General features: G+C 34.6%; 204 protein-coding genes, 4 tRNA genes and 15 pseudogenes (2 of these 223 only partly in view). 101 read left to right on the top strand and 122 right to left on the bottom strand.

Features of this window, described 5'->3' with window-relative positions:
- The 16 genes and pseudogenes from OPR50_RS00335 to OPR50_RS00410 all read right to left on the bottom strand — a co-directional run.
- Positions 1-153, bottom strand: the 5' end (the start) of a protein-coding gene (locus OPR50_RS00335) for a phage baseplate assembly protein V (RefSeq protein WP_019236395.1). 312 nt of this gene lie to the left of the window's left edge; the window shows 153 of its 465 coding nt (coding positions 1-153); the start codon lies at positions 151-153; the stop codon falls past the left edge of the window.
- Positions 140-622 carry a hypothetical protein gene (locus tag OPR50_RS00340; RefSeq protein ID WP_265024088.1) on the bottom strand — a complete coding sequence of 161 codons (483 nt, stop codon included), beginning with the start codon at positions 620-622 and terminating at the stop codon, positions 140-142. The genes OPR50_RS00335 and OPR50_RS00340 overlap by 14 nt, the downstream gene beginning before the upstream one ends.
- A 9-nt stretch (positions 623-631) precedes the next feature.
- Complete coding sequence (locus OPR50_RS00345; protein ID WP_019236396.1) at positions 632-1,120, bottom strand: phage tail protein; 489 nt, start codon at positions 1,118-1,120, stop codon at positions 632-634.
- A complete protein-coding gene (locus OPR50_RS00350; RefSeq protein ID WP_019236397.1) occupies positions 1,121-1,426 on the bottom strand; it encodes a head-tail joining protein in 306 nt (101 codons plus the stop codon). It abuts the gene before it with no gap.
- Between the two features lie 83 nt (positions 1,427-1,509).
- Complete coding sequence (locus OPR50_RS00355; protein WP_019236398.1) at positions 1,510-2,514, bottom strand: major capsid protein; 1,005 nt, start codon at positions 2,512-2,514, stop codon at positions 1,510-1,512.
- Between the two features lie 25 nt (positions 2,515-2,539).
- Positions 2,540-2,911, bottom strand: coding sequence for a head decoration protein (locus OPR50_RS00360; RefSeq protein ID WP_265024305.1), 372 nt, complete (start codon positions 2,909-2,911; stop codon positions 2,540-2,542).
- Positions 2,912-3,053: 142 nt separating this feature from the next.
- A complete protein-coding gene (locus tag OPR50_RS00365; protein WP_265024089.1) occupies positions 3,054-4,085 on the bottom strand; it encodes a S49 family peptidase in 1,032 nt (343 codons plus the stop codon).
- Positions 4,085-5,503 carry a phage portal protein gene (locus OPR50_RS00370; protein WP_265024090.1) on the bottom strand — a complete coding sequence of 473 codons (1,419 nt, stop codon included), beginning with the start codon at positions 5,501-5,503 and terminating at the stop codon, positions 4,085-4,087. The genes OPR50_RS00365 and OPR50_RS00370 overlap by 1 nt, the downstream gene beginning before the upstream one ends.
- A gap of 128 nt (positions 5,504-5,631) precedes the next feature.
- On the bottom strand, positions 5,632-5,829 hold the full coding sequence (locus OPR50_RS00375; protein WP_237350101.1) for a type II toxin-antitoxin system RelE family toxin: 198 nt from the start codon (positions 5,827-5,829) through the stop codon (positions 5,632-5,634).
- 93 nt (positions 5,830-5,922) lie between these two features.
- Positions 5,923-6,210, bottom strand: a complete 288-nt coding sequence (locus OPR50_RS00380; RefSeq protein WP_143688829.1) for a hypothetical protein — start codon at positions 6,208-6,210, stop codon at positions 5,923-5,925.
- A gap of 39 nt (positions 6,211-6,249) precedes the next feature.
- The gene (locus OPR50_RS00385; RefSeq protein ID WP_143688830.1) at positions 6,250-6,483 is read right to left on the bottom strand and encodes a gpW family head-tail joining protein; all 234 of its coding nucleotides are present in this window, start codon (positions 6,481-6,483) and stop codon (positions 6,250-6,252) included.
- 1 nt (position 6,484) lies between these two features.
- Positions 6,485-8,314 carry a phage terminase large subunit family protein gene (locus tag OPR50_RS00390; RefSeq protein ID WP_265024306.1) on the bottom strand — a complete coding sequence of 610 codons (1,830 nt, stop codon included), beginning with the start codon at positions 8,312-8,314 and terminating at the stop codon, positions 6,485-6,487.
- A complete protein-coding gene (locus OPR50_RS00395) occupies positions 8,311-9,795 on the bottom strand; it encodes an ankyrin repeat domain-containing protein (protein WP_265023916.1) in 1,485 nt (494 codons plus the stop codon). Before OPR50_RS00395 ends, OPR50_RS00390 begins: the two co-directional genes overlap by 4 nt.
- A gap of 18 nt (positions 9,796-9,813) precedes the next feature.
- Positions 9,814-10,293 (bottom strand): hypothetical protein, encoded by a 480-nt coding sequence (locus OPR50_RS00400; protein WP_265023917.1) that lies wholly within the window; start codon positions 10,291-10,293, stop codon positions 9,814-9,816.
- 7 nt (positions 10,294-10,300) lie between these two features.
- Positions 10,301-11,510, bottom strand: a pseudogene (locus OPR50_RS00405) (DNA modification methylase).
- 113 nt (positions 11,511-11,623) lie between these two features.
- Positions 11,624-12,079 carry a crossover junction endodeoxyribonuclease RuvC gene (locus tag OPR50_RS00410; RefSeq protein WP_012673199.1) on the bottom strand — a complete coding sequence of 152 codons (456 nt, stop codon included), beginning with the start codon at positions 12,077-12,079 and terminating at the stop codon, positions 11,624-11,626.
- Between the two features lie 217 nt (positions 12,080-12,296).
- Here OPR50_RS00410 and OPR50_RS00415 point away from each other — a divergent pair, with 217 nt between their 5' ends.
- Positions 12,297-13,253: a hypothetical protein gene (locus OPR50_RS00415; RefSeq protein WP_265024091.1), complete on the top strand. Its 957-nt coding sequence runs from the start codon at positions 12,297-12,299 to the stop codon at positions 13,251-13,253.
- A gap of 48 nt (positions 13,254-13,301) precedes the next feature.
- On the opposite strand, the gene tnpA (OPR50_RS00420) is transcribed toward OPR50_RS00415, so the two are convergent.
- A complete protein-coding gene (gene tnpA / locus OPR50_RS00420) occupies positions 13,302-13,739 on the bottom strand; it encodes an IS200/IS605 family transposase (protein ID WP_265023833.1) in 438 nt (145 codons plus the stop codon).
- A 124-nt stretch (positions 13,740-13,863) separates the two neighbouring features.
- Between tnpA (OPR50_RS00420) and OPR50_RS00425 the strand changes: the two genes are divergently transcribed.
- A complete protein-coding gene (locus OPR50_RS00425) occupies positions 13,864-14,121 on the top strand; it encodes a hypothetical protein (protein ID WP_265024092.1) in 258 nt (85 codons plus the stop codon).
- On the top strand, positions 14,087-15,193 hold the full coding sequence (locus OPR50_RS00430) for a hypothetical protein (RefSeq protein ID WP_265024093.1): 1,107 nt from the start codon (positions 14,087-14,089) through the stop codon (positions 15,191-15,193). The genes OPR50_RS00425 and OPR50_RS00430 overlap by 35 nt, the downstream gene beginning before the upstream one ends.
- Positions 15,194-15,737: 544 nt before the next feature.
- Here the strand turns inward: OPR50_RS00430 and OPR50_RS00435 are convergent.
- The 7 genes from OPR50_RS00435 to OPR50_RS00465 form a co-directional block, all read right to left on the bottom strand.
- Positions 15,738-16,589, bottom strand: a complete 852-nt coding sequence (locus OPR50_RS00435; protein ID WP_264686500.1) for a BRO-N domain-containing protein — start codon at positions 16,587-16,589, stop codon at positions 15,738-15,740.
- 925 nt (positions 16,590-17,514) lie between these two features.
- The gene (locus tag OPR50_RS00440; protein WP_265024094.1) at positions 17,515-19,647 is read right to left on the bottom strand and encodes an AAA family ATPase; all 2,133 of its coding nucleotides are present in this window, start codon (positions 19,645-19,647) and stop codon (positions 17,515-17,517) included.
- 31 nt (positions 19,648-19,678) lie between these two features.
- Positions 19,679-20,884: an AAA family ATPase gene (locus OPR50_RS00445; RefSeq protein ID WP_265024095.1), complete on the bottom strand. Its 1,206-nt coding sequence runs from the start codon at positions 20,882-20,884 to the stop codon at positions 19,679-19,681.
- Positions 20,869-21,360: a hypothetical protein gene (locus tag OPR50_RS00450; RefSeq protein WP_264707826.1), complete on the bottom strand. Its 492-nt coding sequence runs from the start codon at positions 21,358-21,360 to the stop codon at positions 20,869-20,871. The genes OPR50_RS00445 and OPR50_RS00450 overlap by 16 nt, the downstream gene beginning before the upstream one ends.
- A 32-nt stretch (positions 21,361-21,392) precedes the next feature.
- Entirely contained in the window at positions 21,393-22,202 is an 810-nt protein-coding gene (locus OPR50_RS00455; RefSeq protein ID WP_265024096.1) for a helicase RepA family protein, read from the bottom strand.
- Positions 22,203-22,236: 34 nt separating this feature from the next.
- Complete coding sequence (locus tag OPR50_RS00460; protein WP_265024097.1) at positions 22,237-23,049, bottom strand: ATP-binding protein; 813 nt, start codon at positions 23,047-23,049, stop codon at positions 22,237-22,239.
- Between the two features lie 52 nt (positions 23,050-23,101).
- The gene (locus OPR50_RS00465) at positions 23,102-23,590 is read right to left on the bottom strand and encodes a sigma-70 family RNA polymerase sigma factor (RefSeq protein WP_265024098.1); all 489 of its coding nucleotides are present in this window, start codon (positions 23,588-23,590) and stop codon (positions 23,102-23,104) included.
- A 251-nt stretch (positions 23,591-23,841) separates the two neighbouring features.
- Here OPR50_RS00465 and OPR50_RS00470 point away from each other — a divergent pair.
- From OPR50_RS00470 to OPR50_RS00495, 6 genes and pseudogenes are all read left to right on the top strand, one after another.
- Positions 23,842-24,291, top strand: a pseudogene (locus tag OPR50_RS00470) (hypothetical protein); the annotation flags it as partial.
- A gap of 276 nt (positions 24,292-24,567) precedes the next feature.
- Positions 24,568-24,750, top strand: a complete 183-nt coding sequence (locus OPR50_RS08570; RefSeq protein WP_458694428.1) for a hypothetical protein — start codon at positions 24,568-24,570, stop codon at positions 24,748-24,750.
- A 7-nt stretch (positions 24,751-24,757) separates the two neighbouring features.
- Positions 24,758-25,072 carry a hypothetical protein gene (locus OPR50_RS00480; protein ID WP_265024101.1) on the top strand — a complete coding sequence of 105 codons (315 nt, stop codon included), beginning with the start codon at positions 24,758-24,760 and terminating at the stop codon, positions 25,070-25,072.
- A gap of 17 nt (positions 25,073-25,089) precedes the next feature.
- Positions 25,090-26,163 (top strand): Tc toxin subunit A, encoded by a 1,074-nt coding sequence (locus tag OPR50_RS00485; RefSeq protein WP_265024102.1) that lies wholly within the window; start codon positions 25,090-25,092, stop codon positions 26,161-26,163.
- 17 nt (positions 26,164-26,180) lie between these two features.
- Positions 26,181-30,194, top strand: coding sequence for a Kelch repeat-containing protein (locus tag OPR50_RS00490; protein ID WP_265024103.1), 4,014 nt, complete (start codon positions 26,181-26,183; stop codon positions 30,192-30,194).
- A gap of 66 nt (positions 30,195-30,260) precedes the next feature.
- Complete coding sequence (locus OPR50_RS00495) at positions 30,261-30,470, top strand: hypothetical protein (RefSeq protein WP_265024104.1); 210 nt, start codon at positions 30,261-30,263, stop codon at positions 30,468-30,470.
- Here the strand turns inward: OPR50_RS00495 and OPR50_RS00500 are convergent.
- Complete coding sequence (locus OPR50_RS00500; RefSeq protein ID WP_264339584.1) at positions 30,455-31,921, bottom strand: IS4 family transposase; 1,467 nt, start codon at positions 31,919-31,921, stop codon at positions 30,455-30,457. The genes OPR50_RS00495 and OPR50_RS00500 overlap by 16 nt on opposite strands.
- Before the next feature lie 406 nt (positions 31,922-32,327).
- Between OPR50_RS00500 and OPR50_RS00505 the strand changes: the two are divergent.
- The 18 genes and pseudogenes from OPR50_RS00505 (at position 32,328) to OPR50_RS00590 (ending at position 47,212) form a co-directional block, all read left to right on the top strand.
- Positions 32,328-33,788 (top strand): annotated as a pseudogene (locus OPR50_RS00505) (Tc toxin subunit A-related protein).
- Position 33,789: 1 nt separating this feature from the next.
- A complete protein-coding gene (locus OPR50_RS00510) occupies positions 33,790-34,110 on the top strand; it encodes a hypothetical protein (RefSeq protein WP_265024105.1) in 321 nt (106 codons plus the stop codon).
- A complete protein-coding gene (locus OPR50_RS00515) occupies positions 34,110-36,038 on the top strand; it encodes a DUF4815 domain-containing protein (RefSeq protein WP_265024106.1) in 1,929 nt (642 codons plus the stop codon). Before OPR50_RS00510 ends, OPR50_RS00515 begins: the two co-directional genes overlap by 1 nt.
- A 9-nt stretch (positions 36,039-36,047) precedes the next feature.
- Positions 36,048-37,226 (top strand): hypothetical protein, encoded by a 1,179-nt coding sequence (locus OPR50_RS00520; protein ID WP_070356855.1) that lies wholly within the window; start codon positions 36,048-36,050, stop codon positions 37,224-37,226.
- Between the two features lie 4 nt (positions 37,227-37,230).
- Complete coding sequence (locus OPR50_RS00525; RefSeq protein WP_265023926.1) at positions 37,231-37,425, top strand: hypothetical protein; 195 nt, start codon at positions 37,231-37,233, stop codon at positions 37,423-37,425.
- A complete protein-coding gene (locus OPR50_RS00530; protein WP_265024107.1) occupies positions 37,422-38,837 on the top strand; it encodes a hypothetical protein in 1,416 nt (471 codons plus the stop codon). The genes OPR50_RS00525 and OPR50_RS00530 overlap by 4 nt, the downstream gene beginning before the upstream one ends.
- A gap of 10 nt (positions 38,838-38,847) precedes the next feature.
- On the top strand, positions 38,848-39,408 hold the full coding sequence (locus OPR50_RS00535; protein WP_265024108.1) for a hypothetical protein: 561 nt from the start codon (positions 38,848-38,850) through the stop codon (positions 39,406-39,408).
- Complete coding sequence (locus OPR50_RS00540; protein WP_265024307.1) at positions 39,401-40,579, top strand: phage tail sheath subtilisin-like domain-containing protein; 1,179 nt, start codon at positions 39,401-39,403, stop codon at positions 40,577-40,579. The genes OPR50_RS00535 and OPR50_RS00540 overlap by 8 nt, the downstream gene beginning before the upstream one ends.
- Before the next feature lie 15 nt (positions 40,580-40,594).
- Entirely contained in the window at positions 40,595-41,092 is a 498-nt protein-coding gene (locus OPR50_RS00545; protein WP_265024109.1) for a phage major tail tube protein, read from the top strand.
- Positions 41,093-41,187: 95 nt separating this feature from the next.
- On the top strand, positions 41,188-42,051 hold the full coding sequence (locus OPR50_RS00550; protein WP_265017161.1) for an Rpn family recombination-promoting nuclease/putative transposase: 864 nt from the start codon (positions 41,188-41,190) through the stop codon (positions 42,049-42,051).
- A gap of 121 nt (positions 42,052-42,172) precedes the next feature.
- Positions 42,173-42,430, top strand: coding sequence for a phage tail assembly protein (locus tag OPR50_RS00555; protein ID WP_264374790.1), 258 nt, complete (start codon positions 42,173-42,175; stop codon positions 42,428-42,430).
- Positions 42,427-42,558: a hypothetical protein gene (locus OPR50_RS00560; RefSeq protein ID WP_265024110.1), complete on the top strand. Its 132-nt coding sequence runs from the start codon at positions 42,427-42,429 to the stop codon at positions 42,556-42,558. The genes OPR50_RS00555 and OPR50_RS00560 overlap by 4 nt, the downstream gene beginning before the upstream one ends.
- Entirely contained in the window at positions 42,540-44,837 is a 2,298-nt protein-coding gene (locus tag OPR50_RS00565) for a phage tail tape measure protein (protein WP_264377281.1), read from the top strand. The genes OPR50_RS00560 and OPR50_RS00565 overlap by 19 nt, the downstream gene beginning before the upstream one ends.
- A 29-nt stretch (positions 44,838-44,866) precedes the next feature.
- The gene (locus tag OPR50_RS00570) at positions 44,867-45,214 is read left to right on the top strand and encodes a phage tail protein (protein ID WP_230609191.1); all 348 of its coding nucleotides are present in this window, start codon (positions 44,867-44,869) and stop codon (positions 45,212-45,214) included.
- Entirely contained in the window at positions 45,211-45,420 is a 210-nt protein-coding gene (locus OPR50_RS00575; RefSeq protein WP_064085527.1) for a tail protein X, read from the top strand. Before OPR50_RS00570 ends, OPR50_RS00575 begins: the two co-directional genes overlap by 4 nt.
- On the top strand, positions 45,421-46,371 hold the full coding sequence (locus OPR50_RS00580; RefSeq protein ID WP_264374792.1) for a contractile injection system protein, VgrG/Pvc8 family: 951 nt from the start codon (positions 45,421-45,423) through the stop codon (positions 46,369-46,371).
- A gap of 33 nt (positions 46,372-46,404) precedes the next feature.
- The gene (locus tag OPR50_RS00585) at positions 46,405-46,935 is read left to right on the top strand and encodes an ankyrin repeat domain-containing protein (protein ID WP_230609188.1); all 531 of its coding nucleotides are present in this window, start codon (positions 46,405-46,407) and stop codon (positions 46,933-46,935) included.
- Between the two features lie 67 nt (positions 46,936-47,002).
- The gene (locus tag OPR50_RS00590; RefSeq protein WP_264374793.1) at positions 47,003-47,212 is read left to right on the top strand and encodes a hypothetical protein; all 210 of its coding nucleotides are present in this window, start codon (positions 47,003-47,005) and stop codon (positions 47,210-47,212) included.
- Here OPR50_RS00590 and OPR50_RS00595 read toward each other — a convergent pair whose 3' ends face one another.
- A complete protein-coding gene (locus OPR50_RS00595) occupies positions 47,213-47,710 on the bottom strand; it encodes a phospholipase D family nuclease (protein WP_265024111.1) in 498 nt (165 codons plus the stop codon).
- A 62-nt stretch (positions 47,711-47,772) separates the two neighbouring features.
- The gene (gene tnpA, locus OPR50_RS00600) at positions 47,773-48,210 is read right to left on the bottom strand and encodes an IS200/IS605 family transposase (protein ID WP_006279552.1); all 438 of its coding nucleotides are present in this window, start codon (positions 48,208-48,210) and stop codon (positions 47,773-47,775) included.
- 114 nt (positions 48,211-48,324) lie between these two features.
- Between tnpA (OPR50_RS00600) and OPR50_RS00605 the strand changes: the two genes are divergently transcribed.
- A complete protein-coding gene (locus OPR50_RS00605) occupies positions 48,325-49,242 on the top strand; it encodes a patatin-like phospholipase family protein (protein ID WP_264374795.1) in 918 nt (305 codons plus the stop codon).
- Between the two features lie 92 nt (positions 49,243-49,334).
- On the opposite strand, the gene wmk (OPR50_RS00610) is transcribed toward OPR50_RS00605, so the two are convergent.
- The 7 genes and pseudogenes from wmk (OPR50_RS00610) to wmk (OPR50_RS00640) all read right to left on the bottom strand — a co-directional run bounded on the left by wmk (OPR50_RS00610) (position 49,335) and on the right by wmk (OPR50_RS00640) (position 55,753).
- Positions 49,335-50,231: a WO male-killing family protein Wmk gene (wmk, locus tag OPR50_RS00610; protein ID WP_265024112.1), complete on the bottom strand. Its 897-nt coding sequence runs from the start codon at positions 50,229-50,231 to the stop codon at positions 49,335-49,337.
- A gap of 25 nt (positions 50,232-50,256) precedes the next feature.
- Complete coding sequence (gene wmk / locus OPR50_RS00615) at positions 50,257-51,165, bottom strand: WO male-killing family protein Wmk (protein WP_211908123.1); 909 nt, start codon at positions 51,163-51,165, stop codon at positions 50,257-50,259.
- Positions 51,166-51,261: 96 nt separating this feature from the next.
- Positions 51,262-52,002: pseudogene (locus tag OPR50_RS00620) on the bottom strand (hypothetical protein); the annotation flags it as partial.
- Positions 52,003-52,367: 365 nt separating this feature from the next.
- Positions 52,368-53,336, bottom strand: a complete 969-nt coding sequence (locus OPR50_RS00625) for a transposase (RefSeq protein ID WP_141456909.1) — start codon at positions 53,334-53,336, stop codon at positions 52,368-52,370.
- A 113-nt stretch (positions 53,337-53,449) separates the two neighbouring features.
- Positions 53,450-53,908: pseudogene (locus OPR50_RS00630) on the bottom strand (hypothetical protein); the annotation flags it as partial.
- Positions 53,909-54,015: 107 nt separating this feature from the next.
- Positions 54,016-54,672 (bottom strand): JAB domain-containing protein, encoded by a 657-nt coding sequence (locus OPR50_RS00635; protein ID WP_265024113.1) that lies wholly within the window; start codon positions 54,670-54,672, stop codon positions 54,016-54,018.
- A 169-nt stretch (positions 54,673-54,841) separates the two neighbouring features.
- Positions 54,842-55,753 (bottom strand): WO male-killing family protein Wmk, encoded by a 912-nt coding sequence (wmk, locus tag OPR50_RS00640; protein WP_141456904.1) that lies wholly within the window; start codon positions 55,751-55,753, stop codon positions 54,842-54,844.
- 129 nt (positions 55,754-55,882) lie between these two features.
- Between wmk (OPR50_RS00640) and OPR50_RS00645 the strand changes: the two genes are divergently transcribed.
- Positions 55,883-56,812, top strand: a complete 930-nt coding sequence (locus OPR50_RS00645; RefSeq protein ID WP_141456903.1) for an Rpn family recombination-promoting nuclease/putative transposase — start codon at positions 55,883-55,885, stop codon at positions 56,810-56,812.
- A gap of 320 nt (positions 56,813-57,132) precedes the next feature.
- On the opposite strand, the gene OPR50_RS00650 is transcribed toward OPR50_RS00645, so the two are convergent.
- The 5 genes from OPR50_RS00650 to OPR50_RS00670 all read right to left on the bottom strand — a co-directional run bounded on the left by OPR50_RS00650 (position 57,133) and on the right by OPR50_RS00670 (position 70,885).
- Positions 57,133-57,447 (bottom strand): hypothetical protein, encoded by a 315-nt coding sequence (locus OPR50_RS00650; RefSeq protein WP_265024114.1) that lies wholly within the window; start codon positions 57,445-57,447, stop codon positions 57,133-57,135.
- Positions 57,448-57,598: 151 nt separating this feature from the next.
- On the bottom strand, positions 57,599-62,524 hold the full coding sequence (locus tag OPR50_RS00655) for an ankyrin repeat domain-containing protein (protein ID WP_265024115.1): 4,926 nt from the start codon (positions 62,522-62,524) through the stop codon (positions 57,599-57,601).
- A 57-nt stretch (positions 62,525-62,581) separates the two neighbouring features.
- Positions 62,582-68,293 (bottom strand): hypothetical protein, encoded by a 5,712-nt coding sequence (locus OPR50_RS00660; RefSeq protein ID WP_265024116.1) that lies wholly within the window; start codon positions 68,291-68,293, stop codon positions 62,582-62,584.
- Positions 68,294-68,325: 32 nt separating this feature from the next.
- On the bottom strand, positions 68,326-69,600 hold the full coding sequence (locus OPR50_RS00665; RefSeq protein ID WP_167482800.1) for a hypothetical protein: 1,275 nt from the start codon (positions 69,598-69,600) through the stop codon (positions 68,326-68,328).
- A 628-nt stretch (positions 69,601-70,228) separates the two neighbouring features.
- A complete protein-coding gene (locus OPR50_RS00670) occupies positions 70,229-70,885 on the bottom strand; it encodes an exopolysaccharide biosynthesis protein (RefSeq protein WP_264339068.1) in 657 nt (218 codons plus the stop codon).
- A 379-nt stretch (positions 70,886-71,264) separates the two neighbouring features.
- On the opposite strand from OPR50_RS00670, the gene OPR50_RS00675 reads away from it, so the two are divergent.
- Both OPR50_RS00675 and OPR50_RS00680 read left to right on the top strand, forming a co-directional pair.
- A complete protein-coding gene (locus OPR50_RS00675) occupies positions 71,265-73,523 on the top strand; it encodes a hypothetical protein (RefSeq protein WP_265024117.1) in 2,259 nt (752 codons plus the stop codon).
- A 412-nt stretch (positions 73,524-73,935) separates the two neighbouring features.
- A complete protein-coding gene (locus OPR50_RS00680) occupies positions 73,936-75,261 on the top strand; it encodes an IS4 family transposase (protein ID WP_265024118.1) in 1,326 nt (441 codons plus the stop codon).
- Between the two features lie 7 nt (positions 75,262-75,268).
- Here OPR50_RS00680 and OPR50_RS08575 read toward each other — a convergent pair.
- Positions 75,269-76,106, bottom strand: a pseudogene (locus tag OPR50_RS08575) (IS630 family transposase); the annotation flags it as partial.
- A 302-nt stretch (positions 76,107-76,408) separates the two neighbouring features.
- On the opposite strand from OPR50_RS08575, the gene OPR50_RS00695 reads away from it, so the two are divergent.
- The 4 genes from OPR50_RS00695 (at position 76,409) to OPR50_RS00710 (ending at position 79,333) form a co-directional block, all read left to right on the top strand.
- Positions 76,409-76,864 (top strand): Hsp20/alpha crystallin family protein, encoded by a 456-nt coding sequence (locus OPR50_RS00695; RefSeq protein WP_141456730.1) that lies wholly within the window; start codon positions 76,409-76,411, stop codon positions 76,862-76,864.
- A 197-nt stretch (positions 76,865-77,061) separates the two neighbouring features.
- Positions 77,062-78,144 carry a hypothetical protein gene (locus OPR50_RS00700; RefSeq protein WP_264339566.1) on the top strand — a complete coding sequence of 361 codons (1,083 nt, stop codon included), beginning with the start codon at positions 77,062-77,064 and terminating at the stop codon, positions 78,142-78,144.
- Positions 78,145-78,345: 201 nt separating this feature from the next.
- Positions 78,346-78,783, top strand: a complete 438-nt coding sequence (gene tnpA / locus OPR50_RS00705) for an IS200/IS605 family transposase (RefSeq protein ID WP_006279552.1) — start codon at positions 78,346-78,348, stop codon at positions 78,781-78,783.
- 337 nt (positions 78,784-79,120) lie between these two features.
- A complete protein-coding gene (locus OPR50_RS00710; protein ID WP_141456728.1) occupies positions 79,121-79,333 on the top strand; it encodes a plasmid pRiA4b ORF-3 family protein in 213 nt (70 codons plus the stop codon).
- A gap of 117 nt (positions 79,334-79,450) precedes the next feature.
- On the opposite strand, the gene OPR50_RS00715 is transcribed toward OPR50_RS00710, so the two are convergent.
- The 3 genes and pseudogenes from OPR50_RS00715 to OPR50_RS00725 form a co-directional block, all read right to left on the bottom strand.
- Entirely contained in the window at positions 79,451-80,461 is a 1,011-nt protein-coding gene (locus tag OPR50_RS00715; RefSeq protein ID WP_141456727.1) for a hypothetical protein, read from the bottom strand.
- A 66-nt stretch (positions 80,462-80,527) separates the two neighbouring features.
- Positions 80,528-82,015, bottom strand: coding sequence for a recombinase family protein (locus OPR50_RS00720; RefSeq protein WP_265024119.1), 1,488 nt, complete (start codon positions 82,013-82,015; stop codon positions 80,528-80,530).
- Positions 82,008-82,199 (bottom strand): annotated as a pseudogene (locus OPR50_RS00725) (DUF2924 domain-containing protein); the annotation flags it as partial. The gene OPR50_RS00720 and the pseudogene OPR50_RS00725, both read right to left, overlap by 8 nt.
- A 90-nt stretch (positions 82,200-82,289) precedes the next feature.
- Here OPR50_RS00725 and OPR50_RS00730 point away from each other — a divergent pair.
- Positions 82,290-83,615: an IS4 family transposase gene (locus OPR50_RS00730; protein WP_265024118.1), complete on the top strand. Its 1,326-nt coding sequence runs from the start codon at positions 82,290-82,292 to the stop codon at positions 83,613-83,615.
- A gap of 12 nt (positions 83,616-83,627) precedes the next feature.
- Here the strand turns inward: OPR50_RS00730 and OPR50_RS00735 are convergent.
- Positions 83,628-83,858: pseudogene (locus OPR50_RS00735) on the bottom strand (IS4-like element ISWosp8 family transposase); the annotation flags it as partial.
- A gap of 321 nt (positions 83,859-84,179) precedes the next feature.
- On the opposite strand from OPR50_RS00735, the gene OPR50_RS00740 reads away from it, so the two are divergent.
- The 3 genes from OPR50_RS00740 (at position 84,180) to OPR50_RS00750 (ending at position 86,497) form a co-directional block, all read left to right on the top strand.
- The gene (locus OPR50_RS00740) at positions 84,180-84,536 is read left to right on the top strand and encodes a hypothetical protein (RefSeq protein WP_227738564.1); all 357 of its coding nucleotides are present in this window, start codon (positions 84,180-84,182) and stop codon (positions 84,534-84,536) included.
- A 42-nt stretch (positions 84,537-84,578) separates the two neighbouring features.
- On the top strand, positions 84,579-84,863 hold the full coding sequence (locus OPR50_RS00745; RefSeq protein WP_265024120.1) for a hypothetical protein: 285 nt from the start codon (positions 84,579-84,581) through the stop codon (positions 84,861-84,863).
- 107 nt (positions 84,864-84,970) lie between these two features.
- Entirely contained in the window at positions 84,971-86,497 is a 1,527-nt protein-coding gene (locus OPR50_RS00750) for an acyl-CoA carboxylase subunit beta (protein ID WP_264339556.1), read from the top strand.
- A gap of 53 nt (positions 86,498-86,550) precedes the next feature.
- On the opposite strand, the gene OPR50_RS00755 is transcribed toward OPR50_RS00750, so the two are convergent.
- Positions 86,551-86,623, bottom strand: a tRNA-Thr gene (locus OPR50_RS00755).
- Positions 86,624-86,870: 247 nt separating this feature from the next.
- On the opposite strand from OPR50_RS00755, the gene mutM reads away from it, so the two are divergent.
- Positions 86,871-87,686, top strand: a complete 816-nt coding sequence (gene mutM / locus OPR50_RS00760) for a bifunctional DNA-formamidopyrimidine glycosylase/DNA-(apurinic or apyrimidinic site) lyase (protein WP_265024310.1) — start codon at positions 86,871-86,873, stop codon at positions 87,684-87,686.
- Positions 87,687-87,702: 16 nt separating this feature from the next.
- Positions 87,703-88,296, top strand: a complete 594-nt coding sequence (pdxH, locus tag OPR50_RS00765) for a pyridoxamine 5'-phosphate oxidase (RefSeq protein ID WP_022626142.1) — start codon at positions 87,703-87,705, stop codon at positions 88,294-88,296.
- A 3-nt stretch (positions 88,297-88,299) separates the two neighbouring features.
- Here pdxH and OPR50_RS00770 read toward each other — a convergent pair.
- A tRNA-Met gene (locus OPR50_RS00770) sits at positions 88,300-88,376 on the bottom strand.
- Positions 88,377-88,438: 62 nt separating this feature from the next.
- On the opposite strand from OPR50_RS00770, the pseudogene OPR50_RS08580 reads away from it, so the two are divergent.
- From OPR50_RS08580 to OPR50_RS00805, 5 genes and pseudogenes are all read left to right on the top strand, one after another.
- Positions 88,439-88,915, top strand: a pseudogene (locus OPR50_RS08580) (ComEC/Rec2 family competence protein); the annotation flags it as partial.
- 85 nt (positions 88,916-89,000) lie between these two features.
- A pseudogene (locus OPR50_RS08740) lies at positions 89,001-89,941 on the top strand (IS5 family transposase).
- Positions 89,942-90,036: 95 nt separating this feature from the next.
- Complete coding sequence (locus OPR50_RS00795) at positions 90,037-91,674, top strand: ComEC/Rec2 family competence protein (protein WP_265024122.1); 1,638 nt, start codon at positions 90,037-90,039, stop codon at positions 91,672-91,674.
- 61 nt (positions 91,675-91,735) lie between these two features.
- The gene (locus OPR50_RS00800; protein ID WP_265024123.1) at positions 91,736-93,433 is read left to right on the top strand and encodes a hypothetical protein; all 1,698 of its coding nucleotides are present in this window, start codon (positions 91,736-91,738) and stop codon (positions 93,431-93,433) included.
- Positions 93,424-94,368 (top strand): RluA family pseudouridine synthase, encoded by a 945-nt coding sequence (locus OPR50_RS00805; RefSeq protein ID WP_265024311.1) that lies wholly within the window; start codon positions 93,424-93,426, stop codon positions 94,366-94,368. Before OPR50_RS00800 ends, OPR50_RS00805 begins: the two co-directional genes overlap by 10 nt.
- Positions 94,369-94,379: 11 nt before the next feature.
- On the opposite strand, the gene OPR50_RS00810 is transcribed toward OPR50_RS00805, so the two are convergent.
- The 3 genes and pseudogenes from OPR50_RS00810 to OPR50_RS00830 form a co-directional block, all read right to left on the bottom strand.
- Positions 94,380-94,730: a diacylglycerol kinase gene (locus OPR50_RS00810; protein ID WP_151807638.1), complete on the bottom strand. Its 351-nt coding sequence runs from the start codon at positions 94,728-94,730 to the stop codon at positions 94,380-94,382.
- A gap of 97 nt (positions 94,731-94,827) precedes the next feature.
- Positions 94,828-95,622: pseudogene (locus OPR50_RS08745) on the bottom strand (EndoU domain-containing protein).
- A gap of 49 nt (positions 95,623-95,671) precedes the next feature.
- The gene (locus OPR50_RS00830) at positions 95,672-96,868 is read right to left on the bottom strand and encodes a phosphoglycerate kinase (RefSeq protein ID WP_265024124.1); all 1,197 of its coding nucleotides are present in this window, start codon (positions 96,866-96,868) and stop codon (positions 95,672-95,674) included.
- Positions 96,869-97,930: 1,062 nt separating this feature from the next.
- On the opposite strand from OPR50_RS00830, the gene OPR50_RS00835 reads away from it, so the two are divergent.
- The 7 genes from OPR50_RS00835 (at position 97,931) to OPR50_RS00865 (ending at position 107,281) form a co-directional block, all read left to right on the top strand.
- Positions 97,931-98,452 carry a cytochrome b gene (locus OPR50_RS00835; RefSeq protein WP_010082022.1) on the top strand — a complete coding sequence of 174 codons (522 nt, stop codon included), beginning with the start codon at positions 97,931-97,933 and terminating at the stop codon, positions 98,450-98,452.
- A gap of 5 nt (positions 98,453-98,457) precedes the next feature.
- On the top strand, positions 98,458-99,486 hold the full coding sequence (locus OPR50_RS00840; protein WP_264339563.1) for an NAD(P)H-dependent flavin oxidoreductase: 1,029 nt from the start codon (positions 98,458-98,460) through the stop codon (positions 99,484-99,486).
- Between the two features lie 123 nt (positions 99,487-99,609).
- Positions 99,610-101,010: a hypothetical protein gene (locus OPR50_RS00845; protein WP_265024125.1), complete on the top strand. Its 1,401-nt coding sequence runs from the start codon at positions 99,610-99,612 to the stop codon at positions 101,008-101,010.
- A gap of 94 nt (positions 101,011-101,104) precedes the next feature.
- Positions 101,105-101,479, top strand: coding sequence for a hypothetical protein (locus OPR50_RS00850; RefSeq protein ID WP_022626145.1), 375 nt, complete (start codon positions 101,105-101,107; stop codon positions 101,477-101,479).
- Between the two features lie 44 nt (positions 101,480-101,523).
- The gene (locus OPR50_RS00855; protein ID WP_141456684.1) at positions 101,524-103,878 is read left to right on the top strand and encodes a VirB4 family type IV secretion/conjugal transfer ATPase; all 2,355 of its coding nucleotides are present in this window, start codon (positions 101,524-101,526) and stop codon (positions 103,876-103,878) included.
- On the top strand, positions 103,859-106,675 hold the full coding sequence (locus OPR50_RS00860; protein WP_264339728.1) for a hypothetical protein: 2,817 nt from the start codon (positions 103,859-103,861) through the stop codon (positions 106,673-106,675). Before OPR50_RS00855 ends, OPR50_RS00860 begins: the two co-directional genes overlap by 20 nt.
- Positions 106,676-106,795: 120 nt before the next feature.
- Positions 106,796-107,281 (top strand): WBM0748 family T4SS-associated protein, encoded by a 486-nt coding sequence (locus OPR50_RS00865; RefSeq protein ID WP_265024126.1) that lies wholly within the window; start codon positions 106,796-106,798, stop codon positions 107,279-107,281.
- Here OPR50_RS00865 and OPR50_RS00870 read toward each other — a convergent pair.
- Entirely contained in the window at positions 107,278-107,619 is a 342-nt protein-coding gene (locus tag OPR50_RS00870) for an SH3 domain-containing protein (RefSeq protein ID WP_010082091.1), read from the bottom strand. The genes OPR50_RS00865 and OPR50_RS00870 overlap by 4 nt on opposite strands.
- 220 nt (positions 107,620-107,839) lie before the next feature.
- Between OPR50_RS00870 and OPR50_RS00875 the strand changes: the two genes are divergently transcribed.
- A complete protein-coding gene (locus OPR50_RS00875) occupies positions 107,840-109,204 on the top strand; it encodes a pyruvate dehydrogenase complex dihydrolipoamide acetyltransferase (protein WP_265024312.1) in 1,365 nt (454 codons plus the stop codon).
- Positions 109,205-109,273: 69 nt separating this feature from the next.
- Positions 109,274-110,098, top strand: coding sequence for a hypothetical protein (locus OPR50_RS00880; RefSeq protein ID WP_007550761.1), 825 nt, complete (start codon positions 109,274-109,276; stop codon positions 110,096-110,098).
- A 45-nt stretch (positions 110,099-110,143) separates the two neighbouring features.
- On the opposite strand, the gene OPR50_RS00885 is transcribed toward OPR50_RS00880, so the two are convergent.
- The 3 genes from OPR50_RS00885 to ndk form a co-directional block, all read right to left on the bottom strand.
- Complete coding sequence (locus tag OPR50_RS00885) at positions 110,144-111,364, bottom strand: KAP family P-loop NTPase fold protein (protein WP_155969219.1); 1,221 nt, start codon at positions 111,362-111,364, stop codon at positions 110,144-110,146.
- Between the two features lie 3 nt (positions 111,365-111,367).
- A complete protein-coding gene (gene recR, locus OPR50_RS00890) occupies positions 111,368-111,967 on the bottom strand; it encodes a recombination mediator RecR (RefSeq protein ID WP_425383625.1) in 600 nt (199 codons plus the stop codon).
- A gap of 931 nt (positions 111,968-112,898) precedes the next feature.
- Positions 112,899-113,318: a nucleoside-diphosphate kinase gene (gene ndk, locus OPR50_RS00895; RefSeq protein WP_182309846.1), complete on the bottom strand. Its 420-nt coding sequence runs from the start codon at positions 113,316-113,318 to the stop codon at positions 112,899-112,901.
- Positions 113,319-113,431: 113 nt separating this feature from the next.
- On the opposite strand from ndk, the gene OPR50_RS00900 reads away from it, so the two are divergent.
- The 3 genes from OPR50_RS00900 (at position 113,432) to OPR50_RS00910 (ending at position 116,045) form a co-directional block, all read left to right on the top strand.
- On the top strand, positions 113,432-114,229 hold the full coding sequence (locus OPR50_RS00900; RefSeq protein WP_264339722.1) for a hypothetical protein: 798 nt from the start codon (positions 113,432-113,434) through the stop codon (positions 114,227-114,229).
- A complete protein-coding gene (gene hemH / locus OPR50_RS00905; protein WP_007548918.1) occupies positions 114,230-115,177 on the top strand; it encodes a ferrochelatase in 948 nt (315 codons plus the stop codon).
- Positions 115,178-115,247: 70 nt separating this feature from the next.
- On the top strand, positions 115,248-116,045 hold the full coding sequence (locus tag OPR50_RS00910) for a hypothetical protein (protein WP_006280195.1): 798 nt from the start codon (positions 115,248-115,250) through the stop codon (positions 116,043-116,045).
- Positions 116,046-116,048: 3 nt separating this feature from the next.
- Here the strand turns inward: OPR50_RS00910 and gshA are convergent, their stop codons facing one another.
- Positions 116,049-117,209: a glutamate--cysteine ligase gene (gene gshA / locus OPR50_RS00915; protein ID WP_264339719.1), complete on the bottom strand. Its 1,161-nt coding sequence runs from the start codon at positions 117,207-117,209 to the stop codon at positions 116,049-116,051.
- A gap of 115 nt (positions 117,210-117,324) precedes the next feature.
- On the opposite strand from gshA, the gene hslV reads away from it, so the two are divergent.
- Together hslV and hslU are read left to right on the top strand one after the other, a co-directional pair.
- Complete coding sequence (gene hslV, locus OPR50_RS00920) at positions 117,325-117,879, top strand: ATP-dependent protease subunit HslV (RefSeq protein ID WP_182309841.1); 555 nt, start codon at positions 117,325-117,327, stop codon at positions 117,877-117,879.
- A 1-nt stretch (position 117,880) separates the two neighbouring features.
- Positions 117,881-119,371 (top strand): ATP-dependent protease ATPase subunit HslU, encoded by a 1,491-nt coding sequence (gene hslU, locus OPR50_RS00925; RefSeq protein WP_264339718.1) that lies wholly within the window; start codon positions 117,881-117,883, stop codon positions 119,369-119,371.
- A gap of 68 nt (positions 119,372-119,439) precedes the next feature.
- On the opposite strand, the gene OPR50_RS00930 is transcribed toward hslU, so the two are convergent.
- Complete coding sequence (locus OPR50_RS00930; RefSeq protein WP_010963087.1) at positions 119,440-120,381, bottom strand: FKBP-type peptidyl-prolyl cis-trans isomerase; 942 nt, start codon at positions 120,379-120,381, stop codon at positions 119,440-119,442.
- A complete protein-coding gene (locus tag OPR50_RS08715) occupies positions 120,374-121,381 on the bottom strand; it encodes a polyprenyl synthetase family protein (RefSeq protein ID WP_010082029.1) in 1,008 nt (335 codons plus the stop codon). The genes OPR50_RS00930 and OPR50_RS08715 overlap by 8 nt, the downstream gene beginning before the upstream one ends.
- 145 nt (positions 121,382-121,526) lie before the next feature.
- Here OPR50_RS08715 and acpP point away from each other — a divergent pair, with 145 nt between their 5' ends.
- Positions 121,527-121,787: an acyl carrier protein gene (gene acpP / locus OPR50_RS00940; protein ID WP_006279836.1), complete on the top strand. Its 261-nt coding sequence runs from the start codon at positions 121,527-121,529 to the stop codon at positions 121,785-121,787.
- Between the two features lie 13 nt (positions 121,788-121,800).
- Positions 121,801-123,072 (top strand): beta-ketoacyl-ACP synthase II, encoded by a 1,272-nt coding sequence (fabF, locus tag OPR50_RS00945; protein ID WP_010082030.1) that lies wholly within the window; start codon positions 121,801-121,803, stop codon positions 123,070-123,072.
- Between the two features lie 169 nt (positions 123,073-123,241).
- Here fabF and OPR50_RS00950 read toward each other — a convergent pair whose 3' ends face one another.
- A complete protein-coding gene (locus tag OPR50_RS00950; RefSeq protein WP_265024127.1) occupies positions 123,242-123,466 on the bottom strand; it encodes a hypothetical protein in 225 nt (74 codons plus the stop codon).
- Here OPR50_RS00950 and OPR50_RS00955 point away from each other — a divergent pair.
- From OPR50_RS00955 to thyX, 3 genes and pseudogenes are all read left to right on the top strand, one after another.
- Positions 123,375-124,148 (top strand): annotated as a pseudogene (locus tag OPR50_RS00955) (lysostaphin resistance A-like protein). The gene OPR50_RS00950 and the pseudogene OPR50_RS00955 sit on opposite strands and share 92 nt — an antisense overlap.
- A gap of 155 nt (positions 124,149-124,303) precedes the next feature.
- Positions 124,304-125,581 carry a UDP-N-acetylglucosamine 1-carboxyvinyltransferase gene (gene murA, locus OPR50_RS00960; RefSeq protein ID WP_006279833.1) on the top strand — a complete coding sequence of 426 codons (1,278 nt, stop codon included), beginning with the start codon at positions 124,304-124,306 and terminating at the stop codon, positions 125,579-125,581.
- 9 nt (positions 125,582-125,590) lie between these two features.
- Positions 125,591-126,445 carry an FAD-dependent thymidylate synthase gene (thyX, locus tag OPR50_RS00965; RefSeq protein ID WP_015589436.1) on the top strand — a complete coding sequence of 285 codons (855 nt, stop codon included), beginning with the start codon at positions 125,591-125,593 and terminating at the stop codon, positions 126,443-126,445.
- Between the two features lie 72 nt (positions 126,446-126,517).
- Here thyX and OPR50_RS00970 read toward each other — a convergent pair whose 3' ends face one another.
- Positions 126,518-128,356 carry a hypothetical protein gene (locus OPR50_RS00970; RefSeq protein WP_265024128.1) on the bottom strand — a complete coding sequence of 613 codons (1,839 nt, stop codon included), beginning with the start codon at positions 128,354-128,356 and terminating at the stop codon, positions 126,518-126,520.
- 144 nt (positions 128,357-128,500) lie between these two features.
- Here OPR50_RS00970 and priA point away from each other — a divergent pair, with 144 nt between their 5' ends.
- Entirely contained in the window at positions 128,501-130,843 is a 2,343-nt protein-coding gene (priA, locus tag OPR50_RS00975; protein ID WP_264339713.1) for a replication restart helicase PriA, read from the top strand.
- A 9-nt stretch (positions 130,844-130,852) separates the two neighbouring features.
- On the opposite strand, the gene petA is transcribed toward priA, so the two are convergent.
- The 6 genes from petA to OPR50_RS01005 form a co-directional block, all read right to left on the bottom strand.
- Entirely contained in the window at positions 130,853-131,452 is a 600-nt protein-coding gene (gene petA, locus OPR50_RS00980; protein ID WP_182309809.1) for a ubiquinol-cytochrome c reductase iron-sulfur subunit, read from the bottom strand.
- 86 nt (positions 131,453-131,538) lie between these two features.
- Positions 131,539-134,247: a DNA topoisomerase (ATP-hydrolyzing) subunit A gene (gene gyrA / locus OPR50_RS00985; protein WP_265024129.1), complete on the bottom strand. Its 2,709-nt coding sequence runs from the start codon at positions 134,245-134,247 to the stop codon at positions 131,539-131,541.
- Positions 134,248-134,299: 52 nt separating this feature from the next.
- A tRNA-Val gene (locus OPR50_RS00990) sits at positions 134,300-134,372 on the bottom strand.
- 81 nt (positions 134,373-134,453) lie between these two features.
- Positions 134,454-135,329 carry a tetratricopeptide repeat protein gene (locus tag OPR50_RS00995; protein ID WP_265024130.1) on the bottom strand — a complete coding sequence of 292 codons (876 nt, stop codon included), beginning with the start codon at positions 135,327-135,329 and terminating at the stop codon, positions 134,454-134,456.
- Positions 135,330-135,489: 160 nt separating this feature from the next.
- The gene (locus OPR50_RS01000; RefSeq protein ID WP_319606716.1) at positions 135,490-135,879 is read right to left on the bottom strand and encodes a DUF1284 domain-containing protein; all 390 of its coding nucleotides are present in this window, start codon (positions 135,877-135,879) and stop codon (positions 135,490-135,492) included.
- Positions 135,876-136,403 carry a biotin transporter BioY gene (locus OPR50_RS01005; RefSeq protein WP_264339709.1) on the bottom strand — a complete coding sequence of 176 codons (528 nt, stop codon included), beginning with the start codon at positions 136,401-136,403 and terminating at the stop codon, positions 135,876-135,878. Before OPR50_RS01005 ends, OPR50_RS01000 begins: the two co-directional genes overlap by 4 nt.
- 85 nt (positions 136,404-136,488) lie before the next feature.
- Here OPR50_RS01005 and OPR50_RS01010 point away from each other — a divergent pair, with 85 nt between their 5' ends.
- Both OPR50_RS01010 and dapF read left to right on the top strand, forming a co-directional pair.
- Complete coding sequence (locus OPR50_RS01010) at positions 136,489-137,076, top strand: nitroreductase family protein (RefSeq protein ID WP_265024131.1); 588 nt, start codon at positions 136,489-136,491, stop codon at positions 137,074-137,076.
- Positions 137,057-137,845, top strand: coding sequence for a diaminopimelate epimerase (gene dapF, locus OPR50_RS01015; protein ID WP_265024313.1), 789 nt, complete (start codon positions 137,057-137,059; stop codon positions 137,843-137,845). The genes OPR50_RS01010 and dapF overlap by 20 nt, the downstream gene beginning before the upstream one ends.
- 8 nt (positions 137,846-137,853) lie before the next feature.
- Here the strand turns inward: dapF and sucD are convergent, their stop codons facing one another.
- From sucD to OPR50_RS01035, 4 genes are all read right to left on the bottom strand, one after another.
- Entirely contained in the window at positions 137,854-138,729 is an 876-nt protein-coding gene (sucD, locus tag OPR50_RS01020; RefSeq protein WP_264339708.1) for a succinate--CoA ligase subunit alpha, read from the bottom strand.
- 3 nt (positions 138,730-138,732) lie between these two features.
- Entirely contained in the window at positions 138,733-139,884 is a 1,152-nt protein-coding gene (sucC, locus tag OPR50_RS01025; RefSeq protein ID WP_265024132.1) for an ADP-forming succinate--CoA ligase subunit beta, read from the bottom strand.
- Positions 139,885-139,921: 37 nt separating this feature from the next.
- Complete coding sequence (gene rpsU / locus OPR50_RS01030; protein ID WP_006279819.1) at positions 139,922-140,122, bottom strand: 30S ribosomal protein S21; 201 nt, start codon at positions 140,120-140,122, stop codon at positions 139,922-139,924.
- A gap of 199 nt (positions 140,123-140,321) precedes the next feature.
- Positions 140,322-140,395, bottom strand: a tRNA-Pro gene (locus OPR50_RS01035).
- Between the two features lie 233 nt (positions 140,396-140,628).
- Here OPR50_RS01035 and OPR50_RS01040 point away from each other — a divergent pair.
- Positions 140,629-141,954 carry an IS4 family transposase gene (locus OPR50_RS01040; RefSeq protein ID WP_264339118.1) on the top strand — a complete coding sequence of 442 codons (1,326 nt, stop codon included), beginning with the start codon at positions 140,629-140,631 and terminating at the stop codon, positions 141,952-141,954.
- 406 nt (positions 141,955-142,360) lie between these two features.
- Here the strand turns inward: OPR50_RS01040 and tnpA (OPR50_RS01045) are convergent, their stop codons facing one another.
- The gene (tnpA, locus tag OPR50_RS01045) at positions 142,361-142,798 is read right to left on the bottom strand and encodes an IS200/IS605 family transposase (protein WP_265023833.1); all 438 of its coding nucleotides are present in this window, start codon (positions 142,796-142,798) and stop codon (positions 142,361-142,363) included.
- A gap of 254 nt (positions 142,799-143,052) precedes the next feature.
- Between tnpA (OPR50_RS01045) and OPR50_RS01050 the strand changes: the two genes are divergently transcribed.
- Together OPR50_RS01050 and OPR50_RS01055 are read left to right on the top strand one after the other, a co-directional pair.
- Positions 143,053-146,295: an OTU domain-containing protein gene (locus tag OPR50_RS01050; RefSeq protein WP_265024133.1), complete on the top strand. Its 3,243-nt coding sequence runs from the start codon at positions 143,053-143,055 to the stop codon at positions 146,293-146,295.
- Positions 146,296-147,429: 1,134 nt separating this feature from the next.
- On the top strand, positions 147,430-149,379 hold the full coding sequence (locus OPR50_RS01055; RefSeq protein ID WP_265024134.1) for an ankyrin repeat domain-containing protein: 1,950 nt from the start codon (positions 147,430-147,432) through the stop codon (positions 149,377-149,379).
- 169 nt (positions 149,380-149,548) lie between these two features.
- Here the strand turns inward: OPR50_RS01055 and OPR50_RS01060 are convergent, their stop codons facing one another.
- Positions 149,549-149,674 (bottom strand): hypothetical protein, encoded by a 126-nt coding sequence (locus OPR50_RS01060; protein ID WP_265024135.1) that lies wholly within the window; start codon positions 149,672-149,674, stop codon positions 149,549-149,551.
- A 357-nt stretch (positions 149,675-150,031) separates the two neighbouring features.
- On the opposite strand from OPR50_RS01060, the pseudogene OPR50_RS01065 reads away from it, so the two are divergent.
- Positions 150,032-151,112, top strand: a pseudogene (locus tag OPR50_RS01065) (IS481 family transposase).
- Between the two features lie 15 nt (positions 151,113-151,127).
- Here the strand turns inward: OPR50_RS01065 and OPR50_RS01070 are convergent.
- The 20 genes and pseudogenes from OPR50_RS01070 to OPR50_RS01165 form a co-directional block, all read right to left on the bottom strand.
- Positions 151,128-151,871: a WD_0033/WD_0034 family tandem repeat-containing protein gene (locus tag OPR50_RS01070; RefSeq protein WP_265024136.1), complete on the bottom strand. Its 744-nt coding sequence runs from the start codon at positions 151,869-151,871 to the stop codon at positions 151,128-151,130.
- 309 nt (positions 151,872-152,180) lie between these two features.
- On the bottom strand, positions 152,181-153,698 hold the full coding sequence (locus tag OPR50_RS01075; protein ID WP_265024137.1) for a recombinase family protein: 1,518 nt from the start codon (positions 153,696-153,698) through the stop codon (positions 152,181-152,183).
- Between the two features lie 9 nt (positions 153,699-153,707).
- On the bottom strand, positions 153,708-154,139 hold the full coding sequence (locus OPR50_RS01080) for a DUF2924 domain-containing protein (RefSeq protein ID WP_265024138.1): 432 nt from the start codon (positions 154,137-154,139) through the stop codon (positions 153,708-153,710).
- A 4-nt stretch (positions 154,140-154,143) separates the two neighbouring features.
- On the bottom strand, positions 154,144-154,608 hold the full coding sequence (locus OPR50_RS01085; protein WP_264375263.1) for an ankyrin repeat domain-containing protein: 465 nt from the start codon (positions 154,606-154,608) through the stop codon (positions 154,144-154,146).
- Positions 154,609-154,639: 31 nt separating this feature from the next.
- Positions 154,640-155,344, bottom strand: coding sequence for an ankyrin repeat domain-containing protein (locus OPR50_RS01090; protein ID WP_265024139.1), 705 nt, complete (start codon positions 155,342-155,344; stop codon positions 154,640-154,642).
- Positions 155,345-155,511: 167 nt separating this feature from the next.
- The gene (locus OPR50_RS01095) at positions 155,512-156,672 is read right to left on the bottom strand and encodes a phage tail protein (protein ID WP_265024140.1); all 1,161 of its coding nucleotides are present in this window, start codon (positions 156,670-156,672) and stop codon (positions 155,512-155,514) included.
- The gene (locus tag OPR50_RS01100) at positions 156,672-157,472 is read right to left on the bottom strand and encodes a baseplate assembly protein (RefSeq protein WP_265024141.1); all 801 of its coding nucleotides are present in this window, start codon (positions 157,470-157,472) and stop codon (positions 156,672-156,674) included. Before OPR50_RS01100 ends, OPR50_RS01095 begins: the two co-directional genes overlap by 1 nt.
- Positions 157,473-157,474: 2 nt before the next feature.
- The gene (locus tag OPR50_RS01105; protein WP_265024142.1) at positions 157,475-157,810 is read right to left on the bottom strand and encodes a GPW/gp25 family protein; all 336 of its coding nucleotides are present in this window, start codon (positions 157,808-157,810) and stop codon (positions 157,475-157,477) included.
- A gap of 7 nt (positions 157,811-157,817) precedes the next feature.
- Complete coding sequence (locus OPR50_RS01110; protein ID WP_265024143.1) at positions 157,818-158,549, bottom strand: PDDEXK nuclease domain-containing protein; 732 nt, start codon at positions 158,547-158,549, stop codon at positions 157,818-157,820.
- 23 nt (positions 158,550-158,572) lie between these two features.
- Entirely contained in the window at positions 158,573-159,898 is a 1,326-nt protein-coding gene (locus tag OPR50_RS01115; protein WP_264339118.1) for an IS4 family transposase, read from the bottom strand.
- Positions 159,899-159,971: 73 nt separating this feature from the next.
- Entirely contained in the window at positions 159,972-160,289 is a 318-nt protein-coding gene (locus tag OPR50_RS01120; protein WP_265024144.1) for a DUF1016 N-terminal domain-containing protein, read from the bottom strand.
- 35 nt (positions 160,290-160,324) lie between these two features.
- Entirely contained in the window at positions 160,325-160,579 is a 255-nt protein-coding gene (locus tag OPR50_RS01125) for a PAAR domain-containing protein (RefSeq protein WP_019236415.1), read from the bottom strand.
- Positions 160,580-161,044: a phage baseplate assembly protein V gene (locus tag OPR50_RS01130; protein WP_265024145.1), complete on the bottom strand. Its 465-nt coding sequence runs from the start codon at positions 161,042-161,044 to the stop codon at positions 160,580-160,582.
- A complete protein-coding gene (locus OPR50_RS01135) occupies positions 161,031-161,507 on the bottom strand; it encodes a hypothetical protein (protein WP_265024146.1) in 477 nt (158 codons plus the stop codon). Before OPR50_RS01135 ends, OPR50_RS01130 begins: the two co-directional genes overlap by 14 nt.
- The gene (locus OPR50_RS01140; protein WP_265024314.1) at positions 161,504-162,004 is read right to left on the bottom strand and encodes a phage tail protein; all 501 of its coding nucleotides are present in this window, start codon (positions 162,002-162,004) and stop codon (positions 161,504-161,506) included. Before OPR50_RS01140 ends, OPR50_RS01135 begins: the two co-directional genes overlap by 4 nt.
- A 1-nt stretch (position 162,005) precedes the next feature.
- Positions 162,006-162,311 carry a head-tail joining protein gene (locus OPR50_RS01145; protein WP_265024147.1) on the bottom strand — a complete coding sequence of 102 codons (306 nt, stop codon included), beginning with the start codon at positions 162,309-162,311 and terminating at the stop codon, positions 162,006-162,008.
- An 82-nt stretch (positions 162,312-162,393) separates the two neighbouring features.
- Entirely contained in the window at positions 162,394-163,398 is a 1,005-nt protein-coding gene (locus OPR50_RS01150; RefSeq protein ID WP_265024148.1) for a major capsid protein, read from the bottom strand.
- 44 nt (positions 163,399-163,442) lie between these two features.
- Entirely contained in the window at positions 163,443-163,811 is a 369-nt protein-coding gene (locus tag OPR50_RS01155; protein WP_264336180.1) for a head decoration protein, read from the bottom strand.
- 141 nt (positions 163,812-163,952) lie between these two features.
- Positions 163,953-164,984, bottom strand: coding sequence for a S49 family peptidase (locus tag OPR50_RS01160; protein ID WP_264336181.1), 1,032 nt, complete (start codon positions 164,982-164,984; stop codon positions 163,953-163,955).
- Positions 164,981-165,478, bottom strand: a pseudogene (locus tag OPR50_RS01165) (phage portal protein); the annotation flags it as partial. The gene OPR50_RS01160 and the pseudogene OPR50_RS01165, both read right to left, overlap by 4 nt.
- A gap of 215 nt (positions 165,479-165,693) precedes the next feature.
- Between OPR50_RS01165 and OPR50_RS01170 the strand changes: the two are divergent.
- Complete coding sequence (locus OPR50_RS01170; RefSeq protein WP_458694431.1) at positions 165,694-166,665, top strand: IS110 family RNA-guided transposase; 972 nt, start codon at positions 165,694-165,696, stop codon at positions 166,663-166,665.
- Between the two features lie 106 nt (positions 166,666-166,771).
- Here the strand turns inward: OPR50_RS01170 and OPR50_RS01175 are convergent, their stop codons facing one another.
- The 9 genes and pseudogenes from OPR50_RS01175 to OPR50_RS01215 form a co-directional block, all read right to left on the bottom strand.
- Entirely contained in the window at positions 166,772-168,193 is a 1,422-nt protein-coding gene (locus OPR50_RS01175; RefSeq protein ID WP_265024150.1) for a phage portal protein, read from the bottom strand.
- A 95-nt stretch (positions 168,194-168,288) separates the two neighbouring features.
- Positions 168,289-169,206: pseudogene (locus tag OPR50_RS01180) on the bottom strand (phage portal protein); the annotation flags it as partial.
- On the bottom strand, positions 169,203-169,907 hold the full coding sequence (locus OPR50_RS01185; RefSeq protein WP_264336183.1) for a glycoside hydrolase family 25 protein: 705 nt from the start codon (positions 169,905-169,907) through the stop codon (positions 169,203-169,205). The pseudogene OPR50_RS01180 and the gene OPR50_RS01185, both read right to left, overlap by 4 nt.
- Entirely contained in the window at positions 169,904-170,128 is a 225-nt protein-coding gene (locus OPR50_RS01190) for a gpW family protein (protein ID WP_264336184.1), read from the bottom strand. Before OPR50_RS01190 ends, OPR50_RS01185 begins: the two co-directional genes overlap by 4 nt.
- 1 nt (position 170,129) lies before the next feature.
- Positions 170,130-171,956: a phage terminase large subunit family protein gene (locus tag OPR50_RS01195; RefSeq protein WP_265024315.1), complete on the bottom strand. Its 1,827-nt coding sequence runs from the start codon at positions 171,954-171,956 to the stop codon at positions 170,130-170,132.
- On the bottom strand, positions 171,953-173,431 hold the full coding sequence (locus OPR50_RS01200) for an ankyrin repeat domain-containing protein (protein ID WP_265024151.1): 1,479 nt from the start codon (positions 173,429-173,431) through the stop codon (positions 171,953-171,955). The genes OPR50_RS01195 and OPR50_RS01200 overlap by 4 nt, the downstream gene beginning before the upstream one ends.
- A 19-nt stretch (positions 173,432-173,450) precedes the next feature.
- Positions 173,451-173,930: a hypothetical protein gene (locus OPR50_RS01205; protein ID WP_253303082.1), complete on the bottom strand. Its 480-nt coding sequence runs from the start codon at positions 173,928-173,930 to the stop codon at positions 173,451-173,453.
- Positions 173,931-173,958: 28 nt separating this feature from the next.
- Entirely contained in the window at positions 173,959-175,179 is a 1,221-nt protein-coding gene (locus OPR50_RS01210) for a DNA modification methylase (RefSeq protein WP_265024152.1), read from the bottom strand.
- Positions 175,180-175,288: 109 nt separating this feature from the next.
- Positions 175,289-175,744, bottom strand: a complete 456-nt coding sequence (locus OPR50_RS01215; RefSeq protein WP_253303080.1) for a crossover junction endodeoxyribonuclease RuvC — start codon at positions 175,742-175,744, stop codon at positions 175,289-175,291.
- Between the two features lie 634 nt (positions 175,745-176,378).
- Here OPR50_RS01215 and OPR50_RS01220 point away from each other — a divergent pair.
- A complete protein-coding gene (locus OPR50_RS01220) occupies positions 176,379-177,401 on the top strand; it encodes a virulence RhuM family protein (protein ID WP_172758862.1) in 1,023 nt (340 codons plus the stop codon).
- A gap of 398 nt (positions 177,402-177,799) precedes the next feature.
- On the opposite strand, the gene OPR50_RS01225 is transcribed toward OPR50_RS01220, so the two are convergent.
- Positions 177,800-177,937 carry a hypothetical protein gene (locus OPR50_RS01225; protein WP_019236431.1) on the bottom strand — a complete coding sequence of 46 codons (138 nt, stop codon included), beginning with the start codon at positions 177,935-177,937 and terminating at the stop codon, positions 177,800-177,802.
- Positions 177,938-178,013: 76 nt separating this feature from the next.
- On the opposite strand from OPR50_RS01225, the gene OPR50_RS01230 reads away from it, so the two are divergent.
- On the top strand, positions 178,014-178,139 hold the full coding sequence (locus OPR50_RS01230; protein ID WP_019236432.1) for a hypothetical protein: 126 nt from the start codon (positions 178,014-178,016) through the stop codon (positions 178,137-178,139).
- Between the two features lie 822 nt (positions 178,140-178,961).
- Here the strand turns inward: OPR50_RS01230 and OPR50_RS01235 are convergent.
- Entirely contained in the window at positions 178,962-181,016 is a 2,055-nt protein-coding gene (locus tag OPR50_RS01235; RefSeq protein WP_265024153.1) for an AAA family ATPase, read from the bottom strand.
- A 217-nt stretch (positions 181,017-181,233) separates the two neighbouring features.
- Here OPR50_RS01235 and OPR50_RS01240 point away from each other — a divergent pair, with 217 nt between their 5' ends.
- From OPR50_RS01240 to OPR50_RS01260, 5 genes are read left to right on the top strand one after another with little or no spacing between them, the layout of a single operon-like run.
- Entirely contained in the window at positions 181,234-181,749 is a 516-nt protein-coding gene (locus tag OPR50_RS01240; protein WP_265024154.1) for an RNA polymerase sigma factor, read from the top strand.
- 56 nt (positions 181,750-181,805) lie between these two features.
- Entirely contained in the window at positions 181,806-182,618 is an 813-nt protein-coding gene (locus OPR50_RS01245; RefSeq protein WP_214303314.1) for an ATP-binding protein, read from the top strand.
- Positions 182,619-182,639: 21 nt separating this feature from the next.
- Positions 182,640-183,446: an AAA family ATPase gene (locus OPR50_RS01250; protein WP_214303313.1), complete on the top strand. Its 807-nt coding sequence runs from the start codon at positions 182,640-182,642 to the stop codon at positions 183,444-183,446.
- Positions 183,447-183,478: 32 nt separating this feature from the next.
- Positions 183,479-183,994 carry a hypothetical protein gene (locus tag OPR50_RS01255; protein ID WP_026097204.1) on the top strand — a complete coding sequence of 172 codons (516 nt, stop codon included), beginning with the start codon at positions 183,479-183,481 and terminating at the stop codon, positions 183,992-183,994.
- Between the two features lie 40 nt (positions 183,995-184,034).
- The gene (locus OPR50_RS01260; protein WP_246485265.1) at positions 184,035-185,567 is read left to right on the top strand and encodes an AAA family ATPase; all 1,533 of its coding nucleotides are present in this window, start codon (positions 184,035-184,037) and stop codon (positions 185,565-185,567) included.
- Positions 185,568-185,684: 117 nt separating this feature from the next.
- Here the strand turns inward: OPR50_RS01260 and OPR50_RS01265 are convergent, their stop codons facing one another.
- Positions 185,685-186,794, bottom strand: a complete 1,110-nt coding sequence (locus OPR50_RS01265) for a hypothetical protein (RefSeq protein WP_214303311.1) — start codon at positions 186,792-186,794, stop codon at positions 185,685-185,687.
- Complete coding sequence (locus tag OPR50_RS01270) at positions 186,739-187,989, bottom strand: hypothetical protein (RefSeq protein WP_265024155.1); 1,251 nt, start codon at positions 187,987-187,989, stop codon at positions 186,739-186,741. The genes OPR50_RS01265 and OPR50_RS01270 overlap by 56 nt, the downstream gene beginning before the upstream one ends.
- Before the next feature lie 171 nt (positions 187,990-188,160).
- Between OPR50_RS01270 and OPR50_RS01275 the strand changes: the two genes are divergently transcribed.
- The 18 genes from OPR50_RS01275 to OPR50_RS01360 all read left to right on the top strand — a co-directional run bounded on the left by OPR50_RS01275 (position 188,161) and on the right by OPR50_RS01360 (position 202,477).
- Positions 188,161-188,844 carry a hypothetical protein gene (locus tag OPR50_RS01275; RefSeq protein WP_265024156.1) on the top strand — a complete coding sequence of 228 codons (684 nt, stop codon included), beginning with the start codon at positions 188,161-188,163 and terminating at the stop codon, positions 188,842-188,844.
- Between the two features lie 6 nt (positions 188,845-188,850).
- On the top strand, positions 188,851-190,779 hold the full coding sequence (locus OPR50_RS01280) for a DUF4815 domain-containing protein (protein WP_265024157.1): 1,929 nt from the start codon (positions 188,851-188,853) through the stop codon (positions 190,777-190,779).
- 20 nt (positions 190,780-190,799) lie between these two features.
- On the top strand, positions 190,800-191,996 hold the full coding sequence (locus tag OPR50_RS01285) for a hypothetical protein (protein ID WP_265024158.1): 1,197 nt from the start codon (positions 190,800-190,802) through the stop codon (positions 191,994-191,996).
- Between the two features lie 4 nt (positions 191,997-192,000).
- Entirely contained in the window at positions 192,001-192,195 is a 195-nt protein-coding gene (locus OPR50_RS01290; protein WP_065094988.1) for a hypothetical protein, read from the top strand.
- Positions 192,192-193,607: a hypothetical protein gene (locus OPR50_RS01295; protein WP_265024107.1), complete on the top strand. Its 1,416-nt coding sequence runs from the start codon at positions 192,192-192,194 to the stop codon at positions 193,605-193,607. The genes OPR50_RS01290 and OPR50_RS01295 overlap by 4 nt, the downstream gene beginning before the upstream one ends.
- 10 nt (positions 193,608-193,617) lie before the next feature.
- On the top strand, positions 193,618-194,178 hold the full coding sequence (locus OPR50_RS01300; RefSeq protein ID WP_265024108.1) for a hypothetical protein: 561 nt from the start codon (positions 193,618-193,620) through the stop codon (positions 194,176-194,178).
- Entirely contained in the window at positions 194,171-195,349 is a 1,179-nt protein-coding gene (locus tag OPR50_RS01305; RefSeq protein WP_265024307.1) for a phage tail sheath subtilisin-like domain-containing protein, read from the top strand. The genes OPR50_RS01300 and OPR50_RS01305 overlap by 8 nt, the downstream gene beginning before the upstream one ends.
- Positions 195,350-195,364: 15 nt before the next feature.
- Positions 195,365-195,871: a phage major tail tube protein gene (locus tag OPR50_RS01310; protein WP_265024159.1), complete on the top strand. Its 507-nt coding sequence runs from the start codon at positions 195,365-195,367 to the stop codon at positions 195,869-195,871.
- A gap of 61 nt (positions 195,872-195,932) precedes the next feature.
- Positions 195,933-196,133 carry a hypothetical protein gene (locus OPR50_RS01315; RefSeq protein ID WP_007303020.1) on the top strand — a complete coding sequence of 67 codons (201 nt, stop codon included), beginning with the start codon at positions 195,933-195,935 and terminating at the stop codon, positions 196,131-196,133.
- Entirely contained in the window at positions 196,117-196,398 is a 282-nt protein-coding gene (locus OPR50_RS01320) for a type II toxin-antitoxin system RelE family toxin (protein ID WP_010082215.1), read from the top strand. The genes OPR50_RS01315 and OPR50_RS01320 overlap by 17 nt, the downstream gene beginning before the upstream one ends.
- An 83-nt stretch (positions 196,399-196,481) precedes the next feature.
- Complete coding sequence (locus OPR50_RS01325) at positions 196,482-196,739, top strand: phage tail assembly protein (protein ID WP_010405430.1); 258 nt, start codon at positions 196,482-196,484, stop codon at positions 196,737-196,739.
- 109 nt (positions 196,740-196,848) lie between these two features.
- On the top strand, positions 196,849-199,140 hold the full coding sequence (locus OPR50_RS01330; protein ID WP_214303301.1) for a phage tail tape measure protein: 2,292 nt from the start codon (positions 196,849-196,851) through the stop codon (positions 199,138-199,140).
- Positions 199,140-199,487, top strand: a complete 348-nt coding sequence (locus OPR50_RS01335; RefSeq protein ID WP_214303300.1) for a phage tail protein — start codon at positions 199,140-199,142, stop codon at positions 199,485-199,487. The genes OPR50_RS01330 and OPR50_RS01335 overlap by 1 nt, the downstream gene beginning before the upstream one ends.
- Positions 199,484-199,693, top strand: coding sequence for a tail protein X (locus OPR50_RS01340; RefSeq protein ID WP_343327296.1), 210 nt, complete (start codon positions 199,484-199,486; stop codon positions 199,691-199,693). Before OPR50_RS01335 ends, OPR50_RS01340 begins: the two co-directional genes overlap by 4 nt.
- Positions 199,690-200,655, top strand: coding sequence for a phage late control D family protein (locus OPR50_RS01345; protein ID WP_264339203.1), 966 nt, complete (start codon positions 199,690-199,692; stop codon positions 200,653-200,655). The genes OPR50_RS01340 and OPR50_RS01345 overlap by 4 nt, the downstream gene beginning before the upstream one ends.
- 58 nt (positions 200,656-200,713) lie before the next feature.
- Entirely contained in the window at positions 200,714-201,259 is a 546-nt protein-coding gene (locus tag OPR50_RS01350) for an ankyrin repeat domain-containing protein (protein ID WP_214303457.1), read from the top strand.
- A gap of 67 nt (positions 201,260-201,326) precedes the next feature.
- A complete protein-coding gene (locus OPR50_RS01355; protein ID WP_214303297.1) occupies positions 201,327-201,548 on the top strand; it encodes a hypothetical protein in 222 nt (73 codons plus the stop codon).
- Between the two features lie 14 nt (positions 201,549-201,562).
- On the top strand, positions 201,563-202,477 hold the full coding sequence (locus OPR50_RS01360) for a patatin-like phospholipase family protein (protein WP_265024160.1): 915 nt from the start codon (positions 201,563-201,565) through the stop codon (positions 202,475-202,477).
- Between the two features lie 95 nt (positions 202,478-202,572).
- Here OPR50_RS01360 and wmk (OPR50_RS01365) read toward each other — a convergent pair whose 3' ends face one another.
- From wmk (OPR50_RS01365) to wmk (OPR50_RS01385), 5 genes are all read right to left on the bottom strand, one after another.
- Entirely contained in the window at positions 202,573-203,508 is a 936-nt protein-coding gene (gene wmk, locus OPR50_RS01365; protein ID WP_264685731.1) for a WO male-killing family protein Wmk, read from the bottom strand.
- A gap of 89 nt (positions 203,509-203,597) precedes the next feature.
- Positions 203,598-204,506 (bottom strand): WO male-killing family protein Wmk, encoded by a 909-nt coding sequence (gene wmk / locus OPR50_RS01370; RefSeq protein ID WP_264374906.1) that lies wholly within the window; start codon positions 204,504-204,506, stop codon positions 203,598-203,600.
- Positions 204,507-204,592: 86 nt separating this feature from the next.
- Positions 204,593-205,723 carry a hypothetical protein gene (locus OPR50_RS01375; RefSeq protein ID WP_265024161.1) on the bottom strand — a complete coding sequence of 377 codons (1,131 nt, stop codon included), beginning with the start codon at positions 205,721-205,723 and terminating at the stop codon, positions 204,593-204,595.
- Between the two features lie 106 nt (positions 205,724-205,829).
- Entirely contained in the window at positions 205,830-206,492 is a 663-nt protein-coding gene (locus OPR50_RS01380; RefSeq protein ID WP_230609182.1) for a JAB domain-containing protein, read from the bottom strand.
- A 164-nt stretch (positions 206,493-206,656) separates the two neighbouring features.
- A complete protein-coding gene (wmk, locus tag OPR50_RS01385; RefSeq protein ID WP_264374816.1) occupies positions 206,657-207,577 on the bottom strand; it encodes a WO male-killing family protein Wmk in 921 nt (306 codons plus the stop codon).
- A gap of 363 nt (positions 207,578-207,940) precedes the next feature.
- On the opposite strand from wmk (OPR50_RS01385), the gene OPR50_RS01390 reads away from it, so the two are divergent.
- Positions 207,941-208,822 carry an Rpn family recombination-promoting nuclease/putative transposase gene (locus tag OPR50_RS01390; protein WP_264374817.1) on the top strand — a complete coding sequence of 294 codons (882 nt, stop codon included), beginning with the start codon at positions 207,941-207,943 and terminating at the stop codon, positions 208,820-208,822.
- Positions 208,823-209,162: 340 nt separating this feature from the next.
- On the opposite strand, the gene OPR50_RS01395 is transcribed toward OPR50_RS01390, so the two are convergent.
- From OPR50_RS01395 to OPR50_RS01410, 4 genes are all read right to left on the bottom strand, one after another.
- Positions 209,163-210,785: an ankyrin repeat domain-containing protein gene (locus tag OPR50_RS01395; protein ID WP_265024162.1), complete on the bottom strand. Its 1,623-nt coding sequence runs from the start codon at positions 210,783-210,785 to the stop codon at positions 209,163-209,165.
- Entirely contained in the window at positions 210,763-212,229 is a 1,467-nt protein-coding gene (locus OPR50_RS01400) for an IS4 family transposase (RefSeq protein ID WP_264339584.1), read from the bottom strand. Before OPR50_RS01400 ends, OPR50_RS01395 begins: the two co-directional genes overlap by 23 nt.
- Positions 212,230-212,240: 11 nt before the next feature.
- A complete protein-coding gene (locus tag OPR50_RS01405; protein ID WP_265024163.1) occupies positions 212,241-219,527 on the bottom strand; it encodes an ankyrin repeat domain-containing protein in 7,287 nt (2,428 codons plus the stop codon).
- A 205-nt stretch (positions 219,528-219,732) separates the two neighbouring features.
- Positions 219,733-220,317 carry a hypothetical protein gene (locus tag OPR50_RS01410; protein WP_265024164.1) on the bottom strand — a complete coding sequence of 195 codons (585 nt, stop codon included), beginning with the start codon at positions 220,315-220,317 and terminating at the stop codon, positions 219,733-219,735.
- 80 nt (positions 220,318-220,397) lie between these two features.
- On the opposite strand from OPR50_RS01410, the gene tnpA (OPR50_RS01415) reads away from it, so the two are divergent.
- The gene (tnpA, locus tag OPR50_RS01415) at positions 220,398-220,835 is read left to right on the top strand and encodes an IS200/IS605 family transposase (RefSeq protein WP_006279552.1); all 438 of its coding nucleotides are present in this window, start codon (positions 220,398-220,400) and stop codon (positions 220,833-220,835) included.
- A 2-nt stretch (positions 220,836-220,837) separates the two neighbouring features.
- Here the strand turns inward: tnpA (OPR50_RS01415) and OPR50_RS01420 are convergent, their stop codons facing one another.
- The gene (locus OPR50_RS01420) at positions 220,838-221,575 is read right to left on the bottom strand and encodes a hypothetical protein (RefSeq protein ID WP_265024165.1); all 738 of its coding nucleotides are present in this window, start codon (positions 221,573-221,575) and stop codon (positions 220,838-220,840) included.
- A 945-nt stretch (positions 221,576-222,520) separates the two neighbouring features.
- Here OPR50_RS01420 and OPR50_RS01425 point away from each other — a divergent pair.
- Positions 222,521-224,533, top strand: coding sequence for an ankyrin repeat domain-containing protein (locus OPR50_RS01425; RefSeq protein WP_264375406.1), 2,013 nt, complete (start codon positions 222,521-222,523; stop codon positions 224,531-224,533).
- Positions 224,534-224,695: 162 nt separating this feature from the next.
- Here OPR50_RS01425 and OPR50_RS01430 read toward each other — a convergent pair whose 3' ends face one another.
- From OPR50_RS01430 to OPR50_RS01470, 9 genes are all read right to left on the bottom strand, one after another.
- A complete protein-coding gene (locus OPR50_RS01430) occupies positions 224,696-224,821 on the bottom strand; it encodes a hypothetical protein (protein ID WP_264375407.1) in 126 nt (41 codons plus the stop codon).
- Between the two features lie 133 nt (positions 224,822-224,954).
- Positions 224,955-226,448 (bottom strand): recombinase family protein, encoded by a 1,494-nt coding sequence (locus OPR50_RS01435; protein ID WP_264376209.1) that lies wholly within the window; start codon positions 226,446-226,448, stop codon positions 224,955-224,957.
- Positions 226,442-226,876: a DUF2924 domain-containing protein gene (locus tag OPR50_RS01440; RefSeq protein ID WP_230609237.1), complete on the bottom strand. Its 435-nt coding sequence runs from the start codon at positions 226,874-226,876 to the stop codon at positions 226,442-226,444. The genes OPR50_RS01435 and OPR50_RS01440 overlap by 7 nt, the downstream gene beginning before the upstream one ends.
- 4 nt (positions 226,877-226,880) lie before the next feature.
- Positions 226,881-227,345 carry an ankyrin repeat domain-containing protein gene (locus tag OPR50_RS01445; protein ID WP_265024166.1) on the bottom strand — a complete coding sequence of 155 codons (465 nt, stop codon included), beginning with the start codon at positions 227,343-227,345 and terminating at the stop codon, positions 226,881-226,883.
- A 38-nt stretch (positions 227,346-227,383) separates the two neighbouring features.
- Entirely contained in the window at positions 227,384-228,112 is a 729-nt protein-coding gene (locus tag OPR50_RS01450; protein ID WP_265024167.1) for an ankyrin repeat domain-containing protein, read from the bottom strand.
- 167 nt (positions 228,113-228,279) lie between these two features.
- Positions 228,280-229,440: a phage tail protein gene (locus tag OPR50_RS01455; RefSeq protein WP_265024168.1), complete on the bottom strand. Its 1,161-nt coding sequence runs from the start codon at positions 229,438-229,440 to the stop codon at positions 228,280-228,282.
- Positions 229,440-230,225: a baseplate assembly protein gene (locus OPR50_RS01460; protein ID WP_265024169.1), complete on the bottom strand. Its 786-nt coding sequence runs from the start codon at positions 230,223-230,225 to the stop codon at positions 229,440-229,442. The genes OPR50_RS01455 and OPR50_RS01460 overlap by 1 nt, the downstream gene beginning before the upstream one ends.
- 2 nt (positions 230,226-230,227) lie before the next feature.
- Positions 230,228-230,563, bottom strand: coding sequence for a GPW/gp25 family protein (locus OPR50_RS01465; protein ID WP_265024170.1), 336 nt, complete (start codon positions 230,561-230,563; stop codon positions 230,228-230,230).
- On the bottom strand, positions 230,560-230,686 hold the 3' portion of the coding sequence (locus tag OPR50_RS01470; protein ID WP_265024171.1) for a PAAR domain-containing protein. 134 nt of this gene lie beyond the right edge of the window; only the last 127 of its 261 coding nucleotides appear in the window; the start codon falls outside the window, past its right edge — the gene reads right to left on this strand; its stop codon occupies positions 230,560-230,562. The genes OPR50_RS01465 and OPR50_RS01470 overlap by 4 nt, the downstream gene beginning before the upstream one ends.

Raw genomic sequence — 230,686 nt, forward strand, 5'->3', positions numbered from 1 at the left:
GCTTGTTATCCATGGCAGATAATCTGTTACAATATCTCCTATTTTCACTCTTACTTTTGCTTTTTCATAATCTATTTCTTTTACAATTCCTATACGAATAACGTTTGCTAGCTTCCTATTCAGCTCTGAAATCGCAAAACTATGATCCAACATTTATATTTCCTACGTTTATTGTATGTGGTTTAATTTTCCCCTCTTCCCATACTGATTTACCTAAATGAAGCTGATGACTCCAATCAACCATCCACACTAAATATGCATCGAGCTCTGGCCTAAATCCGTCAATTTCCGCAGAGATAAATTCTCCTGGTGAAACATTTTCCACATTCCAAGTATTTTTATTTACTACTCTCGCAACCTCAGCAGCTAATGTTCTAACAACTACCGAGGAATCCTCTACTGTTCCATCAACTACAATCCTCGCCTCAAACCTGGCTTTCAATGCTAATTCATCAGTACCTGCATCTTTACCTGGTTCTAAACTTATTAGTTCTACAAACACCGCTGGCGCTACTAATTCTTTCCTTATTGCTGGATAAATTTCACATGTCTGTATAGCCAGTATTTCTTCCTTCAGTGTGCTGCAAATTGCTTTATGTAAATCTTTCCAGAACTTTGTCATGCATATAATTTAACTCATGTAATGTATAAAATATTTTTCAAATACCTTTTCAACTTCATAATTAACAAGATTCCCTATTATCCTTGAAGCCTCAGGTTCGAGTGGCAACTTAACTTCCTTTATTGGCAATGCTGCCCTTCCTTCACGTTTAAACATACCGCTATTTCCTTTTGGCATAACTGCTGCAAATCCTCCTATAAACTCATGCTTTCCTACTTTCGATCCTCTTCTTGTTTTTTGTATTTTGCCAATTGTCGATGCTCTAATGTCGTAGAGATTTGCTCTAATTAACACTTCTAATCTGCTTGTTTTTGCTTTAAAAATTCTTAATCTCTTTCTTATCAAACTTAATTTTATTCTCTTTTCCTCACTAATTTCCTTAGCTGCTTTTGATTTTAGCCATATTGCTGTTTTGTTTAATGCACTCACCGTCACTTTTTCCACTTTTTTCCTTTCAGCATCTATACTTTGTATAATACTACCGGTGTTAATACGCATTTATACTCCTGACGCTCGAATTTTCCATACCATTCCTGAATTATCTTGCAGCGGTGGAGAATATACTTTATATTTACGGTCACCTATAACAAAAATATCTCCTACAATTGGCTGCAGTACATCAAACGCACTTATTTCCAACACTAAAGTTTCTCCTACAAATTGCCCTTCACCAATCTCGTATAATTTATCTGGCTCTTGCTTTAACACCTGTACCATATATGACTTATCCTTTGATTTATATAAAGCCACTTCTCCTAAATGGGCAAAACAATCTTTAAATAATCTCTTAATATTCTCTTGCACGTTTCTCCTCTATATACTAACATTTATATGCTAAGAAGAGGTAAAGCATTCTTCTGCCTCACACCGCTTTATATTTGCTCTACCTATGCTGCAACGATCTTGACCAAAACGGCCGGGCGGTGGCACATTGGTAGAGGATTTGACTGCGTATGTAAATCGGTCCCTCTATCAAATCTTCTTGGCTCTTGTTTTGCATAGAGTGGCTGTCCGAGAGTATTCACCGTCTCATTAAAGTCTGCTGGTGCAAAATATGTTGTAAACGTGCTTGCTGTTCCTAGTGGAAAACAGTGCCCTGTATCTTTCTCAATAAATCTTCTAACCGTTCCTTCAGGGTCAGTTGCTTGCCCTCTATATTCCTCAAACGTTATGCCACAAAATGTAAACCCTGACCTCATATCATTTCGAAGTGCTGCTCCTTCTTGCCATCTTTCATATGCTTCTTTTACTTTTGCATGAGAAGTTAGTGCATCAAAAAACTCAGGGCTTACCAAGGCATGAATTCCAGTCATATATTCACCACTTAGGTTATCTTCTATATGCCGCAATACTTCCAGACACTTACGTTTTACATCAGTTGTTGCTGTTCCAAGGGCAAAATTTACTACTTTTGGTGTTATTTCAAATTCGTTGTACAGATTTAATAATTCTGACCCATCAGCATCTAAAATTATTCCCTTCAGCGCTCCCATTCGCAAATGCTCTAATGTTATTGCATGTTTGTTTCTCATTAGCTGTAAATGGTCAGTTATTACGTCTGCTAGCGCTTTAAGTTCACTTTCTGATCCAAATGCCCTTATTCCCTGTACTTCCTCTGGTAACACTACATCATCATGTGGAATATGTGGAATCGTAAATGTTCTTACCTTTCTTTTTCCTCTTTTTCCTACTGTTGCTGGTGCTCCTGGAACTTGTGTTGGCAATAGACTTAAAACTCCGTTGTGTTCTTCTATGGTAATATGTCTAAATCTTACTGACCTACTTGGAAACAAGTTTAAATTTTCAACTCGTCCATAATTTATCGGCAATATATTTATCGCATTTGTTAGTGCCGTCATACTAAATGCTGTATTTGTAAATGGATTTTGCATTCTTTTTCCCCCTTATTAATTTAAGTTACACTCCCTTGCGGACAATGATCCCTCGTGCTTCAAGTTGCTTTATTGCTTCAGCTTTCTGTTCTTCAGTGATATTTGCTGGCCACACAACTGCATGATCTGCTAGTATTGCACCACGAGTAATAATTACTGCTTTGGCATTTTCTGTCGCATTTACATCACTTATTATTGCACCTATTGCTGTTTGTGTGCCATCTGTTCCAGCAGGATTAAGTACTCTAATAAAACCATCTTCCGTCTTTTTGGCAACTACTGCACCAAGCTTAAGATTTTGACCTTTAGCTACTGTTATTTGGTCTCTTGAATATAGGTTGGACACTTCATATTTCAGAAGATCGCCTAAATTATTTCCTTCAGTTATACTTATCATGTCTTTTTCTCTCCTTTTTTTATTTTTTTTACCGCCGTGTTTATAACTGCTATACACTGCGGTTATTACCTTATAATTAGCCATTATGGCGCATTTTGGACACTTATTTACCGCAGAGCACTATATATGGCGGTTATAAAATTTAAATGCACCGACTTTTCGCTACCTGTGTCATCAAATCTTCCTGCGAATTCTGTGGTATTGCACTCAGTATCTCTGTCTTCTTCGTTCTCTCTGCAAGTAATTCCATTAAAACCTCCCTTGCTTGCTCAATACTTACGCCCTGCTCAATAAATTCTCCTATCTTTTCTGGCATCTTCGATAAATTACATAAACGTATTAATTCAAGAACTTCAGTACGATACTTGGTTAAATTATCAGTTTCTAGGTCATTTGTAGTTTGTTCATTCATAGTAATACTCCTGTTTTTATTAATAGATGAAAGAATTGTCATTCCGTCTGCAAGGCCTATTTCTACTGCTTTCTCGCCAAAATATAGACCTGCTTCTGTTGATCGAATCTTTTCAATTGAAAGACCTCTGTTTCTTGCTATTAGCTGCACAAACATTTCATATAGTCGGTCTACTTCTTTTTGTAAGCTTTCCAGACTTTCAGACGTCATTGGCTCATGTGGATTTAAATCATTCTTTCTCTTGCCTGCAAAAATAGTTGTGTATTTTATTCCTTGCTTTTCATCAAAACCGCTTTGGTCAATGTGACTTGCAATAACACCTATACTTCCAACACCAGAGGTTCTACTCACAAAAACCTTTTCAGCGCTTGAAGCTATAGCATATGCAGCAGAGTACGCATCATCATTTGCTATCGCTATTATCCTCTTTTTTCCTCTTACACCGTAGATAAAATCAGCTAGATCAAACACTCCATTTACTTCTCCACCTGGACTATCTATGTCAAGTAGAATCGTCTCTATGCTTTTATCTTCTAAAGCACTCTCTATCTCTTCATGAATATTTTCATACGAAGTCATATCTAAAATATGATCAAAAGCTTCTGTTTTTTTTGTCAAAACTCCATAAATACGTATTATTACTATTCCTTTTGGGTTTATATGAAAATGCTTTAAGTTCTTAAAGATAGGTTGTTTGCTATTATATAATGATAATAGTTCAAAGCTTCTTCTCTCTACCATTACTGGTTTATTTATCCACATCACCTTCCTTCCCTTTTATGATTAATGTCAGAATCGAAACAAAGTCCAAAAGAATCAGCTCGCTTTTGATCTTCGGCAATCTCTTGATCAATTTCTTCAACATCGTAACCCAATTCTGAAACAACTTCTGAGCGACTCTTGAAGCCATTTCTTACTGCCATCTGTTGTGCTTGTTGATCTTTCAGTGGATCCACCCAATCAAATCCCTGTGGTATCCATTTTACTTCTTCTTTCGCTGCTTTTGCCACTTTTTCATCTATACGGAGTTCTCCACAAAGTACTGCTAACTCTAGCCATCTACTCCATACTGGTCTACAAAATTGGAATACCATAATGTTATGTTGCAGCATAGCGCATCGACGACGAAACTCTATCAGTCCTGCTCTGATTGATGAATAATTAACACCGGTTAAATCTCCTGTTAGTTGTTCGTATGTTATCCCTGTGCCTATTGCTATTGCCCTGAGTTGCTGTCTCATAAATGCTTCATAGCTTCCTCCTACATCAGATGGCTCTGAAAACTTTATATCCTCACCTGGATCAAGTAGTTGCATAGTACCAGGTTCTAGGCCAGATAGTGCTACTCCTTGCTCATTTGACTCACTTTCACCTAAAATATTTGCTTCAGGATCGAGTCTCGTAATGAATCCCGCAAACATTGCAGCAGTCTTTTTTCGTACTAATTCTGCATCATCATACTGGTCAAGTTCGTAAAGTTTTAAAAGCACGTTAGAAAGCCAAGGTTCCCCTCTAATTTGTCCAGGTCTCAGTGGTTTATAGATATGTAAAACATCGTTTGCTGGCACTCTTACTGACTCTCCAAAGGTATTTTCACCAGGGTGTTCTTTAAATAAGTAATAAGCTTCTCTTTGCCCAAGCTTGTTAAACTCAATCCCGTTTCTTATTACATTACCATTTGCTAAAGTTTGATTGCTCTTATTGTCTAAATGTTCAGACTCAAGTACTTGCAGTTGTAATGGTACAGAAAATCTATCTTCCAGCTTTCTCGTTCTTAAACGTACAAAACATTCTCCACCCTCTATCATACTTCTGCATACTAGAGCTTGTAATCCATAAAAATCACTTATTCCACAGCTATCTGCTTCGTCTGTCCATTTTAGCCATAATTCTTGTACTTTCTTTCGAAATTCTCCATCTTTTGCTTTTGATTGTGGTTTTATTCCTGTTCCAATAGAGTTACTTACTATTGTATCAATTATATTTGCAGCGTAAGGATTTTTTCTCACCATATCACGTGATCTACTACGTAAAGTTTCAAGGCTTTGAGACAGCAAATTGTTTATACTTCCTAACTCTGGTTGAAAGTGAAAAAATCTTCTTCCTGAGCCTGCTGCATCCCACGCTGAGCTTTTGATTTTTGGCTTACTAAATAGTTGTTTGAACGATTTTAATAGCATTTTGCCTCTTTGATTATGCAGCAGTTTGTTGCGCAATTTGACATTAAAAAATTACAGCAAGCTGCTGGAGAGTCTGGCTGTTAACACTTTATAAATTATGCATGAGGCTCTTGCACAAATACCAACGCTTATTCTGGGCTGCGTTCATAAATGTCCTTCCGATGTCCCATTGCAGTAATAGTTACTGTGTGTTTTGAGTAATTTATCCTATAAATTACACGATAATCACTTACTCGTATCCTAAAATACCCTTTGAATTCATGCGATAATGCTTTACCTATTGCTTTAGGGTTGGTTGCAAGACGACTATCTACAGCTCTTCTCACTCTAGATCTTATCGTTGGTGGTAATGCAAGAAAGTCTTCCTCAAGAACTTTTTTTGAATAGATAATATCGTATCTCAGCTTGTATCTCCACCTTTAGACTGTTTTTGCAGATAATATTCTATTCCAATCTACATCCTCACTTCTAATTTCTTCATCACCTCTAGCATCACGCTCAAGAGAAAGCTTAGCCAACTTTATATCTACTTCATCTATTTCATCATCTTCTTCAGATAATTTACTTGCTTCAATTTCTTCTTCCACTAGGTCCTTTACAACCTCTTCTATAGTTCTATTTTGAACTTTTGCCATTTCTATAAGGTAGTGAGCAAATTCCCCCTCAAAATTTACATTAACATTAAGCCTTTCTTGACTTTGATCCATATTTTAACTAGAAAATACCAATTTTAAACTATAACATTTTTACACAATTTTGTCAATTCCCTTACTTGTCGCAATCACAATTCTTCTCTTCGGTCTCACACCTGCAACTTTCAGTTCAGCCTTAATACGTTGCCGTAGATTCAGCAGGTCATTTATCTGAACTTCAGCATATCTCACCACATGGTCACCATATGCAATTGATACTACTCGCTCTCCGCTTTGCAGTTTTTTTATCGCTTCTTCGACTTGACTTAAATATTCCTGATTGTACATTTTACTTCTCATTCAACCATTTACTTTGTCTCACTTTTTTAGGCTTTTTACTTTCCATTTTTCCACTCAAACTATTCCACTTACTCTCTGGCCATCTGTCTATTCCCAGTGCTATCGATGCTGCTCTTGCATAAATCCTACAGTCTAATACTTCATTTCTTTCTCTTACCTTTTGCCACTCTTGTTTGGTGTATCCTTTTACTACCTTGCTGACTAATTGCTCTGCCGTTAGCTGCTTAAAATATTCAGGTGCATACTCCGGAAAATGACAATATCCATGTAGAGCTTTTCCCTCTTCTTCTTTCAAAATATTAAGTAATTGAAAAAGCTCTGACTTTAATATCGATACTCCCACTGGCCAGAGCTTTATTCCTCTCTTTAGCTTTTGACCACCAACTGTTATATCTACTCTACTTGGGCTGCTCAGTGGCACTAGGGCTTTATTTACACCTTTGACTGCCATTACTCTTCCAGATCCTTGATGACCTCTTACCCAGTTGTATACTTCTTGCGTTGCATATCCAGCATCTACCGCCATCATGCTTATCATATATTCAAGCCCATTTTCACCGATAAAATGATGACTCAGAAGCTCCGAAAGCTTTCCCCATACTTCTCTACTTCCAGTATCTCCTTCAAATACTCGGTAGTCTATTGACCAACTTTCACGGCTTTTTCCCCATGCTACAACTTCTACTTCTAAACGATCTTTTTGGACATCAACACCTGCTGTGAGAACTACTTCGCCTTTTGGTACTGTGCCAATCTGAAAAAATTCTCTCCTGTTAAATAATTGCTTCCAATCAGGTACTTCTCCTTTATCTACCCAAGTTTCTCCAAGCGTAGTATTTATCCAAACTTTCAGTAATTGTTCACTTTCCTTTGCATGCAGAAAATCCTCTACTGCTTGTTGCCAACTATACCACCCAACTGGGCTATAAAGACTTGAAAGATGAAATCCTTTTTTCTCCCCTTCTTTTGCCCCTGTAGCTCTCCATTCTCCACGGTCTAGCATCTCTGTCTTTTGATGATTTTCTATCTTTTCACCACATTCTATACACATATAGTGTGCTGTATTTGGATTTTTATCTTCCCATTTTATTTGTGACCACTTTAAAATTTGGTAATAATTACAATGCGGACATGGTACAAAAAAATATCTCTTGTCTGTAGCTTCAAATTCCTTCTCAATTCTGCTTATTCCATGAATCGTTGGCGTTGATACTAAAAAAATCTTTCGCCGTGCAAATGTATTAGTACGGGCTATGCTGAGTAAAACTGGATCTCCTTCACCTCCCGAATCTCCTGGATAGGCATCTATTTCATCAAGAAAGAGGTATTTTACTGGCATAGATCTTAGTCCTACACTGCTATTTGCTCCGGTTATTACTACTATTCCACCTGGAAATTCCTTACTTTGTACAGTATTCCCTGAATCTCTTGATCTTGGGTCTTTTACTTTACTTTTTAAACATGGTGTACTTTCAATCAGTGGCGCAAATCTTCCTTTTGACCAACGTTTTCCCATTTCAACTGTTGGCTGTACTACTAGCATTGGACCTGGTGTTTGATCTATGATATAGCCAATCCAATTATTTCCTGCTTCTGTTCCTCCAATCTGCGCTCCTTTCATGAATACTATTTTTTCAGCCGGTGAAGAAGGAGAAAGTGAATCCATTATTTCTTTTAAATAAGGAGTTCTTTCTGTTCTCCATTTCCCTGGCTCTGATGCTGCAGTTGGTGCTAGAACTCGATACTCATTTGCCCACTCTGATACTTTAAGCTCTGGATCTGGTCTTAAACCTTCAGAAAAAGCTCTAGCGTATATCATTGTCTGCATCTACTCATAATTGACTCTATCTCAACATCATTAACAGTAGAACTACACTCTTCCAGTTCCATAAACATCTTTTTCTGAAATTCCTTTTCTATGTATCTTTTGCTCATCTCACTTATCATTATTGCTATAATAAGCGCAAGTATTCCTGTTGTTGTTGCAAAAATGATTGTACTGCTTATTGTTGTTGCTGTTAAACCTATATATGCTGCCATTGCTACTGCGCTAACTGTAATACAGATGCAGATAATATTATTATGTTTTTTCATCCTTTTATCTGCTATTTCTCTCTGTGCTATATATTTATTATGAAGGGTTGGAAAATTAACAACGGTATCTCTGCAGAGTAACGCTCCATTTTTTTCAGTAAATAAAACTTTAAGTAACTCTAAATTATTTGACTTGATTGCTAAGTGCAAAACAGGTGTATAGTTTGCTCCTTTTTTCAGTAGTAATTTTACTACATGTAAATGTCCTTTTTCTGCAGCAAGGTAAATAGGTGATAAACCTTTATTATTTACAATATCAATATCAATTTCTTCCTTTAAGATTGCATCTACAATCTCAATTTCTCCTCTTTGTGCAGCTAAATGGAGTAGACTATTCTTTTCAGAACCATACTTATTGCTCATCAAAGTCTTCTTTATCTCAGGTTTAGCGTAATCAAATGGTGTTTTACCGCTATCGTCTTTTACCAGAGGGTCTATATCTTCTCGCGTTAGTAAAACTTCTATTGTTTTTAGTCTTTCAGCATAATGTAGTGGTGTTTTATTTTCGTAGTCTTGCAAATTTACTTGAGCATTAGGCTCCTTTATTAAGGATTTGAGGATATCAAGACATAAGTCTCTTTCATCGTAATTAGTATTACTTACAGCTATATGAACAGGTGATAATTTCATCGAGTTTTGTCCTACACGTGCGCTATTTACATCTGCTCCTAGCTTTAGCAGTAACTTTACTATCTCCAACTTTTTGTTATTAACTGCATAGTGCATCGGTGTCTGATTTCGTGCATCAAAAACCTCGATTTCAGCTTTTCCTTCTCTTATCAAAATCTTTACAACTTCTGCATGTCCTATTCCTGCTGCTAGATGTAATGGCGTATGATGCAAAGCATTTCGTACATTAACGTCAATACCTTTTCCTATCAAATATCTAACTGCATTAACTTCACCTATCATTGCAGCTAAATGAAGTAAGCTATCTTGTTCTGACCCGTACTTGTTATTAATTAGCGCTTGTAATATTTCTGCTTTTTTCCCTTCTTTGGCGTAATCAAGAGATGTTTTACCATCATTATCTTCTACAAAAGGATTAATGTTCTTTTTCGTGAGTAACAGATCTACCATACTTAATTCATCAAACTCTATAGCGCAATGTAGTGGGGTTTTTCCGTTTGATCCTCTAATGTTTATATCTACCCCTGGTTGATTAATGAGGCACTTTATTAACTCCAAACTTAGGTTATCAGCCATTTTATATTCAAAATCTTTTTACATTTGAAATTTAGTGTTAGATAATTCTTCAAGTGAGTTTGTAATTTCCTCAGTCAATGTTCCATGAATCTTTTCAGTGTCACTCAGTGATGCAAGCAGCGCTGAAACTCTATTTGGAATATTAAGCAAATTATTACGGACAACTCTTGCTACATTAAATGCTTCGCGCTTTACTTCCTCTACTGCTACAAGTTCACCAATCTCAGCTTTTGCCTTTGCCTCAAGCAGTTTACCTCGTTCCATTTCATTTTTTATTCTAGTTTTTAGCAACATCGTGGAAAGGTTACTTGTATTTTCTGGATTTTTCCTCCTCAGTGGCTGACTTGGATCTCTTATTGCCGCTACTGCTTCATTTGCTTGTTCTCGGTCGATCAAACCATCCTCCAACTTAACTATTCCTTTTTTTACTAAATAACAGACATATTGCTTTGAAAATCCTTGTTCTTTTGCCCATTCTGTTTGCGTTATCTTTTCCACTTTTTTCTTACTGTTTTTCTTCTTGAATTTGTGAAAAGGTTTTACCAGTACCGGCTAAAATTGCCTCCCTACCTGTGTATACTTGCCAACGTTTTATCGTTACATCTACAAATTTTGAATCTAGCTCTATTGTTCTGCAAATTCTTCCTGTTCTCTCACATGCAATCAGTGTGCTGCCAGAACCGCTAAATGGATCAAGTACTATGTCTCCTGATCTGCTGCTGTTTACTATTGCTCTCTCCATTAGCTCTACTGGCTTCATCGTTGGATGTAATGAGTTATGTGTTGGCTTATCATAAAACCACAGATCACTTTGATTTCTACCTCCATGCCACTCACGTTTATTGCCGCTTTTCCATCCATAGAGCATTGCTTCGTATTGTCTTTGATAATCAGACCTGCCTAGCGTAAAATGATTCTTTGCCCAAATGATAAATGTTGACCATTTTCCTCCTGCCTCCTCAAATACTTTTTGCAACGTTGAAAACTCTGATGATGATATGCAGATGTAAATTGCACCTTTCGTATATGCTAAAATGTGGGAACAGATATCGTAGAGAAAAAGTTCGTACTTTTCACCTTGATTATCGTTTAATATTTTTTTATCTTGGCTACCACCATAATCAACGTTATATGGAGGATCACAAACAGTAATGTCTGCCATTTTATCATCTAACAGCGCTTTATATGATTCAACTACAGAGCTATCACCACAATAGATTCGATGATCACCTAAAATCCAAAGATCACCTGGTTTTGTTATTTTTACCCTTTTTTCATCACCAACCAAGTCAGAAAAATCTTCTTTTTCACTATCTAAATCATCAAGGAAATGTTGAACTTTTTCTAATTCAAATCCTGTCATTTTAAGGTCAAACTGCAAATCTTCTAATTCTTGAATTTCCACCTTCAAAAGATCATCGTCCCACTTCGCCCAGTTAGCTGATTGATTTGCCAGTAACCGAAAATTTAGTTTGTGGTTCATTTAAATTATCACTTAAGACCACTGGAATACTCTCCATACCAAGTTTTCTTGCTGCTTTAAGTCTTAAATGACCATCAACCACAGTTCCATCGCTTTTTGCAACTATTGGTATACGAAAGCCAAATTCCCTGATTGAAGCACACATTCTATTTACTACATCATCATTTTTACGAGGATTACGCTTATATTCGACGAGGTTTTCAACAGGATAGTAGTGGATTGCTAAATTCATATAATTTAAATCCTTAATAATTAAAAAGTTAATATTCAAAATATCTCTGACGCTAAAGAAGGCCTGGGGTTGAACCCACCAAATCCGCCATTCTGGCTGAAAGGACCCACTTTTTATGGATTTTTCGTCTTATTAATATCTTTACTAATATAGAACATTAATGCCAAAGCATCGGCCTCATTATCATCTCTAGGTGAAAAACTTTTTTCACGTATCGCTTCAATAACTTCACTCTTACTTGCATTGCCTTTGCCTGCTATAAAGCGTTTTATAGTTTTAACATTAACACCTTGGTAGGGAATATTGTTCTCTTCACACCAAGCAGACAGCACTGCAAGAAACCCACCGTAGCAATGGGCTGCATCAGTTCCTAAATGTCTTCTCACCTCCTCAAAGTACACTGCAGAAATGTCTTTCAAAGAATTGAGCCAATTGCAAAAGTTTAAGAAACACATTCCACCTCCGCTGAAACGACTACCATGAAAGCTTTTGCTCCCACTTTCAATTATTCCATCTGTTAGAATTGCCCAGCCTGTTTGTTTGCCGAGATCTAGTGTTAGGATTGACATTTATATTCAGAATTTGTTTCGCTAGAGTGCTATATAATATATATTCAGGATTTGAAAAATTTTTGTCCAAAAAATCTTCTTCTTAAGCAAACTTTTTAGAAAAAACTTGGTTAAAAATCAGTAAACAGCCCTTGCATAATTATTGGTCAAGACTTTCAGATTTCTATCTTAACTATTTAAATAGTCTATTATGTTATCATGGTGTGGTTAGTTTCTTATGAACATTTATCCAAATCGTAAATTTTGGGAAGATGATTTAGAAGTCCCTGTTAACCATTTGCTTGACCGTTTTCACAATACAAAAATACGTCAGTCTTGGATAGATTCACTTTCTGGTAAGCAATTAAATATTATTTTTCAAAACTCCTTTAAAGATAAATTAAATGCTCAACTCTTTGATGATGAAAGTTACGATAATACATCTGTACAATACAAACGTAAAGTGATTGCTAATTATTCCGATTCTCTCGTTACTTACTACTTGATTACCTGTTTTGACCGTGCAAAACTAGAAGTTACTGTCAGTGAAATTGCAAGATCTGCATTAACTACAGAACTCATGAAATCCTACCTTGTAAAAAATAATAATAAATATGATAAGAAGTCTTTGCTGTTTCTACTGTTTCATGCAGATTACAATCTTTTAAAGTCTGTCTATCACTTTGAAAAAATACAAAGAAAGAGTTTCATGTCTTTTGCCTTACAAAAAATACCAAGACGACCAAGTACTCCATTTAAGGACTTTATCTCAGAGGAAATCATACAACAAATACTGAAAGAAGATAACATTAAGAGAAATGACAGTTTCGAGAATCAACTACAAGGTTTCTTCTATCATCAGAATCGTTTATATGTGTTAATACGAAAAGCTAGCGATATAGATTTGTTGTTAAATTCAAACAAAGTTATTCATGGCCATAAGGCAGAGTGGATGATTTTGGATTTTCTACTAAATGGCACTCAGGTAGATCTTGGTGCTAGAAATATTGATCAAGCTATAGAAATAGCAAATAGCATTGCAAGTTGTTACTTTGGTTGCGAATGTATTTTTGTAGATGTGCAGGATAAAAACTTTGCGGAACAGGTGCATAAATTTATAGAAACTTGTATTAATGAATCTGATTCAAATATTCGTGTTTTTGAGTTAAAGTTTCACTCAACCACTATCGGCTGAGAGCCGAAAGGTTGGATATAGCGCTGGAAGCGCGGTGAGAAGCTAAAGCTACTCCAATCTTATACTAGATATAGAATGAGGCTGATGTGCATCTGTATGTTTATTGATGTACTCATTAATGACTTCATCTGTGATATGTCCGCTGGTAGCACTAAAGTATCCTCTTCCCCAAAAACGCTTTCCCCAGTACATTTTATTTAGCTCTGAAAATTCTTGTTGAACTTTGCGTGAAGACCTGCCTTTGGCTCTTTGAACAAAATCACTCACAGCTATATGAGGAGGTATTACTACGAATAAATGTAAATGATCTGATGATATTACTCCGTTTTCTATCTTAATCCCCATTTCTTCAGATACTTCTGCTATGATTGTTCGTATTCTCTCCTTCATAGCCTTAGTTAATACTCTGTACCGATATTTTGTAATCCAGACTATATGGTACCTATGATAAAATACAGTGTGTTTTCCTTTGTCATATTCCGTCATAACTATACTTTATAAAGTACAGTTATGACATTGACAAACTAAAGTTTCTCCACCTAGAAGGTGGAGGCTTGTACCATCTTATGGAAAGTCAAATCGTTTCAATTACAGCTATACTAATATTACTTTGACTGTTGCTCCATATGATCCTATTGCACCGGAATTGCATGTTTTAAAGCCATTTGTAGGAGACATAGTGCCATTGATAGAGTCGATTAAAGTAATATTTCAAGGCAAAAAGATAGGCTTATTTTTCAAGCGAAGTGATGAGTATATAGCAATTTACTACTCTGAACATCCTCTGAATAAAAGGGAAAGAGAGGATTTTAAAGCATACATAAAACAATTTTATGGTCTTACAATCTTGCCAAGAGCAAATCTCTGATCTTCTTAATTCTGGCAGCTCTTGGGTTAACCCAAATCAAAATTACATCAAAGCAGCAAGGTATTTGTCAGATCTTGAATTAATTAAGATGCAAGAGAGGTCTTACATTATCTGCTCTCGTAGACAAGATAAATTAGATTGGCCAAATATAGTTGATCCATACTGTAACAATGAGATTTTCATTGATGAGGACTTTAACGAAGCATGCGATAATATAATTTGTGAAAATTGCAACCGTGATATTTTACCTAATACCTACAAGAAGCAAAGATTTCACCGCTTATCTGCATATTTAAACCCAGAGAAATTTATGAATTGGTTTGAAGGTCAGCTAAGTGATACAAATTTTATGTGGCAAAAAGTGGAAAGTGGAGTTTATCATGTTGGTGGACAAGGTAAGATTGTAAGTTTAATCATACTTGATTTTTGCACCAATCCAACATTCTTAACGATAGATAAGTTTAAAGCTAATCCAACTGTATTAATAATACTGAGAAAAAATCCATCAAACATACCTCTTGATTTGCCCACAGTAAAAATGGTTGACCTTTTCTTTCAGCATAAGACGTTAATTGAAGTATTCCAAGAAGCAGCACAAAGAGGAGTACTAGAGTTCATACCAAATACTTCAATGCAAATCTTACATACTGCACTTAATCTAATTGAACCTCCTAAAGAGAAGGAATTATTAAAGTTGCAATTGATAGAGGGCTCGCTTTACGTAAACAATATAGAGATTCTAAATAAGAAAGCTGTAGCATGTATGAAAGTTTTGCGCGTATTATTTGAACAATTTTTGAATGATTGTAAAAAAGAATTACCTCCTGAAAAACACATGTTGCTTCGCATAACTGAAATAGAAAAGCGCCTAAATCTTGATCCAGAAGCAGATCCAGAACATTACATTAGAAAACCAATAAACACAATTCAAAGAACAATAAAAACTACATTAGCCAAAAAGTTAGGACTAAACATCGAACGTAATGATGTGATTCAAACAGTTGGTTGGCCTGGATCATCGCGTAGAGATTATGGTTACCGTATTAACCCTTTTACTGTGGTAGTTCGTTAACTGTGTTGACGAGAAGTAAAAGTAGTATATTTTACCCTAAAGTCACATCTAGCTTTAAAATACAGTTTTTGTCTTATTTAAAAAAATATAAATTCTCAATTACGTAACTCACCAAAAACCTATCTCGTTTCTTTTGCTTTCTTCAATCTTTTCTACTCTGTTCGTTTGCCGGCTTTTGTGTTTGAAGCACATCTACACTCAATGCCCTTCTATAATATATATACCGGATTTCTCACTACTTTTTCCGGGATTTTCTGAAAAAAAGTTAAAATAATTTGAATGTAGCTCAGAAATTAAAGAGCTTTAAGAACCCGCTAAACGGAACTTCTAGACACCTGAGTTGTTTCCATTTTGGAAAGAACTGTTTACTGGGATTTTAAAGAGGTTACATGGGTTTTTGATAAAGATGCTATCTTCCCCCCCTATCCAAATCACTAATAACGCTATAACAACCCTCTAAAACGCTTTAAAGAACAGTGTTGTAGTAGAATCGGCTAAAATTAGCAGAGAATGTTTTGATTCCTTTCTTCTCACAGTGAAAACCTCAATCTTTAATCTTCTTGAGAAAATTATCCGAAGAAACAACTTTTACACCTCGCGCTTTTTCAAATGCCTCTCTTGCTACACTAGCATTTTTACCACCATCTTTTGCCGCCTCTAAATTCTCATAATAACCCTGTGCATCTTTGATTTTTACTTCATCAATAGTTGCTTGTTCGCCAAGCATGTTGAAAATTAGCTCAATTGGTGTCATATGGTCTCTTAATGGTTGCTTCTTTAGGCCCTTTAGATCTTTATGTTCTTTAGTCCTGATACCAAAAGTTGCCTGAGAGATCACATCTGTCAATATTGCATATTCCTTGCCTTCAAGATGCTTATTATTATGGTCGGATATTTTTCTGTTATCCCATTCTTTTGTGAGTTGATTTCTTACAGATATGGACTGCATTCTTCTCTGTATCCACTCTTTAGAGTATCCTTTTGCAACATAATCAGCATAGGCTCGTTTAAATGCCAGCTCTGGATTTTCATATTCTTGTAATCTTTCATACCCGACTTTTGCAAGCCAACGTTTAAACTGCTCAACCTTTTTGGAAGGAACAGACTGTAAGATACGCAATAACCCCTCAACATTTGTACAATTAGCATTCTGTTTACCACCTTTTGTTTTAATTTCAAGGGGGGTGACAAATTGTCCCCATCCTTCGGAAAGCCCTATATCTCTGCTTTTCATCTTTTTTAGGTAATCAGATGGGTTCTTACTACCTGTGAGAAAAGCTATTACCTCTGTTATTACATACCACCACTCTCCATTGTGTAATACTCTAGTTACATTGTTATTATCAAATGCAGTAGTCTCAATATCCCCTTCTTTTAAAGTTAAAGTGTCAATCATATTGAAAATATGTTTATTCTAAAAATCAAATATAAACTAAGTTGCTTTTTATTACTAATAAATAGTAGAAGTTTTGTCTCCCTTATGTATGATAAAATTGGAGATTTGATCTTTGTCTCCATTTTAAGCGGCAATCAAGTTTTACGAGCTTCTGTTTCTTCTTCTATGGCAGTAGCTAGAGACTTTTTTCCTTGAGCTTCATCTACAATTTGCTGATTTCATTACTGAGAGTTTTGCAATTAATTGCTCAGAGATTTTAAACAAAAGCTGTTCTACTGACATACTTTGCTATACCGAAATTATGAAAACTGTTCACCTTTTTGAAAAGATATTTTACAACGAATAAAAAACGTGATAAGCTAAAGTAAGGTTTTTTTATAAGCAAGTAAAAGTTTAAAGTAAAAAATAATTTAGAGGTGCCTCGTGGTCGAGTTTTAAGCTACTCTACATAAGTAATTTAGGTCTTAGTGTTATATTTGTACCCTGAAGTTGTAGAATGGCTTTAAAACGCAATTACGGGCCATTTGTTTTTTCTGAGCGTTTTCTTTCATTTCTTTTATCAGATAACTTTGAAAGAGAGCTTTACACATATACATAACTTATTATTGTAAGTAAAAGAGAAACGAGCAGAGTAGTATGTTTTAAAGTCATACTACTATATTATTATTATATAATAATAGGAGTTATTCTGAAAATTGAAAACCGTATAAAGTCCTCTATATTCCTAGCTTTTCTCCCTTTTGCTCAGATTGCAGTACCAAAATCTGAAAAATCTCTTAAGTTACTGAAAATATAGCGTTTTTTTAATTATCGCTAAATTCAGATTTTGTAAACTAAGTGAAATCTAATCAAAAATTGGCAAATTCTGAAATCTGAACTGTTTAAATAGTTTATAGTTCTTATAAGTGATTTTACTATTTTGGCTCTAATCGTTGTAAACCCAAACATTTGGATTTTCTACAGGAATAACATCTCCATATTGTGGTGATTTGTAATCAGTTGGTAAAATTTTCTCATAGATCGTAACTTCCTTGTTTAACTGATGATCAAACACTTTGCTTCTTTTTTCCATACCTTCAACACAAAGTATTCCATATTTGGTCCTTGCTCCATTTTTGCCTTCTTTATTGAATTTAATATAACCTTTTGTAGCAAGAACATCAATACGATCACGAATGGAATGATTGCTACCAAGTCCTGCTTTATTTTCGAATAACTTACAAAATGAACTAGTTGTATACACATTTCCTTTCCGTGCTTCTTCGTAAATCAATTGTAAAATATTATCGCACCTACGTGAACGCTCTGCATCTAACTTTTGACCATAGTCTTTGTTTACAAGTCTTTGTGATTCATAATCCGTTGTATGCCAGCAATTATTCACTTTATCAACGTATTTTGATGCAATAGCATGACCATTGCGTAACTCAAATATTAGCTGACGACAGCTTTGTTGTTCATTTGGTCTAAACATTATCATTCCTGTAGTATAAAAACTTCGCAATGAACCAGCTCCACTAAAGCTTTGAAAGGGATCTTCTTCTAATGATTTCTTTTGAATCTTTTTTGTATGATGTACTAAAATAACCCCTGCATCTTGATTAGCCAGCTTTCTCAATTTACCAACCCTTTCTTGTAGAAAGAATAACATAGCATTGTTGTCATTTTCACTACTATTCTCGCCGGCATCAAAAATATTGCGTAGTGGATCTATTGCTATTATATCAACTGCATTCGAGCCAAATGAACTTTCTATTTTATCTAAAATAATCTCTATACTATCATCATTTAGAAGTAACTCCACTTGTGGTGTAATAACTAAGTTATATCCAGCAATTTCAAGAAGTTCTTCATTTAGTTTAATCTGCTGAAGACGTTCACGCATATAGTGATAGCCAATTTCAGTTTGTAAGTAAAAGATTTTCAAAGGTCTTGTGGGCATCATGTTCAAAAATGGAACTCCTCCTGCCATATGTAATAACCAAGAAATAAGAAAATCACTTTTTCCAACCTTAGGTGCACCTGCAAACACCAATAGTCCTCCTGGAGTTAAAATTCTTGGAGCTATTATGTCTTTCGGCATTGGTGATTTATCGTTTAAATACTTTATTACTGGAATTGCTGAAAGTGAAATGCGACGTCCTGCTTTTTGAACTTTCGAGAATTCCTCGGTAGTTGATAGTTTTTTCACATATGGAACTTGAGGAATTGAAGATAAGAATTTTTCAACATTTATACCTTCTTTCACGCAATCAGCAGCGTCCCAACCCTTTGGTTTATCTTTAGGTATTTCCAAAATGCAAAGTTCTTCAACTCCAAGACAAGTAAGTTTCATAGCAGATTTTTCAGCGTATTTCTTACCTGGTTCATCATTATCTGGCCAAATAATAACATGTTTACCTTTGAGTGGTGTCCAATCTGTTTTATTTGGGTCTGCATTTGCTCCAGACATTGCAGTTGTGGCAGTAATACCTTGCTCTATGAGAGCATTTGCACACTTTTCCCCTTCTACAAGAAGAATTTTATCGGACTTCAAAATACCTGGAATATTATAGAGTGGCCTTATCTTCGGTGCACCAAAGTCAGATTTTTTTATATCAAAAGGAAGATATCGCTTTCCATTATTATCATCATAACGATAGACTCTAACAATAGCTTGGCCGTTTTCATCGTAATAATCCCAATATGCAGTTGGACTACTTGAATTCTTGAAATGACCAAGCCACTCAGCTATAGAAGCCATTACTTCAGTAAACTCTGTTCTAGTACTTTTTCTATGCACTTCTGCCCAAAGGTCGATAATGTCACCACCTTCTCCTGTTGCAAAATCATGCCATAGGCCAGCTTCACTGCCACTTAATTCTACTACTAGACTCTTTCCTTTATCACCTTGTACATTGCCTACATAAAACTTATCACCACGAAAAATCCCTCTTGGCAATAGATAAGAAAGGCATGATCTGATATTTAACAGAAGCTGAGCTTTAAGCTGTTCTTTTTCTACTAACGATGCATTTTTTCGTGAAGCTGCAGTATTAAAATTGCAATAGATATCCATAAAATCCTCTGAATATATTTTCAATTTAAAACTAAGCGGTAGCTATAACTTTAGAAGTCTTCCAACATCCATTAACTTTGCGAATGTATTTTGTCATAGGCTTGCTATTTCTAAGTTCATACACCACTTTCAGAGTATTTGTACGTTCGTTTGGTTTAAATATAACGATGCCAGATGTATAAACACTTCTCAAAATGTTTGAGCCGCTTAAAGCTTGAAATGGATTTTTCTCCAATACAGTCGAAGACACTTTTTTGGTACAATGTGTGAGCACTATCCCGGCCATAGGATTAGTTATTGAACGTAATTTCTCCATGTCACTTCTTACAAAAGAGATTATCTCCCTATAATCGAGAAAAGAATCAATAACAATAAGATCTACCGTTTTTGCATCAAGTTTCTCTGTTATTATTGCTCTTACCTCTTCAGAATTTAAAGTTAATGGCATTTTATTGGTAATAAATAAATTTTCTTTCCAAAGATTTTGATCAATTTTAAGCTGAAGTAAGCGTTCTTTCATATCACCATATTCCATCTCGTTTTGCAGATAAAATATTTTTAATGGTCTTGGAGGCTTCATGTTGAGAAACGGCACTCCTGATGCCATATGTGCTAATAAAGAAAGAAGAAAATTACTTTTTCCTATTTTTGGAGTTCCACCTATCACCAAAAGACCGCCTGGAGTTAAAATTCTTGGACCTATTATATCTTTTGGCATTGGTGATTTATCATTTAAGTAATGCCTTGCTGAAAACGATGTAACTTTATGTTCTGTTGTGTTTTCTTTAGTATTTAACCACTTCTTAGCGGAATTTATATCACCTTTAACTAAAGTCCAAAGATCAATAATGTCACCACTAGTCCCTTTGGTAAAATTACGCCAATTCCCAGCTTTTTTACCCACTATTTTAACTGTAATCGTATCCCCGTCACAGTTGCCAACATAAGTCCTCTCTCGATAAAAATTACCGTTTGGAATTAGGTAAGGTACACACTCCTTAATATTATCAATCAATAATCCTTTTATTTCCTTTCTCTGCATAAAACCCCCATACATACTTTTCATACGTTTAGAGCTGAGATTAGCTAGCTCACAAACAGTTTCAAAAGACTCTGAATCAAACCATTTAATTGCTTCTTTCTTTAGCTCTAGATTTTTTCCTGCTGCATCTTTGATAGCTCTCTCAATTACAGCAATCCAGAGCTTCTCTTCGTCGTACTTCAAAATGGCAACCAATCAACTTCAGATTGTTCTGGAGTAATAACCGTAGCAATCTTGTTCTTTTCTCCATACCGATCAGCTTCAATACCAACTTTTGCAGTAAACTCTAACCCGTTAAAATCAGCTATAGAGTTGATTTTTCTAGCAATAACTGCTTTCTCTGAAGTGTCATGTGCATGAATATTTCGTGCTGACTCCAAAATACTTCTAAGCATGGAACGACCAGATTCTCCCCAAGTATCTTCTCCTTCAACTCTTGCTTTGCCACTTTTAATACCAATTACTTGAAAAATCTTACGTTTTGCATATTGACCTTCAGTGACGGTAAATTCAGCGTTTAAATAGATGCTGCCGGTAGCATAGCTTTTAGTGAACCAATTTTCATAACCTCCTGGTTTAATTGCCATTTTTACCTTAACTATTGTACCTTTTGGTATTAAATTACTTTGTAATTTTGCAGTATTAAAATCAGTTAAAAAATCTGATAACATATTGTCTCCTACAAATTAAGTGAAAAAAAGAATCAGTTACTCCATTGGTCTACAACCTTCCAGCGACCATTTATCTTATTGACAAGCTTGCTTGCCACACGTTCACCATTTCGCAACTCAAATACTATTTGACGGACAGTGCTTTCCTCATCATGAGCAAACATCACCATGCCAGTGCTATAAAATCCACGTAAAGATCCAGCACCACTTAGGCCTTGAAATGGATCTTCTTCTAACATTTTTTTGGATAGTTTTTTTGTATGGTGAGTGAGTATTATACCCGAATCTGGATTGATAACATTTCTCAGTCTTTCAAGTGTTTTTTGCAAGAAGAATAACATAGCGCTATTGTCGTTTTCATTGCCATATTCACTTGAGTTAAAAATGTTACGAAGAGGATCGATTGCAATAATATCAGGTTTAAAACGCTCTTTAATAACATTTTTAATTTCATCTATTTCTTCACTGCTGAAAGATAATTGTACTCTTGGTGTAATGATTAAGTTATTGGCAGCTATATTCAAAAGTTCGTTATCCAGTTGAAGTTGTTGCAAACGTTCTTTCATATATTCATATTCAATTTCAGTTTGCAGATAGAAAATTTTCATAGGTTTGCTTGGAGTCATACCCAAAAATGAAACTCCAGCAGCCATGTGGACAAGCCATGAAATTAGAAAATCGCTTTTGCCAATTTTAGGTGGGCCACCCAGTACCAATAGACCTCTTTTAGTTAGAATCCTTGGTGCGATTATATCTTCTGGTATTGGCGATTGATCATCCAAGTATTCTTTTACACTGAAAAAGGGAATTTTTTGAGTAATGGTGAAAAAGTCTTGTAACATATATAACCTCTAAAAGTTAACTTTGAGTAGAAATTTAAGCAGCAGTAGCAAAAGCCTTAGCTTTAATTTTCGTAAGTAATTTTCCCAGATGCGGTTCTTCAACCATATTCAGGCATCCACTTCGATCTTTAGCAGGGTATCCCCAAGAATTAATAGTCTGACAGACAAATGAACGTTTCTCTGTACCATCATCTTTCTTGATTCCAACCATACTAATTACTTCATCAACAATACCTGGAATTTCACTAGCAGTTTTAGCTCCTTCACATTGAGGCAGCCATGTTGAACGATTGCAGTCATCGAGATATTGACCTAACGTGCCAACTATGATGATGTCTTTATCTCTGATATGTTGAAACTGATTGAGCCAAGCCATCATCTCTTGAGCAAGTAACCCATAAGCAGCTCTTTTATCTTCTTTTCCTGATCTATCAGAAAAAGCTTCAGGTTGCATCCTTGCCCATAATAGACATAAACGTGAAGCGACGGTTATACTATCCACAAAGATGCATCGGTATTTAGAAACTTCAGAAAGAAGATCATTGTGCTTGCTACAGACATGCTCATAGTGTTTTTGACTATACGCCTGATCAGATTTTAGTGCAGGGTTCGGACCACCAATTAGGCAGGCAATATCCCGAGCTTGATTCCAAGTACGAACACTAATAGAATCTCCCTGCCAATCTTGAACAGCAAGCAGACCTGCTTCAAAGTCAAGACATAGTGTTGGTTCACTTATAGTCTTTAAGAGGCTGGTTTTACCAATACCGTAAGGACCAAAAATTACTACTTTTATGCCTGTAGTTGTTTTCAATCTTTCATTATTGTTTAAAATTTTAAAAGTCATTTATTCACCTCAATGGTATATGTTATATATTCAGGAAAGGTAGAATTTATGTTCAATTTTTCTTTTTTCCCTTGTAGTAGATGGAAGAGAGTTTTATACGTATTTTTCTTACCATAGTATTTAAAGTAGTTCTTGATATGTTGTTCATCTTAGCAACTTCATATAAGTTAAAGTACTTGAGTTGCTCGCATATCTTTTGCATCTTTCTTGGTAGTGTTGAAATCATGTAATCTACATCAGTACGTTTCGCTACTTCATCTTCAAAAGCTTTTGTTTTCTCAATATTGACATAGTTATTAATATTGCGCTTCATACATAGTTGTTTCTCCAATAAGTTATTGGCACGACGTTCAGTTAATCTTGCTACAAAAGTGTTAAAGCTACCTTTACTTTCATCATATCTATCAAGATAAGTCCAAATTTCACAGAAAAGTTCTTGCTCAAGATCTTCATGAGTTTCATGAGCAAAGCATTCAAAAAGTTTTAATCTCTTAGCTTGATACCGTATATTTTGAACAACTATGGCAGTTTTTAGTTTCATAACTTTTCCCTAAAACAATTAATGCTTTAAGGATGAGAACTTATAGGTGCACTTTGTAGGACAGGAGCAAAAATAAATAATACAGATGCAATTTTTAACCTATTGATATTCTATTGTTTTTTTCCGAGAATAATACAGTTCGATTTTTAAATAATACTGCAACAAAAAATTAGGCAAAAATTCATTTTTTTTGGACAAAAATTTTTCAAATCCTGAATATATATTATATAAGCCTTTCAAACTCATCACAGGTGTCAATTCTTACACAGTCAGGAAGAGCAGCAATAGCAGCAAGCATAAAAGAGCAAGTTATACATCTTGCTTGGGGTAGTGGTGATGCCAATTGGGAAAGTAGCCATCAGGTCGAAAAAGTTTTTGTTGAGGGTGAAATAGCTCTAGATCACCACACTATTAAAGATGTAAGGGTTTTTACAGGACAAACAACTTATCAGCCAAGTATAGATTATATAGTTGATAGCAGTAGTGGTGTAATAAAACGTACGGAAAATAGCTCTATTCCAGTAAGTGATAAAGTTACTGTACAGTATACTGAAAGCACACCACCTGAACCTATAAATTCTATAAAGCTCTTGAATGAACTTGGCAGACGTACTGCAGATGAAGTGCTATTCTGCACAGGTGATGAAAATGGAGAGCTTTTGACCCCTTCTGGAACTTACTATTACCCACAAATAAAAACATAGTATTGTATTTACTCAAATAATTTAATTTTATTAACCTGAAAGCTTATTAGATTAAAATTATTAAACTAAGAGTTATAATTTTAGCAACTAAAAGCTGTAAATTGCACCATATAAACAGTTATTTCAAGCAAAAGTTATGCCATTAAGAGCTATGCAACAAACATTTATATTTGTGGGTAATAGTAAGCTTCTGGAAGGTTTAGGCCCTCAAATGTACCAACTAATAATCTCTATCTTAAATTTACTTTCGATTTCACGGACGCAGCAAATCAAGTGATAAGGGAATTAGGGGTTATGGTTGGTACTAAAGTAAAAGAAGGGTTACCTAGAGGACAAAGATATTTTGAACCAAAAGACGTGGAAAATCCTGGAATCTTATTAGTTTTAGAACACACCGTACCACTTATCAGAACTGCAGCAACCCGGGAAACATTTGCCTTTGTAGTAACATTTTAAAAAATTTATGAAAGGAGAAAAAGAAATGACAAATGATGCGCTTATTCGTTTACAGAAGATGGGACTTGATGATTCCACTGCTGAGCAGCTACTGAGTTTTAAAGACGATGAAAACTTCTTATATGACTCAGTGTTTAAAATTACTGACTTATCCGAGAATAGGTTTGTTGAAGTAGTAAAAGATACATTTTTAGAAAGCACGGCACTGGATATCTATCAAAAAGCTGTAGCCAGAAAGAAGTTTATTTCAGTTTATGTAGCAAATGCTAAGGAAATTTCTGAGCCTCACTATCGAGCTCAACGCTGCTGCAACATACATTAAAATTTATAGGGGAAAACATGCATATACCAAAAATCTTTAATACTGATGATTACAATCAGTGTGAAAGTTGCCAATCAGTACTAAGTCCTGCAGCTTATCTGGTTAAGTTATTGGAAATAGTTGGTAAATATATTACAGCACAACCAACTAAATCACTTGAAAAACGTCGTCCAGATCTCTACGATATCAAACTCGATTGCGACAATACCAACAAAGAGAAGTTATACCTTGAAATCGTAAATGAGATAATGGAGGAAAAGCTAAAGCATGATCTTGAAGATGATATTCTAAGTAAACTTGCAACTGCTAAATATCCTTTTAATCTTCCAGCAAATCTCCCGCTGATGAGTATACGTGCTTACCTTAAGAAACATAAGACGAGCTTAGCAGGGATATACAAAATGCTCATTGAAAATGCTGATACTGATGCAGAGTTTTTAGGTCTTTCTCCGGAGGAATATGAAGTAATTACGTCTGATAATGAAACAGAAGCTTATTTAAAAGAGGTATATGGAATAAAAGATGGGGAAATAGATCAACTAAAAAATGTTGATAAATTTATTGCACAAACAGGTATAGAGCACGATAAACTTCAGTCATTACTTGATAGCTATAATAAAATTAAAGGTTCAATAATACTTACCGTTACAGAACAAACTATAGATGAGCACAAAAAACAAATTATAGATAACCTTGATAACCAAGCACTAAGCTTTCTACATCGCTTTATTCGTTTAGCAAACAAACTCAACTGGTCATTTGATGAGTTAACTCAAGCACTAAGTGAGGGTAAAATTGATCAGAAAAAAATAGCAAAGATTAAAAATCTACATGAAAAATTTCAACAACCTTTAGCTAAAATATTTGCATTGTATGCTGATAGTCTACCAGAGGGTATATCAAATAAAATTGACAGTTTACCAGAATTTAAAGCACTTCTAAGTCAAAAAAGCCTCAAAGATTTAGCTGCCACAGCAAGTAACTATAGTACATTACAAAATATTTTAGGAGTAAATAGTAATGAATTAACTTCTTTAATTAACTACCACAATGATCAAATGATCAAGAGGTATTCGGAGAAAAAATTTTAAAAGTATACAAACAAGTTATGCTTGCAAGATTAGTAAACATACCAATAGCAGAGCTCTTATCACAATTAAAGATAGAAGGAGTAAATCAAGAGAACGTAGTTGAATTTAACGATTGGCTAAAGAAACATACAATTACCACTGAACAAATAATCAGATTAGTTAATCCTACTTCAAGTAAGCAACTCGCAGAACAATTGCACAATTCAGTACAAGGAGTAAAAGATCAGCAAAGTTTCTATAACGAGGTGTATAAGTTTGTAGGTAATATTCAACCTGAAATACTAGATGCTATTTATACATTTACTGCTGATCCAGAGAATCCGCAATCATTTTCAGACAGAGGATTTTTAGAAAAGTTTCTTCATAATATAGATGTATTTACAACATTAAAATTTGAAGTAGAGAGTATTGCAAATTACAAGAGTGCATATGGAGGACAAGAAACCTGGTCAATTGAGCAGATCAAGACTTTAGTAAACTATAGAACACTAAAGGGATTATATTCTAAGTTGCCAGAATACATAAGCTGGCTATATGGAAATGACTACAAAAGTGACAAAATAATAGAAAAAATGGTTCAGCTAACTGGTTGGAATCAAGATACGCTAGAAGCTATTAAAGAGGTCAAAATATTTAGGCCATGTTTTGAGAAGCAAGATCCAGTAGGCTCTCTGATGAAGATTAAACCTCTCATGGATATAGCTGGTATTAACGTCAAAGTTCTACTAAAGCTCAAGGATTTATATAATTTAAAAGTAAGTGGAAATGATGAGTGGAAAAAATACACTGATGTTGCTCGAGATTTGGAGCTCATTACTGAAGAAGACGAAGGATATTTAGCAAGAGAAAAACGGGATATTCTTGCAAGGTACATGATACATATCAATCCAGACCTAAAAAACATGAGGGATCTCTATGGGTTCTTGCTGATAGATGTTGAAATGAGTGAATGTTCAAAGATTTCGCCGATTAAAGCAGCACTAAATAGTATTCAGCTATACATTCATCGTGCTATGATGAAGATAGAAGAAGGTGTAGAGGTTGATAAAGACTTTACTGAAGAAAAATGGAAATGGCTATCTAGTTATCGAGAATGGGAAGCAAGTAATAAGATAAAATTATATCCAGAAAACTACTTAAATCCGACTTTACGTAAAGTTATAACTCCAGAGTACAAAAAGCTACAGAATACTTTAATGCAAGGAAACATCACCGATGAAGGAGTAAGTGATGCATACATGAAGTATTTTGAAGATTTTGAACAAGTGACTAGCTTAAAGATAGTTGATAGTTGTTTTGAAAGAGTAGAAGGAAAAAATACTTTATATGTTATTGGTCGCACCCTTGCCCAATCCTATGATTATTATTACCGCACAGCAATATTTGATGAAGAAAACCAAAATATCCTCTACTGGACTGCGTGGGAGAAAATAGAAGCATCGATACCAGTTAAAACTATAACCCCAATACATGCATTTAACAGATTATTTATATTTTGGGTGCAGCAAATTGAAAAAGGGAAAGATAACGAAAAAAGAGTTGATGCAACGATTAATTATATCTTTCAAAAGCCAAGTGGCAGTTGGACAGCACCGCAAAAATTAGCAAGCGATATTAAAGTAGATCCAGTTAATGAAGCAAAGAAATTATACTGGAAGAAAGTAGCAGCTTTTTACCTAAAAGAACATGGCGGAAAGGAAAGACGAATTGTAGTTGTTATAGGTGAAACTAAGTTTGATAGTCAGACTTCATCTAATTTATTTACTCTTGATGAAGATTTAGTTGCTAGTGAGAATCAGAAAGGAGAATTTATTGGCAATCTTACTTACGATGTGCGTACTATTAATCTAAAGAAGCACCCTGATATAAATGCAACAAGGACTACAATTGGAAATAAGATTATTTTCTTTGGTGGTATGATTTTTGGCGGTAGTATAGGTGATATTGAGTCCGCAAAGGTAGATATCTATGATAATGAAAATGAAACCTGGACAACTCACACTGCTAGTGAAGGGCGAACCCATTCAGAAGTTGCAATAGTAGGCAAGAAGGCTATTTTCTTTGGTGGTAACAAAGATAGGAATCAATATTCTTCACAAGTAGATATTTATGACAATGAAACTGGAACATGGTCAACCCATACCGTTAGTGAAGCAAGAAGATCAGTAGACATTGCAGTAGCGGTAGTAGGCAAAAAAGCTATTTTCTTTGGCGGACCAAAAGGTGATCGAGTATATTCATCGAAAATAGATATTTATGATGATGAAACTGGGAGTTGGACAACCCATACTGCTAGTGAAGCAAGAGAGAATGCAGAAGTTGCAGTAGTCGGCAAAAAGGCTATTTTTTTTGGAGGCTGGAGAGGTCAATACTCGTCAAAGATAGATATTTATGATGATGAAACAGGAAGATGGACAACTCGTACTGCTAGTGAAGCACAATATGGTGGAAAAGTTAAAGTAGTAGATAAAAAAGCTATTTTCTTTCAAGGATGGGGAGAAAAAAGTAATGGTAGATCCAGACAAATAGATATTTATGACGACGAAAAAGGCACATGGACAACTCATGCTACCCGTGAAGCACGAGACACAGTTGCAGTAGTAGGGAAAAAGGCTATTTTCTTTGGAGGATGGCAGTCTTCACAAATAGACATTTATAATTATGAAACAGAAAGCTGGTCAACTCGTCCAGTTACTGAAGCACGATATGATATAGACACTGTAGTAGTGGGGAAAAAGGCTATTTTTTTTGGAGGTGAGAAAGACAGTAATCAATATTCTGCTCAAGTGGATATTTATGATGATGAAACTGGAAGGTGGACTACTCATACTGCTAGCGAAGCACGAAGACACACACAAGTTACAATAGTAGGCAGAAAAGTCATCTTTTTTGGAGGTCAGAAAGACGAGTATCAACACTCCTCACAAGTAGATATCTATGATGATGAAACTCAAGAATGGTCAACAAAAACTTATACTGACAATCAAGCATGTGGTATACAGGCTATAGTACTAGGTGAAAAAGCCATTTTCTTTAATTGTGGAATAATAAATATCTACAACAATGAAAGCAGTACATGGACCACTATAACTACAGCTACTGATATTTATTATACAGCACATATCATTCAAGGAAAAAAGGTGACATTTATTGGTAGAGAGATGGGTTATGGATATAAAATGTTAAAGTGTGAAATATTAGCAGATAAAATTCTTAGTTCCTCCTACGACATAATTAATAATGATGATAAGTTTAATTTAGGAGAAACCAAAAACATTTTTGAGACTAATATTACTAATAAAGAGGGTAATGCTAAACTCTTATATGAAAATGATTCTACAAAACAATTAACATTATTAGGTGGTTTCAAAAAATCCCTAGCACAACAAGTAATAAATAAGCCAGGATGGTTTATTGTTGAAGGTAACTTAGAGCGTGAAAATATTCGTGAATCTTTCTTGCTTTTACCTAAAGATTACAATTTATCTGCAATTAGTGAGCAATCAACTTATAAGATAAATAAGGATGAAAATAAACTTGAGTTTGAGTATATCGGTGAAACTCCAAAAAAATTAGATTTTAAAGATATGAAATTCTCTTTTATGAGATTAAACATCACTGGCAATGTGCGTGATTTACGGCAAAAAGCTTATGCTGGAGGGCCAAAGAGAATTTTAACTTTAGAGTCGCAGAAAATAGAACAACTTAAATTCGAAAGATTTAACCCAACGAATAGTGTTGTTCATCGTCCAAGTGATCTTTTAGATTTTAGTGGTGCCTATGGTCTTTATCTGTGGGAGATATTCTTTCATATACCAATGCTGACTGCATGGCATTTAAATCGAGAACAGGATTTTGCTACAGCAAGAAAATGGTATCAATATATCTTCAACCCTACCAATGATAAAGCATGGCAGTTTTTGCCTTTTGAAGAGCATAATAGCGATAATATCGTTGCATCACTGAGTGATACGCAAACTACTACAGAATTAGCAATTGATCCATTTGACCCATACACCATTGCAAAATAACATGTAACTTCATTTGAAAAGTACATCATCATATCTTACGTAAACAATCTCATCGATTGGGGAGATATGCTCTTTGCTAAGGGATCTTGGGAAGCATTAAATCAAGCTACGATGCTGTATATCAGAGCTTGGGATTTACTTGGCCCAAAACCTATTAAAAAAGGAAATTTTTCAGTTCAACCTCAATCCTTCAATGAATTAAAACAGCATGATTTATTGCAACTGGAAACAGAACTACCCTCTGGTTCACAACCTTACTATTACCCACAAGTATAAAATTCATGAGCAAGTTTCCATCCTTCTGCTAAATCAAAGAGACGTTTCCATCCCTTCCACAAAGCTATAGGGCCTGGTTCTAAGTCATTTTTGCGAGCTAAAAACCCTCCTAACTTGGCCACCCACCTCACAATTTCTCTTATAGGTGGTGGTGTCTCAGGATAGTTTTTTGTCTTAAGCATTTTGGTATATAAAACCTTCCATTCGTCGTCAGTCAGTATGAAAGTGCAAGAAAGATTTGGATTTGTTCTAGCTACTAGTGTGATAAAAAATATTCTCCATGCAATTATACTCATTATTGTAAGAAAGCGGATTAATCTATCTGCTGCTTGGAGCCTACATTCTTCAACTTTAAGACCAGATTTCAAAATTTTATGAAAAACCTCTATTCTCCATCTTAAGCAATACCATTGTATTTTTTCTACTGCTTCTTCAAAATTATTAATATTTATATTTGTCAACAAAATCCAGTTCACAGGCTCTTCGCCAAATGGGGGGTATTTTTCTATAGCATAGACAGCATTTAAACTTAAATTAGGAAGTTTTTGGGTTTTACGTCTAGCGTTATTTTTTGATGCATTCATCACAAAGTTGCTAAACTTTACTTCTAAAACTGTTGTTCTTTGAGGTTTATCATTGCGAGCAGGAATATTCACTTGTATTTCTCCTTGACAAGACATGCGATTCATCAGATCCCACAACCTTTCACCACCTTTTTCAGAATAAGTCGACTTCTTATTTATTGTTCTGTTTTGATTTCCTCTTACTACAAAAAGAGATTGATTAGTGGAAGCAACTTCAAATAAATCATACATATCTGCTTCTCTGTCACAGACGGTAACTACCTTGATATCCTTTAATCCAGGATGATTAGTAGAATATTTAAGTGATTCTATCCACCGTATGCTTTCTTTCTCTTCTATGGGAACAGCAGTATTATGGCTTCTTCTTTTCAACTCTTTTAGGTCTTCAGCTAAGGAGGGTCTAGTACTAATTTTTTGATCCAATAATCCTATAGGCAGTCCTTCTGTTGTAACTGCAAACGTTGTATGCATCACTAATCCATGTGTTTTAAAATTAGTTGTTTTAGATGTTAATCTTGCTGCTATAATCCCTAATCCTTCGGTCTTTTTATGATTTTTATATGAGATATAACTCGTGTCTTGGATAGCTAAGATAGTTGAGTATTCTTTAGCTCTTTCAACAGTTTTAATTATATGACTTTCTAATATCTTTCTCTCAGAAATGGCATCGTTTTGGAAAAATCTATAAGCTGCTTTACTTTGATGCCAATCTTCACAAGCTTGATTTATTGAACGCTCAGGCGATTCAGCAAAACTATTAACTATTTTTAGAAGCCTTTTACTTAATCTTATATCACCAAAATTAACAATTCCAAATTCACTTTCTGCCCATTCGCCAGTTGAAGTATTTATAGTTCTTTTCATCATATATTCCATTTTTAGACCATAGATCCATTTATAATAGAAAGTTGAATTAGTAAAATATCAGCTTTTTTACTATTTATATACTTATGGGTAATAGTAAGGTTCACAACCTGAAGTTCAATCTGATGAAGCTCATGATCTTATCAAATACAGCAATTACTTCTGCACGCCTGAAAACAAGAGCTTTATTGGTCTTTGGGATAAAGTTGAAGATCGTTTATACAAGATAAGACATTGTTTAGATATGGGAGGCAAAAAAGCAGTACCGCCTTTATTCCAGCCGCCGCTTAATCCTAAGCAACTATCAGCAGTAACTGGAGGCCACTCTGTAGAATTACCACAAATACACCTACCACATTATCGATTCAGTCAGATGGTGAGTTATGCAAAATCAATAGTTGAAACTGTGATGCAATTTGGCTCAGAGTTACTAGATGTTTTGGAAAAGAGAGATGCTGAATCATTAACTATTTTTTACAACAAACAAGAAGGGATAACCAGTAATTTAATCTCATCGATTAAAGAAAGGACCATAGAAGCTTTAAAGAAAGAACAAGATGCACTAAGTGTAAGTTTAAATAATGCTGAGGAGCGTAGATCGCATTATGAAAAATTAATTAGTTCTGGTGTATTTTCTGATTTACCAATTCTCAGTGGATTACTCCATGGTTTATCAGCTCTTGAATTAACAGGAGTAACTTTGCGTTCTGGAGCAATTGCAACAAGACTTGGAGCTTCTGGTACATTTGGAGCTGCAGCGTTAACTCATTGGACACCTACAATATTTGGCTTTTCTAATGGCGGTTTTCATCCCGGTTTTTCCGTAGAAGCAGGAGCAGAATCTTTCAGTGCCTTAGCAGATAATATGAGAGATGGTGCTGAATTATGCAACATTATAGCAAGTTATCAAAGACGTGATGAGGATTGGGATTTACAGAAAAAGTTAGCTACCTGTGATGTGAAGCAGATTAATCATACAATAGAGGCTAATCAAATTAACCAAGCTATTGCTGAGCAAGAATTAAAAGTACATCAAGAGTCAATCAAGCAAAACCAGGAAAAAAGAGAATTCTTTGAAAGTAAATTTACAAGTAAAGAGCTCTATGACTGGATGAAAGGGTAAATAGCGATAATATATTTCCAAGCTTATAAGATGGCCTTGGAGATGGTAAAACAAGTGGAAAAAACTTATCAGTATGAGCTGAATAACGATAGAGTATTTATTACAGCAAGCTCTTGGAATAGCTTAAAAGAAGGATTACTTGCAGGTCATAGCTTGAAATTTGCTCTTGAGCAGATGGCTAAAGAGTATCTTGATAACAATGAAAGAGCTCTAGAAATTACTAAGACCATACCTTTAAACCCTATTGCAATCAATGACTTAAAAACAAAAGGAAGCTGTAAGTTTGCATTAACAGAAAAGATGTTTGACCTTGATTTTCCAGGTCATTATTGCCGTAAGATCAAGAGTATAAGGATTACTATTAGAGCAGAAGTTGCTCCTTATCAGGATATTCATGCTACTTTGCAGCAAACAGGCAATAGAGTAGTACTTAAACCTGACATTGAGGCAATAAAATCATTACTTGGTGAAAGTGATGAATCAAATGAGTCGATAAGGGTAAATTGGAAAACAGGTCAACAGATAGCAATATCAAAAGGAAACCAAGCAGACAGTGGATTATTTGAATTAAACTTCAATGATGAACGTTATCTACCATTTGAAGGTACAGGGGCGGTATCTGATTGGATTTTAGAGCTACCAAATGCTAAAAAGGTTTCTGATGTAATTATTCATCTTGATTACACAGCATTTAACGGTGGAAAAGAATTAAGTAATAAAGTAAAAGCTCTGCCAAAACTGAAATGATATGCTGGCAGTGAAGTTAAGCGAGTTTGATCAAGAAGAGTGGCAAAGATTTAAACAATCATCAGAGCTTAAGTTTAAACCTACTTTTCCCGCAGAGATTAAAAACCCAGAAATTGATTTAAGTTATAACGGTGTTTACCTCATACCAAAGATCTCAGATGAAAGTCAGGTGGATATAAAACTTGGTAGTAATATTTGGGATAGAAATACCCATAAAGTAACCGTAACTCAGCTAGAAAGTGATTGGGTTATAAAAGCAACTAATGCAGATAAAATAGAGGAGATTATGGTGATAATACCTTATAAGGCAGAGGTTAATTAATGACCTTAAGCAGCTATTACAACCGCTTTAATCCTGATAAAGAATACGAAAAAAGCTTGTTTCTTGCAGGAAGAGGTCTACAGTCAGCAGAACTAAACGAGACTCAGGAGTATGCTCTCTCTAAGCTTAAAGGCATAGGTGATGCAATATTTCGTGATGGTGATGTTATAACAGGAAGCAATTGTATTATAGATAGAGAAACTGGTAAAGTTACACTTGAAGGAGGAAAAATCTATCTGCGTGGTGCAGTTAGAAAAGTCGAAAAAGAAGAGTTTGTTGTTCCTCTTAATACTATAGTTCGTATCGGTGTTTATTACGTAGAATCTACGATTACAGAACTTGAGGATGAAAATCTTCGTGATCCTGCAGTTGGTACAAGAAACTATCAGGAAGTAGGAGCTGCAAGGCTTAAAGTTTCCACCATTTGGGGTTATCAAGCAGAAGGTCTTTCTCCACGTTTTTCTGAAGGAGAGTTTTATCCAATCTATAACATTGAAAATGGAGTATTAATAGAACATTCACCACCTCCACAAGCAAACATAGTAACTACTGCTCTTGCTCGTTATGACAAAGAAGCAAATGGTTCCTACGTCGTAAATGGTCTTGAAGTAATGTTCCTGCAAAAGGAAGAGGGGGAAGGAGGAAAAAAAATATTTGTAATTAATGAGGGCAAAGCTCATGTTGATGGCTATGAGATTGAACTTCCTCACAGTATTCGTGTTTCTTTTGATGAAGATCCGGATATAAAATCAGTTGAATCAGAACCACATACTTTTCAGCCAAATAGCCAAAGAGTAATGGAACTTAAAGTTAATGATTTTCCAATAAGTGAAATTAAAAAAGTAGATATCACTGTTCAAAAAACCATTACCATTACTCATGGTTCATATTCTGGAGCTATTGATCCGATACCTGACTCTGCAGTACTTGAGATTATTCAAGTTAAACAAGGCAATGTTATTTATGAAAATAGTATAGACTATAAGTTAAATGCAGGAAATGTTGATTGGTCATTACCAGGTAAAGAACCAGCTCCTGGAAGTAGTTACCTAATAACCTATCGCTGTCGCACTCATGTAAGCCCTGAAGATATAAGTGAACAGGGATGCAAAGTAAAAAGAGCAGTTGATAACAGCTTGGTTCTGATTGATTACACCTGGAAAATGCCCCGCTATGATTTAATTACTATCGATAGCAAAGGAGTGGTAAGAAGAATAAAAGGAATTTCTCACCCTTGGCGACCATCAATGCCTAGAGCGCCTAGTGGACAACTTTTGCTCTGCTACATTCATCAGACGTGGAAAAAAGGCGAAGGGGTAAAAATAGTGAATAATGCTATTCATGCTGTACCGATGAATGAGCTTGAAGCAATGAAAAAAGGAATAAATGATCTTTATGCACTTGTTGCACAGGAGCGTTTACGCAATGATGCAAATTCAAGAGAACCTACCACCAAAAAAGGAGTATTTGTTGATTCGTTCTTTGATGATGATATGCGTGATCAAGGAATTTTGCAGTCTGCAGCAATAGTAAATAAGGAACTAATTTTACCAATAGATGTAACGATTGCTGATATTGATGGAGGAGAAAAAACTTATTTGTTGCCATATGAACTTGAACCGGTACTGGAGCAGCTTTTACAGACCAAAGGAGAAAAGATCAATCCATATCAAGCTTTTGACCCAGTCCCGGCAAAAGTTACCATGAACAAAAATATAGATCACTGGACGGAGGTTACTACGAATTGGAAAAGTCCAGTAACCAGAGTGTTTAATGTTAAAGAAACAACAGAGCTGCTGTCAAGTACCTCATACGAAACTGAATTTATGCGAGAAGCAACTCAAAATTTTGAGATTGAAGGTTTTGCAACTGGTGAAAAGCTTAAGGAAGTAAAATTTGATGGCCTAAGCATTCAACCCATACCATAGAGGAAAAAAGTGGAAAATCAAGGACGAATAAGTGGAAAGATAAAAATCCCAGCAAACATTCCAGCAGGTACTAAATTAGTACAGTTTTATGGGGATAAAGGAAGCTATGGAGAGGCAACTTATACTGGTAAAAAAACTATTACCATAGAAGAAAGAAGAAGAGTGATCGCAGCAAGACGAGTTGATCCTTTAGCCCAAACATTTACGCTAAATGAGAGCAGACACATAGGAGGCGTGGAGCTATGGTTTGTAAATAAAGGCAAAAAACGTGTTGTTGTGCAGATTAGAGAAACAGCAGTGGGAATGCCCTCGCAGACTGTCATTGCTGAAAGCTATATTGAGCCAAAAGATATAAAGATAGATGGCACAGCAACACGTATAACTTGGTCTCCTGTCTGGTGTGAATCTAGCAGAGAATATGCAATAGTTTTGCTAACCGATGATGCAGATACAGCAGTAAAAATAGCAGAGCTTGGCAAATATGATGTAGTAAATAGCCGCTGGGTAACGAGTCAGCCATATCAAGTAGGAGTATTACTATCATCAAGTAATGCAAGTACCTGGACTCCGCATCAAAATTTAGATTTAACGTTTCGACTACTAGCTGCAAAATTTAGTGAAAATTCTCATGTTATTGATCTTGGTAAAGTCACTGCAAACAACGTATCAGATTTAATAGTTTTAACAAATGTTGAAAAAGTAGCATTTGATACCAATGTAGAATTTATCTTAACAGATGAAGAAGGGAAAGAAAACTTTTTGTCTGATAATTTGCCGCTCGCGCTGCGTGAAAGACTATCTGGAGAGTTAACAGTAAAGGCAAATTTAAAAGGTGCAAAAGAAAAAAGTCCTGTTCTCTATCCTGGGTTACAGCTAGTTCTAGGTAATCTTTCAGAGTCCGGAGATTATGTTACAAGGAGCATTACAGCAGGAGCTAACACTAAGATAACAATTACCTATGATGCGCTAATACCTGGCACTGCAGATGTTAAAGCATATGTGGAACAAAGCGTCAAAGGATGGCAATTAGTAAATTTAACATCAGGAAAACCTATTGGGGAAAATTGGGTGGAGAGAACTCATGTACTAACAAACTTTAATAGCAATGAAACAAGGGTAAAATTGGTTTTAAGTGGAACGGTTATTTATCGGCCAAAGGTAAAAAACTTGCGGGTTGTTATAACGTAAGAAAATGCCAAATGATGAAACGAGGCGCGGATATCCTTTGCCACACCCAGAGAATATTGCAGTGGAAGATGTTGTTCGTATCCGTACCACAATTAAGAAAATAGATGAAGATATTACCGAAAGAGAAGATGAGCATAATCAACTTAAGAGTAATTTTGAGCGGTTTAATTTTGAGACTTTTTTAAATTTTTGGAAATGAAAGAAGCAATATACCAAAGGATAAAGGATTTAGCAGCAAACAGCACACCTGATCAACTGGCATATCTTGCAAAATCGCTGGAATTGATAGCAGATAAAAAAGCTATTGCTGACATTGTGCAGATGACTGAGGTAAAAGAGATAATTGATGCACTACAAAAGAGGCTTAAGGATTTAGCAGCAAACAGTACACCAGATCAATTAGCATATCTTGCTAAAGCATTGGAATCAATAGTCGACAAAAGTGCAGTTTCTGAAATTGTACAGATGACTGATGGTAAGCTAAAAGAACTTCTTGATAGTGCAAAAAAACACTTAACTGATCTGGATAATAAAAAAGCTAGTTCTTTAGCAGTGATCTCTGAATCAGAGAAGCAGTTATTAAAGAGAATTGATGAAAAAGGAACAACAAATTTATCGCTACTTGATACGAGAAAGAATGCCAGTATTGCAGCAATAAATAGTGTTGGCAATGATCATAAAGATGGTCTTAAGGGTTTAGTAGATAACTTTCGTGCTGTGAATGATGTGCCAAGTGGTTCGTCAATTATGAAAGAGATCAGGAGCAGAGAACCAACCAAGCTTAACTCCATAAATGATGTACCAAGTGGCTCATCAATCATGAAAGAAGTAAGAAAGCGTCACATGATTGAACCTGGAGCATTACCTTTCTTATTTGGTGTACTTGGCAGAAAAAATAATTATTTTGGCCACGGAACTTTTACGACAGAGCTTGGAAGGTGGAGTAGTGATATAACAAAAACCGACTATATGTTGCAATTACTAGCAGGTAGCCATACGTACAATACAGATTACGTTAGTTTTTATCGGCCAAGACAACTAAGTTTTATAGAGGGAAGTAAAGGAACATTTATTTACGGAGAGTTATGCACAAAAAGTTTTTCGGGTAGTTATGATGAGATATACTATTATCCGTATGCTGCACTTGGAGTAGTATTTGTAAAAAATACAACCAATGTGAACATAAATAAGACAATGGAATTTGTTGGATCATCGTATTCGAGTACGGAGTATGGGGGAGCAGGATTATTTGTGGGAACTCCTGATAACACTAATTCTAATAAATCAAGTATTTCAAAAATAGTATGGAAAAATGTTTACCAATACACGAGTTCTGATAGCAAGTTAGCCGGATCTGGTAATGTGGAGATTCCAGCAGGAAAAACAGTTGCAATATTACTTTACACATCATCTTATCTGTATTCCAGAACACAAGTTAGTCAAGGTATGCTTGCATCAAATTATGTACACAACTATGGTCAATTTATTCAGTGGGGGATTTATAACATACGTAGCAATTTTCTCACCACAGGGCTTGAGGTAGATGTGGAGAGAACGCTAAAAGCTTGGCAATGTCCAGGATTAGAACGAACTGATCAAATATGGCAATGAGGAGGAATTTGTGACTATTTATATACGTTTTGAAAACCACAAGCAGATTGAAACAACAACACTTGAAAACAAGCCAACAGGAAATGATTGGTATGAAGCGCCAAAGAATTTTGATTGGCAAAAAAGTTATTGTTTAACAGAAGGAGGAGAAATTGCTCAGCGTACTAAAGAAGATATACAAAAGGAGTTACTGGATAATGCGAAGCTTTGTGCATTTGATAGTATGCGTTTCTATTATGATAATCATACTCACCAATATGCAGGTCATTCTCACCAAAAAGCTAAATCTTATGAGATTCAAGCGGAAGCCGCAAAAAGCATTCTAGCAGCACCAGAATCTATGAATAAAAAGGATAAAGAAATTATAGAACCTTTAGCAAAAGTCCGTGGTATTACGGTTATTGAAATGGCAAGAATAATTGAGGAAAAAGTGAAAAAAGCAGTAAAAGCAATAATTAAATGTGAAGAGCTTGAAGATTTAGCCAAAAGAAAGATTGAAGAAGCTAAAAGTGAAAATGAGCTACAGACTTTGCTAGATGATTTCAGGAAAAAAATACAAAGAAATGGCTGAAGAATTTTTACATGGCGTAAATGTTATTGAGGTAACCTCAGGAGCAAAGACAGTACGTACAGCTAAATCATCAGTGATAGGTGTAATTGGTACTGCACCTGATGCTGACGAGCAAAAATTTCCACTGAGTAGTCCAGTATTAATAGCGGGAAGCTTAAAAGAAGCAGCAAAGCTTGGGAAAAAAGGAACTTTGCCTTCTGCAGTAAATGGAATATTTTCTCAAGTTGGTGCAACAGTAGTAGTTATTCGAGTTGAAGAAAGTGAAAACAGCGATTCAAAGCTCAAAGAAAGTGAAACTATTCAAAGTATAATCGGTGGAGTTGATAAAGAGACTGGAGAGTATCAAGGGATAGAGGCATTCCTCAGCAGTGAAAGTATAATTCATGTTGCTCCAAGAATATTAATTGCACCTCAATTTACTCATCAATTGCCTGAATCTGAAAATCCTAAAAACCCAGTAGTAGCAGCTTTGATAGGAGTAGCAGAAAAGCTGAGAAGCATAATAGTAGCAGATGGTCCAAATACCAATGATGAAGAAGCAATAAAGTGGAGAAAAAGTGTAGGCAGCTCAAGAGTTTACGTGGTTGACCCATGGGTTAAGGTATTTGAAGGGGAAGAAAGGCCAGCAAGTCCATTTGTAGCTGGTTTAATAGCTAAGATAGACAGCGAGCAAGGCTTCTGGCACTCACCTTCAAATAAAGAAATAAACGGTATTGTTGGAACAAGCAGGCCTATTGATTTTACGCTCGGTAATACAAATTGCAGAGCAAACCACTTAAATGAAAATGAAGTAACAACGATAATTCATCAAAACGGCTATAGGCTTTGGGGAAATAGAACATGTTCAAATGACTCAAAATGGGCTTTTCTGTCAGTGAGAAGGACTGCAGATTTAATCAACGATAGTTTACTTCGAGCTCATCTATGGGCAGTTGATCGCAATATCACCAAAACTTATATAGATGATGTGATTGAGGGGGTGAATTCTTATTTGGCCAATTTAAAAGCGCAAGGAGCTATTATCAGTGGAAAATGTTATGCAACACCAGAGCTCAATACACCGGCAAGCATTGCAAGCGGGAAAGTGTATTTTGACTTCGAGTTTACACCACCATATCCGGCAGAACAGATTACTTTCAGGTCACATCTTGTGAGTGGTACAATATTATAAAAATGGGAGAAAGAGATGTTACCGAAGATTTTAAAGAATTTTAATGTATTCGTAGATGGTCGGGGTTATGCAGGAAAAATTGATGAGATAACGCTACCAAAGCTTACCATAAAAACAGAAGAGTACCGTGCTGGTGGTATGGATATTCCAGTAAATATTGATATGGGCATGGAAAAGATTGAAGCAGATTTCACTTTTTCTGAATACGATACAGAGCTCTTTCGGCTATTTGGTCTAATAAATGGGAATTCAGTTTCTTTGACACTCAGAGGTGGAATGCAAGGTAATGATATTGAAGGAGTAATAATCAACCTTAGGGGCATATTCAGAGAATTTGATTTTGGTAGCTGGAAACCTGCTGAAAAAGCAACGCTGAAGTGTACTGTAGCTGCTCATTACTATAAACTTACTATCGGTAGTAATGAATTAATAGAAATCGATGCTGAGAACATGATCCGTAAGATTAACGGTGTTGATCAAATGGCCTTGCTGCAAACGATTTTAGGGATTTAATGGAATAGATGGATGCCTTTTCATATAACCACTTTTTTATTGAAAAATTACTGATAATACTGTATAATTATTAATGTTTTTTAAGCATTTGTGCTATGGCTTTATCTAAATTTCTCGACCCTAAAAATGATATAGCATTTCGCCGTATCTTTGGTACAGAAAAGAATAAAGACATCCTCATTCACTTCCTCAATGATATTCTGAGCTTTACTGGCAAAAATGCAATACAGGATATAGAGTTTTTAAGTACTATTCAAGATCCCGAAATTGCCGCTAAAAAGCAAAGTATTGTTGATGTGCTATGTAAAGATTCAACAGGAGTACAATGGATAATTGAGATGCAGGTTGCTAAAACCAAAGGCTTTGAAAAACGTGCCCAATATTACGCTGCTAAAGCCTATTCAAGACAAGCAGATAAAGGTGATCAATACCATGACCTTAAGGAAATTATCTTTATTGCTATAGCAGACTGTATACTATTTCCGGATAAGTCTGAGTATAAATCAAAACACACCATTCGGGATGAAGATACTAATGAACATGATCTAAAAGATTTTTACTTTGTATTTATTGAACTGCCTAAATTTTCCAAAACTAAAGAAGATCAGCTTTCAAATATAGTTGAGAAGTGGGTGTATTTTTTTAAGTACGCTGATGAAACAAGTGAAGAAGAATTGGAAAGAATAACAGGAAGTGACGTAATAATCAAAAAAGCGTATGAAGAGCTAAACAGGTTTAACTGGTCAGAAAAAGAGTTTATAGCCTATGAACAGGAGACTAAGCGTATTCGTGATGAACAGGCTGTCCTTGCTCAAAAACTTGATGATGCCAAAAAAGAAGGAAAGATTGAAGTTGCAAAAGCGATGTTGACTAATAATGTTGATATTAGCACTATTGTCAAGTGTACAGGTCTTTCTGTCGATGAAGTTCAAGAATTAATCCAAGTGGAAAGGAAATAATCCCTACTACAACTTTTATATTAGGTTATCTCTTCAATCAAACATAAAAACTGTAATAAAAAAAATTAGTTATGTAAAAGCCGGTATAGACTTTTATTTAATTAACTTTTTAAGGAGGAACATGCAAGCTATAACACTTAATAACCCAATAACAGTTGATGGTATTTCTGTCTCAGAACTTACTGTTAGACGTCCAAAAGTTAGAGACTATTTGGTAATAGAACGCCTTAATGGTAGTGACCTAAATAAGGAAGTAACTTTGACTGCCAATTTGACATCAGTTGCAAAAGAAGCGATTGAAGAGTTAGATATTGCTGATTATGTAAAAGTGCAAGAGGTATTAAAAGATTTTTTTTCACCAATTATCCAAAAAACTTGAGGTCAGAAGTAACCGAGCTCAGTTCTATTATTGGTAGTGGAATTGAGCCTTTGCTTGATATGGAAATTAACGAATTTATCTTATGGCATGAAGCAGCGAGGAAGGTACAATGTCAACGTTATCTATAAAAATCGGAGCAGTCTTAGATGGCAGTTTTAATACTGTAATAAAAGGAAGTAGTAGTCAACTTACTCATCTTGGTGAGAATATAAGAAAGCTTGACTCATCTTTAAAATCAGTATCAAAGTTTAAGCAGTTGGGTCATGATGTTTTGACTAGCAAGAGGTCATGGAAAGGTTTTGAGGATCAAGTAAAATCTTTAGCTAAACAAATGAAAGCGATAGAGAAACCAAGCAAAACTTTAAAAGCTGAGTTTGATAAAGCTAAGTTTTCTGCAACAAAAGCAAAAGAAGCATATTTGAAAAAGAGAGATGCTTTACATTCATTTAATGAAGAAGTAAGAAAAAGTGGAAGAAATATTAAGTCATTAGTAAGTGATCAATATAAACTTGGTTCTTCTATTGAAGTGCTAAAAGGTAAGTATGGTAAGCTTGGGTCTGCAATACGTAGTCACCAAAGTTTTTTAGCAAGTAAAGCACATTTTAAGTCACAAATTATAGAGACTATTGGGCTAGGTCTTTCGCTTGCAGCTCCAGTTAAAGTTGCGATTGATTTTGAATCGGCTATGGCTGATGTTAAGAAGGTAGTAAAGTTTGATAATAAAAAAGATGAAGTAACTAAATTTGCTGAAGGGTTAAAGGAAATGTCAAGAACAATACCATTATCAGCCGCAGAATTAGCACAAATAGCTGCAAGCGGTGGACAGCTTGGTATCAAGAAAGAAGATCTTTTTAAGTTTACAGAAACAGTAGCAAAAATGTCTACAGCATTTGATATGTCTGCAGAGCAAGCAGGTGATTCCATAGCTAAACTTTCTAACGTTTATGGAATTGATGTTAGTGAAATGGAGCATGTTGGTAATGTAATCAACCACTTATCAGATAACACTGCTGCCAAAGCAAAAGATATGGTTGAAGCTCTAGCAACAGTTGGTGGTACTGCAAAGCAGTTTGGATTAAAGTTTGAACAAACAAGCAGCTTAGTAAATGCTTTTATTAGTTTAGGTAAACAACCAGCAAAAGCTGCAACTGCTATAAATGCACTGCTTAGCAAACTTCAAACTGCTGAAGGTCAAGGAAAAGAATTCAAAGCAGCACTAGAAGAAATGGGCATAACCGCGGAAGAAATGGTACAAAGGATCAGTGAAAGCGGAGAAGAAGCACTACTTCACTTTTTTCAAACTCTAAAGAAAATGGATAATCAGGAGCGTTCTACAATCCTGATGAAACTTTTCGGTCAGGAATATCAAGATGATATTGCATTATTAGCTGGAAGTTTTAATAAGTATGAGGATGCAATAAAGTTACTGGCTAATACAGAAAAGTACGGAAGCTCTCTGCAAGAAGAATTCAAAAATCGTGCAGACACTACAGCTAATAAATTACAATTACTTAAAAATGCAATAGTTGAAGCTGGCATGAATCTAGGGTCAGTAATGTTACCTACCTTGAATTATGTAGCTGGAAGTTTGAAAACAATAACAGAGCATATAGCTTCTTTTGCAGAAAAATATCCAACTTTAACCACGACGATCATGGGTACTGTAGCAGCTTTGATAAGTTTAAAAATTGCAGCAGTAGGACTAGGATACGGATTTACATTGCTAGGAAGTACGATTTTTGGTCTGAAAGCAAACCTACTTGGAGTATTTTCATTTTTATCAGCTACAGTTTTTCCTGCAGTAGTAACAGGACTAAGAGCAATAACGCTTGCTGTAATGAGTAATCCTATAGGGCTTTTAATTGCTGGACTTGTTACTGGCGCAGCTCTTGTTATCACTAACTGGCAAAAGGTGAAAGACTTTTTCTCTAGCTTTTGGAAATCGATAATAAAACCCATAGAAGAAGCTTTTTCATGGATAGGGGAAAGTGTATTTGGAAAAGTATTAGGGAATAGCCCACTGAAAGAGTTTGAAAAAAGAAAAACTGAAGTAAAAGCAGTACATAGTCCCCTAAAGAGTAATATTCTCAACAGTGGAAATCCTTTGCTAAGTAACAGTATAATTAAAGAATTTTCCAAGAGAAATCAGAATAATTTCAGAATCAAAAGCCTTATTGAGGAGAAAAAGTTTACAGAGAGCGATAATGATAAGATATTTGCAGATTTTGGAAGGAGTAAATTTGAAAATAAAGAACAAAATAAAACTCAGAACATCACTAATAATTACACTATCAGCATTAAAGCAGAGCCAAATCAAGATGTTCGTAGTCTTGCAGATGAAGTAATAAAAAGGATAAGAGAAAAATCACGTGATGTTTTATTTGATACAGTAGAGACGTTTTATTGATCAACTATGTTTTTAAAAATTTTTTATTTGTGTTATCTCTTGGTCCATATAAATTTACTCCGATAAGTTTGAAGTATAGTAAAGAAAATCGTTGGAGTGTAATTGAATGTATCGATAAAATGCCGTCACTACAAAATATTGGTCGAGGAGTGGAAAATGTAGATATAGAAGGAGTTATTTACCTTAATATTCTCAACAGAGTAAATCAATTAAAGAATATGAAAGAAGCTGAAAAACCGCATGTTTTAGTAGATAGTCTAGGTAATATTTTAGGACAATTCGTAATTACTAGGTTAGAAGAAAAGCAGATGTATTTTTTACCTAATGGACTACCAAGAAAAGTTGAATTTAGTTTGAGTTTGAAGAGCTATAGATGACTATATATTACTTAACTAAAGAAGGAGAAATGCTAGATCTGATTTGCTGGAAACATTATGGATTTACCGATGGAATAGTGGAGGAAGTATTGCTTAAAAATCCAGGCCTTGCAGAACATGGAAGTTTTTTACCGGTAGGACTAAAAATTAAATTGCCTGTAACAGAAAAACCTCTACAAAAGTCAAAATTAAAAGTATGGGAATAAATGCAGCCAGATTTTATAATAGATAAATGTGAATCAATTAGAGATAGAGTTATATCATTGCGCCTTACAGATGAATCTGGAACTATAGATGATGTAGTTGAAGTACATGTTGATTATAGGGATGAAAACACAGATGTTCCGAATGAATTAAATATCGCTCTAGGTTACAGAGAAACTGGAGTCTTACCAATGGGCATATATACAGTCAACGAAGTTACAATACAAAGTCCACCTAAGACTCTACTAATCAAAGCTCATGCAACAAATTTAAGACTATCATTAAAGGAGAAAGCATCTAAAGAATGGCATCAAATTACTCTAGGTAGCTTGGTTAAGGAAATAGCAGAAAAGCACGGATATGGGTGCAGAGTTGCAGAAGAATTTGAAAATGTGTTGATTCCATATATTAACCAAACAGAAGAAAGTGATATAAGTTTACTAACAAAAATAGCAATAGAACGCGAGGCAATGGCAAAGTTAGCTGGCGGATACATACTTTTTATTCCAAAAGGCAAAGCAAAGTCGGCAACTGGAAAAGCTTTAGGAACAATAGCTATTAGACCTCAAGACACAATAAATTGGAAGGTTCACTTTACCGTGAGTAGGTACAACTCAGTAATTGCAAAATGGCATAGCTATGAAAAAGGTGAAACTATATCAGAAATAGCTGGTTCTGGTAGTCCAAGTTATACTATACAAACGCTTTACTCTAATGTAGAATCAGCACTAAGTGCAGCAAATGCTAAGTTAAAACAACTAAAGCGAAATAATGCAGTATTGGATATCACTATCCCTGGTAATCCAGAACTATTTGCAGAGGCAAAACTTAGCTTGTTAGGGTTTCATCAAGATATAGACGGTGAATGGATAATTGACAGAGCAGAACACATGTTAGATGGTTCAGGTTATCGCACTATGTTATCAGCATCAACGTTAAGAAAAAATCAGTAAAACAAATGTTTAATATTGAAAAAGGTATTGAATATGAATAGAGACTCAAGAAATAAGCTACATTTTTGGTGGTTTATAGTAACAGTAGTATGTGTTATTATTACTTATTGCTATATGAAAGCAAAAGCTACAGATAATTATAAAACAATATTACAAATTGCATCTGAAAATTGTAACTTAGAGATTGTTAAATTCTCAGTAGAAAATTTGTTAGATACTAGCGTACAGATTAATAAGTTAACAGCATTACATCATGCATCTGATTCTGGGTGTCTAAGAATTGTTGAGTTTTTAGTGAAAGAAAAAGCAAATATAAATGCTACAGGTGGGTATATGGGATGGACAGCTTTGCACCATGCAGCAGATAAGGGACATTTGGAAATCGTTGAGTTTTTACTAAGCAAAGGAGCAAATCCTACAGCTACAGCCCAAGACGGAAGAAGACCTAGAAATATGGCTGTAGTGGAATCGCGACACAATAAAAATAACAAACATTACGATAAAATCATAAAGCTACTTGCTAAAGCAGAGGATCAATACGAATCAACAAAAAGTAATCACTAAAGCTGTAAGTTTTCTATAATCTGTATATAAACTTCTAAAACTATCCATAACAAGTTAATATTTTCACATGAAAAAGCAAAAAATCCCAATTACGGTAATTATTACCATATTAATCCAAACCGTAGCAATCATATGGTGGTTATCCAAGCTAGACTCAAGGGTACAATTTCACGATAAACTTATTGAATATGGTTTAATGGAAAAAGTATTAGTACTTGAGGAAAGGGTAAAAAATCTTTCTGAGGAATTGGATGAGCTTAAAGCTGATTTAAAGTAATTATTCTTCTACTTTTGGTGTATAAGGATCAGATTGAGATTGACGATCCTTCCAGTTTTCGATGTATTGCTCAACTAATGTAGGGTCTCCTGTTATAATCAGTAGATTCTCAGCGTTTTTTTTCTGCGCGGCGTCAGAGAAATTGAAAGATCCAGTTATGATTTTTTGCTCATCAATAATCATAATTTTACTGTGTGAAATTGCAGGTTTATAGTCTATGTATATTGGGATTTTTTGATGAAACAGTTCATTAATAACACTATACTTTGAGCTAACTTGCGATTCGTCGAGAATAACCATGACATCAACTCCACGCTTTTTAGCTTGAACTAAGGATTCAGCAATAGGCTTTGAGGTAAATTGGTATGCCTGAACCAACACGGATTTTTTAGCATGATCCACGGAATCAATTATTAGGTTGGTGCAATTTTCTCTAGGAGTGAAACATACAGTAGTACTTGGACAAGAAACACAACCTGATAAAAGCAAACAACTCAACCACTATCGGCTGAGAGCCGAAAGGTTGGATATAGCGCTGGAAGCGCGGTGAGAAGCTAAAGCTACTCCAATCTTATACTAGATATAGAATGAGGCTGATGTGCATCTGTATGTTTATTGATGTACTCATTAATGACTTCATCTGTGATATGTCCGCTGGTAGCACTAAAGTATCCTCTTCCCCAAAAACGCTTTCCCCAGTACATTTTATTTAGCTCTGGAAATTCTTGTTGAACTTTGCGTGAAGACCTGCCTTTGGCTCTTTGAACAAAATCACTCACAGCTATATGAGGAGGTATTACTACGAATAAATGTAAATGATCTGATGATATTACTCCGTTTTCTATCTTAATCCCCATTTCTTCAGATACTTCTGCTATGATTGTTCGTATTCTCTCCTTCATAGCCTTAGTTAATACTCTGTACCGATATTTTGTAATCCAGACTATATGGTACCTATGATAAAATACAGTGTGTTTTCCTTTGTCATATTCCGTCATAACTATACTTTATAAAGTACAGTTATGACATTGACAAACTAAAGTTTCTCCACCTAGAAGGTGGAGGCTTGTACCATCTTATGGAAAGTCAAAAAAATCAATAAATATCTAAACATGGCCAAATATATTCTTTCAGTTGACGGTGGAGGCATAAGGGGCATCATACCAGCCATTATACTAGCAGAAATAGAAAAAAGAACAAGAAGAACTATAGCTGAAATCTTTGATCTTATAGCAGGTACTTCAACCGGTGGAATTGTTGTAGCGGGATTATGTAGAAAAGATGAACGAGGAAATCCCCAATATTCAGCCAATGATTTAGTTGAGCTTTACCAAGAGTACGGAGCATATATTTTTAAGTCTTCATTTTTTAGGAGATCAATATTATCTTGGTTTAACTGCGCACAATACCCACATAAAAATATTGAATCTGTACTGGATAAATATTTTGGAGAGGATATTCTAAAAAACACATTAAGTAAGGTACTGATAACAAGTTATGATATTCACAATAATCGTCCATTTTTCTTTAAAAGCTGGAAAGAAGGTAATATTAAGCTGAAAGATGCACTCAGAGCTGCAACGGCTGCACCTACTTATTTCATGCCAAAACATCTCAAAATTAACCAGATAAAAAGAGTATTAGTGGATGGTGGGGTGTTTGCCAATAATCCAGCGGCTTGTGCATATGCAAGTGGTAAGAGGTTATTTCCAAATGATGATATTCTACTGTTATCAATAGGTACTGGAAGAAGAGATAGAAGCATAGCTAATTCAAGGAGATTTGGAAAGATAGGTTGGATAAAACCTCTGTTGAACGTAATGTTTGCCTCAAGTTTAGATGCAGTAAATTACCAACTTGATCAAGTTATAGCTGATAAATATATACGTATACAATCGCAACTAAAAATAGCATCACCTGACATGGATAATATTACATCAAAAAATATCAAATCTCTTCAGCAAGAAGCAAATGCAATGATAGAGGAAAATCAAAAAGTAGTCGATAAATTCTGTGATGTTTTATCTTGATACGTAGAAATGCCAAAAAAATTCTGCAGAGCTAAATAAGGGTTTAGAATAGATAATATATTAACCATTTTTACTTATATCTTAAACACAATTCAATTTTCACACTCATCGGCAGTTAGGCCACTTGCTCGCACAATAATATCAATAGCAACACCTTCCTTTGCTAGATTTTTTGCAACCTTGATCCTTTCTGTTTTTTTAACTTTTTCCTTGCCACTTTTCATATCTTCAGATAGAGATTTGACTAATGATTCTTGTTCTCCGTACTCATCCATTAAACTCAATAGCTTTTTGCTTTCTCTTGTTTTAGGCAGCAGAACTTTAATATTCACTGATAATTCCCCTGCTATTTCATATAATTTATCAAATGATATTTCAGTATATCCTTTTTCATATTCGTGTATTTCCTTGAGTGTTACACCAACTTTATCCGCCAAATCTTTTTGAGTATATCTCCTTATCAACCTCCATTCTCTTATTCTTTGTCCTATTCTGTAATATATAGAGTCAGTGCAGACTTCTTTTCTTGTATCATTATACTCGTAAATAGATAAGCCGGTTGCTTGGGAAATTATGTCAACTGATACTCCTTCTTTAACTAGATTTTTTGCTACCTCTAATCTTGCCTCCTCTTGATTGATTTTCTCGCTAATATGAACAAATCTTACTAATGAAGGTACTATTTTGCCTAACTTTTGATTCTCATATATTTTTGTTAGATAGAGTATTTCTTCATCTTCATACTCTCTTACTACTACTGGTTCAGGTAATAAATCTACAACATCAACTAATAATACTCTTGCTATTACATATAGTGCTCCAACTGGAATAGGAATATACCCATTTTCATAGCTGTTCACTTCTTGGTATGTTAAACCTATTTTACTTGCTAATTCTATTTGAGTATGACCTCGCATTAACCTACAATTTTCTATTTTTTGCCCTATTTTGTAGCGTATAGGACTAACATCACTTACAGAAACAAACATATACCTCAATTAAAAAAATAAACTTTTATGCAATTTGGTCAGCAGATAAACCGATTATTTGCAAGATAATATCAATAGAAATTCCCCCTTTTACTAGATCCTTTGCAACTTTAATCCTTTCTACCTCTCTCACTTTCTCCTCACAAATACGTATCCCTTCAAACAAAGACTTTATTAGTGCATTACGTAATTCTTGGCTCTCAATTTCTTTGTATTCTTTAATCAAATCAGGCAGCTCATTTTCTATCTTATCTCCTGTTAGTTCAAGTAGGTCCATGATGTTAATTGATAACACCTCCGCTATTTCATATAATTTTCCCAGTGGAGTGGCTACGCGTCCTTGTTCATAGTTGCTTATTTCGTGACGGGTTGTATTCATTTTCTCTGCTAAATCTTTTTGAGTATACTCTCTCACTAGCCTCCATTCTTTTATCTTTTTTCCTATTTGGCAGTATATAGAACCAACTTTTTCTTCAACACATTCATCAACAGAGAGACCAATTGTTTTTGCAACAATATCAACAGAAACTCCTGCTTTAACCAGACCCTTTGCAATTTTTATTTTTTCCGATTTTCTACTACTTTTCTCACTAACTTGGACAAATTTGGTTAGCAAACAAAACATTCTACGTAACTCCTGATCGTTAATCCTTTTATATTCTCTTACTAGATTTAATATTTCCTCTCCCTCATCTTCAAGACAGCTTTTTGACACAGGAATGAGATCAGTAATACTGATTGATAGTGCCTCAGTTATAGCATATAACCTTTCAATTGAAATTTTACGGTTCCCTTTTTCATATTGCAGTATTACCCAGTACTTTACACCAATTTTCTCCGCTAAATCCTTTTGAGTATACCCTCGCTCTAACCTCCAACTTTTTACTTTTTCCCCTACTTCACAGTCTAGACTTTTTTCCACGAAAACAACCATGCGTATAATATTTTCTACTATAGCTCAATTTTGTTAAGGCTCCAGATATAACGGTAAGAAAAAACCTCTGGAACCTTAAAGGTGACTATAGACACATTAAAGTTTTCTAAAAGTTTCTTTACTACCTTCACGTATCCTATTTACCCACGGAGACAATACTTCATCATTGCTAATCTCTTTTATAGCATACTTTTCACTCCATATGCCACATCTAGTGAAATTACCTTTCTCTACTGCTTCTTGAAGTTTTACTCCCCCAAAAAGGCAGTTTTTTCCTATTTCTTCGTCTCTTTTTTGTAACTCAGCCCACATTTCCTTATTTTCTACTCTCACTTGCACCTGATCTGCCTCTTGGTACAACACAATATTTAGCTTACCAATGCTCGTAGGAAATTCTAACATGACAGAGCTGCCATCTGAAATATCGGTATAGTTTCTTATACCTCCCTTCTCACTTTTAACTTCAACTGCATCATTACCAATTTTTAAGATATTACTTCCTAACTTTCTGTTTGCTTCCAGTATTTTGGCTACCTCTACCTTACTATTCCCAGAAAATTCTATATACGATGTTGTATTATCTATCTCAACATCTATTAATTCTCCTTCTTGCACAGCATTTTCGCCAGCTTCCTCTAGCTCTTCTAGTTGCTTATCTATCTGTGGCTGAACTTCTGGCTGTAGCTCATTATAGATTTCACCTATCAGTTTATTCTGCAGTAGAGTATCATGAAACTCTGCACCACTTAGCATTAATTTACGTATTAGCTTTTTACGATCAGCCTTATCAAATTTATGAAAATGTGTGCCCAGTATCACATATTCCGCGAAGCTTGTATCTTTATAATGTAAGGTATTAGAGCTAAAATATCTTATAGGAGAGGGTGAAGCCGTAGCGAAGCTAATGCCAGTAAGGCCGTAGTGGAGATACTGTCTTTATTGTCAACAAGTTATTTAGCTATAAAACAACAAAAAATTTATCTGCATTTTCTATAAATTAGTGTAACTGTGGATAAATACTTTAAGTGTGTGTGGACGTATTTATCCACAGTTATAGGACCATATCTTCTTAATCTTCTGAGAATAGTTTTACAAAGTACAGAGCTCAGTTAAAATCAAAATGATACATATTATAACTCAAAGTACATGTTAAATTACATCCTAAACAGTTGAGCATAAGATCCAAGCTTTTACTGTCAAAATTATCTCACTAAATTACCATTGAATGGTTGATCATTTTTAAGAATACCAAAAAATACATGCATTAGTTTTCTCATTAAAGCAACAATTATAACCTTTGGACATTTTCCTTTACTTGCTAAACGCTGACAAAACTTTTGAAAGTAAGAATTATGATTCTTGACTACTATAGCTGGCATATAAAGAGCTTTGCGAATACGCTCAGATCCTATTTTACATATTCGACTTTTTTTACTTACGGATGATCCTGATTGATAATGTTCTGGGTTTAGACCAGCAAAAGCTGTGAATTGTCTGGCATTATCAAAATTATCAACTGATGGCATTTCTGCAACAACAGCAACAGCTGTAAGATGTCCTACGCCTTTTATAGTCTTGATCTTTTCTGTTATATTTTTTAGATGCAAATGGTTATTAACATGTTCATTAATTTCTTTCTCTAGAGCAGCAGTTTGTGTGTCTATTGTAGCAATGACCTCAAGTATTGCTTGTTTACAATGGGAATCCGTATTTTTATTTTCCAAGCGATTCATCTGTTGTAGCTTGTCATCTTTAAATGCTTGCAAACAACGATAAAGGTCTCTTAAACGCCTAACTTCGGGAGGAGCAGGTTTCCAAAGATTAGGTTTGTTAGCAATACAAAACCTAGCAATCATGGCAGCATCTGACTTATCTGTTTTGTTTCTAAGTAGCTCACTTCTGCCAAAAGCTTTGATTTGGGCTGGGTTTACCACACTTACATTATGCTCCAAGTCATACATAAAATTAACTATATCTTCACTATAACAACCGGTTGCTTCGAGACACAGATGAATAAGTTCTGCTCCATGATGATTGCACCAAGCCACAAGCTTTTCAAAACCATCATGATTATTTTGAAAGACTTTGTACCGTTCTTTGTTGCCTACCAATAAACAAACATCAAATTTCTTTTTAGAAATGTCCACACCTAAAACAGCATTTGCTTGCATAAAATTGCCTCCAAGACTATAAATTAGGTTGAGAGTTTAGACTAACCTTGTAAATACGGGATATAATTCCAAAGATACTGTTCAGTCTTTTAACCCTATTGAGAGGGAGAGCAAAATCTCCACTCTCCATCATTACATGCATTTAGCCTTGCTCCAGCAGCTAGTGCTTCGTCTACAACCTTGTGCAGTTCATTTGGACTTTTTGCTCTTACCACAGCACTCTTAAACCAGCTCAACTTTTCTGCACTTGGCTTTATTTTTTTCAAAGCTGAAGCAAATGGATTTTTATCTTCTTGATCACTTACAGGTTTTGTACCATATATGTAGTCAAGTCCTTTCCCATAGTTGATTTTGTTTTCGCGAACTTCTCTACCAGGGAAAGGTACTACTTCTTTATCTACAAGCTTTTTAGCCTTATTAATTTTGCTTACAAAAGTAGGCTGCTGGCTAGTACGACCAATTCCTACAATAGCATTTAACATCTCACCTTTTGACAATTTATCAAGATCAACGTTTAACTCGTAGATACCTCCTTCCTTATCACCAAAAGGTACGATTATTTTATTACCCATATTACCTCCACTATTAAAAATACTTTTTAAGCGTACAATAAACTTTATTATTATACATTATATTACTCATTATAAATTATAGTGAGTAGATTTGCAAATACTTTCTACTATAACAATCCGTTCTCTCGAAAGCTGAAATAGCCTCCACTTGTGATGATAATATGGTCAAACAATTTTACGCTTACAGTACTACATGCTGCTGCTAAGCTCTTCGTTACTTCTTGATCTTCTTCTGACGGCTCTAAGCTTCCTCCAGGATGGTTATGTGACATTATTATTAATGTTGCATTTTTTATTAATGCTTTTTTTATAATCTCCTTTATGTATACCGGTGCTTTTTCCATTTCATCAATATAGGATTCTTCTCCAATTAGTTGGCGCCTCTTATTCAAGTACAGTATTTTTACACATTCCCTTTCTGAGTGTCCTATACTTACGTTCAAATACTCTACTAGCCCTTGTAAGTCCATTATTGGCTCACCCTTAAGCTTTTCTCTGAGCACCCTTTCTAGTGTTTCCTTAACACACATAATCATTGCTACTGCAGAATCAGTCACTCCTTCTATAACTTTCAGGTCATCCATTTCTCTACCTAAAATCCTTCCTACTCCCGTATAAGTATTCACCAGATTTTTAGCAATTTCTTGAGCCTGTGGTCTTTCATGTACTGCACTTAGAAACGTTTCCATTATTTCACGATCAAGTAGTGCTTTGCCTTTGCTTTCTAATATTCTGAATTCGATTTCTTCTTTACTTTTATTCATATAATTTACCTTTCACTAACAACAAACTTTTTTTAGATATTTACTGCTGTTTTTTATCAGCATTGGCATAGAGCCATAGCTTTCGAGTGAAGTCAAATCAATTTTTCAATCTTTTTTACTTATTTTTTCATCAAAAAGTAAAGATGTTAATAGATACTGATTTTTTTACTTAAATTTGTTGAATTTCGTCTAAAGAGATGCCTATTGTTTTTAAAATAATATTGATAGAAATTCCTTTTTTTACTAAGTCTTTTGCAATTTTGATCTTTTCTGCTCTTTTCACTTTTTCTTCGCAAATCCGTATGCCTTCAAATAGAGATCTTATTAATGCATTACGTAGTTCTTGACTTTCAATCTTTTTGTATTCTTTTATTAAATCAGGTAGTTCATTTTCTACTATCTCATCTTCTTCTATGAGCAGATCTATAATGCTAATTGATAATGTTTCTGCTATTGCATATAATTTTTCCAGTGGAATGGCCACACGTCCTTGCTCATAGTTGCTTATTTCATCACGTGTTGTACTCATTTTTTCTGCTAAATCCTTCTGAGTATATTCCCGCACTAGTCTCCATTCTTTTATCTTTTTTCCTATTTGGTAGTAGATAGAACCCGTTTTTTCTTCAACACATTCATCAGCAGATAGACCAATTGTTTTTGAAACAGTATCAACAGAAACTCCTGCTTTAACCAAACCCTTTGCAATTTTTACTTTCTCTGCTTTCCTACTACTTCTTTCACTGACTTGGACAAATTTGGTTAGTAAACAAAATATCTTACGTAACTCCTGATCGTTAATCTTCCTATACTTTCTTATTAGACTTAATATCTCTTCTTCTTCAGTTTTAAGGCAAATTTTCTCATTTGATACAGGAATGAGGTCTACAATACCAATTGATAACACCTTTGCTATAGAGTACAACTTTTCAATCGAAATTTTACGTGTTCCTTTTTCATATTGTAGTACTACTTGATACGTTACACTGACTTTCTTCGCTAAATCTTTTTGAGTATATCCTCGCTTTAACCTCCAGTTCCTTACTTTTTGTGCTATCTGATACCTTATTGAGATGTTTGCCATAAATATTATACAGTTTAATACTACCAAATAAAGATATACAAAAGGGATGCTTCTTTCTATGTTTGAATTTTAGTTGAATATTTCTTCACAATTGTGTATAATTACTAATGCTTTTTAGGTTAATTCGTCATGGCTCTTTCGAAATTTCTTGATCCCAAAAATGACTTGAGCTTTAAAAAGATCTTTGGCTCTGAAAAGAATAAAAATATCTTAATTCACTTCCTCAACGATATCTTAGGTTTTTCTACTTCTGATCAAATAATGGAAATTGAATTCCTTAGTACCATTATGGATCCTGAAATTGCCTCTGACAAACAAAGCATTGTTGATGTTCTTTGCAAAGACTCTATTGGTAATAGATTTGTTATCGAAATGCAACTCGCTCGTGATAAAGGCTTTGAGAAACGTGCTCAACTTTATGCTGCTAAAGCTTACTCTCGGCAATTAGATAAATCTGGTAATTACATTCATCTTCAGAAAGTCTTCTTTATTGCTATTTCCAATTGTAACCTTCTGCCTGAAGAAGTTGACTATATTTCTACTCATAATATACGCGATATCAAAACCAATGGGCATTACTTGAAAGATTTACAATTTGTCTTTATTGAGTTGCCTAAATTTACAAAAAATAAGGTAGAGCAATTAGAGAATACTACAGAGAGATGGTGTTTCTTTTTTAAATACGCAGAAGATACAACTGAAGAAGATCTAAAAAAGATAGCAGCAGAAGCTCCGATAATAAAGCTAGCATATGATGAATTAGACAGGTTTCGCTGGAATGAAAAGGATTTGATCGCATATGAAGAAAGAATATTGAGCGTGCAGAAAGAAAACGCTATCCTTGCTCAAAAACTCGATGATGCTAAACATGAAGGAATCCAAATTGGAGAAGAGAAAGGCAGGAAAGAAGGCATCCAAATCGGCCATGAAAAAGGTAAAATTGAAGGTAAAATTGAAGTTGCAAAAAATTCACTCAAGGCCGATGTCCCTATAGATGTTATAGCTCAAATTACCGGTCTCTCTCATTCTGAAATTTTACAACTCAAGGAAAAAACATAATTATTCACTTCAACATTTATGAAAACCTTCTCTAAGTTCGACATATCACCTAATTAAGAATCTAGTGAACTATCTAAAACAGCTATGAAGATTGCACAAAGAATTATATAAATTACTATCATAACGTTACTCAAACTTCTATATCAAAGCTACGTGCTGTAAGTTCAATATGGAAAATACATTAATCACTTAGAATTTAATGTCTACTTCATCCATTTTAGCATTAAGACCATCAAACTTGCTACTGGTTTCCCTAATTATTTTGGCTACCTTCACTTTAAATTTCCCACTACTTGGCATATTACCTCTTATATTATAACCTACCTATTGAGATTACCTCCAAGCTTGGTTACTCCTATCTCAGAAAGACAAGTTGATACTTTTGAATGGCTTTGAATAGAAGCATTACTTAAATAACTTTGAGGCTCTAAACTTATCTGCTGTTTTTTTGTACCATCAACTTCTAATCTACCATCTCTGTTGTGTAATATCTGCTCTATTGATTGATTTACTATTACATCTAATCCTTTATTAAATTTAGCCATAAACTCATTAAACCTTTTCTCGCTTAATTTACCAGGGCACCCTGCTTCCCTACCCTTACTATTACCCACAAATATAAATGTTTGTTGCATAGCTCTTAATGGCATAACTTTTGCTTGAAATAACTGTTTATATGGTGCAATTTACAGCTTTTAGTTGCTAAAATTATAACTCTTAGTTTAATAATTTTAATCTAATAAGCTTTCAGGTTAATAAAATTAAATTATTTGAGTAAATACAATACTATGTTTTTATTTGTGGGTAATAGTAAGCTTCCCTACCAGGACATGCTTTCTCTACATACAATTTTAAAATCCCTGAAATTTCATTAAATTTACCACTCATGACTTTTCTAGTAATCTCTTTCTGCATTCCCATATAATCAATATTTAACCGGTGCATTGATATGCCACTTTTTAATGCAGCTTGCTCTACTACTTTCTCAAATCCCTTTGTAATATTGAGTGCATATCCCTGTGCCTCTAGTGGAGATATAGACTGATCTGCTGTAGAAATATACTTTTGACCTTTAACCTTTCTAATTAATAAGTCAAGTAACATTATCGTACCGTTTACATCCATTTTTGCATCAACTTGTGAGATTGAATTTGTAGTATTTGATGTTCCCGCAGGTAATTCAGCTTGAGAATAAAACAATTCACCTATAAAATTCTTTACTGAACCAAACAAAGAAGATGGTCTTGTGCCACTACTTGTTGCTACCTCAGGTTGACCACTCGAATCTAAGGATTGACTTAGCAAATGACGGCGGTTACGTTGTACAGGTTTTCCTCTTTCTTCCCTGAGCTTTTGTTCTAAATATTCCACAATATTATTGTGCCCCTTGTCTTTTGCAATATCTAGAGGTGTTTTACCGTAATTACCTTTAGCACCAAGATTAGCATGAGCATCGACAAGAACTTTTACTATATCAAGACTGTTGGTATCAGCAGCATAATGTAAAGGTGTCCAATTGTCTTTGTCTTCAGCATTAACATTTGCACTACGATCAAGAAGTAACTTGACCACACTTAGTTTTTCATTTAGCACAGCTCCATGCAAAGGAGTTGCTTGATACTTTCCGTTTTTAGCTTCAATATTAGCACCGTTATCAAGAAGAAGTTTAACTAGGTTTAAATCACCGATTTCAGCAGCTGAATACAGTAGTGTATTACCGTTCTTGTCATTAGCATCAATGTTAGCACCCTGAGCAACAAGATCTCTAACTTTATTAAGATCACTATTTCCTATTGCGATTAATAACTGTTTATCTAGGATTAATTGTGTTTGTTGTAAGTACCGTACAAGATTATTATGTCCCTTATCTCTAGCAATATCTAGAGGTGTTTTACCACTACTATCTTTAGTACCAATATTAGCACCATTATTTATAAGATGCTGCAATGTATCTAAATGACCACCCCAAGAAGCCAAGTGTAGTGGCGTCTCGCCATTTTTATCAGCTTCGTTAATACTTGCTCCTCTCATGAGAAAAAGTTGTATAACCTCTTCATCATTGCTCTCAGCAGTAGTGTATGTAGAACCTCTACCATATACATCTTGAATATCCTTATGATTATTCATAACAGCAAAGTGCATAGGAGTCCTGCCAAGTATATCCTTAGCATTCACATTAGCTCCTTTATTAACCAATAACTTAGCAATATCTGAATGACCTTTCAATGCAGACCAGTGTAGTAATGTGCAGCCATATTTATCAGCAACATTAACGCTACCTTCTCCCTCAACAATAAGCTTAACTGTGTCCAAATTACCTTCCCAAGCAAAATAATATGCACCATGCCTATCTTCGCCTCCATTAATACCTTTAGCAATAAGACTATTAATTGTCTTTAGATCATCTTCACTTTTCACAGTAAGTAACAATTCTTTATCTAAGTATGCCTGCCTCAAAATCTTGATTATACTTGAGTCTGCAACATCTAGAGGAGTTCTATCATTATTATCTTTAGCATCGATATCAGCATCTTTACTTATAAGATACTTCACAATATCTAAATGATGAAAAGACTGTGAAGCATAATGTAGAGGAGTTTTATCATCATTATCTTTAATATTAATATTAGCACCTTGATTTACAAGATCTTTTACTTTATTAAAATCACCATCTTGTACCGCAGCCAACAATTGTTCATTCAGTATTTGTTGTAAACAACCTACAACATCATTGTGTTTTTGATCAGTAGCAACATCTAAAGGTGTTTTACCGTCCTTGTCTTTAGCATTAATATCTGCTCCCTTACTTATAAGATACTCTACTACATCCAGATGACCACTCCAAGAAGCCGAATGCAATGGTACCTGCCCATCATTATCTCTTAGATTAACATCAACTTTTCCTTCATCTACAAAATACTTTACCACATCTAGCTTACCATTGTAAGCAGCATAGTGTAGGGGAACTCTACCGCCATTATCTTTAATTTCTAAACTATTTTTTGCATTTGCTACAAAATACTTTACTATATCCAGATTACCACCATAAGCAGCAGAATGCACAACGGTCATCCCATCACTATACTTAACATTCAAGCTAGCCCCTTGATTTACAAGATCTCTAACCTCATCAAAATTACTATATTGTGCTGCGATCAGTAATTCTTGATCTAGTTGGACTTGTTTTAAATATTCTATAACATCATCGTGTTTTTGGTCAGTAGCGGCATCCAGCGATGTCTTACCACCTTTGTCCTGAGCATTAATGTCAGCTCCCTTTTCTACAAGATACTTTACTACACCCAAGTGACCATTCCAAGAAGCGCAGTATAGTGGTGTTCGACCATATCTATCAACATCATCGATGCTCATTCCCTTGCTGAGAAAAAATTCTATAATGTTTGTATTATTATTTTCAGCAGCAACATGTATAGGTTTCCTACCAAAAATATTCTCAGCATTAATATCAGCTCCCTTCTTGACTAATGATCTAGTATCATTTAACTGACCTTCCCATGCAGCTAAGTGTAGCAGTGTCCAACCATTTTCATCCTTAGAATTAACATCAACATTTTCTCCAAAATGACTATTCACAGAAATATTGCAAATAGAAGGCTCTATTACGCTTTGATTAAAACTAAAAGCTCCGCCATTATTGTCTCTAGAGCCAGTACCTGTACTCTGGCTTCTACCTTTTCTTATAGTAGATCCACAATCTTCAATCTTCCATACACCTTGTGTAACCTCGCCCCCTGGAATCCAAGTGAATACGCTTCTTCTATCTTTGTCATGTTTAGCATAATCAGCAGCATATAAATATTCATTATGCTCAATATTCCTTATACTACATTTATCACCCTTAGGCTCAATCTTCCACACACCTTGTGTGACCTGCCCACCTGGAATCCAAGTAAATACCATTCGTCTATCATTATCATAATTAAAATAGTTACCAGCGGCATATAAATGTTCATAAAACTCAACATTTACTATACGAAAGCTATCACCATCAGGCTGAATCTTCCATACACCTTGTTTATCATTTTTCCCAGGAATCCAAGTAAACGCTCTCCTCCTTTCTGTGTCATAATTAAAACAATCAACAGCAGCATATAAATATTCATTGTGATAAGTATTTTTAATACATACTTTTGACGCAAATACTATATTCTTCACTGATTCTGGTAATTTACTTTTTAGCCTTTCAAGATCAGATCTTTTTTCTGAATCAAGATTAGCATAGTTATCAGAACTCACTATCTCTTTAATAGAGTAAGATAGCTTAAATATTCCACTATTATTTAAATCGTTATTTCTCTGCATTATGTTAAACACAGCCACATAACCTGATATACGCTGACTAATATCACCATGACTTTGTACACAACTTAATATTTTTTTTATGTCTAGTTTTCCATACACATCATTTATAACTCCTTTAATTATATCATCAAACAACTTCCCATCTGATCTATAAATTTCATCAGCAAGTTTATTAACTGAACTATATCCATTATGCAACATGCCATCCTTTAGCTTCTCTTTTGCTACACTTTTTATTGAATATCTTAACTTCTCTACAAAAAACTCTGCCCATCTTTTTACATTAGGTGCAGTATCTGCTTGGTTAATAATTTCGTTCTTTACGCCCTCAACTACTCCCATCACCTTATATGGATCATTATTTTTAACCTCAATATTCATGTTCCTATCAAAAAAAAATTTGACCATATCTAGGTCACCACTATAAGCGGCTACACGCAGAGGAGTTCTACCATTATTATCTTTAGCTCCAATATCAGCACCTTGATCCACAAGAAACTTAGCTATATTCAAATTGCCTTGCTGAGCGGCCCAGTGCAGGGGATGGATGTCTTTATCTTTAACACTAAAATGCTTCCTATCAAAAAGAATTTCTACTATGTCCAGCCTACCTGCTTGAATAGCAACGTACAAAGGTGTTAATTCATACCTACTTTCAATATTAATACTTTCAATTTTTCTAATTAAATCTTTAGCTTCATTAATATTATCTCGCACTATAGCATCAAACATTTGCTCCTTTAATAAAGTCACTTTCTCCTTATTAAAGTCCTCTATAATATCTTCTGAATTACAAGCAGAGAATATGCATTCCGCATTAGAAACCATTGTATCATTAAAAGCGAACATCATTTCTCTTGCAGGCTGATAATTACTCCAATTCTCCACTTTTGCAATGGTACTATTTCCATATGATAGCACTAAACTATCATCAACAATCTCCATATCAAAACCCAATATAGACTTATCTCTAAAATCAACCAACCCAACATCATTCTTGTCAATAGGTTGATTATGATAAATCTGTAATCCTTGTTCATCTGGCTGATAGTATCTGAAAGAGTTAGGATCCATCTCTACATGCTCAAGCTTTAAATTTGTACTGTCAATTTTATAAAGCTTATTGTTCATTTGTAATACAATTTGCTGATGCTCTGGACTTTTAAAGTAATCAACTAAACCAATAGACAAAGACCACTTAGTACCTTTGCTATCAAGTACTGTAATATCTTTTATCTCTAAACTGTCCTCTGTAAGGTCAGAGATTGATTTGTTATAACATTCATTTATATAACTCCTTTCACCTTCTTCTATACCTATACTATCAATATCTGTTACATTCAACCCAGCAAAATCAATAATATTGTAAGGTACGTTCTGATAAGGCACTGCTTTGCTTTTTATTTTTAAATTAAGTCTTATGGGGAATAACGAGATTTCGTGATTTTATGTATCTGGTAGTCTGATAACATACTGATGTTGCCCTTTTTCTCCTTCTACCGTCACATCTTGATAGTGATTACATGCTACCATATAGCGATCATAATTAAGGCTTCCTCCATTATTATGATATTTCTGATAACTACTTGTAACATCAGAATTATTATAGCTAAAATCAACAACTACCTGACCTGAGTACATATCAGCAATTATCACTTTTTCACTAGGTATTCCCATGTGATTTTTGATGACTTCTATTTGAGATATTGGTATGTCCAAATTACTCTTACTAGCAATATCTTTTGCAATTTGGTAAGTGCTAGGCAATTCTTGACCTAGAATACTTGCTTGTATAAATGCTTTTAACTTCTTTTCACTATCCTGTATAACTTCTCCACTAATATCATTGCCTGAATTTTTCAACTTTTGATACCTAATATCCTCCGCCGTATCAAACAAAGACTTGTCTTGTATTGCAACAGATTCTGTTACTCCACTACAGTTTACTTGAATTATTAGATTTTTAAAATCATCGATTTTAGTACTTGAAACAATACTTTGTGTATCATTAGCTAAAAGATCTAAGCTATAGCCGACCTTTTCTATATCTTCACTTATTCCCCACTGTGTGATATTAGCAACTTGAACACTTATTACGTCAATATTCCCCTTTATTTTTCCTGTACTGCCTAAATCACTTACTATCCTAGCACTATCACTGTTTTCATTAATAATAAACACTGTTTGCTTCAATCCTCTGTGATGTACATTTTCTTTGTTGACCACTCTAACTTCATAATCTTTATCTGTGCAGTTAGATGAATTTTGCCAAACTTCCGCGTTTTTTACATTAATTAATCTCGTTTCACAGTGAGTAGTAATATTTTGCTTGTTGTCAGAGTTAGATACATAGTTATATGTGTTAACCAATCTTATGTTATTACTATTACCATAACGTATAGTTCCACTATGCAAATTTGCAGCGATATTATTAGCTTTAACATTCATTACTAGAGTATTTTCTTTTCCTGCTCCACCTTTGAGGGTACCAGACATAGAATTATTAATAATAAAAATAGTTTCATTGTTTTTAGAGCCAATATAACGTATATTACTACCCTCTGGAATATGCATTACTGCTGGATAATTTGCAGCTGCTGTCAATGTTTTCGGTCCTGAAATGTATAATACTGATCCTTTAGGAAAGGTTTGCTTTTTTGTATTACTAGGATCTTTTATTGTTGGACTAGTAAAAATAAAAGGTTCACCTGAGAGAGTAAAGCTCTCTTGACAGTTTCTATAGGTTTTGCCAGTATTGCAAGGCATATATACCTTATCCAAAGCGTAGGGCCGGAATATACGTTGTTCATTAATTATGCCACTACATTGATGTTGTGGTATTAAATGTCCTGATGGGGCCATTACGACTCTCAGCCCGCTATTGTACTCGTCTTGAGTTATATGGGGAAGGTACTTTGCCTCTTTACTAATCAAATAAACTTTTTTCTTTTCTTGTTTTGCAAGAAACTCTTCATATTCTTTAGTACTCTTAAATCTTGTAGCGCCTATGTCATCCAGCTGATAAAATTCTAAGTAGAGAGGTCTAGATATATTTAATGAAGATAAATCAGTTTTTATATTAGAAGTTACATCAAAGGAGATGCCATCATATTTTTTTTCTAATTCACACTCCCACACAGTATTGCAACCAATCCCGCTACCCATACAAATGGTCCTTTCTTTAATGGTAGTAATTACCTCATGGTACTTTTCCTGAATGGAAGAAACATATTGTACAACTGCAGCTATATTAGGGTCAGAATTAAGGTAATTTATGGCATTGCTTTTCACAGTATTTAAATAACCCTTTATCCTTATATAGTCTTCGTATATTGCTTTTTCGGAATTTGAAAAAAATATTTTAGTACGATCGATATTAGATATAGGAATTTGTGCTGCTATTGCTTGCGCTTCCATTGTTCTACTGTATAAGGACTGATGCAATGAAAACACAATATCAGGAACCATAGTAAATACTGACATCCTACCTAAAACTTTGCCTGCAGCAGATAACCCTCTTAAAATCTTAGTAGTAGCACTTACACTTTTTATTGTAAAACTAACTCCTGCACTTATAGGCCTTATACTCATGCTTGCTAGTTTTATACCACTACTAGCTGTCCAATAATAATTTAGTGGATGATGATTACCTTGAGCTATTTCGTTTATACTATATCCAAATTGATAAGCAATAGTTGCAAATGTAATACTTTGAACTATAGGATTACTGATAATCTTAACAAACGTTTGACGTACAGGCTGTGGTACCTTACTAATCAATTTTCCCACTTTACTATTAGGAGAAATACTTACGCTTGTCCTAACATCATCCATAGCATCTAGTATACCATTGATACCAAATACTTGCTTTAAAGCATTATTATCATGTCGTCCAAGTGTTGCTGTATCACTTATACTATCAAGCAAGTCATATATAGCCATCATGGAAAAAAACTTTCCACCTTTTGCTCCTTTTATTTTCGCTGAATCAAATTTATCACGATCAAATGCAATTCCTTTTTCTTGAAGGCTGCTTTCTACATTACTAATATAATCTGCAAAAACTTTTTCACCAAGATCATCAAAATGATTTTTAAACGTATCAAAAGTATCTTCCCTAACACCTTTTGCTAGCAAGTTCTGTTTAATTTCCTCTACAATACTAGAGTAATCTTGATTAGTTTGAACATCACCTATATCTTCAATGTATTTTTTATTCTCTAACAACTGCTTATCATTTGATAGTTGATGTAATTTATTATGAATTTTCTCTCTTTCTGCATCTGTAGTAAAATTTTTAATTATATCATCGAATTTTACTTCATAGCCATCGATGCTTAAATAATACTCAATATTTTGTCCTTTTATTTTTTCTTTTATAACGCGATCCTTATCTCTGCCTACTTTTACTAAGATCTCAATACCATCACTATAATCATCTACAAAATATCTTTCTGCATTCTTCATTTCTATAATATCACCTATTATCAATTTTTTATCATTACCATTGTTATCTTTTACTTTTACATATACATCAGTCCTATCAGCATTGCCTATCATATCAAACACTTGCTCACGACCTATATCTACAATTTCATTAGTTAAATCCTTAGCATTATCAATATCAAATAGCTCTTTAACACGTTGCTTTTTTTCTTCCTTTGTAACCTTTTCTTCATCACGTGAATCTATGCATGGTATACCTATATCACGTCTTTTTCTTGTTGAACATTGGCTAAAACTAAAAATGGAGCTATGAACTACCTTAACAGGAGTAAATTCATCTTTACTTACTAAAATAAGAGAATTTGTATTACTCGCCCCTTTGTCAAAAATAACACCCATAAAAGCAACTTTGTTGCCATCTGTAAGCGTTTTATAAGTAACACCTTTTGTATACTCTTTAGTTATTTGATTATTTGCTTCTGTTATTAATGCATCAGCTGTCTTACCTTCCCTTGGTCCTTTAACCTCCAATCCTACCGGATCATACTCTTTAGCACTGCTGGCTTGGTTTGCAAACTTAATACCATGAACTAGCATATCAATGCGTTTTCCCCTACCTGTTTGAAACTCTGTTAATATTAACGCTCTATCTTCTTGTTGTGGTTCTCCTAGCTTGATATCACTATAATGGTCAAATGCTCCATGCAATACTGCCTGAGTATGTGCTTCTTTTTCTATTAAACCTTTAAGAGGTAATATTGCCTCGCCTACTTTGCCAAATAACTTCTTGTACTTACCTATTGATGAAGATTGATCTTGTAAAGAAGCAAGCTGAGATACTAGTACTTCATCAAATGTTTTCTTAAAATCCTTAGGATAAGGAATATCTTTAAAATTACCTTCAAATTTATTAGTTTCTCTTCTATTATACTGCTCTAGGGAAACGGATTCTCCCACTTCCACGCTAAAATACTCTTTAAATTTTGATTTTTTCTTAATGTTAAAATTAAGATTTAGTTCAACTATTTTTCTTTCTCCTATTTCTTGCTGAAGTCGATCAAGAGGAATTCCCTTGTTCATCACATTAGCTCTTCCATCTGTTTCAATAATATTCATTACACAAACTGATTTTTGAGCATTGCTTGGAATAAATACCATTGTTACAGCTCCATGGCTTTGATCCAAGTGAGATGGTTGACCGGCTCCTTGCCCTTTACTTTTCTGATCTTTAAGACGTTGAGATTTAGGTTCAGGTTGAGCTTCGGTAGGTATATTTTCACCGTAAATAAAAACATGCTTTTCAAAATTGCTATTTAAAACCTTAACTTCATTTAACAATAATGATTGTCCTAGCAAAAACCTGCTAAAATAATGATTATCTCCCTTTTCTCCTGTACCAGGAAATGTATGATAAATACGCTCTATATTATTTTGAATTCGCTCTTTCAACTCTCCTTTATCAATTTTACGATTATTGTGCTCATTAATAGATACCAATACCTCATCAAAAAGAGGAGTAATTTCTTGATCACGTGATTTAGCAACAATATTCGAAACAGGAGATGGATGATCAAGGTTTACACCAACGCATAGCATGTCATTTGCAGTAGTTAAAATTCTCATTACATTCGGTTGAAAACCTTTCGTGTAATCCTCAGCTTGCTTTAAAGCAGCTGCTGGTGTAGTTTTACTCTTTTCTCCTATTTTACCTTCTTTTAACTCTGCTTTAGTAGCAGCCTTCATCTCTATAATAATAGGAATAGCATTTAATGATCTATCCTTACCACGAGGTACCAGAACAATATCAGCATAACCCCTTCCTGCAAATTGCTCTAGATAAACTCTAAGATTATGTCTATAGCGAAAATTTACAAGAACACCTGCTACAAACCCATGATGCGCTGCTTCTCGTGTTCCTTGAGCATAGGTAAGTGAATTCTTATATTCAGAGTGAATTTTACTAACTTTTTTTAGAATATTTTCAACAGGTTCTTTCACTTTTTTTACATCAGGATTAGTCAGCTTCGCTATATCACTTTCTGGATTACTCCACAACCCTCCTCTTACCTCATGAAAACCTTTGCTAACAGCAGAATTAAGTACTCTCGTATCTATTACTTCGACATTAATACCCTCTTTGTTAATATTATTTCTGGAAATATGTATTAACCTAAAGTCCATTTCTAATACAGAATCTATCGGACCTTTAAATGCATCTTTTATATCTTGAGCTTCAGCTTGTATACTTTTGCCTTTAGGTGGAGTAAGACATTTCTTCAATATCTCTACCAGATCACCTGAAGTAAACTTACAGTTTTTATTATCAGAGTTATGCTCTGAAATAGAAATTAATTTTACATGCTTTTTAACGTCTTCATAAGATTGTATTTTATCATTACTAATAACAGCTACTTTTAATGTACCTGAATCAAATCTAAAATACATTTTTTTAATCTTCAGACTTTTCGCAATTTCTGTATCTATCAAAGTAGAAAAACTTCCTAAAAAGAAATGAGGAAAAAATCCTTCTTTACCTACTGAATGTAAATATGATGGAATTTGATCGATATATGACTGAAACCTTGCTTTGAAAGATTCAAAATCACTTCCTTGTTGAGTTGAAGTACTTGGGCTAGCTCCTGCATTTGAACCTGCTTCTCGAATTAATAGTTCTATTAACTCAAAATCTTGTGTTCTTTCTTCGTTCGGCATAAAACTCCCTGTTAATATATAACTTTTTTTATTTACTTAGACTGGCTATGTGTTTTTCTAACTTCCACTTCAGTTAGATCACCACTTGGGCCAGGTATATTTTTGGGATTAAGTTCTTCATCAGCAGACTTACCATATGCCAAAAACCTATTTAATGAGTTACTATCTTCCTTCCCTAATAATATAGAACGTATATGATCTTTTTTAGAATCCATAAACTCCTTGATTTGCCTAGAATTAGCCTTATCTAACATTGCCCACACTGGCTCCATATAACCCTTCTCAATCAAAGGCACTAAAAATCTTCCTTGAAAGAAAGAATCATTCATCATTTCTTTTTCCAATATCAAAACACAATGATCATCAAAACCCCTCTTTTTCCACATGTGCGTGAAAACATTTACACCTTCATCTAAATAACACTCCGGACAGTCTCTTGTCATGGACTTTACCCAGAGACGGTAATCATCTTCTTTAACATCACTTGGTTCTAAACAATCAAATAATTCTTGAAATTTACCAAAGTTGAGTATATCAATCATAACGTTTAAAGAACCATAATAACCATTCTTCTCTAAATCTCTTTTCAAGAGCTCTCGATATCTATCAGGATTTATCTGATTAAGGAAGAACTCGAATATATCAGGGTAAACGCGAAAATTAGGTCCTGCCGTATAAGCTGCATTTTTCATCAAGATCTCATCTTTCTTCTGAGCACTTAATTCACCTGCAGGCAATGATTTTATCTTATTCCAAAAGAATTCCACTGCTTCTACTTTTCTACGATCTATAGCGCAGTAAAGCCCATACTCATATGGATGACGACCTCTTAAATCCAATTTATCGAGATACCCACTAATGAAATGTGACCAAAACTGAGCTAAAGGACCTTCTCCACAACACCTAACTAAGTGACTATATTCAAGCAAACTGTCATTACCTTGGGCAGACAACTCCTCCTTTCTTTCCTCAAATATAGCTCGTATTTCATCTTCCAAGCAACACTCACATGCAATCTGATATCTTTTTTCTCTAATAAAGGGATTATCTGAATCTGGTGGTGCAATAAGCTTTTTACCTACCATTTGTCTATTAAGCTTAACTCCGTGCAAGCCACTTACTTCTTTCCAAGACTGCTTGTCAGATAGTACTTGTGCAAGAAAATTGTACCACTTTTTACCAATCTTTGTGATTAAACCCCAATGTGCATAGCACCAGCGTTCAATTTGGAGGAGCTTAGATGCCTTGTAAGGATCATCCTCCTTAATAGATGAAAATAAAACTTCCGGAATATCTCCACGGTCCATAATTACCCCTCTTTGCAAATGATGAAAAAATACTTTGATTCTTAACCCTCTCACGTACCATAATGAACTAGCCTCTATCATACTCTAGGCATATTACTCTGTCTTTACAACTTGTCAATCATGATTTTAGAAATTTTTCCAACCCAAAGTAATTTCCGATGAAAGACTCTTAACAGGATCAATTTGTTTTTATATTTTATTTTTATCATACGCTTGTTAATTCTTTCGAAAGTAAAATGCTATTAATTTAGTGACGTACTTTATTAAAAATCAAATAATATAACCAATTTCCAGCGCTCAAAATCAAAGTCGGTGAGAATTGTTCTTTTTGGAATGTATTGGTCTTCCAAACGATACATACGAACTTTTTTATATGGTGATTTTATTATACGCTGAAATCACCTATATTGGCTTACTTTCGCTAAATCTACATATGAACTGTTTTGCCTAACTTTGTTGTAAAAATTCCAAGCTTTTACTTTTAAAACGCCGCTTTTGTTTAAATTGTTCTCACAACAGTACGTACTTTTTTATGCTTTTGAGACACAAACAGTAAACAAAAGAATTTGCTTCCACACTGGTTGCCATGGTATTTCTATAGAATATCTAATTTGCTAATAGCTCAAGATTAACCGTATGCAAAACTCTTGAGAAAAGAAAACGCACTAATTATAAGCTGTGGACCTTTTACTATTACAATAAGAGCAAATAATATTCCACACAAGGATACCAACACTCCAAGTATCGAGACAAGCCCGTCTTTATTCATAATACCAAGTGAAATAAGAGTCGTACCGATTGCTGGAATGAAGTGAGTCAACGGAAGCGGATTGGCTATCACCAATACGCAAACCAGCATTATAAATGCCAAAATCTTTTCACCTGGCCCACAGAAGATAAAAGACATTCTCGGTTTCATGAACTTTTCTATTTTTTTTAATGCAGGTAAAGTTTTTTTAACCACAAGGGCTAATGTTGAACGTTTAAAGGATTTCCTTTCCAACCAACGTGGCATCCAGGGAGAATGAAACCCAAGCAGAAGTTGTAATGAAAACAAGATTAAAGGTATAGAAAGAATAGTTGTATAACCAGGTGGAACCGGTATAGGCACCGATAGCGGCAAGGAGAAGATGATTATTAAAATACCAAAACCACGTTCTTGTAAAGCTGTTTTAATGTCAAACAATGTCACTTTATCACTATCAGCAGTACCAGTACCTGCAACCTCTTTTAGAATATCAGATGCTAATTTTTTATCTTCAGTCAAATTCTTACCCCTTTTCATAATTACCTTTTAACCAAACGACCCAATAATTAGCATAATCACTACTATAACACAACATCTATTCTTGATTTAACTGATTCATTCCTCTTTGAATTTCATACTTATGGTCTTATCTGTTTCGATACAAATTTTCGTTATTAGAAGATAAATGAGGTATATTATGAATTTGCTTAAACTCTTCAATTATAGGCAAAAAGGCCCTTTATACTGTACTAATAATGGTATTAGCTACGTGCTTTAACGTTATTATAATATTTTGCATATAAACCTATTTTATAAAAATTCACAATATGAATTAGTAAATAAATTATGTTTAAATCAGTTGCGTATATAGTAAATATAATGCATTGTGTGCCTTTGTTAATAGAAAGGTATAAGTATGCCTAGTTCAAGGCAGGTAGTACAATATAACTCATTTGATAGTAATAACCTTGAAGACACTACTTTGCCTTGCGTATTTAAAGATTTTACGATTACTTCTGAAGAGATATTTGAGATTGGTAGTGAGGGTAACCAAGTAATAGATAATTCAGATGGTGAAATAGAAAGGCTGCAACAAGAAAACTTTGATCTCAAGAAAAATGAAAAGCTCTTGGAATGCTATAAAGGTATAGCGGAAGAGTATGATCAAGAAGTGAGTGAGCTCAGCAAGAAAAATCAGATCCTAGAAAAGAAAATTAAAGAGCTTGAAGCTCAATTACAAAGAAAAACAAGAGAATTAACTAAAAATGGCCAAGAAATTGAACGGCTAAAACAAGAAATAGAAAAAGTATTATTGGACGTGAAGAATAAAAATGACATAATAGGGAACTTGGACAGCAAATTAGAAGATATGAAGAGTGAAATACAGATGATAGACAAAAAAAATGAAGAGTTACAGCAAAGGTTAAATTTGGTTGAATCTAACTCAAGTAGACTAAGAAAAGAAAGTGTAGTGCTGGTAGACAGTATAGAGGATTTGAAGAGTAATTATGAAAACCAGATATTAGAAAAAGATAAGGAACTTAATGATGTAATAGGCCAGCTCTATGTTTATTTATCAGAGCGTGAAGAACTGTTTGCAGAATTTAGTTCATTGCAGAATGAAAATGAGAGTTTAAAACAGAAAAACTTCTATATTAGTAATGAAGTGTCTCTTGAAGATGAATTAAACAAAGAAAACGTAAGAAAAGAAATAGTAAGACCTCAGTCTACAACAAAAGTGGAAATGAGGCGTATCAATGATAATGATGACCAGGAATCAATATGGCTATATAGAGAAGCAGAAGATTATCAAACAGGTGAAGATAAAAAACCTAAAAATACTAACTACGACATTGGAGTATGGAATGAAGATGACGATGAAAGTAGCGATGATCAAAAATCAACCTGGCTGTACGAAAAAGTAGAAAACAATCAAGATTATCGAACAAGTGAAGACAAAAACCTTGAAAACACTGATTACGATATTGAAGTATGGAATAAAGATGACGATGAAAGTAGCAATGATCAGGAATCAACTAGTGAAAGTGACTATAATGTTAGCTATTGCTTTGATTATGATGAAATTGTTGGTAGGACCTACGGTCAACTAGTCTACAATGCAAACATAATACGTAAAAAAGATTCTTTTTCCTTAGCAAAAGTAAAATTAAGAGAAAGAGAAAGAGAAAAATATGAAAGTATTTGGCAAAAAATAGATAATATTCATGATGAATTGGATGCTTTGGGTAACTATGGTAATGAAGAGGATTATGAAGAGTGCAATAAAAGACTTGATAAAATTGTAAGCGAGGCGCTGAAACAAAGAGTAATGTTCACTCTTCCGTATAAAGCTAATATATCTTTAGTGGATCGCATAATTGATACATTGCAAAAGCTATATTTTTCTTACGATACTACCCGAATTTATGGATTTTTAGATGAGAAAAAGATATTGCAAATAGTATCAAGAGGTGCGTCTTTAAATAGATTTAGCGATGAAGAACATGGCGATTTCGTGAACATAATTTGCTCAGATAGATACGCTCTAGATCAACGAGAAAAAATACTTTTAGAACTTAAGGACTTGGTGTACAAAAGTATCGTAGACGTAAGTGTAAAAACTGATGATCATGATTTTGAGTTAGAGATGGACAATGGACACTTTTGTATAAAATATCCAAAAGATAGTGTTGTCGAAGTTGCAAGAATATTCAACAATAAAAAAGCTAAAAATTTAGGTCTGGAAATTGGTATGCTTCAAGTTGGAGAAAGTATAGTTAGAGTTGAAAATGAAGAAGGAGTTAGGAATTACACCGACATTTCGGAGGGTAGAATTGAAATGTCTTTTACTACTTACTTTGGGAAGGTCAGTGTTTATTTATCTCCTAGTGATAGAGATAATAATAAAATAGAAGTAAAGCTCGCCAACGAAGAAAGCATAGCACGTTTTAGTAAGTTGGAGGATAAATCAAGTTTAGGGGGGAGCTGTCTTTTAGGAGGAAAAAATGTTTCTATAGGCATAGAAGATGGTTATTTTGAAATAAACAGTGACGTTTCTGAAGAGTTAGCTAAAACTATGAAACAGTCAGATTGTACAATAGAAAAATCATATGTTCCATCTAGCTTTATGAAAGAAGCTTATTGCAATCAGTTAGTAAATGAAAGGGGAATTTAAAAATCAGGCTCAAATATTTCAAAAATAACCATTCAAAGCAGCATTTTTTATACAACTTCGTTTTCAATCTATCTGGAAAGAAGATATCAAGTATTCAAAGTCCAATTCGACAAATCCATAGTCCATTCTTCCTCTAGCTTTTTTATCACTAATCCAAAATTTAGGTATAATACCAAATATCATAAATAAGTAGGCAAATAACTCACAGAACAAATAGTTTTGATCGAACTTTCCGTAATATTACGAATGAATGCACATATAGTATCCTCCAATAAACTAACAGAGTCATATATTCTATTTTTAATGAGATTGTCTTTCAAATCATACGCGTCAAGTTAAGAAAATAAAGGTATGAAAGAGATAGAATAATAAGGTATAAGTTCTCCCAGATATACTTTTAGTGAGAGAACCAATGAATAAAATAACTTGCTTATCAAAAAAGCTCAAAGAATTTTTTAATGAAAAAGCAGAGAAAATCTCAATTACAACAAGGTTTATAAAAAGAAAGAGAAAGCTAAAAGGTTCATCATTCGTAAAAGCCATGGTCTTGGGTAATATAGGAGTTGATAATTGTAGCGTAGAAACAATGTGTCAATTACTAAACGAGGACTCGATAGATATAACAAAACAAGGTTTGGATTTTAGATTTACTGAAGAAGCAGTGGAATTTATGAAAAGGATGTATAATGAATCTGTGATTCTCTTTAAAAATATCTTGCAAGTTGATTGCAAAATCTTACAGCAATTTAATAGTGTTAAATTATTGGACAGTAGCTATATTACTCTACCTAACAGTATGGAAGAGATGTATAAAGGTTATGGTACTAGCTACAGTGGCTATGAAAGCAATACTAAGTCTGGAATAAAGTTACAATTAGTTTTCGACTACATGAATCAGATAATAGACCAACTTAATTTAACGGAGGGGGTAAGATCAGACCAGGGATATAGGAAACATTTAAGTAATATATTAAGCAATGATTTGCTAATATCTGATCTCGGTTATTTTGTGCCAAGTTCTTTTAAACAAATCAATGAAATAGGAGCTTATTTCATAAGTCGTTATAAATCCGATACCAACATATATGATGTAGAAACAAATCAAAAAATGGAGTTATTAGAATGTTTAGAGGATAAGTTATTTTTAGAAAACGAGGTATTGTTAGGAAAAGAAGCAAAAATTAGAGTAAGAATTATATGTCAGAAACTAACTGAAGAACAGTCTATGGCCAGAAGAAGGAAAGCTAATAGATTAGCAAGATCGCAGGGATATACATCCTCTAAAAGAAATCAAAAATTGTTGAACTGGTCAATATTTATAACTAATGTTCCAGAAAATAAAATTAGTGCTGAGCAAGTATTAACGATTTACAGAGTAAGGTGGCAAATTGAGTTATTATTTAAATTGTATAAAAGCCATATCAGGCTTGATAAGCTAAAAGGAAAGCCATGCAGAGTATTATGTGAACTATATGCTAAATTGTGCGCAATTCTTATATTTCACGGCATAGTTGGTTGCACAGAAGTGAAAAAGAATACAGAACTTAGATTAACAAAGGCATTTATTGAGCTAAAAAGGCGGGTTAGAGAGTTATTTTTAGTATTAACCAAAATTAATAGTTTAAAAGCATTTCTTAAAAAACTCACTATAACTTGGTCGCGATTTTCATTAAAAGACAAACGTAGAAGGGCTAGAGTATCCACTTTAACCTCTCTAAATTTGCTCACAATCTCTTAACTTGACGCGTATGGTCTTTCAAATATTGCCATAAACGCTCTACTGGATTTAACTCTGGTGAATATGGAGGTAAGTAGATTAAGGTAATATTTTGTGGTATTTTTAAACCTTTGGATCTATGCCATCCTGCACAATCCACAATAAGAAATGCCTCCCTTGTTCCTAAATATTGTGACATCTGCTCAAGGAATATATTCATACAATCAGTATTGACGTTTGGTGCGAATAAACTAGAAGTCTCTCCATTTCTAGGATTAACTGCACTATAGAGATAAAAGTTTTGCCTACCTAATTTCACCTTAACCTGTGTCCTAATGCCTTTTTTAAACCACCCGTGTCCAATCTTTGAATGTGTGCCAAACCGCGATTCATCGAAGAAAAATAGCTCTTTTTCGGGATACGTGACAATAGTTTCATTAAGATTTTTTTTTAAACTTTTCTTGTTTATTTTTATCCTGTTTATTGTGCACAGGCCTTGGAGTAATATACGAAAAACCTAACTTTTGCATCAGTCCATGTGCTGTAGACTTACTTACCTCAATAGAAAACATTTTCTCAATTATGATTTTTAATTTCTTAGCCGTTAGGTTGGCTCCTTCTTCTGCTATGACATTTTTAATTTCTTCTTGCTGCTTGTAGCTCAACTTCGGCTTTACTCCACGTCCTGGTTGTATTTTAAACGCATCGACTCCTCCTTCCTTAAATCTTGTAATCCACTTCATCAATGTAGTTCTAGTAATTCGGTATATTTGAGCAACTTTTGTTATTCCATATTCTTTTCCAGATATTATTGCCTGTAATCTTCTTCCTATCTCTCCTCTTATTCCGTGCTTCTTTAATTCCAGGTTACACTTATTATATCATTCTTCTCCTATTGCTTTACTTTTTCCTGCCATAACTCCTCACTAATTCTTAAATTGTTCTATTTTAGAAATTTTTCTTTATTTGTCTATTTATTTTTAGGAATTGGTATTAGTTTATTGGAGGATACTATATGTGCATTCATTCGTAATATTACGGAAAGTTCGATCAAAACTATTTGTTCTGTGAGTTATTTGCCTACTTATTTATGATATTTGGTATAAGGTATTGAAACTAACAAGTGGAATGATTACATAATGCACATATTAGTGAAAGGAGGTACAACATGAGTAATATAGTTCATTCAAATAAAAACAATAACCGTGATAACTTTAGTGTAAGAGGGTTACAAAGGGCCGTTGATGACATATTTGATAGCTTCTTTACAGGATGGAATCCAGAGCTTTCCAGAAGAAGCAACAGTCTATTACCAGCTTGTGACTTTTATGAAACAAAGGAAAGCTATTGCCTCTCATTAGAGTTACCAGGTATTTCCAAAGAAAGCATAGATATTAGTATATCTGGCGATAGCTTAATAGTGAAGGGTGAAAAGACATGTGATAACGAGTCAAAAGATAAGCAGTTTTATCATCGAGAAAGGTACTATGGCTCTTTCTATAGGTCTATTCAGCTTCCAGTAAATGTGGAGCGAGATAAAGTATCTGCTAGTTTTTCAGATGGAGTATTACATGTAACCATACCTAAGTCAGAGAAACACATCAAGAAGATTGATGTAAAGTAACCAGTAAGTGGTAGCAGGCTTCTAGTTTGAGGCTTGCTATTTTGAATCATTATAGATAGAATATAATAAAGTTCTATTGTCTTTGCGTATTTGTTGTACAGATGGTGTAAGGCCTTTGTTGCGTTTAGGTGTTGTTAATAATCTATTAATGGTTCTTATGTTATAATCAAGTTTAGGGGCTTTAATAAGTACGGACTATGACAGAAGCAAATCCAATAGTTACGTTGAAGGTTAAAATTAAAGAATTTAGCTTTAGTAAATTAAAGGCTGGCGAGAGCAATAAATCAGCACACTCTGGTGAAACAATGTATTTCGATCTTCCAAGAATGAACTTTGTTATTAATGGAAAGATTATAGATACAGTTTTAACCTCTGTGTTAATGGAAGGAGCGAAATATCGCAAAAGCAACCTTTTTAATAGTTATGATATATATAGCGCTGAAGCCGCAAGCAAAAAACAAAGAGAAATAGATAAAGATCATGGCAGGGCTTTTGTTAATTCAGTCCTTAAGGATCTTGAAAAAGAACTTGCATATAACGCGTTAAGTGAATTGTGGGAAAGTCATTGTGAAAATCCTGAAATTCCTGATTATCAGAAAACCAATTCGTACGGTAGAGATTTTGAGAGATTTTACAATGCTGGAAGAGAGCATATGCATCTATTACTCAAAGTAGGAGATGAGAATAAGAACTACCGACCATTTGTAAAGGAAGTTTTTAAGGAAATGTTTAAATATGCTGAAGCAGAAGTTCCGAGTGCCCCTATCTTAGAAGAACTAGTTACTAATTGTAATCAAGCAGGATACTTAGCAGGTATATTTATTGAATATCACTCTGCACTTAGCAATTATCGATTAACAACGCAAGACCCTGACAAAGTAATGAATATTGATTACACTGACCATAATAACATAAGAGTAAAGTCTGATATGGAAATACCTGTAATCAAATTTGATAATCCAGGGGAAAAAATATGTGGTCTATCCACCTCACTGGAATTTACACTTGAGTCTCAAGATGGAAAAGATGGTGTAACCTATAAAGACGGTAAATTATCACTCACTGTTCCCAAGGAATTAAAAAATTATAAAGAAGGAGATAGAAACTTGCTCTCTATTATTAGAGAATACTTTCAAAAATTCTGTGAAAAATTGGGATTTAAATTTGAGATGGAAACACAAAAAATAGAGCATGATTTAGACGATTTGCCGAAAGTAAACAGTCATCTTCAAGGCCTAAGAACGCCTATTTCCAGCAACGACCATATCATCGGTCATTAAAAGTAAGTATGTGTTGTCAGAACGAATGAAAGTTCAGTTAAGCTTTTTCTAAAGTATAGCATTTCTCCTAATAGTCCGAATAGGGTAAGATATGTGGGTAAGGTTATGTTTGACTTTCCATAAGATGGTACAAGCCTCCACCTTCTAGGTGGAGAAACTTTAGTTTGTCAATGTCATAACTGTACTTTATAAAGTATAGTTATGACGGAATATGACAAAGGAAAACACACTGTATTTTATCATAGGTACCATATAGTCTGGATTACAAAATATCGGTACAGAGTATTAACTAAGGCTATGAAGGAGAGAATACGAACAATCATAGCAGAAGTATCTGAAGAAATGGGGATTAAGATAGAAAACGGAGTAATATCATCAGATCATTTACATTTATTCGTAGTAATACCTCCTCATATAGCTGTGAGTGATTTTGTTCAAAGAGCCAAAGGCAGGTCTTCACGCAAAGTTCAACAAGAATTTCCAGAGCTAAATAAAATGTACTGGGGAAAGCGTTTTTGGGGAAGAGGATACTTTAGTGCTACCAGCGGACATATCACAGATGAAGTCATTAATGAGTACATCAATAAACATACAGATGCACATCAGCCTCATTCTATATCTAGTATAAGATTGGAGTAGCTTTAGCTTCTCACCGCGCTTCCAGCGCTATATCCAACCTTTCGGCTCTCAGCCGATAGTGGTTGAGTTGTGTTGTTTTTTTGCTATTGGTTAATTTAATGTAAGTTAAAGATAAATTAAGTGGATAAGAAAAAGAAAGTATACTTATTTAAAGTTTCTCTAGACAAAAAAATCTACCGTGAGATGGAATTGAAAGCTGTCTTTATAAATTTGCAGAAACTATCATAAAGGTCTTTAGTTTTGAGTTAGATCATTAATTTGGTTTTTATAGTAACATAAACGATATTTATGAAAGTAATGAAGTATACACTTTATTTTATAATACTGATTATAGTTTATGCCTAATGAAAAAAGCGTCAAAAATTCTTATATCTACAAGGTTTTTGAGCCAGATAAAAAAATGATTTTTCTTTTTGATTATGGCGATAATTGGGAATTTTTAGTAGAATGTTGTGGCATTATTGAAGCAGAAGCTGGAACAAGATATCCAAAAGTTACTAAAAAGCAAGGAGAGGCTCCTCCACAATATCCTGACTACGAAGATGAGTAGTGTAAACAATATACCTATTAAGTTGATGGATTGCCTTGAGGAAAATAGCAGCAGGTTTAGTACTTGGTTAGTAAATTAGAAGTATTTCTTAGGAAATTATTTTAATATCTGTGTTTTTTAGGAATGTTCTCTTGCGTTGGATCGGAAGAGCTCTTCTACCTTCTCTAGCTTTGTACTCGGTTCTAGGGTACTGTACAACGCAAAGCTTATGCATGCCAATCCAGCAATCACTCCAACTGTTCCTATAGTAGGCATTTTCATAATATGTGATACAATACCACTTACCAGTAGCACCACCCCAACGGCACCAGTCAGAATCGCTCTCCGTTGCATTGCTTTTGTTGATGATTCTTCATCTGCAATTTTGAAAGATTTATCGTTAACACAAGGGTTAGAAGAAAAGATTCTTAAAGCATTCAGCTCTTTTACCACCGTTCTTCCTGAGTTAGCGAAATTCCCTTGATTTTCTTCATTCCTTTCATAATCTTCACCATTATTAATCTTCTTGCACGGCTGAGTGCCAGTTTCTGCGGTTTCTTCTTGTTGTTCTCCATAAAAATTTTCTTTATTCTTATCCGAAACTTCTTCAATATCTTCTGAAATATTATAAGCCACTGATCCTTCCATAATAGTTTCTATTAACGAGTTTTTTTCTTCTTTGTCACTTGTCATATTTGGATTCATCACTTCCTTATCATCCCAAGGCTCAAAACCTTCTACCCTTACTACACCATCTTTAACAGTACTATATGTACGTATTAATTCTCCATGACTTCCTAAGTAGTCCGAGACTATTTTCGTACGATTAAACTCCTTAAAAAGCCCATGTTTTTTAGCTTCTTCTAAAAGATCATTCTCAGCTTGCTTATTCTTGCAAAATCTAGCATAATGTAATAGTGTGAATACGTCTCTTCTACGTTCATATATATCAACTATTAGTATCCACGGAATCTTTCGTGTATCATGAAAGGATTTACTAATTTTTTCACTGATACTTTTACCCTCTTGTATCCTTTTTAATAGCTTAAAAAGCTCCTTTTTATCTTTGCTTGTTAACTGATCTTGATCAAATGGCAACTCATAGGTTATATCTGCTTCATTAGTTTTTCCGGTAATTAGTTTTCTCATATTATTTTTTTCTTTGTATCTCTTATGTAGCTAATTTGTATTAGTAAAGTATTAATCGTGTGATTTTTAAATCGCTAATTTGCAAAATTTCTTCATCTGCTCACTCCACAGCATTGGTATTTCCCTCAATTCAACTAACTTCAAACCCTTTGGCTGCCTCCCATTTACTATGTCTTCTTTGATCTTTGGTGCTAAATAATTTAACCTTAAAATTTGTTGTATACGTCTTGTACCTATATTAATTTTGGCACTTAGCTCTCCTACGCTTGCATATTTTCCCTCTTCTAGCTGACGTTTCCATAGGTGGGCTCTTACCACTGCTTTCAGTAACGCATTGTTTGTTTTACCTTCTGGCTCAATCACTGTACATTTATTTCCTTTCTTCTTCATTATTGGTATAAATTCCACCTTATCCTCCGAACCCATTTCTATTCCATCTTCTTTTACCATTACTCCTTTTATTAACTTTTTCACTACTTCTTTCTGTTTTCCAAAACTTAAATTTTTCCACTCTTCCGCTTTTTTTCCCCATTTTTCATATAGCTGTTCAGCTTTCTTCATCACTTCTTTTTCCACTTCTCCCGCTACTATAGTTCTGTTTATTGATTCACAACCTTTTCCCCTTAAGTGATTGTTACATATGTAATATCGATATCTTTTATTTTCTTTTTTTGAGTATGTCAGCGTCATGTTCACATTACAACTCTTGCACTTAATTATTCCCCTAAGTAGCGCTTCCTCATATTTTGCTTTTCTATATGGTTGATTCTTTATCAATTCCTGCGCTTTTTGCCATTTTTCTTCCTCTATTATTGCTTCATGTTTTCCTTCATACTCTTTCTCATAATGCCGTATTTTTCCCATATATATTGGATTTGTTATTATTCTTCTCACCGTCGCTTTTTTAAAGATATCTGATTTCGTATGGTACCCTTGGCTATTTAACTCTCTTGCCAACTCTGCCATTGACTTCAGCTCCAAATATCTTGCAAATATATGCTTTACTATTTTTGCTTCTTTCTCATTTATTATTAATTCTTTATCTTTTACATCATACCCAAACGGCAAAGTTCCTCCCATCCATAGTCCGTGTTCTTTTGATGTTGCTATTTTATTTTTTACCCTCTCTACTATCATTTCTCTTTCTAGTTGTGCGGCTCCTGATAACACCGTTTGTACGAACTTTCCCATTGGCGTATTATTGTCAAATATCTGCGTTACTGCTACAAAATTTACTCTATGTCTTCTAAAAAATGATGTTACTTCGATGCTGTCTTTTGTTTCCCTTGATAATCTATCTAGCGTATATACTACTACACAATCTACTTCTCCTTTTTTTACATCTTCAAATAATTCCTTTATTGCTGGTCTTTCTAAATTCTTTCCTGAGAAACCTCCATCGTCGTACCTTTTGGCCAATGCTACCCAGCCTTCTTTGCTCTTTATGTACTTCTCACATGCTACTCGTTGCGCATCTAAACTGTTAAACTTCTGCTCTATACCGTCTTCATTTGACTTTCTCGTATATATTCCACATCTTATCCCTTTACACATTTTCCCTTCCCTTTTGATCACGCAAACCAAATAGGAGCGGCCCATTGTAACTCATTCCCATTATTTTTCCGGCTACTACTGATAATGATGTGAAAAATTCTTCTCTGTAGATTAAACCCTTATCTGTTACCATTACTGCGTGAGTCTCTTCCTCTCTCTCTAATATTAGCTCTGTTCCCTCTACCATACGCGTCAAGTTAAGGAAATAAAGGTATGAAAGAGATAGAATAATAAGGTATAAGTTCTCCCAGATATACTTTTAGTGAGAGAACCAATGAATAAAATAACTTGCTTATCAAAAAAGCTCAAAGAATTTTTTAATGAAAAAGCAGAGAAAATCTCAATTACAACAAGGTTTATAAAAAGAAAGAGAAAGCTAAAAGGTTCATCATTCGTAAAAGCCATGGTCTTGGGTAATATAGGAGTTGATAATTGTAGCGTAGAAACAATGTGTCAATTACTAAACGAGGACTCGATAGATATAACAAAACAAGGTTTGGATTTTAGATTTACTGAAGAAGCAGTGGAATTTATGAAAAGGATGTATAATGAATCTGTGATTCTCTTTAAAAATATCTTGCAAGTTGATTGCAAAATCTTACAGCAATTTAATAGTGTTAAATTATTGGACAGTAGCTATATTACTCTACCTAACAGTATGGAAGAGATGTATAAAGGTTATGGTACTAGCTACAGTGGCTATGAAAGCAATACTAAGTCTGGAATAAAGTTACAATTAGTTTTCGACTACATGAATCAGATAATAGACCAACTTAATTTAACGGAGGGGGTAAGATCAGACCAGGGATATAGGAAACATTTAAGTAATATATTAAGCAATGATTTGCTAATATCTGATCTCGGTTATTTTGTGCCAAGTTCTTTTAAACAAATCAATGAAATAGGAGCTTATTTCATAAGTCGTTATAAATCCGATACCAACATATATGATGTAGAAACAAATCAAAAAATGGAGTTATTAGAATGTTTAGAGGATAAGTTATTTTTAGAAAACGAGGTATTGTTAGGAAAAGAAGCAAAAATTAGAGTAAGAATTATATGTCAGAAACTAACTGAAGAACAGTCTATGGCCAGAAGAAGGAAAGCTAATAGATTAGCAAGATCGCAGGGATATACATCCTCTAAAAGAAATCAAAAATTGTTGAACTGGTCAATATTTATAACTAATGTTCCAGAAAATAAAATTAGTGCTGAGCAAGTATTAACGATTTACAGAGTAAGGTGGCAAATTGAGTTATTATTTAAATTGTATAAAAGCCATATCAGGCTTGATAAGCTAAAAGGAAAGCCATGCAGAGTATTATGTGAACTATATGCTAAATTGTGCGCAATTCTTATATTTCACGGCATAGTTGGTTGCACAGAAGTGAAAAAGAATACAGAACTTAGATTAACAAAGGCATTTATTGAGCTAAAAAGGCGGGTTAGAGAGTTATTTTTAGTATTAACCAAAATTAATAGTTTAAAAGCATTTCTTAAAAAACTCACTATAACTTGGTCGCGATTTTCATTAAAAGACAAACGTAGAAGGGCTAGAGTATCCACTTTAACCTCTCTAAATTTGCTCACAATCTCTTAACTTGACGCGTATGGTATGGCAAATCTTATACCTTGCTTTAGAAAAAGCTTGCTTTGAGGGTACATGTCAATGGCTCCATAAGTTCACATTCTATTCCCAAACTTTTTTTAACTAACTTTAAAATCATAGAAAATACTGTCGAAAAAGCTTGTTCGTGTAAAACTCAACACAATGGATTTTCTGAAAAGTTTTCGAGTATATTATATTTTTAATTTGTAGAATAAGGTTTTTTCCTTTTTGCATATTTCACCTAAAAAGGACACATTTTAGACTTCTTTGTTGAAATAAAACAGAAACAAAAGTGCTGTCCCTTGCACTCTTTGGATAATTTAATGATAAAAAATTTAGAGAGAAATTTTATACACTATCGCTGATATTTTTCCTTAAGTTGACGCCATTGCCTGAACACTTACCTAATGATGAAGCTATCGAAAACATAGCAAAGAGACTTCAAAAATCTATAGACGATGCAAAAAAGCACAAGGTCATGTTTAGTGTTGATGTATTCCAAGGAGAAAAAAGTCATCAATAATAGATTATTCGATACTGATCTTATACCACCTCATGGAGCAAGATAAAAATGTTACTGAGACTGGAAAAGAAAAACTACGGCCTCTTATGTTAGAAATGTTTAATCTAGTTTCAACAGGCACTGATGTGAGCCAAGAAGTTCGGAGATTATTGCCAGAAGATATACTGAAAGAACGCGGCGAATATTTGTCACGTCTAAAACAAATTGTAAGTGATAGTATTGAAAATGACAAAAAAAAAGAAATTGTAGTAGAAAGAGATAATAAATTTTATTATGTACAGTGTCCAGAAAAAAGTGTGATCACTCCTGCAAAATTTATGAACTCCCCGGAATTTAAGGACTTAGAATATGGTGCATTGCGAATAGGAGAAGGAGATAATCTAATCTGAATAAAAAGCTGGCAATATCATGATATGCAAGGCAAAGTAAAAATGACCTTTAGGGTAGGCGATGAAAAGATCGAAATGATTTTATCTTCTGAAAAAGCTGAAAGTTTTGGTAAAATAATGGTACATATGGATGACAAAAGTTGTGAAATCTTCTCAAAGTACCTAAAAGAGCTAGAAAAAGAACCTCGTATAAGCAAGGTTGTTGAAGCTGCTAAAAGTTTTGCACAAACGAAAAGCAGTGCAGTTATTCCACCTCTTTCTAATATGAAAAGTGTTGACACATCGCAACATTTTCAAAGTAGTGACCATGAATCACCAGAGCATTAACAATTATCATACATACATTGTTGCATATAGCAATAGTGTATGTGTATAGTTAGTAGGGTTTGTAAACTTAATAAAGTCTACAACTAATTTGAAAACTACTTTATTGTATGCAAGACTTTAAAATACTAGAAAATCTAAAAACCAAAGCACTAGAAGCTGAAAAAGGAGGCGGTTCTGACAGGATTACCAAACAACATGAAAAAGGGAAATTAACTGCTAGAGAAAGGCTCAGTATATTGCTCGATGAAAGTTCTTTTGCAGAATACGATAAATTCGTAAAACATCATGCAAATGATTTTGGCATGCAAAATGCTAATTTTTTAGGTGATGGGGTAGTGATTGGTCATGGTACTATTTATGGCAGAAAAGTTTTTGTTTATTCTCAGGATTTTACTGTCTTTGGTGGATCACTTGGTGCGTCACATGCAAAAAAAATATGCAAAATTATGGATATGGCAATTAATGCCAGGGTTCCAATTATCGGACTAAATGACTCTGGTGGAGCCAGAATTCAGGAAGGAGTAAATTCCCTTGCTGGTTATGGAGAAATTTTTCAAAGAAACGTAAATGCATCAGGTGTTATACCACAAATTTCTTTAATTATGGGCCCATGTGCAGGAGGTGCAGTTTATTCCCCAGCATTAACTGACTTTACTTTCATGGTGAAAAACAGTTCATATATGTTTATAACCGGGCCAGATGTAGTAAAAAAGGTTACCTACGAAGATGTAAGTTTCGAAGACCTCGGTGGAGCAAAAATTCATACAAGCAAAACAGGAGTAGCGGATTTTGCATTCAATAATGATGTTGAAATGCTGCTAAAAATGCGTAAATTCTTTACTTTCTTACCAGCAAATAATCAAGAATCACCAAAATCTGCACCAATCTGTAATGATGTTGACGACATTGATGAATCCTTAAACACTCTAATTCCTACCAATCCTAATACTCCTTATGATATGTATGAACTCATTGAAAAAGTTTGTGATGAAAGGAATTTCTTTGAACTGAAACCTGATTTTGCTCGTAATATCATAACTGGTTTTGGTAGAATTGGAGGAAATACTGTCGGTATTGTTGCAAATCAACCTATGCACCTTGCAGGATGTTTGGATATTGATTCTTCAAGAAAAGCTGCGAGGTTTGTAAGGTTTTGTGACGCATTTAACATTCCGATCATCACACTTATTGATGTTCCAGGATTTTTGCCGGGTACAAATCAAGAATACAATAATATAATACAACACGGAGCGAAACTGCTTTACGCTTACGCTGAAGCGACCGTGCCGAAAATTAGCCTTATCACTAGAAAAGCGTATGGTGGTGCATACATTGTTATGAATTCGAAACATCTAAAAGGTGATATAAATTATGCCTGGCCAACTGCTGAAATAGCTGTGATGGGCCCTGAAAGTGCAGTTGAGATTATATTTCGACACGAAAAAGATCAGCAAACGTTAATTAAAGAATATAAAGAAAAATTTGCTAACCCATTTTTTGCTGCATCATATGGATACATTGATGACATTATAGTGCCAAGTAAAACAAGGTATCACTTTTGTAAAGCATTAGAGCTACTCAAAAACAAGAAGGTAGAAAGGATATGGAAAAAGCATGACAACTTACCTCTGTAACTTTCTTCTAAGCCTTGCTTACAAGTTATGCAATATTATAAGTATAATCAGTGTGCCGTTACCAAGACTCGAACTTGGGACCTCGTCATTACCAATGACGTACTCTACCACCTGAGCTACAACGGCAAGTTTATATATTATGATAATGAATAACACAAAAAAGAATAAGGAAAAAGAAGAGGAGAAAAAAAGATTAGCGAAAGCTTTAAAGCAAAATATTTTGAAAAGAAAAAAGCAGCAACAGAGTAGACAGAGAACCCTTTCAAAACTCGTTTGTGGTGAGGAATTTTTAGGAGAAAGCACCGCAGAATACTCGAATGTATTTGAGAACGACAAAATTACCATCAGAAACTTAAGTTTTGAAGGAGGTATCATGCCAGAACTACCGGAAGTGGAAGTAATCTCTAATTTTTTGCTTGATAAAATTAAAAACAAGCAAATCAGTAATGTTATAGTGAATAATTGGAATTTACGTGCCCCAATAACAAAAAATATTGATGATATGCTAAAGGGCAAAGTCATACGCAACATCAAGCGTAGAGGTAAGTATACCATCTGGAATACAGATGGTAGTGTGGCTGTAATCATACATCTTGGCATGAGCGGAAAGCTTATATATGATGACCACGATCAAATGCGGAATAAGCATGATCACGTGGTATTTTTATTTCCTGACAATACTTCAATAATTTTTAATGACCCAAGAAGATTTGGATTAGTTATCGTTTTAAATAAAGAACAAGAAACGGATTTTTTTAGCGATTTTGGAATAGAGCCCCTCACGGATGAATTCAGTGGAGACTATTTACAGGAGTTGCTGAAAAACAAAAAAGTGAATATCAAATCAGCGTTAATGGACAATAAATCAATAGTTGGCGTAGGCAACATATATGCTTCTGAGAGCTTGTTTAGAGCCTGTATATCACCACTCAGGTCAGCAAAAAACTTGACCTATAGAGAGTGCGAAAAACTTGCTGCTGAAATAAAAAATACTCTGAGTGATGCAATTGCTGCAGGCGGTTCAACACTGAAAGATTATGCACAGCCATCTGGATCTGCTGGATACTTTCAAAATAACTTTTACGTATATGGTAAAGTTCAAAAACCTTGCAAGATTTGCAATAATATCATAACACTTATACGACAAAATGGCCGTAGCACTTATTTTTGCAACGCGTGCCAGAATTAAGATTTTATTTTTTGATATGATATTTTCACTTGAAAAAGATCCATTTGATTTGTTTTCAAAGTGGTACAAAGCAGTACTTAATTCTCCGTGTGAACAACCAACTGCAATGACGCTAGCAACTTGTAGCAAAGACTGTATTCCATCTGCAAGAGTGGTATTACTAAAGGAATATAGCAAAGAAGGTTTTGTGTTTTTCACTAACGTAAACAGTAAAAAAGGGAAAGAATTGACTGAGAACCCCAAAGCTGCGTTAGTGTTTCATTGGATAGAATTTGCTAGGCAAGTGCGAATTGAAGGAGAGGTTAAACTTCTAAACGATGAAAGAACTGACAAATACTTCTCTTCTCGAGCGCTGGGTAGTCAAATTAGCGCATGGTGCTCAAAACAATCGAGCATTCTGAAAGATTGGCAAGATTTTGAGCAAGCTATAAAATTGAAGGAAAAAGAATTTCATAATACACAAGTTTCTCGTCCTGATTTTTGGGTGGGATTTTGCGTAATCCCAAAAGTAATTGAATTTTGGCAAGAAGGTGAATATAGGAAGCATATTAGATTTAGATACACTCTTGTTGAGGGAAGCGATTGGAAAGTGGAACAACTATATCCTTAAAAATGGTTGCGGGAGTAGGATTTGAACCTACGACCTTCAGGTTATGAGCCTGACGAGCTACCGAGCTGCTCCATCCCGCGTCGTTGCTTATTTAGTTATTATATATACAAATAATGAAAAAAGAAAAATAAAATTTCACCACATGCAAATATCGACACACTTATTAACTTTTCTTGACATAATAGTTAGTTATATACGTAACAATCTGCGCAATGAACAATATAACTTGATACTGTGGTTTCCTGTTTTTCAGTGTGTAGGAATTCTAACCTATTTTTCCCTAAGTTTTGAACCAAGCTGCATATCTATTTTTCTTTTGCTTTTACCCACACTAATTTTGATTGCAATATTGTATAAAAGGTACGCGATATTGTGTATCGCTTTAATTGCAGTGCTCATAGGATTTACAGCTAGTAAATTAAGAACAGCTTTAGTTGATACTCAAATTCTTGATAAAGAGAGATATGTAAAAGATATCGTTGCCACAGTGAAGGATATTAACGACAGGGGCTCATATAAACAATTTCTACTTTCTGTTGAAAAATCCCCTACTATCTCAAAATCCTCTCCTGTCATCCCAGCGCCCCCTTTTGTCATCCCAGTACTTGATACTGGGATGGCTTTGTTGCATAGCAACTGAAAAAATCTGGTGGCTACTGACAAAATTCATTATAAAATAGCCATTTAACCTTGAAAGAAAAAATATGCCACAAAAAATGAGGGTCAGTAACCATAGCGAATATAACAAATTTCTAGAAAAAAGAGGAAATATTTTTCATTATATCAACGAAGCCATAGAAAAGTGGTACGAGAATGGTCCAAAAATACCAGTTGGCAACAATATTTATAGCGATAAAGTTGTAATTTTGGTGCACATAATAACTTGTTTATTTAGAATAGGCCTGAGGCAAACAGTTGGGTTTATAGCAGGATACCTTGAGCAAATTGGGAAAAATTTGCAAGTTATCAGCTATTCACAATCATCAAGAAGGTTTAAGAAACTCAATATTAAGATCAATGATTGCAGAAAATAATATGGAAGATATCGAAATTGCTATAGACAGTACAGGAATTAGTATATACAACAACACTCCTGGTCATAGCAAAGAAAATAGCGAAGATAGAAAGTATCGCAGCTATGAACAGACAAGAAAATTGCATGTAATGTTGAATACAAACAGCAAAAAAGCCATAGCTGTAAAATACAGTAACGGCTGATCACTATGGAGTTTGTGATTTGCTAAAAGAAGTCGATTTTCAGTATGTCATAAAAGTACTATATGCAGATAGGGCATATGACAGAGAAAAGCTCTATAAGCTGTGTAATCAATATGGTATAAAAACGAAAATTCCTCCGAAAAACAACGCAGCAGAGCATCCAAAGTTAGACTATATGGCTGAGAGAAATGCTGCAATTAGACTAATAAAATCATGCAGCGAAGATGGAATGAAGAGGTGGAAAAGGCAAACAAACTACGGAAAAAGATCTTATATAGAAAGTTTTTTCTCGCGACTGAAACAAACATTCGGGTTTAGTTTTAGGAATAAATCTGAGACAAATAGAGAGAAGGAACTACTTGTTAAATGCTATTTGCTCAATAAGTTCACTGATATTGGTATGGCTAAATTTGAGATAGCTTCATAAATTTATTGTGCGTTACCTACTATCCGAAGAGCGATGCAACAAAGCCTACTGGGATCCAGAAAAAAAAGATATGGATTCCAGCGTCACGCGCTGGAATGACACCGGATAGAGCTCTAGATAACATCAGAATATCAGTTAGAACCAAAGTGGAAAAAGGCATTAAAATAGGCGATCAAGTAAAATTATCAGCAAAACTCTTCCCTCTAAAGATTGCGCCCTCGGAGTATGCATACGATTTTGCAAGAATAGCATATTACCAGAAAATAAGTGCAACAGGCTTTGCAACAAGCAAAATAGTCCTGCACAAAAAGGCTGAAGCAAGGAAATTTCAAGAATATATAGAATCTTTCCGTCAATACATTTATGAAAACCTGCAGCAAAATATCAAGAAACCACATGCGGATATAATCTCTGCATTACTGATCGGTAAAAAAGATGGCATAGATCAAAAAACTATGGACGCGATACGAGATTCAGGTATAGCACATTTGTTTGCCATATCTGGTTTGCATTTATCATTCGTTGCTGGTCTGTTTTTTGTAGTGTTTCGTAATTTATTCGCAATATCTGAAACTTTGACTCTTAAGTATAACACCAAGAAAATATCTGCATTCCTTACTATCTTGCCAACCACGTTTTATTTGTTGATTACCGGTATGCAAATTTCTGCTCAGCGTGCCTACATCATGGTGATTTTAGTACTCGTTGCAATAATGATAGAGAGAAAATATCGAGGGTTAATAGCAATTGCGTTTGCTGCTGCAGTGATACTTATCATAGAACCTGAAGCAGTTTTAAAGCCAGGCTTTCAGATGTCATTTTCTGCTGTTTTGGCACTGGTTGCCAGTTATCAAATTAATGCTAATAAATTATTCAAAATAAAAATAATGAAATATTTTGTGTCGATAATGATCAGCTCAGTAATAGCAAGTTTAGCAACTGTTCCGTATACGATATATAATTTTAATTATTTTTCAATTAGTGGCATTATCACAAATTTAGTTGCTATACCAATAGTTACATTAATTATTATTCCACTTGGAATAATTTATGTCTTATTGATTCCTTTAGGTATTGAATGGATTATAGCGCCATTTATAGAGCGCCCAATTGACAGCATTTTGTATATAACAAACGCTATCGCTAGTCTTCAGTATTTGGTTATTCCCATTCGTACTTTTCCTGCCTCATCAATTATTATAATAACATTTGGGTTATTGTGGCTGTGCTTGTGGGAAAGAAATTGGCGTTTTTTGGGATTTTTTTTTATTGTACTAGGTATTTGCTTTAGCGCTGCATATAAAACCCCCGACATCCTAATAAATGCTGATAATGTTGCTGCAAAGGAGAGTGATAACTTACTATATTCTCTCACTAGAAAAAGCAGAAATTTTGTTATCAAAACGTGGGCAAAGCAAAACGGACAGAACCAAATTTTGAATCATACAAAATATAGCAATCCAGATAAAAGACTAAAGTATGGCTGTATATATAATAAAGGAAATAATAAATCAGTACTGCTTGCTTATAAAAAAGAAGATATCTTGAGAAACTGTAATAGTGTTGATCTGATAATTCAATTAAGTGAATTCGACTATTCAGCTTGCAACGCTAAAATTATTAAACATGCTGATCTAGAAACGTATGGCACACATTCTGTTTGGTTAACAAATCGTTACGTAAAGATTAATACAGTGCGCTCCAATAGGCCTTGGCACATGTTGAAAAATTAAGAAACTTGATTTTAAGGTTTGGTTAATGTATACCTAAATAAGTTTAAACTAGAAAAATGTTATGGTTACAGACACTAAAGATCCTTTCAAAGACTATTTTGATTTTTTAGGATTTAGAAAACTTTCTGACCAGCCCAGTAGAATTTTGAGCTCTATAAGAAAGTATTCTGGTACTATATCGATAGCAAGTACCATTGCTACTCTTATAGCATTTGCTGCCTTTTCTATTCAGCCTGTTACAGTAAGTATTGCTGGGTTTGCGTTCACGCCAGCACCTCTTGCCTTTATTCCTCTTATAGTTCTCTTATTTACTGCTGTTATAAACTTTATAAATACACAAAAAATAAAAGAGAATGAAATAGATAAAAAAATAGGAAACTATCAAGTTGATGAACAGTACAGCCAGATTGCTCAAGAAGCTAAAAAAATTGAAATTGTAACAAATTTAGATCGTAAGAGGAAAAAGCTTTCAATAGTTTTACCAAATTCTAAGACGCAGAGAGAAATACTAGAAGATATAGAAGCAGAAAATAGAAATAGGATTCTCTTGTTTACTGGATCATATGTATTTGGTACTATTATAGTAGTTTCAGCAATATCACAATCCATTAATGCTCCAATAATATTAATAGCTTTATTAGTCGCTATTCTTTTATGCATCATATCAACACTTAGCAATCTAATAAGTAATAGCGTGGATCATGAAAATCATACTATTAGAAAACACAGTTCTTTAGGTCTTCTATTTCCATACTGGTCTGGAAAGGGCATGGTTGTATCAGTAGTAGAAAATAAGCTTGGTAAAAGGGAAAATGAACTAATATCTCTAATGAAAAAACTACTTAGTCCGCTTTGCAACTCATTTGACAGTAACCTTAAAAAAGCTTGCGATTTACTTGATAATAGTCTTTTAAAGCCTGCAAATATTAACATTAAAGAAACGCTTGATCACCTAAAAAAAATCAGAGAAGACATCAAAAAAGATTTAGATTGGCTACATGCAGAAATTTCAGAAGTTTTAAACAACACTAAAGAATTGACAAAAAAAGCACATTCACTAGATATTGAAGGTACTTTTTCTAGGTTAGAGAATGCTATTAAAATTGCTGAAGATAAAATTGAACGATTTGAACCAAGCCGCTTTGTAGGCTGGCTTCAATCAACTACGCAGTCTAATAATAACGAGTTCCTTAGCATGCTAAAAAAGTTAAAAGAGGATACAGAAGAGGAAAAAACGGAATTGAAGGAGCAATTAAACGTAGTAAGGAATGAATTAGAAGAAATAAAAAAGAAGCAAGCTCAACCAAGTACGCCTGATTTAGAAGCTAACAATGGAAATAATACTAATAAATTATTAGTATTAGAAAATAAAGTCAAAGAACTACGTGACACAGTTAGAAAGTTAGAGCTGGAAGCAGAACAAAATAAGCTGCAGCAAAAGAAGGAAAAGTTAGAGCAAAAAAAATCTGAACAAGAAAAAACAGATGAATGGAAAGAAAAAATCAACGGCAAACCAAGTGACTTTCTATATTATTTATTAGAATCTATTAAGCTGGAAGAAAAAGATAATAAAGAAAAAAAGGTTGAGGCAACATTACGAGATTTTGATAATAAAGTTACAATCCACTGGAAAGATGGCTCTCAAACAATTTGCCATATTAAAAAACAAGGTGATCTGCAAATTGAGTCTAGTGCAACAATGTTTACAGACCCAAATGTTCAAGCAGCATGGGAAATGGCGCGGGGTAAATCACTATAGATCACTCAATAATAACCTTAAGTGTTAATAATGATAAAGAGAAATTAAGGTTAGACACCTATATAGCTGAAAAATGCAACATATCACGCAGCAAAGCGCAAAGATTGATACAAAATGAGCAGGTGAAATTACTTGGCACACCGATAATTAATAATGACTACATAGTAAAACCAGATGAAGAGTATGTGGTGCATCTCGTTCAACCTGACATATCCACATCAATTGAGCCTAATTATGACATAAAACTTAATATCGTCTATGAAGATGAAGACATTATAGTTCTGAGTAAACAAAGTGGATTAACAGTGCACCCAGGTGCTGGGACAAACAATGATACGCTTTTGAACGCAGTTATCGCTCACCTTAATGTAAGACCAGGAATTGTTCATAGACTCGATAAAGATACTAGTGGGCTAATGGTAATTGCAAAAAATGAAGCAGCCCATAGTTTTTTGTCTGAATTGTTATCGAATCGCAAAATAAAGCGGGAATACTTAGCAGTAGTTTGGGGAACATTATCTTCCCAGCAGGGAACTATAGAAACTAACATTGCTCCAAAGCGTGGTAATAAAGAAATGATGTGTGTTACAAAAACAACGGGCAAATTAGCAATCACTCATTACTCAGTAGAGAAAGTTATAGGACAAGCAAGCCTCGTTAAATGCACTTTAGAAACAGGTAGAACGCACCAAATTCGAGTCCACATGAGCCACATAGGACATTCTATAGTTGGTGATCAAGTTTATGGGAAAAATAGTAGTAAAAGCACAAAATATGCTAAAAACTCTAATTTTATTCGTAATTTCAATAGACAAGCACTACATGCTTATACACTGGGCTTATATCACCCCAAAAGTAAGGGATACATGGAATTTGTCTCTGATTTACCGCAAGATATAAAAACTTTAATTGGTGAGTTTGACAACATATCTTAATAACATTCGTATTAACCTGTCAATATTATCATCCATGTTATCAGGAAGTTAATTAATGAAAGAAAAACTGCTGCACTACCTAGATCTTTCACCTTTTTTGAAAGTATGTGTTGTTCACTGGAAATACGCTCAATTGTCGTTTCAAAAGCAGTGTTAACAATTTCCACAATTAACACCAGGAATAGACTGCTTATCATTACTGCACGTTCTAGATTACTTACATCCAAAACAAACAAAATTGAGACACATACTATAAAAAGCAGTAACTCCTGTCTGAACGCAATTTCTGATATAAAAGCTGATTTTATTCCTTCACAAGAGTATTGAATTGCTTTTATTAGACGAATAATGCCCTTCTTCATTATTATTCACAAAACCCTTTAATCAAAATTTTAACTTATTTGGATTTGCTACACCCTATAGCATTTTTATCATTTGTTCACCCTATTGGTTTTGAAATTAAGATTTACCGCAACTACAATAAGTACTCTTATCATCACATTTTGGTGTTAAGTCAGGATAGAACGTGAGTATAGCATCATTCTTTCTTACAAACACTGATTGATAATCGTCATCTTCCATTTCATATAGACACATTCCATCTTTTCCTAATTCCTTAAACGCCTTAGTTGCAGAAATTATCGGCATGAAGGTTATATGCGTATCCATTTGGGCATTTAACTTTCACTTCCCCATCCTTACCTAAATATTTCATTCCAAATGTATAAACTGGCGGCTTAATATCTGATTTATTGCATAGGGACTTATCATTCCAAATTGCACCTGCCCATTTATCTTCTTGAGCTTCAACATATCTACCTACAAAATGCATACCACCTAGTTTATCGTTTGGCTCACCACAAAAAATATGTCCAAACCCTATAGTTTCTTTTTCACTTCCACTATTTGTAAACCAAATGTTAGCCAGTTCATCTTTAAGTAACTCCAAATCCGCATCTGGCGTAATCACTTATATATTCCTTTCACTACTTCTTGATGCTGCGGACAACTAAGTAAAATTTTGAAATCTTCTTTATCTGGATGTGCTCCCCAATCTCCACAAACTTTCAACACTCCTCTATCGAAGTCAGTTAATTCTGAAACGGTGGCTGGTTGTGAACTGAAAAATGGTTCAAGATTGACTTCAACATTTTCTTCTACATAGCCGGTGTGAAAATAATGATCCTTAATATAAAAAATAAATCCTATTATTGGTATTATTAAACACAAAATTAGTTTAACTGTCTTCGACATAATCACGTTCACAAAAAAGCTAGCCTATAAGAAATAATTTAAAAAAGTTTTAATCTAATCGTTTTTGCAGAGCAGCAACTCCCGGCATTTCATCGCCACTTAACCAATCTAAAAATGCTCCTCCACCAGTGGAAACATATGTAAAATCCTTATCGGTAAGGCCTGCAGCGCTTATTGCAGATAGACTATCGCCTCCCCCTATTATGCTGGTTAACTTTCCTTTGTGCGTTAAGTCACTTACGATTTTCATTACCCCTATTGTACCGCTTGCAAAAGCTGAATGTTCAAAAACACCAATAGGTCCATTCCACAGCAGAGTCTTACTGCTTGCTATTATACTGCTTATTGTACTCAAAGTTTGTGGTCCGATATCCAAAATTATATCACCGTCCAAAATGGACTCAGTTCTTCTTGAAATACTAGTGCTGTAATCAGAGTTTACTGCAACCAGAACGTCTTCTGGCACAACTATTTTGCAATTGTTTTTATTTGCTGTTTCAACAATATTATGTAGAAGGTCGTCAACACCATTTTGAAAGAAAGATTTCCCTATATTTACTTTGCTAAATGACAAAAAATTATTGGCTATTGCACCACCTAGAACTAGGTAATTAACCTTTTCTGTTAGCTTCATAAGCACTTTTATTTTAGTTGATATTTTAGCTCCCCCAACTATCGCAGTAATAGGTTTAGCTTTAAACGATACAGCTTTTTCAAGATACTTTAGCTCATCTTGCAAGCAAAATCCTGCATAGGAAGGTAAAAATTCTGTAATGCGTGAAATAGAAGCGTGAGCTCTGTGAGAGCAAGAAAATGCATCATTTACATATATATCCACTAGAGATGCTAATTGTCTGGCAAAGTTTGCATCATTCTCCTTTTCCCCTTCATAAAATCTTAGATTCTCTAGTAATATTATATCTCCTGCATCCATAACACTTACTGCTCTTTGTACTTTTTCACCAACGCAATCGTCAATAAATTTCACTTTTTTATTTAGTAACTGCGATAAAGTGTCAATTACATTTTTTAGCGACAGATTATTGTCTCTGGCCTTTGGGCGTCCGAAATGTGATATAATAATAATCTTTGCACTCGCATTCACTAAATACTGAATAGTAGGCAATGCTCTCAAAATACGAGTGACGTCACGAATTTCTCCATCTTTTATAGGAACATTGAAGTCAACTCTGAGTAAGACGGTTTTATTGTGAAGATCACAATTTTCTATATTAGGTATATTCATTACAAAATTGAAGCTATAAAGTCACTATACAGCAGTTTGATCTAAAGTAAAGTTTTAAGCTTACGAACGTTTAAGGAAATTTGCATGCCAAACGCTTGACACTGGAACCTTATCGTCATGCCATCACGAACCGTCATACCGCTTACTATTACCCACAAATATAAATGTTTGTTGCATAGCTCTTAATGGCATAACTTTTGCTTGAAATAACTGTTTATATGGTGCAATTTACAGCTTTTAGTTGCTAAAATTATAACTCTTAGTTTAATAATTTTAATCTAATAAGCTTTCAGGTTAATAAAATTAAATTATTTGAGTAAATACAATACTATGTTTTTATTTGTGGGTAATAGTAAGGTCATACCGCCGGGTATCTCTTAGCCGCTAACACGTAGCGGGATACTTGACCTTTACAGGGATGACGATTGTCGTTTAGCCATAAATATTTAAGAAATTTACTAAACAGAAAAAAAGGCAAAAGAAGCCCCGTGGTTGGCTAATTACTTACATTATACTTTCAAGTATGGCGTTTTTTTATTCTAAACGCTTAATAACCGCGATTTAGCTGCTTTTTAATGCAACTAACCTTTAGTCATAAATGTTTAAGAAATTTACTAAACAGAAAAAAAGGCAAAAGAAACCCTAAGGTAGCTAATTATTCACTATCCATTTTTTAAGTTGGCGTTTTTTGATGTTTTAAATGCTTTATAAGCTTATTTCAGCTTGTATAGGTAAAAACCTAGAAATTTGATAAAGACATAGAGTGCACATAGTGCAAAAAATTAAACATGAGACGCCAGATACGTTGAGTTTTTTTGTCATTTAATCTGTACAGGGAAGATAAATAAATAGCTTCAGTTTCATGATAAGGGGGCTGGCGAAGGGTGTCAAGTAAGTTTTGCATTTGATCCGTTTCTATGACTTAGATGCCAGTTCCTGCTACTTGACTCTCGGCTGGGTCGAATTTGTATAGCTACATTGTCGGTAAATCTAAATTGCTTTAATAATTTTGATTGAAAAATAGTTTTTCTATTATATAAATGCTACTTTAGGGTAATCAAAATGGAAGACGATAAATATAGCCTAGGTTTAAGGGTTATCCATTGGTTGATGGCTGTTTTTATTATCGGTATGCTTTGTTCTGGACTTTATATGAAAAGCCTGCCACTTAGCAATGAAATTAAGTTCAACATATACGCTATTCATAAGGCTTGCGGTATCACTATTCTTGGATTAATCATAGTACGCATATTTTTTCGCGTCTTTACTTATGTTCCACCACTTCCAGCAAATTTTTCTCGGTTTGTAATCAATATAAGTAAAGCAGTACACTTTGGTTTATATTCTTTGATGGTGCTAATGCCACTATCTGGCTATGTCATGTCTTCTGCTTCTGGCAAACAGATCAAATATTTTTTTCATATCCCTTTGTTGATTAATCAAAACAAAGACCTAGCTAACACGGCTAATGAGCTACATTCGATGCTTGCATATTTTATGGTACTCTTTATAATCTTACATATACTTGGCGCCTTAAAACACACATTTATAGATAAACAAAACATTTTTAAACGTATGATATAGGTTATATGTTAAGTAGCCTCTGGAAAAAAGGAACAGATTTTCTTGGCAGTGAGTTTGCTATAATGGGTGGTGCTATGAGCTGGGTTTCAGAGAGAAACTTGGTCTCAGCAATCTCAAACGCTGGTGGTTTTGGTGTGATTGCATGTGGTGCAATGTTCCCAGACTTACTGGAAAAAGAAATCATAGAGACACAAAAATTAACTAACAAGCCATTTGGTGTAAACCTAATTACTATGCACCCAAAGTTGAGTGAGTTGATAGATGTGTGTATTGAAACGAAAGTGAGCCACATAGTTCTTGCCGGTGGACTGCCAACGAAGCCTAATATAGAAAAAATCAAGAGTGCGGGCATTGAAGTTATGTGCTTTGCACCAGCATTAAGCCTTGCGAAAAGGTTAGTAAAAATGGGAGTAGATGCGTTAATAATAGAGGGAATGGAAGCAGGTGGGCACATAGGGCCAGTCAGCACTTCTGTTCTTGCACAAGAGATATTGCCTCATTTTAAAAATGAACAAATACCAGTGTTTGTTGCAGGTGGAATAGGAAGAGGCGAAATGATAGTTAATTACCTGGAAATGGGGGCAAGTGGCTGTCAAATAGGTACATTATTTGTCTGCACTAATGAGTCAATTGCCCACAAAAATTTTAAGGAAGTGTTTATTAAATCAGCCGCACGTAATGCAATACCTTCTGTACAGATAAGTGCTGATTTTCCTGTAATTCCTGTAAGAGCTATAGCCAACAAAGCAAGCGATGACTTCATGAAGCGTCAAAAAGAAGTTATTGATGAATACCAAAAGGGACAGATCTCAAAAGAAGATGGGCAGCTTGAAATAGAAAAGTTCTGGGCTGGAGCTTTAAGAAGGGCAGTGATTGAAGGAGATGTTGAAACAGGATCTTTAATGGCCGGCCAAAGTGTTGGCATGGTTGATAGGGAAAAGCCTGTAAAAGAAGTAGTGGATATGTTAGTTCAACAAGCAAAGAATCATATTAATAGCAAATCTGTAGAAGTAGAAAGCCCAGAAAGCAAATAGTTAAGCGACCTTCCAATAAGCAAGTTGCCGCAATTATTTATAATATGGCATAATTGCCCAGTTTTAATGTAAAATTAACGCTAAAGAGGTATCTATACATTTTATTATGTATGGAGGAATGTTATGCACAGTCCCTTTAAAAAACCTAAGAGTAAGGAAGGAGATATTAACCAACAATTGAGCAACACTATATACAAAAAGGTAACAGCAGAAAATTATCAAGAAAATCAAGATGAGACTTCCAAAGAATGCAAAAGGTTGTTCAAGCAGGGAGCTAGTCCTAAAACATTGGCTGAATTGGAAAAAATACTGAGAGAACGACAAAATGAGCAGGCTATTGCAAAACACTTAGAGTCATCCAAGCAAGGAACTAGTCCTGAAGCATTAGCTGAGTTAGAAAAATCAGTGGGGAAAAAAAGAGAACATTATAATAATTATATCCAACACTTTCTTCCAGCGTTGAAAGCAGAAATAACAGAGTCAAAAAAACTAGACTCAAAAAAAAAGGCAGCAATAGTACAAACAATTTTGGATATTACTAACAGGAGCAGCAGTGTAAGCTCAATACCAAATGCTGTTGAAGAAAATATTGAAGATCAAATGCAGCTAAAACATATTGAAGAGCAAAACAACACACAAGAAACACCCTTGAATGTAGCTGAGAAAAAAAGTGGTGATAATAAAATACTTAGTAATTCCTCTGTTACAGAGGAAGTGTTTGAAAAATATAGCAAGGTTGTGAAAGAAATAGAGGAGAAGCAAACTTCTAAACTCAGTAGTGGCAATGACTCAGATAGTGGAATAGACTCACCTGGACTGAGTGAAAAAAACTCGATATCACCAATAAATAGTAGAAAAAACAGTTTAACATCAATAGCAAGCACTTCATCTGAGGAAAGTTTAAACTCAACATTGAGCTCTGTTGAAGAAGATAATGGCTTACAACCAGAGGATGAAGGAGAGACAAAATTAGCACACCTAACTAAAACAAGGTCCAAAGGGCCAAGTGGACGAAGATCTCCTTCTAAATATAATAAAAAGATTGAAGATCAAGTTGAGAAAGAGTCACCACAGGTGTCATCCCAGTGCGTGACACTGGGATCCAGAGAAAAAGAAAGTATGGATCCAAATAGTCAAACTACTCAGATGACAGGCAGCCAGGCAAAAGATTCAATGCAACCCGAAGAAAAAAGGGACAGAAAAAACGCCATTACAATCGTGCAGAAATTTCCTTTGAATAAGAAAAAGGGTGAAGATACTCCACTTGAAAAACAACCCAATAACAGAAATCTTCACGTTGCATTTGTAGCAGGTTGTGCTCTCTCCACAATAGGGTGCATTGTTGCAGGAGCAATGACATCAGGATTGATAGGAGCAGGACTACTTGCTATGGTTGCAGTGCTTGCTATAGCAGCAGTAGCTGAATTGCATTCAAACTTCCTATCAAGTAAATTAACATCCATTAATGTGAGTCCTCTTGTTGATGATAAGAGCTTACAGCATGTTCACAGCGGTAAAAATTAAATATGTGTTACTTGTAGTGGATAAGTGAATTCAGTTCTTGCCTATTGATATAAAAGTTGTTATATTTGAGGAATGTTTAAAAGGTGTTTAGTTGATGCGCATTCAATTGAATAAAGTTTTGGTTTTTATAGCCTTATTAAGTTTCATTTTTGCATCATATTCTAGCGAAGCAAGTTCGGCGAGTGATGAATTAAAGGGTATACAAGAAACGGTAAAAAATTTTATTTCTTCATTTTCAGTTAAAGATACTGTAGAAAATATGAGTCCTTCAACAATCATAGGGTTGTGTATAGCTGCAGTGATACTTGCAGTAGTGTTCAGAGGTCTAATCTTTTTTATGATAATGTTTGGTGTACTGGTCCTGATGTTCGGTAGTACAGAAAAGGCAACAGACTACTTAAAAGAAAAATTTAACTTTGCAAAAGATATAAAATTACAATCCGATAGCGAAAAAAAAGATAAAAATTAAGATAGTATTTTTATCTTTTTTAATTATCTTTATTGAATACGCATATGCAGTTAAAAGTACCAACAGTTAACTCTAAGCTTAAAAAAAAGAACAACTTAGCATTACTAGAAAGCATTGATTTAGATTTTGTTCCTTATGCTTGTCATTACGATGAAGAAACCATACTAACAAAACAGGGAGAATTGTTAAAAATAATCAAGTTAGAAGATTATTCTTCTGTTGATAACTACAGCGACCTCAGAACTGAAATTAGAAAAAGCATATCAAAAAATATTAATAGCCTGTGTTTTACCGTTTGGATTCATACCGTTAGAAAGCGCAATAAACTGAGCTTGAAATGGAATAAAACTGAAGACTTCTCTGACAACCTACATTCAACGTGGTTTAATAAACTAACTGATAGTAAATTACAGTATATAAATGAACTATACATTGTAATATTGTTTAGCGATTTTGGCAAGCATACTAATAATTCGTTTTTTTTCAATAGAATAAAGAATAAGCATAAGTTGTCTTTACAAGAAAGCCATCAGGAGTTGCAAAAGATAACTGACGTAATTCAAAATGATTTAGGACCTTTTGGAGCTAAAAAACTGAGTCTAAGGTTTAGTGAAGGTAAAATATATTCTGAAATGATAGAATTTCTCCACTATATTGTTACATTAACGCACAAAGATTATCCAATACATGAAAGGGACCTGTCGCAATATATTAGAAATTTTAAAATAGCTTTTGGTTTCAATACGTTTCAAACAATATTTGAAAATCAACAGAAATTTGGCTCTATTTTCAGCATAAAAGAATACCGGGAAATCTCTTTAGGTAATATAGATAGATGCTTGCAGCTTGAATCTGAATTTATCATTACAGAAATAATGATATTTACTAGTAATAACAAAGCAATAAAAGAATTTAAAAAACAAATCAACATGCTGCAAATTAGTGAGGATAATACCTTACTTAAAAGCTCAGGAATTGAAGAAATAATAGAGCTTGAAAAGACCTCTAGTATAGACTTCTGCCAACAGAAAATTATTTTTACAATATTTGCAGATGATAGGAATAAGTTAGCTGAAAGTATTAGTGATTTATCTTCTATAATGTCATTAGTTGGCTTCATGATGTTTAGAACTGATTTACATATGGAAAGTCATTTTTGGGCACAACTTCCAGGCAATTTTGCTTTTATTACGCAACCGAAAAATATCTTAACAAAATACGCTTGCAGCTTTGCTATGCTGCACGATTTTACGTCAGGTACATTAAAAGGAAGAAGGTGGAAAGAAGCGGTAATGATTTTTTTCTCAAAAAAAGGAAATCCTTACTTCTTTAATTTTCATGGAAAAAGAAATAATGGCCATACTACGATACTCGGAGCTCCAAATTCAGGCAGAACTTCACTCATTAATTTTCTATTATCAGAATCAAGAAAGTTTAACCCAAGAATTGTCATATTGGATAACACTGGAAAATCAATAATTTTTACTAAAGCAGTGAGTGGTAAATATTACATAATCGATCCAAAATATAAGGACAAAAGCCTAAAATTTAATCCACTAAACATTGAAGATAGTGCTTCCAATCGCAATATGTTGGTTGAACTGATCAGAAGAATGGTAGCCGATACGAGCTTGGTGGACGTAGAAGAAAAGATAAGAAAAATTGTGGATTCTATATTTGCTATACCCAAGGAATCACGTTCTATTTCACAAATTTCTGAGGTGCTCTTGCTCCTTGGGGGTAAGATAAGTAGATGGTGTGACGATGGTGACTTTGCTTACTTATTTCAAGATGGTAATGAATCAGATATTGACTGGGAAACAAAAATTATATCTCTCAACACCGCAAACCTTACAAAACAAAAGGAATGTATGTCCGTGATACTTTACTATTTTTTATATTCTTTTGAGGCAAAATGTGATGGCTCGCCTGCAATACTTGTTTTGGATGAAGCATGGGAGATAAGTAATATTTTTCCTACAGAGAAAGAGTTTGATAACTGGATGCAAAGAATGACGGAACTAAATGTTGTAGTAATCCTAAGTACTGAAAATTTAAATCTCGCATTTGCTAGCAAATTTACTCAATATTTAGATAAACATGTTGATACAAGAATCTTGATGCCGAACGTCAATGCAAATAGATTATACATGAAAGCATTTTCTTTATCAAAAGAGGAGCTGAATATAATTCTGCAGACGCCAACGCAGGAAGGTTTATTTTTGATAAAACAGTATAAAGGATTAGTAACTTTAAATTTAGATTTAAAGAATATGCAAGAAATACATGTACTTTCAGCTAACAAAGAGACGATAAAGTATATGTACGAGGCAATAAAGGAAAAAGGAGAAGAAGTTAATGAGTGGTTACCGGTATTTTATGAGAAGTGTAAGGCTTAATTTCTTATTGATATTTTTTTTGATACTTGGTCTTTCGTATCAAGGATATGCTGATTGTCCAACATTTGTAGAAAGTAATACTTGGTGGGAAGCAATAGTTGGTGGAGATTGGGTAAAGGAAATTAAGGTGCAAGCAATAAAAGATCAAGGAGTTGATGGTTACTTTAATCCCAAAATTAGAGTATGTGCTTATGATGGACAAAGTTATTGTTATGACTTACAAAGTGGGGAATCCTGCCGCCAGATATATGGAACGCAAGGTACAGGAGCTGGAGTTTCTGCTGCAGCTTTTATCGACTGGGAAGGAGATAAAACAAAAGCTGGAGGAGAAATTGCTCGGGGTCTTAAATGGGAATGGGCAGACGGTGTTACTGATGAGGAAAAAAGAAGATTCGCTAACTCTCCTAAAATATGTGCTTGCAGTCAAAAAGGGGCTTGTATGTCAGGAATTTCTTCATGGGGTTCTAGAGTATTTTCGGGTGAGAATATTTTCCGTCCTGGGGAGATGGAAAAAGTCTGTGATACCTGCTACCAAACGGCAGTAAAATGTGCTCCTGTTCCACTTGCACCTGGCCCCCCTCCATTTTGTGAACAACTTGCAATGTCGCTTCCACAAGTTAGAATTGTTCCTATAACAGATAAAGACAATGATTACTTTAATCCTAAGGTTAAGGTAATCATTGGTAATCTGAAAGGAAGAGACGGAGAGATTGGAGAAAAATTAGATTTCCCTAAAGGGTATGGAGAAAATAAAGCTGAGTGGCGCTCTATTTTAGACAAAGATGGCATCACGTACTACTTCAAAACTTATAGAGAAAAAGATAAGCTCTGCGCTGAATACCTTGGAACTCAAAGTATAGATGAAAACAATCCACAGTTCATCCGCTGTTTTCCTGCACCACCTGCTCCAGAACCTGAGATAGTGGAGATAGTAAATGCAAATACATTGAAAGTAGAAATGAAGATGAGTGAGAGCACTTGTGCTAAAGCACATGGAACCTATAGTAATGGTTCCTGTACTTTTAATGTTAATACTGACCTCAACCATCCTATAAACATTGGCCCCCTATCTTTAAAAGTAGTAAAACCAGCAATAGTAGCAAAAACAACTGATAGTAATATTGATAATATTATAGAAGGTATATTAGAAAGTAATCCGCAACAATTTAAAGTTCTGAAAGAATATGGCTATGTTCCTGATGTGCAAATTAAATGTTCTAAAGGCGGAAGTTTTTATAGTTTTAATGATTTTGAGAAAAAGTTAAAAGACAAATCTATTCAATGTGAATTTAATAACTCTGGGCAGCCGGAAATAGAAGTAAAGTATAAAGGAAATTCTAACAGTAAAATGCTTTGTCTTTCTGGATGGCAGCCAGAACCAGAGGAGTTTGTTCTTAAAAGAGAAAATAAAATAATACCACTAAAATTAATGGGAACAAGATATACTAAATACAATGCTGTTTACTCCAAGGAATCAAATCAGTTCTATTATCTTCCAAGCAAGGAAAATAAAAGAGCCGATCTCTTAAACAGAGATCAGAGTGAGTTAGATAAAATAATATTCAATAAGCAAGGGTATGTTTTCTTCCCTGACAACAATAAACAGGAAAAGGGGAAATGCAGTTACTGTGTAAAAAGAAATGATGAGATAGACGATACATTTAAATCTAGTAAAGGACTGAAAGTAGTGTACAAATTGACGGATGTAGAGCATAGAGAAAAATGTAATCAAGGTGATGATGGTTGTATCTGCTTTACTGGAACATGCAGCCGTTCAACACGATATGTAGACAAAAAAAACACTCAACCTTTTTATACAAAGATTTCACAAAATACAAATGGCGTTGTCACGCAACCAGAAGCACCAATAAAAGCAAACAGAACGGAGGTCTTTTACGCTGATAAATTGTGTAGGTTCGATTTAGAAGGTCTCAAAAAGAAATTAAAAGAAAAATTAAAAGAGATAATCAAGGAACAGCTGAAAAATAAGAAACCAGATCTTGAAAAAAATAATGAAAAATCCTATGATCATAAAAATAAAGATGTTTATACAGATGACTTATCAATAAAATTTGATCGTATTAAAATAGAAGCGTGGGGAAGTGGTGAAGCAGGTCATATACAAGGTAGTGGCTGTGACAATCAAAAATGCCATTCTACTGAAAGCAGAGTAGGGATGCCAGGAGATTATATTAAAGCTAAACTGAAAATCGATCCTAATTATCCTATAATTAAGGTGCAAGTCACAGAGGGAGGGGGTAACCAGGAAAGTAACCTCTCAGATAAGGACGGGGGACCTGTTTTCATAGAAATGTGCAATTCGCAGAAGCAACATTGCCAGCAACTAATTACTGTTGCAGGTGGAGGTGAGTATAGAACATACGGTGGTAAGGGTTATGAGGAAACAGTAATTCATAAGCAAGATTTAAAGCTAGAGGAGAAAATTGTAAAGGCAGATAAACTGAAGTCTACACAAGACAATCAAATAGCATATATAGAAAATGGTGAAATCAAGTATGAAACAGTAGAGTGTGGAAGTGGTTTGAGAAGCAGTAGATCTGGTGCAGGTGGCTGCATTAATAAAAGCAAAGGAATTTATGGTAAAGGCTCTCCAGGGTATGTGAAGATTAGACCTATTATAAAGGAATTTGACGAAGAAGAAATAAATGCTGCTATTAAAAAAGTAATAGAGGATCTATACGATCTTGAAACTATGACTGATTTTTGGGTAGGGGATCTTAACGTGAATATAAGTGGGATAATTAAAGAGGAAGTCAAAAAAGAATTATCAAGGTAAAAAGATATAGCTCTGGAAATGATGCTCTTGTTTTAATAATTAATTAAAGTAAAGCATGTAGTAAATGGTGTAATTGCTGTATCTTAACAAAAAGGTATAACGAATGTAGGAGGGTGCTTTATGTCTCTAAAGAATAAAATTTCTGAGTTAATAGAACAACAATTTAGCATTAAATACCATGACAATTATTTGGCTTACACTATACATAATTGGGCTGCAAGCGAAATATCTGATTCTATTACTTTTTGCATAATTGGTTGTGGAAATTGCAAGATTGGATATCAAGATGTTGCAAAGTCATTCAACATAACAAAAGAAGAAATTGACCAAGGTAATATTGCAAGCATAGAAAGTAAAATAAAAAGTGAAGCTGAAAAATCAGGTAGCGAGTTTTCTGAGTTGATTTCTAGAGTGGATCAATCGCTAAGAGAACAAAGTGAAAAGTCTATTGTACAAATTTTAGATTCATCCGCTGAGGAGATGTTAAGGAGTTTCTGTGATAGCCCTGTACAGTCTCCAGAGCCTCAAGAACCCTCTGCTTCATCTGAAGAGCATGCTACAGAAGGCCCAGAAACTAGTGTTAATTCAGATCTTTTGTCAACCTAATCAACCCCATATATATGTTTTTTTTGTACCCATGCTTTGCGTTTTGGGGTGGAAAGAAAGCACCATTCTTCGTTGCATTTTTCTATCTTCATCACAACAAACTTGTCTATTTTCATAGTAATCTTGCTGTCTACACTCTGTTTTTGATATCCATAAGTATCTTCTTTTACAATCGCGTAGCGCTTATCACTAAGAAGATTGCCTTTTATCCATCCGCAGTCTTCATCTATATCGCAGACCTTTTTCCAACTCTCAAACTCTTCTATCACTTTCAGGGGCAGATTTTTGCAAGTGTATATCCATTTTACAGGATAGTGAAACCCTGGCCCCGTTCTCATGTTGATCTTATTTGATTTGGTTGAAACAAAGTTGTTAGCAAACAAGCTATGGCTAAATAATAAAAACAATAGGATAATAGTACTGAACCAAGATCCCAGTGTCACGCACTGGGATAACGTGAGGGATAGTGTAACAGACTTATTCATCATAATTCACGATTAGGTTGACATAAGATAAAGAGTAAATTAAAAATTGAATAGATCTTTAAATGCAAAATCAATGCCTATAGAAATATTAATGCCTGCTCTTTCACCAACAATAAGCAAAGCTGGAGGAAAAATTGTAAAGTGGCATAAAAAAGAACAAGACAAAGTTGAAGTAGGCGACGTAATTGCTGAGATAGAGACTGATAAAGCCATAATGGAGTTTGAATCTATAGATGAAGGAGTTTTAGCAAAAATTTTAGTAACAGAAGGAACAAGTGGCGTGCCTGTAAATCAACCAATAGCTTTAATGCTGGAAGAAGGAGAAGATGAAAGTGCACTTAACAACTATACTTCAACTTCCATCAATAGTGCAGTTAAAAAGGAAGTGACAAAAAGTGCTGTTGATAATCAAAAATCAGAACACCAAGATTTAAACGGAAAGCCAATAAGTCATTCTTCGGTGTCATTCCAGCGCGTGACGCTGGAATCCAACCCCTCAATGTCATCCCAGTGCTTGACACTGGGATCTAGAAAAGAAGAATGGATCCCAGCGTCAGCTACTCAGATGACAGAGGGTTATGCAGAAGGTAGAACAAAAATAAGCCCATTAGCTAAGAAAATAGCTCAAAATGAAGGGGTTAATGTGCAGCAATTAAAAGGTACAGGACCATATGGTCGCATAATTAAGGCTGATGTGTTGGAGTTTTTAGGCAGTGGTATACATACTGAAAGTCCTGAGAAAGATACCATAGTTGAAGTAAGCAACATGCGCCAAGTGATAGCACAGCGCCTGACTGAATCAAAACAGAATGTTCCACATTTTTATTTAACTGTAGACTGCCAGGTTGATAAGTTAATATCGTTAAAAAACGAGATTAACTCAGCAGATGAAAACAATAAAGTAACAATTAATGATCTAATCATAAAAGCTGCAGCTTTCAGCATGAAAAAATTTCCTGATATAAATTCTTCGTGGATAGATAATAAAATACTGAGATATTCAAATATAGATATTTCAATCGCTGTGGCACTTGAAGATGGGCTAATTACTCCTATAGTAAAAAATGCTGATAAAAAGGGTATTTTATCTATATCAAAAGAAGTGAAAGATTTAGTAAGCAGAGCAAGATCTGGAAAATTGAGACCTGAAGAGTTTCAAGGAGGAGGGTTTACTATCTCCAACTTAGGGATGTTTGGTATAAAAGCCTTCAGTGCTATAATCAATCCGCCGCAATCTTGCATTATGGCAGTTGGTGCATCTAAAAAACAACCAATTGTTATGAATGAGAAAATAGAAATAGCAGAAATAATGACAGTAACGCTCTCTGTTGACCATAGAGCAGTTGATGGGGCACTCGGAGCAAAGTTTTTAAATGCCTTTAAGCATTATATAGAGAATCCTCTGGTGATGCTTATTGAAACTGCGGTAATCTATTAGCATTGTTATTACAAAATTAATACCTCTAAGTTTATACTTTTATTAGTTAATAGGTTTAGAGGTAAAAAAATGAATACTACAGTAGAAAAAAATAATCCAAAAATTTTTCCTCAAAATGAAGGAAAGATTAACTCAAAAGGCATGGTTGCCCCACCTGTTCCTCCGAAATCTTCCCAAGCTAAATTTGCTGGAATAAAAGCAATTTTTGAGCGAAATGTACCTCATTCTCAAGCAAATGATAGTAATAAAACAGTGAGTAGCAATCTTGGAAGAACATTTGGCCCAACAATGCAAAAACTCATGGAAGACAACATTCATAGCACTCCTAACAAACAACGCCGCAATTCAGGGGATAGTGGTATCAGTGATATTAGTAGCAGCACTTCTGATGATGAGGATAGAACAATAAAAGATAAAATGATGGAAAATGTTAAGCAGGATAACCATCAAAAAAGCTTTGATTTACATAAAGTACAAGCAACTGATGAATTAGAAACCGTAAAATTTCTCAAAACGCTAAGCAAGAAAGAAAGAGAAAAACTTGGTTTTTCTCCTAAACAGCAAAATAACCAAAAGGTTGAGACTAGCAAAAAAACTTATAATCCACTTGATTGGAATCCAATCTATCAAGGTAAAAAGCTCTTTAGCTTAGGCAATATGTCGAGTAATTCGTCTTCATGTAGTGAAAAAAGCAATATTTCAGATGTAAGCGATAAGTCTAATAATTCAAACATTGTTAGATGTAATATTACTAGGAGTAACAGTAAGGAAGACCTTCGTAAACCTGATGCTTCACATAATGACAAATCTGCAGGTAAAAAATTATCTAATGTCAATGTAAGCGAATTAATCAGAAAGTTTGAACAAGGTAATGACATAGTAAAAGGGCGTTAATCAAATGTTACCCTATCTTTGTATATGTGAAGGTAGGGTATCTTTTCAAAATAGTATATCCTTTATAGCTTTGTTAATTTTTGACTCCCTCTCTGCAAAAGCAGTTTCTAGAGAGGTTTTAAGTTTTTCCCATTCTTCTTGACCATTTAGAACTAAAGATTTATATTCATTTTCAATTTTTTCCAAGGATCTTTGACATGAGGAATCTAGTTCCTCATATATATCAATATTTATTGATTGCAGTATTACCAAAAATGCAAACAAATTCGGATCAGGTAATTCTTCTCTTGTGTGATTCAGAAGACACAGCTTTATTTTTTTTACGCAGTATTCTATTGTTTTTAACGATAGTGATAGGCTTTCTGCATAAAATATAAAACTATCTACAATCAAATTTTTTGACTTTTTCGGTAATTTAATATTTTCAAATAGTTCTTTTGTAAATTTTTCTATCGGTTGTTTTGGCAAATGTAAAGAGAGATCAGTAAAAGATTTTAGGTCAAAATTTGGTCCAAGTATTGTGCTGATTGCTCTTTGTACATTACTCTTATCTTTACTTACAGAAATAATGAAAACCAGCCCCTCCACATCAAGCATATACTTTATAGATTCCAAAAAATCGACAACGAATTTAGGACGGCACACATCAAGATTATCCACCATTATATAAATGTTTTTGTCTTTTCTGATTTTATTAACCACATCCGCTAACTGTATTTTGAAATCTCTAGTACTCTCTTTTCTTCTTTGGAGAAGACTTAATTCACTCAAGACAAAACCTATGTCTTTTTTATCAGCCTCTTTTGCAGCATCAAGAAATACTGAAAGCATAGCAAGTGGAGATTTACTGATCAGCTTTCCTAGTGTGTTTAGAGAAAATAGCTCTTGGTTTATGTTCTTGAACTGTTGTATAACGCTTCTTTTTACTTCATACGATGCAAATAAATCTTCAAATAGAAAATTTAAAAAAGAAGGAAGTGGTTGGTCCAATGCATTGATATCCCATGCACTATAATAAGCTACAATTTCATTTTGCTGTTTTAACTCTTTTACCCATTCTTTCAAAAAAAACGTCTTGCCCCATCCATCATATCCTTCTAAAGATATTATTGTAAAAGACTGATCAATTGTTTTAATTATAGTGTTGAATTTACCTGAAAATTGCTTATAGTTTAGGCGGTCATTTTCCCAAGCCACCACTTTAAGTGGTGGCACTATTTTTTTCTTTTTGAATGTTATTAGCGATATAAGTTTTTTTAAGCACATGTCTTATTTTATATTTAACTCATATTCTTGTCTTGAAGTAAGTGCTATCCTCAGCGTTCCTTCATCAAGGTAGTCAATTTCTCCGCCCATTGGTATGCCGCAAGCAAGGCGTGATATTTTCACATCCAAATTTTTTAGCAATTCAATTATATATTGTGCAGTAACTTGGCCCTCTAATGTCGGATTAATTGCGATAATTATCTCTTCAATTTTAGACTCTGTCACTTTTTTCAGAATAGTGTCAAGGTTGAGTTCTTTTGGACCTATGCCATTTATTGCAGACAATCTGCCACCCAAAACATGGTATAAACCTGAATATATATTTCCTTTTTCAAACGCCCATAGATCACCTAATTCTTCTACTACACACAGTAACTTAGTGTCACGTTTTGGGTTAGTACAAATAGAACAAGGTGACTTAGTATCTAGATTTCCGCAAACTTCACACTCTATTATAAGATCTGCTAGCTCTTTAATCAAAGATGCAAGTGGTAGCATAACTTTTTCTTTGTTTTGGAGTAAATGTATAACTAACCTGCGTGATGATGATGGCCCTAAACTTGGCAATTTAGAGAAAGCATGAACTAGATTTTTTATGTTAATGTTCATCCAATAAATTCAGAATAGGTAGTCAAATGGTAACATCAAACCCTTTGTAAAGAAAGTGGTAAGTTTCTCTTGATCCACTTTGATTAGCTATAGAAAAAATTTTTTACTCTAACGCAAAAAATTACTTCCGCACACTTAAAGCCTGATTATAATAGACTTCTTGCATAACCCAAACTAAGTAGAAAAAGGTATCATCCGAGTAGCTCTCCTTTGTCATCCTAGTGCCTCCTTTTTTGTCATCCCAGTGCCCAGACACTGGGATCCAGGAATTTTATTAAGTTTGTAAGCATACTGGGTTGATAAGTATAAAAGTAGCTAGAAAATAAACATTTTTGATGAGATTATATGGAAAACTGGATGCCAGTGTCAAGCACTGGCATGACACCCTTCACGGACTTTTAAATTACTTTAGCTATAAATATTAAGAAATTTACCAAATGAAAAAAAAGGCAAAAGAAGCCCTGGGGTTATTATCCGCTTTAAAATATTGGCGTTTTTTATGTTTTAAACGCTTGACAAGCGAGATTCAGCCGCTTTTAATTGCAACTAACTTACGCTGCAAATGTTTAAGAAATTTACTAAGCAGAAAAAAAGACAAAGAATCCCCGAGTTAGCTAGTCTTTTACTATCTCTGTCGAGTATTGGCATTTTTTGATGTCTTGTAACGCTTTATAAGCGCGTTCAGCTTATTTAGATAAAAACCTAGATGTAGATGAAGTTTTGTAAAGACATACAGTATCTATATACTGCAAAAAATTGAACATAAGACGCCGATACATTAAGTAATCCTTACCTTTTAATCTGCAGATTGGCGAAAGCAAATACAATAGCTTCAGTTTCATGATAAGGGGGCTGGCGGAGGGTGTCAAGCAAGTTTTTTCGTTTCTATGTTGTCAGCTACTTGGATGACGCCAATCTGAGTTAACTACACCAACTCACATTCAGCAAAAAAGAAAGCTATCTCCTTACGAGCATTTTCTAGACTATCCGAGCCGTGGACTCTATTTTCACTAATATCATCAGCAAAATCACCCCTGATTGTGCCTTTATCTGCCTGCTTTGGATTGGTAGCTCCCATGATTTGTCTGTATTTACTTACTGCATTTTCACCAACTAAAACTTGAACTACCACAGAACCAGAGGTCATAAACTCTACTAATTCCCCAAAAAAAGGCCTATCTTTATGAATTTCATAAAACAGCTCTGCTTGTTTTTTTGTTAGTAACATCATTTTTTGTGCTGTGATTTTCAGCCCAGATTGTTCGATGTAGGAATTTATATTGCCTGTAATATTATTTTTTACTGCATCAGGTTTTAAGATTGAAAGTGTCTTCTCAATTGCCATATTATTTCCTTATATAGAATAGTACATTTATAGATTTATTTTATTACAAATTTTAATTTCATAGAAGTGATTTTTTATCTATAATTAAGGACAAATCATCAAGGAGGTATTGTATGGGTGAATGTTGTAAAAATAACACTACTAAACAAGCTGAATCTACTACTAAAAAATTAGTAAGTAACTTTAAGTCATCACTTTTTTGTGGAACAAAAGGATTTTTAACTTTTAATTTGGCCTTTTTAAGCTTTTTGGAATATAGCTTACATCATAATACAGAATTAAAAAAAGGTGCTGCTTTTGCAATGAAAAGAAACACTATTCCATTTCTTGAAATGACAATCATAGCACCGCTTGTTTGTTTTGCACTGCCAGCTATGCTAGGCAGTATGAGCCTCATGCAATGCGCACTTTTATGTGCTTCCTTAATGATTGCCACATGTTTTATTGTCAGAACTTTTCATCTGCGTGAGAAGTTAATGGAAAAAATCACTAACCATAGTAGAAAAGAAATAGACGCGGAATTTAAGAAAGATACTATAAAATTTCCTATCTTTGATCAAAATAGAAAACACACCGAGTATAATTCGCCTAACTCAGGGCGACTACTGGATGAAACAAGTAGCACCTCTCTTTTCGTTAAAGTTTTACTTTTTCCCCTCAAGGTTCTTCTGAATGTCCTGCAAAGTTGTATAATGCTATCTTTAGCTGCTGTTGAACTTCTTGAAACGGTACCAAGTCTTTTTGTCGATACATTTTTCGATTGGAACTTCACATCCACCAAGAGTAACCTGAAGAGATCAGGCCACTTATTGTATGCCAGTGTAAGAAATTTAGTGCCTATAACTAAATTTGATGAGTGTGTAGCTAATTTTATAGGCACCCCAGAAGTAACTTGTTGTAGTAGTGCGTAGGTGAAAAAGGCAGTTATCTTATTTAATCTTGGCGGGCCTGATTCACTAAATGCGGTCCGTCCTTTTTTATTCAACCTTTTTTATGACAGGAGAATAATCAATCTACCGAATCCCTTTCGGTTTCTTTTAGCAAAGTTTATATCTGCGAAACGAGAAAATACTGCACGAAAAATATACGAGGAAATTGGAGGTAAATCGCCAATTCTAGAGAATACAAAAATGCAAGCTAATGCTTTAGAACTAAAATTAAACGAAAATAGAAACCATGTACACAAGGTATTCATCTGCATGCGCTATTGGCGTCCATTTGCTGACGAAGTTATTGAAAGTGTAAAACAGTTTGATCCTGACGAAGTAATTCTGCTGCCACTGTATCCACAATATTCAACTACCACAACTCTGTCATCCATCGAGAATTGGCAAAAAAATGCTAAACGGTATGGCCTAAAATGCAATACAAAAATGATTCACCGTTATTATGATAACCAAGATTTTATTGAAGCTCACACTAATCTGATAGCTAAGTACTATAAATTGGCTAGAAAAATCGGTAAACCAAGAGTCCTATTTTCAGCCCATAGCTTACCTCTTAGTATCATTAAAAAGGGAGACCCTTACGCTTCACAGGTAGAAAGAAGCGTAGAGTTAATAGTAGAAAAGTTAGCTATCAATAACTTAGATTGGTCAATATGTTATCAGAGTAAGATTGGTCCTGTAAAATGGCTAGAGCCAAGCACTGAAAGTGAGCTATTACGCGCAAAAGCTGATGGTGTACCTGTAGTTCTATCACCTATATCTTTTGTTTCTGAGCATTCAGAAACTCTAGTTGAACTTGATATAGAATATAAAGCAATTATCAAGGATGGATATTACTTTCGTGTGCCAACTCTCAGTACCGATCCCTTGTTTATAAAATGCCTGGCCGATTTGTGCATAAATCTCCCTTAAAGTCCTGATTCATAGGGCTTTTCTTTTAGGATTTTATGTGATAGAATAACAGGAAGTTATTAACTATTTCATGCCAAACAAGCTAAAAAAGAAATCTAACATACTCGCACAAAGGGTGCATGATATTTATGATCATGATTTCAGGAAGGTAATCTGCATCACAACAGGTTTAACAGCCCTATTGTGTAAGATTTCACTGCAATTTTGCTGCGAGTTCATTGACAATAATAGATCCAATATCTTTCTTATACGGAATGTTGCTCGACTAGTAAAGTTTCCGACATCTATTCTATACATTGCCCATTCTGCATTTACTCTACAGGATCTAATTAAGGATTACAGAAACCCTGAGAGTAAAAAAGAGCTGGCAAAAATTGTGGGTAAATCGGCTAATCTTGCAAGCAGCACCATAGAAGCGCTAATGATGTTGAAAATCATCCATTTTTGCACTGGAAGCAATACAGACATAATAAGTTATATTAACTTAACCTCAACGATCCTATTTTTGTTCATTTCAGAACCTATAAGCTATTATTATACATGCAAGGAATATCTGGATAATAAGGATCCTGAAAAGTCTGCTGAGTGTAAGAAGGACCTTATTATTAGCACATTAACTTTGTCGTTAGGTTTATTAAACTTCATATTAAGAAGGATAGAGACTCCAACTATACCAATAAACTTAGGTAATGGTATAATCTATAATTTCAACTTAAGCGTAACAGTCAGCATAATATATAGTGCAGTATTTCTTGCAGTTCAGCTTGACAAATTGTTTCAACAACCTGTCAATGATGATCCTTCCACTGAACTTGATGATGTTCATAATATAAACGGTCATTCTAATGACAGCACTGTAGAGGTATAAGAATTAGGGATGAAAAGATTTTATTTCTACTGCCAACGCTAGTACTGCTAATTTGCTAACAATACTCCAAAGTGATAGAATTTTACCTTCTACAACCTGGCTAACATCATGAAACTCACAGTCAGTGGCATTCAAGCTAGAATATACATCTTTTCTGCTATTACATCGGTATAAGTAACATGTTGGAGTATCTCCTATATAGTATATTAGCGGTTCTGCAGAACTGCTTTTAAACATGTCAATGGTTGGTACACCTTCTTGTATAATAACGCTATTGATTGCTATTCCTTCTTTTATCTTTTTCATTTTATGACGCTTTTTTTTATTGAGGTTTAATATTTCCTCTCCACTTGTTGCTGTTATAATGCCCATCCCATATGTGCCATTGCTTGCTTTGATAAAAACGTAAGGTTGTGTTTTTATTTCATATTCCTCATATTTTTTTTGCACTAGAGATAATATTTGGTCAACTTTAGTTGCTACTGCTCCTAGTGACAAATCATCATCAAAATCAACTCCATCACAGCTCTCTGTAAGCACAGAAATTAGCCATGGGTCTATTTTAAATTTGCCACAAAACTCAGATGCTAATTCTTGATAGATTTCAAAATACTTAAATTTCTGCCTGCTATGCCAACCGTATAGTGGGCTTGGTACTATATCTTGCTTTACGTCTTTCAGCGTGTCTGGAATGTGGCTCGTCATATCACGGTTCAGTATAATAACATCAGGCACAAATCCTGAAGTTGTCTTTAGCAGAGAGTTTTCTTTCACAACAGTTTCATACTGTTCTATTAAATTGTATACTTCATTATATAAAAGGCCAATTCTAGTCTCAAAACCTGCGAGTTGTAGTATTTTCTCTATAACAAATACGTTTTCTATATACATTTTATTGCGTGTATAATTTTCCGGTATTATAAGAACCTTTTTGTATTGATGTCTTTTAAAATAGCTTTTTATCAATCTTGCTGCCATCGTTCTTGATTCTTCACTTAAGTTATTGAACCCCGCAGGAAATAAATTAGCGTCTACTGGAACGATTTTATAGCCAGAGTTTCTAAGATCTATAGAGCTATAAAATGGCAATGTAAGGCCGTTAAATTTTGCTCCGAACCAATTATTTATACTTTTTTCCAAATCTGGGTGAATTATGTTTTGCATCTACACTTTAAATGTTATAAGGAAGGTATTATATTATAAGCTATAATTAAACATATTTAGCAAATTTGACTAAAGATTAAAGTATAATGAGATTCTTATTTAAAGTGATAGAAAAATGATTCAACACGACAACAGTAAAATGTATGGCACTACTATATTATCAATTAGAAAGGGTGAAAGCGTAGTGGTAATAGGTGACGGACAAGTTTCACTGGGCCACACTGTTATAAAATCCGGAGCAAAAAAAGTTAGGCGTCTTTCTGGTGATTCTGTAATTGCCGGTTTTGCTGGAGCAACAGCCGATGCATTTACTCTCTTTGAAAGACTAGAATCTAAACTTGACAAGCACCCAGGGCAATTAATGAGGGCATGTGTTGAACTTGCAAAAGACTGGAGAATGGATAAATATCTAAGAAAATTAGAGGCTATGATGATTGTTGCAGATAAATCTATTTCATTAGTAATTACGGGAACAGGTGATGTTCTTGAACCTGAAGATGGAATTGCAGCTATTGGCTCTGGGGGAAATTTTGCTCTATCTGCAGCAAGAGCTTTAATTGACATTAAAGGAATATCAATAGAGGAAATTGCGAAAAAGGCTATGAAGATAGCTGCTGATATATGTGTTTATACAAATCATAATATAATTATTGAAAAAATAGAGGAGTGATATGTCTTCTGAACAAAAAACTTTGTGCACCAATTTTTCCAATCAGCCTATAACCCTTTCAGAAGGGCGGTCTTGTAGTAGTGACACCTACGATGAAAAAGATAACCTCTATAAAGATACTAAGAGTGGTTTTGATTCAAATGACAGCGATGTTCAAGTTAATGACAGCACTCAAGTTTTGTTAGATGACCTGCCACCACAGAAGATAGTTAAAGAATTGGACAGATTCATAATCGGACAGGATGATGCAAAGCGTGCTGTTGCTATTGCGCTCAGAAATCGTTGGCGTCGCAATCAGGTTCCATTTCCATTGCGTGATGAAATCATACCTAAGAATATATTGATGATCGGTCATACAGGGGTTGGTAAAACTGAAATAGCTCGTCGCTTAGCAAAACTTGCCGGTGCACCGTTCATAAAAATTGAGGCAACGAAGTTTACTGAAATAGGGTACGTTGGACGTGACGTTGATTCGATAATACGCGATTTAGTTGATGCAGCAATAGTTTTAGTTAAAGAGAAAGCCCGTAAAGCCTTAGCTAAAAAGGCTTTAATTTTAGCTGAGAAAACAATAGTAAACTCTATGGTAGGCGAAAATGCAACCGAAGAGAGTAAAAAAATTTTTAGAGAAAGGTTGAGGAATAAAGAGTTTGAGGACGGAGAAGTTTCTATTAACGTCAGAGAGAGCAAGAGTATGTTACCTACTTTCGATATACCAGGCATGCCAGGTGGGCAAGTTGGTGTGATGAATGTAACAGAAATAATGGGCAAGATGTTTAACGGGAGCAAAAAAACAAAAACTATTACGGTGAAGGTAAAAGAAGCGCGTGAAATATTAATTAATGAAGAAAGTGAAAGGCTAATGGATGAAGATAAGATAATCAAAGAAGCCATTGATCTTGTTAGTAATGACGGTATAGTATTTTTGGATGAAATAGACAAAATTGCAGCGCGTACAGAAGTAAAAGGTGAAGTAAACAGAGAAGGAGTGCAACGCGATCTGTTACCATTACTTGAAGGAACAACTGTTACAACTAAGTATGGCCATGTAAAAACAGACTATATATTATTTATTGCATCTGGTGCTTTTCATCAGTCTAAACCATCTGACCTCTTACCGGAATTGCAGGGCAGATTACCGATCAGGGTAGAACTTAAGGCACTTACTCAAGAGGATTTAATAAGAATATTAAAGGAACCAGAATCTAGTTTGTTAAAGCAGTACATAGCTTTAATGAAAACAGAAAATGTGACACTTGAGTTCACTGATGATGGTATAAAAACCATAGCTGAAATAGCGTTTACAGTTAATAGGCAAGTGGAAAATATAGGCGCAAGAAGGCTTCACACTGTCATGGAGAAGCTTTTAGATGAAATAAGTTTCATTGCTTCTGAGAAAAATAGCGAAAAATTCATTATAGACAGCAAGTATGTAAAAGATAAACTTGAGTCAATTTCGAAGCAGCTTGATTTATCTAAGTTTATACTTTAGGAAAAACGAAAAGCCTACTTTAAGTAGTATAGAGAGTGTTCAGAAGATTAGCCAGTAGACCTAAAATTTCAGCTATATTCTTTAGGCTGTTTTTCAACAGTAGAATGGTGTGCTGCGACCTCTTGCTTAACATCTAAGCTTAAGTCAATTATTGAGATATTTTCTTCATCATAATCTATGTCTTTTATTAACATATCGTCAGTAATAGTCAAAAGGTCAGGCGGAGAAAGAATAGTTCTTTTATTACCAGCTCTCATTCCCACAACTCCAAGCTCTATAGCAAGTGGTATTTTTTTATCGCCAACCCTAAATTGCACTGTTTGATCTTTGACTATATATTCCCCATTATGCTCCTTTACGCTATATTTAACCGATATCTCATCACCGCACCTTACTTGTTTTCCAGTCTTGTTAATTAAGTCATTAAAAACCATCAGATTATTTACTGAGTCGGGATATTTATCCTTTACTTCGATCAGTTTGACGTAATAAGAATTAAAATTCATTTTGTTCTCATTGGCAATAGTAACTACACGCTCTCCGCCTTCTTTCATACCTATTACCCCTAAACTCACTTCTTTTAGGTCATCTTGACCTATTTTCAAAGTAACATCAGAAACTTTGCTAGGGAGTGTTGCTGAGTTATTATTAGAAATTTTATATATTTGCAATAGGACTTCCAGGCCACAAAAAGCCTTGCTGCCACTGCCTTCAGTAATTTCATAAAAATTTATTGAATCTTCTTCCTTTTGCTGCGTTATTTCTTCTAAATATTCTGTCAGCCCATGCTTTTCAATATAGCGGTCAAGTGCTGATTCAAGTATTGGCTTCACTAGGTAATGTGCTATCGTCTGTATCAAACCACCATGCGTGGCATTTATCTCATAAAGCTTGTCCTTTTTTTCCGGTTTACCTTTGTTTATATAGACAATAGTAAACACAAAAGCAGAAGTTAAAGTGAGAATCATTACTACGGAAATAAGCATTTGTAATATAATTTTTCTAACCATCTTTCTTTACTTGATTCAATAAATCATATAAATAATTAGTATCCCCTGAAAGCGCACTCAAATTATCCAAGCCTTGTTTAAAGAGGCCGTCTATATAGTCCTCTACTTCACTTTTACCAAGCACAGACATAAGATTATTTGTTTTATCTTGTTCGTAGTCTTCAATATCATCCTTAGCTTGAAAGATAAGCCCTAGATTTATTCCATAGTTATATAACGCTTTACGTTGCTTGTCTGTAGCACCCCCGATTATAGCACCTATTTCACATGAAGCTGCAAATAGTTTTGCGGTTTTCATCAAATGAATTTCTTTTATTTTATCAGCTTGGCCCGACGTCATTCCAGCGTCATACATACAGCCGTACGAATGTTGTAGTTTTAAGGTAGAAAGGGTGTCATGCAAGTAGCTGACACTGGAATCCATTTCATGTTCAGCTCCACTATCGCATGGCTTTTTGCACGAAATGCTTGTAGGCAAAGCCTTCTGGATCCCAGTGTCAGCTACTTGAATGACAGAGGGTTGGGGGCTAAAATCTATATGCTCACTGTTAATATCTAAAGCCTGTCCTCCCACCATTCCCCTAATTCCTATTGCCTGAGAAAGAACTTTTATGATCTCACAGCGTTTCTCATTTAACGAAGATAATACCTCAAAAGCCAGAGTAAGTAGTGCATCTCCGGCAAGCACTGCTGTTGCTTCATCAAATTTTTTATGGCAGCTTAGCTGGCTTCTGCGAGTATCACTGTTGTCCATGCACGGTAAATCATCGTGAATTAGAGAGTAAGCATGAACAAATTCAATTGCTGCAGCAACTGATATTACTTTTTTAGCTTCCGCGTTAAACACTCGCGATGAAGCTACGACTAAAAAGGAGCGTATATGTTTTGCAGGAGCAAGGAGTATATAACGCATAGCTGATATAAGCTTATTCTCGCTATTTTCGGGTAAGAGTTTATTTACTTCTACAATAAGCAAATTTTTTGTTGTTTCGTCTAGCATTTTTGAATTGTTAATTGTTTAGCACGTAACGCTAGCTAGCTAGGGCAGTAGAAAACTTTACTGTAGTTTACCAGTTATAAAAGATATTGCAAACATAAAAATTTTTTATAACATCAAAGAATAGGTTATTTTTTTGGTAAGAAATGTGAATAGCGAACTAGCAAAGAGCACTAGAGAAGACATAGAAGAAAAAGTGAAAAAGATTATACTAGAGCATATTAGTAAGGATGTAGAGAAATTCAACAGCTCTTCAAAGCTTTCGGAGCATGGTACAGACAGCTTAGATGCAGTTGAAATCATCATGGCAGCAGAAGAAGAGTTTGGAATAGAAATTCCAGATGAAGACGCACAAAAAATGGAAACTATGGAGCAAATAGTTGAGTACATTAATAATAAAAAAGGCTAATAGTTAGTGTTAAATGAGCAGAAGAGTAGTAGTCACTGGTGTTGGTTTAATCACTCCACTAGCGGCAGATGTTGACAACACTTGGTCAAGGCTAATAAAAAGTGAGTCTGGCATAAAAGCAATCAATACGGATAGATTTGACTCTTCTGATCTTGCTTGCAAAATTGCAGGGCAGGTGCCGTTGCAATCAGACAACATTGAGCACCATTTCAATCCACTAGATTATATTTCTGAGAAAGACTCAAAAAGGACAGATCGTTTTATCCATTACGGTATTGCAGCAGCTATTCAGGCAGTAGATGATTCATTAATTTTGGAAAGCCAAAATATCAATCGGGAACGTGTTGGTGTGACTATTGGCTCTGGTATAGGTGGTCTTCCGTCAATTCAGGAAAATGTTATTACCATGCAGGAAAAAGGGCCCAGACGTGTCAGTCCATTTTTTGTCCCTGCAAGTCTAATAAATTTGATATCTGGCCATATTTCTATTAAATACGAATTTACAGGTCCAAACGATTCAGCAGTAACCGCATGTGCAACAGGTGCGCATGCAATCATAAACTCAGCAAGAACTATAAAACTTGGTGAAGCGGATGTTATGATTGCAGGTGGAGCAGAAAGTGCACTGTGTAGAGTTGGAATTGCAGGTTTTGCATCTATGAAGGCGTTATCAACTAAATTTAACGATAAACCGGAAGAAGCTTCAAGGCCATGGGATGAAGAACGCGATGGTTTTGTTATGGGTGAAGGAGCAGGTATATTGGTGCTGGAGGAATACGAACATGCGAAAAAAAGGGGGGCAAAAATACATGCTGAACTGGTTGGGTACGGACTCACAGGAGATGCGCACCACATTACAGCACCACATCCAGAAGGAAGAGGCGCATTTAAGGCAATGCAGCTTGCTTTAAAGAGCGCACAAATTAATCCCAATCAAGTAGGGTATATCAATGCACATGGAACTTCAACGCCACTTGGAGATAAAATTGAAGTAATAGCAATGAAACAGTTATTCGGTGACTACGTTTATAAAATACCTGTTTCTTCAACTAAATCTTCTATAGGACATTTACTTGGTGCTGCAGGGAGCGTTGAAGCAATATTCAGTATTCTTGCGTTAAATAATGGAATTATTCCGCCAACCTTAAATTTACACAAGCCTTCAGAAGGATGTGATTTAAATTTTGTACCGTTTAAAGCTCAGGAGCATAAAATTCAATATGCACTTTCTAATTCGTTTGGTTTTGGTGGCACTAATGCATCGCTCATATTTGGACAAGTTTAGTTGATGTTACCCCAGTGTCTTCCTCTTGTCATTCCAGTACCCTCCTCTTGTCATGCAAGCAGCTCTCCTACTGTCATCCCAGCACGTGACACTGGGATGACAAACGGTTGTGAAAGGGAATACATATAAAAATTAAACTATCAATAGCAATTCAAAAAGAAAAAATATTCTATTCATCCCTGAAGAAGTATTTTATTGACAATTTATGAATAAAGATCAATAATGCAGAAAAGGAATTGATGGGCGTATGCATGAATTTAACCACTATTAATTGTACATTATTTTTTGTAATTACATATTTTTTGACGTGCATTATAGCTTGGTGCTTACCTTTCAAAGACATAACATTATTAACAACATTTGTTCCGGCTTCAGTTGCAATTTTGCTAACCATTTATAATAAACAGAAGGTAAGGGATCTTTTTAAACTTAGTTCGCCAAAAAACTGTCTATGAGGGTTTATACTTATTCTGGTAAGTATGCTAATTTCCAATGGTCTTTTGTCAATTTACTGCGGTTTTTCATTTTTCCGAGAGTCTTTTACGTTAGACCGTGTAAAGGATTTGAGTGCAGTTTTGAGTCCATTAGTGATGTTATTTGTTTTATTATCAACCTTTGTGATGTGGATCATTATGTCTCTTGGTGAAGAGATCGGTTGGCGTGGCTATCTTTTGAAAAATCTTAAAAGCAAAATATCAAATTTTTATATCAGAGCAATTATTGTCGGTATTATTTGGTCAGTATGGCACATACCAACTTATGTGGTTGCTGGCTCAGCTTTGTGGAAGGATGGCTTTACATTCCCGACTATTTGTGCTTATACCCTTTATATTTGTGCAATGTCTATAATGTTTACCTGGTTGTTTGAAAAAGACAACTCGATTTGGCCAGTAACTATTGCTCATGCAACAAATAATCTTGTGTATAGTGTTTTGAGCATTCTAATGCCGTCTCCTCCTCTGTCAACTTTCGATGCAGTAATTCGCCTTACATTAGGAGCAGCTGGTTATTTCATTGTTGCAATTGGTGTTATTTGGTTTGATAAAGCTCGAGAGCGTCATTTGAGTAATTCATAGTATAAAATTTCGGGGGCAATTCGCATCAGGTGTCATGCAGGTAGCATGACACTGGGATGATGAGGAAGAAAAAGCAAATTTTGCCTTTTACGGTCAATCTATTATACTTAGTAAGACTTCAATAAACTAATGAATTATACTTTATATCTAATTAAATGCACAAGATATTAATAAGAAATAACTACAAACCTTTGGTCGGAAAAATCAAGATTAATGGCTCAAAAAATGCTGTTTTACCAATAATGGCAGCAAGTCTATTAAGTAGCTCCCCGGTAATTTTGCATAATGTACCTGATTTAATTGATGTGCATCTAATGTCTAAGTTGCTTGAAAGTCTTGGAGCAGAAGTGAACTTTATGCACAATAAAAATTATAAAGCGAACCATACTTTGAAAATTGACTGCAGCAATATCAACAATCACGTGATGCCATATAAAACCGCAAGTAAGCTAAGAACTTCTTTTCTAATATTGGGTCCAATGCTTAGCAGATTTGGCAAAGCGAGAACAGCATTTCCTGGTGGATGCAACATTGGAAAGCGTCCCGTTGATATGCATATTAAAGCATTAGAAGAAATGGGAGCTAAAATTGAAATTGACGGCTATAATATAATTGCAACAGTGAAAGGAAAGCTACAAGGAAAAGAAATCACATTTGAGAAAATAAGTGTTGGCGCAACAGAAAATGTAATAATGGCAGCAACATTTGCAGAAGGAGTGACAACAATAAACAATGCTGCAACTGAGCCGGAAGTTCTTGATTTAATAGATTTTCTGAAGAAAATGGGTGCTGATATTGAAATTGATAATACAAAGGTCATAATAACAGGAGTTGAAGCACTAAATGGATGTGTTCATAAAATAATACCAGATCGCATAGAAGCAGGCACCTATGCACTAGCTGCTATAATAACCGGTGGTAAGTTGGAGTTGGAAGGAATAAATCTATCTGATATAAGGTGTATTACAAATGAGTTGGAGACTATAGGAGCTATGGTTGAACTGTATGATGGAGGCATTGTTATTTCCAGAAAAAATGGCTCTATTAAGTCTGCTAACGTTGCGACAGATCCATATCCCAATTTTCCCAGTGATATGCAACCACAACTGATGTCTGCAATGTGCATCGCTGATGGGATATCAGTAATTGAAGAGAACATTTTTGAAAACAGATTTACACATGCAGATGAATTGAGAAAGTTAGGTGCTAATATCAGCATCGAGAAAAGCAAAGCTACTATAAGTGGAATAAAAAGCTTATCTGGAGCTAATCTATATGCTACTGACTTAAGATCAACAGCAGCTTTGGTGCTTGCTTCTTTGGTAGCCGGTGGAGAAACTATAATAAACAATTCACATCATTTATGGAGAGGATATGAAGCAATGCATGAAAAACTCAATTCATGTGGAGCTGATATCTCCATTTCGTCTTGAGGATATTTTATGAATGAAGCAACCAAACGAACTATAGTAAAAGAAATAGATGCAATCTTATATGAAGAACATAAGGTATTAGACCATGGATTTATTCGAGTAGTGGATTATATGGGCTCTGATAGCGCTATAGTTCAAGCTGCTCGTGTTTCTTATGGCAAGGGAACAAAACAGATAAGTCAGGATGAAGCACTTATAAAGTATTTAATGAGACATCATCATACAACTCCATTTGAAATGTGTGAAATTAAGTTTCACGTGAAACTTCCAATTTTTGTTGCAAGGCAATGGATAAGGCATAGAACTGCAAATGTGAATGAATATTCAGCAAGGTATTCAATACTTGATAATGAATTTTATACACCTAAACCAGAACAAGTTGCAAAACAATCTGACAATAATAAACAAGGTAGCGGGGAAGCTTTTGATCCAGATACCTCAAAGGAAATAATAGATTCTCTAACAAATGACTCTAATTTAGTATATTCTCATTATGAAAAATTTATTGAGCAGGGGCTTGCAAGAGAAATTGCCAGAACTAACCTAATGCTTAATTACTACACGCAATTTTATTGGAAAATAGATCTGCATAATCTCCTTCATTTTTTGAAGCTTAGAGCTGATAAGCATGCCCAATATGAAATCAGAGTTTATGCAGAAGTTATGCTGGATATAATAAAAAAATGGGTTCCACTGGCCTACAATGCCTTTGTTGAATATTGCCTAGAATCAGCCTGTATTTCAAGAACTGGTCTAGAAATAATTCGCAAATTAATTAAAGGGGAAAACGTTACTAGAGAAGAAAGTAATATTGGTAAAAGAGAATGGGGCGAGCTGATGTCTATACTTGATAAACAATCTTAAAGATAAAGGCATACGTGTCAATCTCCTCTGTCAGTTAACTCTCGTTCACCAGATTGAATCTTGCTTTTTACATCACATTAACTCATCACTTTTATAGAACATCTCATTAAAATCATTTAGAGTTCCGAAATCCTGACCCTTGATAAACAGGTGATCATTAGCAACATGTGCTTCATCAAGAGTAAACAGCTCGTAATGATGATTGTGAGCGGGCCTAACAATTTCATTATATAAAACCATTACTTGTTCGTAGTTATATCCATCGCCAGCATGATATTTACCACGTACGGTATCATAAAAATTCTTTACATCATCATATGTCACTTGCAGCTCCACCTTATACTTTCCCACTTCAAGAGGACTTCCTGTCTTTATTTTTAAGGGATGTTGTGAATTTGCAACACTGTTAGAAGTTTCTGCTTCAATATCAGAATTTTTATCCATATTTTCTATCACACTTGCCATAACAGTTTCTTGTTCATCTTCTATTGGTTTTGTTTGTTTTTCAGTCTTATTACTGCTACTGTCAGTTTCCACAGTTACTTTTTTTACTTCTATATCTTTTTGAGCTTTCTCATTACTTTGCTTGTGTATTTCATCTCCATGCAATTTTTCCTGCAGAGCTTTTTTCGTATCAGCATAATCATCACGATTGCTTTGCAAAGCTGGTTTATAACTGCTGCTATCATCCGCTTGCATTTGATCTATATAGTTAGATTCTTCTTCCTGTATAGTATTTTTTGCGTTATCCTCACCAACCGTTCCTTTCTCCCCAGACTTGGCTTCACTCTCTACCACAACTTCTTCGTCTACTTGCTCATCATCAATTGTAAATTCAGTACCTATCTGATTGCTATCTTCCTCCAATTCATTAGATAATTTTTCAGATAGCTGGTCACCACTCAAATATGGTTCCTTTGAATATTTAGCATAATTATGGGGATCGGTTCTGTTTTCTGAATAAAACCCACTTTCAAAGTCTGAGTAGGAGCTTTGATTGAGCACAAAAAATAAGTTTTCATAATTAACCAGCATATCACTATCAGGGCTAACAAAATTTAAATATTCATCGCCTTCCCATTCTGGGTGGTGTCTATACTCTGCTATGTAGTATTTACTAGAGTCGAGAGGTATCTTGTCACCTTCTTCCCCATCAAGTTGTAAAACTACTGCTGAATGCCCATTACCTAAATCATTACCTTTTACCACTTTGAATATTTTAATCTCATCCTTTTCTACAAGTTCTTTTAACTCCTCGTTCTTTTCATTTAACTCTTCCTCCCTTTGTCTTTCTGCTTCTCTCTCTCTTGCCAATCTTTCTGCTTCTCTCTCTCTTGCCAATCTTTCTGCTTCTCTCTCTCTTGCCAATCTTTCTGCTTCTTCATCAGCTTTCTTCTGCAGTTGTGAGAATACATTTTGTAATATATCTTGTGTGGTTAAGCTATTTGTGTTGCTTAAAAAATTATCTAACACATTTGATGCAATTGGTGACAATTCACCGTGATCATCAAATACTTTTTCCTTTGCTTTATCATAGTGATTTGGGTTATAGATTGCATACAGAGGATAAAAACCATAATCTGCAATTGACGCTCCGTCAGGTGATAGTTCCATTGAGAATCCATAGTAATTAAGTGGAAGATTGGAGGTTAAATATTTACCGTTATCATCCCTAACGTGTAGCTCACTTCTACCATTGTGCTCACTATATTTGTTGTAGTAGATATAAAAATTCTCATGGTTAAGATTGAAGTGATCATCTAGATTATCGAATTGAATTGTACTGCCAAGCTTCTCGCGCAAAAGATTTTTGCTTTCATCTGTAAGCTTTATATGTGCAGAAAAGTAGTATCGATCTATAGGTTCGCCTTTTTCTATTTCAAAGTTCAAAGTAATCTTGTCGTTGACCATTGGTAGCCTCCACAAATTCTATAAATCATTTTATTTATCAATCATACGGTCTGTACTATGAAAAATGTGTTAAACGTTAAGATTTTCTCTGTACCGATTCATCTATATTGCCAAGCTTAATAAAGTTACAAGCTCTTTAAAACAATGTTAAACTCAATCACTATGGCAAAAACAGTTGACGTATTACTATCACTTCCAATTGATCAGTTATTTTCATATGCAATTGAGGAAAATACTGAGATTTTACTTGGAGATTACGTAGTGGTGCCATTTGGCAAAAAACGCTTAATCGGAATAGTTTGGAAATACAGTGATAAAAGTAACCGAGAATTAAAATTTATTGAGCAAAAAATCGATTTACCAAATATTAGACCAAAATTGATTGCATTTGCAGAGTGGGTTGCACAATACAATTTAATACCTATTGGTATGCTTGCCAAAGTGATAATGGGAGGAGTGTTAAAAGTAAATCACATAGATAAATTGGTTTGTGTTGAACAAAAGCAGGAAACAAGTGAAATAAGTTGCCAATTAAGCCCTGAACAGCAGATAGCTAGTGATAAAATAATCAGCAATTTGAACGAGTATTCAGTGACTTTGCTTGACGGTGAGACAGGATCTGGAAAAACGGAAGTTTATCTCTCTGTGATTGCACAATTGATTAAGAATTACACTGCCGTTCCAAATGCTGCTCAGACTTTACCATCCCAGTGCCCAGAGACACAACTGTACGAACATTGTGATTTGGGTCTACCAAGAGGGTGTCATCCGAGTAGCCTGACACTGGGATCCAGTTTTTCATATAACCTCATTACAAATGTTTATTTTAACTTAAAACCAATACCTAATTTACAATCAAAATTCCTGGATTCCAGTGTCAAGCACTGGAATGACACCTTTATACTCAAGGCAAAACCCACTGTAACATTTAGCATACCGTCTTTGCCACGTACTAGTATGACACCAGAATATGTTGAAATGACATCAGGAGAAGGTAATACACAAATTTTAATCCTCCTACCTGAAATTGTTTTAACTTCACAATTGGTAAATCGTGTTCGCGGTCAGATATCAAAAAACTTAGTTGAATGGCACTCAGGGCTCACTCCAAAAACTCGCCGGAATAATTGGCTCAATATAGCAAATGGAAATGCGCAGATAATTATTGGTGCACGGTCAGCGCTTTTTTTGCCTTATAAAAACCTAAAATTGATTATCGTTGATGAAGAGCACGACTCATCTTTTAAACAAGAACAGGGAATTATATATAATGCTCGAGATATGGCGATAATCTTAGCCAAATTTGAAAATATTCCGATTATTTTATCATCAGCTACTCCACTGCTTGAAACGATTCATCATGTTAAAAACGGGAATTACAATCATGTAAAGCTAACTAAACGATTTGGTGGTGCAGAATTGCCACTCATTAAAGTAGTAGATATGAGGAACAACAAGCAATGGATCTCCTCTGAGCTTTTTGAAAGCATCAAACAAACCATAGAGAAAAAACAGCAGGTTATGCTTTTTCTAAACCGCAGAGGGTATGCACAACTGGCAGTTTGTAAAAAGTGTGGATATAAAATTTCCTGCTTAAATTGTGCTGTTTGGCTTACATATCACAAGAAAAAAAATGCTCTTTTGTGCCACCACTGCTCTTATCAATTGAAACTTCCAGAAAAATGCTCTAATTGCCAAAGTGAACAGCCGTTGTCCCTCTACGGCATAGGAATTGAAAAGTTACTTGAAGAAATGGTGAAATTAATACCAAACGCAAAAACTGCGATGATAAGCAGCGATCAAAAGTCGGTTAGTAACGTAATTGACTTAGTGTTGAAAGAAGAGGTGAACATTATAATCGGCACACAAATAATTGCTAAAGGGCACAATTTTCCCAAATTAACTTTGGTTGGAGTAATGAATGCAGATTTGAGCCTCGAAAATTCTGATTTGAGAGCAGCGGAAAAGACGTATCAATTATTGCACCAAGTTGCAGGCAGGTCAGGAAGGTTTAATGAAAAAGGAATGGTAATAGTGCAAACCAATAACCCTGAAAGTTCAATAATAAAAGCATTGCTGCATCAAAAAAGGGACTCATTTTATGAAATTGAACTTAAGTCAAGACGTGAAGCCAAAATGCCACCATTTAGCAGATTAATAGCGCTTATCATTTGTGGTAAGAATCAGATTGCAACACAAAAAGCAGCGAATGAAATAGTAAAATCTCTTCTTTGTCATCCAAGTAGCTTAACTACTTGTATCCAGGAAAAAAATGTAGGTGTAGACAAAAAGGAATTTGAAATTCTTGGCCCATCACCAGCAGCGATAAATTTTTTAAATAATAAGTATCGGTATAGGGTATTATTAAAAATACACAATAAACACAGTTTATCTATACAAAAAAAGCTGAAATATTGGATTAAAAATTGTAACTTGAATTCGAGTATTGCAGTGATAATAGATGTTGATCCTGTGAGTTTTTTTTAACGAGTTCCGTTAAGCCTTCTTGCCAATTACCACAACATTCTCACTGGGAAAAAAATAATCAGGTACAACCATATTTTTTGGTGCAGGACCCCCAATCACTCGGCCTGATGTATCATAATATGAACCGTGGCAAGGACAGAACCAACCATTACCATCTCTTGTAGCGTGGTCAACCGGTACACACCCAAGATGTGTACATATTCCGATCATGATTAACCATTCGTCTTTTCCTTCGTATACTCTCTGCTCATCTAATTGAGGATCCCTCAAGCTCTTCACATTCACAGCTCTTGCAGCCTCAATTTCTTGCTTTGTGCGTCTACGAATGAATACTGGTTTACCTTGCCACTTTACTTTTACTCCATGTCCTTCCTGAATTCCAGACAAATTCACTTCCACTGTGGAAGTTGCTAGAACTTCAGCAGAAGGATTCATAGATTTAACCAGTGGCCAAAGTCCACTTGCAGCTCCTATACCTGCCATAGCGCATGTAGTTAATGTTATAAAATCTCTCCTACTCTTATTTTTAGTAAGATCTTTAACAGGAGGTGTTTTTTTATCCTCTTTGTCTGCCAGTGGTTTTTTATTTTTAGTTAAATTTTTGTCCATTGATCTTTACTTAGCCATAAGTATATATTTTAATTTAAATACTGCGTATTAATCAACAAAAACTTGCGCTTTTTGTTTAACCTGTACTACAGTTGAGAAGAGATAGAGTTTTCAACTTCAGAAATACTATCTTCAGTGGAATCAGGATCTTCAATTTTCGCTACTGACACCACCTTTTCTCTACTTTCTGTTTTAAATAGAGTTACTCCCTGAGTGCTACGTCCTGCAATCCTGATATCATTTACTGAAATACGAATTAACTTTCCTTTATCTGTAATAAGCATTATATTATCACCCTGCTCAACTGGAAAACTAGCAATAACATTACCATTTCTGCTAGTAGTAAGAATATTGGTGATACCAACACCACCCCTGTTAGTTATTCTATACTCATACGCAGAAGTTCTTTTACCAAAGCCATTTTCAGTAATAGTTAATATAAACTCCTCATTCACTGCAAGTTTTAAGAATAATTCGTTATCTATTCCTAAATCATTTAAAGTCTTTTCCAATTTAGAATCAATGGAGTTATTAATTGCAGTTCCCAGTCTTTTTGCAAGTGGAACTTTTAAGTAAAGTTCTTTTGTTTCTGTTGCTACACCTATCCCATTTAATATGGTCATGGATATCACGCTGTCATTCTTTGCAAGTTTGATACCTCTTACGCCATCTGAATTGCGACTTTTAAATTGACGCACATCACTTACAACAAATCTGATACTTTTGCCGAATCTTGTTGAAAGAAAAACATGATCAATTGCATTGCATACTTTAACCGATATTAATTTGTCTCCTTCATCGAGCTTTATTGCTATTTTTCCATTGCTTGGAATATAGTGAAAGTCCGCTAAAGAGTTACGCCTTATGTTTCCATGAGCAGTAGCAAAAACTATGTTTTGATTTTTGTCATTTTCACTTGGCAATGGCATGATATTAGTTATAGTTTCACCATCGCTAAGCGGAAATATGTTAACAAGTGCTCTTCCACGTGCAGTTGGTTCTGCAAGAGGCAACTTATAAACTTTTAATCTATAAACTCGACCAATATTAGAAAAGAATAAGAGGCTAGTGTGGGTATTCCCAGCAAATAATTTTGTGATTACATCCTCTTCTTTTAATCCTTGTCCTAGCTTTCCTTTTCCACCACGACGCTGAGTTCTGTAGTGAGAAAGCTTCACACGCTTGATATAACCATTCATAGTTACGGTTATCACCATATCCTCTTGTGGAATTAGATCTTCAGCTTCAATGTCCGTATCTGATTCCTCTATTGAAGTTTTTCGCGGCACAGCAAATCTGTTCTTTATTTCTTGTAGATTGTTTTTTATTTCCTTCATCAACTTCTCTTCTGAGCCAAGAAAAGCGATATATTCTTTTATCAGGTTGATCATTGAACTTAGCTCAGCTTCTAATTTGTCTTTTTCAAGGCCTGTTAAACGCTGCAGTTTCATATCAAGGATAGCTTTAATTTGTAGCTCAGTTAATCTATACACTCCATCTTTCAAAAAGCTTGCGCTATCTGAAATCAACTCGATGATAGTGTTGATTTCATTCGAAGTTTTCCATTCTTTATTTAAAAGTTCTCTACTTGCTTCCGCAGGATCTTTTGCACCGCGGATGATTTTTATCACTTCATCTATGCTGAGGACCGCAATGTAGAGCCCTATATATATATGAGCTTTTTCTCTCGTTTTTCTTAGACGAAATTCTGTTCTCCTGATTAACACTTCTTTTCTAAAGTCAACAAAAGCAGCTATGATTTCTTTTAACGACATCAAAGCAGGTCTGTTGTTATTGAGTACTAAAGTGTTAACACTAAAACTACTTCTTAGTGGAGTTAGTCCCAATATTTGATTAAGTATAAAACTTGCTTCAGCATTTCTTCTGAGGTCAATTACTACTCTAATACCAGACTTATCGGACTCATCCCTAATTTCTGTTATGCCATCAATTCTTTTTTCTTTTACAAGCTCACCTATCTTCTCAATTAATTTTACTTTATTTACCTGGTAAGGTATTTCATCAATCACTATTGCTTGCCTATCTTGTGGCAGGTCTTCTATGTGAGTCTTGCCTTGCACAACAATTGATCCACGACCAGTTGCAAATGCTGATTTTATTCCAGACCTTCCAAGAATCGTTCCCCCAGTTGGGAAATCCGGCCCTGGCATCACTTCAAGTAACTCATCCAAAGTAACTTCAGAATTATCTACATATAATATACAAGCATCTATTATTTCTCCAAGATTATGAGAAGGAATATTGGTTGCCATACCAACTGCAACACCACTTGCACCGTTTACCAATAGATTCGGAAACTCTGCAGGCAGCACAACTGGTTCTGTTTCATTTCCATCGTAGTTTGGCCTAAAATTAACTGTATCTTCATCAATATCATTCAGTAAAAAGTGTGACACTTTTTGAAGTCTTGCTTCTGTGTATCGCATTGAAGCTGGTGGATCTCCATCTATCGAACCAAAGTTACCTTGCCCATCAATAAGCGGTAAAAGAAGAGAGAAATCTTGAGCCATCCTAACCAAGGAATCGTAAATAGCTGCATCACCATGTGGGTGATATTTCCCCATTACGTCCCCAACTATACGAGCCGCTTTTTTATATGGCTTACCGGCATCGAATCCAGCTCTCGACATTGCATATAATATACGCCTATGAACAGGTTTAAATCCATCCCGCACGTCAGGTATAGCCCTGCTTATGATAACGCTCATTGCGTAGGAAAGATAAGAATCTTCCAGCTCTTTTACTATTGAGATTGGTACTATATTATCCTGCATTTTCTATACTTTAATTGAAGTAATTAATAATACTAACATTCAGTTAAGCAAATGGGCAATGACAGACTTGAACTGCCGACCTCCTCGGTGTAAACGAGATGCTCTACCAGCTGAGCTAATTGCCCCTTTAGATCTAATTCTATAGCTCAATATTATTATTGTAAACAAAAATAGCGATAAATTAGCTTTAGGTAAGCTATAAGCTTTTATGAAATCTTTGGGTGCGTGCTGTGAAGTTTTATAAATTTTAGTCTTGCTGTCACTTTGTATAAAGGTATTTTTTCACTCACATCTTTCGAAGTTGTAGCCATGTTTAACAACTTTAAGTAGAATATTGTAGCATTTTGAAAATCTGAAAGTTTATCTAGAATAACAGCTAAATTATAAGTATAAAAAATATTGTTTTTATCGAGGGAAATAGCAGTTATCATATACTCTTTACCTTTTACATAATCCTCCTTTTTCATATAGATCAGACCTAAATTTGCTAATAAAGGAGCATAATTTTTATGTATATCATACAATTTTAACATTTCACTCAACGCCAGATCAGGATCATATTGTGAGATTATCGTCAGAAAATTTTTTAATATGTAAGGGTTACTAGGGTGTTCTTTTAACAGTCTTGTGTAAATCTCTACAGCTTTTTTGTATTCTTTATTAGCGTAATAAATATTCCCTAGTCCAATCAAAGCATTTTTATGATAAGGAAACTTTGCGGTAATCTGATTAAGGAGAGAAATAGCTGTTTCATTATCTCCTAACTCAAAGGAATCTTTTGCTTTTTTTAAAGTAGAGTATATGTCAAAACTCTTGCCAGAATTCTGCGAAATTTTGATATTAAATTTGTCACTTTTTCTCTCAATAACATCAAGATCTTTATATTTTTTATCAGCTTTTATATGCTTGACAACACTATCAAAGGCCTTCTGTATCTCCAAATTTTCACTAGCATAGGTAACAGAAGACCTCCATAAAATCACAACGCAAATTAACATGCAGATAAACATAGGTCCTAGTGTTGTGGCATTGGCTGCAGCGTGTAACCAGTAAACCTTATTTCTTTTAGCTATGCGCAACACATTACAAATTCATAAATGCTAAATTACCTATCTCATACAATAATAAAGATATTATTAATTAGCGGGACGAATATGCTGTGTAGAACGCACTTATCTTTTGTCTTCTATATTTCGCTTCATTTCCACAAAAATGCTTCGATTTATCTTAACATTTTGTCAACTACCTTTGTAGATTTAAAAGGGCATTTTTACATATTCCATATGGCTGCCAATTGCACCCCTCACATGCGTACTCGAATTTCTCTAAAGACATTTTCTCTCTAATCTTTTTTACTGCCTCATTCCAAGTTAAAGTCTCGCCAATTTTTACTCCTAAAATTTCCATATGCCTTCTATCTAGCTCTAAAACTTTAGCTTGTGTGGTGCATTTACCTTGTTTAGTCTGATTTGGACAAGCACTACAGATACTATCAAGGTTACCAACTACTTCGATTTGAGTACTAATTACTTTGCTTGCTATCTTTTTATAATTTTCTACAAAACCCTGAGAATACCCATATCCCCGAAACGCGAGGGTGCACATGAAATGATGAGGGCGGAATTTTATCATTTTTTCAAATATTGCAAAGCTGCTACAAGTAGAAAAATTTTTATAAAACCAGGAAGGATAAATGGCAAAACACCCACCATTATTGCTTGTCTCAGACCCAAGTAAACAGCAAGCCAACTAACACCACAAATAAAGATTATAACTGTACCAGCCAGACAACTTAAAGAATTACACACAAATGATTTATACTTAGAGTTCAGTAATTCATTTACTTTGCTCATTACCATAACGGCAGCTAAACAGCCAATTAAATATCCACCTGTTGGTCCGAGAAAAATGTGATAACCACCAGAAAAATTCGCAAGAACAGGCAATCCTGCTGCACCAAGTGATAGATATGTAAGCACAGAATAAAATGCTGTTCTGCGGTTAAATTTAAGCCCAATAAGCATTACTCCTAAAGTTTGCAATGTGATAGGCACAGTCTGCAATGGTATGCTTATTTGAGCCATCAAGAATAAAAGTAAAATGCAAGACAATATTTCAGCCAGTGTTGATCTGCTGCTAGATTGTGTTATAAACATACCTTCCCAATAAAAATAACTTATTAAATGTAATATATGTGTATGAGAGGTTTTGCAATTTAAATTTTGCTTATATTGTGCTACAATGAATTATTTATGCACTATTAAATTAAAAATGATGAGTAAACAAGATCTATTATCGTTGATGAAAGCAAGACACAGCGGACGTTCATACGATCCTACAAGAGCAATATCTCAGGAAGACATGGATATTTTAATGGAAGCTGTAAGGCTGACTCCCTCATGTTTTGGTGATGAACCCTGGAGATACCTAATATGCAACAAACAGAACAATCAAAGCGCATGGGAAAAGCTGCTAAATTGCCTTGATGAATCTAATCAAAAATGGGCAAAAGATGCACAAGTGTTAATCATATCTTTAAGTGCTAAAAACTTCCGTAAACAAGGTAAAGGAGAAAATCTTTGGGCTAATCATGATACTGGTGCAGCAAATTATGGACTTATGTTACAAGCTGCAGTTATGAACTTAATGGCCCATCAAATGGGTGGATTTGATAGAGATAAAATAGTGAAAGAGTTCAATATACCCAATGACTTTAACGTAATGTCAGTGATAGCGGTTGGTTACGAAGAAGAGGGCGCTGAAACAAGTAAGAAAAAAAGGAGACCAATAGAAGAAATGTTTTTTTATGATGAGTGGCCAAGGTCCTGAAAATTTTATCAAAATGCACGGAACTGGTAACAACTTCGTTATCATAGACTCACGTTCAGCAAATGATTTAAATTGGAACTATAAAAAAATTGCTAACCAAAACGGTTGCGATCAAGTCATAGTGATAACAAACTCCAGTTTAGCCGATTGCTTTATGCATATCTATAATGCTGATGGTAGCAAAGCTGAAATGTGCGGAAATGCAGCACGTTGCGTTGGATATTTGCTAATGTCAGAAAAAGGTACTGAGTATATCACTATTGAGCTGGTAAACAAACGCATTTTAGAGTGTTTTAAAGTGGGTGATAAATCCATAAAGGTTAACATGGGTAAACCTTTGCTAAAATGGCATGAAATTCCCTTATCTACTGAGTGTGACACTCTTTACTTACCTATAGAGCTTGAAATGCTAAAAGAGCCCGTTGCAGTAAATATTGGTAATCCTCACATAGTTTTTTTTGTTGATAACGTAAATGAAATACCATTGCGAAGTTTAGGACCAAAGCTGGAAAATCACGTATTATTTCCTCAGAAAATTAATATTAGTATTGCACAAGTTGAAAAGTCTGGAGAAATAACTTTAAGAGTTTGGGAAAGAGGTACAGGCATTACTGCATCATGCGGTAGTGCAGCCTGTGCGGCACTTGTTGCATCCACACTACGTGGATATCTGACTGCCCAACAGACTTCAGTAGATTTACCAGGAGGTAAGTTATTAATCGAATGGGCAAATAACGTATTCATGACCGGTGATATAGGATTTTTGTAACCCTAATTCTAGTGATGCATTACTTCCAAAACTTTTTTACCAATCACCGCAGGAGTCTCTGCAATTGCAATTCCAGCACTTCGCATAACTTCTAGTTTTGCACCAGCACTTCCACCGCTGGAAGAGATGATTGCTCCAGCGTGTCCCATACGTCTTCCTGGAGGTGCCGTTTGGCCTGCTACAAAACCAACGATTGGCTTTTTAGTTTTTTCTGTTTTCACAAAATGTGATACATCTTCTTCTTCGTTTCCACCTATTTCACCAATAACTACAATACCATGAGTATCGTTATCTTTTAAAAAGAGCTCCATACAGTCGACAAATGTCATACCATGAACTGGATCTCCCCCAATTCCGATACATGTGGATTGACCAAGACCAACAGCGGTTGTTTGTGCTACTGCTTCGTAAGTTAAAGTTCCAGAGCGAGACATAATTCCTATGTGTCCACGCTTATGGATATGACCAGGCATAATTCCTATTTTGCATTCTTCAGGTGTAATAATTCCCGGGCAGTTAGGACCAATCAATCGACTTTTTGAGCCGATAAGCGCACGCTTAACTTTCACCATATCAAGTATAGGAATGCCCTCTGTAATACAAATTATCAATTCTATTTTTGCATCTATTGCTTCAAGTATTGCAGCAGCAGCAAATTTAGCAGGTACATATATAACTGTAGCATTTGCACCGGTTTTTTCTTTGGCTTCTGCTACAGTATTAAAAACCGGTAAATTAAGGTGAGTGCTCCCACCCTTTCCAGGAGTTACACCGCCAACCATTTTCGTCCCGTAGTCAATAGCTTGCTCTGAATGAAACGTACCTTGTGCACCAGTAAAACCCTGGCATATTAATCTTGTATCTTTATTTACTAAAACGGACATGCTTTATTTTACCTCTTTTACTATCTTTTGTGCAGCGTCACCCAGTTCATCTGCAGCAATAATATTTAATCCCGACTCTTCTAAAATTTTTTTTCCTTCTTCAAAATTAGTACCTGATAATCTAACCACTAGAGGAACTTTAATGCTCATTTCTTTTGCAGCAGCAACAATTCCACTTGCAATAATATCGCAACGCATTATACCACCAAATATGTTAACCAGAATTCCTTTTACGTTGCTATCAGACAATATAATTTTAAATGCTTCAGTTACAGTTTCTTTACTCGCTCCACCACCAACATCCAAAAAGTTAGCAGGCTCTGCTCCGTAGTATTTTATTATATCCATTGTTGCCATAGCAAGACCTGCACCATTTACCATGCAACCAATACTGCCATCCATTTTGATGTAACTGAGCCCATACTTTGAAGCCTCTATCTCTTCTTTCACTTCTTCATCATAATCACGAAGTTCCATAATTTCTGGTTGACGATATAAAGCATTATCATCGAAATTAATTTTCGCATCGAGCGCAATAAAATCTCCAGAATTTGTTTCAACCAGTGGATTAATTTCAATTTGGCTCGCATCAGTTGCAATAAACGCATCATATATATTTTTTGCAACATTTGTTATTTTTTCTATTTGTTCTGAACTCAAATTAAAACTGCTGCTCAACTTGCTGCTATCAAAGCTTGTAGCAGAATCAATATCAAATTTCACAATTTTTGCGGGAGAATTTTTCGCCACTTCTTCAATGTCCATTCCACCTTCTGAGGAAAATATGAATATTGGCCTACTGAGCTTCGGGTCGATTACCAGGCTTAAATAATACTCTTTCTTAATGCTTGAGCCTTCTTCAACGTATACTTTTCTTACTTGCTGCCCGCTTGGCCCTGTTTGATGAGTAACTAAAGTCATACCAATCATATCCTTTACAAACTGTTGAGCTTCTTCAGCTGACTTTGCTAGCTTTACGCCACCGGCTTTACCCCTACCACCTGCATGAATTTGAGCTTTAACTACAAACACGTCAGATTTTAATTGACTTACTTGAGTCTTTACTTCTTCCGCAGATGTAGCAACAAAACCTTTTGGCACTGGGATATTAAATTTATGTAAAACTTCTTTCGCTTGATATTCGTGAATATTCATAAAATAACCAATGATAAACTATTAACTTGAGTATAAACTACCAACCATAACGCTGCCTTCTGCACTCTTGTTGGTACCTCTTTTTTTTAGCTTCAGCTTTCTTTTTAGCTCTTTTTTCTGATTTTTTTTCATGATATTGTTTTTTCATTTTCAACCCTCTTCCTTCCTTTTGAATTGTTTTTTTCAATACTGGAAGAGCTCTGTCTACATCACCATAATGGACTGATACTTCTATCAAACTCTATACCTCCTTCGGTAATCATTTCAAAATCTATTTATAAATTAGAAAATTAACATTGTCAATTATTTTATAAACTTGAGCGTTAAAATGTAATATGCCGTAATTTACATGACAAATGATGTCATTCCAGTGTCCGCTACTTGCTTACTGATGGAGATTGCTCTTATGTTACAGCGTTCTTACAATTATACTAACATCGGGGCGGAGAGATTTGAACTCCCGACCCTTTGGTCCCAAACCAAATGCGCTACCAGGCTGCGCTACGCCCCGACTTCTTTACTCAGAGTATCAATAACTCAGGCAAAATGCAAGATTCATTTGTTTACTTTAGAAAAAATATAATACGAGATTTAATATTATCTTAGAATATGTTTTTTATTAGCTACTCTTTAACAACAGACTGCTTCGTAGAGCATACGCGTCAAGTTAAGAAAATAAAGGTATGAAAGAGATAGAATAATAAGGTATAAGTTCTCCCAGATATACTTTTAGTGAGAGAACCAATGAATAAAATAACTTGCTTATCAAAAAAGCTCAAAGAATTTTTTAATGAAAAAGCAGAGAAAATCTCAATTACAACAAGGTTTATAAAAAGAAAGAGAAAGCTAAAAGGTTCATCATTCGTAAAAGCCATGGTCTTGGGTAATATAGGAGTTGATAATTGTAGCGTAGAAACAATGTGTCAATTACTAAACGAGGACTCGATAGATATAACAAAACAAGGTTTGGATTTTAGATTTACTGAAGAAGCAGTGGAATTTATGAAAAGGATGTATAATGAATCTGTGATTCTCTTTAAAAATATCTTGCAAGTTGATTGCAAAATCTTACAGCAATTTAATAGTGTTAAATTATTGGACAGTAGCTATATTACTCTACCTAACAGTATGGAAGAGATGTATAAAGGTTATGGTACTAGCTACAGTGGCTATGAAAGCAATACTAAGTCTGGAATAAAGTTACAATTAGTTTTCGACTACATGAATCAGATAATAGACCAACTTAATTTAACGGAGGGGGTAAGATCAGACCAGGGATATAGGAAACATTTAAGTAATATATTAAGCAATGATTTGCTAATATCTGATCTCGGTTATTTTGTGCCAAGTTCTTTTAAACAAATCAATGAAATAGGAGCTTATTTCATAAGTCGTTATAAATCCGATACCAACATATATGATGTAGAAACAAATCAAAAAATGGAGTTATTAGAATGTTTAGAGGATAAGTTATTTTTAGAAAACGAGGTATTGTTAGGAAAAGAAGCAAAAATTAGAGTAAGAATTATATGTCAGAAACTAACTGAAGAACAGTCTATGGCCAGAAGAAGGAAAGCTAATAGATTAGCAAGATCGCAGGGATATACATCCTCTAAAAGAAATCAAAAATTGTTGAACTGGTCAATATTTATAACTAATGTTCCAGAAAATAAAATTAGTGCTGAGCAAGTATTAACGATTTACAGAGTAAGGTGGCAAATTGAGTTATTATTTAAATTGTATAAAAGCCATATCAGGCTTGATAAGCTAAAAGGAAAGCCATGCAGAGTATTATGTGAACTATATGCTAAATTGTGCGCAATTCTTATATTTCACGGCATAGTTGGTTGCACAGAAGTGAAAAAGAATACAGAACTTAGCTTAACAAAGGCATTTATTGAGCTAAAAAGGCGGGTTAGAGAGTTATTTTTAGTATTAACCAAAATTAATAGTTTAAAAGCATTTCTTAAAAAACTCACTATAACTTGGTCGCGATTTTCATTAAAAGACAAACGTAGAAGGGCTAGAGTATCCACTTTAACCTCTCTAAATTTGCTCACAATCTCTTAACTTGACGCGTATGGTAATTAATAAGGTTAGTGGTTTATACGATTACTCTAGATAAAAATGCTCTAAAAAATAAATGTAACAAATAAAACACCTACTTTAAATTTTGCTATACTAGACAATCTTTCCTTAACTTAACGCCATTGCTTGAACGGATACCTTTTGATTGAATAAGATAATACGATAGTAAATAAAAGGTTGTATTAGAGCTGAATTTTACATCAAAAAATATTTTTCATGATATAAAAAATTATTATTGACTTTTATGCAATTAGAGAACTTATATACAATTACACTTTCATAGAAGATATAAACCTAAATAAAATTTTTATCCTTATTTTACTCAACCACTATCGGCTGAGAGCCGAAAGGTTGGATATAGCGCTGGAAGCGCGGTGAGAAGCTAAAGCTACTCCAATCTTATACTAGATATAGAATGAGGCTGATGTGCATCTGTATGTTTATTGATGTACTCATTAATGACTTCATCTGTGATATGTCCGCTGGTAGCACTAAAGTATCCTCTTCCCCAAAAACGCTTTCCCCAGTACATTTTATTTAGCTCTGAAAATTCTTGTTGAACTTTGCGTGAAGACCTGCCTTTGGCTCTTTGAACAAAATCACTCACAGCTATATGAGGAGGTATTACTACGAATAAATGTAAATGATCTGATGATATTACTCCGTTTTCTATCTTAATCCCCATTTCTTCAGATACTTCTGCTATGATTGTTCGTATTCTCTCCTTCATAGCCTTAGTTAATACTCTGTACCGATATTTTGTAATCCAGACTATATGGTACCTATGATAAAATACAGTGTGTTTTCCTTTGTCATATTCCGTCATAACTATACTTTATAAAGTACAGTTATGACATTGACAAACTAAAGTTTCTCCACCTAGAAGGTGGAGGCTTGTACCATCTTATGGAAAGTCAAATAATTTTTGACAATAAAAGCATAGTTGATATCGTAGTCTTATAAGTAAGTGGCTTGCAGTATTGTAGGCAATTAATTAATCGTGGTGTTGATTGTATGATAGTGATTTCGTTGTTGTATTGGTTGAAGTAAGTTTTTGTATGTTTATTTGTGAGGGTGTTTATGCAAGAAAATGAGCCAGTTTTGCCTCCAGGCTTTCGTGTAGGAAAAGCAACTACAGATGGAAACTGTTTTTTTGATTCGTTTAAGCAAGGACTAGGACAATTAGGAATGAGCGCTGCTGTTGAGGAACTGCGAGAATATTGTAAAGAGTTTGCACAAAATAACCCACCAGAATGGTTCATAAATGCTATTGCTAACAGTTATTACAATAATGGTGTAGTGCGTAGGAAAACTCCAGATTCTTATGCAAAAAATATTCTAAATAACAATAGATGGGGTGATTCCGAAGTTGAAGGTAGAATACTTTGTGGAAAGTATGGTGTAAAACTGTATGTTATGGAAAGACATGTTGTGGATGGAAAAGAGGTATGGACAAATCAGATCATAAATAGTGAAGAAGGTTCTAAGAATGTGGACAACATAGATTATAATGAGGAAAATACTATACACATAATAAATAGAGGCCATGGTCATTTTATTCCAATATTGAGAAAACAAAACGACAGAGGAAGTGGTGAGCCTCTTAATGATCTTGAAAAAAAGATCGAAGGTTACCTTGGCGAATCTTCGCATTTTGTTGATATATTTGGGAACGTTGAAGTAATTTATTTAGTTCGTTACAATAATCAAGACTGCGTTGAAGAAAGAAATTTGAAGTTTGCTGTTTTAACTAATAAAAGAGACTCAGAAGGTCAACAAATTGTAAGGTGCTATACTATTTCTTATAGAATAAACAGTCCTGACTCAAGATTCAGTGAAGAAGAGATGGAATTGGTAAGAAACAAACTACCTGATAGCGATACTGAAGGGAAAAAACGAGCATTTGTGTTTCAAGAGTATAAAATGTTCACAGGAAAAGAAAGGAAGTGGAATGATAGAGAATTAGTCTGTAAATCATTTTCTGAAAAGCAAGAATTTACTAGAGAGTTGAAATGTCCATATAATGAATTTGTAGCATCAATCAGGGGCTTTGGTTCACGTAGTCTTTTTTCTCCTGTACGTGCTTCTACACCAATTGCCCGAAGAAATATACCTAAAGGACATGATAAGGCTTACGCGTATAAGTTTTTAGAAAATCTTCTTAGAATAGAGATGAGTCCTGATGTGCTAGTAGATATTATAGTTGATAGTAAAGATGATACTAAAATCGCTGTAGTAGGACGTCCAAAGGTATTGGGAAGTTCTACAAAACAAATGCGTCATGTTATATCATATTCTTCGGTAAAGAGTGCTATTGAAAGTGTAATAAAAGCAGAAGGTGACTACGAGTTATATGTGAAAAACATGGTAGAACAAGTTATGACTCCACTAGTAATGAGCAGAGAAGGTTTGTGTTTGACAGAAGAACAGTATAATAATCTTAAAGAGAAAGAGGTTATTTCTTCTGGTAAATATGATGAATTTAAACTCACGACTGAAACTAAAAAAGGACAACGTAAAAAATATCACTTAATATACGATAAAGAGATTATAGAAGCCATTAATAGCAAAAAAATTTTTACAGAAGAAGAAATAAAAAAAGCTCGCTCTGATTTTAATGCAAGACTTAGAAAATACATAAGCCATGGAATTGATTATCTAACTGATGGATTAGCTGCAGAAGATATAAACACTGTTACAATAATGTGTGAGGGAGTTGCCAGAATAATATTAACTATGTTTAATCAAGACATACATGCTGCTTTTCCTGAAGAAGGTAATACTCTATCAGAAGAAATTCGTTTATATGAGAGCCAAAACGATGCAAAAGAACCTAAAGCAAAGGTGTTTAGTGTATTGCTACATGACGAAATCACTCAAGAGATAGTCGGAGATTATAATCTTCGTATTAGAATTGTGAATAATGAAGGATATATAGTAAAGAGAACAGCATGTGCGTTGAGTGTTTTAAATTCTTTACTAAAAACTACTTCATATAATATCAATGAAAAAGAAAGTAAGAAATATTTGGATGATTATAATGAAAAGTGTAATTCTACTATTAGAACACATAGTCAAGATTTAGGTAATTATAATGGGAAGATTAATAAAAATAATCTAAATGATGTTCTTTATAATCATGTAGCAAAACATTTGTATGAAGTATTTGATTTTAAACCGTTGGAAAAAAGAGTATTAGCGCCAAGAAGAGAGGCAGGGGATGCTATCAAAGTATATCCTTCTGCTGGTGGTATAAGAGAAGCAGAATATTTAGTACAAGAAGGAGATGAATATAGAAGGTTAAAAATAAATGAAGCAAAAGGTTATAATGATAAAGCAATATTTCGTTCAGGAATGGCTAATAAATTAATAGGAAAAATACTATCTAGTAAAATTGTTTCTCATGTTATTATTCATCTAGTGCCATACAGGTACTTGAAGGATGGTTTTATGGAAAGTGCAGTGGAAGAAGGATTAGGAAATGGAATGCAAAAGATACTAAAGTCTTTTATAGATTTAGTACAGCAAGACTATATTAATGCGCCATTTCACGAAAGAATTGGAGAAGTACTAAATGATGATTGGGTAAATCGAACACTTGAAAAATATCAAGAACAAAATCAGTCTTTTTCTGAAGCAAGCAGTATCATTATAGAGGAAAGTGATACTAAAAGACCGCCAGAAGAAGGTGGTATCGATGAGACTCATATTGAAAAACTACCAAGAGAAGGCGGTGTCAGTGATATTGAACAACGCTTAAAAGGAAAAGGTATTAAGGAAAATATATATAAAGGAGGTTATATGAAAAAACGTAAAAGTAATTTACAGGTGGCATTTGAAGGAGCACACTCAGATTTCTTATGTGATGCAGTGAATAATAATAACCCTGACTTGATTACACAATGGGTGGAAAATAACCTAATGAAAGGTGACGACCAAATAAGAGGTGGTAAAACATCAAGAACTGCTTTTTATGAGGCAGAAAAATCACTAATTAGGAAGTATATTCGTGAGGGTAAGTTTGGTAGTATTGTCACTCTTCTTGATGCGGTTCATAATGAGAAGTTCAAAAATGAGGATAGCTATAAAGAATTAAAAATAAAAGAATGTGAAGTACTGACAGGTGCAATAGTAATTGCAAGAGGGTCTTTGGAAAGAGATGACACTATGCACAAGAATCTGAATGATTTGTTAAAAGATAAACAAGAGAAATTAAAAAAAATGGAAGATATAGATCTTGAAAAAGATGGAGTATCTACTAAAATAACAGAAGCCCTTAACATAGTTCAGGTTAATTCTGCAGGTAGTTCTAAGGGTAAGTAGTAAATTTCAATGTTTTATTAAGGTTTTACAAGTGTGTGGTAGGGAATACTATATTAATTTCGTTTTCCTACCATGTCACTGGTAGTAGGTTTATAAATTCTATATAGTTTTGCGGCGTTTTTATGTTGAGTGATCATGCAGTACCAGACTGATACTACTCCAATAAATAACGATCTCTTAACTATAAAAAACCTCAAATTGTTCGTTCCATATGTGTGATTATGTTTCATTAAAAATGCCTTCCTTGATTTTTGGATGTCAGATAATTTAAACGTAAGATACGCTGTATATGTCAAATATTTATTGTAGAACATAGTGGCCTTAGTCAGAAAAAGTTGTAGAGGAGTTTGGAATATTTCTATACAAGTATTAATAAAAAGAATTGCATTCTATACATTTGCAAGTGGAGTAATAATGATTTATTAATGTATTTTACTAAGAAATTAAATAAAACAGCCATTTCCAGCGCTCAAAACCAAGGGCCGTGAGAAGAGTTTGTTTTGGGATGTGTTGGTCTACCAAGTGATCCATTCGAACTTTTTTGTATAATAATTTCACTATACGCTAAAATCAGCGATAATAGCCTACTTCAGCCATATTTACATACGAACTAATTTACCAGATTTTGCTGCAAAAATTTCAAGCTTCTATTTTTACAACCTTATTTTTACACAACATGCTCTCACAAATATACGACCTTTTTTGCAATCTTAGGAAGAGTCAATAATTCAATTCTTTAGCTAGCATGGTATCTTCACTAAAATATTTTTTAAAAAGTTAGTTGACTTATAAATAATTCTCTACTAATACTGGCATGTGTTTGTTTATTCTGCTGAAGTTGCTCCGCAGGTTACTGTATAATCTTCAGCAGTTTTTCCACTCCTTTAAAGCATAATCCATCATGCTCTTATAGTAGTAATATCAAATATAGGTCTTAACTATATTCATCTATAGTAAAATTAGCCCAAATTTGCAGTCATAAGCAACTTTTAACCTCTCTATATACTCCATTGTTACTCACCATAAAAACTTAACAAAAGCTTAACGACATAAGTAGTAAAAAGATTATGGTTATTGACTTAATGTTACATATCGCATACAATATATCATATATCTTAGCTTAGAGGGATAAGTATGGGTGAGTCTACTGGGATAGTAAAATCTATTATCAATCTACTAAAACAAAAATCCAAACCAGAACCATCTGATTTTGAATATGAATCAATTATAGAACATCTATCATCTAAAGAGCATTTATTAAATGAGCTGATGAATGATATGTGGTACTCAGGAGACTTACCATCAGTCAGAAACTATAATGAACCATTATCTTTGATAGATAGCAAACTTGGATTAAGTGAACAGATTTGTGTTTGGTTTGCTCTAGATCATGACCTTACACCAAGTCAAAAAAATTTAAACAAAAAGTTACTTAGTGCTCTAAAATGTTTAGCTTCTAACTGTGGTTCATTTGATAATACTGAGCCCCTTGAAGAATTTTTACATGATAATAGAAACAATAAAGATTTAAAAGTAATTCTTAACCTAAGAAGAGGAGAATCTCAATCAACAGTATTGCATGCGATTGCAGGAGCAAATATTGGTGGATTTCGTCGTACAGGAAATCAGGCTATAGATTTACTTTTAGGTGCAGGTGCAGATCCTAATATACAAGATAACAAAGGAAAAACACCATTATACATTGCTGCTGCCATAGGTCATTACGATAATGCAAACTCTCTTCTCTTAAAAGGAGCTAACCCTAATATAACAAGTAGAAAGGGCAAAACTCCACAACAAATAGCAACTAATAAACTCTGCTATAATATAGAAGAATTATTCTTAACTGATAAACAGAAAAAGATGAATAAGGAATTGTATGACTTACTTGTGTGTGATTCAGACTGCACTAAAAATTTAAAGGAGTTTTTAAGTAAGCATAAAAGAGACTCAGACCTAAAAGTGGTGCTAAATATTCGGCAAGGAATGGGTGAATCAAAAGTGTTTTCGTATGTTGATCGTTTTGCTTGGGATAATGAAGATCTTGCTCAAGAGTTAAGAAAAATATTTCTAAAAGCAGGAGCATTAGATTATGATAAAAATATTATTTATCGTCAGCAAAAGAAAGGACAGGTCAGTAAATTACTCGTTAATTTAACCTCAAATCAAAAGGAAAAGTTAAATGAGTTTTCTGATAAGGTGTTTCAGGCTCAAAACATGGCTGAACTTGAAGAGATTGTAAACGATGCTATAAAGTCTGGTGTACGATTAAACTATTCTCTTTCACAAGATTTCTTTTCAGGTAATGAGTACACTTTTACCGATTATGTGATGAAAAAAATCAGTGAGTTGGAAAAAAATCCTAAAGTTGCTAGTAATATAATATGTCAATTAGTATCAAAAGGGGCAGTGTTTGGTAATACAGTTGATGCTAACACACTGACATCAGAATTTAAAGAGCATAAAACTAACCTAAAAAAAGCTTATAGAGATTATATTAGTAATTCTCATAAGTTTATTGAAATCGCAAAAAGTGCAACCAATAGCGAGCTAAAAGATGCAAGAGTAGACAACTCCGTTTTTTACTTAGAATATTCTAAAGATAGTAAAATAGACATTATAAAGATAACAGATGGGGCAAGGGATTTAGGTCTAACAGATGGGGATGTAAAGTGTGGAAGAAATATAGTAAAGATCGGTAATAGTGAAGTAGAAATTAAAACTGAAGATGGCATAAGGAATTACACAGATCTTACAGAAGGCAGCGATGTAGTATTAACTTTCTATACTAGTTTGGGAAATGTAGACGTTAGGCTGTATCCTGACATACAGAATAAAAGCAAAATTATAGTAGAAGTGAGTAATAGAGAGGAAATATTAGAAAAATTCAAAGGTTGTGAAGAAGAGTTAGGCAATGATTGCGAGCTTGGTAACTACTGGGTCTACGATGCTATTGAACAGGGATATTTTGAAAGATCTGGTGGATTAATGCGTCCTGAAGTAATAAGCGAGTCTAACAACAAATGGACAGAACGTGAAGAATTAAGAAGGACTTCTGATCCTAAGAGAGAAGTTTCTAGGTAGATTAATTTGCCATAAAGGTTAAAGATTGTTATTTAAATATAAACTACTATAATTTATAGATTAAGGAAATTGTACCAATATCTATGATCTTTTAAGAATACTCTTTTATATTGTTTTTAAGCTGGCTACAAAATGAGGATATAGAACATACAATTGGCTGAGCCGCCTTTTACACTCCAGATCTACCATTAAAATATGCAGCTAAAATTGGATCATTTTCTACCACTGTTGCATCTAATGTGCTAAAATCTTCATCCTTTATATTGATATTTTTACATAATTGATTTTGTAACATTGATTTACTTTTCTATATCAATTTCAGCATCTTTTTGTGTGGCCTTTTGTAGTAGCTCCTTTTGCAATAACCTTTTTTAATTTTCTGGCACATACTTTTTTCGATGTTTTTTCATATTGTTGTTTTTATAAACGTTACGACGCTGAGCCGTAAAATTTCTCCCTTTGCTCACTCCACAGCATCGGTATTTCTCTCAAATCAGCTAGCTTCAAGTGTACTAGACACAACTTAATCTGACAGACACGAATTAACTGACAGAAGAATTGAGGTAGTTAAAACTTGTACTAAATAACACTTGATCTGACACTTTAAAAAAGTAAGTTATAAAATAATAAACAAACAAAAGGAGTGTTAGAAATGAGTACAATACAAACAAAAATACTAAAACCAAAGTTAGGGTTATTGGAGCTAGCAAAACAATTAGGAAATGTATCACAAGCGTGCAAAGTAATGGGCTACTCAAGAGATACGTTTTATCGATTCAAGGAATTATATGAAAATGGAGGAGAAGAAGCATTACATGAAATAAGTAAGAAAAAACTTCTATTAGCAAACAGAGTTTCCGAAGATATAGAAAGGGCAGTAATTGCCATAGCTACAGAATTTCCAGCATATGGACAACAAAGAGCTGCAAATGAGCTTAGAAAAAGGGGCATAATAATCTCTGAAGGTGGATGTATGGCTGAGAAATGACCTTGAGACCTTCAAAAAAAGACTGAAGGCTCTTGAGGCAAAAGTTATGCAAGATGGAATAATTCTAACAGAGGAGCAACTTGCGGCTTTAGAAAAAGTTAAAGAACAAAGGGAAGCACATGGTGAAATTGAAACAGAACATCCCGGTTATTTAGGTTCTCAAGATACTTATTATGTAGGCAATATCAAGGGTATAGGAAGAATCTATCAGCAAACTTTTATTGATACCTATTCAAGAGTTGCTATGGCAAAGCTTTATACGGACAAAACTGCAATTACTGCAGCAGATCTTCTTAATGATAGAGTCATACCTTTCTTTGATGGGCAAAACGTACCATTGTTGCGCATTTTGACTGATAGGGGTACGGAATACTGTGGCAAACCAGAAAATCACGCTTATCAGCTATATTTAGGAATTGAAAATGTTGATCATTCTAAAACCAAGGCCAACTCTCCGCAAACTAATGGCATATGCAAGAGATTCCATAAAACTATGCAAGATGAGTGTTACAATATTATTTTTCGCAAGAAAATCTACAATTCTTTGGAAGATCTGCAGATAGATGTTGATCATTGGTTGCGTTCTTACAATGAGAGCAGGCCTCACTCAGGTAAATACTGCTATGGTAAAACACCTATGCAAACTTTTCTTGATAGCAAACACATTGCTTTTCAGAAAAATATTAGTAGCATTAAACAAGAGAATGATATTAGTTTTAACTACCTCAATTCTTCTGTCAGTTAATTCGTGTCTGTCAGATTAAGTTGTGTCTAGTACAGCTTGAAATGACCTATTTGGTTCTTGCATATTAGTTTGCGTAAAAGTATTTTGGTCTTTCTTATTGATTTTACAGATGGGTTGATTTGTATGATGATTTTCTCTGTGCCACTCAGTGTTATTTTCTGCATCTTTCTCAAATATATTAACGATTTCTTCTTGCTCATCAGTAATAAAATTTAAAGAATTTTCTTCGTCTTTGTTTTCCTCTTTTACACTGGTTTCACATGTGGGCTTAAGATCTTTGCTTCCTGTTGAAATATTTTGGGTTTCTTCACTATTTGCAAACATAGTTTCGTGTATTTCAAGATCTCTACAGTCTTTATTGATACCCTCACATCTAGTTTCAACATTACTACTTGCAGCTTCAACTTCTATATTCAGAACCTCCTCAAACTCCTTCAGAATAAATGCAATTTCTTTACAATTTTGTTTATTAGTATAATCAATCAGTGTATAGCTTATCTCTTGACCTTCTGCTTTCTTTACTTTCACTTTTTGGTTGAGAATTTCTTTCAAAATACCATTCTTTTTAGAAGCTTCTAGAACTCCTCTAATAGCTTTACTATTTTTCTCTAATATGCAGGATACCAGTGCTGTGTAAGTTATTGTTAGACCATTTGGCAATTTTTGGGTCAATTCCTCACTGAGAACATCCTGTAAGATTCCTTGATTTATTGTTTCTTGTAAAAGCTCCTCAAAAGCTTGATTATTTTTATAGAACATAGATTGGCACAGCAGCGTCAGAGTCCCTTCCTTTTCCTCATCTTTGTAAATTATTTTTTTTGTAAGAAGTTTCTGTGTGTTGTAATTAGATTTATTAAATTTTTCACTAATACTTTCACCGTTTTCTATCTTCTTTAATAGCTTGAAAAGCTTTTTTTTATCTTCATTTGTAAAATTATCCTGATCACCTGCAAGCTTATAGATTATATTTTTTTGTTCTTGATCTTTTTGAACTTTGGCATCATATTTCTTTCTCTACAATATTTAATTTTATAAATTAGTTACATTAATAACTTATTAATTGCTTAATTAAGGCACCAATTTGTAAAACTTTTCCAATTGCTCACTCCACAGCATCGGTATTTCTCTCAAATCAGCTAGCTTCAAGTCTTTTGGCTGTCTTCCATTTACTATATCTTCTTTAATCTTCGGAGCTAAATAATTTAATCTTAAAATTTGCTGTATACGTCTTGTCCCTATATTAATTTTGGCACTTAGCTCTTTTATATTTGCGTATTTTCCTTCTTCTAGCTGCCGTTTCCACAGATGGGCTCTTACCACTGCTTTGAGTAACGCATTGTTTGTTTTCCCCTCTGGCTCTACTACTGTACATTTGTTTCCTTTCTTCTTCATTGGTATAAATTTTTCCTCTGATTCAGAACTCACCCCTATTCCATCCTCTCTCACCATTACTCCCTTTATTAACTTTTTCACTACTTCTTTCTGCTTTCCAAAACTTAAATTTTTCCACTCTTCCGCTTTTTCTTCCAAATTTTCATATAGGCGTTCAGCTCTCTTCATTACTTCTTTTTCCACCTCTCCTGCTACTACTGTTCGATTTACTGATTCACAATTCTTTCCCCTTAAGTGGTTATTACATATGTAGTATCGGTACCTTTTATTTTCCTTTTTTGCATACGTTAGTGTCATGTTCACATTACAGCTCTTGCACTTTATTATTCCCTTTAGCAATGCTTTCTCATATTTTACTTTTCGATATGGTTGATTCTTTATCAATTCTTGCGCTTTTTGCCATTTTTCTTCCTCTATTATTGCCTCATGCTTTCCCTCATATTGCTTCTCATAATGCTTGATTTTTCCCATATACGTTGGATTTGTTATTATTCTTCTTACCGTCGCTTTTTTAAAGATTTCTCCTCCATACACCTTTCCTGATTTTGCTTCAAATCTCTTTGTTCGGTATCCTTCTCTGTTTAACTCCCTTGCCAATTCTGCCATTGACTTCAGCTCTACATACCTTTCAAATATATGCTTTACTGTCTTTGCTTCTTTCTCATTTATTATTAATTCTTTATCCTTTACATCATATCCAAGCGGTAAAGTTCCACCCATCCATAGTCCTTGTTCTTTTGATGTTGCTATTTTATTTTTTACTCTCTCTACTATCATCTCTCTTTCTAGTTGTGCTGCTCCTGATAACACCGTTTGTACGAATTTTCCCATTGGCGTATTATTGTCAAATATCTGCGTTACTGCTACAAAATTTACTCTATGCCTTCTAAAAAATGACGTTACTTCAATGCTGTCTTTTGTTTCTCTTGATAGTCTGTCTAGTGTGTACACTACTACACAATCTACCTCTCCTTTTTTTACATCTTTAAACAATTCCTTTATTGCTGGTCTTTCTAAATTCTTTCCTGAGAAACCTCCATCATCGTACCTTTTGGCCAATGCTACCCAGCCTTCTTTGCTCTTTATGTACTTTTCACATGCTACTCGCTGCGCATCAAGGCTATTAAACTTTTGCTCTAGACCATCTTCATTTGATTTTCTTGTATATATCGCACACCTTACCTCTTTTAGCATTCTCTCTCCTCAATTTCCACTTTTATCACGCATTCCAAATAATAAAGGTCCGTTGTAACTCATTCCCATTATTTTTCCTGCTACTCCTGACAATGATGTATAAAACTCTTCTCTGTAGATTAAACCCTTATCTGTTACCATTACTGCATGCGTTTCCTCACCTCTCTCTAGTATTAATTCTGTCCCTTCTACTGGTAATTTATCGCTACTTATTCTTTTTCCCTTTTCTAGCCGATCTGCCAGATATTCTAGTCTTTTTGCTCCTTTTCTTGACATTTTTCCATATGCTTCCTCCTGCATTCTATATGATAGTCTTGGTATCAGATATTTCTTTGAATGTTTAGGTGCCTCTTCCCCAAATACCTTCTTCCACGTTTTTCTCAGCTCACTCAAAGGTTTTCTCTCTAAATTCATTACTTTCTTTTCCATTTCCTTCTCCATATTTTTAGCCCTTCATAAATAGCTTCTCAATTCTGTCTGTTTCTTTCTTTAATACCTCGGTTATCTTTTTGCTATTTTTCGCATAATCCATCGCTGTCATTCCAAATTTATCCGCTTGCTCTATTTCTCCTCCAGCTTTCACTAGCTCCTCCACTATTTCTTTTTCACCTACCATGCACGCAAGGTGTAGAGGTATGCATTTATTTCCATATTCCTCAGCATTTACGTCTGCTCCTGATTTTATCAATTCCCTCACGATTTCTAGACGTTTCTCCGTTACCGCTAGGTGCAGTGCTGTGTGTCCTTCTATATCTTTAGCATTCACATTCGCTCCTTTTTCGACTAATAACTTCACTGTTTTTGCGTCTACCGCATAATGCAGTTCCTTCTCGTCTCTTGCATAAATATTTTCATGTGAGTTCTCTAATAATTCTTCTGCTGACTTATTAAATTTGCCAAACTTTAACATAATTTACCTCACCTTTTCTTTGACCTTTTTTTTAAGCTTTCCTTCTCACCACCTCATCTATCATTTCATTTATCTGGCTTATTATTTTGCTTGCTAAATTTTCACATTCTTCCTTTATTAGTGATTTGTCTCTCTTTCTTATTTCTTCTATCTCTATTATTTTTAGCTCCGGCATGTAGCTTCCATTCAACATGTCTGCTATTTCTCCCACTAGCCCCTCTATTCCATAGCACGTCAGTTCTCTACTTTTTGTTACTCCACCTTTTTCTCTCAAAAATTTACTTGCCTTTTCACTCTCTTTGCTATCACATAGACGATACTTTTCACTTTCCCAGATGTAATACATTGGTGTTGCACCATACTTATTCAGTTGATTAATTTCAGCCCCTGCTTTTACTAGCTCTTTTATTATTTCAACTCCTCCTATTTTGCATGCAGAGTGGAGTGGCGTACATCCACTGACATATTGAGTGGCATTTACTTCTGCTCCTTCCCTTAGCAGCACTTTTACATTTTCTAAGCTTTTCGCAAATACTGCACAGTGTAGTGGTGTATAACCATTTTTATCTCTTGCATTTACCTCTGCTCCTTTTTTTATTAATAATCTCACTGTTTTGTAATCAGAGATTTCTACTGCTTGGTGTAATATCGTCTCTCCTTCTTCATTTCTTTTATTAATATCGTTACTTGATACTTCTTTAAAAAACTTACTAAAAGATTCTTTGCTAAACTTCATACTTACCTCACAAAATTAGCTTTTCTAGCGTTAGATAAATTTCTTATATTTACCTGCTGCTATTCAAGTCATGTCTGTTTTAGCATAAGAAAGCAAGTCTTTTTCTTTTTATTTCATACACTTTTACCTATTATTAATATAGTATATGAGTATCTAAATATAAGTACTTAACTTATTAGAGATATTATTCGACTATCTTTCCAACTTCTGTGCAAATGTCGATGTTCATGCCACTTCAGTACTCCCGGGTAAAATACTAAAATGTAATTTTCTAATTCGTGTATTGAGTCTTTTTGCTCTGAATCTAAATCATTTTTATAGTAAACGTTGTGTTCTGCCAAACCATATTTTGTAATCTTCTGATCTGTATAGTTTTCTATTTTGTAGTGGTGAGTAACGCTAAACCTTTCTAAAATTGGCTTGTGTTTTAAATTCCAACGTTGCCCTGAAAGTTTATCGTTTCCCAATACAAATTTATTTCCTCTTTCTTCTACGCTACTAACTGGAAAGCACGTATTTATGTCTCCTAAATCCCAACTGTCTGATAATACTATCTGCGCTTTTGCAAATTTAATCGATGGTAATAAACTCTGTGGTAATGGATATAGTGCTTTTAAGTTGTACCACTGATGACTTCTTTCATAAATGCCTTTATAATCCCTTGTGTGAGTCTCTGTTTCTCCAAGTACTGCTACATCTAATCGATATACATCATTACTAAATGCTTGCTCATAATGAATCCGAAAAGTGCTAAACTTAAAATTTGGATTTAAGCTTTTTAGCTCAAATGTGTTCTTTCTACCGAATGACAGTACTGGTCCATCTTTTTCAATTTTTATCCCCGAGTAATCCGATAACAAACTTCCAAAAAAGCTTTCATCTAAAATAAACCTATCAATGTTGTAGTGGTCATTGAAAATCCTCATTAGCCTTGATCTTGCTGGTAATGACAGCTTTGCCAATTCTACAACTGCATCTACAAAAAAGTCATTTGGCACATCCTTTATTCCAATTTGCAGCTCAAAAAAATGTTTTCCAGGTGGTTCTTCGATAATTGTAATATCTTCTATATTTGCCCATTTTAGTGCTATTTTGAGTGATTCTGGGGTTCCTCTCAGTCTTTGAAACTTTACTCCTTCTACTATCGCTCTTCTTTTATCTTTTACCCAGCGTAGTATCTCCCCCAATTCATATTCCTCAATCAACCACGGCAATGTTTCTTCTTTAAGACTAAACTTAAACCCTCTGATGCAACTTGGATCAACTTTATAATCCGTTGCATCTACTAGCGCTTTTTCCTGTTTTGTTGCATTTGGTGGCAATAACATTAATTCAACTCAATCTCTAAGTTTCTTAAAGCAGCACACTCATTACCTAGCACCACAACATCTTCTTTTGGCTCGATTAATTCCACATTTTCTACACCATCTACAAATAAATTCGCTATTATCCATGATCTTGTCACACTCCACCCCAATCTCTTTGCTAACTCAAATTTTTCGATAAATTGTTTCTTTGCTATTTCAATAATTTCTGGTAGTGCCTGTGAATTAACACTGATCCTGCTGTGAATATCTATTTCCGTAATATTGCAACCAATTACTGTTACTGTATCTGTTAAAACCCTTATATCATCTCTGGTAACCTGCTTTTTTACAATTTCAAGTAGGTCTTCTGGCACTGTGGATAACTCTGTGGATAAAATTGAGATCTCTACACTTCCTGGCACTTTTGACTCAACCAGCGCATCCTTTACTCTTTTATCTGCTGAAAGTGCATGATATCTATAATATTCTTTACTTCCTCCTGTTGACCAACCTGCTATTTTTGCTTTGATTCTTTTTCTAAATCGTTCGTCCTCTTCTTCTTTTTGCCTCTCCACTCCATAAAACTCAGCTAAATTATCAAGATCTTCTCCTGTCGCAAATTTAAGTAAGTTACTCTTTACTGCTTCATTTATTCTTTCTCTAAGCAAAAGTTCTTGCCATGCTGCTACTTCTAATACCTTCATCGCTGGATCACTTTCAACTAATGCTGTAAAACTTGCGTCACGCTTCACCAACTCTTCCCTCATCCGAGACAGAATTTCTTCGAAGTTCAGTGGCTCAATAATGTTAGTCTGCTGCATCTTTATACTACGACTCCATCAAAGCGAATGTTTTTCCCACTTGGTACGTATAATCCTTCTAGGTCAAGCGTTACTTTTCCTTCTTTCACCTCTGTCATTTTTACTTTTTCTAACTTAAATCTCCTCTCAAATTTCCCCAGTGCTTCTGCAGTTGCTGCATATATCTCAAGTGTTAAATCTCTATTTATTGGCTTATCCACCAATTCAAATAATCTTGACCCATAATCTCTCCTCATTATTCTACTGTTAATAGGAGTGGTCAGTATATCAATTATCGATTGCTTTAAGTGCTCTATTCCTTCTAACGCTTTTCCTGTTTTAGCATCCATTCCTTTCATATATTTTTCATGGATTTGACTTAATACTTGCATGTTTTTCACGTGCTATAGAAATAGCCTTTCTCAACTTCTTTTCAAGAATTTCTTTAGAAGGAAGCTGTGTTAAATACTGTGCAACATGAATATTAGAGCCTTCGAGTTCAAGATATTCTATATCCTCTTGATCCTTATCAGCACATAAAATAATCCCTAACGGTTTTTCTTCACCTGCTTTTCGTTCATTTTTATCTAACCAATTTAAATACCATTCCATCTGTCCTTTATAAGCTGGTTCAAAGCGACCTATTTTTAGTTCTATTGCTATAAGGCGTTTTAATCCTCTGTGAAAAAATAGCAGGTCCAAATACCTGTCAGTTGTTTTAGTACTCATCCTTTTTTGACGTGTTACAAAACAAAAATCATTTCCAAACTCTTGTAAAAATTTTGTCAATTCATCCAAGATTGTATTTTCTAGATCAGTCTCACTATAACTTGATGGCAATTCCATGAAGCTAAGGAAGTATGGGTCATGAAAAATGAATTCTGGTGCTAACATATTTTCTTCACGTAAATTTTTTATACTCCTTCTTATAAACTCTTCAGGTTTTTTTGCTAGCGCTGTACGTTCATACAACATAGTATCGATTTTACTACGTAGTGCCCTAACACTCCACCTTTCAATACGACACATTTCTATATAATAATTACGCTTCAGCTCATCAGAAATTGCAATAATTTCTACAAAATGTGACCAACTCAATTGTTGTGACCATACGCGTCAAGTTAAGAGATTGTGAGCAAATTTAGAGAGGTTAAAGTGGATACTCTAGCCCTTCTACGTTTGTCTTTTAATGAAAATCGCGACCAAGTTATAGTGAGTTTTTTAAGAAATGCTTTTAAACTATTAATTTTGGTTAATACTAAAAATAACTCTCTAACCCGCCTTTTTAGCTCAATAAATGCCTTTGTTAAGCTAAGTTCTGTATTCTTTTTCACTTCTGTGCAACCAACTATGCCGTGAAATATAAGAATTGCGCACAATTTAGCATATAGTTCACATAATACTCTGCATGGCTTTCCTTTTAGCTTATCAAGCCTGATATGGCTTTTATACAATTTAAATAATAACTCAATTTGCCACCTTACTCTGTAAATCGTTAATACTTGCTCAGCACTAATTTTATTTTCTGGAACATTAGTTATAAATATTGACCAGTTCAACAATTTTTGATTTCTTTTAGAGGATGTATATCCCTGCGATCTTGCTAATCTATTAGCTTTCCTTCTTCTGGCCATAGACTGTTCTTCAGTTAGTTTCTGACATATAATTCTTACTCTAATTTTTGCTTCTTTTCCTAACAATACCTCGTTTTCTAAAAATAACTTATCCTCTAAACATTCTAATAACTCCATTTTTTGATTTGTTTCTACATCATATATGTTGGTATCGGATTTATAACGACTTATGAAATAAGCTCCTATTTCATTGATTTGTTTAAAAGAACTTGGCACAAAATAACCGAGATCAGATATTAGCAAATCATTGCTTAATATATTACTTAAATGTTTCCTATATCCCTGGTCTGATCTTACCCCCTCCGTTAAATTAAGTTGGTCTATTATCTGATTCATGTAGTCGAAAACTAATTGTAACTTTATTCCAGACTTAGTATTGCTTTCATAGCCACTGTAGCTAGTACCATAACCTTTATACATCTCTTCCATACTGTTAGGTAGAGTAATATAGCTACTGTCCAATAATTTAACACTATTAAATTGCTGTAAGATTTTGCAATCAACTTGCAAGATATTTTTAAAGAGAATCACAGATTCATTATACATCCTTTTCATAAATTCCACTGCTTCTTCAGTAAATCTAAAATCCAAACCTTGTTTTGTTATATCTATCGAGTCCTCGTTTAGTAATTGACACATTGTTTCTACGCTACAATTATCAACTCCTATATTACCCAAGACCATGGCTTTTACGAATGATGAACCTTTTAGCTTTCTCTTTCTTTTTATAAACCTTGTTGTAATTGAGATTTTCTCTGCTTTTTCATTAAAAAATTCTTTGAGCTTTTTTGATAAGCAAGTTATTTTATTCATTGGTTCTCTCACTAAAAGTATATCTGGGAGAACTTATACCTTATTATTCTATCTCTTTCATACCTTTATTTCCTTAACTTGACGCGTATGATTGTTGTGACAGTGTCGCGACAATTTCTTGATCAGAAAAGAATTTAGAAAATTGCACCATACGAAATAATGACGCTCTATCAAAACCACGTCCATATTTAATCTGAAGTTCTTTTGCAAGTTGGGAGATGATTTGCTTCCCATAATCTGCACGTTTGTGCTTTAGAATATCTTGATCAATTCTAGAGCCAATTTCCCAGTTTAACAATACTAGAGTAGAATTGAATTGAACAGAAAGATGATTTTTTGCTCTATCTATTAAATTACTAATGTCTCCTAATAGGCTAGTAGTTATATCCATATTCATAACTTTATTTTTGATAAGTATAGCATATTTTATCCTGAAAAAATGTTACTGCTACCACTGATCACCTTGGAACCACAAGAAACCATATCACCAACTCTTCCCACTCCAAACCCATTTGCAAACACTGTTTTTGATCCTTCAGTTAATACTCTACCTTCTGTAAAATTATCTCCTTTTCGGCAAACTGGCTTACCATTTACAAAAACATTGTTACTGCCACTAACGCAAAAATGTAGTGTTGCTTCTGCACAATGATCTCCTACTCGCACAACCGATTTATTCATTTAATTAAGGTTTATTTTATCTGCCTTCAATTTTATTCCACTTTTTGTCATTTCTATTCTCGATCCCCCAGCTTTCAGTGTTATTTTGTCTACTACTTCAATCTCTAAATGATGCTTACCTTTATCATATGTAAACTTCGTCCCATCTTGAAATTTTATACTATTTATTTCTTTTTTATTCTCTGGTGCAGGGTATTTTTTCTGATATATTCCTCCTAATACCACTCCTAATGATAGTTCACCAAAAGGAGAAAATACCACAACTTGTTCATCGATACCTGGTGAAGACCAATTTCTATCTTTTCCTGCTTTACTTGTTATCCACGGTAAATAATCTGTTAAAAATTCTCCTATTTTCACTCTTACTTTTGCTTTTTCATAATCTACTTCTTTTACAACTCCTATACGAATGATATTCGCTACTTTTCTCTGTAACTCTGCAATGGCAAAATTATTTTCCAACATGCATTTCTCCTACTGCTATTTTATGTGGCTTAATTTTCCCCTCTTCCCATACTGATTTACCTAAATGAAGCTGATGACTCCAATCAACCATCCACACCAAATATGCATCTAATTCGGGTCTAAATCCATCAGGCTCTGCAGAGAGAAATTCAGCAGGAGAAATATTCTTTACGTTCCAAGTATTTTTATTTACTACTCTTGCTACTTCTGCTGCTAATGACCTTACAACTACCGAGGAATCCTCGACTGTTCCATCAACTACAATTCGTGCTTCAAATTTTGCTCTCAACGCTAATTCTTCTGTTCCTGGATCATGTCCTTTTTCAAAGCCACTAAGTTCCACAAATACTGCCGGTGCTATCAATTCTTTCCTTATTGTTGGATAAATTTCGCACGTCTGTATTGCTGGTATTTCTCTCTTCAGCGTGGTACAAATTTTATCATGTAAATCTTTCAAATTCATCCTTTATAGCTCAATTGACGTTCAAAAAACTTTGTAAAGACTTCTTCAACTTCATAATTAACAAGATTACCTATTATCCTTGAAGCCTCTGGTTTCAGTGACAATTTAACTTCCTTTATTGGTAATGCTGTTCTTCCTTCACGCTTAAAAATACCGCTATTTCCTTTTGGCATAACTGCTGCAAATCCTCCTATAAACTCATGCTTTCCTACTTTCGATCCTCTTCTTGTTTTTTGTATTTTACCAATTGTTGATGCTCTAATGTCATAGAGATTTGCTCTAATTAACACTTCTAATCTGCTAGTTTTTGCCTTAAAAATTCTTAATCTCTTTCTTATCAAACTTAATTTTATCTTCTTTTCCTCACTAATTTCTTTTGCTGTCTTCAATTTTAGCCATAGTGCTGTTCTGTTTAACGCTCTCACTATTGCTAATTCTATTTTTTTTCTTTTAGCATTTACACTTTCTATTACCTCAACTTCTATATGCACAGACATTTTACACCCCATACGCTTCGATTCGCCAGACCATTCCAGATTTATCTCTAAGTGGTGGTGTGTGTATTTTGTATTTGCAATCACCTATAACAAAAATATCTCCTACAATTGGCCTCAGTATATCAAAAATGCTTACCTCAAGAAAAAGCATCTCTCCCACAAATTGTCCTTCACCAATCTCGTATAATTTATCTGGCTGTTGCTTTAATACTTGTACCATGTATGACTTATCCTTTGATTTATACAAAGCCACTTCTCCTAAATGGGCAAAACAATCTTTTAGTAATCTCTTAATATTCTCTTGCATTCTTTCATAAGTATGCTAATAAGGTATATACTAGTAGAGTCCTCTTGTGCCTCACCAACTTGTAGTTACTCTACCAGTATTGTTATGCTGCAACGACTTTTACTAATGTTCCTGATCTGTGGCACATTGGCAGAGGATTTGACTGTGTATGTAAATCAGTTCCTCTATCAAACCTCCTTGGCTCTTGTTTTGCATATAGTGGCTGTCCGAGAGTGTTTACCGTTTCATTAAAATCTGCTGGTGCAAAATATGTTGTAAATGTACTTGCTGTTCCTACTGGAAAACAGTGCCCTGTATCTCTTTCTATAAATCTTCTCACCGTTCCTTCAGGATCAGTTGCTTGCCCTCTATATTCCTCAAATGTTATTCCACAGAATGTAAATCCTGACCTCATATCATTCCTTAGCGCTGCTCCTTCTTGCCATCTTTCATATGCTTCTTTCACTTTACTATGCGAAGTTAATGCATCAAAAAACTCAGGGCTTACCAAGGCATGAATTCCGGTCATATATTCACCACTTAGATTATCTTCTATATGCCGGAGTACTTCCAGACACTTACGCTTTACATCTGTTGTTGCTGTTCCTAGTGCAAAATTTACTACTTTTGGTGTTATTTCAAATTCGTTGTACAGATTTAGTAATTCTGACCCATCAGCATCTAAAATTATTCCTTTCAGCGCTCCCATACGCAAATGCTCCAACGTTATTGCATGTTTATTTCTCATTAGCTGCAAATGGTCAGTTATTACATCTGCCAGCGCTTTCAGTTCACTCTCTGATCCAAATGCCCTTATTCCTTGCACTTCTTCTGGTAACACCACATCATCATGAGGAATATGAGGAATGGTAAATGTCCTTACCTTTCTTTTACCACGTTTTCCTACTGTTGCTGGTGCCCCTGGTACTTGCGTTGGTAGTAGACTTAAAACTCCATTATGTTCTTCTATTGTAATATGTCTAAATCTTACTGACCTACTTGGAAACAAATTTAGATTTTCAACTCGTCCATAATTTATCGGCAATATATTCATCGCATTTGTTAGTGCCGTCATGCTAAATGCTGTATTTGTAAATGGATTTTGCATTTTTTCTTTTCCCCCTTTGTGTTTTTTTATTGTTTAATATAGCCTTAGACTGCTTTACGGATAATGATCCCTCGTCCTTCAAGTTGCTTTATTGCTGCAGTTTTCTGCTCTTCAGTGATATTTGCTGGCCATACAACTGCATGATCTGCTAGCATTGCTATACGTGTAATGATTACTGCTTTGGCATTTTCTGTCGCATTTACATCACTTGTTATTACACCTATTGCTGTTTGTGTGCCATCTGTGGCAATTGGATTTATTATCCTAATCATGTTGTCTTTATCACGACCAACAACTGTCCCTAGCTTCAGATTTTGACCCTTTGCTACCGTTATTTGGTCTCTTGAATATAGGTTGGACACTTCATATTTTAAAAGATCGCCTAAATTATTTCCTTCAGTTATACTTATCATGTCTTTTTCTCTCCTTTTTTTATTTTTTTACCGCCGTGTTTATAACTGCTATACACCGCGGTTATTACCTTATAATTAGCCATTATGGCACATTTTGGACACTTATTTACCGCAGAGCACTATATATGGCGGTTATAAAATTTAAATGCACCGACTTTTCGCTACCTGTGTCATCAAATCTTCCTGCGAATTCTGTGGTATTGCACTCAGTATCTCTGTCTTTTTCGTTCTCTCTGCAAGTAATTCCATTAAAACTTCCCTGGCTTGCTCAACACTTACGCCTTGCTCAATAAATTCTCCTATCTTTTCTGGCATCTTTGATACATTACATAATCTTATTATCTCTAAAATTTCTCTACGACAGTTCTCGTAGCCTTCCTCAGTTAACTCATTAGTTGTCATACTAACACTCCTATGATTATTGATAAATTCAAAAAATGTTGTAACTCCATCTGCAAGACCTATTTCTACTGCTTTCTCGCCAAAATATAGCCCTGCCTCTGTTGATCGAATCTTTTCAATTGAAAGACCCCTGTTTCTTGCTATTAGCTGCACAAACATTTCATATAGTCGGTCTACTTCTTTTTGTAAGCTTCCCAGACTTTCAGACGTCACTGGCTCATGCGGGTTTAAATCATTCTTTCGACTACCAGCAAAAATTGTGGTGTACTTAATACCTTGCTTTTCATCAAACCTACTTTGATCTATATGACTTGCTATTACCCCTATACTTCCAACTCCTGAAGTGCGGGTAAGAAAAATCTTTTCAGCACTAGAAGCTATAGCGTACGCTGCAGAATATGCATCATCATTTGCTATCGCTATTATCCTCTTTTTTTCCCTTGCATTGTAAATAAAATCAGCAAGATCAAACACTCCATTGACCTCTCCTCCAGGACTGTCTATATCCAACAGGATTGTTTCTATATCACTATCTTCTATTGCTTGTGTAATTTGTGCTTCTATTTGATTATAGGAAGTCATTCCCAAAATATCATCAAAAGCTTCTGACTTTTTTGTCAAGATCCCATGTATCGGTATTATTCCTCTTTCACTATTTCTTACTGCATGTTTTATATTTTTAAAGATGGGCTGCTTTCCTGTTTGTAGTAACAGTAATTCAAAACTCCTCGGTTCTACCATTACACATCTGTTTAGCCATTGTTGTTTCATATCACCTCTTGATTGGCCGTAACGTCAGAATCAAAACTTAAGCCCAGTTCACTTGCACGTCTTTGATCTTCTGCTATTTCTTGGTCAATTTCTTCTACATCGTAACCCATTTCTGATACTACTTCTGATCGACTCTTAAATCCATTTCTTACTGCCATTTGCTGTGCTTGCTGATCTTTTAGTGGATCCACCCAATCAAATCCCTGTGGTATCCATTTTACATCTTTAAATACTTGATTATCTGTTGTAGAAAGCTCTCCAGATAAAGTGGCAAGTTCTAGCCATCTATTCCATACTGGTCTGCAAAATTGAAATACCATAATGTTGTGTTGCAGCATAGCACATCGACGACGAAACTCTATTAATCCAGCTCTGATTGATGAATAATTCACTCCTGTTAAATCTCCTGTTAGCTGCTCATATGTTATCCCTGTGCCTATTGCTATTGCCCTCAGTTGCTGTCTCATGAATGCTTCATAACTTCCTCCAACATCTTATATGTTAAAAACAAGTCTTTATAAAATATTATAAAATAGTGATATAAAGACACATAGAGAAGAGGAACCGTCCTACATCTTGGTCATAAGGATCGTCCATCAGCAAGGTTCTCTTCTTTTATGTTTTGTACTGAAAGTTCCGAACAACTGGTTGAGCTTTTAGGCTCGTATATAAGGGTGGAAAATGCAGTATACATTATTTTTATGGAGGAATTATGTTATCAAATATAGTTGCTGGAATTGATGTTAGCAAAACTAAACTAGATGTTGATGTCCATCCACTTGGGCATCATAAAGTATTTGAAAATAACGTACAAGCTATTGATCAAATACTCGACTTTTTACGTTTGCATAATGTAACCAAAGTTGGACTTGAAGCAACTGGTGGGTACGAAAAATTATGTGCTTATACTTTACTAAGCCATGGTTTCAAAGTATATGTCATTCAGCCTAGATGGGTTAGAGACTACGCAAAAAGCCTTGGTATTGCTACTAAAACTGATAAAATAGACTGTAGCATTATCTCACGTTATATTAGTAATACAGATATGCGTGTTACTCCTTTAAAAGTTAGTAACAATAATATTGACTGCTTGAAGCAAAAATTATCTCGCAGAAATCAACTAGTAGAAATAGCAAAAATACAAAAAACTCAAGCTCATCAGATAACTGATGTATCTATCATAAAACAAATAGAAGAGTTGCTTGTCATTTTACAAAATCAAATTCAAATTTTAGAAGATGAAATGATGGTATTGGTTGATCAAAGTCAAGAACTTAAAAAAAAATACATATCAATAACTAGTATTCCAGGCGCAGGTAAAACCTTAGCTATTACTATGATTTGTTATCTACCCGAGCTTGGAACTCTCCAACATAAAGAAATATCCAGCCTTTCCGGAGTTGCACCTTTTAATCGAGATAGTGGTTTTAGTAAGGGAAAAAGGTGTATTCAGGGTGGTAGGTTACAAGTTAGAACAGTTTTGCATATGTGTATTCTTAGCGCACGGGAGTGGAATTCTTACATAAAAACTTTTTTTGATAGATTATATAACCAATATAAAAAGCCATATAAAGTTGCTTCTACCGCTGCTATGAGAAAGCTACTTTTACTTGCTAACTCTTTGGTAAGAGATGGCAGAACGTTCACTGAGGAATATAATCCAAAGTCTACTTCTATTTAGTACTAGTAAGTTAGTGTAGCTGTGGGTAAGTACGCCCACACAAACTATAAGTACTTATCCACAGCTACATCAATTAAGAGACTTTAGATTAGGGGTTATAACTTCTTTATTTCTCCATAATTAAATTTGTTTGTGAACGCAAATCTGAATCAAATACTAGATTAAAACTGTCAGCACGCTTTTGATCTTCTGCAATTTCTTGGTCAATTTCCTCAGCGTCATAGCCTAGTTCTGAAACTACTTCTGATCGACTCTTAAAACCATTTCTTACTGCCATCTGCTGTGCTTGCTGGTCTTTTAGTGGGTCTACCCAATCAAATCCCTGTGGTATCCATTTTACTTCTTTTAATGTCTGCTCATCGTTTGCAAAAATTTTCCCAGATAAAAGTGCAAGTTCAATCCATCTATTCCATATAGGCCTACAAAATTGGAATACCATGATATTATGTTGTAACATAGAGCAACGACGACGAAACTCTATCAATCCTGCCCTAATAGATGAATAATTGACATTGGTTAAATCCCCTGTAAGCTGTTCGTAGGTAATTCCTATACCAATAGCAATTGCTCTAAGCTGCTGTCTCATAAAGGCCTCATAGCTTCCACCAACATCAGATGGTTCTGAAAATTTAATATCCTCACCTGGATCTAAAAGTTGCATAGTTCCTGGTTCAAGTCCTGATAACGCAACTCCATGCTCATTTGATTCACTCTCTCCCATAATATTTGCTTCAGGATCAAGTCGTGTAATAAATCCCGCAAACATTGCCGCAGTTTTCTTTCTAACTAGCTCTGCATCGTCATATTGATCAAGTTCGTAAAGTTTCAAAAGTACGTTAGAAAGCCATGGTTCTCCTCTTATTTGCCCAGGTCTTTGTGGTTTATAAATATGAAGTACATCACTTGCTGGCACACGAACTGATTCTCCAATTATGCTTTCTCCTGGATGCTCTCTAAAAAGGTAATATGCTTCTCTTTGCCCAAGTCTATTGAACTCAATACCATTTCGAATAATATTACCATTTGCAAGTGTTTGATTGGTTTTGTTGTCTAAATGTTCTGACTCAAGCGCTTGTAGCTGCAATGGCACAGAAAGACCATCTTCAGGTTTACGGTTTCTGAGGCGTACAAAACATTCCCCGCCTTCAATCATACCTCTGCATACTAGAGCTTGTAGTCCGTAGAAATCACTAACTCCATTGCTATCTGCTTCATCGGTCCAATGAAGCCACAATTCCTGGACTTTCTTTTTTAATTCAGCATCTTTTGCTTTTGATTGCGGCTTTATTCCTGTCCCAACGCAATTACTCACTATCGTATCGATAATATTTTCAGCGTAAGGATTTTTTCTCACCATATCACGAGAGCGGCTGCGTAATGTTTCAAGGCTATTAGAAAGTAAGCTATTTATGCTACCTCTCTCTGGATGCCAATACATTAGCCTTCTTCCATAACCTGCTCCATCCCAAGCCAAGCTCTTGGTTTTTGGTAATTTGTTGAATAGTTGTTTTAGTGATTTTAGTAACATTTAGCCTCTCTTATGTTAATAAACCGCTTCATAAATTCTGAATACACCAACCCACTAGGTGAAATTTTTTCATTTTTTCTATTGACTTTTAACACAACTGCTGATGGCTCTGAAAATTTTATGTCTTCTCCTGGGTCTAAAAGCTGCATTGTTCCTGGCTCTAAACCTGATAATGCTACTCCTTGCTCATTCGCTTCGCCTTCTCCTAAAATATTTGCCTCAGGATCGAGTCTCGTAATAAACCCTGCAAACATCGCTGCTGTCTTTTTTCTCACTAATTCTGCATCATCATACTGGTCAAGTTCATAAAGCTTTAGCAGTATATTAGAAAGCCATGGCTCTCCCCTAATTTGCCCAGGTCTTAGTGGTCTATAAATATGTAAAACATCGTTTGCTGGCACTCTTACTGACTCTCCAAAGGTATTTTCACCAGGGTGTTCTTTAAATAGGTAGTATGCTTCTCTTTGCCCAAGCCTGTTAAACTCAATCCCGTTTCTTATTACATTACCATTTCCTAAAGTTTGATTTGTTTTATTATCTAGATGTTCAGACTCAAGTACTTGCAGTTGTAATGGCACAGAAAATCTATCTTCCAGCTTTCTCGTTCTTAAACGTACAAAACATTCTCCTCCCTCTATCATACTTCTGCATACCAGAGCTTGTAATCCATAAAAATCACTTACTCCGTTACTGTCTGCTTCATCTGTCCATTTTAGCCATAATTCTTGCACCTTCTTTCGAAATTCTCCATCTCTTGCTTTTGATTGCGGTTTTATTCCTGTTCCAATAGAGTTACTTACTATCGTATCAATTATATTTGCAGCGTAAGGATTTTTTCTCACCATATCCCGAGAGCGGCTACGTAAGTGCCCAAGGCTCTGAGAAAGTAAATTATTTATGCTTCCCGCTTCTCCTTGCCAATATATTACCCTTCTTCCTGAGCCTGCTGCATCCCAAGCAGAACTTTTGATTTTTGGCTTACTAAATAGTTGTTTGAAATTTTTCAGCATCATACTAACCAAAATTCTCTTAATTCTTTCAAAGTTCCGTTAAATTTATTTCTGTCACATTTTCCGATTCCTTCTACTTCATGTGGCTCTGGACTTGTTTTACCGTCAGTATATTGCCATAAAATCCAATCATTCCAGCCTTTTGGTAATGTCAGCTCTTTTCTCCAGCTTGCTATCCATAATGGACATTTTGTCAAAGTTGGCGTGGCAAAATCCTTAAGAAAATAGCTACTGCCATAAATTAGGGGTAATCTTCCTGTTACTTCTTCAACTCTCTTTACAAATTCCTCAGCTTGCTTAACTGTAATATTTTTGCCACTTTTATTTTCTTCAATATCCAGCGCAAGTATAGTATTTTTGCTTTCGCCTACCGTTTTTAGAAAATGATCAGCTTGATTTTTGCCGTTTCCTTCTGTGCCAAAATGATATGCTCCCCAGAGTAATCCTTCTTCTTCAGCTTTCTTTCTTCTCTTCGCATACTTTGAATCCACATATTTTAGTCCTTGTGTTGCCTTATGAATTACTCCAATTATACCACTCTCTTTAGCTAACTCAAAATCCACATTTTCTTGCCAATGTGACAAATCTATTATTCCATTTACTGAACTCTCTCTATTCTCCCATAGTTTTATAAAAGTTTTTAATTGCTCTAAAAATTCAGAATATTCCTCTTTTACAACTTTTCTCAGAAAATTTTCCCTCATATAACTCCTTTATTTGTTGCAAAAATAATCTTTCGTTTAGGCTTCATTCCAGCAATCTTTAGTTCACCTTTGATGCGTTGTCTGAGGCTGAGCAAATCATTTATCTGAACTTCAGCATATCTCACAACATGGTCACCATATGCAATTGATACCACTCGTTCTCCGTTTTGTAGTTTCTTTATCGCTTCTTCGACTTGAATTAAATACTCTTCGTTGTACATCTTACTTCTCATTCAACCATTTGCTTTGTCTCACTTTCTTAGGTTTTTTGCTTTCTGGCTTTTCACTTAAACTATTCCATTTACTCTCTGGCCAACGATCGATTCCAAGCGTAATAGATGCAGCTCTTGCATAAATCCTACAGTCTAATACTTCATTTCTTTCTCTTACCTTTTGCCACTCTTGTTTAGTGTATCCTTTCACTACCTTGCTGACTAATTGCTCTGCCGTTAGCTGCTTAAAATATTCAGGTGCATACTCCGGAAAATGACAATATCCTGCTGGCACTTTCTCTTCTTCTTTCAAAATATTAAGTAATTGAAAAAGCTCTGACTTTAATATCGATACTCCTACTGGCCATAGCTTTATTCCTCTTTTTAGCTTTTGACCACCAACTGTTATATCTACTCTACTTGGGCTGCTAAGTGGTACTAGCGCTTTGTTTACACCTTTGACTGCCATTACTCTTCCAGATCCTTGATGACCTCTTACCCAATTGTATACTTCTTGTGTCGCATACCCAGCATCAACCGCCATCATACTTATCATGTATTCAAGACCATTTTCACCGATAAAATGATGATTGAGGAGCTCCGAAAGTTTTCCCCATACTTCTCCTCCTCCAGTATCACCTTCAAATACTCGGTAGTCTATTGACCAACTTTCGCGGCTTTTTCCCCAGGCTACAACTTCTACCTCTAGACGATCTTTTTGTACATCAACACCTGCTGTGAGAACCACTTCACCTTTTGGTACTGTGCCAATCTGAAAAAATTCTCTCCTGTTAAATAATTGCTTCCAGTCAGGTACTTCTCCCTTATCTACCCAAGTTTCTCCTAAAGTGGTATTTATCCAAACTTTTAGTAATTGTTCACTTTCTTTTGCATGAAGAAAATCTTCTACTGCTTGAGTCCAGCTATACCAGCCAACTGGACTATAAAGACTTGAAAGATGAAATCCTTTTTTCTCCCCTTCTTTTGCCTCTGTAGCTCTCCATTCTCCACGTTCTAGCATCTCTGTCTTTTGATGATTTTCTATTTTGCCGCTACATTCAGTGCAGACATAATGTGCTGTTCTTGAGTCGTTATTTTCCCATTTTATTTGTGACCATTTTAGAACTTGATAGTAATTACAATGCGGACATGGTACAAAAAAATATCTCTTATCTGTTGCTTCAAACTCCTTCTCAATTCTGCTTATTCCATGAATCGTTGGTGTTGATACTAAAAAAATCTTTCGACGTGCAAATGTATTAGTTCGAGCAATACTGAGCAGTACTGGATCACCTTCTCCTCCTGAATCTCCTGGATAGGCATCTATTTCATCAAGAAAGAGATATTTTACTGGCATGGATCTAAGTCCTACACTGCTATTCGCTCCAGTTATTACTACTATTCCACCTGGAAACTCCTTACTTTGTACAGTATTGCCTGAGTCTCTTGATCTTGGGTCTTTTACTTTACTCTTTAAACATGGTGTACTCTCTATCAACGGTGCAAATCTTCCTTTTGACCAACGCTTTCCCATTTCAACTGTCGGCTGTACTACTAGCATTGGCCCTGGCGTTTGATCGATGATATAGCCAATCCAATTATTTCCTGCTTCTGTTCCTCCAATCTGTGCTCCTTTCATGAATACTACTTTTTCTGCTGGTGAGGACGGAGATAGTGAATCCATGATTTCTTTTAAATAAGGAGTTCTCTCTGTTCTCCATTTACCTGGCTCTGATGCTGCAGTTGCTGCTAAAACTCGATACTCATTCGCCCACTCTGATACTTTAAGCTGGGGATCTGGTCTTAAACCTTCAGAAAAAGCTCTAGCGTATATCATTGTCTGCATCTACTCATAATTGGTTCTATCTCAATATTGTTAACAGTAGAGTTTATTCCTCCACACTCCTCCAATTCCATAAACATCTTTTTCTGAAATTCGTTTTCTATATATCTTTTACTCATCTCACTTATCATTATTGCTATAACAAGCGCAAATACTCCTGTTACTGTTGCAAAAATGATTGCACTGCTTATTGTTGTTGCTGTTAACCCTATATATACCGATATTGCTACTGCACTTACTGAGGTAAAAATACAGATCACATTATTGTATTTTCTTACTTTTGCATCTCTATATTCTATACATCTATAATAAACTGGTACAGACTTGCCTATCTCATCTGGTAATTTGATACTCTTTTCTTTAAATAAAGTTTTTAGCAATTCTAAATTATTTGACTTGATTGCTGAGTGCAGAACAGGTGTATAGTTTGCTCCTTTTTTCAGTAGTAATTTTACTACATGTAAATGTCCTTTTTCTGCAGCAAGGTAAATCGGTGATAGACCTTTATTGTTTGAAATATCAATATCAATTTCTTCTTTTAAAATAGACTCTACAAGCTCAACTTCTCCCATTTGCGCAGCTAAATGGAGTAGACTATTCTTCTCAGAACCGTATTTATTACTCACCAAAGCCTTCTTTATCTCAGGTTTAGCGTAATCAAATGGTGTTTTGCCGCTATCGTCTTTTACCAATGGATCTATATCTTCTCGCGTTAGTAAGACCTCTATTGTTTTAAGTCTTTCAGCGTAATGTAGTGGTGTTTTATTTTCGTAGTCTTGCAAATTGACTTGAGCATTAGGCTCCCTTATTAAGCATTTGAGGATATCCAAACACAGATCTCTTTCATCGTAATTAGTATTACTTACAGCTATATGAATAGGTAACAATTTCATTGAGTTTTGTCCCATGCGCGTGCTATTTACATCTGCTCCAAGCTTTAGCAGTAACTTTACTATCTCCAATTTTTTGTTATTAACTGCATAGTGCATTGGTGTCTGATTCCGTGCATCAAAGACATCTATTTCAGCTTTTCCTTCTCTTATCAAAATCTTTACAACTTCTGCATGTCCTATTCCTGCTGCTAGATGTAATGGCGTATGATGCAGAGCATTTCGTACATTAACGTCAACACCTTTTCCTATCAAATATCTAACTGCATTAACTTCACCTATCATTGCAGCTAAATGAAGTAAGTTATCTTGTTCTGATCCGTATTTGTTATTAATTAGCGCTTGTAATATTTCTGCTTTTTTCCCTTCTTTGGCGTAATCAAGAGATGTTTTACCATCATTATCTTCCACAAAAGGATTGATATTCTTTTTCGTAAGTAGCAGATCTATCATGCTTAATTCATCAAACTCTATAGCACAATGTAGTGGTGTCTTTCCATTTAATCCTCTAACATTAACATCTAATCCAGGTTGATTGATGAGACACTTTATTAACTCTAAACTTAAGTTATCAGCCATTTTATATTCAAAATCTTTCTTATATTTGAAATTTAGTATTAGATAATTCTTCAAGTGAGTTTGTAATCTCTTCAGTGAGCGTCTTATGAATCTTTTCAGTGTCACTTAGTGATGCAAGCAGTGCTGAAACTCTATTTGGAATATTAAGCAAATTATTACGGACAACTCTTGCTACATTAAATGCTTCGTTTTTTACCTCCTCTACTGCTACAAGTTCACCAATCTCAGCTTTTGCCTTTGCCTCAAGCAGTTTACCTCGTTCCATTTCATTTTTTATTCTAGTTTTTAGCAACATCGTAGAAAGGTTACTTGTACTTTCTGGATTTTTCCTCCTCAGTGGCTGACTTGGATCTCTTATTGCTGCCACCGCTTCATTTGCTTGTTCTCTATTTACCAAACCATCCTCCAACTCAACTATTCCTTTCTTTACTAAATAACAGACATATTGCTTTGATACTCCTATCTCTCTTGCCCATTCCGTCTGCGTGATTTTTTCCACTCTTTTCCTCCACTTTTTTTGCTCCTTTTTACGAATTTTCTTCTTGAATTTCTGCAAAAGTTTTACCAGTACTGGCTAAAAGGGCATCTCTTCCGGTATATATTTGCCAACGTTTTATGGTTACATCTACAAATTTTGAATCTAACTCTATTGTCCTGCAAATTCTTCCTGTTCTCTCACATGCAATCAGTGTACTTCCAGAACCGCTAAATGGATCAAGTACTATGTCTCCTGATCTGCTGCTGTTTACTATTGCTCTCTCCATTAGCTCTACTGGCTTCATTGTTGGATGTAATGAGTTATGTGTTGGCTTATCATAAAACCACAGATCACTTTGATTTCTACCCCCATGCCACTCACGTTTATTGCCGCTTTTCCATCCATAGAGCATTGCTTCGTATTGTCTTTGATAATCTGATCTTCCTAGCGTAAAGTGATTCTTCGCCCAAATGATAAAAGTTGACCATTTTCCTCCCGCTTCCTCAAATGCTTTTTGCAACGTTGAAAACTCTGATGATGATACGCAGATGTAAATTGCACCTTTCGTATATGCTAAAATATGAGTGCAAATATCATAGAGAAAAAGTTCGTACTTTTCACCTTGATTATCGTTTAATATTTTTTTATCTTCTCTCTCTTGGCTACTACCATAATCAACGTTATATGGAGGATCACACACAGTAATATCTGCCATTTTATTGTCTAATACCGCTTTATATGATTCAACTAAAGAGCTATCACCACAATAGATTCGATGATCACCTAAAATCCATAAATCCCCTGGTTTTGTTATTTCTACCTTTTTGTCATCAACAACTAAGTCAGAAAGATCTTCTTCTTCACCATCTAAATCATCAAGAAAGTTTTGAACTTTTTCTAATTCAAATCCTGTCATTTTAAGGTCAAACTGCAAATCTTCTAATTCTTGAATTTCCACCTTCAAAAGATCATCGTCCCATTTTGCCCAGTTAGCTGATTGATTTGCCAGTAACCGAAAAGCTTTAGTTTGTGGTTCATTTAAATTATCACTTAAAACAACAGGAATGCTCTCCATACCAAGTTTTCTTGCTGCTTTAAGTCTTAAATGACCATCAACCACAGTGCCATCGCTTTTTGCAACTATTGGTATACGAAAGCCAAATTCCCTGATTGAAGCACACATTCTATTTACTACGTCATCATTTTTACGTGGATTACGCTCATATTCGACCAGATTTTGAGTAGGATAATAGTGGATTGCTAAATTCATATAATTACTGTACTAATTAAAAAGTTAATATTCAAAATATCTCTGACGCTAAAGAAGGCCTGGGGTCTGACCCACCAAACCCGCCATTATGGCCGAAAGGACCCACTTTTTATGGATTTTTCATCTTATTAATATCTTTACTAATATAGAACATTAATGCCAAAGCATCGGCCTCATTATCATCTCTAGGTAAAAAACTTTTTTCACGTATCGCTTCAATAACTTCACTCTTACTTGCATTGCCTTTGCCTGCTATAAAGCGTTTGATAGTTTTAACATTAACACCTTGGTAGGGAATATTGTTCTCTTCACACCAAGCAGATAGAACGGCAAGAAAACCACCGTAGCAATGAGCGGCATCAGTTCCTAAGTGTCTTCTTACTTCCTCAAAATACACTGCAGAAATGTCCTTCAAAGAATTAAGCCAATTACGAAAATTCAAGAAGCACATGCCACCTCCGCTAAAACGGCTACCATGAAAACTTTTGCTCCCACTTTCAATTACTCCATCTGTTAGAATTGCCCAGCCTGTCTGTTTACCGAGGTCCAGTGTTAGGATTGACATTATTTAAAACTATAAGTAGCACTGATTCCAAAATATCGTCTGGTTCCTCGAACGTACTATCAAAAAGCGGTTTATAGTTTTTTTGTTGGCCAACAACGGAAATTCGAGAATCATGTGCTACTCCTAATACCAAGTCCCGTTAGTAATAAAACAAATGAAAAAGAGCTCTTTTTGCCTATAACTGGGGAATTAAGCAAATTTATAACGTGTTCCATTTGTCTTCCCAATAACGAATATTGGTATAAGAAGTATATGGATTAAGGTTGTCTACGTTATAGTAGCTCTTTCAACTACCTCTTAACAGATATATACTAGAAATGAGGTTGGAAATTTGATTTGCACTAAATTTTTTTTGTTTGAGTTAAGTTATTTCTTCTCAATTACGCAACTTAGCAAACACTTTGTTTCTCTTGCTATCAGCTAATTTAAAGGTTTTCTGGGAACACTCAATAAAAAAAGATGAGAGATACAAGGAACTTATTAAAGCTGTTGCAAAGTGAGTTTTCTCCTTCATACAAATTTTTTCTTTACAATGAATAAAAACGGTGTTAAACTTACCTGTAAGTTTATTTATATCAATCTAATCATTAGTAGTACTTTTTATTTGCTTTTCAAAGGGTGTTAAAGGAAGTGTATGAACAGGAATCATAATGAAATTTTATTCTATGAAACAGATGATGGAAAGGTATGTATTGAAGTTAGATTTGAAAATGAAAATCTATGGCTTACTCAGAAACATATGGCTGAGTTATTTGGCTGTTCAACTGATAATATTTCATTGCACCTAAAAAACATTTATCTATGTAAAGAACTAGATAAAAACTCAACTACCGAGGAATCCTCGATAGTTCAAAAAGAGGGAGAAAGAGAAGTAAAACGTGATGTGGTTTTCTACAATTTAGAGGCTGTGATATCAGTTGGTTATCGTGTCAATTCAGAGCGTGGTGCTGCTTTTCGCACATGGGCAACTGATAAGCTAAAGAAGTATATTTTCAAAGGTTTCGTGATTGATAGCAATAGATTTAAAAATGGCTCTAGATTTGACACTCGGTTTTTTGATGAGTTGCTTGAAGAAATTAGAGAAATTCGTGCAAGTGAGCGTATGGCTTATCAGAAAATCACAGACATTTATGCAACTTCAGTAGACTATGCAAGCTGTTCAACTGAAACAAAAAATTTCTTTGCTATAGTGCAGAATAAATTGCATTTTGCTATTACTGGAAATACAGCAGCAGAAATTATTGCTAACAGAGTGGATAGAAGTAAACCTAATATGGGATTAACAAATTGGCGTAAGGGGCCTAAGGGAAAAATCTTTCTTTCTGACACGCAAGTAGCAAAAAACTATTTAGATAAAAATGAAATTGCTCAGCTAAACAGAATAGTAAATATGTATATAGATTACGCAGAGTTTCAAGCTGCCAGGGGTAAAGTAATGTATATGAAGGATTGGAAAGAGAAACTCGATGCATTTTTAAGATTTAATGAGCAAGATATATTACAGAATTATGGCAAAACCTCTCATGAAGTAGCAATTGCCCTAGCTACAAAAGAATATGAGGTATTTAGAAAAACACAGGATAAGTCATATAAGTCAGACTTTGATAAATTGGTGGAAGAAAAGAAAAGTCTTGATCAAAAAAGTGTAAAAACTTAGAGCTAAATTTCATAAAAGTAAAAAACAATTTAGAAATGCCTTTTAATTGAGTTTTAAGCTATCTTGTTGGTGGGTTGTATAATCGCTTTGAAACTTAATTGTAGTGGCTTTTACCTTTTTGCAGAAGTTAAGTTTTCTGAGTAGTAAGATGAAAGTAGTATATGTTAATTCATACTACTTATTATTATATAATAATAGAAAACTTTAGAGACTGAAAACTGGTCAAAACCCCTCAATATTCCTAAGTTTTTTGCCACCTAAACCAGATTGCAGCTCAGAAATCTGTCAACCCTTAAACTATTGAAAATACATCATTTTTTTGCTAGCAGAAAGTACCAGATCTCATAAACTGCACCAGATTCTGCCAAGACTCTGGAGTCTGGTATTGTAGCTGAGATCTAATTATAGTAAAGCCAAATGTTTGAATCTTCAACTGGCACAATACTTCCATATTCTGGCGATTTGTAATCGGTTGGTAAAATCTTTTCATACACTGTAATATCCTTATTTAGTTGGTTTGTAACTTTCTCTTCCATACCTTCAACACAAGTGTAAAAATGTCTACGAGAACGTTCTGCATCTAACTTATGACCATATTTATAAGCCTCTGATATGCCAGCAGTTATTGATTTATATTTTGATGGAATAGCATACGTAATTCAAACATCAGTTGACGACTACTTTGCCTGTTTGAAAAAATATTTTACAACGAATAAAAGACGTGATAAACTAAAATGAAGTTTTTTTATAACAAGTAAAAATTTAAAGTAGAAAATAATTTAGAAGTCCCTTGTAATTGAGTTTTAAGCTATTCTACGTAAGCAACTTAGGTCTTGGTGGTATAATTGTACCCCAAAGTCATAGAATCGTTTTAAATCCGCATTAAAAGCTATTTCTTGTATTTATGAATATTTTAAGACCTTTCCAGTTCCCCTAACTTCTTTTTTCTTCACTCCCTAAGCATTACTTTAATTCTAGTTAACCTCATTATATTTTCATATTGTTTATTATTATTTGTTATTAGTATATATATATGTATAGTGTTATTTACATATTATAATAATATATAAGATTTTCGGAAAGTGGAAAGCTAGCTACTGTAGCGGGTTTTAGGGCGATCTGATTCATTAAGTCTTTTGGAAATGGAAAGATAAAGTCTTATAGATATTAAATGGATAAAAATACTGAATTTCAATGGTTTAGGTGTATTATATTTCTGTTTCCTTATTTTGAAATTTTGCCGGAAATCACGGAAACTATAAAACTCAGATCGGCCTAGCCAAAGTAATGAAATACATCAAGCTTGCCTATAGTTGCGAAATTTGTATTCCCAGTTTGGCTTAAATGCTTTTTGTATGACCCATTTTTTTAATAAAAGTTTTTTCAAGTTTGTAATTAACCTTTTATTATAGCAGATTTATGCTGATGGCTGTAATACCAAGTCCCGTTAGTAATGAAACAAATGCAAAAGAGCTCTTTTTGCCTATAATTGGGGAATTAAGCAAATTTATAACGCGTCCCATTTGTTTTCCCAATAACGAATATTGGTATAAACTGTTTTTAAAGACTATTAGCAACTTTGAATTTCCCTGCACCCAGCTTAAATTTACCTTCACCTCTTGCAAAAGGACCAGTTGGAACATCAAGCCACTTATCTTCTTTTGAATCTGCAGCCATACCTTTTACTATCTTATTTTCATTTAGCAAACTCTGTACTAAACGTTCAAGTTTATGTCTGCTAGCATTATGAAACATGGGTGGTAATTTATGCCGTTGCTTGAAAACTCCAGGACCACCTGTATGCGTAAATGGATGGCCTTCGTGGGCTGAAAGTTTAATGTAGTGAATAAGTATATTTTTTAACTCTTCATCAGAGGACTTAATAGCATTAATTTGTTCAGATATATCTTCTAGCAAGCCTGTTGATGAACGCGAATAAGTTCTTACACTTCTGTCTGCTGCCCCATTGGACTTAACCACTGCTCCCTGATAAATTTTACTATGAGTTCTTTCAAGCTTTAGTGTATTACACACTGAATTTTGATGCTCTACTGGTGCAGGCCATAATGCAAAAGAGCATCTAACTCCATCAACAAGTGCAGTTGTACCTCTTATTGCATCTCTTGCTTGTTCTACGGTTGTAATTGATCCACATTTAGGTTTTCTCATATGATGTGCAGCAATTACAGTCGCTCCTGTTTCAGTTGCCAAACTTGCAAGCAATCCTGTTGAATACCACCCAAGTTCTGGATCTGAATTTATATCAGCATGAACAAACGATACTAATGGATCAAAAATAATCAGTTTTAAATTTTCAATTGCATTTAATTGTTCGCTAATACCTTCAAATTTTTCTGAAGTTTCAGGACATTTACCACGCGTATTGGTTTTTATTATAGAAAATGGTCCTCCTGTGTTTGGCATAGGTACAATAAATACACGATCCTGGTACTTTGCTCTATTACCTTCAGGATCAAGACGTTCTAAGCGACGATGTATCTCATCTGCATCATCTTCTGCTGAAAAAATTACCACTGATCCGTGCTCTTTTACAAACGAACCAAAACCACAGATCTGATCTGTATCACTTGCAACTTTGAGGGCTAAATCAAGTAGTAGCATTCCTTTGCCTGTATCTCCCATAGCAGCTACTATTGAAGTAACGCCTAAAGGAAATAACCCTTCAACTAGGAACTTTTGTGTTGGTACTTCACCTAAATAACGGCTGAGATTCCAATCTAAAATATTGAGTTTATCATTTTTCTTTAACCTCCTTTCAATAAACTCAGAAGCTCTTATTCCTTCTAACACACAATCAGCAGCATCCCAGCCTTTTGTTTTATTTTGTGGAATATTAAGAATAACAAGTGATTCAACTCCGATCTCTAAAAGCTTTTTTTCAGCATTTTTTGCGTATTTATTACCTGCTTCATCATTATCTGGCCATATAATAATATGTTTACCCTTTAGGGGCGACCAGTCTGTTTTATCAACATCTGCGTTTGCTCCAGACATTGTTGTTGTAGCTACAATTCCTTGTTCTATCAGCGCTTCTGCACATTTTTCTCCTTCAACCAGAATAACTTTATCAGACTTTAAGATTTCTGGAATGTTGTAGAGTGGCCTTATCTCTGGTGCTGCAAACTTAGATTGTTTGACATCAAAAGGCTTGTATACTTTTTTCTTTCCTGGAGGATCAGAACGGTAAACTTTTACAATTACCTGGCCATTTTCATCATAATAATTCCAACTGTGGGTAATAAATTTCTCGAAGTCTTCATCAACATATTGTTTCTCTCTGTATTTTTTATTATTTCCGAGCCATTCACTTATTGAAGCTATTACCTCAGGAAACTCTGTCCTTGCATTCTTTCTATGCACAGCTGCCCAAAGGTCGATAATGTCACCACCTTCTCCAGTTGCAAAATCATTCCATAACCCAGCTCTACTGCCACTTAATTCTACTACCAGACTTTTTCCTTTATTACCATGCACATCACCTACGTAAAACTTATCACCACGAAAAGTTCCTCTTGGTAAAAGGTAAAAAAGACAAGATCTTATGTTAAGCAATAGTTCTGCTTTATCATTTAAAGATTTAGAATCGATATTCATAATAAAACCATAAACAACCTTATATAAGGGTTATTCAAGTTTTGAAGGCTAATGTTTACATCGACATTATTTTAAATCCTACCGCAATTATTCTCAGAAAAAAGCAAGCGAATATCAATAGGTTAAAAATCGCACCGCAATTATTTAAATTTCTCCGAACCTGCAATTAACCGTCTATAAAGGTCATCCTTGATAGTTAATTATTCAAGGAGCTCCAATGAAATCAAAGAATTCTTACTCAGGAATTGATCCCATAATTGTCAAGTACGTTAGACATTACGCAAAATGTATAAAAAACTTAAAGTGTTTTGTTCATGAAAGTCTTGAAGATATTGAGCAAGAACTTTTCTGTATGATTTGGCCTGCTATTGAGAAATATGATGAAAGTAGAAGCTCTTTTTCTACCTTTGTATGTCAACTTACCAAGTGTCGAGCTATTAATTTAATCAATAAGCAAATCTGTAAAAAACGCGGTGGCAGACAGGGTATATTCTATGTTGATCCTGATGATCTACATGAAGTGGTTGATGATAAATGTCGTTCTATCACTGAAATAACAACTCGTATTGATGTGAACGATGTTATCTCAACACTACCCCAAGAATGGCAAGTACTATGCAGACAACTGGAATTTTTCAGTGTTCCAGAAATAGCTGAAATAAATGGAATACCACGCACAACAGTTTATAACACTTTGCAACGAATAAGACGGCACATAAAAAATTTTTTTTAGCAAATCAAACAACAAGTAACAGTTCTAGTATAACTCTTATAGGAGGGCCGCGATATATGACTTTAAAAATAATAAACAGCAAAGAAAGGGTAAAAATAGTAACAGGTGTAAAGGTAGTAATCTTTGGACCTTATGGAATCGGCAAAACCAGTCTGCTTAAAACTTTGAATGAACCAACACTTTGTCTTGATTTTGAAGCAGGACTTTTAGCTGTACAAGACTGGAAAGGGGATTCTATCAATATGCGCACTTGGAATGAGGCCAGAGATATTGCTTGTCTTATTGGTGGGCCAAACCCTGCACTAAAATCTGATCAAGCATACAGCCAAAGACACCATGAACATGTATCTAGCAAGTATAAAGATCTTCTTTCTGAAGTTTCTAAATACCGATGCATCTTTGTAGATAGTATAACTGTTGCTTCACGTTTATGTCTATTATGGGCAAAAATGCAACCTGAAGCTTTTTCTGAAAGAAGTGGAAAGCAAGACATGAGAGCTGCTTACGGAATGCTTGCTCAAGAAATGATGGCTTGGCTCAATCAATTTCAACACATCAGAGATAAAGACATCATCATAGTTGGCACACTAGGTCAATATCTCGATGACTGTAATCGTTCAACCTGGCTACCTCAATGTGAAGGGGCTAAAACTGCTAGTGAGATTCCAGGGATAGTTGATGAAGTAATTAGCATGGTTGGAATCAAGAAAGATGATGGCACAGAGGTTCGCTCATTTGTCTGTCAGACTATTAATACTTGGGGATACCCTGCTAAAGATCGCAGTGGCTGCCTGAATATGGTTGAAGAACCGCATTTAGGTAAATTACTTGCGAAAATTAAAGCCAAAACCTTGGCTTCTATTATTTAATTAAAAATTGGAGAAATTATTATGGAACAAAGCTTTTTCAATATCGGTCAAAAAATTCCCTTTTTCAGTGTGAAAGAATACTTGAATGATCAATCGCCAATACCAGAAGATATAATTTCCCCTAGAATTCTAACTAAAAGAGGTTTGTTAGTACTAGGTGGCCCACCTAAAATTGGCAAGAGTGACTTTTTGATCTCTTGGCTTGTCCACATGGCTGCTGGTAGATCATTTCTTGGCATGACACCAAATAGACCTTTGAAAATTTTCTACATGCAAACTGAAATTGAATATGAATATATGAAAGAACGTTTGCAACAACTTCAACTTGATAACGAACCTTTGGATATAGCTGCTAACAACTTAATCATTACGCCAAAGGTGCACTTATCATTTAATCATGATGAAATAAGTGAAATTAAGGAAATTGTGAATGAACTCTTTAAACCTGATGTTTTGGCCATAGATCCATTACGTAACATCTTTAGCAGCGAGTATGGAAATGAAAATGATAATAGTGCTATGCTGTTTTTTCTGCAAAAGACTCTTGAAAAGCTACGCAGTGCTGTCAATCCAGATGCTTGTATTGTACTCACTCATCATACAAAAAAATTATCGAAAAAGATGCTGGAAGAAGATCCATTTCAGGGTTTAAGCGGAGCTGGTTCTTTGAGGGGATTTTATAGTACTGGCATGGTAATGTTTGCTCATGATGAAGAAAGTACTACCCGTCAAATAGTATTTGAACTGCGTAATGGTGAACGTGTGGCAAGCAAGCTTGTCGATAAGATAAATGGTCGTTGGGAGCTTGTAGACCAATGGAGCAGCTGATTCTTTTTTTTACTTAATTTATGGGGAACAATATGCTAACAGATTTTTTAACTGATTTTAATACTGCGAAACCAAGGAGTAGCTTAATACCAGCGGGTACCATAGCAAAAGTATTGGTTAAAATTTGTCCTGGAGGCTATGAACCAAATGGCTTACTGACGAAAAGTAAAAATACTGGCAGCATTTACTTAAATCTCGAATTTACTGTGGTAGAAGGACCATACTCAAAACGTAAGATCTATCAAATCTTTGGTATTCAAGGGAGTAAACTCAACGAAAATGGAGAAGATGTCTGGGGAGAAATGGGTCGTTCGATGATTAGGAGTATTTTGGAGTCAGCTCGCAATATCTATCCTCATGATGATCGAGAAGAAGCAAATCTTGCCCGTAAAATTAAATCTATTTCGGAACTAAATGGCCTGGAATGTTTAGTTAAGATTGGCACAGAAACTAGTGGATATGGTGAAAAAAATAAGATTATCTCAGTGATTACTCCAGAATATGGTAGTTACGCGAGTTTTATGAAGGCAACAGTTAATTGGAATTAAAAAATTTAAAAGTAAAAAAAATAGTAAATATGGGGGATATATGGATTTTTGGAGTATTACAGAAAACTTTTTGTGGAAAGATTCTGAAGATGTTTTAGGAATTAGATCACTGCTACTTCATAATATTAAAGCATGCATTTCTCATCTTTTTCCTAATGGCAAATTCTATAAAAAGAAGTTTTGTATTGCTGATCTACAAAAGGACCAAATCGTAGTCGACATGAAGGCAGGAAATTGGTCTAGCCTAGTTACCGGTAAAAGTGGAGATATCATCAGTCTTTGGGCATTTGTTACTGGTAAAACTAAACTTTTTGACGTTATTGGCTTAATATCAAAATGGCTCAATGCTGAAAGATTCATTTACCGTGATGAAAACGGCAAAGACATTATTTATGTCTATCTTTATAATGATAACAGTTGTTATGCTTGGAATACTAAAACGCGCAGTAGTAATTCAAAGCCACTTTTCAACATTCCTGAAATCATAAAATCAGACAGAGTAGTTATAGTAAAAGGCGAAAAATGTGCTGAAAAATTAACAAATCATGGTATCACAGCAACAACAGTAATGTTTGACTCAATTGATCAGACAGACTTTTCACCTCTTAATGGAAAGCAGATCATCATTTGGCCAGACAATAATGAAGTAGGTAAGCAGTATGCTGAAAAAATAGCTAATAAGCTGAGTAACCTAAAGTGCTCTATTCTCAACATTCCAGAAGGTAAAAAGAGTGGATGGAGTGCTCTTGATGCTATTGCAGAAGAAATAGATATAAACCGGCTGTTAATATCAGCCAATCCAGTAGTTAAAGAAAACATCTCAGCTTTTTCTGTAAAGCAGTATTTAAACGATAAGTCACCAATACCAAAAGATATAATTTCCCCAAGAATCTTAATACCAGGTGGATTATTAGTATTTGGTGGTACTCCTAAAGTGGGAAAAACTGATTTTTTGATTTCTTGGCTCGCTAATATGTCAGCAGGTGTTCCATTTTTTGATATGGTACCAGTAAAACCTCTAAAAATCTTTTATCTACAAACTGATGTTGGCTATCACTATATGCGTGAGAGACTACAACAACTTAAGATTGACAGCAAACTTTTGAACTTAGTTGTCAATAACTTTGCTATTACATCTGATACTAATTTACTACTTGACGAGAGTAAAGTTTATAATACCGTGAAACAATTTTTCAACCCAGCAGAGGTAGATGTTATCGTTATTGACTCTTTACGCAATGTCTTTAACTATAAAAATGAAAATGACAACAATGTTATGTATTCCTTTTTGCAGGAAAAAGTCGAAAAGTTACGTTCTACAATTAATCCAAGTGCAGGAGTTATCTTAACTCACAATGTTAATAAAAAGCTTCCTAAGGAAAATCCTTTTCAAAGTTTAAGTGGTGCAAGCAGTTTAAGAAATGTTTATACTTCTGGTATGCTCATGTTAAAACCAATCGAAGAGGAAAATATTCGCCAGTTAATGTTTGAGTCAAAAAATGGTCAGTCCTTGCCAACAAAGTTTATCAGTAAGGTTAATGGCAGTTGGTATTCACAAGTTTGCGGTATTTAGTATGCAAAAGAATAGGGTTTAAAGAAGAAGGTTTTTCGGAGTTTGGTGTAATGAATGAACCAGATACATTTGTGTGTTTAACTGAGAATAAGGAAATACAAGAGGCGAAGCAGAAATTTACCTTTTTAACATAAGAGTAAAGGGATTAAGACGATAACCGTGTTCTTTACAAGTTAATTCTGGCCAACCAATGGTTTGAATAACATCATCACGTTTAATGTTTAATCCCAATTGATTGGCTAGTTTTTCTTTTATCGTTCTTTGCATTTTATTCAGAGGATATCTTATTTGTTGTTCTAAATCTGTGATTTCTGAATGAAAAGTTAAACGGTCTGCTATTTTTTCAATGCTAAGGGGTATATGTTTCTCTAACGGTACATCATTTTCAAAATCATTAAGGAATTGTTTGAATAAAACACGAAAAATACTAACACATAATGTAGCTCGTTTATTTACTACTTTAATATCATTAATATAAACCACACCATGCGAAAACTTTAGTTGTAGAACCTTTTTTGGTAATTTAGGTTTAACTTCCTTTAGTGAAATAATGGGAAAGATTTGCGTAGAAACATTAGCAATTAACTCTGGTATAGCTGCTTCAAGAATTATTTCATGTAAACTCTTATTCTCACAAAAAAGATCAGACATTTTTACGATAGGCAAAACAAGTGGCAAGTTTGGTACATTTTCTCTTACGGTAATAAGGGTAGTGGGCTGAATTCTAAGTTTATCTATGGTGAAATGTACTGCATCAGTGCAAAGGTCGAGAATAATTAGGCTTACGATGCTACCTTGGCTACTTACGTGGTAAACTCCTTCTGTTGCTTTTTGCCAGATGAACTTTGAGTTGTTCAATAGACTCTCAAACCAATGTGCAATTTTTTCTAGGTTAAGATTGGTTGATAGTAGGTGAAATCGTTGCTTTTGATGAGTGTTGGGTAAAATATAGCGACAACAATCTTCACAAAGCATGTCATCACACTCTTCATCAAAATCTGGACTAATAGGAATTTCATTATTACAATCTGGGTAAAATACGTGAGGCCAATCTAGATGATCTTCTTCGCGAGAGCAAATAACAAAATCAACTTCTTTTAATTTAATAAAACCAAGGCCAGACAACCACAATGCAGTTTCTAAATAAGCTTTACTAGGATCAATCCAGGAGTCATGAGATCTCAGAATATCTGCAACAGCTTGCTTTTGGGAGAATTGTAAGTCCATAGGTCTCTTTCATTAATGATTTAAAATCTTCTCGCCCGTTTTTATTGAGTATGTGCTCTGAGTAATAAATAGTAGTATAATGTTGATTCCTTTTAAAGAACAGAGTCACTTTCTTCTCTTGAAATACAATACGAATAGATTCAACAAGTGAATTATCTTGCTCGATTGTTAGTTTTAGCATTTGTAATTCCCGAACAATTGAGTTAACTGGATTGGTGACTACAACTAAGTACGTGTCTTTCTTGAGCTGAGTCGAACGAAACTTTACCTCAAATAGACAAATATTAGGATCAGTACCTTCTATGGAAGATTTCAAGAATGTTGCAACAAGAAGTGTACAATTCTGGTCTTTCATGTCGATAAATAAGCATTCACATTCAAAATAATTACTTACGATACTATTTGCTATTTTTAGGCTTTCATTAAAATTCTTAGCACACAGATTTACTTGATTACCATGAAGTGAAAAATCTAGAATAATCCAACTTGGTCTATATCCATGGATAATACGATTTGAATTGAAGAGTAGGTCCTTATCGCTAGCTCGACGTATAAACACATATATACGATTTTGGTGATAGAAAAACCCTTGTAGTTGAGTTTCAAAGCCATCATCTTTTTCAGCATCGTATTCTTGTAGTAATCGGTGAGTAACTTCTTTTGATATAAAGTTTTTAAATGGAGTTTTCATCTGCCTTGGAGAGTTCTGTAAAGTAAAAGATGAAAATCCTCTCTTTTGTACTTTATCAAAGTGGTAAACACATTTGATTAATTCTGGGTCACTATGGAATAAAACAAAAATTAAGGATTTTTTATCATGTTTGTTATTTTTACATAGAAAGTTTGTGATCAACTCTTCAGTCAAAACAGACCTTGCTACTTCAACAACAGCAGACTCAAGTTTAGAATGGTTGAAGTGGCTAAGTAGATAATAGTTGAACAAAGAGTCTGAGCAACCTATAAGAATTTTGCGTTGTTCTTGAACTGAAATATCGTCATGTTTCTGAAATTCAAACAATTGGCCATTTTGCTTATGTATAAAGGAATACTGAAAAATAACATTTAGTTGTCTACCTGAAAGAGAATTAAGCCAATTTTTACGTATTTCTTCATTTTGAAAGCTAGTCAGCCAATGATCTACTGGCATTTCCAAACTACTCTCCCAGAATTCTCTACTAGGATAAAGATTAACCATATATTATGTGTAATATAATACGCTACATTTAACATAATTCAAAAACTAGTCAACGGTAAAAATTATAACAAAGATTTAAGAAAACAAATCGATAAAAATATTTTTCTTTCACTTAAACATACAACAATGAAAAATGTATATATTAAGTAATAGGTCTGCGTAAAAAGGGAAATGTCAATACTCACAGAGTCAGGAAGAGCAGCAATAGCAGCCAGCATAAAAGAGCAACCTCTACATCTTGCCTGGAGCAGTGGTGATGCAAATTGGGAAAGTAGCCATCAGGTCGAAAAAGTTTTTGTTGAGGGTGAAATAGCCCTAGATCACCATCCCATTAAAGACGTAAAAGTTTTTATCGGACAAACAACTTATCAGCCAAGTGTTGACTATACAGTTGATAGTAGTACTGGTCTAATAAAACGTACGGAAAATAGCTCTATTCCAGTAAGTGATAAAGTTACTGTACAGCATACTGAAAGCACACCACCTGAACCTATAAATTCTATAAAGCTCTTGAATGAACTTGGCAGACGTACTGCAGATGAAGTGCTATTCTGCACAGGTGATGAAAATGGCGAACTTATAACTCCTTCTGGAAGGTTTAGGCCCTTAAATGTACCAACTAATAACTTGTACCTTAAATTTACTTTCGATTTCACGGACGCAGCAAATCAAGTTATACGGGAATTAGGGGTTATGGTTGGTACTAAAATAAAAGAAGGATTACCTGAAGGACAGAGATATTTCGAGCCAAAAGACGTGGAAAATCCTGGAATTTTATTAGTTTTAGAACATACCGTACCACTTATCAGAACATCTGCAACTCGGGAAACTTTTTCATTTGTTGTAACTTTTTGAAACAAAATGACCTTAAATAGTTATTATAACCGCTTTAATCCTGACAAAGAGTACGAAAAAAGTTTGTTCCTTGCAGGAAGAGGTCTACAGTCTGCAGAATTAAATGAGACTCAGGAGTATGCTCTTTCTAAGCTTAAAGGCATAGGTGATGCAATATTTCGTGATGGTGATGTTATAACGGGAAGCAATTGTATTATAGATAGAGAAACTGGTAAAGTTACACTTGAAGGAGGAAAAATCTATCTGCGTGGTGCAGTTAGAAAAGTCGAAAAAGAAGAGTTTGTTGTTCCTCTTAATACTATAGTTCGTATCGGTGTTTATTACGTAGAATCTACGATTACAGAACTTGAGGATGAAAATCTTCGTGATCCTGCAGTTGGTACAAGAAACTATCAGGAAGTAGGAGCTGCAAGGCTTAAAGTTTCCACCATTTGGGGTTATCAAGCAGAAGGTCTTTCTCCACGTTTTTCTGAAGGAGAGTTTTATCCAATCTATAACATTGAAAATGGAGTATTAATAGAACATTCACCACCTCCACAAGCAAACATAGTAACTACTGCTCTTGCTCGTTATGACAAAGAAGCAAATGGTTCCTACGTCGTAAATGGTCTTGAAGTAATGTTCCTGCAAAAGGAAGAGGGGGAAGGAGGAAAAAAAATATTTGTAATTAATGAGGGCAAAGCTCATGTTGATGGCTATGAGATTGAACTTCCTCACAGTATTCGTGTTTCTTTTGATGAAGATCCGGATATAAAATCAGTTGAATCAGAACCACATACTTTTCAGCCAAATAGCCAAAGAGTAATGGAACTTAAAGTTAATGATTTTCCAATAAGTGAAATTAAAAAAGTAGATATAACTGTTCAGAAAACTATTACTGTTACTCACGGTTCATATTCTGGAGCTATTGATCCGATACCTGACTCTGCAGTACTTGAGATTATTCAAGTTAAACAAGGCAATGTTATTTATGAAAATAGTATAGATTACAAATTAAACGCAGGAAACGTTGATTGGTCATTACCAGGAAAAGAACCAGCACCTGGAAGTAGTTACCTGATAACCTATCGCTGTCGCACTCATGTAAGTCCTGAAGATATAAGTGAAGAGGGGTGTAAAGTAAAAGGAGCAGTTGATAATAGTCTGGTTTTGATTGATTATACCTGGAAAATGCCCCGCTTTGATTTAATTACTATCGATAGCAAAGGAGTAGTAAGAAGAATAAAAGGAATTTCTCACCCTTGGCGACCATCGATGCCTAAAGCACCTAGCGGACAACTTCTGCTTTGCTATATTCATCAGACGTGGAAAAAAGGCGAAGGGGTAAAAATAGTGAATAATGCTATTCATGCTGTACCGATGAATGAGCTTGAAGCAATGAAAAAAGGAATAAATGATCTTTATGCTCTTGTTGCACAGGAACGTCTACGCAGTGATGCAAATTCAAGAGAACCTACCACCAAAAAAGGAGTATTTGTTGACCCATTCTTTGATGATGATATGCGTGATCAAGGAATTTCGCAGCTTGCAGCAATAGTAAATAGAGAGCTAGTTCTGCCAATAGATGTAGAAGTTGCAGATATTGAAAAAGGTGGGGAAAGATATCTTTTGCCATATGAACTTGAACCGGTACTGGAGCAGCTTTTACAGACTAAAGGAGAAAAGATCAATCCATATCAAGCTTTTGATCCAGTCCCGGCGCAAATTACTCTAAATAAAAACATTGACCACTGGACAGAGGTTACCACGAATTGGAAAAGTCCAGTAACAAGAGTATTTAATGTTAAAGAAACGACAGAGCTGCTGTCAAGTACTTCATACGAAACTGAATTTATGAGAGAAGCAACTCAAAATTTTGAGATTGAAGGTTTTGCAACTGGTGAAAAGCTTAAGAAATTAAAGTTTGATGGAATTTTTATTCAACCTCAAGCATAGAAAATATTTGAAAGAAAAACATGATCGCAACATTTATTGCTGATAACAGAGGAAAAATAAAAGGAAGATTTACTGTACCAAGAAACATTCCTGCTGGGACTAAGTTAGTGCAGTTCTTCGGTGATAAAGGCAGTTATGGAGAAGCAACTTATACTGGTAAAAAAACTATTACCATAGAGGAAAGAAGAAGAGTTATCGCAGCAAGAAGAGTTGATCCTTTAGCGCAAACATTTACGCTAAATGAGAGCAGACACATAGGAGGCGTGGAGCTATGGTTTATAAATAAAGGCAAAAAACGTGTTGTTGTGCAGATTAGAGAAACAGCAGTGGGAATGCCATCGCAGACTGTTATTGCTGAAAGCTATATTGAGCCGAAAGATATAAAAGTAGATGGCACAGCAACACGTATAGAATGGTCGCCAGTGTTTTGCCATGCAGGAGAGGAGCATGCAATAGTACTGCTTACTGATGATCCTGGTACTGCAGTAAAGATAGCAGAACTTGGCAAATATGATGCAGTAAATAGCCGTTGGGTAACAAGTCAGCCATATCAAGTAGGAGTATTACTGTCGTCTAGCAATGCAAGTACGTGGACTCCACATCAAAATTTAGATTTAACGTTTCGATTACTAGCTGCAAAATTTAGCGAAAGTTCTCACGTTATTGATCTGGGCAAAGTTACTGCAAATAACGTATCAGATTTAATTGTTTTGACGAACGTCGAAAAAGTAGCATTTGATACCAATGTAGAATTTATCTTAACAAATGAAGAGGGAAGAGAAAACTTTTTGTCTGATAATTTGCCACTTGCACTGCGTGAAAGATTATCTGGAGAGCTAACGGTAAAAGCAAGCCTAAAAGGAGGGCGAGAAAAAAGTCCAGTTCTTTATCCTGGGTTACAGCTAGTTATGGGTAATATAGGGGAAAAAGGAGATTATGTTACAAGAAGCATTACAGCAGGAGCTAACACTAAGATTACCATAACATATGATGCGCTAATACCTGGCACTGCAGACGTAAAAGCATATGTGCAGAAAAGCGTCAAAGAATGGCAGCTAGTAAATTTAACCTCGGGAAAACCAATAGGGGAAAATTGGGTAGAGAGAACTCATGTGCTAACAAACTTTAATGGTAATGAGACAAGGATAAAATTAGTTTTAAGTGGAACAGTTGTCTATCGTCCTAAAGTCAAAAATTTGCGAGTGATTATTACTTAAATCAATGCCAAATGACCAAAGCAAACGAGGATATACACTACCACATCCAGAAAATATTGCTGTGCAGGATGTTGTTCGTATCCGTACCACAATTGAGAAAATAGATGAAGATATTACCGAAAGAGAAGATGAGCATAATCAACTTAAGAGTAATTTTGAGCGGTTTAATTTTGAGACTTTTTTAAATTTTTGGAAATGAAAGAAGCAATATACCAAAGGATAAAGGATTTAGCAGCAAACAGCACACCTGATCAACTGGCATATCTTGCAAAATCGCTGGAATTGATAGCAGATAAAAAAGCTATTGCTGACATTGTGCAGATGACTGAGGTAAAAGAGATAATTGATGCACTACAAAAGAGGCTTAAGGATTTAGCAGCAAACAGTACACCAGATCAATTAGCATATCTTGCTAAAGCATTGGAATCAATAGTCGACAAAAGTGCAGTTTCTGAAATTGTACAGATGACTGATGGTAAGCTAAAAGAACTTCTTGATAGTGCAAAAAAACACTTAACTGATCTGGATAATAAAAAAGCTAGTTCTTTAGCAGTGATCTCTGAATCAGAGAAGCAGTTATTAAAGAGAATTGATGAAAAAGGAACAACAAATTTATCGCTACTTGATACGAGAAAGAATGCCAGTATTGCAGCAATAAATAGTGTTGGCAATGATCATAAAGATGGTCTTAAGGGTTTAGTAGATAACTTTCGTGCTGTGAATGATGTGCCAAGTGGTTCGTCAATTATGAAAGAGATCAGGAGCAGAGAACCAACCAAGCTTAACTCCATAAATGATGTACCAAGTGGCTCATCAATCATGAAAGAAGTAAGAAAGCGTCACATGATTGAACCTGGAGCATTACCTTTCTTATTTGGTGTACTTGGCAGAAAAAATAATTATTTTGGCCACGGAACTTTTACGACAGAGCTTGGAAGGTGGAGTAGTGATATAACAAAAACCGACTATATGTTGCAATTACTAGCAGGTAGCCATACGTACAATACAGATTACGTTAGTTTTTATCGGCCAAGACAACTAAGTTTTATAGAGGGAAGTAAAGGAACATTTATTTACGGAGAGTTATGCACAAAAAGTTTTTCGGGTAGTTATGATGAGATATACTATTATCCGTATGCTGCACTTGGAGTAGTATTTGTAAAAAATACAACCAATGTGAACATAAATAAGACAATGGAATTTGTTGGATCATCGTATTCGAGTACGGAGTATGGGGGAGCAGGATTATTTGTGGGAACTCCTGATAACACTAATTCTAATAAATCAAGTATTTCAAAAATAGTATGGAAAAATGTTTACCAATACACGAGTTCTGATAGCAAGTTAGCCGGATCTGGTAATGTGGAGATTCCAGCAGGAAAAACAGTTGCAATATTACTTTACACATCATCTTATCTGTATTCCAGAACACAAGTTAGTCAAGGTATGCTTGCATCAAATTATGTACACAACTATGGTCAATTTATTCAGTGGGGGATTTATAACATACGTAGCAATTTTCTCACCACAGGGCTTGAGGTAGATGTGGAGAGAACGCTAAAAGCTTGGCAATGTCCAGGATTAGAACGAACTGATCAAATATGGCAATGAGGAGGAATTTGTGACTATTTATATACGTTTTGAAAACCACAAGCAGATTGAAACAACAACACTTGAAAACAAGCCAACAGGAAATGATTGGTATGAAGCGCCAAAGAATTTTGATTGGCAAAAAAGTTATTGTTTAACAGAAGGAGGAGAAATTGCTCAGCGTACTAAAGAAGATATACAAAAGGAGTTACTGGATAATGCGAAGCTTTGTGCATTTGATAGTATGCGTTTCTATTATGATAATCATACTCACCAATATGCAGGTCATTCTCACCAAAAAGCTAAATCTTATGAGATTCAAGCGGAAGCCGCAAAAAGCATTCTAGCAGCACCAGAATCTATGAATAAAAAGGATAAAGAAATTATAGAACCTTTAGCAAAAGTCCGTGGTATTACGGTTATTGAAATGGCAAGAATAATTGAGGAAAAAGTGAAAAAAGCAGTAAAAGCAATAATTAAATGTGAAGAGCTTGAAGATTTAGCCAAAAGAAAGATTGAAGAAGCTAAAAGTGAAAATGAGCTACAGACTTTGCTAGATGATTTCAGGAAAAAAATACAAAGAAATGGCTGAAGAATTTTTACATGGCGTAAATGTTATTGAGGTAACCTCAGGAGCAAAGACAGTACGTACAGCTAAATCATCAGTGATAGGTGTAATTGGTACTGCACCTGATGCTGACGAGCAAAAATTTCCACTGAGTAGTCCAGTATTAATAGCGGGAAGCTTAAAAGAAGCAGCAAAGCTTGGGAAAAAAGGAACTTTGCCTTCTGCAGTAAATGGAATATTTTCTCAAGTTGGTGCAACAGTAGTAGTTATTCGAGTTGAAGAAAGTGAAAACAGCGATTCAAAGCTCAAAGAAAGTGAAACTATTCAAAGTATAATCGGTGGAGTTGATAAAGAGACTGGAGAGTATCAAGGGATAGAGGCATTCCTCAGCAGTGAAAGTATAATTCATGTTGCTCCAAGAATATTAATTGCACCTCAATTTACTCATCAATTGCCTGAATCTGAAAATCCTAAAAACCCAGTAGTAGCAGCTTTGATAGGAGTAGCAGAAAAGCTGAGAAGCATAATAGTAGCAGATGGTCCAAATACCAATGATGAAGAAGCAATAAAGTGGAGAAAAAGTGTAGGCAGCTCAAGAGTTTACGTGGTTGACCCATGGGTTAAGGTATTTGAAGGGGAAGAAAGGCCAGCAAGTCCATTTGTAGCTGGTTTAATAGCTAAGATAGACAGCGAGCAAGGCTTCTGGCACTCACCTTCAAATAAAGAAATAAACGGTATTGTTGGAACAAGCAGGCCTATTGATTTTACGCTCGGTAATACAAATTGCAGAGCAAACCACTTAAATGAAAATGAAGTAACAACGATAATTCATCAAAACGGCTATAGGCTTTGGGGAAATAGAACATGTTCAAATGACTCAAAATGGGCTTTTCTGTCAGTGAGAAGGACTGCAGATTTAATCAACGATAGTTTACTTCGAGCTCATCTATGGGCAGTTGATCGCAATATCACCAAAACTTATATAGATGATGTGATTGAGGGGGTGAATTCTTATTTGGCCAATTTAAAAGCGCAAGGAGCTATTATCAGTGGAAAATGTTATGCAACACCAGAGCTCAATACACCGGCAAGCATTGCAAGCGGGAAAGTGTATTTTGACTTCGAGTTTACACCACCATATCCGGCAGAACAGATTACTTTCAGGTCACATCTTGTGAGTGGTACAATATTATAAAAATGGGAGAAAGAGATGTTACCGAAGATTTTAAAGAATTTTAATGTATTCGTAGATGGTCGGGGTTATGCAGGAAAAATTGATGAGATAACGCTACCAAAGCTTACCATAAAAACAGAAGAGTACCGTGCTGGTGGTATGGATATTCCAGTAAATATTGATATGGGCATGGAAAAGATTGAAGCAGATTTCACTTTTTCTGAATACGATACAGAGCTCTTTCGGCTATTTGGTCTAATAAATGGGAATTCAGTAGCTTTGACGCTCCGTGGTGGAATGCAAGGGAGTGGTAGTAACGATATTGAAGGTGTAGTAATCAATCTCAGGGGAATATTCAAAGAATTTGACTTTGGTAGCTGGAAACCTGCTGAAAAAGCCACTCTAAAATGCACTGTAGCTGCTCATTATTATAAACTTACGATAGGTGGCAATGAGCTGATAGAGATCGATGCTGAAAATATGATTAGAAAGATAAATGGTGTTGATCAGATGGCCTTGCTACAAACGATTCTAGGGATCTAATATGGTTGACAAAATTACATAAAAATGTTAAAATATAAGAAGTTGTAGGTATATAGTTAATATGGATTCTAAAGCTCATACAAATTCCATAGAGCAGCTAACTGGTTTACTTGTTAGTGTAGCACAATCTCAAGACAAGTCCGTTTTAAAGTTATTAACTGAATTAATGGAAGAAGAAATCGAAGATATGGAATTATCTAAGATTGCTGACGAACGCTATAAAGAAAAGAGGGTTAAACATCAAGATGCCTTCTGGGATTAAGCCTTACAATATAGACTATTCAGAATCTGTTATAAAGAAAGACATTCCGGCTCTTCCAGCAAAAGTAAAGTTAATGATTAAGAAGGCAATAATGGAGCGTCTAACAGTTGATCCAATTGGACTTGGAAAGCCATTAAAGCACAACTTAAGTGGGCAACGTAGTCTACGGGTGAGTACCTATCGTATACTTTATTATATAGATGTACCAGAACATACAGTAGTTATTACTTCAATTGAACACAGAAAAGATTCTTATCAAAGCTAATCCTATTTATAGCACCATACAAAGAAATTAGTTATGTAAAAGCCGATATAGACTTTTATTTAATTAACTTTTTAAGGAGGAACATGCAAGCTATAACACTTAATAACCCAATAACAGTTGATGGAATTTCTGTCTCAGAACTTACTGTTAGACGTCCAAAAGTTAGAGACTATCTTGCAATTGAACGCTTAAATGGTAGTGACCTTAGTAAAGAAGTAACTTTGACTGCTAATTTGACATCAGTTGCAAAAGAAGCAATTGAAGAGTTAGATATTGCTGATTATGTGAAAATTCAAGAGGTATTAAAGGATTTTTTTTCACCGATTATCCAAAAAACTTGAGATTAGAAGTATTAATGTTCAGCTCTGTTGTAGGAGGCGGGGTTGAACAAATACTTGATATGGAGATTAATGAATTTATCTTATGGCATAAAGCAGCGAGGAAGGTACAATGTCAACATTATCTATAAAAATCGGAGCAGTTTTAGATGGCAGTTTTAATACTGTAATAAAGGGAAGTAGTAGTCAACTCTCTAATCTTGGTGAGAATATAAGAAAGCTTGATTCATCTTTAAAGTCAGTATCAAAGTTTAAACAGTTAGGTCATGATGTTTTGACCAGCAGGAGGTCGTGGAAGGGCTTTGAAGATCAAGTAAAATCTTTAGCTAAACAAATGAAAGCGGTGGAGAAACCAAGCAAAACTTTAAAAGCAGAGTTTGACAAGGCCAAAACCTCCGCAACAAAAGCAAAAGAAGCATATTTGAAAAAGAGAGATGCTTTACATTCATTTAATGAAGAAGTAAGAAAAAGTGGAAGAAATATTAAGTCATTAGTAAGTGACCAATATAAACTTGGCTCGTCCATTGAAGCGCTGAAAGGCAAGTATGGTAAGCTTGGGTCTGCAATACGTAGTCACCAAAGTTTTTTAGCAAGTAAGGCACATTTTAAGTCACAAATTATAGAGACTATTGGACTAGGTCTTTCGCTTGCAGCTCCGATCAAGGTTGCGATTGATTTTGAAAGTGCTATGGCTGATGTAAAAAAAGTAGTAAAATTTGTGCAAAATGACACTAAAGATGAAGCATCAAAGTTTGCTAAAGAATTAAAGAAATTATCTCGTGAAATACCCTTGTCAGCTGCAGAATTAGCACAAATAGCTGCAAGTGGTGGTCAACTTGGTATTGACAAAGATGATCTTATGAAGTTTACAACAGTAGTTGCTAAAATGACCACAGCGTTTGACATGTCTTCAGAAGAAGCTGGTAATGCTATTGCGAAAATATCCAATGTCTATGGAATTAAAGTTGATGGTATGGAAAATGTAGGTAACATAATAAACCATCTTTCAGATAATACTGCTGCCAAAGCTAAGGAAATGGTTCTTACACTGAATAGAATTGGTGGTAATGCTAAACAGTTTGGTTTAGAAATTGATCAAGCAAGTAGCTTAGCAAGTGCGTTCATAAGCTTAGGTAAACAACCTGAAAAAGCAGCAACTGCTATAAATAACTTTCTTAGTAAACTACAGACTGCAAGAGAGCAAAGTCCTGAATTTCATGATGCATTAGATGAGATGGGAACAAGTATAGAAGAGCTTGAACAAACCATTAAAAAAAATCCTCAAGAGGCAATATTACAATTTCTTGAAACTTTAAAAGAAATAGATGATCAAGAGCGTGCCGGTATTCTTATGAATCTATTTGGTGCTGGGTTTCAAGATGACATTGCTCTTTTAGTAGGAAGCTTAGACATTTACAAGAAAGCTATTGAACATTTAGCTGATAAAGAAAAATATAACGCTTCAATGCAGGACGAATTTAACAATCGGGCAAATACTACAGCTAATAAATTACAATTACTTAAAAATGCAGTATTTGAAGCTGGAATGAATCTAGGGTCAGTAATGTTACCTACTTTAAATTATGTAGCTGGAAGTTTGAAAACAATAACAGAGCGTATAGCTTCTTTTGCAGAAAAACATCCAACTTTAACTACGGCAATCATGAGTACTTTAGCAGCTTTGATAAGTTTAAAAATTGCAGCAGTAGGACTAGGATACGGATTTACATTGCTAGGAAGTACGATTTTTGGTCTGAAAGCAAACCTACTTGGAGTATTTTCATTTTTATCAGCTACAGTTTTTCCTGCAGTAGTAACAGGACTAAGAGCAATAACGTTTGCTGTAATGAGTAACCCGATTGGACTTTTAGTAGCAAGTCTTGTCACTGGTGCAGCTCTTGTTATCACTAACTGGCAAAAAGTGAAAGACTTTTTCTCTAGCTTTTGGAAATCACTCATTAAACCTATAGGAGAAACCTTTTCATGGATGGGAAATACAGTTAGTAGCATATTTGCTGAGAATAGCCCGATTAGAAAATTTGAAAATAATAGAAATTCTGTTAATAAGCTTTCTAAAAATAGTATTTTCAGTAATGGAAACCCATTGACAAATAATAGTGCTATTAAACAATTTTCAGAAAATAGCAAAAGCAATTTTGAAAGTTTTAAAGTTAAAAGTGTTATAGAAGAAAAAAGAGCTATGGAGCAAGAAGAAGTTGAGAAAGCATTCAAGAAAAGTAGATGTGAAAATAGGGAATCGAAAGTATATAACCAAGCATTCTATCAAACGTTTAATATCAATATTAAGTCTGAAGATGTGCGCAGCGTTGCTGATGCAGTAATAGAAAGATTTAGAGAACAAGCACGTGGAGCACTTTTTGATATAGTTGAAGAGTTGCATTAATGTTGTTTGGAAAATGTAAGCTTGAACCAACAAGCCTAAGATACAGTAAAGAAGAAAGGTGGTATACAATTGAATGTATTGAAAAAACGTCGCTACAAAACATTGGTTCAGGAATTGAATGTATTGATTTAACAGGAGTGATTTATTCACGTTATCAGAGTAATGGCTTAGAACAGCTAAAAAATATACGTAACACTCAAGAACCACACGTTCTAGTTGATAATTCAGGAAGTGTATTTGGAAATTTTGTCATTACTAATGTAGAAGAAAAGCAGATATTATTTTTTCCTGATGGAAAACCGAGAAAAGTTGAGTTTATTTTGAAGTTAAAAAGTTACAGTAAGTGATTTATTATTACACGAAAGAAAACGAAATGTTGGATTACATTTGCTGGAAACATTATGGATACAGTAGTGGAGCAGTGGAGGAAGTATTGCTTGAAAATCCAGGCCTTGCAGAATACGCAAGCTTTTTGCCCGCTGGATTAAGAATTAAGCTTCCTAAAATCCAGAAAATATCGAAAGAATCTGTCATAAATATTTTAGATGAATGACGCCAGACTTTGATATAGTAGCAAAAAATAACCCAGTAACAGAGGTTTTAAAAAAGAGTTTAATATTATTACGTGTTACTGATGGATCCGGTACTACAAGTGACGAAGCTGAGATATATATTAGTTATAACTCTAGCGCTTTAGAACTTAAGGGTAATTTACAAATTTTTCTCGGATACAAAGAAACAGGTTTATTGCCTATGGGAGTATATAAGGCAAATCAAATTACAATACAAAGTCCACCGCAAACTTTAAGAATAAAATGTGATGCTGCAAGTTTAAGAGGATCATTAAAGGAAAGAAAATCAAAGGAATGGAAGGACATTACCTTAGGAGATTTAATTAAAGAAATAGCACAAAAGCATGGGTATGAAGGTAAAGTCGCTGAAAGATTTGAAAATATATTTATACCACATATCATTCAAGCAGATGAAAGCGACATGAGTTTTTTGGAAGGGTTAGGGAAAAAATATGATGCACTAGTAAAACCAGCAGGAGGATATATAATTTTTATTCCAAAGGGAGAAGCAAGATCAGCAACTGGAAAGATGTTAGGCACAACAGTACTTACACCTAAAGATGTTATAAATTGGGAGGTAAATTTTAATGTGCGTAACAAATATGGATCTGTTATTGCAAAATGGCACAGTTATGAAAAGGGAGAAACTATAGAAGAGAAAGTGGGAAATGAGGGTCCAAGTTATACCCTGCAAACGCTTTACTCTACCGCAGAATCAGCAATTAGTGCAGCAGCAGCTAAGTTAAGACAACTAAAACGTAGTACATCAAACTTAAATGTAACTGTTCCTGGTAATCCAGAATTATTTGCAGAAGCTAAGATCAGCCTTTCAGGATTTTGTCAGGAAATTGAAGGTGAATGGATAATTAGCAAGGCAGAACATATTCTCAATAATAGGGGATATCAAACTATAGTAGAGGCAACAGTGAGCAAAGCTGTTTAAGTGAAACTTAAGCAAATGATTATTTAATTCTAGATGGGTATAATTATTGCAGTACTACATGAGCAGAAATGTAAGAAGGCTTTTTCATAAAAATTCAATTATACGTCAAGGAGAATTTGATGGATTAATTTTTCTTATAGTGCTAACGGTGTGTATTGTGGTTATATATTTTTCCTTGTTTAAAAAAGGAGATGAGAGTTACAGCGCCACATTAGAAATCGCAGCTAAGAACTGTGACTTGGAAACTGTGAAATCCTTGATAAAAGATAATATAAGTATTGGTGAAAAATCATTACGTTATGTTGCAGGAGAAGGATGTTTAGAAATCGTAAGGTTTTTAGTAGAAGATGGTATTGATATTAATGCTACTAATAAATTTAAATGGACAGCGCTACATTCTGCTGCAGATCAAGGCTATTTAGAAATCGTTGAGTTTCTATTAGAAAAAGGAGCGAATCCTAACATAAAGGATAGCAATGGAAAAAGCCCTAGAAGAATAGCTGTAATGGCATCAAGGCACAACAAAGATAAACCTTACAGAGAAATAATAAAGCTACTTGCAGAAGCAGAGGATCGATACAAATCAATAGAAAGAAATCACTAAAGCTGTAAGTTTTCTATAATCTGTATATAAACTTCTAAAACTATCTATAACAAGTTAATATTTTCACATGAAAAAGCAAAAAATCCCAATCACAGTAATAGTAACGATGGTAATACAGACCATAGCAACAATTTGGTGGCTCGCTAAGCTTGATTTAAAAGTACAAATTCATGATCAATTTATAGAACGAAATCACGAACTAATGGAAACAGTTTATCGACTTGAAGAGAGAGTGAAAAACCTCACTGAAGAAGTCAATGAACTTGAAGCTATTCACAAACACAAATAAGAACTAAATTTTCAGTGACAAAGTACATTTTATCTGTAGATGGAGGTGGCATTAGAGGGATAATACCTGCCATTATTCTAGCAGAAATTGAATCTAGGACAAAAAAGCCAATTTCCCAGATTTTTGATTTAATGGCAGGAACCTCAACCGGTGGGATTATTGTTGCTGGACTTTGTAAAAGCAATAAACTTCAATACTCTGCCAATGATTTGGTTGAACTTTACCAAGAGTATGGAGCATATATCTTTCAATCATCATTTTGGAGAAAATCAATTGCTTCTTGGCTGAGTGGTTCTCAGTACTCATATAGAAATATGGAATTTATTCTCAACAAATACTTTGGTGAAAGTACTATGGCCGATGTTGCGAGTAATCTACTACTCACCAGTTATGACATTCACAATAGTTGTGAATTTTTCTTCAAAAGTTGGAAAGAAGAAAACATTAAGTTAAAAGATGCACTCAGAGCTACAACAGCTGCTCCAACGTACTTCACACCAAAACGTCTGAAAATTAGCCAAACAGAGAGAGTGTTGATAAATGGCGGAGTGTTTGCCAATAATCCAGCGGCTTGTGCATATGCAAGTGGTAAAAGGTTATTTCCAAATGATGAGATTATACTGCTATCAATAGGTACTGGTGGAACAAATAGAAGTATAAAGTATGCTAACTCAAGGAGATTTGGCAAAATAGGGTGGATCAAGCCACTACTGAATGTGATGTTTGCTTCTGGATTGGATTGCGTTGATTATCAACTAGAACAAGTAATAGATGATAAATACATAAGAATACAATCGCAATTGAAAGTAGCATCGACTGAGATGGACAATATTACACTCAAAAATATCAAATCTCTTCAGCAAGAGGCAAATGCAATGATAAAGGACAACCAGAAATTAATAGATAAACTTTGCGATTTCATATCTTAATTTATACCAAGCAAAATTCAACTGAGCCAAAAAAGTTGGTTAGCAAATTCTACTGGTTAAATCATTAACTAACTTTACTTATATCTTAAACACATTCAATTTTCACACTCACCCAACTCATCAGCAGTTAGGCCACTTGCTCGCACAATAATATCAATAGCAACACCTTCCTTAACTAGATCTTTTGCAATCTTGATTTTCTCTGCTTTTTTAACCTTTTCTTTACCAGTTTGCATTCCTTCAGATAAAGATCTGGCTACCGTATCCAGTAATTCTTGATCCTCAATTTTTTCGCATTTACCTATAAACCGCAAAACTGGCTCATTTTCATATTCTGTTAGTCCAAGAGCTTTAATGTTAACTGATAATGTCTTTGCTATCTTATATAATATTTCAATTGGAATGTCTGTATATCCTCGTTCATAGTCGTGTATTTCTTTAGGTGTTGAACCGATTTTATTTGCCAAGTCCTCCTGAGTGTATTCCCGTATTAATCTCTGCTCTTTTATCCTTTTCCCCACTTTGTAGAGTATAGAATCAGTACAAATTTCTTTCTCTATATCATCATATTCATAAGTAGATAAGCGAGTCACTTGGGAAATAATATCAACTGAAACTCCTTCTTTCACTAGATTCTTTGCTACTTCTATTTTCGCTTCTTCTTGGCTAATTTTCTCGCTAATATATACAAACCTTACTAATGGATACAGCTTCTTGCGTAATTCCTGATCCTTAATTTCTCTATGTATTTTTGTTAGATAGACTATTTCTTTATCCTCATCTTCATACCAACTGTTTTCTCTTAGTACTGTTGGTACTGGAAGTAGATCTATAACATTAACTGATAATGCTCCTGCTATTATATACGATTCTTTGATTGTAATAGCCTTGCACCCTAGTTCAAAGTTATGTATTTCCTTATATGTTAAACCAATTTTGCTTGCTAATTTTGCCTGAGTATACCCTTGTACTATCCTACAACCTTCTATTTTTTTCCCCAGCTCGTAGCTCAATATGCTCTGAATTATCATAGATAAATCCTCTAAAAGCTGTTTTTCCTACAGAAGCAAACATATATTCTATCACAAAAAAATCCACTATTGGCTAAGTTTTTATGAAATCACAAAAATTCCTCAATCATATAATTTGATAAGCCTGTCGTTTGCAAGATAATATCAACAGAAATTCCTTCTTTCACTAAATTCCTTGCAACTTCAATCTTCTTTTCCTCTCTGACCTTTTCTCTACAAACATGTATACCTTCAAATAAAGACTTGATTAGCATATCGCGTAATTCCCGACTCTCAATCTTTTTGTATTCTTCTATCAACTTTGATAGCTTTTCTTCCGCTTCACTATCCTCATCTGATTCGGGAAGTAGATCTATGATACTGATTGATAATACCTTTGCTATTTCATCTAACATTTCAAGTGAGACAGCAGCTCTCCCTTGTTCATACTCGTATATTCCTTGATTTGTTATGCCAACTTTATTCGCTAAATCTTTTTGTGTATATCCTCGTATCAATCTCCACTCTTTTATCCTTTGCCCTACTTTGTATGGAATGGGAATTTTGTTCTCCTCACACTCACCAATAGATAAGTTAGTTGTTCGAGAGATAACATGAGCAGAAACTCCTACTTTCATCAAACCCCTTGCTACTTCTATTTTTACCGCTTTTCTGCTTCTTTCCTCACTCAAACGAATAAATTTGGTTAATAAATAAAATACCTCGCTTAATTCTTTATCTTTATAACCCTTTACTAAATTTAATATTTCTTCATCTTCAAAATATCTTTTTTCATTTGGTAGCGTCTCTCCACAAACTAGACCTTTAACATTTACTGATAATGCTTCTGCTATAGCATATAATTTCTTAATTGGAATTTTACGACTCCCTTTTTCATATTGCAGTATTGCCCAGTACTTTACACCAACCTTCTCCGCTAAATCCTTCTGAGTATACCCTCTCTCTAACCTCCAATTTTTTACTTTTTGCCCTACCTCACAGTCTAGACTTTTTTCCATACAAAGAACCATACATATAATATTTTCTACTATAGCTCAAAGGCTCCAGATATAATGGTAGACTCTGGAACCTTAAAATAAATGAATTAAAGCCCCCTAAAAGTTTCTTTACTATTTTCACGTACTTTATCTACCCATGAAGACAATTTTTCACTTGGGCTATCAACCTCCTTCATAAGCTGCTTGCTATTCCATATGCCACATCTCATAAAACTTCCCTTTTCTACTGCTTCTTTAAGTTTTACTCCAGCAAAAAGACAATTTTTTCCTATTTCTTCGCCTCTTTCTTGTAATTTAGACCACATTTCCTTATTTTCTACTCTGACTTGTACTTGATCATATTTTTTTACATCGTGGTACAATATAATATCTAGCTTACCAATGCTTGTAGGAAATTCTAATATAATAGAGCTTCCATCTGACATATCGATATAGTTTCTTATACCTCCCTTCTCACTTTTAACCTCAACTGCATCATTGCCAATTTTTAAAATATTACTTCCTAAATCTCTCAGTATTTTGGCTACTTCTATCTTACTATTTTCAGAGAACTCTATATACGATGTTGTATTGTCTATCTCAATATCTATTAATTCTCCTTCTTGCACAGCACTTTCTCCAGCTTTCTCTAGTTCTTCTAGTCTCTCATCTATCTGTGGCTGAACTTCTGGTTGTAGCTCATTATAGATTTCACCTATCAATTTATTCTCCAATAAAGTATCATGAAACTCTGCACCGCTTAGCATTAATTTACGTATTAGCTTTTTACGATCAACCTTATCAAATTTATGAAAATGTGTACCTAATACTACATACTCTGCAAAACTCCATTCCCCGTCATCACATGCATTTATTCTTGCTCCAGCAGCTAGTGCTTCGTCTACAACCTTGTGCAGTTCATTTGGAATTTTTGCTCTTACCACAGCACTTTTAAGCCAGCTCAACTTTTCTGCACTTGGCTTTATTTTTTGCAAAGCTGAAGCAAATGGATTTAAATCTTCTGCTTGATCATTTAAAGGTTTTGTTCCATAAACATAGTCAAGGCTTTTCCCGTAGTTGATTTGAATGTTTCTGCTAGGGGAAGTCTCCCGATTTATCTCCTTCTGGCTATTAATTTTACTCACAAATTTAGACTGCTCTATATCAACGCTTTCAAGAGCACCAAATATTTTCTTGTGATTAACATTAGTCTTTTTATTCTGATCTTTACTAGTCATATAAACCTCATATTAAAAATACTTTTTAAGTGTACAATAAACTTTGTTATTATACATTATATTACTCATTATAAATTAATATGAGTAGATTTGCAAATACTTTCTGCTATAACAATCCGTTTTCTCTAAAGCTAAAATAACCCCCACTTGTAATGATAATATGATCAAATAATCTAACGCTTACAGTACTACATGCTGCTGCTAAGCTCTTTGTTACTTCTTGATCTTCTTCTGATGGTTCTAAACTTCCCCCAGGGTGGTTGTGTGACATTATTACTAATGTTGCATTCTTTATTAATGCTTTTCTTGTAATTTCCTTTATGTATACTGGTGCTTTTTCCATTTCACCAATATAGGATTCTTCTCCAATTAGTTGACGCCTTTTATTCAAGTACAGTATTTTTACACATTCCCTTTCTGAGTGGCCTATACTTACGTTTAAGTACTCTACTAGCCCTTGTAAGTCCATTATTGGCTCACTTTTGAGCTTTTCTCTCAGTACCCTTTCTAGTGTTTCCTTAACACACATAATCATTGCTACTGCAGAATCAGTTACTCCTTCTATAACTTTCAGGTCATCCATTTCTCTACCTAAAATCCTTCCTACTCCTGCATAAGTATTCACCAGATTTTTAGCAATTTCTTGAGCTTGCGGCCTTTCATGTACTGCACTTAAAAATGTTTCCATTATTTCACGATCAAGTAGTGCTTTGCCTTTGCTTTCTAATATTCTGAATTCTATTTCTTCTTTATTCTTATTATTATTCATATAATTTACCCTTCACTAACAACAAACTTTTTTTTAATATTTACTGCTTTATCAGCATTGGCATAGAGCCATAGCTTCCGAGTGAAGTCAAATCAATTTTTCAATCTTTTTTACTTATTTTTTCATCAAAAAGTAAAGATATTAATAGATACTGATTTTTTATTTTAAATTTGTTGAATTTCGTCTAAAGAGATGCCTACTGTTTTTAAAATAATATTGATAGAAATTCCTTCCTTAACTAAATCCTTTGCAATTTTCATCTTTTCTGCTCTTTTCACTTTCTCTTCGCAAATTTGTATGCTTTCAAACAGAGATTTCATTAGTGCATGACGTAGTTCTTGGCTTTCAATTTTTTTGTATTCTTCAATTAAATTAGGTACCACTTTATCATCTGCATCCTCTGTTAGTTCAAGTAGGTCCATGATATTAATCGATAACGCCTTTGCTATCTCATATAATCTTCCCAGTGGAACAGCAGTTCTTCCTTGTTCATAGTTGCTTATTTCATCACGTGTTGTACTCATTTTCTTTGCTAAATCCTTCTGAGTATATTCCCGCACTAGTCTCCATTCTTTTATCTTCTTTCCTATTTTGCAGTATATAGAACCTATTTTTTCTTCAACACATTCATCAGCAGAGAGGCCAATTGCTTGTGAAACAATATCAACAGAAATCCCTGCTTTAACCAGACCTTTTGCAATTTTTATTCTCTCTGTTTTTTTACTATTTTCTTCACCAACTTGGGCAAATTTTGCTAATAAGTAAAATATCTTACGCAATTCTTGATCATTAATCTTTTTATATTTCCTTACTAGATTTAATATTTTCTCTCCCTCATCTTCAAAACAGATTTTTTCATTTGATACAGGAATTAGGTCTACAATACCAATCGACAATATCTCTGCTATAGCATACAACTTTTCAATCGAAATTTTTCGTGTTCCTTTTTCATATTGTAGTACTATTTGATACGTTACGCCGATTTTTCCCGCTAAATCTTTTTGAGTATAACCCTTTGCTAACCTAAAACTTCTTACCTTCTTTCCTACTTCGTGATCTAAAGAATTAGTATAGCTAACGGTCATTCTTTTTCATAACCTGCCATTTTAAAAGTTTCAGATAGAAATTTTGCTAGCATATGTTACCTTTGTTGAGAACTAGTATATTAAATGCCTATACTATGACAAGCTAAGAAGTTCACACTTTAAATAGGTATCTTTGGAGGCTGCTAAATCATGAATCCATTTGTTGGCATTTTAATATACCTTATAGAAGAGTTGATAAAAAGATCTACAAAAGGGCGTCTAAGGTGCATACTAGGGTTATCTATGAAGGTAATTTTTCCCAACTCTTGAAATTTTGCTAACTTTAATAGGCTTTAGTATAAAAACGTTGAATATTTCTTCACAATTGTGTATAATGACCAATGCTTTTTATCTTACTTTCTCATGGCTCTTTCGAAGTTTCTTGACGCACGCAACGATTATGCATTTAAAAGAATATTTGGCACCGAGAAGAATAAAGATATCCTCATTCATTTCCTGAACGATATTTTAGGCTTTACTGGCTTAGCTGCTATTCACGATGTTGAATTCTTAGCTACCATTTTGGACCCTGAAATTGCCGCTAAAAAGCAGAGTATTGTCGATGTTCTTTGTAAAGACTCTCAAGGTTCAAGATACATCATAGAAATGCAGTTTACTAAGACCAAAGGCTTCGAAAAACGTGCTCAATATTATGCTGCTAAAGCCTACTCAAGTCAAGCTGATCAAGGTGATAATTATCATAATCTCAAGGAAATTATCTTCATAGCTGTTGCTGATTGTATTATTTTTCCAGATAAGGCTGAGTACAAATCTAATCATGTCATTTTAGATCAAAATAGCTTTGAACATGACTTAAAGGATTTTTACTTTGTATTCATAGAACTACCAAAATTTACAAAGACAAAAGAAGACCAATTAGAAAATATAGTAGAAAAATGGTGTTACTTTTTTCGCTATGCAGGAGAAACAAGGGAAGAGGATCTAGATAAGATAGTTGGTAGTGACGTAATAATAAAACGAGCTTATGAAGAAATGAATAAGTTTAATTGGTCAGAAGAAGAGTTACTAGCATATGAACAAATGAAAAAACGCATAATGGATGAGGTAGCTGCTTTAGCTCAAAAATTTGATGAGGGCCTTAAAGTAGGTCAAGAAAAAGGTAGACAAGAAGAAAAAATTGAAGTAGCAAAAAACTCACTCAAGGCCGGTGTATCTATTGATGTTATAGCTCAAATTACCGGTCTCTCTCATTCTGAAATTTCACAACTCAAAGAAAAAACATAATATCCCCCTACTTATATTCACTTCAACATTTATGAAAACCTTCTCTAAGTTAGATATATCCCCTCATTAAGAATCTAGTGAACTGTCTAAAACAGCTATGAAGATTGCACACAGAATTATATAAATTACTATCATAACGTTACCCAAACTTCTATATCAAAGCTATGTGCTATAAGTTCAATATGGAAAACACATTAACCACTTAGCATTTAATGTCTACTTCATCCATTTTACTATTAGGACCATCAAACTTGGTCTGGTATCCCTAATTATTTTGGCTACCTTCACTTTAAATTTTCCACTACTTGGCATATTATAGCTCCACTTCTTATATTATAACCTACCTATTGAGATTACCTCCAAGCTTGGTTACTCCTATCTCAGAAAGACAAGTTGATACTTTTGAATGGCTTTGAATAGAAGCATTACTTAAATAACTTTGAGGCTCTAAACTTATCTGCTGTTTTTTTGTACCATCAACTTCTAATCTACCATCTCTGTTGTGTAATATCTGCTCTATTGATTGATTTAGCAGACCCTTATTAAATTGAGCTATAAACTTTTCAAATTTCTTCGGACTTAATTTACCAGCTTCTTTACCAGAACATGCTTTCTCTACATATGAGTTGAAAATCCCCGAAATCTCATCAAATTTACCACTCATGATTTTTCCTGTAACTTCTTTCTGTATTTCCACAAAATCAATATTTAATCGATGCATTGACACACCACTTTTTAATCCAGCTTGCTCTACTACTTTCTCAAATCCCTTTGTAATATTGAGTGTATATTCCTGTGCCTCTAGTGGAGATATAGACTGATCTATTGTAGAAATATACTTTTGACCTGTAACCCTTCTAATCAATAAGTCAAATAAAGTTATTGTACCATTAAAGTCAACCTGTGATAGATAGTGATCTCCCATTTCTAATATTGTATTTCTATCCTTAGGCTTAAATTTAACAGGTGCTTGCCTTTCACACATTCGTTTTAGATTTGCATTTACATAATCGACGTTGTCTCGAAAGAAACCTCCATTTTCTTGTCTTTTATCTGTACCATCAGATGGTAGTGTGGTACCTGTGAAACTACTATTACTTATCGACGCTTTGGCAAATTGCCCATCAACTTGTGATAATGAACTTGCAGTCCCCTCAGATTTAGAACTCAATAATCTACCTACAGAGCTTTTCACCCGACTAAATAAATCATTTATCCATGAAGATGGTTTTGCGCCACTGCTTGTTGCTATCTGAGGTTGGTCTATAGCAAGGGGTTTGCGTGATAAGTTATGAGAATTGTGATCTCCATGGTGATGACGGCGTTTGCGTTCTCCTCTTCCTCCCCTGAGCTTTTTTTCTAAGTATTCCACAATATTATTGTGCCCCTTGTCTTTCGCAATATCTAGCGGTGTTTTACCGTAATTACCTTTAGCACCAAGATTAGCATGAGCATCGACAAGAACTTTTACTATATCAGGACTGTTGGTATCAGCACCATAATGTAAAGGTGTCCAATTGTCTTTGTCTTCAGCGTTAACATTTGCACCACGATTAAGAAGTAATTTGACTACATCTATCCTGTAGTTTTCAACCGCTCCATGCAATGGAGTTGCTTGATATTCTCCGTTTTTAGCTTCAATATTAGCACCGTTATCAAGAAGGAGTTTAACTAGGTTTAAATCACCGATTTCAGCAGCTGAATACAGTAGTGTATTACCGTTCTTGTCATTGGTATCAATGTTAGCACCCTGAGCAATAAGACCTTTAGCTTCATTAAAACCACCGCTTTCCACAATAGTCAACAATTTTCTATCTAATTGTACTTGCTTCAAAATTCCTGCTATATCTAGGTAACCTTTTCGAGTAGCCAAATCTAAAGATGTTTGGTTATAAATATCTCTAACTTCAATATCAGCACCTCTGCCAAGAAGCTTACTATTACCCACAAGTATAAAATTCATGAGCAAGTTTCCATCCTTCTGCTAAATCAAAGAGACGTTTCCATCCCTTCCACAAAGCTATAGGGCCTGGTTCTAAGTCATTTTTGCGAGCTAAAAACCCTCCTAACTTGGCCACCCACCTCACAATTTCTCTTATAGGTGGTGGTGTCTCAGGATAGTTTTTTGTCTTAAGCATTTTGGTATATAAAACCTTCCATTCGTCGTCAGTCAGTATGAAAGTGCAAGAAAGATTTGGATTTGTTCTAGCTACTAGTGTGATAAAAAATATTCTCCATGCAATTATACTCATTATTGTAAGAAAGCGGATTAATCTATCTGCTGCTTGGAGCCTACATTCTTCAACTTTAAGACCAGATTTCAAAATTTTATGAAAAACCTCTATTCTCCATCTTAAGCAATACCATTGTATTTTTTCTACTGCTTCTTCAAAATTATTAATATTTATATTTGTCAACAAAATCCAGTTCACAGGCTCTTCGCCAAATGGGGGGTATTTTTCTATAGCATAGACAGCATTTAAACTTAAATTAGGAAGTTTTTGGGTTTTACGTCTAGCGTTATTTTTTGATGCATTCATCACAAAGTTGCTAAACTTTACTTCTAAAACTGTTGTTCTTTGAGGTTTATCATTGCGAGCAGGAATATTCACTTGTATTTCTCCTTGACAAGACATGCGATTCATCAGATCCCACAACCTTTCACCACCTTTTTCAGAATAAGTCGACTTCTTATTTATTGTTCTGTTTTGATTTCCTCTTACTACAAAAAGAGATTGATTAGTGGAAGCAACTTCAAATAAATCATACATATCTGCTTCTCTGTCACAGACGGTAACTACCTTGATATCCTTTAATCCAGGATGATTAGTAGAATATTTAAGTGATTCTATCCACCGTATGCTTTCTTTCTCTTCTATGGGAACAGCAGTATTATGGCTTCTTCTTTTCAACTCTTTTAGGTCTTCAGCTAAGGAGGGTCTAGTACTAATTTTTTGATCCAATAATCCTATAGGCAGTCCTTCTGTTGTAACTGCAAACGTTGTATGCATCACTAATCCATGTGTTTTAAAATTAGTTGTTTTAGATGTTAATCTTGCTGCTATAATCCCTAATCCTTCGGTCTTTTTATGATTTTTATATGAGATATAACTCGTGTCTTGGATAGCTAAGATAGTTGAGTATTCTTTAGCTCTTTCAACAGTTTTAATTATATGACTTTCTAATATCTTTCTCTCAGAAATGGCATCGTTTTGGAAAAATCTATAAGCTGCTTTACTTTGATGCCAATCTTCACAAGCTTGATTTATTGAACGCTCAGGCGATTCAGCAAAACTATTAACTATTTTTAGAAGCCTTTTACTTAATCTTATATCACCAAAATTAACAATTCCAAATTCACTTTCTGCCCATTCGCCAGTTGAAGTATTTATAGTTCTTTTCATCATATATTCCATTTTTAGACCATAGATCCATTTATAATAGAAAGTTGAATTAGTAAAATATCAGCTTTTTTACTATTTATATACTTATGGGTAATAGTAAGGCCAAGAAGGAGTTCGACTGTATTTAATTTGTTTCCTTGTATAGCTACATGCAATGGTGTCCAACCATTATTGGTTATATTATTAATACCGCTAATATCCTTGTCTAAAAGAAACTTAACTATTTCAAGATTACTACTGTACTGGGCAGCTACATGTAATGGTGTATTACCATACACATCTTTAGCATTAATATTAGCATTGTTATTGAAGAGAAACTCAACTACACTAAGTTTATTACGAGAAGCAGCAAAGTGTAAAGGCGTCCAACCGTACATGTCTTTAGCATTAATATTAGCCTTCTGATTAATAAGATCTTTAACTTCATTAAGACCTGTATCTTGCACTGCAGCTAACAATTTTTTATCTAATTCCGTTTGTTTTAAAAATCCTACTATGTCTGTATAATTCCCTTGAATAGCCAAGTCTAAAGGTGTTTTTCCATCGCTAGTTTTAGCTTCAATATTAGCCCCTCGACTTGAAAGTACTCTAACTATATCAAGCCTGTCTTTGAAAACTGCATGATGTAAAGGTGTCTGGTCATCTTTGATTTTAGCTTCAATGTTAACACCTTTATCTATAAGAAATTCAATTATTTTAGGTGTAGTATTATTGTGCTGAATAGCCACATGCAAAGGTGTTAAACCATCATTAGTTTTAGCTTCAATGTTAGCCCTTTTATCTATAAGAAGCTCAATTATTTTCAATTGACCATAAGCATTTGCTATATGTAACGGTGTTTCTCCAATATTAGTTTTAGCCTCAATATTAGCATTTCGATTTAAAATTGCCCTGGATGTATCAAGCTTATTATCGTTATCAGAAGCATAGTGCAAAGGTGCCCAACCACGCCTATCTCTAATATTAACATCTGCACCCATACTGAGAAGATTCTTAACTTCACTAAGATTATTTCGTCTCACAGCATCAAACAGTTGCTCTGTAGATAGAATTGCTTTTTCTTTATTAAATTCCACTATAACATCTTCTGAGTTACAAATAGAAGCTATACACTTTGAGTTAGAAACTATTGCATCATTAAAAGCAAACATCATTTCTCTTGCCGGTTGATAAGTATTCCAGTTCTCTACTTTTACAAGAGTGTTATTTTTATGTGATAGCAATAAGGTATCATTTATAACTCTCATATTGAAATCTAATATAGACTTATCTTTCAAATCAACTAAACCAATATCATTCTTGTTAACAGGTTGATTATGATAAATCTGTAACCCTTGCTCATCTGGCTTATAATATCTGAAAGAACTAAATTCATCAGCTCTTTCTCCAAATTCTTCTGGTTCCATAATTTTGTCGCTCAACTCTATGGATAAATCCCAGTTTTTATGAACAGAAGAATAGTAATCCGATATTGATAATGCTCCTCTATCTGATAACAATAGCAAATCATTATTTAGCTTCAAAAAAAGAACTTTTTCTGAGTCAAATGTGAAACAATTATGATGATTTAAAAGGTTAGTACCATTAACACTAAATCTTCCATCTACTTTTAAGCTATGAGAGCAATAATCTCGCTCTAATTCTCCATTCTGAAATTTGTAATATTCTTCCCCATTAAATGTAACTGTAACATCTTTATAATTTGATAGCAGGGTTATATTTAGGCCATTTTTGTTAATCTTTATTTCTCCTTTATTATCTTCTATAAATGGCATATCATTTAACGTACTATTTAGTAGACTAAAATCTAATATACCATTTGCTTGAGCAATCATAATATTAGCGTTTCTGTTATCGAAAAGATAAAGATGGCTTATATTACTTGGAGCTTCCCAGTAAAAATTATGATGCTCTTTATCAGGATAAAAAATATGATTACCGGAACTACCTATAGTACTATGATAATTAGTGCTTGATAATTGCTTTGTGACATTAAAATTTAAATTATCTATTTTTCGTAGATTATCCAATTCATCATCTAACACGACATTACTACCTATGCTTTTTGTCACATGCAAGTTTGTTACTCTACCAGTATTAGTATCTACTTTTGTTGGAGTTACAGATAAACCATCTGCTGTTTTTACCGATGTTTGTTTATCTACACTTATAAAAGCCCCACTTTTATTGTAGATGTTTGTTATATTATTAGCATGAGTTATATTACCTATATCACTAAGATTTATTGGTAATAATACTAAACCTTTTCCATGAATAGAATCACCAAAATAACCTTTTATTGTAGTAAAGTTTTTTGCCGTTATTACATCATTGCCACCTTTACCATCAACGTAACTTGCATGAGAAACTTCTATATAATTAGCTTTATCACTGCCAATAATAGAATGTATATTCTCTGAATCTGTAAAATTACTTCGCGTTACAACTATATTATTTTGCCCAATAGAAGATCCACCTAAATTGCATACAAAATTATCCTTTGCTATGTAGAAGAAATTCGTTCCTTGTTTATGAATATCACAATTACTTAGCTGATTTGTAAAATAATACCTGTTCTGTATACCAGACCCTTGATTATTGATTCCATAACTATTAAGTAGTATATTCTTACCATTAAAAATAACATCAATGGTATAATTAGAAGTCACATTTATAAAAGCATTGTTATTAGACATATAAAATAACATCTTTACAGGTCCAGAAGGATCACTTCTGTTATATGAAACTGCATTATAGCAATCAGTCATATGTTCCTGTAAAAACCACCTTTCTACTATCTTCTTTAGTATGGTGCCCTGATTCCCCTTGGATTCGCTATCATAAGGGTCACAATTTACCGATAGTTTTGCTAGCTCTTGCGTACTGACAATTTGTTTAGCAACGTCATCTCCTTGAGGTCCACAAACAAGATTATAACTTCCTATTGTACTTGGAACTACTCTGTTAAAGTTCCGAGCAATTTCTATATTGTAGAATGGATATTTAGCTCTTACCTCTTGCTCAAAATCAAACTCAGTACTAATTATTCTCATCACACGATTACACAAACTCCTTGCCTTAAGCATACCAATACCAATTCCTTCCCATTGCCTTTTACTACGAGAATAAGAATTAGTAGCGTATTCTTCTTTCTTAATCAGTATAGAAGGTAACGACATAACTACCTGAGTATAGTTATCCTTATCAAAATTATCTAAGACCTTTGATATATACTGTTTATATATCTCTTTTGCCTGTAGATCATTTTCTATATAATCTAGTATTTTTTTACCAAGAAAGAAATCCCAATAAAGATCATGCTTTTCCTGATCTGTAAGACTCATTTGTTCTGTTAACTTTTCTACTTCAAGCTCTGCTTCTACAAATTGTGATATGATAATAACAGCAACTGAAATAGCAGCTCCAACCGGACCGGCAAATTCTCCTATTACTCCAGCTTCCATACCTATAGCCGACATTGTTTCAGTAACAACTGCAGGTACATCTGCAGCTATAAAAATGGAATTAGTTGCGATGTTTAGGTCAGCAATCTTTACATCTACAGGATCTGTTGCATTTTCCCTTGCTTTTATCGACTCCGCTAACCCTAAAAATGCTGCAAAGTTACCTATAGCACGTCCCATAACTGGAGCAAATCCCTTTAGCATCTGAGAATCAAGCTTTGTTCCTAACTCTAACATTTTTCCAGAGATTTTTTCACCAATCTTTGGCATTACCCAGAGATTTAATGCATCATAACCTAGCCCTTCTACATCTCCATTTGCTATATGTTTACCAACTAAAAATACCGTAAAGGCAAGACCTGCACCTTCTGCTACTTTCCCTATTTTTTCTGCTACTCCAGACCTTCTCAGGATATTTTTCATTTCTTCTTTATTTTCTATGTTGTCCTTCATCTCCTTCACAATATCCCTAATCTCTGGATCTATTGAACTTAGATCTATATTTTTAACTTTTGCGATAAATGCTTCTTCAACATTTTGGTCTATAGTTTCACCTCTAGATATTCGCTCAGAAACCTTGAAAAGCTGATCATAAAACTCAATATTCTTTACTCTTTCTGCTACCTTGTCAGCATTAAACAACTCTTTGATACGTTGTTCTTTTTCCTCTTCTGTAATCTCTTCTTCATCAAACGAATCCTTGCAGGCCATATTTACACTTCTTTCTCTTCTTGGTTTTTTACTTGGTGGATACTCTGGTGATGAAGGTTCTCTTTTTTCTCCTTTAGAACACTGCCCTACAGTAGGTAACATATGAACTGAACTATGAACTACACCAACAGGAATAAATCCTTCCTTAGCTGTCCTACTTGTTAAAATAAGTTTATTTGGATTATTAGATCCTTTATCGAAAACAACACCGATAAATTTCACCTCATCACCATCTGTGAGTGTTTTATAGGTAACGCCCTCTTTATACTCTTCATTTATTTGATCATTTGCTTCCCTCAATAAAGCTTTAGCTCCTTTGCCCTGCCTTGATGTCTTAAGTTCTAATCCTATTGGAGTGTACTCCTCAGCATTTCCACCTTGAGCTACAAACTTAATACCATGAACTAGCATATCAATGCGTTCCCCTCTACCAGTTTGAAACTCAGTTAAAACTAATGCTCTAGTTTCTGGTGATTCTTGTAATTTTAGGTCGCTATAATAACTAAATACTCCATTCAATATTCCCTGGAAATGAGCTTCTTTATTAACGAGACTCTTAAAAGGGAATATTCCTTCTCCAATTTTTTCTAATAATCCACTATATCCTTTTATTGATAAGGATTGGATATCTAGTGCTTTATCAAATGTTTCTTTTAACTCATTAGGATAAGGAACTTCTTTGAAAGTACCTTGAAATCTCTCAGCTCCGTTGTTGTACTCTTGTAAAGAATTATATTTTTCAGTCCAAATAGTAAGATATCTTCTAAAATCTGACTTGTATCTAGTATCAAAATTAAGATTTAATTCTACTATTTCCCTATTCCCTATTTCTCTATTTAATCTATCAAGAGGGAGTACTTCATTTAGCATGTTCAGAACATCTTTTCTGTTAGCTTCAATAATATTTATCACATAAACCAATTTCTCTGTATTTTCTGGAATAAGCACCATTGTTACAACTGCATGGCTTGCATCAAGATTAGCCGATAGTCTTTCTCTGGCTCTTTCAGCTGCTGGACGTCTAAGCCTACGAAGATTAGGATGCACTTCAGTAGGTATATTGCCTCCATAGATAAAAATGTATTTTTTTAAACTTGTTCCTGAATCTTCACTTAATAATAACAATTGCCCTAGTAAAAACCTACTAAAATAATGATTATCTCCCTTTTCCGGTGTACCAGGAAACGTGTGATAGATACGTTCCATATTATTTTTTATTCGTTTTTTTAGCGCATTTGTGTAAATTTCTTGCGTATCCCAATCATCAGCAGACTTTAATATATCTTGAAAAAGAGGAATTACTCTCCCCTCACGGCTCGACCCTCCGATATTAGAAATAGGAGATGAACTATCAAGATTGACACCAACACATAAAATTTCGTCCGCAGTGGTTAAAACCCGCATAACATTTGGTTGGAAACCTTGTGCATACCTCTCTGCTTGTTGCAAAGCCTTATCTGGAGTGGCATTAGGACCTTCCCCTGCTTTTAACTCAATAATAATGGGAATAGAGTCTAATGCACGATCAGGACCACGAGCTAGCAGGATAATATCTGCATAACCCCTTCCTGCAAATTGCTCTGGATAAACTCTAAGATTATACCTATAGTGGAAATTCATGAAAACGCCTACCATAAATCCATGATGTGCTGCTTCACGTGCACTACTATCATAGATTAATGAGTTTTCATATTTAGAATGAACTTCACTAATCTTTCCAAGAACTCTCTCAAGAGATCTTTCAACTATTGCCTCATCAGAGCCATTTAGCTCAGCTATATCAACTTCTGGATTATTCCATATTCCTTTTTCTATTTCATGAAATTCTTTACTAGCAGGGGAATCAAGTATCTCTTTAACTTCCATATTAACAAAAATTCCATCCTTTCCTTTGTAGATCTGTACTAGTCTAGATTTTATTCTGTCTTGAATTTTATTCTCAATGTTTATGATCTCATTCTCAACATTCCGATCTCTAATCTTACTCCTATCTATATTATTTCTTAATATACCCTTCAATTCATCAGCGGTAAACTGATGGCCGCGCTTCCCTTCTGATATGGAAAATAAATCTATATTATTAATAGCATCTTTGGCATTTCCAATTTTACCATTTTTAACAATAGCTACCTTTAAAGTTTTCGAAGTATCAAAACTAAAATAAATCTTTTTAATGTTTAACTTTTCTGCAATTTCTGTATCCAGCAAAGTAGAAAAGCTTCCTAAGAAGAAGTGTGTAAAAAATCCTGCTTTTTCCACAGAGTGTAAATAAGATGGAATTTGATCCACAAATGACTGAAATCTTGTTTCAAAAGATTTAAAATCCTCTTCTTGCTTGCTTGTGCCAACTTCTGTACCTGCTTCCTCTATTAACAACTGTATTAATTCAAAGTCTTGAGGCCTTCCTTTACCCATGACTTTTTTTAAACCTTTTGCAAGCTCTACATCATTATCAACAATACCTCTCTCAAGACCAAAATTATAATGATTTCGGTTACCCGGTGCGCCAACATGAAATAACTGTATTTGAATATCTCCATTACCATATTGAGTTTCAACTTCACCAGAAACACTAATTGTTGCGCTAAGTATTCCACTCATTGCTCTTATTTCAGGTTCACCTCCCCAAGCATTAGGTTTCCGCATGTTCTCTAAGTAACTCTCAAAATTGCCCTCAATAAAACCTCTAAACTCGTTTCTATGAGAACTTATATGATTAACTACTCGATTGCGAAATACATTTCTTACTAAGTTTGCAAATGTATCATCATAATTCGCAGCACTTAAATTCCGGACCAAACCTCTAATATGATCTAAATTTTGGGTTACAGCTCCTTCATTTCCAAATAGTACTTCATACCTTTGTCGAAATAAATCATCGTCGTTTCTGACAGGTATTAAGTAAGCCATAGTAACAGACCAAAACAAGCAACTACCATCTCCTGGAACATCGATTCTCTTAACCTGACTTCCACTTTCGGAATCAACATCAGATCTACGATAACGCTTAAGTTGAGAAAATTCTTTAGCTTGCTCTATATATTGTATTTTACCCGATGATTCGGTAATTTTTGAATTAACGCCTTCTTTTGTTAGATGATCTGCTGGATATTGTGTCTTAAGCATAGAACCCCCTTCATTATATTATGCTAAACCCACTATATCAAGCTTATTATATAACAATCAGAGATATCAATAATAAAAGCTATTTTTACCCATATGCTGGCTTATGTATATAACATTTGTATTATAATGCAACCTCTTTTTGATAGAAGCTAAAATAGTAATAAGAAACCACAACCTGCTTTATAGAATTGCCTTATAACACCTCTTAATTACCCAACTCTAATTGCTCACATGCTTTACTTAATTTAACCTCAGTTAAGCTAGTACACTCTTCAACTGTAGACTTACCGTATGATAAAAATTTATTTAGTGAATCAACATCTCTTTTCTCTAATACAGATCGTATATGCTCCGCTTGTCTAGAATCCATAAACTCCTTGATTTGATCAGAATTAGCTTTACTTAATACCGCCCATACTGGTTCCACACACCCCCTATTAATTAGAGGTACTAACAACCTTCCTTGAAACACTGGGCTACTTCTCATTTCTTCATTTAGTAATAAGGCACGATGGCTATCAAACCCTTCCTTTGTCCACATATGCATAAAAAGCCTTATTCCTTCATCTACGCAAGATTTTGAATAGCTTTCTATTTTTCTTATATACTTTAACCAAACACAATAATAATCTCCTGAAACATCACTTGGTTTTAAGCAATCAAACAATCTTTGAAATTGATCAAAGCGAAGTGCACCCTGTAGCGTGTTTAGACTACCATAATAACCATTTTCAGCTAAGTCTCTTTTTAGAAGCTCTGGATATTTATCAGGAGTTATTTGACTTTCCATAAGATGGTACAAGCCTCCACCTTCTAGGTGGAGAAACTTTAGTTTGTCAATGTCATAACTGTACTTTATAAAGTATAGTTATGACGGAATATGACAAAGGAAAACACACTGTATTTTATCATAGGTACCATATAGTCTGGATTACAAAATATCGGTACAGAGTATTAACTAAGGCTATGAAGGAGAGAATACGAACAATCATAGCAGAAGTATCTGAAGAAATGGGGATTAAGATAGAAAACGGAGTAATATCATCAGATCATTTACATTTATTCGTAGTAATACCTCCTCATATAGCTGTGAGTGATTTTGTTCAAAGAGCCAAAGGCAGGTCTTCACGCAAAGTTCAACAAGAATTTCCAGAGCTAAATAAAATGTACTGGGGAAAGCGTTTTTGGGGAAGAGGATACTTTAGTGCTACCAGCGGACATATCACAGATGAAGTCATTAATGAGTACATCAATAAACATACAGATGCACATCAGCCTCATTCTATATCTAGTATAAGATTGGAGTAGCTTTAGCTTCTCACCGCGCTTCCAGCGCTATATCCAACCTTTCGGCTCTCAGCCGATAGTGGTTGAGTAAAACAAAATTCGAATATTTCAGGATAACTATTACAACGACTACCTGCTGCATATACCGCTGTCTTCATGAAGATCTCATCCTTTTTCTGTGAGCCCATTTCATCTTCAGGTAATGACTTTATTTTATTCCAGAAGAATTCTACTGCTTCCGCTTGTTTCAAATCTATAGCACATTTAAGTCCATATTCATATGGATGACGACCATCTAGATTTAGTTTAGAGATGTAACCGCTAACAAAATGTGACCAAAAACCTGTTAAAAGGTCGCTTGTTAAAGATTTAACTAAGTGACCATACTCCAACAGACTACTTTTACCTTGAGCTGATAATCTTTTTTTTCTTTCCTCAAATAAAGCAATAATATCTTCCTCTAAGCAGCACCTACAGGCAATTTCATAGCTAGGGTTACTAAAGGGACTGCCTGGCATTATCAGCTTTTTACCTATCACCTGCCTATCAAGTTTAACTTTATGTAAATTGTCTACTTTCTTCCAACAATCCTCATTAGATAGCACTTGTGAAAGAAAATTGTGCCTCTTTTTACCACCCCTTTTGTGCAAGTCCCAATTTGCATAACACCAGCGCTCAATTTGAAAAAGCTTAGATGCTCTATAGGGATCATCCTCTTTAATAGACGAAAACAAAACTTTTGGAATATCTGAACGCAGCATAATTACCCCTCTATGAATGGAAAAACATGGAAACTGTTACGTCTAACATACACTATAGTAACTTGATACCATTTCGAGTAAGATATCCCTTTTCTAAGTTTTGTCAATCCTCAATTTGAAAAATTTTTTTAGACTTGAATAACTCTCAACAAAAGCCTCTTAATATGAGAGATACATGACGTTTTGTTTATTTTAAATTCTGTTTTTTATAAGTCTACCTTAGTTATTATTCTAAAATAAACTAGTATTAATTTAGCAGAATGTATTATTAAGATCTTAAGTAAGATAACCATTTCCAGAACTCAAAACCAGCTAATGAGAGAAGAGTTTGTTTTGGGATGGATTGGTCTACCATGTGTACCGTACGAACTTTTTTATACGGTAATTTTATTATACGCTAAAACTAACCACATTAGCCCATTTCACCCACATCTACATACGAACTATTTTGCCTAACTTTATTGCAAAGATTTCAAACTTCTATTTTTATAACCTTATTTTTAAGCTGCTTGTTCTCACAAAGATACGCCCTTTTTTGAAGGAGTAAACAATTGAATTTTTTATAACACTAACTAGCATGGTACTTTCACTAAAATATGTTTTGAAAAAGTTAGTTGACCTGTAAATAGTTCTCTACTAATATTGGCATGTATTTGTTTATTCTGCTGAAGTTGCTCTATACAGGTTTGCTGTAAAAACTTCAGCAGTTTCCGTACTCCTTTAAAGCATCATATTCCTATATATTCAATATAGCTGGTGTTCTCAATTTTGTTGATCTATAGTAAAATTGGCTAAAACTTCCAGTAATAAACAACTTTTAACCTAGCAGTACTCACCATAAAAACTTAACAAAAATATGAGTAGTAAAAAGATTATGTTGAAATTAGCTTGACACATACTACACATTCTATATAATATATCCTATATCTAGAGCTAGCAGGTAATATGGGTACAGGGCCAGTAAAATATATTGCAGAACCTATCAGTGAACAAAGCAAACACACTGATGAGCAAAAACTGAAGTGTGACCTAAGTGCTGGACAAGAGTGTTCAGAAATAGGTAGCCCAAAAACAGAAGCAACTGAATTACCAGTAGATAGTTATTATGAATTCATTAAGCGAGATTTATTTTGGGCTGATAGAAGTTTGATAGATGATAAAAAATACTTAGAGGATTTAATAGATGAGTGGCTTATTCATGCACCTAACTTAAAACTGGAAGAGAGTCAAAAAAAGTTAAATCAAAAATTACTCAATAGTATTATAAAAGATTTTAATATGGGGAATTATGACTCATTTTCAAATCTTAAGCAGTTTTTAGAAAGTAACGAGAAAAATAAAGACCTGAAGTACGTTCTTAATCTAAAAAGAGGACATCTAGGAACAACAGTATTGAATGTGTTTGTCGCACACGATGAAGCCATTCATCCTCTTCTCAAAGCTGGTGCTGATTTAAATATGCAGGATAATAAAGGTAAAACACTTTTGCATGATACTGCTATTTATTCCAGTGAGTATGAAGGTCTAAAGTATCTCTTAGATGCAAAAACTGATCCAAATATACAAGATAAAAAAGGTAATACACCTTTACACTATTATGCTGCTAATTGTAATGATTATAGCAGAAAGGTTATGGATTTACTCATAAGCAAAGGAGCTGATTTAAACATAAAAAATAACAATGGAAAAACCCCACTGCAAATTGCAATTGATAGCAACAATATTATGGAGTGTTTTTTAACTGACAACCAAAAAAAGTTAAGAGACCAACTACGTAAAATGGTTAAAGCTACAGATTCTGATGAAGATTGGGATAATCCTTATGGTCCAGGTGTTGAAGATCTGAAAAAATTTTTAGATAAACATAAAAATAACCAAGATGTAAAGATAGTTTTAAATGTTAAGGGTGATAGTTCAATTTGGCCGTTTTGTCAATTTCCTGATGTAAAAGCTTTACTCTTAAAAGCAGGAGCAACTGACTTTGTAGGTAATAAGCAAGATAATTGTGAAAAATGTGATAGTCTCTTGTCAGAGATGTATCAAACAAATCAACTTGCTAAGCTAAATAAGTTTTTGAGTAAGGTAGTAAAAGCTAAAAGCATGATTGAACTACAGGAAGTTGTAAATGAGATTATAGCTTCTGGAATGAGATTAAATTTTGCTAAAGACAAAGATTATTACTTTGCAGATCACGTACTAGAAAAAATTGCTAAGTTAGAAGGAAGCTATGGAATTGCCAGTGATATAGTATGTGCATTAATATCGAGAGGAGCAAAGTTAAAAAACTCAGATAGTTTAAAAGTCATTGATACAATAGAACGAGAGTTTAAAGATCATAAAGCTAATGTAATCAAGGCTCATGTAGAGTACATTAATTATGCTGAAGAATTTTTTAGAGTTGCAAGGGATGCTACCAGTGGTCAACTGTGTGATGGAAAAATCGATAACAGTGTATCTTACTTAGAATACTCAGAGGATAGTATAATAGATGTTGCAAAAATCACAGATAGAACAAGGAATTTAGGAATACCTCAAGGAGAAAAAGGATATGGAAGGAGTGTAATAAAAATTGGCAAAAGTGAGGTAGAAATTATAACCCAAGATGGCATAAGGAATTACACAGATCTTACAGAAGGCAGCGATATAGTATTAACTTTCTATACCAGTTTGGGAAATATAGACGTTAGACTGTATCCTGACGTACAAGATAAAAGCAAAATTATAGTAGAAGTGAGTAATAGAGAGGAAGTATTGGAAAAATTCAAAGGTCATGAAGAAGAATTAGGCGAGGATTGTGCACTTGGTGATTATGATGTCTACTATGCTATTGAACAGGGATATTTTGAAAGGTCTGGAAAATTAATGCATCCTGAAGTAATAAGCGAGTCTAAAAACAAATGGACAGAACGTGAAGAGTTAAGAAGGACTTCTGATCCTAGGAGAGAAGTTTCTAGGTAGATTGATTTGCTAAAAAAGTTGAAGATTATTATTTAAATATAAACTACTATAATTTATAGGTTAAGGAGTTCGTACCAATGTCTTCTAAGAATACTCTTTTATGTTGTTTTTAAGCTGGCTACAAAATGAGGATATGGAACATACAATTGGCTGGGCTGCCTTTTACACTCCAGGTCTACTATTAAAATATGCAGCTAAAATTGGATCATTTTCTACCATTATTGCATCTAACATACTAAGATCTTCATTATTTATATTGATATTTTCACATAATTGATTCTGTAACATTGACTTACTTTTCTATATCAATTTCAGCATCTTTTGTGTGGCTCTTTGTAGTAGCTCCTTTTGCAATAACCTTTTTTAATTTTCTGGCACATACTTTTTTCGATGTTTTTTCATATTGTTGTTTTTATAAACGTTACGATGCTGAGCCGTAAAACTTCTCTAATTGTTCACTCCACAGCATCGGTATTTCTCTCAAATCAACTAACTTCAAACCCCTTGGCTGTCTCCCATTTACTATGTCTTCCTTAATCTTCGGAGCTAAATAATTTAACCTTAAAATTTGCTGTATACGTCTTGTACCTATATTAATTTTGGCACTCAGCTCCTTCACACTTTCGTATTTTCCCTCTTCTAGTTGCCGTTTCCACAGATGGGCTCTTACCACTGCTTTCAGTAGTGCATTGTTTGTTTTGCCTTCTGGCTCAGTTACTGTGCATTTCTTTCCTTTCTTTTTTATTGGTATAAATTCCACCTTATCCTCTAAACTCACCTCTATTCCATCTTCTTTTATCATTACTCCTTTTATTAACTTTTTCACTACTTCTTTCTGCTTTCCAAAATTTAAATTTTCCCATTTTTCTTCGGTCTTTTCTCTCCAATTTTCATATATCTGCTCCGCTTTTCTCATCACTTCTTTTTCTACTTCTCCTGCTACTATTGTTCGATTTACTGATTCACAATTCTTTCCCCTTAAGTGATTGTTGCATACATAATATCGGTACCTTTTATTTTCTTTTTTTGAGTATGTCAGTGTCATATTTACACTACAGCTCTTACACTTAATTATTCCCCTAAGCAGCGCTTCCTCATATTTTGCTTTTCTATATGGCTGATTACTTATCAATTCCTGCGCTTTTTGCCATTTTTCTTCCTCTATTATTGCTTCATGCTTTCCTTCATACTGTTTGTCATAATGTCTTATCTTTCCCACATATATTGGATTTGTTATTATTCTTCTCACCGTTGCTTTTTTAAAGATATCCGTTTTTGCTTTTGTTCGGTATCCTTCCCTGTTTAACTCTCTTGCCAACTCTGCCATTGACTTCAGCTCCAAATATCTTTCAAATATATGCTGCACTGTTTTTGCTTCTTTTTCATTTATTATTAATTCCTTATCTTTTACATCATACCCAAGCGGTAAAGTTCCTCCCATCCATAAACCTTGTTCTTTTGATGTTGCTATTTTATTTTTTACTCTCTCTACTATCATCTCTCTTTCTAGTTGTGCTGCTCCTGATAATACTGTCTGTACGAATTTTCCCATTGGCGTATTATTGTCAAATATCTGTGTTACTGCTACAAAATTTACTCGGTGCCTTCTAAAAAATGACGTTACTTCTATGCTGTCTTTTGTTTCTCTTGATAACCTATCTAGTGTATATACTACTACACAGTCTATCTCTCCTCCTCTGACATCTTCAAATAATTCCTTTATCGCTGGTCTTTCTAAATTTTTTCCTGAATATCCTCCATCATCGTACTTTTTTGCCAATGCTACCCAGCCTTCTTTGCTCTTTATATACTTTTCACATGCTACTCGCTGGGCATCAAGGCTATTAAACTTCTGCTCGAGACCATCCTCATTTGATTTTCTTGTATATATCGCACATCTTACCTCTTTCAGCATTCTTTCTCCTTATCTCTCATTCCAAATAGAAGCGGCCCATTGTAGCTCATTCCCATTATTTTTCCTGCTACTGCTGACAATGACGTGAAAAATTCTTCTCGGTAGATTAAACCCTTATCTGTCACCATTACCGCATGCGTCTCTTCTCCTCTCTCTAGTATTAATTCTGTTCCTTCTACTGGTAATTTATCGCTACTTATTCTTTTTCCCTTCTCTAGCCGATCTGCCAGATACTCTAGTCTTTTTGTCCCCTTTCTTGACATTTCTCCATACGCTTTTTCCTGCATTCTATAAGCTAATCTTGGTATCAGATATTTCTTTGAGTATCTAGGTGCTTCTTCCACAAATACCTTCTTCCATATTTTTCTCAGCTCATTCAAAGGTTTTTTCTCTAAATTCATTACTTTCTTTTCTATTTCTTTCTCCATATTTTTAGCCCTTCATAAATAGCTTCTCAATTCTGTCTGTTTCTTTCTTTAATACCTCGGTTATCTTTTTGCTATTTTTCGCATAATCCATCGCTGTCATTCCAAATTTATCCGCTTGCTCTATTTCTCCTCCAGCTTTCACTAGCTCCTCCACTATTTCTTTTTCACCTACCATGCACGCAAGGTGTAGAGGTATGCATTTATTTCCATATTCCTCAGCATTTACGTCTGCTCCTGATTTTATCAATTCCCTCACGATTTCTAGATGTTTCTCCGTTACCGCTAGGTGCAGTGCTGTGTGTCCTTCTATATCTTTAGCATTCACATTCGCTCCTTTTTCGACTAGTAACCTCACTGTTTTTGCATCTATCGCATAATGTAAAACCGTTCTTCCCTTTTCGTCTCTTGCATAAATATTTTTATATGAGTTCTCTAATAGTGACTCCTCTTTTTTACCCAGCTTTACCATAACTTACCCCACTTTTTCTTTAAATTTAAATCCCTCTTTTAAGCCTTCCCTCTCACTACATTTTCTACCTCATCTATCATTTCATTTACTTGGCTCATTATCTTGCTTGCTAAATTTTGACATTCTTTCTTTATTAGCGATTTGTCTCTCTTCCTTATTTCTCCTATCTCTATTATTTTTAACTCTGGTAAATAACTCCCATTCAACATGTCTGCTATTTCTCCCACTAGCCCCTCTATTCCATAGCACGTCAGTTCTCTACTTTTTGTTACTCCACCTTTTTCTCTCAAAAATTTACTCGCCTTTTCACTTTCTTTACTATCACATAGAGAATACTTTTCACTTTCCCATATGTAATACATTGGCGTTGCACCATATTTATTCAGTTGATTAACCTCAGCTCCGGCCTTTACTAGCTCTTTTATTATTTCAACTCCTGCTCCTCCTATTTTGCACGCAGAGTGCAGAGGTGTACATCCGGTGATATATTGAGTGGCATTGACTTCTGCTCCTTCCCTTAGCAGCACTTTTACATTTTCTAAACTTTTCGCAAATACTGCACAGTGTAGTGGTGTATAACCATTTTTATCTCTTGCATTTACCTCTGCCCCTTTTTTTATTAATAATCTCACTGTTTTGTAATCAGAGATTTCCACTGCTTGGTGTAATATTGTCTCTCCTTCTTCATTTCTTTTATTAATGTTTTTAAACCCGTTACTTGATACTTCTTTAAAAAACTTACTAAAAGATTCTTTGCTAAACTTCATACTTACCTCACAAAATTAGCTTTTCTAGCGCCAGACAAATTTCTTATATTTACCTGCTGCTATTCAAGTCATGTCCTTTTTAGCATGAGAAAGCAAGTCCTTTTCTTTTTATTTCATACACTTTAAACTATTATTAATATAATATATGAGGATCTAAATATAAGTATTTAACTTATTACACATATTGCTTGACTATTTTTCCAACTTCTGTGCAAATGTCGATGTTCGTGCCATTTCAGTACTCCCGGGTAAAACACTAAAATGTGCTTTTCTAATTCGTGTATTGAGTCTTTTTGCTCTGAATATAAGTCGTTTTTATAGTAAATGTTGTGTTCTGCTAAAACATATTTTCTGACCTTCTGATCTGTATAATTTTCTATTTTGTAGTGGTGAGTAACGCTAAACCTTTCTAAAATTGGCTTGTGTTTTAAATTCCAACGTTGCCCTGAAAGTTTATCGTTTCCCAATACAAATTTATTTCCTTCTTCTTCTATTCTACCAACCGGAAAACAGCTATTTATTTCTCCTAATTTCCAGCTATCTGACAGTACAATCTGCGCTTTTGCAAATTTAATCGATGGTAATAAACTCTGTGGTAATGGATATAGTGCTTTTAAGTTGTACCACAAATGATTTCTTTCATAAATACCGTTATAATTCTTTGTGTGAGGCTCGGTTTCTCCAAGGATTGCTACATCTAGGCGATATATATCATTGCTTAAAGCTCGTTCATAATGATCGCGTAGATAATTTTCTATAATCCTAATAACTGGACCACTAGACCTGAAAAAATTTACTCTTCCAAATGATAACACTGGTCCATCTTTTTCTATTTTTACCCCTGAATAATCAGAAAGAAGATCTCCAAATAAACTCTCATCCAATATAAATCTCTGCACATTATAATAATCGTTAAAAATCCTCATCAATCTGGATCTTACAGGCAGTGATAGTTTTGCCAGCTCTACTACTGCATCTACGAAGAAGTCATTTGGTACCTCTTTTATCCCTACTTGCAACTCAAAAAAGTGTTTACCGGGTGGTTCTTCGATGATTGTAATGTCTTCTATATTTGCCCACTTGAGTGCTATTTTAAGTGATTTAGGTGTTCCTCGCAGTCTTTGAAATTTTACTCCTTCTACTATGGCTTTTCTTTTATCTTTTACCCAGCGTAATATCTCTTCTAAACCATATTCTTCTATTATCCACGACAATGTTTCTTCTTCCAATCTAAATTTAAATCCTCTAATACAGCTTGGATCAACCTTATAATCTGTTGCATCTACTAGCGCTTTTTCCTGTTTTGTTGCATTTGGTGGTAATAGCATTACTCAATCTTTAATTTTCGCAAATTTGCACACTCGTTCCCTAGTATCACAATATCCTCTTTTGGCTCGATTAATTCTACGTTTTCCACTCCTTCCACAAACAAATTCGCTATTATCCATGATCTTGTAACGTTCCATCCCAGCCTTCTATTTGCTTCAAACTTCTTAATGAACTGTTTCTTGATTTCCTCCTTCGATATTACAGGACTTATGCTCATTCTGCTGTGAATATCTATTTCCGTAATATTGGAACCAATTACTGTTACTGTATCTGTTAAAACCCTTATATCATCTCTAGTAACCTGCTTTTTTACAATTTCTAGTAGCTCTTCTAACGCTATGCCAGTTGTGGATAATTGTGTTGATAAGATTGAAATTTGTACTTTTCCTGGCACTTTTGATTCAACCAGCGCATCCTTTACTCTACTATCTGCTGAGAGTGCTTGAAACCGATAATGCTCTTTACTCCCTCCTGTGCTTGAGCCAACTATTCTTGCCTTGATTCTTTTTCTGAAGCGTTCATCTTCTTCTCCATCTTGCCTCTCTGCTCCATAAAACTCAGCCAAATTATCAAGATCTTCTCCTGTCGCAAATTTAAGTAAGTTACTCTTTACTGCTTCATTTATTCTTTCTCTAAGCAAAAGTTCTCGCCATGCTGCTACTTCTAATACCTTCATTGCTGGATCACTTTCTACTAATGCTGTAAAACTTTTCACTAACTCTTCCTTCATCCGAGAAAAAATCTCTTCAAAGCTCAGTGATTCAATAATATTTGGCTGCTGCATCTTTATACTACAACCCCATCGAAGCGAATCTTTCTTCCCATTGGCAGATACAATCCTTCTAGATCAAGCGTCACTTTTCCTTCTTTTACTCCTTCAACTTTTACTTTTTCTAACTTAAATCTCTTCTCAAATTTCCCCAGTGCTTCTGCAGTTGATGCGTAAATTTCCAAAGTTAAATCCCTATTTATTGGCTTATCTACTAACTCAAATAATCTTGATCCATAATCTCTTCTCATTATTCTACTCTTAATAGGAGTGGTCAGTATATCAATTATTGATTGCTTTAAGTGTTCTAAACCCTCTAGTTCTTTACCTGTTTCTTTGCTCATTCCCTTCATACTGGCTCTGTAAAAACATCAGAACTCCCTCTAATTACTTTAAACCCACATGAAACTATATCTCCTACTCTTCCTATACCAAACCCATTGGCAAATACTGTTTTAGATCCTTCTATTAATATT

Origin of the sequence: Wolbachia endosymbiont (group A) of Epagoge grotiana (assembly GCF_947251775.1) — a bacterium.
Lineage (GTDB): Bacteria > Pseudomonadota > Alphaproteobacteria > Rickettsiales > Anaplasmataceae > Wolbachia > Wolbachia pipientis.

What these genes read in the sequence shown, in the direction of transcription:
- OPR50_RS00340 (WP_265024088.1), bottom strand. Translation starts at nt 622, where the DNA reads ATGACAAAGTTCTGGAAAGATTTACATAAAGCAATTTGCAGCACACTG.
- OPR50_RS00345 (WP_019236396.1), bottom strand. Translation starts at nt 1,120, where the DNA reads ATGCGTATTAACACCGGTAGTATTATACAAAGTATAGATGCTGAAAGG.
- OPR50_RS00355 (WP_019236398.1), bottom strand. Translation starts at nt 2,514, where the DNA reads ATGCAAAATCCATTTACAAATACAGCATTTAGTATGACGGCACTAACA.
- OPR50_RS00360 (WP_265024305.1), bottom strand. Translation starts at nt 2,911, where the DNA reads ATGATAAGTATAACTGAAGGAAATAATTTAGGCGATCTTCTGAAATAT.
- OPR50_RS00365 (WP_265024089.1), bottom strand. Translation starts at nt 4,085, where the DNA reads ATGTGGATAAATAAACCAGTAATGGTAGAGAGAAGAAGCTTTGAACTA.
- OPR50_RS00370 (WP_265024090.1), bottom strand. Translation starts at nt 5,503, where the DNA reads ATGCTATTAAAATCGTTCAAACAACTATTTAGTAAGCCAAAAATCAAA.
- OPR50_RS00380 (WP_143688829.1), bottom strand. Translation starts at nt 6,210, where the DNA reads ATGGATCAAAGTCAAGAAAGGCTTAATGTTAATGTAAATTTTGAGGGG.
- OPR50_RS00385 (WP_143688830.1), bottom strand. Translation starts at nt 6,483, where the DNA reads ATGTACAATCAGGAATATTTAAGTCAAGTCGAAGAAGCGATAAAAAAA.
- OPR50_RS00390 (WP_265024306.1), bottom strand. Translation starts at nt 8,314, where the DNA reads ATGATATACGCTAGAGCTTTTTCTGAAGGTTTAAGACCAGATCCAGAG.
- OPR50_RS00395 (WP_265023916.1), bottom strand. Translation starts at nt 9,795, where the DNA reads ATGGCTGATAACCTAAGTTTGGAGTTAATAAAGTGCCTCATTAATCAA.
- OPR50_RS00410 (WP_012673199.1), bottom strand. Translation starts at nt 12,079, where the DNA reads ATGTCAATCCTAACACTAGATCTCGGCAAACAAACAGGCTGGGCAATT.
- OPR50_RS00415 (WP_265024091.1), top strand. Translation starts at nt 12,297, where the DNA reads ATGAACATTTATCCAAATCGTAAATTTTGGGAAGATGATTTAGAAGTC.
- tnpA (WP_265023833.1), bottom strand. Translation starts at nt 13,739, where the DNA reads ATGACGGAATATGACAAAGGAAAACACACTGTATTTTATCATAGGTAC.
- OPR50_RS00430 (WP_265024093.1), top strand. Translation starts at nt 14,087, where the DNA reads ATGGTCTTACAATCTTGCCAAGAGCAAATCTCTGATCTTCTTAATTCT.
- OPR50_RS00435 (WP_264686500.1), bottom strand. Translation starts at nt 16,589, where the DNA reads ATGATTGACACTTTAACTTTAAAAGAAGGGGATATTGAGACTACTGCA.
- OPR50_RS00440 (WP_265024094.1), bottom strand. Translation starts at nt 19,647, where the DNA reads ATGGATATCTATTGCAATTTTAATACTGCAGCTTCACGAAAAAATGCA.
- OPR50_RS00450 (WP_264707826.1), bottom strand. Translation starts at nt 21,360, where the DNA reads ATGTTATCAGATTTTTTAACTGATTTTAATACTGCAAAATTACAAAGT.
- OPR50_RS00455 (WP_265024096.1), bottom strand. Translation starts at nt 22,202, where the DNA reads ATGTTACAAGACTTTTTCACCATTACTCAAAAAATTCCCTTTTTCAGT.
- OPR50_RS00460 (WP_265024097.1), bottom strand. Translation starts at nt 23,049, where the DNA reads ATGACTTTTAAAATTTTAAACAATAATGAAAGATTGAAAACAACTACA.
- OPR50_RS00465 (WP_265024098.1), bottom strand. Translation starts at nt 23,590, where the DNA reads ATGAAACTAAAAACTGCCATAGTTGTTCAAAATATACGGTATCAAGCT.
- OPR50_RS00480 (WP_265024101.1), top strand. Translation starts at nt 24,758, where the DNA reads ATGAAAGGAGAAAAAGAAATGACAAATGATGCGCTTATTCGTTTACAG.
- OPR50_RS00485 (WP_265024102.1), top strand. Translation starts at nt 25,090, where the DNA reads ATGCATATACCAAAAATCTTTAATACTGATGATTACAATCAGTGTGAA.
- OPR50_RS00490 (WP_265024103.1), top strand. Translation starts at nt 26,181, where the DNA reads ATGCTTGCAAGATTAGTAAACATACCAATAGCAGAGCTCTTATCACAA.
- OPR50_RS00495 (WP_265024104.1), top strand. Translation starts at nt 30,261, where the DNA reads ATGCTCTTTGCTAAGGGATCTTGGGAAGCATTAAATCAAGCTACGATG.
- OPR50_RS00500 (WP_264339584.1), bottom strand. Translation starts at nt 31,921, where the DNA reads ATGATGAAAAGAACTATAAATACTTCAACTGGCGAATGGGCAGAAAGT.
- OPR50_RS00510 (WP_265024105.1), top strand. Translation starts at nt 33,790, where the DNA reads ATGCTGGCAGTGAAGTTAAGCGAGTTTGATCAAGAAGAGTGGCAAAGA.
- OPR50_RS00515 (WP_265024106.1), top strand. Translation starts at nt 34,110, where the DNA reads ATGACCTTAAGCAGCTATTACAACCGCTTTAATCCTGATAAAGAATAC.
- OPR50_RS00525 (WP_265023926.1), top strand. Translation starts at nt 37,231, where the DNA reads ATGCCAAATGATGAAACGAGGCGCGGATATCCTTTGCCACACCCAGAG.
- OPR50_RS00530 (WP_265024107.1), top strand. Translation starts at nt 37,422, where the DNA reads ATGAAAGAAGCAATATACCAAAGGATAAAGGATTTAGCAGCAAACAGC.
- OPR50_RS00540 (WP_265024307.1), top strand. Translation starts at nt 39,401, where the DNA reads ATGGCTGAAGAATTTTTACATGGCGTAAATGTTATTGAGGTAACCTCA.
- OPR50_RS00545 (WP_265024109.1), top strand. Translation starts at nt 40,595, where the DNA reads ATGTTACCGAAGATTTTAAAGAATTTTAATGTATTCGTAGATGGTCGG.
- OPR50_RS00550 (WP_265017161.1), top strand. Translation starts at nt 41,188, where the DNA reads ATGGCTTTATCTAAATTTCTCGACCCTAAAAATGATATAGCATTTCGC.
- OPR50_RS00555 (WP_264374790.1), top strand. Translation starts at nt 42,173, where the DNA reads ATGCAAGCTATAACACTTAATAACCCAATAACAGTTGATGGTATTTCT.
- OPR50_RS00565 (WP_264377281.1), top strand. Translation starts at nt 42,540, where the DNA reads ATGTCAACGTTATCTATAAAAATCGGAGCAGTCTTAGATGGCAGTTTT.
- OPR50_RS00575 (WP_064085527.1), top strand. Translation starts at nt 45,211, where the DNA reads ATGACTATATATTACTTAACTAAAGAAGGAGAAATGCTAGATCTGATT.
- OPR50_RS00580 (WP_264374792.1), top strand. Translation starts at nt 45,421, where the DNA reads ATGCAGCCAGATTTTATAATAGATAAATGTGAATCAATTAGAGATAGA.
- OPR50_RS00585 (WP_230609188.1), top strand. Translation starts at nt 46,405, where the DNA reads ATGAATAGAGACTCAAGAAATAAGCTACATTTTTGGTGGTTTATAGTA.
- OPR50_RS00590 (WP_264374793.1), top strand. Translation starts at nt 47,003, where the DNA reads ATGAAAAAGCAAAAAATCCCAATTACGGTAATTATTACCATATTAATC.
- tnpA (WP_006279552.1), bottom strand. Translation starts at nt 48,210, where the DNA reads ATGACGGAATATGACAAAGGAAAACACACTGTATTTTATCATAGGTAC.
- OPR50_RS00605 (WP_264374795.1), top strand. Translation starts at nt 48,325, where the DNA reads ATGGCCAAATATATTCTTTCAGTTGACGGTGGAGGCATAAGGGGCATC.
- wmk (WP_265024112.1), bottom strand. Translation starts at nt 50,231, where the DNA reads ATGTTTGTTTCTGTAAGTGATGTTAGTCCTATACGCTACAAAATAGGG.
- wmk (WP_211908123.1), bottom strand. Translation starts at nt 51,165, where the DNA reads ATGGTTGTTTTCGTGGAAAAAAGTCTAGACTGTGAAGTAGGGGAAAAA.
- OPR50_RS00625 (WP_141456909.1), bottom strand. Translation starts at nt 53,336, where the DNA reads ATGCAAGCAAATGCTGTTTTAGGTGTGGACATTTCTAAAAAGAAATTT.
- OPR50_RS00635 (WP_265024113.1), bottom strand. Translation starts at nt 54,672, where the DNA reads ATGAATAAAAGTAAAGAAGAAATCGAATTCAGAATATTAGAAAGCAAA.
- wmk (WP_141456904.1), bottom strand. Translation starts at nt 55,753, where the DNA reads ATGGCAAACATCTCAATAAGGTATCAGATAGCACAAAAAGTAAGGAAC.
- OPR50_RS00645 (WP_141456903.1), top strand. Translation starts at nt 55,883, where the DNA reads ATGGCTCTTTCGAAATTTCTTGATCCCAAAAATGACTTGAGCTTTAAA.
- OPR50_RS00650 (WP_265024114.1), bottom strand. Translation starts at nt 57,447, where the DNA reads ATGCAACAAACATTTATATTTGTGGGTAATAGTAAGGGTAGGGAAGCA.
- OPR50_RS00660 (WP_265024116.1), bottom strand. Translation starts at nt 68,293, where the DNA reads ATGCCGAACGAAGAAAGAACACAAGATTTTGAGTTAATAGAACTATTA.
- OPR50_RS00665 (WP_167482800.1), bottom strand. Translation starts at nt 69,600, where the DNA reads ATGGACCGTGGAGATATTCCGGAAGTTTTATTTTCATCTATTAAGGAG.
- OPR50_RS00670 (WP_264339068.1), bottom strand. Translation starts at nt 70,885, where the DNA reads ATGAAAAGGGGTAAGAATTTGACTGAAGATAAAAAATTAGCATCTGAT.
- OPR50_RS00675 (WP_265024117.1), top strand. Translation starts at nt 71,265, where the DNA reads ATGCCTAGTTCAAGGCAGGTAGTACAATATAACTCATTTGATAGTAAT.
- OPR50_RS00680 (WP_265024118.1), top strand. Translation starts at nt 73,936, where the DNA reads ATGAATAAAATAACTTGCTTATCAAAAAAGCTCAAAGAATTTTTTAAT.
- OPR50_RS00695 (WP_141456730.1), top strand. Translation starts at nt 76,409, where the DNA reads ATGAGTAATATAGTTCATTCAAATAAAAACAATAACCGTGATAACTTT.
- OPR50_RS00700 (WP_264339566.1), top strand. Translation starts at nt 77,062, where the DNA reads ATGACAGAAGCAAATCCAATAGTTACGTTGAAGGTTAAAATTAAAGAA.
- tnpA (WP_006279552.1), top strand. Translation starts at nt 78,346, where the DNA reads ATGACGGAATATGACAAAGGAAAACACACTGTATTTTATCATAGGTAC.
- OPR50_RS00710 (WP_141456728.1), top strand. Translation starts at nt 79,121, where the DNA reads ATGCCTAATGAAAAAAGCGTCAAAAATTCTTATATCTACAAGGTTTTT.
- OPR50_RS00715 (WP_141456727.1), bottom strand. Translation starts at nt 80,461, where the DNA reads ATGAGAAAACTAATTACCGGAAAAACTAATGAAGCAGATATAACCTAT.
- OPR50_RS00720 (WP_265024119.1), bottom strand. Translation starts at nt 82,015, where the DNA reads ATGTGTAAAGGGATAAGATGTGGAATATATACGAGAAAGTCAAATGAA.
- OPR50_RS00730 (WP_265024118.1), top strand. Translation starts at nt 82,290, where the DNA reads ATGAATAAAATAACTTGCTTATCAAAAAAGCTCAAAGAATTTTTTAAT.
- OPR50_RS00740 (WP_227738564.1), top strand. Translation starts at nt 84,180, where the DNA reads ATGGAGCAAGATAAAAATGTTACTGAGACTGGAAAAGAAAAACTACGG.
- OPR50_RS00745 (WP_265024120.1), top strand. Translation starts at nt 84,579, where the DNA reads ATGACCTTTAGGGTAGGCGATGAAAAGATCGAAATGATTTTATCTTCT.
- OPR50_RS00750 (WP_264339556.1), top strand. Translation starts at nt 84,971, where the DNA reads ATGCAAGACTTTAAAATACTAGAAAATCTAAAAACCAAAGCACTAGAA.
- mutM (WP_265024310.1), top strand. Translation starts at nt 86,871, where the DNA reads ATGCCAGAACTACCGGAAGTGGAAGTAATCTCTAATTTTTTGCTTGAT.
- pdxH (WP_022626142.1), top strand. Translation starts at nt 87,703, where the DNA reads ATGATATTTTCACTTGAAAAAGATCCATTTGATTTGTTTTCAAAGTGG.
- OPR50_RS00795 (WP_265024122.1), top strand. Translation starts at nt 90,037, where the DNA reads ATGACACCGGATAGAGCTCTAGATAACATCAGAATATCAGTTAGAACC.
- OPR50_RS00800 (WP_265024123.1), top strand. Translation starts at nt 91,736, where the DNA reads ATGGTTACAGACACTAAAGATCCTTTCAAAGACTATTTTGATTTTTTA.
- OPR50_RS00810 (WP_151807638.1), bottom strand. Translation starts at nt 94,730, where the DNA reads ATGAAGAAGGGCATTATTCGTCTAATAAAAGCAATTCAATACTCTTGT.
- OPR50_RS00830 (WP_265024124.1), bottom strand. Translation starts at nt 96,868, where the DNA reads ATGAATATACCTAATATAGAAAATTGTGATCTTCACAATAAAACCGTC.
- OPR50_RS00835 (WP_010082022.1), top strand. Translation starts at nt 97,931, where the DNA reads ATGGAAGACGATAAATATAGCCTAGGTTTAAGGGTTATCCATTGGTTG.
- OPR50_RS00840 (WP_264339563.1), top strand. Translation starts at nt 98,458, where the DNA reads ATGTTAAGTAGCCTCTGGAAAAAAGGAACAGATTTTCTTGGCAGTGAG.
- OPR50_RS00845 (WP_265024125.1), top strand. Translation starts at nt 99,610, where the DNA reads ATGCACAGTCCCTTTAAAAAACCTAAGAGTAAGGAAGGAGATATTAAC.
- OPR50_RS00850 (WP_022626145.1), top strand. Translation starts at nt 101,105, where the DNA reads ATGCGCATTCAATTGAATAAAGTTTTGGTTTTTATAGCCTTATTAAGT.
- OPR50_RS00855 (WP_141456684.1), top strand. Translation starts at nt 101,524, where the DNA reads ATGCAGTTAAAAGTACCAACAGTTAACTCTAAGCTTAAAAAAAAGAAC.
- OPR50_RS00860 (WP_264339728.1), top strand. Translation starts at nt 103,859, where the DNA reads ATGAGAAGTGTAAGGCTTAATTTCTTATTGATATTTTTTTTGATACTT.
- OPR50_RS00865 (WP_265024126.1), top strand. Translation starts at nt 106,796, where the DNA reads ATGTCTCTAAAGAATAAAATTTCTGAGTTAATAGAACAACAATTTAGC.
- OPR50_RS00870 (WP_010082091.1), bottom strand. Translation starts at nt 107,619, where the DNA reads ATGAGAACGGGGCCAGGGTTTCACTATCCTGTAAAATGGATATACACT.
- OPR50_RS00875 (WP_265024312.1), top strand. Translation starts at nt 107,840, where the DNA reads ATGCCTATAGAAATATTAATGCCTGCTCTTTCACCAACAATAAGCAAA.
- OPR50_RS00880 (WP_007550761.1), top strand. Translation starts at nt 109,274, where the DNA reads ATGAATACTACAGTAGAAAAAAATAATCCAAAAATTTTTCCTCAAAAT.
- OPR50_RS00885 (WP_155969219.1), bottom strand. Translation starts at nt 111,364, where the DNA reads ATGTGCTTAAAAAAACTTATATCGCTAATAACATTCAAAAAGAAAAAA.
- ndk (WP_182309846.1), bottom strand. Translation starts at nt 113,318, where the DNA reads ATGGCAATTGAGAAGACACTTTCAATCTTAAAACCTGATGCAGTAAAA.
- OPR50_RS00900 (WP_264339722.1), top strand. Translation starts at nt 113,432, where the DNA reads ATGGGTGAATGTTGTAAAAATAACACTACTAAACAAGCTGAATCTACT.
- OPR50_RS00910 (WP_006280195.1), top strand. Translation starts at nt 115,248, where the DNA reads ATGCCAAACAAGCTAAAAAAGAAATCTAACATACTCGCACAAAGGGTG.
- gshA (WP_264339719.1), bottom strand. Translation starts at nt 117,209, where the DNA reads ATGCAAAACATAATTCACCCAGATTTGGAAAAAAGTATAAATAATTGG.
- hslV (WP_182309841.1), top strand. Translation starts at nt 117,325, where the DNA reads ATGATTCAACACGACAACAGTAAAATGTATGGCACTACTATATTATCA.
- hslU (WP_264339718.1), top strand. Translation starts at nt 117,881, where the DNA reads ATGTCTTCTGAACAAAAAACTTTGTGCACCAATTTTTCCAATCAGCCT.
- OPR50_RS00930 (WP_010963087.1), bottom strand. Translation starts at nt 120,381, where the DNA reads ATGGTTAGAAAAATTATATTACAAATGCTTATTTCCGTAGTAATGATT.
- OPR50_RS08715 (WP_010082029.1), bottom strand. Translation starts at nt 121,381, where the DNA reads ATGCTAGACGAAACAACAAAAAATTTGCTTATTGTAGAAGTAAATAAA.
- fabF (WP_010082030.1), top strand. Translation starts at nt 121,801, where the DNA reads ATGAGCAGAAGAGTAGTAGTCACTGGTGTTGGTTTAATCACTCCACTA.
- OPR50_RS00950 (WP_265024127.1), bottom strand. Translation starts at nt 123,466, where the DNA reads ATGGTTAGCAAAATTGCAACTGAAGCCGGAACAAATGTTGTTAATAAT.
- murA (WP_006279833.1), top strand. Translation starts at nt 124,304, where the DNA reads ATGCACAAGATATTAATAAGAAATAACTACAAACCTTTGGTCGGAAAA.
- thyX (WP_015589436.1), top strand. Translation starts at nt 125,591, where the DNA reads ATGAATGAAGCAACCAAACGAACTATAGTAAAAGAAATAGATGCAATC.
- OPR50_RS00970 (WP_265024128.1), bottom strand. Translation starts at nt 128,356, where the DNA reads ATGGTCAACGACAAGATTACTTTGAACTTTGAAATAGAAAAAGGCGAA.
- priA (WP_264339713.1), top strand. Translation starts at nt 128,501, where the DNA reads ATGTTAAACTCAATCACTATGGCAAAAACAGTTGACGTATTACTATCA.
- petA (WP_182309809.1), bottom strand. Translation starts at nt 131,452, where the DNA reads ATGGACAAAAATTTAACTAAAAATAAAAAACCACTGGCAGACAAAGAG.
- gyrA (WP_265024129.1), bottom strand. Translation starts at nt 134,247, where the DNA reads ATGCAGGATAATATAGTACCAATCTCAATAGTAAAAGAGCTGGAAGAT.
- OPR50_RS01000 (WP_319606716.1), bottom strand. Translation starts at nt 135,879, where the DNA reads ATGATAAAATTCCGCCCTCATCATTTCATGTGCACCCTCGCGTTTCGG.
- OPR50_RS01005 (WP_264339709.1), bottom strand. Translation starts at nt 136,403, where the DNA reads ATGTTTATAACACAATCTAGCAGCAGATCAACACTGGCTGAAATATTG.
- OPR50_RS01010 (WP_265024131.1), top strand. Translation starts at nt 136,489, where the DNA reads ATGAATTATTTATGCACTATTAAATTAAAAATGATGAGTAAACAAGAT.
- dapF (WP_265024313.1), top strand. Translation starts at nt 137,057, where the DNA reads ATGAGTGGCCAAGGTCCTGAAAATTTTATCAAAATGCACGGAACTGGT.
- sucD (WP_264339708.1), bottom strand. Translation starts at nt 138,729, where the DNA reads ATGTCCGTTTTAGTAAATAAAGATACAAGATTAATATGCCAGGGTTTT.
- sucC (WP_265024132.1), bottom strand. Translation starts at nt 139,884, where the DNA reads ATGAATATTCACGAATATCAAGCGAAAGAAGTTTTACATAAATTTAAT.
- OPR50_RS01040 (WP_264339118.1), top strand. Translation starts at nt 140,629, where the DNA reads ATGAATAAAATAACTTGCTTATCAAAAAAGCTCAAAGAATTTTTTAAT.
- tnpA (WP_265023833.1), bottom strand. Translation starts at nt 142,798, where the DNA reads ATGACGGAATATGACAAAGGAAAACACACTGTATTTTATCATAGGTAC.
- OPR50_RS01050 (WP_265024133.1), top strand. Translation starts at nt 143,053, where the DNA reads ATGCAAGAAAATGAGCCAGTTTTGCCTCCAGGCTTTCGTGTAGGAAAA.
- OPR50_RS01055 (WP_265024134.1), top strand. Translation starts at nt 147,430, where the DNA reads ATGGGTGAGTCTACTGGGATAGTAAAATCTATTATCAATCTACTAAAA.
- OPR50_RS01060 (WP_265024135.1), bottom strand. Translation starts at nt 149,674, where the DNA reads ATGTTACAAAATCAATTATGTAAAAATATCAATATAAAGGATGAAGAT.
- OPR50_RS01070 (WP_265024136.1), bottom strand. Translation starts at nt 151,871, where the DNA reads ATGTTCTATAAAAATAATCAAGCTTTTGAGGAGCTTTTACAAGAAACA.
- OPR50_RS01075 (WP_265024137.1), bottom strand. Translation starts at nt 153,698, where the DNA reads ATGCTAAAAGAGGTAAGGTGTGCGATATATACAAGAAAATCAAATGAA.
- OPR50_RS01080 (WP_265024138.1), bottom strand. Translation starts at nt 154,139, where the DNA reads ATGGAGAAGGAAATGGAAAAGAAAGTAATGAATTTAGAGAGAAAACCT.
- OPR50_RS01085 (WP_264375263.1), bottom strand. Translation starts at nt 154,608, where the DNA reads ATGTTAAAGTTTGGCAAATTTAATAAGTCAGCAGAAGAATTATTAGAG.
- OPR50_RS01090 (WP_265024139.1), bottom strand. Translation starts at nt 155,344, where the DNA reads ATGAAGTTTAGCAAAGAATCTTTTAGTAAGTTTTTTAAAGAAGTATCA.
- OPR50_RS01095 (WP_265024140.1), bottom strand. Translation starts at nt 156,672, where the DNA reads ATGTTATTGCCACCAAATGCAACAAAACAGGAAAAAGCGCTAGTAGAT.
- OPR50_RS01100 (WP_265024141.1), bottom strand. Translation starts at nt 157,472, where the DNA reads ATGCAGCAGACTAACATTATTGAGCCACTGAACTTCGAAGAAATTCTG.
- OPR50_RS01105 (WP_265024142.1), bottom strand. Translation starts at nt 157,810, where the DNA reads ATGAAAGGAATGGATGCTAAAACAGGAAAAGCGTTAGAAGGAATAGAG.
- OPR50_RS01115 (WP_264339118.1), bottom strand. Translation starts at nt 159,898, where the DNA reads ATGAATAAAATAACTTGCTTATCAAAAAAGCTCAAAGAATTTTTTAAT.
- OPR50_RS01120 (WP_265024144.1), bottom strand. Translation starts at nt 160,289, where the DNA reads ATGGATATAACTACTAGCCTATTAGGAGACATTAGTAATTTAATAGAT.
- OPR50_RS01125 (WP_019236415.1), bottom strand. Translation starts at nt 160,579, where the DNA reads ATGAATAAATCGGTTGTGCGAGTAGGAGATCATTGTGCAGAAGCAACA.
- OPR50_RS01130 (WP_265024145.1), bottom strand. Translation starts at nt 161,044, where the DNA reads ATGTTGGAAAATAATTTTGCCATTGCAGAGTTACAGAGAAAAGTAGCG.
- OPR50_RS01135 (WP_265024146.1), bottom strand. Translation starts at nt 161,507, where the DNA reads ATGAATTTGAAAGATTTACATGATAAAATTTGTACCACGCTGAAGAGA.
- OPR50_RS01140 (WP_265024314.1), bottom strand. Translation starts at nt 162,004, where the DNA reads ATGTCTGTGCATATAGAAGTTGAGGTAATAGAAAGTGTAAATGCTAAA.
- OPR50_RS01145 (WP_265024147.1), bottom strand. Translation starts at nt 162,311, where the DNA reads ATGCAAGAGAATATTAAGAGATTACTAAAAGATTGTTTTGCCCATTTA.
- OPR50_RS01150 (WP_265024148.1), bottom strand. Translation starts at nt 163,398, where the DNA reads ATGCAAAATCCATTTACAAATACAGCATTTAGCATGACGGCACTAACA.
- OPR50_RS01155 (WP_264336180.1), bottom strand. Translation starts at nt 163,811, where the DNA reads ATGATAAGTATAACTGAAGGAAATAATTTAGGCGATCTTTTAAAATAT.
- OPR50_RS01160 (WP_264336181.1), bottom strand. Translation starts at nt 164,984, where the DNA reads ATGAAACAACAATGGCTAAACAGATGTGTAATGGTAGAACCGAGGAGT.
- OPR50_RS01175 (WP_265024150.1), bottom strand. Translation starts at nt 168,193, where the DNA reads ATGTTACTAAAATCACTAAAACAACTATTCAACAAATTACCAAAAACC.
- OPR50_RS01185 (WP_264336183.1), bottom strand. Translation starts at nt 169,907, where the DNA reads ATGAGGGAAAATTTTCTGAGAAAAGTTGTAAAAGAGGAATATTCTGAA.
- OPR50_RS01190 (WP_264336184.1), bottom strand. Translation starts at nt 170,128, where the DNA reads ATGTACAACGAAGAGTATTTAATTCAAGTCGAAGAAGCGATAAAGAAA.
- OPR50_RS01195 (WP_265024315.1), bottom strand. Translation starts at nt 171,956, where the DNA reads ATGATATACGCTAGAGCTTTTTCTGAAGGTTTAAGACCAGATCCCCAG.
- OPR50_RS01200 (WP_265024151.1), bottom strand. Translation starts at nt 173,431, where the DNA reads ATGGCTGATAACTTAAGTTTAGAGTTAATAAAGTGTCTCATCAATCAA.
- OPR50_RS01210 (WP_265024152.1), bottom strand. Translation starts at nt 175,179, where the DNA reads ATGAATTTAGCAATCCACTATTATCCTACTCAAAATCTGGTCGAATAT.
- OPR50_RS01215 (WP_253303080.1), bottom strand. Translation starts at nt 175,744, where the DNA reads ATGTCAATCCTAACACTGGACCTCGGTAAACAGACAGGCTGGGCAATT.
- OPR50_RS01220 (WP_172758862.1), top strand. Translation starts at nt 176,379, where the DNA reads ATGAACAGGAATCATAATGAAATTTTATTCTATGAAACAGATGATGGA.
- OPR50_RS01225 (WP_019236431.1), bottom strand. Translation starts at nt 177,937, where the DNA reads ATGGAAGAGAAAGTTACAAACCAACTAAATAAGGATATTACAGTGTAT.
- OPR50_RS01230 (WP_019236432.1), top strand. Translation starts at nt 178,014, where the DNA reads ATGCCAGCAGTTATTGATTTATATTTTGATGGAATAGCATACGTAATT.
- OPR50_RS01235 (WP_265024153.1), bottom strand. Translation starts at nt 181,016, where the DNA reads ATGAATATCGATTCTAAATCTTTAAATGATAAAGCAGAACTATTGCTT.
- OPR50_RS01240 (WP_265024154.1), top strand. Translation starts at nt 181,234, where the DNA reads ATGAAATCAAAGAATTCTTACTCAGGAATTGATCCCATAATTGTCAAG.
- OPR50_RS01245 (WP_214303314.1), top strand. Translation starts at nt 181,806, where the DNA reads ATGACTTTAAAAATAATAAACAGCAAAGAAAGGGTAAAAATAGTAACA.
- OPR50_RS01250 (WP_214303313.1), top strand. Translation starts at nt 182,640, where the DNA reads ATGGAACAAAGCTTTTTCAATATCGGTCAAAAAATTCCCTTTTTCAGT.
- OPR50_RS01255 (WP_026097204.1), top strand. Translation starts at nt 183,479, where the DNA reads ATGCTAACAGATTTTTTAACTGATTTTAATACTGCGAAACCAAGGAGT.
- OPR50_RS01260 (WP_246485265.1), top strand. Translation starts at nt 184,035, where the DNA reads ATGGATTTTTGGAGTATTACAGAAAACTTTTTGTGGAAAGATTCTGAA.
- OPR50_RS01265 (WP_214303311.1), bottom strand. Translation starts at nt 186,794, where the DNA reads ATGGACTTACAATTCTCCCAAAAGCAAGCTGTTGCAGATATTCTGAGA.
- OPR50_RS01270 (WP_265024155.1), bottom strand. Translation starts at nt 187,989, where the DNA reads ATGGTTAATCTTTATCCTAGTAGAGAATTCTGGGAGAGTAGTTTGGAA.
- OPR50_RS01275 (WP_265024156.1), top strand. Translation starts at nt 188,161, where the DNA reads ATGTCAATACTCACAGAGTCAGGAAGAGCAGCAATAGCAGCCAGCATA.
- OPR50_RS01280 (WP_265024157.1), top strand. Translation starts at nt 188,851, where the DNA reads ATGACCTTAAATAGTTATTATAACCGCTTTAATCCTGACAAAGAGTAC.
- OPR50_RS01285 (WP_265024158.1), top strand. Translation starts at nt 190,800, where the DNA reads ATGATCGCAACATTTATTGCTGATAACAGAGGAAAAATAAAAGGAAGA.
- OPR50_RS01290 (WP_065094988.1), top strand. Translation starts at nt 192,001, where the DNA reads ATGCCAAATGACCAAAGCAAACGAGGATATACACTACCACATCCAGAA.
- OPR50_RS01295 (WP_265024107.1), top strand. Translation starts at nt 192,192, where the DNA reads ATGAAAGAAGCAATATACCAAAGGATAAAGGATTTAGCAGCAAACAGC.
- OPR50_RS01305 (WP_265024307.1), top strand. Translation starts at nt 194,171, where the DNA reads ATGGCTGAAGAATTTTTACATGGCGTAAATGTTATTGAGGTAACCTCA.
- OPR50_RS01310 (WP_265024159.1), top strand. Translation starts at nt 195,365, where the DNA reads ATGTTACCGAAGATTTTAAAGAATTTTAATGTATTCGTAGATGGTCGG.
- OPR50_RS01315 (WP_007303020.1), top strand. Translation starts at nt 195,933, where the DNA reads ATGGATTCTAAAGCTCATACAAATTCCATAGAGCAGCTAACTGGTTTA.
- OPR50_RS01320 (WP_010082215.1), top strand. Translation starts at nt 196,117, where the DNA reads ATGCCTTCTGGGATTAAGCCTTACAATATAGACTATTCAGAATCTGTT.
- OPR50_RS01325 (WP_010405430.1), top strand. Translation starts at nt 196,482, where the DNA reads ATGCAAGCTATAACACTTAATAACCCAATAACAGTTGATGGAATTTCT.
- OPR50_RS01330 (WP_214303301.1), top strand. Translation starts at nt 196,849, where the DNA reads ATGTCAACATTATCTATAAAAATCGGAGCAGTTTTAGATGGCAGTTTT.
- OPR50_RS01335 (WP_214303300.1), top strand. Translation starts at nt 199,140, where the DNA reads ATGTTGTTTGGAAAATGTAAGCTTGAACCAACAAGCCTAAGATACAGT.
- OPR50_RS01345 (WP_264339203.1), top strand. Translation starts at nt 199,690, where the DNA reads ATGACGCCAGACTTTGATATAGTAGCAAAAAATAACCCAGTAACAGAG.
- OPR50_RS01350 (WP_214303457.1), top strand. Translation starts at nt 200,714, where the DNA reads ATGAGCAGAAATGTAAGAAGGCTTTTTCATAAAAATTCAATTATACGT.
- OPR50_RS01355 (WP_214303297.1), top strand. Translation starts at nt 201,327, where the DNA reads ATGAAAAAGCAAAAAATCCCAATCACAGTAATAGTAACGATGGTAATA.
- wmk (WP_264685731.1), bottom strand. Translation starts at nt 203,508, where the DNA reads ATGATAATTCAGAGCATATTGAGCTACGAGCTGGGGAAAAAAATAGAA.
- wmk (WP_264374906.1), bottom strand. Translation starts at nt 204,506, where the DNA reads ATGGAAAAAAGTCTAGACTGTGAGGTAGGGCAAAAAGTAAAAAATTGG.
- OPR50_RS01375 (WP_265024161.1), bottom strand. Translation starts at nt 205,723, where the DNA reads ATGACTAGTAAAGATCAGAATAAAAAGACTAATGTTAATCACAAGAAA.
- OPR50_RS01380 (WP_230609182.1), bottom strand. Translation starts at nt 206,492, where the DNA reads ATGAATAATAATAAGAATAAAGAAGAAATAGAATTCAGAATATTAGAA.
- wmk (WP_264374816.1), bottom strand. Translation starts at nt 207,577, where the DNA reads ATGACCGTTAGCTATACTAATTCTTTAGATCACGAAGTAGGAAAGAAG.
- OPR50_RS01390 (WP_264374817.1), top strand. Translation starts at nt 207,941, where the DNA reads ATGGCTCTTTCGAAGTTTCTTGACGCACGCAACGATTATGCATTTAAA.
- OPR50_RS01395 (WP_265024162.1), bottom strand. Translation starts at nt 210,785, where the DNA reads ATGAATTTTATACTTGTGGGTAATAGTAAGCTTCTTGGCAGAGGTGCT.
- OPR50_RS01400 (WP_264339584.1), bottom strand. Translation starts at nt 212,229, where the DNA reads ATGATGAAAAGAACTATAAATACTTCAACTGGCGAATGGGCAGAAAGT.
- OPR50_RS01405 (WP_265024163.1), bottom strand. Translation starts at nt 219,527, where the DNA reads ATGCTTAAGACACAATATCCAGCAGATCATCTAACAAAAGAAGGCGTT.
- OPR50_RS01410 (WP_265024164.1), bottom strand. Translation starts at nt 220,317, where the DNA reads ATGGAAAGTCAAATAACTCCTGATAAATATCCAGAGCTTCTAAAAAGA.
- tnpA (WP_006279552.1), top strand. Translation starts at nt 220,398, where the DNA reads ATGACGGAATATGACAAAGGAAAACACACTGTATTTTATCATAGGTAC.
- OPR50_RS01420 (WP_265024165.1), bottom strand. Translation starts at nt 221,575, where the DNA reads ATGCTGCGTTCAGATATTCCAAAAGTTTTGTTTTCGTCTATTAAAGAG.
- OPR50_RS01425 (WP_264375406.1), top strand. Translation starts at nt 222,521, where the DNA reads ATGGGTACAGGGCCAGTAAAATATATTGCAGAACCTATCAGTGAACAA.
- OPR50_RS01430 (WP_264375407.1), bottom strand. Translation starts at nt 224,821, where the DNA reads ATGTTACAGAATCAATTATGTGAAAATATCAATATAAATAATGAAGAT.
- OPR50_RS01435 (WP_264376209.1), bottom strand. Translation starts at nt 226,448, where the DNA reads ATGCTGAAAGAGGTAAGATGTGCGATATATACAAGAAAATCAAATGAG.
- OPR50_RS01440 (WP_230609237.1), bottom strand. Translation starts at nt 226,876, where the DNA reads ATGGAGAAAGAAATAGAAAAGAAAGTAATGAATTTAGAGAAAAAACCT.
- OPR50_RS01445 (WP_265024166.1), bottom strand. Translation starts at nt 227,345, where the DNA reads ATGGTAAAGCTGGGTAAAAAAGAGGAGTCACTATTAGAGAACTCATAT.
- OPR50_RS01450 (WP_265024167.1), bottom strand. Translation starts at nt 228,112, where the DNA reads ATGAAGTTTAGCAAAGAATCTTTTAGTAAGTTTTTTAAAGAAGTATCA.
- OPR50_RS01455 (WP_265024168.1), bottom strand. Translation starts at nt 229,440, where the DNA reads ATGCTATTACCACCAAATGCAACAAAACAGGAAAAAGCGCTAGTAGAT.
- OPR50_RS01460 (WP_265024169.1), bottom strand. Translation starts at nt 230,225, where the DNA reads ATGCAGCAGCCAAATATTATTGAATCACTGAGCTTTGAAGAGATTTTT.
- OPR50_RS01465 (WP_265024170.1), bottom strand. Translation starts at nt 230,563, where the DNA reads ATGAAGGGAATGAGCAAAGAAACAGGTAAAGAACTAGAGGGTTTAGAA.